217 protein-coding genes, 1 tRNA gene and 2 pseudogenes (2 of these 220 only partly in view) are annotated in these 220,021 nt (G+C 67.6%); 119 read left to right on the top strand and 101 right to left on the bottom strand.

Going from position 1 to position 220,021, the window contains the following annotated elements:
* Positions 1–202 carry the end of a class I SAM-dependent methyltransferase gene (locus OEZ60_RS03385; protein ID WP_263333184.1) on the top strand. The gene continues 617 nt to the left of window position 1, outside the view, so only the last 202 of its 819 coding nucleotides appear in the window; the start codon falls outside the window, past its left edge; its stop codon occupies positions 200–202.
* Here the strand turns inward: OEZ60_RS03385 and OEZ60_RS03380 are convergent.
* From OEZ60_RS03380 to OEZ60_RS03370, 3 genes are all read right to left on the bottom strand, one after another.
* Positions 199–1,395 carry a UbiH/UbiF family hydroxylase gene (locus OEZ60_RS03380; RefSeq protein ID WP_263333183.1) on the bottom strand — a complete coding sequence of 399 codons (1,197 nt, stop codon included), beginning with the start codon at positions 1,393–1,395 and terminating at the stop codon, positions 199–201. The genes OEZ60_RS03385 and OEZ60_RS03380 overlap by 4 nt on opposite strands.
* Before the next feature lie 73 nt (positions 1,396–1,468).
* Complete coding sequence (locus tag OEZ60_RS03375; RefSeq protein ID WP_263333182.1) at positions 1,469–1,708, bottom strand: hypothetical protein; 240 nt, start codon at positions 1,706–1,708, stop codon at positions 1,469–1,471.
* Between the two features lie 80 nt (positions 1,709–1,788).
* Positions 1,789–2,436, bottom strand: coding sequence for a pyrimidine 5'-nucleotidase (locus OEZ60_RS03370; protein ID WP_263333181.1), 648 nt, complete (start codon positions 2,434–2,436; stop codon positions 1,789–1,791).
* 118 nt (positions 2,437–2,554) lie between these two features.
* Here OEZ60_RS03370 and OEZ60_RS03365 point away from each other — a divergent pair, with 118 nt between their 5' ends.
* Positions 2,555–3,196, top strand: coding sequence for a GntR family transcriptional regulator (locus OEZ60_RS03365; RefSeq protein WP_263333180.1), 642 nt, complete (start codon positions 2,555–2,557; stop codon positions 3,194–3,196).
* Positions 3,197–3,220: 24 nt separating this feature from the next.
* On the opposite strand, the gene OEZ60_RS03360 is transcribed toward OEZ60_RS03365, so the two are convergent.
* Positions 3,221–5,350, bottom strand: a complete 2,130-nt coding sequence (locus OEZ60_RS03360; protein WP_263333179.1) for a glycosyltransferase — start codon at positions 5,348–5,350, stop codon at positions 3,221–3,223.
* A gap of 111 nt (positions 5,351–5,461) precedes the next feature.
* Positions 5,462–6,628, bottom strand: a complete 1,167-nt coding sequence (carA, locus tag OEZ60_RS03355) for a glutamine-hydrolyzing carbamoyl-phosphate synthase small subunit (RefSeq protein WP_263333178.1) — start codon at positions 6,626–6,628, stop codon at positions 5,462–5,464.
* A 181-nt stretch (positions 6,629–6,809) separates the two neighbouring features.
* Here carA and OEZ60_RS03350 point away from each other — a divergent pair, with 181 nt between their 5' ends.
* Entirely contained in the window at positions 6,810–7,268 is a 459-nt protein-coding gene (locus OEZ60_RS03350) for a GatB/YqeY domain-containing protein (RefSeq protein WP_263333177.1), read from the top strand.
* Between the two features lie 43 nt (positions 7,269–7,311).
* On the opposite strand, the gene OEZ60_RS03345 is transcribed toward OEZ60_RS03350, so the two are convergent.
* On the bottom strand, positions 7,312–7,728 hold the full coding sequence (locus tag OEZ60_RS03345) for a MarR family winged helix-turn-helix transcriptional regulator (protein WP_263333176.1): 417 nt from the start codon (positions 7,726–7,728) through the stop codon (positions 7,312–7,314).
* 212 nt (positions 7,729–7,940) lie between these two features.
* On the opposite strand from OEZ60_RS03345, the gene OEZ60_RS03340 reads away from it, so the two are divergent.
* Genes OEZ60_RS03340 through OEZ60_RS03320 form a run of 5 tightly spaced genes read left to right on the top strand, consistent with a single transcriptional unit; the run spans position 7,941 to position 14,414 of the window.
* Positions 7,941–8,840, top strand: a complete 900-nt coding sequence (locus OEZ60_RS03340; protein ID WP_263333175.1) for a UPF0280 family protein — start codon at positions 7,941–7,943, stop codon at positions 8,838–8,840.
* Entirely contained in the window at positions 8,840–9,427 is a 588-nt protein-coding gene (locus tag OEZ60_RS03335; protein WP_263333174.1) for an amino acid synthesis family protein, read from the top strand. Before OEZ60_RS03340 ends, OEZ60_RS03335 begins: the two co-directional genes overlap by 1 nt.
* A gap of 10 nt (positions 9,428–9,437) precedes the next feature.
* Positions 9,438–10,271, top strand: coding sequence for an FAD binding domain-containing protein (locus OEZ60_RS03330; protein ID WP_263333173.1), 834 nt, complete (start codon positions 9,438–9,440; stop codon positions 10,269–10,271).
* Positions 10,268–12,967, top strand: a complete 2,700-nt coding sequence (locus OEZ60_RS03325) for a molybdopterin-dependent oxidoreductase (RefSeq protein WP_263333172.1) — start codon at positions 10,268–10,270, stop codon at positions 12,965–12,967. Before OEZ60_RS03330 ends, OEZ60_RS03325 begins: the two co-directional genes overlap by 4 nt.
* Before the next feature lies 1 nt (position 12,968).
* The gene (locus OEZ60_RS03320; RefSeq protein WP_263333171.1) at positions 12,969–14,414 is read left to right on the top strand and encodes a 6-hydroxynicotinate reductase; all 1,446 of its coding nucleotides are present in this window, start codon (positions 12,969–12,971) and stop codon (positions 14,412–14,414) included.
* 114 nt (positions 14,415–14,528) lie between these two features.
* On the opposite strand, the gene OEZ60_RS03315 is transcribed toward OEZ60_RS03320, so the two are convergent.
* The 8 genes from OEZ60_RS03315 to OEZ60_RS03280 form a co-directional block, all read right to left on the bottom strand.
* Positions 14,529–15,722: an amidohydrolase family protein gene (locus tag OEZ60_RS03315; protein ID WP_263333170.1), complete on the bottom strand. Its 1,194-nt coding sequence runs from the start codon at positions 15,720–15,722 to the stop codon at positions 14,529–14,531.
* A 108-nt stretch (positions 15,723–15,830) separates the two neighbouring features.
* Positions 15,831–16,787 (bottom strand): ABC transporter ATP-binding protein, encoded by a 957-nt coding sequence (locus OEZ60_RS03310; RefSeq protein ID WP_263333169.1) that lies wholly within the window; start codon positions 16,785–16,787, stop codon positions 15,831–15,833.
* A complete protein-coding gene (locus OEZ60_RS03305) occupies positions 16,784–17,761 on the bottom strand; it encodes an ABC transporter ATP-binding protein (protein ID WP_263333168.1) in 978 nt (325 codons plus the stop codon). The genes OEZ60_RS03310 and OEZ60_RS03305 overlap by 4 nt, the downstream gene beginning before the upstream one ends.
* 4 nt (positions 17,762–17,765) lie before the next feature.
* The gene (locus OEZ60_RS03300) at positions 17,766–18,671 is read right to left on the bottom strand and encodes an ABC transporter permease subunit (RefSeq protein WP_263333167.1); all 906 of its coding nucleotides are present in this window, start codon (positions 18,669–18,671) and stop codon (positions 17,766–17,768) included.
* Position 18,672: 1 nt separating this feature from the next.
* Entirely contained in the window at positions 18,673–19,680 is a 1,008-nt protein-coding gene (locus tag OEZ60_RS03295) for an ABC transporter permease subunit (protein WP_263333166.1), read from the bottom strand.
* The gene (locus OEZ60_RS03290) at positions 19,680–20,780 is read right to left on the bottom strand and encodes a M24 family metallopeptidase (protein ID WP_263333165.1); all 1,101 of its coding nucleotides are present in this window, start codon (positions 20,778–20,780) and stop codon (positions 19,680–19,682) included. Before OEZ60_RS03290 ends, OEZ60_RS03295 begins: the two co-directional genes overlap by 1 nt.
* A 57-nt stretch (positions 20,781–20,837) precedes the next feature.
* Positions 20,838–22,430 (bottom strand): ABC transporter substrate-binding protein, encoded by a 1,593-nt coding sequence (locus OEZ60_RS03285; RefSeq protein ID WP_263333164.1) that lies wholly within the window; start codon positions 22,428–22,430, stop codon positions 20,838–20,840.
* Positions 22,431–22,575: 145 nt separating this feature from the next.
* Complete coding sequence (locus OEZ60_RS03280; RefSeq protein ID WP_263333163.1) at positions 22,576–23,205, bottom strand: helix-turn-helix domain-containing protein; 630 nt, start codon at positions 23,203–23,205, stop codon at positions 22,576–22,578.
* A 189-nt stretch (positions 23,206–23,394) separates the two neighbouring features.
* On the opposite strand from OEZ60_RS03280, the gene OEZ60_RS03275 reads away from it, so the two are divergent.
* The 5 genes from OEZ60_RS03275 to OEZ60_RS03255 all read left to right on the top strand — a co-directional run bounded on the left by OEZ60_RS03275 (position 23,395) and on the right by OEZ60_RS03255 (position 29,729).
* On the top strand, positions 23,395–25,119 hold the full coding sequence (locus tag OEZ60_RS03275; protein WP_263333162.1) for a sensor histidine kinase: 1,725 nt from the start codon (positions 23,395–23,397) through the stop codon (positions 25,117–25,119).
* Entirely contained in the window at positions 25,116–26,345 is a 1,230-nt protein-coding gene (locus OEZ60_RS03270; protein ID WP_263333161.1) for a sigma-54-dependent transcriptional regulator, read from the top strand. Before OEZ60_RS03275 ends, OEZ60_RS03270 begins: the two co-directional genes overlap by 4 nt.
* A gap of 228 nt (positions 26,346–26,573) precedes the next feature.
* The gene (locus OEZ60_RS03265) at positions 26,574–27,581 is read left to right on the top strand and encodes a DctP family TRAP transporter solute-binding subunit (RefSeq protein ID WP_290428569.1); all 1,008 of its coding nucleotides are present in this window, start codon (positions 26,574–26,576) and stop codon (positions 27,579–27,581) included.
* 74 nt (positions 27,582–27,655) lie between these two features.
* A complete protein-coding gene (locus OEZ60_RS03260) occupies positions 27,656–28,336 on the top strand; it encodes a TRAP transporter small permease (RefSeq protein WP_263333160.1) in 681 nt (226 codons plus the stop codon).
* Positions 28,337–28,340: 4 nt separating this feature from the next.
* Positions 28,341–29,729, top strand: coding sequence for a TRAP transporter large permease (locus OEZ60_RS03255; RefSeq protein WP_263333159.1), 1,389 nt, complete (start codon positions 28,341–28,343; stop codon positions 29,727–29,729).
* Between the two features lie 78 nt (positions 29,730–29,807).
* Here OEZ60_RS03255 and OEZ60_RS03250 read toward each other — a convergent pair whose 3' ends face one another.
* Complete coding sequence (locus OEZ60_RS03250; protein ID WP_263333158.1) at positions 29,808–30,563, bottom strand: DeoR/GlpR family DNA-binding transcription regulator; 756 nt, start codon at positions 30,561–30,563, stop codon at positions 29,808–29,810.
* A gap of 232 nt (positions 30,564–30,795) precedes the next feature.
* Here OEZ60_RS03250 and OEZ60_RS03245 point away from each other — a divergent pair, with 232 nt between their 5' ends.
* The 5 genes from OEZ60_RS03245 to OEZ60_RS03225 all read left to right on the top strand — a co-directional run bounded on the left by OEZ60_RS03245 (position 30,796) and on the right by OEZ60_RS03225 (position 38,265).
* A complete protein-coding gene (locus OEZ60_RS03245; RefSeq protein WP_263333157.1) occupies positions 30,796–31,761 on the top strand; it encodes an ABC transporter substrate-binding protein in 966 nt (321 codons plus the stop codon).
* Positions 31,762–31,827: 66 nt separating this feature from the next.
* On the top strand, positions 31,828–32,862 hold the full coding sequence (locus OEZ60_RS03240; RefSeq protein WP_263333156.1) for a quaternary amine ABC transporter ATP-binding protein: 1,035 nt from the start codon (positions 31,828–31,830) through the stop codon (positions 32,860–32,862).
* A gap of 1 nt (position 32,863) precedes the next feature.
* Positions 32,864–34,864, top strand: a complete 2,001-nt coding sequence (locus OEZ60_RS03235) for an ABC transporter permease (protein ID WP_263333155.1) — start codon at positions 32,864–32,866, stop codon at positions 34,862–34,864.
* Positions 34,865–34,942: 78 nt separating this feature from the next.
* Complete coding sequence (locus OEZ60_RS03230) at positions 34,943–35,830, top strand: choline/ethanolamine kinase family protein (protein ID WP_263333154.1); 888 nt, start codon at positions 34,943–34,945, stop codon at positions 35,828–35,830.
* Positions 35,827–38,265, top strand: coding sequence for a GcvT family protein (locus OEZ60_RS03225; protein WP_263333153.1), 2,439 nt, complete (start codon positions 35,827–35,829; stop codon positions 38,263–38,265). The genes OEZ60_RS03230 and OEZ60_RS03225 overlap by 4 nt, the downstream gene beginning before the upstream one ends.
* A 50-nt stretch (positions 38,266–38,315) precedes the next feature.
* On the opposite strand, the gene OEZ60_RS03220 is transcribed toward OEZ60_RS03225, so the two are convergent.
* Positions 38,316–38,945: a class I SAM-dependent DNA methyltransferase gene (locus OEZ60_RS03220; RefSeq protein WP_263333152.1), complete on the bottom strand. Its 630-nt coding sequence runs from the start codon at positions 38,943–38,945 to the stop codon at positions 38,316–38,318.
* Positions 38,946–39,032: 87 nt separating this feature from the next.
* Between OEZ60_RS03220 and OEZ60_RS03215 the strand changes: the two genes are divergently transcribed.
* Entirely contained in the window at positions 39,033–39,935 is a 903-nt protein-coding gene (locus OEZ60_RS03215; RefSeq protein ID WP_263333151.1) for a phosphotransferase family protein, read from the top strand.
* A 2-nt stretch (positions 39,936–39,937) separates the two neighbouring features.
* Here the strand turns inward: OEZ60_RS03215 and OEZ60_RS03210 are convergent, their stop codons facing one another.
* The 6 genes from OEZ60_RS03210 to OEZ60_RS03185 form a co-directional block, all read right to left on the bottom strand.
* Complete coding sequence (locus OEZ60_RS03210) at positions 39,938–41,602, bottom strand: Na/Pi cotransporter family protein (protein ID WP_317852815.1); 1,665 nt, start codon at positions 41,600–41,602, stop codon at positions 39,938–39,940.
* A gap of 129 nt (positions 41,603–41,731) precedes the next feature.
* Complete coding sequence (locus tag OEZ60_RS03205; RefSeq protein ID WP_263333149.1) at positions 41,732–42,427, bottom strand: sirohydrochlorin chelatase; 696 nt, start codon at positions 42,425–42,427, stop codon at positions 41,732–41,734.
* 35 nt (positions 42,428–42,462) lie between these two features.
* Positions 42,463–43,524 (bottom strand): molybdenum ABC transporter ATP-binding protein, encoded by a 1,062-nt coding sequence (gene modC / locus OEZ60_RS03200; RefSeq protein WP_263333147.1) that lies wholly within the window; start codon positions 43,522–43,524, stop codon positions 42,463–42,465.
* Positions 43,521–44,201: a molybdate ABC transporter permease subunit gene (gene modB, locus OEZ60_RS03195; RefSeq protein ID WP_263333145.1), complete on the bottom strand. Its 681-nt coding sequence runs from the start codon at positions 44,199–44,201 to the stop codon at positions 43,521–43,523. Before modB ends, modC begins: the two co-directional genes overlap by 4 nt.
* Positions 44,198–44,938 (bottom strand): molybdate ABC transporter substrate-binding protein, encoded by a 741-nt coding sequence (modA, locus tag OEZ60_RS03190; RefSeq protein WP_263333143.1) that lies wholly within the window; start codon positions 44,936–44,938, stop codon positions 44,198–44,200. The genes modB and modA overlap by 4 nt, the downstream gene beginning before the upstream one ends.
* 60 nt (positions 44,939–44,998) lie before the next feature.
* Positions 44,999–45,370, bottom strand: coding sequence for a winged helix-turn-helix domain-containing protein (locus OEZ60_RS03185; protein ID WP_263333141.1), 372 nt, complete (start codon positions 45,368–45,370; stop codon positions 44,999–45,001).
* 124 nt (positions 45,371–45,494) lie between these two features.
* Here OEZ60_RS03185 and OEZ60_RS03180 point away from each other — a divergent pair, with 124 nt between their 5' ends.
* The 6 genes from OEZ60_RS03180 to OEZ60_RS03155 all read left to right on the top strand — a co-directional run bounded on the left by OEZ60_RS03180 (position 45,495) and on the right by OEZ60_RS03155 (position 49,878).
* Positions 45,495–46,214 (top strand): DUF1194 domain-containing protein, encoded by a 720-nt coding sequence (locus OEZ60_RS03180; protein ID WP_263333263.1) that lies wholly within the window; start codon positions 45,495–45,497, stop codon positions 46,212–46,214.
* A 167-nt stretch (positions 46,215–46,381) separates the two neighbouring features.
* Positions 46,382–47,011: an ATP-dependent Clp protease proteolytic subunit gene (locus OEZ60_RS03175; RefSeq protein ID WP_263333139.1), complete on the top strand. Its 630-nt coding sequence runs from the start codon at positions 46,382–46,384 to the stop codon at positions 47,009–47,011.
* A 132-nt stretch (positions 47,012–47,143) separates the two neighbouring features.
* Positions 47,144–48,412, top strand: a complete 1,269-nt coding sequence (gene clpX / locus OEZ60_RS03170) for an ATP-dependent Clp protease ATP-binding subunit ClpX (RefSeq protein ID WP_263333137.1) — start codon at positions 47,144–47,146, stop codon at positions 48,410–48,412.
* 257 nt (positions 48,413–48,669) lie between these two features.
* Complete coding sequence (locus OEZ60_RS03165) at positions 48,670–49,044, top strand: NADH:ubiquinone oxidoreductase subunit NDUFA12 (RefSeq protein ID WP_263333136.1); 375 nt, start codon at positions 48,670–48,672, stop codon at positions 49,042–49,044.
* Positions 49,045–49,048: 4 nt separating this feature from the next.
* Positions 49,049–49,519 carry an outer membrane lipid asymmetry maintenance protein MlaD gene (gene mlaD, locus OEZ60_RS03160; RefSeq protein WP_263333134.1) on the top strand — a complete coding sequence of 157 codons (471 nt, stop codon included), beginning with the start codon at positions 49,049–49,051 and terminating at the stop codon, positions 49,517–49,519.
* A complete protein-coding gene (locus OEZ60_RS03155) occupies positions 49,516–49,878 on the top strand; it encodes a DUF2155 domain-containing protein (RefSeq protein WP_263333132.1) in 363 nt (120 codons plus the stop codon). The genes mlaD and OEZ60_RS03155 overlap by 4 nt, the downstream gene beginning before the upstream one ends.
* On the opposite strand, the gene aat is transcribed toward OEZ60_RS03155, so the two are convergent.
* From aat to accB, 3 genes are read right to left on the bottom strand one after another with little or no spacing between them, the layout of a single operon-like run.
* Positions 49,842–50,471 (bottom strand): leucyl/phenylalanyl-tRNA--protein transferase, encoded by a 630-nt coding sequence (gene aat / locus OEZ60_RS03150; RefSeq protein WP_263333129.1) that lies wholly within the window; start codon positions 50,469–50,471, stop codon positions 49,842–49,844. The genes OEZ60_RS03155 and aat overlap by 37 nt on opposite strands.
* A gap of 25 nt (positions 50,472–50,496) precedes the next feature.
* Positions 50,497–51,843 carry an acetyl-CoA carboxylase biotin carboxylase subunit gene (accC, locus tag OEZ60_RS03145; RefSeq protein WP_263333127.1) on the bottom strand — a complete coding sequence of 449 codons (1,347 nt, stop codon included), beginning with the start codon at positions 51,841–51,843 and terminating at the stop codon, positions 50,497–50,499.
* A gap of 8 nt (positions 51,844–51,851) precedes the next feature.
* Positions 51,852–52,349 (bottom strand): acetyl-CoA carboxylase biotin carboxyl carrier protein, encoded by a 498-nt coding sequence (accB, locus tag OEZ60_RS03140; protein WP_263333125.1) that lies wholly within the window; start codon positions 52,347–52,349, stop codon positions 51,852–51,854.
* 212 nt (positions 52,350–52,561) lie between these two features.
* Between accB and OEZ60_RS03135 the strand changes: the two genes are divergently transcribed.
* The 3 genes from OEZ60_RS03135 (at position 52,562) to OEZ60_RS03125 (ending at position 55,660) form a co-directional block, all read left to right on the top strand.
* Positions 52,562–53,896, top strand: a complete 1,335-nt coding sequence (locus tag OEZ60_RS03135) for an NAD(P)-dependent oxidoreductase (RefSeq protein WP_263333122.1) — start codon at positions 52,562–52,564, stop codon at positions 53,894–53,896.
* Positions 53,897–53,907: 11 nt separating this feature from the next.
* Positions 53,908–55,209: an NAD-dependent dihydropyrimidine dehydrogenase subunit PreA gene (preA, locus tag OEZ60_RS03130; protein ID WP_263333120.1), complete on the top strand. Its 1,302-nt coding sequence runs from the start codon at positions 53,908–53,910 to the stop codon at positions 55,207–55,209.
* A 91-nt stretch (positions 55,210–55,300) separates the two neighbouring features.
* Positions 55,301–55,660: a hypothetical protein gene (locus OEZ60_RS03125; RefSeq protein WP_263333118.1), complete on the top strand. Its 360-nt coding sequence runs from the start codon at positions 55,301–55,303 to the stop codon at positions 55,658–55,660.
* 8 nt (positions 55,661–55,668) lie between these two features.
* Here the strand turns inward: OEZ60_RS03125 and OEZ60_RS03120 are convergent, their stop codons facing one another.
* Entirely contained in the window at positions 55,669–56,292 is a 624-nt protein-coding gene (locus OEZ60_RS03120; RefSeq protein WP_263333117.1) for a TetR family transcriptional regulator C-terminal domain-containing protein, read from the bottom strand.
* Positions 56,293–56,391: 99 nt separating this feature from the next.
* Here OEZ60_RS03120 and OEZ60_RS03115 point away from each other — a divergent pair, with 99 nt between their 5' ends.
* Positions 56,392–56,808 carry an ACT domain-containing protein gene (locus OEZ60_RS03115; protein ID WP_263333115.1) on the top strand — a complete coding sequence of 139 codons (417 nt, stop codon included), beginning with the start codon at positions 56,392–56,394 and terminating at the stop codon, positions 56,806–56,808.
* 9 nt (positions 56,809–56,817) lie between these two features.
* On the opposite strand, the gene OEZ60_RS03110 is transcribed toward OEZ60_RS03115, so the two are convergent.
* From OEZ60_RS03110 to OEZ60_RS03095, 4 genes and pseudogenes are all read right to left on the bottom strand, one after another.
* The gene (locus tag OEZ60_RS03110) at positions 56,818–57,642 is read right to left on the bottom strand and encodes a class I SAM-dependent methyltransferase (protein ID WP_263333114.1); all 825 of its coding nucleotides are present in this window, start codon (positions 57,640–57,642) and stop codon (positions 56,818–56,820) included.
* Positions 57,643–57,701: 59 nt separating this feature from the next.
* Positions 57,702–57,891: pseudogene (locus OEZ60_RS03105) on the bottom strand (TetR family transcriptional regulator C-terminal domain-containing protein); the annotation flags it as partial.
* A 198-nt stretch (positions 57,892–58,089) separates the two neighbouring features.
* A complete protein-coding gene (locus tag OEZ60_RS03100) occupies positions 58,090–58,479 on the bottom strand; it encodes a c-type cytochrome (RefSeq protein WP_263333112.1) in 390 nt (129 codons plus the stop codon).
* A 178-nt stretch (positions 58,480–58,657) separates the two neighbouring features.
* Positions 58,658–59,290, bottom strand: a complete 633-nt coding sequence (locus OEZ60_RS03095; RefSeq protein ID WP_263333110.1) for a TetR/AcrR family transcriptional regulator — start codon at positions 59,288–59,290, stop codon at positions 58,658–58,660.
* A gap of 125 nt (positions 59,291–59,415) precedes the next feature.
* Between OEZ60_RS03095 and OEZ60_RS03090 the strand changes: the two genes are divergently transcribed.
* The 14 genes from OEZ60_RS03090 (at position 59,416) to OEZ60_RS03025 (ending at position 72,979) form a co-directional block, all read left to right on the top strand.
* On the top strand, positions 59,416–60,666 hold the full coding sequence (locus OEZ60_RS03090) for a Zn-dependent hydrolase (protein ID WP_263333108.1): 1,251 nt from the start codon (positions 59,416–59,418) through the stop codon (positions 60,664–60,666).
* Positions 60,667–60,760: 94 nt separating this feature from the next.
* Positions 60,761–62,218 (top strand): dihydropyrimidinase, encoded by a 1,458-nt coding sequence (gene hydA, locus OEZ60_RS03085; protein WP_263333106.1) that lies wholly within the window; start codon positions 60,761–60,763, stop codon positions 62,216–62,218.
* Positions 62,219–62,232: 14 nt separating this feature from the next.
* On the top strand, positions 62,233–62,724 hold the full coding sequence (locus OEZ60_RS03080) for a hypothetical protein (protein ID WP_263333104.1): 492 nt from the start codon (positions 62,233–62,235) through the stop codon (positions 62,722–62,724).
* Positions 62,721–63,521: an ABC transporter ATP-binding protein gene (locus OEZ60_RS03075; protein WP_263333102.1), complete on the top strand. Its 801-nt coding sequence runs from the start codon at positions 62,721–62,723 to the stop codon at positions 63,519–63,521. Before OEZ60_RS03080 ends, OEZ60_RS03075 begins: the two co-directional genes overlap by 4 nt.
* Positions 63,522–63,677: 156 nt before the next feature.
* Complete coding sequence (locus tag OEZ60_RS03070; protein WP_263333100.1) at positions 63,678–64,541, top strand: ABC transporter permease; 864 nt, start codon at positions 63,678–63,680, stop codon at positions 64,539–64,541.
* Entirely contained in the window at positions 64,538–65,389 is an 852-nt protein-coding gene (locus tag OEZ60_RS03065; RefSeq protein ID WP_263333098.1) for an ABC transporter permease, read from the top strand. The genes OEZ60_RS03070 and OEZ60_RS03065 overlap by 4 nt, the downstream gene beginning before the upstream one ends.
* 19 nt (positions 65,390–65,408) lie before the next feature.
* The gene (locus tag OEZ60_RS03060; RefSeq protein WP_263333096.1) at positions 65,409–66,392 is read left to right on the top strand and encodes an ABC transporter substrate-binding protein; all 984 of its coding nucleotides are present in this window, start codon (positions 65,409–65,411) and stop codon (positions 66,390–66,392) included.
* 187 nt (positions 66,393–66,579) lie between these two features.
* Complete coding sequence (locus OEZ60_RS03055) at positions 66,580–66,750, top strand: hypothetical protein (RefSeq protein WP_263333094.1); 171 nt, start codon at positions 66,580–66,582, stop codon at positions 66,748–66,750.
* Positions 66,751–66,836: 86 nt separating this feature from the next.
* On the top strand, positions 66,837–67,013 hold the full coding sequence (locus OEZ60_RS03050) for a hypothetical protein (protein ID WP_263333092.1): 177 nt from the start codon (positions 66,837–66,839) through the stop codon (positions 67,011–67,013).
* A 99-nt stretch (positions 67,014–67,112) separates the two neighbouring features.
* Complete coding sequence (locus OEZ60_RS03045) at positions 67,113–68,417, top strand: short-chain fatty acyl-CoA regulator family protein (protein WP_263333090.1); 1,305 nt, start codon at positions 67,113–67,115, stop codon at positions 68,415–68,417.
* A 121-nt stretch (positions 68,418–68,538) separates the two neighbouring features.
* Positions 68,539–68,907 carry a response regulator transcription factor gene (locus tag OEZ60_RS03040; protein WP_263333088.1) on the top strand — a complete coding sequence of 123 codons (369 nt, stop codon included), beginning with the start codon at positions 68,539–68,541 and terminating at the stop codon, positions 68,905–68,907.
* Between the two features lie 34 nt (positions 68,908–68,941).
* Positions 68,942–69,223, top strand: a complete 282-nt coding sequence (locus OEZ60_RS03035; RefSeq protein ID WP_263333086.1) for a hypothetical protein — start codon at positions 68,942–68,944, stop codon at positions 69,221–69,223.
* Between the two features lie 2 nt (positions 69,224–69,225).
* The gene (locus OEZ60_RS03030; RefSeq protein WP_263333261.1) at positions 69,226–71,922 is read left to right on the top strand and encodes an ATP-binding protein; all 2,697 of its coding nucleotides are present in this window, start codon (positions 69,226–69,228) and stop codon (positions 71,920–71,922) included.
* A gap of 85 nt (positions 71,923–72,007) precedes the next feature.
* Entirely contained in the window at positions 72,008–72,979 is a 972-nt protein-coding gene (locus OEZ60_RS03025; protein WP_263333084.1) for a FliM/FliN family flagellar motor C-terminal domain-containing protein, read from the top strand.
* Positions 72,980–73,049: 70 nt separating this feature from the next.
* Here OEZ60_RS03025 and OEZ60_RS03020 read toward each other — a convergent pair whose 3' ends face one another.
* Positions 73,050–73,475, bottom strand: coding sequence for a protein tyrosine phosphatase family protein (locus tag OEZ60_RS03020; protein WP_263333082.1), 426 nt, complete (start codon positions 73,473–73,475; stop codon positions 73,050–73,052).
* A 252-nt stretch (positions 73,476–73,727) separates the two neighbouring features.
* Between OEZ60_RS03020 and OEZ60_RS03015 the strand changes: the two genes are divergently transcribed.
* Together OEZ60_RS03015 and OEZ60_RS03010 are read left to right on the top strand one after the other, a co-directional pair.
* Positions 73,728–74,051, top strand: coding sequence for a TraR/DksA family transcriptional regulator (locus OEZ60_RS03015; RefSeq protein ID WP_263333080.1), 324 nt, complete (start codon positions 73,728–73,730; stop codon positions 74,049–74,051).
* Between the two features lie 82 nt (positions 74,052–74,133).
* The gene (locus OEZ60_RS03010; protein WP_263333078.1) at positions 74,134–76,224 is read left to right on the top strand and encodes a 3-hydroxyacyl-CoA dehydrogenase NAD-binding domain-containing protein; all 2,091 of its coding nucleotides are present in this window, start codon (positions 74,134–74,136) and stop codon (positions 76,222–76,224) included.
* 94 nt (positions 76,225–76,318) lie between these two features.
* Here the strand turns inward: OEZ60_RS03010 and OEZ60_RS03005 are convergent, their stop codons facing one another.
* Positions 76,319–76,534, bottom strand: coding sequence for a hypothetical protein (locus OEZ60_RS03005; RefSeq protein WP_263333075.1), 216 nt, complete (start codon positions 76,532–76,534; stop codon positions 76,319–76,321).
* A gap of 122 nt (positions 76,535–76,656) precedes the next feature.
* Between OEZ60_RS03005 and OEZ60_RS03000 the strand changes: the two genes are divergently transcribed.
* Positions 76,657–76,917: a DUF2312 domain-containing protein gene (locus tag OEZ60_RS03000; RefSeq protein ID WP_263333073.1), complete on the top strand. Its 261-nt coding sequence runs from the start codon at positions 76,657–76,659 to the stop codon at positions 76,915–76,917.
* A gap of 79 nt (positions 76,918–76,996) precedes the next feature.
* The gene (locus OEZ60_RS02995) at positions 76,997–77,695 is read left to right on the top strand and encodes an SDR family NAD(P)-dependent oxidoreductase (protein ID WP_263333071.1); all 699 of its coding nucleotides are present in this window, start codon (positions 76,997–76,999) and stop codon (positions 77,693–77,695) included.
* A gap of 2 nt (positions 77,696–77,697) precedes the next feature.
* Here OEZ60_RS02995 and OEZ60_RS02990 read toward each other — a convergent pair whose 3' ends face one another.
* Entirely contained in the window at positions 77,698–78,573 is an 876-nt protein-coding gene (locus tag OEZ60_RS02990) for a hypothetical protein (protein WP_263333069.1), read from the bottom strand.
* A gap of 232 nt (positions 78,574–78,805) precedes the next feature.
* Between OEZ60_RS02990 and OEZ60_RS02985 the strand changes: the two genes are divergently transcribed.
* The 3 genes from OEZ60_RS02985 to OEZ60_RS02975 all read left to right on the top strand — a co-directional run bounded on the left by OEZ60_RS02985 (position 78,806) and on the right by OEZ60_RS02975 (position 80,997).
* Positions 78,806–80,380, top strand: a complete 1,575-nt coding sequence (locus OEZ60_RS02985; RefSeq protein ID WP_263333259.1) for an ABC transporter permease — start codon at positions 78,806–78,808, stop codon at positions 80,378–80,380.
* On the top strand, positions 80,377–80,880 hold the full coding sequence (locus OEZ60_RS02980; protein ID WP_263333067.1) for a gluconokinase: 504 nt from the start codon (positions 80,377–80,379) through the stop codon (positions 80,878–80,880). Before OEZ60_RS02985 ends, OEZ60_RS02980 begins: the two co-directional genes overlap by 4 nt.
* Before the next feature lie 41 nt (positions 80,881–80,921).
* Positions 80,922–80,997 (top strand) — tRNA-Thr (locus OEZ60_RS02975).
* Positions 80,998–81,082: 85 nt separating this feature from the next.
* Here the strand turns inward: OEZ60_RS02975 and OEZ60_RS02970 are convergent.
* The 8 genes from OEZ60_RS02970 to OEZ60_RS02935 form a co-directional block, all read right to left on the bottom strand.
* On the bottom strand, positions 81,083–83,119 hold the full coding sequence (locus OEZ60_RS02970) for an AAA family ATPase (protein ID WP_263333065.1): 2,037 nt from the start codon (positions 83,117–83,119) through the stop codon (positions 81,083–81,085).
* Positions 83,120–83,307: 188 nt separating this feature from the next.
* Positions 83,308–86,505 carry an efflux RND transporter permease subunit gene (locus tag OEZ60_RS02965; protein WP_263333063.1) on the bottom strand — a complete coding sequence of 1,066 codons (3,198 nt, stop codon included), beginning with the start codon at positions 86,503–86,505 and terminating at the stop codon, positions 83,308–83,310.
* Positions 86,502–87,461, bottom strand: coding sequence for an efflux RND transporter periplasmic adaptor subunit (locus tag OEZ60_RS02960; protein WP_263333061.1), 960 nt, complete (start codon positions 87,459–87,461; stop codon positions 86,502–86,504). The genes OEZ60_RS02965 and OEZ60_RS02960 overlap by 4 nt, the downstream gene beginning before the upstream one ends.
* A gap of 13 nt (positions 87,462–87,474) precedes the next feature.
* Positions 87,475–87,675 carry a YgaP family membrane protein gene (locus OEZ60_RS02955; protein ID WP_263333059.1) on the bottom strand — a complete coding sequence of 67 codons (201 nt, stop codon included), beginning with the start codon at positions 87,673–87,675 and terminating at the stop codon, positions 87,475–87,477.
* Between the two features lie 90 nt (positions 87,676–87,765).
* A complete protein-coding gene (locus tag OEZ60_RS02950) occupies positions 87,766–89,064 on the bottom strand; it encodes an NAD(P)/FAD-dependent oxidoreductase (RefSeq protein WP_263333057.1) in 1,299 nt (432 codons plus the stop codon).
* A 357-nt stretch (positions 89,065–89,421) separates the two neighbouring features.
* Positions 89,422–89,715 carry an ArsR/SmtB family transcription factor gene (locus OEZ60_RS02945; RefSeq protein WP_263333257.1) on the bottom strand — a complete coding sequence of 98 codons (294 nt, stop codon included), beginning with the start codon at positions 89,713–89,715 and terminating at the stop codon, positions 89,422–89,424.
* A gap of 154 nt (positions 89,716–89,869) precedes the next feature.
* The gene (gene ferA, locus OEZ60_RS02940) at positions 89,870–90,364 is read right to left on the bottom strand and encodes a flavin reductase FerA (RefSeq protein WP_263333055.1); all 495 of its coding nucleotides are present in this window, start codon (positions 90,362–90,364) and stop codon (positions 89,870–89,872) included.
* A gap of 111 nt (positions 90,365–90,475) precedes the next feature.
* A complete protein-coding gene (locus tag OEZ60_RS02935) occupies positions 90,476–90,625 on the bottom strand; it encodes a hypothetical protein (RefSeq protein ID WP_263333053.1) in 150 nt (49 codons plus the stop codon).
* 244 nt (positions 90,626–90,869) lie between these two features.
* Between OEZ60_RS02935 and OEZ60_RS02930 the strand changes: the two genes are divergently transcribed.
* Positions 90,870–91,910 carry a DUF475 domain-containing protein gene (locus OEZ60_RS02930; RefSeq protein WP_263333051.1) on the top strand — a complete coding sequence of 347 codons (1,041 nt, stop codon included), beginning with the start codon at positions 90,870–90,872 and terminating at the stop codon, positions 91,908–91,910.
* 76 nt (positions 91,911–91,986) lie between these two features.
* Here OEZ60_RS02930 and OEZ60_RS02925 read toward each other — a convergent pair whose 3' ends face one another.
* Both OEZ60_RS02925 and aroQ read right to left on the bottom strand, forming a co-directional pair.
* Positions 91,987–92,751 carry an HpcH/HpaI aldolase family protein gene (locus OEZ60_RS02925; RefSeq protein ID WP_263333049.1) on the bottom strand — a complete coding sequence of 255 codons (765 nt, stop codon included), beginning with the start codon at positions 92,749–92,751 and terminating at the stop codon, positions 91,987–91,989.
* A gap of 4 nt (positions 92,752–92,755) precedes the next feature.
* Entirely contained in the window at positions 92,756–93,193 is a 438-nt protein-coding gene (aroQ, locus tag OEZ60_RS02920; RefSeq protein ID WP_263333047.1) for a type II 3-dehydroquinate dehydratase, read from the bottom strand.
* Positions 93,194–93,465: 272 nt separating this feature from the next.
* On the opposite strand from aroQ, the gene OEZ60_RS02915 reads away from it, so the two are divergent.
* Positions 93,466–93,699, top strand: a complete 234-nt coding sequence (locus OEZ60_RS02915; RefSeq protein ID WP_263333044.1) for an EF-hand domain-containing protein — start codon at positions 93,466–93,468, stop codon at positions 93,697–93,699.
* Between the two features lie 111 nt (positions 93,700–93,810).
* Here the strand turns inward: OEZ60_RS02915 and OEZ60_RS02910 are convergent, their stop codons facing one another.
* Both OEZ60_RS02910 and OEZ60_RS02905 read right to left on the bottom strand, forming a co-directional pair.
* Positions 93,811–94,425, bottom strand: coding sequence for a LysE family translocator (locus tag OEZ60_RS02910; protein WP_263333042.1), 615 nt, complete (start codon positions 94,423–94,425; stop codon positions 93,811–93,813).
* Between the two features lie 93 nt (positions 94,426–94,518).
* A complete protein-coding gene (locus OEZ60_RS02905) occupies positions 94,519–95,049 on the bottom strand; it encodes an RNA polymerase sigma factor (protein ID WP_263333040.1) in 531 nt (176 codons plus the stop codon).
* A 260-nt stretch (positions 95,050–95,309) separates the two neighbouring features.
* On the opposite strand from OEZ60_RS02905, the gene OEZ60_RS02900 reads away from it, so the two are divergent.
* Positions 95,310–95,552: an EF-hand domain-containing protein gene (locus OEZ60_RS02900; RefSeq protein WP_263333038.1), complete on the top strand. Its 243-nt coding sequence runs from the start codon at positions 95,310–95,312 to the stop codon at positions 95,550–95,552.
* A 77-nt stretch (positions 95,553–95,629) separates the two neighbouring features.
* On the opposite strand, the gene ilvN is transcribed toward OEZ60_RS02900, so the two are convergent.
* The 3 genes from ilvN to OEZ60_RS02885 all read right to left on the bottom strand — a co-directional run bounded on the left by ilvN (position 95,630) and on the right by OEZ60_RS02885 (position 99,279).
* Positions 95,630–96,190, bottom strand: coding sequence for an acetolactate synthase small subunit (ilvN, locus tag OEZ60_RS02895; RefSeq protein WP_263333036.1), 561 nt, complete (start codon positions 96,188–96,190; stop codon positions 95,630–95,632).
* 66 nt (positions 96,191–96,256) lie between these two features.
* Positions 96,257–98,011: an acetolactate synthase 3 large subunit gene (locus tag OEZ60_RS02890; RefSeq protein WP_263333254.1), complete on the bottom strand. Its 1,755-nt coding sequence runs from the start codon at positions 98,009–98,011 to the stop codon at positions 96,257–96,259.
* Positions 98,012–98,358: 347 nt separating this feature from the next.
* On the bottom strand, positions 98,359–99,279 hold the full coding sequence (locus tag OEZ60_RS02885) for a calcium/sodium antiporter (protein WP_263333034.1): 921 nt from the start codon (positions 99,277–99,279) through the stop codon (positions 98,359–98,361).
* Positions 99,280–99,598: 319 nt separating this feature from the next.
* On the opposite strand from OEZ60_RS02885, the gene OEZ60_RS02880 reads away from it, so the two are divergent.
* Complete coding sequence (locus tag OEZ60_RS02880) at positions 99,599–100,048, top strand: DMT family transporter (protein WP_263333032.1); 450 nt, start codon at positions 99,599–99,601, stop codon at positions 100,046–100,048.
* A gap of 186 nt (positions 100,049–100,234) precedes the next feature.
* On the opposite strand, the gene OEZ60_RS02875 is transcribed toward OEZ60_RS02880, so the two are convergent.
* Both OEZ60_RS02875 and OEZ60_RS02870 read right to left on the bottom strand, forming a co-directional pair.
* Positions 100,235–100,879 carry a response regulator transcription factor gene (locus OEZ60_RS02875; RefSeq protein WP_263333029.1) on the bottom strand — a complete coding sequence of 215 codons (645 nt, stop codon included), beginning with the start codon at positions 100,877–100,879 and terminating at the stop codon, positions 100,235–100,237.
* Positions 100,876–102,306 carry a cache domain-containing protein gene (locus OEZ60_RS02870; RefSeq protein ID WP_263333027.1) on the bottom strand — a complete coding sequence of 477 codons (1,431 nt, stop codon included), beginning with the start codon at positions 102,304–102,306 and terminating at the stop codon, positions 100,876–100,878. Before OEZ60_RS02870 ends, OEZ60_RS02875 begins: the two co-directional genes overlap by 4 nt.
* A gap of 240 nt (positions 102,307–102,546) precedes the next feature.
* Here OEZ60_RS02870 and OEZ60_RS02865 point away from each other — a divergent pair, with 240 nt between their 5' ends.
* The 5 genes and pseudogenes from OEZ60_RS02865 to OEZ60_RS02845 all read left to right on the top strand — a co-directional run.
* Entirely contained in the window at positions 102,547–103,638 is a 1,092-nt protein-coding gene (locus OEZ60_RS02865; RefSeq protein ID WP_263333025.1) for a TRAP transporter substrate-binding protein, read from the top strand.
* 107 nt (positions 103,639–103,745) lie between these two features.
* Positions 103,746–104,672: a TRAP transporter small permease subunit gene (locus OEZ60_RS02860; protein WP_263333023.1), complete on the top strand. Its 927-nt coding sequence runs from the start codon at positions 103,746–103,748 to the stop codon at positions 104,670–104,672.
* Between the two features lie 17 nt (positions 104,673–104,689).
* Positions 104,690–107,047 (top strand): TRAP transporter large permease, encoded by a 2,358-nt coding sequence (locus OEZ60_RS02855; RefSeq protein WP_263333021.1) that lies wholly within the window; start codon positions 104,690–104,692, stop codon positions 107,045–107,047.
* Between the two features lie 132 nt (positions 107,048–107,179).
* Positions 107,180–108,946 (top strand): EF-hand domain-containing protein, encoded by a 1,767-nt coding sequence (locus tag OEZ60_RS02850; RefSeq protein WP_263333019.1) that lies wholly within the window; start codon positions 107,180–107,182, stop codon positions 108,944–108,946.
* 416 nt (positions 108,947–109,362) lie between these two features.
* Positions 109,363–110,023, top strand: a pseudogene (locus OEZ60_RS02845) (transposase); the annotation flags it as partial.
* 30 nt (positions 110,024–110,053) lie between these two features.
* On the opposite strand, the gene OEZ60_RS02840 reads toward OEZ60_RS02845, so the two are convergent.
* Together OEZ60_RS02840 and OEZ60_RS02835 are read right to left on the bottom strand one after the other, a co-directional pair.
* Positions 110,054–110,179 carry a hypothetical protein gene (locus OEZ60_RS02840; protein ID WP_263333017.1) on the bottom strand — a complete coding sequence of 42 codons (126 nt, stop codon included), beginning with the start codon at positions 110,177–110,179 and terminating at the stop codon, positions 110,054–110,056.
* A 141-nt stretch (positions 110,180–110,320) separates the two neighbouring features.
* Positions 110,321–111,064, bottom strand: coding sequence for an SDR family NAD(P)-dependent oxidoreductase (locus OEZ60_RS02835; RefSeq protein ID WP_263333252.1), 744 nt, complete (start codon positions 111,062–111,064; stop codon positions 110,321–110,323).
* Positions 111,065–111,349: 285 nt separating this feature from the next.
* Here OEZ60_RS02835 and OEZ60_RS02830 point away from each other — a divergent pair, with 285 nt between their 5' ends.
* The gene (locus tag OEZ60_RS02830; protein ID WP_263333015.1) at positions 111,350–111,949 is read left to right on the top strand and encodes an outer membrane protein; all 600 of its coding nucleotides are present in this window, start codon (positions 111,350–111,352) and stop codon (positions 111,947–111,949) included.
* Positions 111,950–111,985: 36 nt separating this feature from the next.
* Here OEZ60_RS02830 and OEZ60_RS02825 read toward each other — a convergent pair whose 3' ends face one another.
* Positions 111,986–112,861: a TPM domain-containing protein gene (locus tag OEZ60_RS02825; protein WP_263333013.1), complete on the bottom strand. Its 876-nt coding sequence runs from the start codon at positions 112,859–112,861 to the stop codon at positions 111,986–111,988.
* A gap of 276 nt (positions 112,862–113,137) precedes the next feature.
* On the opposite strand from OEZ60_RS02825, the gene OEZ60_RS02820 reads away from it, so the two are divergent.
* The 4 genes from OEZ60_RS02820 to OEZ60_RS02805 all read left to right on the top strand — a co-directional run bounded on the left by OEZ60_RS02820 (position 113,138) and on the right by OEZ60_RS02805 (position 117,770).
* Positions 113,138–113,758, top strand: coding sequence for a DUF6778 family protein (locus tag OEZ60_RS02820; protein WP_263333011.1), 621 nt, complete (start codon positions 113,138–113,140; stop codon positions 113,756–113,758).
* Positions 113,759–113,980: 222 nt separating this feature from the next.
* Positions 113,981–115,384 (top strand): cysteine--tRNA ligase, encoded by a 1,404-nt coding sequence (cysS, locus tag OEZ60_RS02815; protein WP_263333009.1) that lies wholly within the window; start codon positions 113,981–113,983, stop codon positions 115,382–115,384.
* On the top strand, positions 115,381–117,003 hold the full coding sequence (gene cimA, locus OEZ60_RS02810) for a citramalate synthase (protein WP_263333007.1): 1,623 nt from the start codon (positions 115,381–115,383) through the stop codon (positions 117,001–117,003). The genes cysS and cimA overlap by 4 nt, the downstream gene beginning before the upstream one ends.
* Positions 117,000–117,770, top strand: a complete 771-nt coding sequence (locus tag OEZ60_RS02805) for a squalene/phytoene synthase family protein (RefSeq protein ID WP_263333005.1) — start codon at positions 117,000–117,002, stop codon at positions 117,768–117,770. The genes cimA and OEZ60_RS02805 overlap by 4 nt, the downstream gene beginning before the upstream one ends.
* Positions 117,771–117,830: 60 nt before the next feature.
* On the opposite strand, the gene OEZ60_RS02800 is transcribed toward OEZ60_RS02805, so the two are convergent.
* From OEZ60_RS02800 to speB, 8 genes are all read right to left on the bottom strand, one after another.
* Positions 117,831–119,051, bottom strand: coding sequence for an MFS transporter (locus tag OEZ60_RS02800; RefSeq protein ID WP_263333003.1), 1,221 nt, complete (start codon positions 119,049–119,051; stop codon positions 117,831–117,833).
* Between the two features lie 55 nt (positions 119,052–119,106).
* Complete coding sequence (locus tag OEZ60_RS02795; RefSeq protein ID WP_263333001.1) at positions 119,107–119,724, bottom strand: TetR/AcrR family transcriptional regulator; 618 nt, start codon at positions 119,722–119,724, stop codon at positions 119,107–119,109.
* The gene (gene ppk2 / locus OEZ60_RS02790) at positions 119,717–120,649 is read right to left on the bottom strand and encodes a polyphosphate kinase 2 (protein WP_263332999.1); all 933 of its coding nucleotides are present in this window, start codon (positions 120,647–120,649) and stop codon (positions 119,717–119,719) included. Before ppk2 ends, OEZ60_RS02795 begins: the two co-directional genes overlap by 8 nt.
* Positions 120,650–120,677: 28 nt before the next feature.
* Positions 120,678–121,595: a homoserine O-acetyltransferase MetA gene (gene metA / locus OEZ60_RS02785; RefSeq protein ID WP_263332998.1), complete on the bottom strand. Its 918-nt coding sequence runs from the start codon at positions 121,593–121,595 to the stop codon at positions 120,678–120,680.
* A gap of 36 nt (positions 121,596–121,631) precedes the next feature.
* Positions 121,632–122,495 (bottom strand): ATPase, encoded by an 864-nt coding sequence (locus OEZ60_RS02780; RefSeq protein WP_263332996.1) that lies wholly within the window; start codon positions 122,493–122,495, stop codon positions 121,632–121,634.
* Between the two features lie 161 nt (positions 122,496–122,656).
* Positions 122,657–123,727 carry an outer membrane protein transport protein gene (locus OEZ60_RS02775; protein WP_263332994.1) on the bottom strand — a complete coding sequence of 357 codons (1,071 nt, stop codon included), beginning with the start codon at positions 123,725–123,727 and terminating at the stop codon, positions 122,657–122,659.
* 87 nt (positions 123,728–123,814) lie between these two features.
* Positions 123,815–124,711, bottom strand: coding sequence for a DMT family transporter (locus tag OEZ60_RS02770; protein ID WP_263332992.1), 897 nt, complete (start codon positions 124,709–124,711; stop codon positions 123,815–123,817).
* Complete coding sequence (speB, locus tag OEZ60_RS02765) at positions 124,708–125,667, bottom strand: agmatinase (RefSeq protein ID WP_263333250.1); 960 nt, start codon at positions 125,665–125,667, stop codon at positions 124,708–124,710. The genes OEZ60_RS02770 and speB overlap by 4 nt, the downstream gene beginning before the upstream one ends.
* Positions 125,668–125,832: 165 nt before the next feature.
* Here speB and OEZ60_RS02760 point away from each other — a divergent pair, with 165 nt between their 5' ends.
* The 10 genes from OEZ60_RS02760 to OEZ60_RS02715 all read left to right on the top strand — a co-directional run bounded on the left by OEZ60_RS02760 (position 125,833) and on the right by OEZ60_RS02715 (position 135,598).
* Positions 125,833–126,798, top strand: coding sequence for a TDT family transporter (locus OEZ60_RS02760; RefSeq protein WP_263332990.1), 966 nt, complete (start codon positions 125,833–125,835; stop codon positions 126,796–126,798).
* A gap of 98 nt (positions 126,799–126,896) precedes the next feature.
* Entirely contained in the window at positions 126,897–128,345 is a 1,449-nt protein-coding gene (gene guaB / locus OEZ60_RS02755; protein ID WP_263332988.1) for an IMP dehydrogenase, read from the top strand.
* Positions 128,346–128,864: 519 nt separating this feature from the next.
* Positions 128,865–129,047, top strand: a complete 183-nt coding sequence (locus tag OEZ60_RS02750) for a hypothetical protein (RefSeq protein WP_263332987.1) — start codon at positions 128,865–128,867, stop codon at positions 129,045–129,047.
* Positions 129,048–129,074: 27 nt separating this feature from the next.
* Positions 129,075–129,629, top strand: a complete 555-nt coding sequence (locus tag OEZ60_RS02745) for a cupredoxin domain-containing protein (RefSeq protein ID WP_263332985.1) — start codon at positions 129,075–129,077, stop codon at positions 129,627–129,629.
* 13 nt (positions 129,630–129,642) lie between these two features.
* Entirely contained in the window at positions 129,643–131,373 is a 1,731-nt protein-coding gene (locus OEZ60_RS02740) for a cbb3-type cytochrome c oxidase subunit I (RefSeq protein ID WP_263332983.1), read from the top strand.
* Between the two features lie 28 nt (positions 131,374–131,401).
* The gene (cyoE, locus tag OEZ60_RS02735) at positions 131,402–132,283 is read left to right on the top strand and encodes a heme o synthase (RefSeq protein WP_263332981.1); all 882 of its coding nucleotides are present in this window, start codon (positions 131,402–131,404) and stop codon (positions 132,281–132,283) included.
* On the top strand, positions 132,271–133,086 hold the full coding sequence (locus tag OEZ60_RS02730) for an SCO family protein (RefSeq protein ID WP_263332979.1): 816 nt from the start codon (positions 132,271–132,273) through the stop codon (positions 133,084–133,086). Before cyoE ends, OEZ60_RS02730 begins: the two co-directional genes overlap by 13 nt.
* Positions 133,086–134,663 carry a cytochrome b N-terminal domain-containing protein gene (locus OEZ60_RS02725; RefSeq protein ID WP_263332977.1) on the top strand — a complete coding sequence of 526 codons (1,578 nt, stop codon included), beginning with the start codon at positions 133,086–133,088 and terminating at the stop codon, positions 134,661–134,663. The genes OEZ60_RS02730 and OEZ60_RS02725 overlap by 1 nt, the downstream gene beginning before the upstream one ends.
* On the top strand, positions 134,660–135,181 hold the full coding sequence (locus OEZ60_RS02720) for a hypothetical protein (RefSeq protein ID WP_263332975.1): 522 nt from the start codon (positions 134,660–134,662) through the stop codon (positions 135,179–135,181). The genes OEZ60_RS02725 and OEZ60_RS02720 overlap by 4 nt, the downstream gene beginning before the upstream one ends.
* A gap of 12 nt (positions 135,182–135,193) precedes the next feature.
* Entirely contained in the window at positions 135,194–135,598 is a 405-nt protein-coding gene (locus tag OEZ60_RS02715) for a bacteriohemerythrin (RefSeq protein ID WP_263332973.1), read from the top strand.
* 27 nt (positions 135,599–135,625) lie between these two features.
* On the opposite strand, the gene xth is transcribed toward OEZ60_RS02715, so the two are convergent.
* Positions 135,626–136,405, bottom strand: coding sequence for an exodeoxyribonuclease III (xth, locus tag OEZ60_RS02710; RefSeq protein ID WP_263332971.1), 780 nt, complete (start codon positions 136,403–136,405; stop codon positions 135,626–135,628).
* Between the two features lie 76 nt (positions 136,406–136,481).
* Entirely contained in the window at positions 136,482–138,005 is a 1,524-nt protein-coding gene (betC, locus tag OEZ60_RS02705) for a choline-sulfatase (RefSeq protein WP_263332969.1), read from the bottom strand.
* A 194-nt stretch (positions 138,006–138,199) separates the two neighbouring features.
* On the opposite strand from betC, the gene OEZ60_RS02700 reads away from it, so the two are divergent.
* Positions 138,200–139,114: a LysR family transcriptional regulator gene (locus tag OEZ60_RS02700; protein WP_263332967.1), complete on the top strand. Its 915-nt coding sequence runs from the start codon at positions 138,200–138,202 to the stop codon at positions 139,112–139,114.
* Here OEZ60_RS02700 and OEZ60_RS02695 read toward each other — a convergent pair.
* The gene (locus OEZ60_RS02695) at positions 139,111–139,704 is read right to left on the bottom strand and encodes a sulfotransferase family protein (RefSeq protein WP_263332965.1); all 594 of its coding nucleotides are present in this window, start codon (positions 139,702–139,704) and stop codon (positions 139,111–139,113) included. The two genes, OEZ60_RS02700 and OEZ60_RS02695, sit on opposite strands and share 4 nt — an antisense overlap.
* Positions 139,705–139,895: 191 nt before the next feature.
* On the opposite strand from OEZ60_RS02695, the gene recA reads away from it, so the two are divergent.
* The 7 genes from recA to OEZ60_RS02660 all read left to right on the top strand — a co-directional run bounded on the left by recA (position 139,896) and on the right by OEZ60_RS02660 (position 147,587).
* Complete coding sequence (gene recA / locus OEZ60_RS02690) at positions 139,896–140,972, top strand: recombinase RecA (protein WP_263332962.1); 1,077 nt, start codon at positions 139,896–139,898, stop codon at positions 140,970–140,972.
* 82 nt (positions 140,973–141,054) lie between these two features.
* Positions 141,055–141,414 (top strand): nuclear transport factor 2 family protein, encoded by a 360-nt coding sequence (locus tag OEZ60_RS02685; RefSeq protein WP_263332961.1) that lies wholly within the window; start codon positions 141,055–141,057, stop codon positions 141,412–141,414.
* A gap of 91 nt (positions 141,415–141,505) precedes the next feature.
* Positions 141,506–144,169 (top strand): alanine--tRNA ligase, encoded by a 2,664-nt coding sequence (gene alaS / locus OEZ60_RS02680; protein ID WP_263332959.1) that lies wholly within the window; start codon positions 141,506–141,508, stop codon positions 144,167–144,169.
* Positions 144,169–144,465: a DUF1330 domain-containing protein gene (locus tag OEZ60_RS02675; RefSeq protein WP_263332958.1), complete on the top strand. Its 297-nt coding sequence runs from the start codon at positions 144,169–144,171 to the stop codon at positions 144,463–144,465. Before alaS ends, OEZ60_RS02675 begins: the two co-directional genes overlap by 1 nt.
* Complete coding sequence (locus OEZ60_RS02670; RefSeq protein WP_263332956.1) at positions 144,465–144,953, top strand: MOSC domain-containing protein; 489 nt, start codon at positions 144,465–144,467, stop codon at positions 144,951–144,953. The genes OEZ60_RS02675 and OEZ60_RS02670 overlap by 1 nt, the downstream gene beginning before the upstream one ends.
* A 158-nt stretch (positions 144,954–145,111) precedes the next feature.
* On the top strand, positions 145,112–145,903 hold the full coding sequence (locus tag OEZ60_RS02665) for a class II glutamine amidotransferase (RefSeq protein WP_263332955.1): 792 nt from the start codon (positions 145,112–145,114) through the stop codon (positions 145,901–145,903).
* 139 nt (positions 145,904–146,042) lie between these two features.
* Entirely contained in the window at positions 146,043–147,587 is a 1,545-nt protein-coding gene (locus tag OEZ60_RS02660; protein WP_263332951.1) for a trimethylamine methyltransferase family protein, read from the top strand.
* Positions 147,588–147,642: 55 nt separating this feature from the next.
* Here the strand turns inward: OEZ60_RS02660 and OEZ60_RS02655 are convergent, their stop codons facing one another.
* Positions 147,643–147,933 (bottom strand): DUF6477 family protein, encoded by a 291-nt coding sequence (locus OEZ60_RS02655; RefSeq protein WP_263332949.1) that lies wholly within the window; start codon positions 147,931–147,933, stop codon positions 147,643–147,645.
* Positions 147,934–148,153: 220 nt separating this feature from the next.
* Here OEZ60_RS02655 and OEZ60_RS02650 point away from each other — a divergent pair, with 220 nt between their 5' ends.
* Positions 148,154–149,299, top strand: a complete 1,146-nt coding sequence (locus OEZ60_RS02650; RefSeq protein WP_263332947.1) for a DUF6456 domain-containing protein — start codon at positions 148,154–148,156, stop codon at positions 149,297–149,299.
* A 72-nt stretch (positions 149,300–149,371) separates the two neighbouring features.
* Here the strand turns inward: OEZ60_RS02650 and OEZ60_RS02645 are convergent, their stop codons facing one another.
* A complete protein-coding gene (locus OEZ60_RS02645; RefSeq protein WP_263332945.1) occupies positions 149,372–150,043 on the bottom strand; it encodes an aquaporin in 672 nt (223 codons plus the stop codon).
* 143 nt (positions 150,044–150,186) lie between these two features.
* On the opposite strand from OEZ60_RS02645, the gene lipA reads away from it, so the two are divergent.
* Complete coding sequence (gene lipA / locus OEZ60_RS02640; protein ID WP_263332943.1) at positions 150,187–151,137, top strand: lipoyl synthase; 951 nt, start codon at positions 150,187–150,189, stop codon at positions 151,135–151,137.
* A gap of 19 nt (positions 151,138–151,156) precedes the next feature.
* Here the strand turns inward: lipA and OEZ60_RS02635 are convergent, their stop codons facing one another.
* The 3 genes from OEZ60_RS02635 to OEZ60_RS02625 all read right to left on the bottom strand — a co-directional run bounded on the left by OEZ60_RS02635 (position 151,157) and on the right by OEZ60_RS02625 (position 153,026).
* Complete coding sequence (locus OEZ60_RS02635; protein ID WP_263332942.1) at positions 151,157–151,531, bottom strand: hypothetical protein; 375 nt, start codon at positions 151,529–151,531, stop codon at positions 151,157–151,159.
* 105 nt (positions 151,532–151,636) lie between these two features.
* The gene (locus tag OEZ60_RS02630; RefSeq protein WP_263332940.1) at positions 151,637–152,527 is read right to left on the bottom strand and encodes a cytochrome c; all 891 of its coding nucleotides are present in this window, start codon (positions 152,525–152,527) and stop codon (positions 151,637–151,639) included.
* Between the two features lie 34 nt (positions 152,528–152,561).
* On the bottom strand, positions 152,562–153,026 hold the full coding sequence (locus OEZ60_RS02625) for a c-type cytochrome (RefSeq protein ID WP_263332939.1): 465 nt from the start codon (positions 153,024–153,026) through the stop codon (positions 152,562–152,564).
* Positions 153,027–153,178: 152 nt separating this feature from the next.
* Between OEZ60_RS02625 and OEZ60_RS02620 the strand changes: the two genes are divergently transcribed.
* Positions 153,179–154,048: a LysR family transcriptional regulator gene (locus tag OEZ60_RS02620; RefSeq protein WP_263332937.1), complete on the top strand. Its 870-nt coding sequence runs from the start codon at positions 153,179–153,181 to the stop codon at positions 154,046–154,048.
* 11 nt (positions 154,049–154,059) lie between these two features.
* Here OEZ60_RS02620 and OEZ60_RS02615 read toward each other — a convergent pair whose 3' ends face one another.
* Together OEZ60_RS02615 and hpt are read right to left on the bottom strand one after the other, a co-directional pair.
* Positions 154,060–154,251 carry a hypothetical protein gene (locus OEZ60_RS02615; RefSeq protein ID WP_263332935.1) on the bottom strand — a complete coding sequence of 64 codons (192 nt, stop codon included), beginning with the start codon at positions 154,249–154,251 and terminating at the stop codon, positions 154,060–154,062.
* On the bottom strand, positions 154,248–154,808 hold the full coding sequence (gene hpt / locus OEZ60_RS02610; RefSeq protein ID WP_263332933.1) for a hypoxanthine phosphoribosyltransferase: 561 nt from the start codon (positions 154,806–154,808) through the stop codon (positions 154,248–154,250). The genes OEZ60_RS02615 and hpt overlap by 4 nt, the downstream gene beginning before the upstream one ends.
* A gap of 66 nt (positions 154,809–154,874) precedes the next feature.
* On the opposite strand from hpt, the gene OEZ60_RS02605 reads away from it, so the two are divergent.
* Entirely contained in the window at positions 154,875–155,330 is a 456-nt protein-coding gene (locus OEZ60_RS02605; protein WP_263332931.1) for a type II toxin-antitoxin system RatA family toxin, read from the top strand.
* A gap of 54 nt (positions 155,331–155,384) precedes the next feature.
* Here the strand turns inward: OEZ60_RS02605 and OEZ60_RS02600 are convergent, their stop codons facing one another.
* The 4 genes from OEZ60_RS02600 to OEZ60_RS02585 form a co-directional block, all read right to left on the bottom strand.
* A complete protein-coding gene (locus tag OEZ60_RS02600) occupies positions 155,385–156,563 on the bottom strand; it encodes an ammonium transporter (protein WP_263332929.1) in 1,179 nt (392 codons plus the stop codon).
* Between the two features lie 165 nt (positions 156,564–156,728).
* Positions 156,729–157,202: a CinA family protein gene (locus OEZ60_RS02595; protein WP_263332927.1), complete on the bottom strand. Its 474-nt coding sequence runs from the start codon at positions 157,200–157,202 to the stop codon at positions 156,729–156,731.
* Complete coding sequence (locus OEZ60_RS02590) at positions 157,199–157,699, bottom strand: phosphatidylglycerophosphatase A family protein (RefSeq protein WP_263332925.1); 501 nt, start codon at positions 157,697–157,699, stop codon at positions 157,199–157,201. The genes OEZ60_RS02595 and OEZ60_RS02590 overlap by 4 nt, the downstream gene beginning before the upstream one ends.
* Complete coding sequence (locus OEZ60_RS02585) at positions 157,696–158,835, bottom strand: bifunctional 2-C-methyl-D-erythritol 4-phosphate cytidylyltransferase/2-C-methyl-D-erythritol 2,4-cyclodiphosphate synthase (RefSeq protein ID WP_263332923.1); 1,140 nt, start codon at positions 158,833–158,835, stop codon at positions 157,696–157,698. The genes OEZ60_RS02590 and OEZ60_RS02585 overlap by 4 nt, the downstream gene beginning before the upstream one ends.
* A gap of 189 nt (positions 158,836–159,024) precedes the next feature.
* Here OEZ60_RS02585 and dusB point away from each other — a divergent pair, with 189 nt between their 5' ends.
* From dusB to hflX, 9 genes are all read left to right on the top strand, one after another.
* Positions 159,025–160,020 (top strand): tRNA dihydrouridine synthase DusB, encoded by a 996-nt coding sequence (dusB, locus tag OEZ60_RS02580; protein WP_263332921.1) that lies wholly within the window; start codon positions 159,025–159,027, stop codon positions 160,018–160,020.
* Positions 160,017–161,096, top strand: coding sequence for a two-component system sensor histidine kinase NtrB (locus OEZ60_RS02575; RefSeq protein WP_263332919.1), 1,080 nt, complete (start codon positions 160,017–160,019; stop codon positions 161,094–161,096). The genes dusB and OEZ60_RS02575 overlap by 4 nt, the downstream gene beginning before the upstream one ends.
* Positions 161,096–162,463 carry a sigma-54 dependent transcriptional regulator gene (locus OEZ60_RS02570; RefSeq protein WP_263332917.1) on the top strand — a complete coding sequence of 456 codons (1,368 nt, stop codon included), beginning with the start codon at positions 161,096–161,098 and terminating at the stop codon, positions 162,461–162,463. Before OEZ60_RS02575 ends, OEZ60_RS02570 begins: the two co-directional genes overlap by 1 nt.
* 98 nt (positions 162,464–162,561) lie before the next feature.
* Entirely contained in the window at positions 162,562–164,835 is a 2,274-nt protein-coding gene (locus OEZ60_RS02565) for a sensor histidine kinase NtrY-like (protein WP_263332915.1), read from the top strand.
* Positions 164,832–166,235: a nitrogen assimilation response regulator NtrX gene (ntrX, locus tag OEZ60_RS02560; protein ID WP_263332913.1), complete on the top strand. Its 1,404-nt coding sequence runs from the start codon at positions 164,832–164,834 to the stop codon at positions 166,233–166,235. Before OEZ60_RS02565 ends, ntrX begins: the two co-directional genes overlap by 4 nt.
* A 125-nt stretch (positions 166,236–166,360) precedes the next feature.
* Positions 166,361–167,737, top strand: coding sequence for a Trk system potassium transporter TrkA (gene trkA / locus OEZ60_RS02555; RefSeq protein WP_263332911.1), 1,377 nt, complete (start codon positions 166,361–166,363; stop codon positions 167,735–167,737).
* A 3-nt stretch (positions 167,738–167,740) separates the two neighbouring features.
* Positions 167,741–169,255 (top strand): TrkH family potassium uptake protein, encoded by a 1,515-nt coding sequence (locus OEZ60_RS02550; protein WP_263332909.1) that lies wholly within the window; start codon positions 167,741–167,743, stop codon positions 169,253–169,255.
* A gap of 143 nt (positions 169,256–169,398) precedes the next feature.
* Complete coding sequence (hfq, locus tag OEZ60_RS02545) at positions 169,399–169,632, top strand: RNA chaperone Hfq (protein ID WP_105512925.1); 234 nt, start codon at positions 169,399–169,401, stop codon at positions 169,630–169,632.
* On the top strand, positions 169,629–170,936 hold the full coding sequence (gene hflX / locus OEZ60_RS02540; protein WP_263333247.1) for a GTPase HflX: 1,308 nt from the start codon (positions 169,629–169,631) through the stop codon (positions 170,934–170,936). Before hfq ends, hflX begins: the two co-directional genes overlap by 4 nt.
* Positions 170,937–170,968: 32 nt before the next feature.
* Here hflX and OEZ60_RS02535 read toward each other — a convergent pair whose 3' ends face one another.
* On the bottom strand, positions 170,969–173,434 hold the full coding sequence (locus OEZ60_RS02535; protein ID WP_263332905.1) for a penicillin acylase family protein: 2,466 nt from the start codon (positions 173,432–173,434) through the stop codon (positions 170,969–170,971).
* Between the two features lie 136 nt (positions 173,435–173,570).
* Here OEZ60_RS02535 and OEZ60_RS02530 point away from each other — a divergent pair, with 136 nt between their 5' ends.
* Entirely contained in the window at positions 173,571–174,443 is an 873-nt protein-coding gene (locus tag OEZ60_RS02530; protein ID WP_263332904.1) for an NAD(P)-dependent oxidoreductase, read from the top strand.
* A gap of 191 nt (positions 174,444–174,634) precedes the next feature.
* On the opposite strand, the gene OEZ60_RS02525 is transcribed toward OEZ60_RS02530, so the two are convergent.
* Complete coding sequence (locus OEZ60_RS02525) at positions 174,635–175,192, bottom strand: lipid-binding SYLF domain-containing protein (RefSeq protein WP_263332902.1); 558 nt, start codon at positions 175,190–175,192, stop codon at positions 174,635–174,637.
* 129 nt (positions 175,193–175,321) lie between these two features.
* Positions 175,322–176,317 (bottom strand): porphobilinogen synthase, encoded by a 996-nt coding sequence (gene hemB / locus OEZ60_RS02520; RefSeq protein ID WP_263332900.1) that lies wholly within the window; start codon positions 176,315–176,317, stop codon positions 175,322–175,324.
* A gap of 118 nt (positions 176,318–176,435) precedes the next feature.
* Here hemB and OEZ60_RS02515 point away from each other — a divergent pair, with 118 nt between their 5' ends.
* Positions 176,436–176,963 carry a component of SufBCD complex gene (locus OEZ60_RS02515; protein WP_263332899.1) on the top strand — a complete coding sequence of 176 codons (528 nt, stop codon included), beginning with the start codon at positions 176,436–176,438 and terminating at the stop codon, positions 176,961–176,963.
* Positions 176,964–176,993: 30 nt separating this feature from the next.
* The gene (gene mfd / locus OEZ60_RS02510) at positions 176,994–180,434 is read left to right on the top strand and encodes a transcription-repair coupling factor (RefSeq protein WP_263332897.1); all 3,441 of its coding nucleotides are present in this window, start codon (positions 176,994–176,996) and stop codon (positions 180,432–180,434) included.
* A gap of 19 nt (positions 180,435–180,453) precedes the next feature.
* Here mfd and OEZ60_RS02505 read toward each other — a convergent pair whose 3' ends face one another.
* The 3 genes from OEZ60_RS02505 to OEZ60_RS02495 are packed head-to-tail and all read right to left on the bottom strand — an operon-like array spanning position 180,454 to position 183,841.
* A complete protein-coding gene (locus OEZ60_RS02505) occupies positions 180,454–181,677 on the bottom strand; it encodes a multidrug effflux MFS transporter (RefSeq protein WP_263332895.1) in 1,224 nt (407 codons plus the stop codon).
* On the bottom strand, positions 181,674–182,333 hold the full coding sequence (locus OEZ60_RS02500; protein ID WP_263332893.1) for a DsbA family oxidoreductase: 660 nt from the start codon (positions 182,331–182,333) through the stop codon (positions 181,674–181,676). The genes OEZ60_RS02505 and OEZ60_RS02500 overlap by 4 nt, the downstream gene beginning before the upstream one ends.
* Positions 182,330–183,841 (bottom strand): class I adenylate-forming enzyme family protein, encoded by a 1,512-nt coding sequence (locus OEZ60_RS02495; RefSeq protein WP_263332891.1) that lies wholly within the window; start codon positions 183,839–183,841, stop codon positions 182,330–182,332. Before OEZ60_RS02495 ends, OEZ60_RS02500 begins: the two co-directional genes overlap by 4 nt.
* An 84-nt stretch (positions 183,842–183,925) precedes the next feature.
* Here OEZ60_RS02495 and OEZ60_RS02490 point away from each other — a divergent pair, with 84 nt between their 5' ends.
* From OEZ60_RS02490 to OEZ60_RS02455, 8 genes are all read left to right on the top strand, one after another.
* Positions 183,926–184,552, top strand: a complete 627-nt coding sequence (locus tag OEZ60_RS02490; RefSeq protein ID WP_263332889.1) for a helix-turn-helix domain-containing protein — start codon at positions 183,926–183,928, stop codon at positions 184,550–184,552.
* A gap of 30 nt (positions 184,553–184,582) precedes the next feature.
* Positions 184,583–186,205: an alpha-D-glucose phosphate-specific phosphoglucomutase gene (locus tag OEZ60_RS02485; protein ID WP_263332887.1), complete on the top strand. Its 1,623-nt coding sequence runs from the start codon at positions 184,583–184,585 to the stop codon at positions 186,203–186,205.
* Between the two features lie 54 nt (positions 186,206–186,259).
* Positions 186,260–187,132: a glucosamine kinase nucleotide-binding domain-containing protein gene (locus OEZ60_RS02480; RefSeq protein ID WP_263332885.1), complete on the top strand. Its 873-nt coding sequence runs from the start codon at positions 186,260–186,262 to the stop codon at positions 187,130–187,132.
* On the top strand, positions 187,132–188,295 hold the full coding sequence (nagA, locus tag OEZ60_RS02475; protein ID WP_263332883.1) for an N-acetylglucosamine-6-phosphate deacetylase: 1,164 nt from the start codon (positions 187,132–187,134) through the stop codon (positions 188,293–188,295). Before OEZ60_RS02480 ends, nagA begins: the two co-directional genes overlap by 1 nt.
* A 132-nt stretch (positions 188,296–188,427) precedes the next feature.
* A complete protein-coding gene (rpe, locus tag OEZ60_RS02470) occupies positions 188,428–189,114 on the top strand; it encodes a ribulose-phosphate 3-epimerase (RefSeq protein ID WP_263332881.1) in 687 nt (228 codons plus the stop codon).
* Between the two features lie 17 nt (positions 189,115–189,131).
* Positions 189,132–189,686 (top strand): thioredoxin family protein, encoded by a 555-nt coding sequence (locus OEZ60_RS02465; RefSeq protein ID WP_263332879.1) that lies wholly within the window; start codon positions 189,132–189,134, stop codon positions 189,684–189,686.
* A complete protein-coding gene (gene gph, locus OEZ60_RS02460; protein WP_263332877.1) occupies positions 189,683–190,345 on the top strand; it encodes a phosphoglycolate phosphatase in 663 nt (220 codons plus the stop codon). The genes OEZ60_RS02465 and gph overlap by 4 nt, the downstream gene beginning before the upstream one ends.
* Positions 190,346–190,440: 95 nt before the next feature.
* A complete protein-coding gene (locus OEZ60_RS02455; protein WP_263333245.1) occupies positions 190,441–191,304 on the top strand; it encodes an MBL fold metallo-hydrolase in 864 nt (287 codons plus the stop codon).
* Positions 191,305–191,317: 13 nt separating this feature from the next.
* Here OEZ60_RS02455 and OEZ60_RS02450 read toward each other — a convergent pair whose 3' ends face one another.
* Entirely contained in the window at positions 191,318–192,502 is a 1,185-nt protein-coding gene (locus OEZ60_RS02450; RefSeq protein ID WP_263332875.1) for an NAD(P)/FAD-dependent oxidoreductase, read from the bottom strand.
* Between the two features lie 222 nt (positions 192,503–192,724).
* Here OEZ60_RS02450 and OEZ60_RS02445 point away from each other — a divergent pair, with 222 nt between their 5' ends.
* A complete protein-coding gene (locus OEZ60_RS02445; protein ID WP_263332873.1) occupies positions 192,725–193,492 on the top strand; it encodes a LuxR family transcriptional regulator in 768 nt (255 codons plus the stop codon).
* 1,004 nt (positions 193,493–194,496) lie between these two features.
* Here OEZ60_RS02445 and tsf read toward each other — a convergent pair.
* The 3 genes from tsf to OEZ60_RS02430 all read right to left on the bottom strand — a co-directional run bounded on the left by tsf (position 194,497) and on the right by OEZ60_RS02430 (position 197,135).
* Positions 194,497–195,405, bottom strand: coding sequence for a translation elongation factor Ts (tsf, locus tag OEZ60_RS02440; RefSeq protein ID WP_263332870.1), 909 nt, complete (start codon positions 195,403–195,405; stop codon positions 194,497–194,499).
* Positions 195,406–195,507: 102 nt separating this feature from the next.
* Positions 195,508–196,275: a 30S ribosomal protein S2 gene (gene rpsB / locus OEZ60_RS02435; RefSeq protein ID WP_263332868.1), complete on the bottom strand. Its 768-nt coding sequence runs from the start codon at positions 196,273–196,275 to the stop codon at positions 195,508–195,510.
* 179 nt (positions 196,276–196,454) lie between these two features.
* The gene (locus tag OEZ60_RS02430) at positions 196,455–197,135 is read right to left on the bottom strand and encodes a DUF2461 domain-containing protein (RefSeq protein ID WP_263332866.1); all 681 of its coding nucleotides are present in this window, start codon (positions 197,133–197,135) and stop codon (positions 196,455–196,457) included.
* A gap of 88 nt (positions 197,136–197,223) precedes the next feature.
* On the opposite strand from OEZ60_RS02430, the gene OEZ60_RS02425 reads away from it, so the two are divergent.
* Positions 197,224–197,559, top strand: coding sequence for a cupin domain-containing protein (locus OEZ60_RS02425; protein WP_263332864.1), 336 nt, complete (start codon positions 197,224–197,226; stop codon positions 197,557–197,559).
* Here the strand turns inward: OEZ60_RS02425 and OEZ60_RS02420 are convergent.
* The 3 genes from OEZ60_RS02420 to OEZ60_RS02410 form a co-directional block, all read right to left on the bottom strand.
* Complete coding sequence (locus OEZ60_RS02420; RefSeq protein ID WP_263332862.1) at positions 197,541–198,137, bottom strand: GNAT family N-acetyltransferase; 597 nt, start codon at positions 198,135–198,137, stop codon at positions 197,541–197,543. The two genes, OEZ60_RS02425 and OEZ60_RS02420, sit on opposite strands and share 19 nt — an antisense overlap.
* A 70-nt stretch (positions 198,138–198,207) precedes the next feature.
* On the bottom strand, positions 198,208–198,756 hold the full coding sequence (locus OEZ60_RS02415) for a hypothetical protein (protein WP_263332860.1): 549 nt from the start codon (positions 198,754–198,756) through the stop codon (positions 198,208–198,210).
* Between the two features lie 29 nt (positions 198,757–198,785).
* Complete coding sequence (locus OEZ60_RS02410; protein WP_263332859.1) at positions 198,786–199,748, bottom strand: homocysteine S-methyltransferase family protein; 963 nt, start codon at positions 199,746–199,748, stop codon at positions 198,786–198,788.
* A 190-nt stretch (positions 199,749–199,938) separates the two neighbouring features.
* On the opposite strand from OEZ60_RS02410, the gene OEZ60_RS02405 reads away from it, so the two are divergent.
* From OEZ60_RS02405 to OEZ60_RS02390, 4 genes are all read left to right on the top strand, one after another.
* Entirely contained in the window at positions 199,939–200,553 is a 615-nt protein-coding gene (locus tag OEZ60_RS02405) for a TetR/AcrR family transcriptional regulator (RefSeq protein ID WP_263332857.1), read from the top strand.
* Between the two features lie 29 nt (positions 200,554–200,582).
* Complete coding sequence (locus OEZ60_RS02400; protein WP_263332856.1) at positions 200,583–201,476, top strand: PfkB family carbohydrate kinase; 894 nt, start codon at positions 200,583–200,585, stop codon at positions 201,474–201,476.
* Complete coding sequence (locus OEZ60_RS02395) at positions 201,473–202,390, top strand: pseudouridine-5'-phosphate glycosidase (protein ID WP_317852810.1); 918 nt, start codon at positions 201,473–201,475, stop codon at positions 202,388–202,390. The genes OEZ60_RS02400 and OEZ60_RS02395 overlap by 4 nt, the downstream gene beginning before the upstream one ends.
* A gap of 66 nt (positions 202,391–202,456) precedes the next feature.
* Positions 202,457–203,188, top strand: a complete 732-nt coding sequence (locus OEZ60_RS02390; RefSeq protein ID WP_263332854.1) for a DUF502 domain-containing protein — start codon at positions 202,457–202,459, stop codon at positions 203,186–203,188.
* 39 nt (positions 203,189–203,227) lie between these two features.
* Here OEZ60_RS02390 and OEZ60_RS02385 read toward each other — a convergent pair whose 3' ends face one another.
* A complete protein-coding gene (locus OEZ60_RS02385; RefSeq protein ID WP_263332852.1) occupies positions 203,228–204,265 on the bottom strand; it encodes a patatin-like phospholipase family protein in 1,038 nt (345 codons plus the stop codon).
* Positions 204,266–204,338: 73 nt separating this feature from the next.
* Positions 204,339–205,112: a 3-hydroxybutyrate dehydrogenase gene (locus OEZ60_RS02380; protein WP_263332850.1), complete on the bottom strand. Its 774-nt coding sequence runs from the start codon at positions 205,110–205,112 to the stop codon at positions 204,339–204,341.
* Positions 205,113–205,453: 341 nt separating this feature from the next.
* On the opposite strand from OEZ60_RS02380, the gene OEZ60_RS02375 reads away from it, so the two are divergent.
* Genes OEZ60_RS02375 through OEZ60_RS02355 form a run of 5 tightly spaced genes read left to right on the top strand, consistent with a single transcriptional unit; the run spans position 205,454 to position 208,946 of the window.
* Entirely contained in the window at positions 205,454–207,280 is a 1,827-nt protein-coding gene (locus tag OEZ60_RS02375; protein WP_263332848.1) for an extracellular solute-binding protein, read from the top strand.
* Between the two features lie 4 nt (positions 207,281–207,284).
* On the top strand, positions 207,285–207,398 hold the full coding sequence (locus OEZ60_RS02370; protein ID WP_263332845.1) for an entericidin EcnA/B family protein: 114 nt from the start codon (positions 207,285–207,287) through the stop codon (positions 207,396–207,398).
* A 49-nt stretch (positions 207,399–207,447) separates the two neighbouring features.
* Positions 207,448–207,921 carry an arsenate reductase ArsC gene (locus tag OEZ60_RS02365; protein ID WP_263332843.1) on the top strand — a complete coding sequence of 158 codons (474 nt, stop codon included), beginning with the start codon at positions 207,448–207,450 and terminating at the stop codon, positions 207,919–207,921.
* Entirely contained in the window at positions 207,918–208,568 is a 651-nt protein-coding gene (locus OEZ60_RS02360; RefSeq protein WP_263333242.1) for an aquaporin, read from the top strand. The genes OEZ60_RS02365 and OEZ60_RS02360 overlap by 4 nt, the downstream gene beginning before the upstream one ends.
* Positions 208,569–208,619: 51 nt before the next feature.
* Entirely contained in the window at positions 208,620–208,946 is a 327-nt protein-coding gene (locus OEZ60_RS02355; protein WP_263332841.1) for a hypothetical protein, read from the top strand.
* 9 nt (positions 208,947–208,955) lie between these two features.
* Here OEZ60_RS02355 and phoB read toward each other — a convergent pair whose 3' ends face one another.
* The 7 genes from phoB to OEZ60_RS02320 form a co-directional block, all read right to left on the bottom strand.
* Positions 208,956–209,639 carry a phosphate regulon transcriptional regulator PhoB gene (phoB, locus tag OEZ60_RS02350; RefSeq protein ID WP_263332838.1) on the bottom strand — a complete coding sequence of 228 codons (684 nt, stop codon included), beginning with the start codon at positions 209,637–209,639 and terminating at the stop codon, positions 208,956–208,958.
* A 1-nt stretch (position 209,640) separates the two neighbouring features.
* Positions 209,641–210,354: a phosphate signaling complex protein PhoU gene (phoU, locus tag OEZ60_RS02345; RefSeq protein WP_263332836.1), complete on the bottom strand. Its 714-nt coding sequence runs from the start codon at positions 210,352–210,354 to the stop codon at positions 209,641–209,643.
* A gap of 11 nt (positions 210,355–210,365) precedes the next feature.
* The gene (gene pstB / locus OEZ60_RS02340; RefSeq protein WP_263332835.1) at positions 210,366–211,163 is read right to left on the bottom strand and encodes a phosphate ABC transporter ATP-binding protein PstB; all 798 of its coding nucleotides are present in this window, start codon (positions 211,161–211,163) and stop codon (positions 210,366–210,368) included.
* Between the two features lie 20 nt (positions 211,164–211,183).
* Positions 211,184–212,527 carry a phosphate ABC transporter permease PstA gene (gene pstA, locus OEZ60_RS02335; protein ID WP_263332833.1) on the bottom strand — a complete coding sequence of 448 codons (1,344 nt, stop codon included), beginning with the start codon at positions 212,525–212,527 and terminating at the stop codon, positions 211,184–211,186.
* Positions 212,524–213,984 carry a phosphate ABC transporter permease subunit PstC gene (gene pstC / locus OEZ60_RS02330; RefSeq protein ID WP_263332831.1) on the bottom strand — a complete coding sequence of 487 codons (1,461 nt, stop codon included), beginning with the start codon at positions 213,982–213,984 and terminating at the stop codon, positions 212,524–212,526. The genes pstA and pstC overlap by 4 nt, the downstream gene beginning before the upstream one ends.
* Positions 213,985–214,042: 58 nt before the next feature.
* On the bottom strand, positions 214,043–215,080 hold the full coding sequence (locus tag OEZ60_RS02325) for a substrate-binding domain-containing protein (RefSeq protein ID WP_263332829.1): 1,038 nt from the start codon (positions 215,078–215,080) through the stop codon (positions 214,043–214,045).
* 134 nt (positions 215,081–215,214) lie between these two features.
* Entirely contained in the window at positions 215,215–216,255 is a 1,041-nt protein-coding gene (locus OEZ60_RS02320) for an ATP-binding protein (protein ID WP_263332827.1), read from the bottom strand.
* 161 nt (positions 216,256–216,416) lie between these two features.
* Here OEZ60_RS02320 and OEZ60_RS02315 point away from each other — a divergent pair, with 161 nt between their 5' ends.
* Positions 216,417–216,794 carry a hypothetical protein gene (locus tag OEZ60_RS02315; protein WP_263332825.1) on the top strand — a complete coding sequence of 126 codons (378 nt, stop codon included), beginning with the start codon at positions 216,417–216,419 and terminating at the stop codon, positions 216,792–216,794.
* Between the two features lie 6 nt (positions 216,795–216,800).
* Here the strand turns inward: OEZ60_RS02315 and OEZ60_RS02310 are convergent, their stop codons facing one another.
* From OEZ60_RS02310 to OEZ60_RS02300, 3 genes are read right to left on the bottom strand one after another with little or no spacing between them, the layout of a single operon-like run.
* Positions 216,801–217,319, bottom strand: coding sequence for a gamma carbonic anhydrase family protein (locus tag OEZ60_RS02310; RefSeq protein WP_263332823.1), 519 nt, complete (start codon positions 217,317–217,319; stop codon positions 216,801–216,803).
* Positions 217,316–217,951, bottom strand: coding sequence for a guanylate kinase (gene gmk / locus OEZ60_RS02305; protein WP_263333240.1), 636 nt, complete (start codon positions 217,949–217,951; stop codon positions 217,316–217,318). Before gmk ends, OEZ60_RS02310 begins: the two co-directional genes overlap by 4 nt.
* 2 nt (positions 217,952–217,953) lie before the next feature.
* A complete protein-coding gene (locus OEZ60_RS02300) occupies positions 217,954–218,832 on the bottom strand; it encodes a YicC/YloC family endoribonuclease (RefSeq protein WP_263332820.1) in 879 nt (292 codons plus the stop codon).
* Between the two features lie 231 nt (positions 218,833–219,063).
* On the opposite strand from OEZ60_RS02300, the gene OEZ60_RS02295 reads away from it, so the two are divergent.
* Positions 219,064–219,675, top strand: a complete 612-nt coding sequence (locus OEZ60_RS02295; protein ID WP_263332818.1) for a PAS domain-containing protein — start codon at positions 219,064–219,066, stop codon at positions 219,673–219,675.
* Between the two features lie 48 nt (positions 219,676–219,723).
* Here OEZ60_RS02295 and OEZ60_RS02290 read toward each other — a convergent pair whose 3' ends face one another.
* Positions 219,724–220,021 carry the 3' portion of a class II 3-deoxy-7-phosphoheptulonate synthase gene (locus tag OEZ60_RS02290; protein WP_263332816.1) on the bottom strand. Its footprint extends 1,073 nt past the window's final position, so the window shows 298 of its 1,371 coding nt (coding positions 1,074–1,371); its start codon lies off the right edge, out of view; its stop codon occupies positions 219,724–219,726.

Genomic DNA, 220,021 nt, shown 5'->3' with positions numbered 1-220,021 from the left:
CCGGGTGCTTGACCGCACCGATTCGAGCGACGAGAGCGTGGCCTGGTTCGAGGCGCTGTCGGCCCGGATCGCGCAGTCGGGCGCCCGCGCCGTCTCGAGCGGCATGATCCTCGGCGAGGGCTTCGAGGAGATGGTGCGCAATCAGGTGCGCAACCTGACCGAGCGGCGGATCCGCACGGTGAGCTTCCTCTGCGAGGCCTAGCGCATCCCGAGCCCGGCCTTCATCAGCGTCCTGCGCACCGGCGCCAGCGAATAGAGCGCATTCAGCGCGCCCGCGCGCAGGTCGCGCAGGGGCCGCGCCCCGAGCATCGAGGTCCGGTTCAGAAGGTCGATCCCGGTCACCCGCGCCTTCACCTCGGGCCAGCGCCGGCGGTGATAGGCCAGAAGCATCGCCCGCTCGCCGAGCCGGTCGGGCGCCGCCTTGGCGAGCTCGACGAGGCAGGCGAGATCGGCGAGCGACATGTTCAGCCCCTGCGCCCCGATCGGCGGCACCACATGCGCCGCCTCGGCCAGCAGGGCGATGCGTTCGGCCTCGAACCGGTCGGCGATCTGGCTGATGATCGGCCAGACCGAGCGCCGCGTGACCAGCGTCAGCGGCCCGAAAAGCCCGGCCGAACGCGCCAGCATCTCGGCCTCGAATTCCGCGACCGGCAGGGCGGCGAGCCGCAGCACCTCGGGCCCGGTCTCCATCCAGACGATCGCCGAGCAGGGCCTGCCGTCGCGGTCCGGCAGCGGCACCAGCGTGAAGGGCCCGCCCGTGCGGTGGATCTCGGTCGAGACATTGTCGTGCGGGATCGGATGGGTGACCGCGAAGGCGAGCGCCTTCTGGCCGTAGCGCGTGTTCTTGACGCCGATGCCCGCCGCCTCGCGGACCGGGCTCGCGCGGCCGTCGGCGGCGACGAGAAGCCGGGCCGAAACCGTGGTGCCGTCCGAGAGCGTCACAAGCGCGGCATCGGTGCGGGTCAGCACGCGCGCCGTGGCGACGCCGGGACGGAAGCTGACGTTCGGCAGTTCGGCGATCCGCGCCACCGTCTCGCGGCGCAGAAGCCAGTTCGGGAAGTTCCAGCCGAACGGCTCCTCGCCGATCTCGGCCGCGTCGAAATCCTTGACGATGCGCGGCTCGGGCGCTTCGCCGCCGGCATCGACGATCCGCATCACCTTGAGTGCCGCGGCATGGGGCGCGAGCCGCTCCCAGAGCCCGGCCGCCTCCAGCACCGCGCGGGCAGGCTGCAGGAAGGCGGTGGTGCGCAGGTCCGCGCCGTCCTCCTCGGCCCCGGTCACCGGGGGCGCGGGATCGACGCAGGTCACGCGGAAGCCCGCGGCGCCGAAGGCCGCCGCCGCGGTCAGCCCGGCGACGCCGCCGCCAGAAATCAGGATGTCGGTTGTCTCGCGCATCGTCCTCGCCCCCCGTTCGCGGGGCGAAGATAGACCGTGACGCCCCGCGCGTCCAAGCGGCAAGCTGTCCCGGTCAGTTCCCGAGCGTGATCATGATCAGGATCACGAACATCACCGGCACCATCGTGAGCGCGGTGAGGCCGAGCGCGACGAGACCCCAGGTCTTGACCGCGAGCACCATCAGCGTCGCGAGGATGGTGAGGAAGTACCAGAGGTTGTCCGGCGTCCCGTGCACCAGGTCGCGGGCGATCCAGCCGAGGACGGGGACGGAATAGTACCAGGGCAGGCGCGGGGCCTCAGTCATCATGGTCATGGGAATCTCCTGTTCGCTGCGGCGCGGCATAGATCCGCGCCCGCACCGCCGCAATGGACGAAATGTCGCAGCGTCAAGCCTCAGCGCCCGAGCGCCGAGAGGAAGCCCGAGAGGTCGTCGGTATGGTGGTGGATGTGCTCGGCGGGCTCGGCCACCGGCGCGACATGGACGGTGCGCATCCCCATCGCGTGCGGCGCGGCGAGGTTGCGCGGATCGTCCTCGAACATCGCCGCGCGGGCGGGGTCGATCCCGTCCCGCGCGAAGACCGTCTCGAAGGCGCCGCGCTCCGGCTTCGGCCGGTAGCCGGCATGTTCGACGCCGTAGACCGCGTCGAAGATGCCGCTCAGCCCGCGCGCCGCGATCACCCGTTCGGCATAGGGCGCCGAGCCGTTGGTATAGACGATCCGCCGCCCCGGAAGTGCTGCGATCGCCGCGCGCAGGGCGGGATCGGGCGTGAGGCGGTCGAAGGCGATGTCGTGGACATCGACGAGATAGGGCGCGGGATCGGCGCCATGCTCGTGCATCAGCCCGGCGAGCGTGGTGCCGTAGAGCCTCCAGTAATGGCTCCGCAACCGGTCCGCCTCGCCCCTGGCCACACCGAGAAGCTGCATGACATAGGCGGTCATCCGCGCCTCGATCTGGTCGAAGAGCCGCGCCTCGGGCGGGTAGAGCGTGTTGTCGAGGTCGAAGACCCAGGACCGCACATGGGGAAAGTCGGCTTGGTACATGGCCGCGACACTACGCGCTCGGCGCGCGCCCCGCAACGGAGGCGCTTGCCTTCCGGGCAGGCTGCCGCTTAGGCTCGCGCTCCGGCCGGGCAACGGGCGGCCGGGCGAGGGAGGGAAGATGCAGAAGGACGCCTATACGCTGATCCTCGAGGCGATCGACGGCGGGGTCTACCGGCCCGGCGACCGGCTCGTCGAGGCCGAGCTCGCCGAGCGGTTCGGCGTGTCGCGCACGCCGGTGCGCGAGGCGCTGCAGCGGCTGGAAACCCAGTCGATGCTGGCGCGCGACGGCCGCTCGCTGATCGTCGCCTCGCTCGACCACAACCAGCTCGCCGAACTCTACGTCGTGCGCGCCGAGCTCGAGGCCCTTGCAGCGCGGCTCGCTGCCAAGCACGCGACGCCGGAGGAGGTCAAAGTGCTCGCCGACATGGTCGAGGCCGACCGCGCCCATCTCGGCGACCCGGCTGCACTCAGCCGCGCCAACCGGCGGTTCCACAAGCAGATCCACCTCGCCTCGCACAACCGCTACCTCGTCCAGCAACTCGACCTCGTCCACCGCTCGATGGCGCTTCTGGCGACGACCTCGCTCGCCGCCGAGGGGCGCGGCCAGACGGCGCTCGCCGAACATGCCGCGATCGTCAAGGCGATCGCCGACGGCGACGGCGAGGCGGCCCAGGAGGCCCTGCGCGCCCATATCTCGAAAGCCTTCGAGACCCGGCTCAAGCTCGACGCCGGGGCCGCGCGGGACGTGGGTGAGGGCTGAGCCCCGCAACCCCGCGCCCCGACCTCAGCTCGGCCGCACCCCGCTTGCCGAAGCGACGAGGGCCGGGGGCGGCGGTACCGGCCGCTTCGCCGGCTCGTCCCCGCAGCCCGCCGCAACAGATAGCGTGATCCGCGCCTTGGTCATGGCCAGCGTGCCGGACCGCGGCCCAAGCGTCACCGCCTCGGGTTCCGGCACTGACAGGTGCACCGGGCGGGTCAGCACGAGGATCGGCTGCAGCTCCGGCACGTCGGCGCCGGTGGCGAGCACGCCATGGGCGGTCTTGTCCCAGAAGAATGGCCGCACCACCCATTCGTAGAGCCCCTTGAACGCCGAGAGCGTCCCGAGCGGGTAATAAAGCTGCAGCGTCGGCACCCATTTCATCAGGTGCCGGTGGCCGGGGCCGCGCGTCGCCCAGACCCCGACCGCGAGGTTGACGCCCTCCGCGGCCACGAAAAGCGCGATCAGCGCCGCCGTGAGGCCCACCGGCCAGGCGCCGGCGAAGGCGTGCGAGCGCCCGAGCGTCAGGAGCCAGAACGACCACAGCACCGGCGCCATGAGCGAATGCGACAGCGAGCCGAGAAAGAGGATCTGCACCCCCCAGAACCGCCTCGCCCCGAGGTCGCGCCAGAGCCGGGCCGGGTCGCGCATGTGGCTCGCCCAGGTCATCGCGTAGCCCTTCTGCCAGCGCGACCGCTGGCGGATCCAGGTCCGGACGCGCGCGTTCGGCTCCTCCTCGGTCACCGCGTCGATCATCTCGGTCCGGTAGCCGCGCCGCGCCAGCCTGAGGCCGAGATCGGCATCCTCGGTGACATTGTGCGCGTCCCAGCCGCCGAGCGTCTCGATCGCCTCGCGGCGGAAGAACAGCGTGGTGCCGCCCAAGGGCACGACGAAGCCGAGCCGGGCGAGGCCGGGCAGCACCGCGCGGAACCAGCCGGCGTATTCGATGGTGAAGCAGCGCGTCAGCCAGTTGTGTCGCGCGTCGTAGAAATCGAGGATGCCCTGCAGGCAGGCGACCTCCGGCCCGTGCTCGTGGAACCCGCGCACCACCTTGCGGATCTGCCCCGGCTCCGGCGCGTCCTCGGCGTCCCAGACCCCGATGATCGCGCCCCGGCAGAAGTCGAGCGCGTAGTTCAGCGCCCGCGGCTTGGTCCGCACCGTGCCGTTCGGCACCACGATCACCCGCATCCAGCGTGGCAGGTCGCGCTGCGCGAGCGCCTCCTGGGTCTGGCGGTCGTCCTCCTCGACGACGAGCAGGATGTCGAGCAGCTCCTTGGGATAGTCGATGCGGCCGATGCGGCGGATCAGCCGCGGCGCGATGTCGTTCTCGCGAAAGAGCGGCACCATGACCGAGACGACTGGCAGCCGCGCCGGGCCGGGGCGGCTTGCTTGCTGCGACGCGGAGCGGGCGCGGTATTCGGACAGGAAGCAGGCGAGCTTCAGCCCGGTGCCGGAGGCGAGCGAGATCACCGCCCAGAGCGTCAGCAGGGCGAAGGTCGCGGCCGGCGCCGCGAGCGTGCCGCAGGCCAGCGCGGCGAGCACGGCGGCGGCCGCGCGGGCGATCACCGTGCCGTCCTGCGCGCGGCAGCTCTCGGCCGCCGGCGTCCGGGTCTCGGCGCGGTGGACCATCGAGCTGCGCCGCGCGGCGAGGATCGCTTCATGGATTCCCTGTTCCGGCGCCAAAGCCATCACAACCGGGCCGAAGCCCTTTGGCAGCCGGGCACGCAGCGCCGCGAACTCCTCGGGTCGCGCGGTCACGATCACAGTCGCGCCGCCGATCCGCCGCCACGGCAGCGCCGCTTCGGCGAGGCAGGTGTCGCATCCGAGCCGGTCGATGAGCCGCGGGTCGGGCGGCTCCGCGCGCAGGTCCACCACCTTGGAGCCCCATTGCAACGCGAGCGCCGCCATCAGCTCGGCCTCGCCGACCCAGCTGTGAGCCAGGAGCACGTCGCCGAGCCTGAGGGCCTGCCGGTCGCGCAGCGCGATCGCCTTCAGGAGGTTGCCAGGATCGACCGCCCGCATGTCGAGCAGGATCTGGCCGAGCGGCTTGCGGCCGATCCGCGCCGCCCGGTCGGCACGGCGGGCGAAGCCGCCCGGAACCGGTGCCGGCACCGGGCCGGGGGTGACGAGACGAAGATGCGGTGCGGCGGAGGACATGCGGGATCCGGGGCAAGAACATGCCCCCGACATTCCGCCGAACTCGGTTAATGGCGCGTTAAGTCACACGGGCAAAAGCGGCTGCCCGCGTGATTCTTTCCGAAATCCGCCTCAGTCGGCGCGGCGCGCCCGCATCGCCTCGGCGAAGCGCTCGAAGAGATAGAAGCTGTCCTGCGGGCCGGGGCTCGCCTCGGGATGGTACTGGACCGAGAACACCGGCCGGTCGGCGATGCGGATGCCGCAGTTCGAGCCGTCGAAGAGCGAGACATGCGTCTCCTTCACGCCCGCGGGCAAGGTCTGGCTGTCGACCGTGAAGCCGTGGTTCATCGAGGTGATCTCGACCTTGCCGGTCTCGAGGTCCTTGACCGGATGGTTGGCGCCGTGATGGCCGTGGTTCATCTTCACGGTCTTGGCGCCGAGCGCCAGCGCCAGCATCTGGTGGCCGAGGCAGATCCCGAACAAGGGCAGGTCGCGCGCGAGCACGCCCTTGATCATCGGCACCGCGTAATCGCCGGTCGCGGCCGGGTCGCCGGGGCCGTTCGAGAGGAACACGCCCTCGGGCTCGTGCGCGAGCACCTCCTCCGCCGTGGCCGTCGCCGGCAGCACGGTGACGTCGCAGCCGACCGAGGCGAGGCAGCGCAGGATGTTGCGCTTGGCACCGTAGTCGATCGCGACGACCCGAAAACCGTCGCCGGTCCGCTTGCCATAGCCCTCGGGCCAGGCCCAGCGGGTCTCATCCCAGCGATAGCTCTGCGCGCAGGTCACGTCCTTGGCCAGATCAAGCCCGACGAGGCCCGACCAGGCGCGGGCCTTGGCGACGAGCGCCGCGATGTCGAACTTGCCCTCGGGGTCATGGGCCAGCGCCACATGCGGCGCGCCCTGCTGGCGGATCTCGCGGGTCAACCGGCGGGTGTCGATGCCGCCGATGCCGATCCGGCCGCGCTTGGCGAGCCAGGCGGCGAGGTCCTCGGTCGCGCGCCAGTTCGAGGGCTCGCTCGGATCCCATTTCACCACCATGCCGGCGGCGACGGGCTCGCCGGTTTCGTCGTCCTCGGGGTTGACGCCGACATTGCCGACATGCGGGAAGGTGAAGGTCACGACCTGGCCGGCATAGGAGGGATCGGTCATGATCTCCTGGTAGCCGGTCATCGCGGTGTTGAAGACCAGTTCGGCCACCGTCTCGCCGGTCGCGCCGAAACCGTGGCCGTAGAAGACCGTGCCGTCGGCGAGGGCGAGGCAGGCCGTTGCTTTGACCGAAGACTCTGGCTTGGTGGGCATGGCGCGACTCCCCGGGGCTTAAATCCCGCGGAACCTACGGGGGCGGCGGGCTTCGGTCAAGGGGCCGGCTGCGATTTGGCTTACGCAGCGATATCAATGGGTTATCAGCTTTTTCGCCCGTTGTGTCCGCGTCGCCGCTCGGCTATGGTGGGGCTTCGGATGCTCAGGGGATGGAGACCCGATGGAACTGCGTGACCGTATTGGGGCGGCGCTCAAGGACGCGATGAAGTCGCGCGACGTTGAGCGGCTGTCAACCTTGAGGCTGATCAACGCCGCGATCAAGGACAAGGATATCGCGCTCAGGGGCGAGGGCGGCGAGGCCTCAGTCGGCGATGCCGAGGTGCTGGCGATCCTCGGCCGCATGGTCAAGCAGCGCCAGGAATCGGCGCGTGCCTACGAGGAGGGCGGGCGGCTGGAACTGGCCGAGAAGGAGCTCGCCGAGGTCAAGGTGATCGAGGAATTCCTGCCGCGCCAGCTGACCGACGAAGAGATCGCCGCGGCGATCGACGCGGCCGTTGCCGAGATCGGCGCCAGTTCGATCCGCGACATGGGCAAGGTGATGGCGGCGCTGAAGGCGAAATACACCGGGCAGATGGATTTCGGCGCGGTCGGCCCGATGGTGAAGGACCGGCTGGGGTAACGCTGCCCGGAACCGCGCCGGCCGCGTCCGAAACCGGCTCCCCTCAGAGCTTGTCGAGCAGCGTCATCAGCCGCGCCAGCTCGCGCGGGGTGAGGTTGCGCGCTGTGCGTTCGGAGATCCGCGCCGCCACGACGATCGCCTCGCGGATCTGGTCGGCGCCCTCCGCGGTCAGCGAGATCTCCACCCGCCGCCGGTCGGTGGGCGAGGGCACCGCCGCGATCAGCCCCTTCCTCACCAGCCGGTCGACCACGCCCTTGGTGGTTGCCGCGTCCATCGCCACGAGCCGGCCGAGGTGGTTCTGCGACAGGGTCCCCTCTTCATCGAGCTTGGCCATCACCGCGAACTGGCGCGGCGTAAGCTCCGGCATTTCGGTCGCGAAAATCTCCAGATGCCGCTGGTTGGCGACGCGGAGCTTGAATCCGATCTGGTCGTCGAGGCGATATTCCGGCCCGTCACTCACCCTGGCATCCTCTTCGGCACTGCTCCGGTTGTTTCCTTGTGTCAAACTGTAAGGGCTCGACCGCCAAAGACAAGTCCCGCGCGGGGTGGCGGCCACTGGCTGGAAGAATCGTTTGACAGCAAACGAATCCGGGTCCGTAATCCGAAGATCGACACTGCCGGCCCCGCGGGGCGGCGAAAGGAGCGGATGTGGCGCCGGGTGCTCCTGCACAGATGATTTCCGGGTCCGGAGCGAACCGGGCGGTACCGGCGCGCGAAGGGCCTTGGGCAAGTCGGGGTGCGGACCGGGGCCGGCTGCGGCTGACGCACGGGCCGATCGACGTGATCCTCGACCTCGCAGGTCCTCAAGCGACGGTCGCGGCGGCCGAGCGCCGCGCCGCGCGGGCCTTCGAGGGGCTCCTCGAGGCGCTCGTCGCCGAGCTTGCGATCCTGCGCGCCCCGGCCGGGCCGGGGCAACCGCTGCCCGAGGGCCCGGTCGCGCGGGCGATGACGGCGGCTGTCGCCCCTTTCGCGGCGTGGTTCGTTACCCCGATGGCCGCGGTGGCGGGCGCGGTCGCGGACCATCTTCTCGCCGCGCTCTGGGCCGAACCGGGCCTGACCCGCGCGGCGGTCAACAACGGCGGCGACATCGCGCTCCGCCTCGGGGCCGGCGAACGCTACCGCATCGGCATTTCCAGCGGCCCGCAGACGGCCAGCCGCCCCGCGCTGATAAAGATCGGCGCCGGAGAGGGCATCGGCGGCATCGCGACGAGCGGCTGGCGCGGGCGGAGCCACTCGCTCGGCATCGCCGACGCGGTCACCGTGCTCGCGGCGACGGCGGCCGAGGCGGACGCCGCCGCGACGATGATCGCCAACGCGGTCGACCTGCCGGGCTCGGCTCGCGTTACCCGTCGCCGGGCCCGCGCGGTCGCGCCCGACAGCGATCTCGGCGATCGGCTCGTGACGGTCGCGGTCGCCGCGCTGAGCGCGGACGAAAGGGCGCAGGCGCTCGACGCCGGCGCGGCACGGGCCCGCGCGGTCATCGCGATGGGCCGCGCTAGGGCGGTATTCCTCGCGCTGCAGGGCGACAGCCGCGCCGTTGGCAAGGTCACAGAAACAAGGGAGGTGCCGTGATGGGAACCGCGAAGATCCGCAAGATCGTGACCGTGGTGGAGGAGGTGCGCTCGGAAATGGGGCAGGCAATCGACCCGCCGACCCGCCGCGCCGCCGCCATCGCGGTGATCGAGAATCCCTTCGCCGGCCGCTACGAGGCCGATCTCGACCCGCTGATGGTGATCGGCGAGGAGCTCGGAGGGCTTCTGGGCGAGGCCTGCGTCACGGCGCTCGGGATCACACCTGGCCAGGCGCAGAGCTACGGCAAGGCCGCGCTGGTCGGCGAGAACGGCGAACTGGAGCACGCCGCCGCGATCCTGCATCCGCGCCTCGGCGCGCCGCTGCGTAAGGCGGTGGAGAAGGGCGCGGCTCTGGTGCCCTCGAACAAGAAGCGCGGGCCGATGGGCCATCCCCTCGACGTGCCCCTCGGCCACAAGGACGCCGCCTACGTGCGTTCGCATTTCGACGGCATGGAGGTCCGGGTGAACGACGCGCCGCGCGCCGACGAGATCCTCGTCGCGGTCGCGGTGACCGACAGCGGCCGGCCCCTGCCACGCGTCGGCGGCCTCACGCATGACGAGGCCGAGGGCAAGGACGGGCTGAGGTGAGGAGCGCGGCATGACGGTGTTCCGGCCCGAACGCCTCGATGCGGCTCTCGGCTTTCTCGCCGAGGCGCCGGCCACCCTTCTTGCGGGCGGGACGGATGTCTTTCCCGCGCTCGGCGACCGACCGGCACCGGCGCGGGTTCTCGACCTCACCGCGCTCGCCGATCTCAAGGGCATCACGCGCGAGGGCGACCACTGGCGGATCGGCGCCGGCGCGACCTGGGCGGAACTCTGCCGCGCCGATCTGCCGCCGCTGTTCGATGGCCTCAAGGCCGCTGGGCGGCAGGTCGGCTCGGTGCAGATCCAGACCACCGGGACCATCGCGGGGAACATCTGCAACGCCTCGCCGGCCGCCGATGGCGTGCCGGTCCTCCTCACGCTCGACGCCTCGGTGGAACTCGCCTCGGCCGCCGGGCGCCGCGTCGTGCCGCTCGCCGCGTTCGTGACCGGGAACCGCCGAACCGCGCGCGCGCCGGACGAGATCGTGACGGCGATCCTCGTGCCGCAGATCGACGGCGCGGTCCGTTCCGACTTCGCCAAGCTCGGCAGCCGCGCCTACCTCGTGATCTCGATCGTCTCCCTCGCGGCGGTCCTGCGCGTCGAGGGCGACAGCGTGGCCGAGGCGCGGATCGCCGTCGGCGCCTGCTCGGCCGTGCCGCTGCGGCTCGCGGCGCTTGAGCGCGATCTCGTCGGTCGGCGGGTTGGGGCGCTCGGCGCGGTGGTTCGGCCCGAGCAATTCGCGGCGCTCGTGCCCATCGACGACGTGCGCGGCAGCGCCGCCTATCGTCGAGACGCCGTGTGTACGCTGGCTGTACGGATGCTGGACGGATGGGGGGCGCAAGGGTGAGCGGTCTGGGCTTCACGCTGAACGGACGCGAGGTCCGCCACGAGGGGGCCGGACTGGAGCGGCTCGCGGCCGTGCTGCGCCGCGATTTCGGCTGCCGCGAGGTGAAGGTCGGCTGCGACGCCGGCGATTGCGGCGCCTGTACCGTCCTTCTCGACGGCGCGCCGGTCTGCGCCTGCATCACCTCGACCGGCCGGGTCGCCGGCCGGCGGGTCGAGACGCTCGCCGGTCTTCGCGAGAATGACCCAATGTTCGCAAGGCTTTCGGAGGCGTTCCTCGCGCACGGTGCGGCGCAGTGCGGGATCTGCACGCCGGGCATGATGGTCTCGGCCCTGGCGCTCCTGCGCACCAACCCGGCACCGACGGAGGCGGCGGTGGAGGACGCTTTGGGCGGTGTCCTTTGCCGCTGCACCGGCTATCGCAAGATCATCGACGCGGTGATTGGCAAGCCCGCCCCGGACCCCGGCGCGGGCGCGGTCGGCGCCGGGATCGCCCGGCTCGACGGCGCCAGGAAGATCGCGGGCGAGGAGCAGTTCGGCGATGACGTTTCACCTGACAACGCATTGATCATGAAGGTAATTCGCGCGCCACACGATCACTGCGGCTTTAGCTTCGGCGATCTGGAGGGCTGGCGAAAGGCGTCCGGGCTCGCCCTCGTCCTGACCGCGCAGGACGTGCCGGGAGAGAACCGCTTTGGCGTCATTCCCGGCTTCATCGACCAGCCGGTCTATGCCGAATCCGTCGCCCGGTTCCGGGGCGAGGCTGTGGCGGCGGTGGTCGGTCCGCTCGAGGTGATGTCAGCTCTGGATATGTCCACGTTTCCCGTGAGTTGGGATGAGAAACCCGCATCCCGCGAGCCGGGGGCGGCGAAAACCGCGGCGGAGCTGCATCCGGGCCGCAAGGCTAACGTCATGTGCCGCGGCCTCGTGCAGCGGGGCGATGCCGAGGCGGCGCTCGCGCGGGCCGCGGTCACCGCCGAGGGGGTGTTCGAGACCCGGTTCATCGAACATGCCTATATCGAGCCGGAGGCCGGTTACGCGGACTGGGTCGACGGTGGCGTCGTGGTCCATGGCGGCACCCAGGCGCCGCATATGAACCGGGACTCGCTGGCCGCGATCCTCGGGCTGCCGGTCGAGGCGGTCCGGGTGGTGCCGTCGGCGGTCGGCGGTGGCTTCGGCTCGAAGCTCGACCTGTCGTTCCAGCCGCATGTGGCGCTCGCGGCGATGCGGCTGGGGCGTTCGGTGCGGATCGCCTATACGCGTTCGGAATCAATGGGTTCAACGACGAAACGGCATCCGGCCTCGATGCGGGTCAGGGCAGGGGCGGCACCGGACGGCCGATTGTCGGGCTTTATCTTTGAGGGCACGTTCAACACCGGTGCCTATGCCTCTTGGGGGCCGACCGTGGCGAGCCGGGTGCCGGTCCATGCCGGCGGGCCCTATGCCCATGCCGACATCCGCTCGCGCACCGAGGCGGTTAACACGACCTGCGTGCCGGCCGGCGCCTTTCGAGGCTTCGGCGTCCCGCAGGCGGCGATCGCGCAGGAGGCGGTCTTCGACGACCTTGCGCTGAAGCTCGGCATGGACCGGCTGGAGTTTCGCTATCTGAATGCGCTCGACAACGGCGTTCCGACAGCGACAGGGCAGGTCTTCGACGGCGCGGTCGGGATCCGGCCCTGCCTTGCTGCGCTGCGCCAGGCATGGTGGGTTGCCATTGAAAAAGTGCAATCATTCAATGAGAAAGGCGGCGTTCTTCGTAAGGGTGTCGGGGTTGCCTGCGGCTGGTATGGCTGCGGGAACACCTCGCTGCCCAACCCCTCGACGATCCGGGCCGGGATCACCTCGGACGGCCGCGTGGTGCTGCACCAGGGAGCGATGGATATTGGACAGGGCGCCAATACCGTCGTCGCCCAGATCTTCGCCGAGGCGCTTGGCGTGGAGGTCGGCCGGGTCGAGATCGTCGGTCCCGATACCGGCGTGACGCCGGACGCGGGCAAGACCTCGGCCTCGCGGCAGACCTATGTCTCCGGCAACGCGGCGCGGCTGACCGGACTTGCGCTGAGGGCGGAAATCCTTCGGCTGACCAACGCGGCAGAGGGCCGGATCGAGATCGCGCCGGGCGAGATCAAGGTGACCGCGCCCGATGGCCGGGTCCATCGCGCCGTGCTGCCAGACGGGGACGGATATGTCGTTGAGGCAGCGGAGACCTACGATCCGCCGACCGCGCCGCTCGACGAGAACGGGCAGGGCGTGCCCTACGCCGTCTATGGCTATACCGCGCAGATGGTGGAACTGACGGTCGATACCGGGCTCGGGACGGTTACGCTCGACCATATCCATGCCGCGCATGACGTCGGCCGGGCGATCAACCCGGTGCTTGTCGAAGGGCAGATCCACGGCGGCGTGGCGCAGGGCATCGGCCTCGCGCTGATGGAGGAATACATTCCCGGTCGCACCGACAACCTGCACGACTACCTGATCCCTACGATAGGGGACGTGCCGCCGATCACCAGCCACATCATCGAGGTCGCCGATCCGCATGGGCCTTACGGGGCGAAGGGGTTGGGCGAGCATGTGCTCATCCCGACCGCGCCGGCGATCCTCTCGGCGATCCGGCACGCGACGGGCGCGCGGGTGACGCGGCTGCCGGCGACGCCGGACCGGGTTCTGGCGGCGATCCGGGCCGCGAAGGAAGGTTAAGATGGTCAAGCAACGCGTTGAATCCCGGGTGAAAGACAAGATCCGCTGCGACGCCTGTCCGGTCATGTGCTACATCACCGACGGCCGAGCCGGGGCCTGTGATCGCTATGCCAATCAAGGCGGGGAACTGGCGCGGCTTGATCCCTTCACCGTGCTGCAGGCGGCCAAGGAGGGCGACGGGCAGGTGGTGCCGTTCCTCGAACTCGAAGCGGGCGAGTGGGACGGCGACATCCTCAGGACGGAGCGGCCGTTCATCACCGCGATCGGCGCTGGCACGACCTATCCCGATTACAAGCCGGCCCCGTTCATCGTCGCGCAGGAGCATGATGGCGTGGACATGGTCACGGTCGTCACCGAGGGGATCTTCTCCTACTGCGGGGCCAAGGTGAAGATCGACACCGACCGGTTTCTCGGGCCAGAGGCGGCGGCGGTGCGGGTGGACGGCGAGCCCATTGGCCATGTGATGACGGCTGAATATGGCTCGCAAATGCTGTCGCTTGGCGGGGTGCATCATCTGACCGGCGGCGGCAAGAAGGAGGGCCGCGTCACCTGCGACGCGCTTCTCAGGCTCTGCAACCGCGAGCCGGTCGAGGTGACGATCGACGGCGGGGCCGGGGTGGTGCTGCAGGCCGGCAGGCCGCCGGTGGTGAACGGGGTCGAGGAGCATCTGATGCGGGTCGGGTGCGGCTCGGCGACAATCGGGATGTTTGCCAGGCAGTGGCACGGACTCGTCGACGAGGTTGTGGTCGTGGACGATCACATCACCGGGGTTCTCTCGGAGCATCAGGCGGGCAAGCTCCTCGGCGTCGAGCCGACCGGCATCAAGATCCTCGGCCACAAGTCGACGCCGGGCCGCTACTTCCGCGTCGCCGAGCCCGGAACCGGCTGGGGCGGGACGGATATCGAGGATCCGCTGACGATCCTCGGGCCCTGGCGCGAACCGGCGCGGCCGGGGCTGACGCTCCTGATGGTTTCGACGACCGGGGAGCAGTGGGGTTACTATGTGCTCGACGAGGACCTGAAGCCGGTCCGCGCCGACCTGCCGGAGGCGCTGCGGACCTCGGTCGAGCGGATCGCGGAGAATTGCGAGCCCTCGGTGACCTCGGTCCTCTTCATGGGCGGGGCGGGCGGATCGCTCCGGGCCGGGGTGACGGAGAACCCGGTGCGGCTCACGCGCTCGGTGCGCGAGGCGGTGACGCGGGTGACCTGCGGCGGGGCGGAGTGTTACGTCTGGCCGGGCGGCGGCATCACCTTCATGGCCGACGTGACGGAGATGCCGTCGAACGCCTTCGGCTATGTGCCGACGCCGGCGCTGGTGGCTCCGATCGAGTTCACGATGCGGCTTGCGGATTATGCGGCCCTCGGGGGGCATGTGGGCCAGGTGCGGCGGGTCGAGGAAATCGCCGGCGAGATCGAGCGGCGGGTCTCGGTGAAGCGGGGGCGGTAGGTTATCAGATCGAGCGCCCGTTCCGGGCGCAAGATGGATCTCGCATCCGCGGCTTGCGCCGCGGACACTCGGGTTGCTTCCGGCGGGAGTATTTCCGGACAGAAAGTGGTGGGATCAGCTTTCGACGATTTCCGGCAGCCGGGTGGCGGGCGGCGTGTTGCGGCTGCGGGCGGTGCGGACCACGCCGTCGATCACGGTCATGCCGACGCCGGGCAGGTTGCCCTGGTGGACCGAGGCGAGCATCGAGCCGCCCGGCGCGTGCTGGGCCATGTCGATGAGGACGAAATCGGCGGCGCGGCCCGGTTCGATGATGCCGCAGTCGAGGTCGCGCATCCGCGCGGTGTTGCCGGTGGCGAAGCAGAAGGCGATCTCGGGCGGCACGTCGCCGAGCGACGACAGCATCGCGATCATCCTCAGGATGCCTAAGGGCTGGACGCCGGAGCCGGCGGGCGCGTCGGTGCCGAGGATCACGCGGTCGGGCTGGCCAAGCTCGAAGGCGGTGCGCATCGCGAGGAGTCCGGCGCGCTCGTTGCCGTTGTGGACGATCTCGATGCCGCGCAGGCAGCTTTCGCAAAGGCAGGTGATCTGTTCGTCGGGGAGCGCGGTGTGGCCGCCGTTGATATGGCCGATGATGTCGGCATCGGCCGCGAGCACCACGTCCTTGTCGATGAGGCCGGAGCCGGGGATCGAGGGGCCGCCGGTATGGATTGTCGACTGTATGCCGTACTTTCGCGCCCATTTGACCATCTGGGCGGCGGTCTCCCCGGCCTTGACGGAGCCGAGCCCGACCTCGCCCAGAAGTTTCACGCCGGCATCGGCGAGGTCCTTGAAGTCGCTCTCGACCATGCCTTCCTCCAGCACCGGGGCGCCGGAATGGACCTTGACGCCGGAGGGGCGGAAGTTCTCGTACCAGCGCTGCGAGGCGATCGCCATCGCCTTGAGGCCGACGATGTCCTTCGGGCGTCCGGGCGCATGGACCTCGCCCGCCGAGATCATCGTGGTGACGCCGCCGTGCAGGCAGCTATCGATCCAGTTCAGCTGCTGCTGGCGCGGCGTGTAGTCGCCGATCACCGGGTGGACATGGCTATCGATGAGGCCGGGGCAGAGGGTCACGCCCTTGGCGTCCACCACCGTCGTCGCGCGGTCGGTGTCGAGGTCCTTCTCGTAGCCCACCGCCGTGATGCGGTCGCCATTGCAGACCACGCAGTCGCCGTCGATCAGGGGCTCCTCGATCCGGCCGGAGAGGATCTGGCCGATGTTGCGGATGACGAGTTTCGTCCTGGTGGCGGCGGGGGCGGGATCGGACATGGCGGCGTCTCCTTGCCTGAGGCCGGGAGATCGTCCCACAAGATCCGTTAGCAGGCAAACGGATTCAGGCCAGGTCGGGGCGGGATGGGAGCCGCCCCGACGCCCGGATCAGCCCTCGGGATAGAAGCAGGCCGCGCGGTGCCGCGCCGCGTCGAGCGCGGGCCGTTCGGCGCGGCATTTGTCCTTCACCTTCCAGCAGCGCGGCGCGAAGGCGCAGCCCGCCGGCACGTTGAGGGGCGAGGGCAGTTCGCCCTCGAGCTTGATCCGCGTCTTCTTCGCCTTCGGATCGGCCATCGGCGTCGCCGAGAGCAGCGCCTTCGTGTAGGGATGCTTCGGATGCGCGAAGATTTCGGCCTTGGGTCCGATCTCGACCGGGCGGCCGAGATACATCACGATGATGTCGTCGGCCATGTGCTTCACCACCGAGAGGTCGTGGCTGATGAAGAGATAGGCGAGGCCGAGCCGGTCCTGGAGATCGACCAGAAGGTTCAGGATCTGGCTCTGGATCGAGAGGTCGAGCGCCGAGACCGGCTCGTCGAGGACCAGCACCTTCGGCTCCAGCATCAGCGCGCGGGCGACCGCGATGCGCTGGCGCTGGCCGCCCGAGAACATGTGCGGGTAGCGGTCGAAATGTTCAGGGCGCAGGCCAACGAGTTTCAGCATCTCGCGCGCCTTGGCCTCGCGGTCGGCGGCGGAGAGGTCGGGGCGGTTGATCTTCAGGGGCTCCTCGAGGATCGAGCCGATCCTCTGGCGCGGGTTCAGCGAGCCGTAGGGGTCCTGGAAGACGATCTGCACATCGGTTCGGTGGTCGGCCCAGGTCTCGGGCGTCACCGGCTTGCCGCCGATCGAGAAGGTGCCCGAGGTCGGTTCCTCGATCATCGTGATCAGCCTCGCGAGGGTGGACTTGCCGCAGCCCGACTCGCCGACGACGGCGAGGGTCTTGCCGGGCTCGAGCGTGAAGCTCGTCTCGGACACGGCGCGCACCGTGCCGCCCTTGGAAAAGAAGCCTCCCTTCACGTCGTAGTGGCGGGTGAGGTTCTCGGCGGTGACGACGGGGGTGCTCATGCTTCGGCCTCCGCTTTCGCGCTCAGAGGATAGTGGCAGCGGGCGACGCCAAGCTCGGTGCCTGCCGGCGCGGGCGGCTGCTCGCGGCAGCGGTCGTCGGCGTATTTGCAGCGCGGCGAGAAGAGGCAGCCCTTCGGCCGGTCGAACTGGCCCGGCACCACGCCGGGGATCGTCGGCAGGTGTCGCGAGGTCGCACGTTCGGGCAAGGCCGCGAGGAGCGCCGCCGTATAGGGATGGTGCGGCGTCTCGAAGAGATCGGCGACGGGCTGTTCCTCGACCTTCTGGCCGGCATACTGGACCTGCACCCGCTCGGCGGTTTCCGCCACAACCCCCATGTCGTGGGTGATGAGAATGAGCGCCATTCCGGTATCCTTTTGCAGGCCCGTCAGGAGGTCGAGGATCTGCGCCTGGATGGTCACGTCGAGGGCGGTCGTCGGCTCGTCGGCGATCAGGAGCTTCGGGTTGCAGGCGATCGCCATCGCGATCATCACCCGCTGGTTCATGCCGCCCGAAAGCTGGTGCGGGAAGGCCTTGAGCCGGTCCTCGGGGGCGGGGATGCCGACCATCTCGAAAAGCTCGACCGCGCGGTCGTGGCGCTCCTTCTTGTCGAGGCCGAGATGGAGCCTGAGCGCCTCCTTGATCTGGAAGCCTGCGGTGAAGCAGGGATTGAGCGAGGACATCGGCTCCTGGAAGATCATCGCCATGTCCTTGCCAACGATGTCGCGGCGCTGGCGGGGCGAGAGGCCGCGCAGGTCCTGGCCGTTGAAGCTCATCACGTCAGCGGTCACGGTGGCGGTCCAGGGCAGGAGCCCCATCATCGCGAGCATCGAGACCGACTTGCCGGAGCCGGATTCGCCGACGATGGCGAGGATCTCGCCGGTATCGACGCTGACGTCGACGCCGTCCACGGCGCGGAACTGGCCCGAGGCGGTGGCGAAATCGACCGAGAGGTTGCGGATATCGAGGAGGGGCATCGCGTCAGCTCCGCTTCAGTTTCGGGTCGAGCGCGTCGCGCAATCCGTCGCCCATCAGGTTGATGGCAAGGACGGTGATCAGGATCGCGAGGCCGGGCCAGGTCACGACCCACCAGGCGCGCAGGATGAACTCGCGCGCCTCGGCGAGCATCGTGCCCCATTCCGGGGTGGGGGGCTGGGCGCCCATGCCGAGAAAGCCAAGCGCGGCCGCGTCGAGGATCGCGGTCGAGAACGAGAGCGCCGCCTGAACGATGATCGGTGAGAGGCAGTTCGGCAGCACCGTCGTGAACATCAGCCGGGACTTGCTGGCGCCGACGACGCGGGCGGCGGTGACGTAGTCCTTCGACCGTTCAGACAGCACGCTCGCGCGGGTCAGGCGGACGTAATGCGGCTGGTAGGTGATGGCGATGGCGATCATCGCGTTCGTCAGCGACGGGCCGAGGATCGCCACCAGCACCAGGGCAAGGAGAAGCGAGGGGAAGGCGAGGACGATGTCCATCACCCGCATGATGATCGTGTCGATCCATTTCGGCGCGAAGCCGGCGATGAGGCCGATGACGATGCCGCCCGAGGCCGCGAAGGTGACGACGATGATGCCGACGTAGAAGGAGTAGCGCGACCCGTGCACGAGCCGCGAGAGCATGTCGCGGCCCACCGCGTCGGTGCCTAAGGGGTAGGTGAGGCTGCCGCCTTCCTCCCAGAAGGGCGGCTTCAGCAGCGCGTCGCGGAACTGCTGGGTCGGATCGTGCGGCGCGATCAGCGGTGCAAAGATCGCGACGAGGATGAAGGCCGCGAAGAACCAGAGCCCGATCACGGCGCCCCTGTTCTCGCGGAAATAGAACCAGAATTCCTTCAGCCGGCCGGGGCGGGCGGCGGCGGTCGCGGCGGCGGTCATGGTTGTCTCGGCCATCTCAGCGCTTCCGGATCTTGGGGTTGATGAAGCCGTAGAGCAGGTCCACGGTCAGGTTCACGATCATCACCATGACGGCGATCAGAAGGAGCCCGCCCTGCACGACCGGGTAGTCGCGGCGGAAGATCGAATCGACCATCCACTTGCCGATGCCGGGCCAGGAGAAGATCGTCTCGGTGAGGATCGCGCCGGCGAGTAGCGTGCCGACCGAAAGCCCGATCACGGTCACGACCGGGATGAGCGCGTTTCGGAGCGCATGGACCCCGTTCACCCGGAACGGCGCGAGACCCTTGGCGCGGGCGGTGCGGATATAGTCTTCGGAGAGGACCTCCAGCATCGCCGAGCGGGTCTGGCGGGCGATGACCGCCAGGGGGATGGTGCCGAGGACGATCGTCGGCAGGACCAGGTGGTGGACGGCCGAGGCGAAGGCGCCGGACTGGCCCGAGCGGAGCGAGTCGATCAGCATGAAGCCGGTGGTGTTGTCGAAATAGTAGAGCAGGCTGATCCGGCCCGAGACCGGCGTGAGCCCGAGCATGCCGGAAAAGACGATGATGAGGAGCAGTGCCCACCAGAAGATCGGCATCGAGTAGCCGACGAGGGCCGTCGACATCAGCGTCCGGTCGAAGAGCTTGCCGCGGTTCACCGCCGCGATGACGCCGGCCGGAAGGCCGAGGGCCACCGCGAAGATCATCGCGCAGACCGACAGTTCCAGGGTCGCCGGGAAGAGCGCGAAGAACTCGTCCCAGACCGGCTTCTTGGTCACGAAGCTCTGGCCGAGGTCGCCCTGGATGACGCCGCCGAGATAGTCGATGTATTGCCGCCAGAGCGGCTGGTCGAAGCCGAACTGCTGGACGAGTTCTTCATAGCGTTCCGCGCTGACGCCGCGTTCGCCGGCCATGACGATGATCGGGTCGCCCGGCAGGAGCCGGATGAACGAAAACGAGATGATCGTCACGCCGAAGAATGTCGGCAGGAACGTCAGGAGGCGCGAGAGGAGATATCTGAGCATCAGCCGACGACCTTCAGTTCTTTGGGGAATGTGGTGAGCGAGCGGCTTTCGCTCTCGGTGACGAGGACGTCGTCCTCGATCCTGACGCCGAAACCGCCGGGGCCGGTTCGGTAGAGGCCGGGTTCATTGGTGAAGACCATGCCGGGCTCCAGTGTCTGGCTGTTGCCGCGCATGATGTAGGGCGCCTCGTGCACGTCGCGGCCAAGCCCGTGGCCGGTCTTGGTGCGGATCCGGTCGGCATAGGGCGAGGCTTCGAGGACCGAGATCACCGCGTCGTCCACGTCGTGCGCCGTGGCGCCGGGCCGGGTTGCGGCGAAGCCCGCGAGGTTGGCGCGCAGGACCGTGTCGTAGACCGCCTGGGCCTCGTCCGTGGCGTGGCCGACGAAGACGGTGCGGGTGATGTCGGCGCAGAGGCCGCCTTTCTTTGCGCCGAAATCGAGAAGCAGCGCGTCGCCGGGCCGGATCTCGTAATCGGCGCGGGCATGGGCGTGGGAATGGGCGGAGTTGTCGGAGGCCGCGACGAGCGCGCCGAACGCTTGGTCGTCCGCGCCGTGGGCGAAGAGCGCGGCGACAAGCAGGCGCTCGACCGCGGCTTCGGTCATGCCGGGCTTCACCTGGTCGAGGGTCTCGCCAAGGGCTGCCTCGGAGATACGGATCGCCTCGGTCATCGCGGCGATCTCGTCGTCGGTCTTCCTGAGCCGGAGGCCGGAGATCTCGCGCTCCGCGTCAAGGACCGCGATCCCCGGAGAAGCGGTGGTGAGCGCGTGGTGGACGAAGACCCGCATCACCTGGCCCTCGACCGCGATCGAGCGGAGCGGCAGGTGGCGGGAGAGGGCGGCGAAGGCATCGGCGTAGCCGGTCTGGTCGCGCCAGTCGAAGACCTCGCCCTCGAAGCCGAGCTTGGCGAAGGAGCTGAGTTCGAGGTTGGGAACGACTGCGGCGGGCGCGCCCTCGACCGGGATCACGACGACAAGGGGGCGCTCGTTGGTTCCGAAGGGCGCACGGTAGAGGCGCTCGAAATTCGGCCCCGGCACCAGCGCCACCGCCTCGGCACCGAGATCGCGCGCAATCGCCCGATGCGCGGCGTAACGGTCAGTCATGTGTTGTGCTCCCCCCCGAGAGGCGGGCGGGGCCGGATCCGGCCCCGCGCCTTTGCATCATTCCGTCAGGTCGACGCCGTAGAAGATGTGGCCGCCGAGCGGATGGACCTTGTATCCGGTCACTTCCGGACGCACCGGCATGAACACCACCGAATGGGCGATCGTGGCCCAGGGCGCCTCGCGCTTGAAGACGACCTGCGCCTCTTCATAGAGCTTGGTGCGCTCTTCCGGGTTCGACGTCACCTTGGCCTTCTGGACGAGATCGTTGAACTCCTCGTTGCACCACTGGGCGCGGTTGGAGCCGCCGACGGCGTCACAGCCGAGCAGCACCGCGAGGAAGTTGTCCGGGTCGCCGTTGTCGCCGGTCCAGCCCAGCAGCACCGCGCCGTCGCGGTCCTCGGCCTTCGAACGCTCGAGATACTCGCCCCATTCGTAGGACACGATCTCGACGGTGACGCCGATCTTGGCCATGTCGGCCTGGATCAGCTCGGCCATGCGCCGTGCGTTCGGGTTGTACGGGCGTTGCACCGGCATCGCCCAGATCTTCATCGAGAGGTCCGAGACGCCCGCTTCGGCCAGCGCGGCCTTGGCGGCTTCGGGATCATAGGGATCGTCCTCGACCGCGTCGTTATAGGACCAGATCGTCGGCGGGATCGGGTTCTTCGCGGCCTGACCGGCACCCTGGAAGACGACGTCGATGATCGCCTTCTTGTCGATCGCCATGTTGAGCGCCTTGCGCACGGCGGTGTTGTCGAAGGGCGCGACCTTGGTGTTGTAGGCGAGATAGCCGACGTTGAGCCCTTCCTGCTCCAGAAGCTGCACGTCCGGGTCGGCCTTCATCGCCTCGACGTCAGCCGGGTTCGGATATGGCATGACATGGCACTCGCCCGCCTTCAGCTTCTGGTAGCGGACGCTCGCGTCCGGAGTGATCGCGAAGACGAGATCGTCGATCGGCGAGGCGCCGCGCCAGTAGTCCGGGTTCGCCTTGTAGCGGATCACCGCGTCCTTCTGATAGGCGACGAAGCTGAACGGCCCGGTGCCGATCGGCGCCTGGTTCAGCATCTCGGGCGTGCCGGCCTCGAGCATCGCGTCGGCGTATTCCTTCGACATGATCGAGGCGAAGCCCATCGCGAGGTTCGACACCATCGGCGCCTCGGGCCGGTTCAGCACGAACTTCACGGTGTAGTCGTCGACCTTGACGATTTCCTTGATCAGGTCGGGCATCGACATGCCGTTGAAGTATTCCCAGGTGCCGCCGGAAACCTGGTTGTACGGGTTGTCGGCCTTGCCCTGACGCTCGAACGAGAAGATCACGTCATCGGCGTTGAAGTCGCGCGTCGGGGTGAACTGGTCATTCGCGTGGAACTTGACGCCCTGACGGAGGTGGAACGTATATTCCAGCCCGTCCTCGGAGGTCTCCCAGCTCTCGGCGAGGCCGGGAATCACGTTGGTGGTGCCGGTCTCGAACAGCACGAGCTTGTCGTAGATCGTGTGTTCGGAGGCGTCGAAAGTGGTGCCGGAGGTGTAGAGCGCCGCGTCGAAGCCCTCGGGCGAGCCTTCCGAGCAATAGACCAGCGTCTTGGCCGAGGCCGCGCCGCCCATCAGGGCGGCAAGCACGAGGCCGGTTGCGAGTTGGTATTTCAGGTTCATCTGTTACTCCCAGGTTGAGGTTCGTTTTTTCAGTCGTTGCTGCCGTTCCGCGGCGCGGATAGGCAGGGCTCATCCCCGGTCCGGTTGTCGGCGAGGCCGATGGCCGGGGAATTTCGGTGTTGGTTGCGGTCGCGGTGACGGCCGGTCATGCCTCGCCCTCCTGCATGCCCGAGGCGAGCGAGGGCAGGACCGGCGCGGCACGGGTCGGGCCGCGGAAAAGCTCGAGCGTGCCGGTCCAGAGGATCTTCGCCGGCCTGCCGCTGTCATTGTACCAGCCATGCGGGCGGTTGCCGCGGTAATGCAGGCTGTCGCCCTCCGTCATGCGGAACTCCTCGCCCTCGAGCACCTGCACCACGCTGCCTTCGAGCACGAAGACGATCTCCTCGCCCTCGTGGCTCACGGTCTCAGAGCGGTAGCCGGGCGGGACATGCAGGATGAAGGACGACAGCTCGCTGCCGGGAAACTCGGCGCCGATGCGTTCATAGACGACGGAGGAGCCATCGATCGAGAAGCGCGGCCGGTCCGCCGCGACGGTCAGCGCGTCGGCCGGGCGCGGCGCGGCGATGAAGTAGTCGAGCCCGACGCCGAGCGCCTGCGCGATCTGCGCCAGCGTGCCGAGGGTCGGCGTGGCGTTGTCGCGTTCGAGCTGGCTAAGATAGCCGACCGAGACGCCGGACTTTTCCCCCAGTTCCTGCAGCGTGATCGACAACTGCCGGCGGCGGGCGCGGATGAGCGGTCCGATGCTGGTGGTCGTCTGCGGTTGCGGTTTGGGCAAGTCGTCGACTCCGAGTCGGGCGGGGACTACTGTATTGGTAAAAAAATTTTTGTCAGCCAAAAAAGTTTTCTTTCCGTTGCGTAAGCCCTGTCGAGTTTTACGCCCGCCCGGCCGGCCTGATGGCAAACGAATTGCGCTGGCAATTGCCGTGGCCACTTCGGTAGACTGCCAGACCGGAGGAGGAACGGCATGATCCGACGCGCGCTGGCGCTCGCAGTATTTCTGAGCCTTGCGGGGGCGGTGATCGCCGGCACCTGGTGGCGGGCACTCGACGACGCGCTGACGCGGCTCGAGGAGCGCGGACGCGCCGATCTGGCGCTCGCGGGCGACCGGCTGCTTGGTCAACTCCAGCGCTACCGCGAGATGACCGTGCTGATGGCGGACCATCCAGAGATCCTGCGCTTCGCCCTCGACCCATCCGCGCCGGCCGAACCGGTCGACGCGCTTCTGCGGCGCACCGCCGACATGACACGCTCGGACGAGTTCCTGCTCGTCGGTGCCTCGGGCCGCATCATCGCCTCGTCGGGGCCGGGACGCGGCGCGAACCGCTCCACCGCGCCCTATGTGCGCCGGGCCATGCAGGGTGCGCTCGGATTTCATCATGAGATCGAAAAGGAAACCGGGCGGCGGCTCTTCGTCTATGCCGCGCCGGTCTTCTCGCCGGATGGCCCGGTCGCGGGTGCGCTGGTGGTGCGGATCGAGACCGAAGCGGTCGAGGTGATCTGGCGCGGCGAGCCGATGATCGTCTTCTTCACCGACAGCGACGGCATCGCCTTCGTGTCGAACCGCGACGAACTGGTGCTGGTGCGGCTCGACCTCATGCCCGAAGGCGAGGGCGAGGTGCCGGCGGATCTTCTGCGCCGCAAGGTTCGACATATCGACCGCCACGAGGTCTGGGATCTCGACGGCGGCCCGTACCTGCCGGCCCGCGCGCTGCATCTGACGCGGCCGCTGCCGGTGATCGAGATGACCGGCGAGGCTCTGGTCGACATCGCCCCGGCGGAACGGCAAGCGCTTCTGCAGGCGCTGGTGGCGGCGGCGGCCTGCCTGGTGATCGGGGCGGGGGGCTACGCGCTTCTGGAGAGGCGGCGCGCGCTCGCGGTGCAGCTCGCGGCCGAAGCCGAGGCAAATGCTCGGCTCGAAACCCGTGTCGAGGAACGCACGCGGGAGCTGTCGGAGGCGAACGAGCAGCTCCACCGCGCCCAGGCGGAGCTGGTGCAGGCGGGCAAGCTTTCGGCGCTCGGCCAGATGTCGGCCGGGATCAGCCACGAGCTCAACCAGCCGCTGATGGCGATCCGCTCCTACGCCGAGAATGCCGGGCTGTTCCTCGACCGCGCCCAGCCCGAGAAGGCGGCCGAGAACCTTGGCCGCATCAACGACCTTGCCCGGCGGATGGGGCGGATCATCAAGAACCTGCGCGCCTTCGCGCGGCAGGAGCATGACGGGATGAGCGATGTCGATCTCGTCCAGGTCGTTGCGGATGCGCTGGAACTCAGCGAGGCGCGGCTCAGGGCGAGCGGCGTCGGCGTGGACTGGCAGCCGCCTGCGGCGGCCGTCTGGGTGCGCGGCGGCGAGGTGCGGCTGCAGCAAGTGGTGATGAACTTGCTCGCCAATGCCGCCGACGCGATGGAGGCGGGCGGGACCGTCTCGATCAACATCGCCCCTGTCGCCGGGCGGGTGCGGCTCGCCGTCGCTGATACCGGGCCGGGCATCGCCGAGCCGGATCGGATCTTCGACCCGTTCTACTCGACCAAGGAGGTCGGCGCGAGCGAGGGAATGGGGCTCGGCCTCTCGATCTCCTACGGCATCGTCCAGAGCTTCGGCGGCACGATCGCCGGGCGCAACCGCGACACCGGCGGCGCGGAGTTCGTCGTCGAGCTTGACGCGGCCGAACCGGGGACCAAGGCGGCATGACGGACCGGGTGCTACTTGTCGACGACGACCGCGCGGTGCGCGAGGCCTTGGGCCAGACGCTGGAACTGGCGGGGCTGAGACCGATATTGGCGTCAAGCTACATCGAGGCCAAGGACCATATCTCGACGCAGTTCCAGGGCATCGTGGTCTCCGACATCCGCATGCCGGGCAAGGACGGCTTCGCGCTGCTGGACCATGCGCGCAAGGTCGACGCCGACCTGCCGGTGATCCTCCTGACCGGGGAGGGCGATGTGCCGATGGCGGTCAAGGGCATGACGGGCGGCGCCTTCGATTTCATCGAGAAGCCGTGCAGCCCCTCGGACTTCCTCGCCGTGGTCGGCAAGGCGCTGAAGACCCGCGCACTGGTGCTTGAGAACCGCGCGTTGAAGCGCGAGATCCGGCAGGGCGATGCGGCGGCGCGGATGCTGGTCGGAACCTCCGCTCTCTCCGAGCAGATGCGCGAGGCGGCGCGGGCAGCGGCGCGGACCTCGGCCGAGGTGCTGATATCGGGGCCGCCGGGCGCGGGCACCGCGAAGATGGCCGAGGTGATCCACCTGCTCTCCGCCGCCGCGATGCGCCCGTTCCAGAAGATCTCGGCAGCCTCCGCCGCGCCGGATACACTTGCCGTGGCCTTCGAGCGCGCCGAGGGCGGCTCGATCTTCCTCGACGAGGTCGCGGTGCTGCCGCCTGCGGCGCAGTTCGCGCTTCTCGACCTCATCGACGCCCATCCCGGCACCCGCGTCATCGCCGGAACCTACCGCGACCTCGCGGGCGAGGCGGCAGCGGGGCGGTTCAATCCCGACCTCTTCTACAAGCTCGACGTGATCCGGGTGCGGATCCCGGCGCTGAAGGAGCGACCCGAGGACATCCCGGTGCTCTTCCGCCACTATGTCGCGTTGGCCTGCGAGCAGTCCGACCTGCCGATGCCCGCGATCACGCCCGAGACCATCGCCGGCCTGATGGCCGAGGACTGGACCGGCAACGCCCGTGCGCTGATGAACGCCGCGATGCGTTTCGCGATGGGCCTGAGCGAGAGCCACGAGGACGAAGGCGAAACCGGCCTCGCCGGGCAGATGGCGCGGGTCGAACGTTCGCTCCTGATCGAGGCGTTGACGCGCCACGGCGGCAACGCGACCGAGGCCGCGGCGGCGCTCAGGCTGCCGCGCAAGACCTTCTACGACAAGCTCACCCGCCACGGGATTCGCCCCGAGGATTACCGGAGTTGATGTGCGGATTTCCGCACAGTCGACGGTAACGGTTGTGTGACGATCCGCCCGGTGTAGTTTTGCCGAGATCTGAGGTCGTCTGCTAAGTAACGAATATAAAACAATAAAAAGGCTTCAATACCACCCGAAAAACAATCTGTTGCGGGTGCGGCTTTCCGCCGCTTCCCTGTATGCGGGCGCCGTTTTCGCGGCGTGACTGCACTGGATTGTCAAAACGGGAGGAAACCGATGAAGACCATCACCACCACCATGACCGCGATCGCGCTCGCGCTTTCGGCCGGCGCCGCGTTCGCCTCGGCGGGCTGCGACGAGGGCGAGATCGTGATGAAGTTCGCCCATGTGACGAACTCCGACAAGCACCCCAAGGGGATCGCCGCCCAGATGTTCGCCGACCGCGTGAACGCCGAGATGGACGGCAAGGCCTGTGTCGAGGTCTACCCGAACTCCACGCTCTACGATGACGACCAGGTGCTCGAGGCGATGCTGCAGGGCGACGTCCAGTTCGCCGCGCCGTCACTGTCGAAATTCGAGGCCTTCACCAAGCAGTTCCAGATCTTCGACCTTCCCTTCGTGTTCAAGAACATCGAGGCGGTCGATGCGTTCCAGGCTTCCGAGCAGGGCCAGGCGATGAAGGAATCGATGGTGCGCCGCGGGCTCCTCGGCATGGAGTTCTGGCACAACGGCCTGAAGCAGATGTCGGCCAAGAAGCCGGTCGTGATGCCGGAGGACATGAAGGGCCTGAAGATCCGCGTTCAGCCTTCGGACGTGATCGTGGCGCAGATGGAGACGCTTGGCGCCTCTCCCCAGCCGATGGCCTTCGCCGAGGTCTACGGCGCGCTCCAGACCGGCGTCGTCGACGGTCAGGAGAACACCTGGTCCAACATCTATGGCCAGAAGTTCTACGAGGTCCAGGACGGCATCACCGAGACCAACCACGGCGTGCTCGACTACCTCGTCGTCACCTCGGTCGACTGGATGGACAGCCTGCCCGAGGACGTGCGGACCCAGCTCACCACGATCCTGCACGAAGTGTCGATGGAGCGGAACGCGGCCGTCACCCAGGTCGATGCCGAGGCGCGCCAGGCGATCCTCGACAACGGCGGGGTAATCCGCGAGCTCGACGACGCGCAGCGCCAGGCCTGGGTCGACGCGATGAAGCCCGTCTGGGACCAGTTCGTCGACGGCATCGGCCAGGAGAACATCGACGCCGCGCTGGCCTTCAACGCCGGCAGCTGAGCCACCACTCGCGAGCGGCGGCGACAGGGCCCGGCTCGGGATGGCCGGGCCCATTTCCAAAGGGGGAGGAGACGATGAGCGGCAAGTACGAACCCGCAACGGCGCTTGGCCGCGTCGTGCATGAATTCGAGGAGACCGCGATCGCGGTGCTTCTCGGCCTGATGACGGTGATCACCTTCATCAACGTGATCCTGAGATACGTCTTCAACTCCTCGCTGATCTGGGGGTTGGAACTGACCACGGCGCTCTTCGCCTGGCTGGTGCTCTTCGGCATGTCCTATGCCGTCAAGGTCACCGCCCATCTCGGCGTTGACGCGATCATCAACCTTCTGCCGCATCGCGGCCGGAGAATCCTGGCGCTGGTCGCCGCCGCCTGCTGCATCGCCTATGCGTTTCTCCTGATGAAGGGCGCCTGGGACTACTGGGCGCCGTTCGGCGGCTTCGAGCAGACCGGCGGGCGCTGGTTCCCCGAGGGCTTCATCAAGACCCGCGACCAAGCCTGGTACGAGACCGAACAGATCCCGATGCCGGACTGGCTCCGCTTCATCGAGCCGATGTTCAATCAGGGCGAGACCTACGAGAAGCTGCCCCGCTTCATTCCCTACGCGATGCTGCCGATCGGCTGTGCGCTCCTTCTCTTCCGCCTGATCCAGGCGACCTGGGGGATCGTAACGGGCACCCGTGAAAGCCTGATCGTGAGCCACGAAGCCGAGGACGCCGTCGAGGATGTCCGCCACATGAATTACGAGGAATAAGGCCATGGAAGTCGTCCTGCTATTCTTCATGGTCATCGGGTTCATGCTGGTCGGCGTGCCGATCGCGATCTCGCTCGGCCTGTCGTCCACGCTGTTCCTCTTGTGGTTCTCCGACACCTCGCTCGCCTCGATCGCGCAGACGCTCTACAACGCGATGGAGGGGCATTCGACGCTCTTGGCGATCCCGTTCTTCATCCTTGCCTCCTCGTTCATGTCGACGGGCGGCGTGGCCAAGCGGATCATCCGCTTCTCGATCGCCTGCGTCGGCCATCTTCCGGGCGGCCTCGCGATCGCCGGTGTCTTCGCCTGCATGCTCTTCGCGGCACTTTCGGGCTCTTCGCCCGCGACCGTGGTTGCCATCGGCTCCATCGTCATCGCGGCGATGCGCCAGGTGGGCTATTCCAAGGACTTCGCGGCGGGCGTGATCTGTAACGCCGGTACGCTCGGCATCCTGATCCCGCCGTCGATCGTCATGGTCGTCTATGCCTCCGCGACCGACGTCTCGGTCGGCCGGATGTTCCTTGCGGGCGTGTTCCCGGGGCTTCTCGCCGGTGGCATGCTGATGGTCACGATCCTGATCTGGGCGATCTGGAAGAAGATGCCCAAGGGCGAGTGGAAGGGCTGGGGCGAGGTCTTCGACAGCTTCGGCGAGGCGTTCTGGGGCCTGATGCTGATCGTGATCATCATGGTCGGTCTCTACGGAATCCCCGGGATCACCTCGGCGATCTTCACGCCGACGGAAGCCGCCGCCGTGGCCTCGATCTGGGCCTTCATCGTGGCGACCTTCATCTACCGCGACATGGGGCCGCTGGCCCGCGAAGGCGGCAATCTGAGCCTGATCCAGAAGCCGATCTCGCTGGTCACCGCCTTCTTCCACCGCGACACCAAGGCGACGCTCTTCGAGGCCGGCAAGCTCACCGTGACGCTCATGTTCATCATCGCCAACGCGCTGATCCTGAAGCATGTGCTGACCGACGAGCAGATCCCGCAGCAGGTCGCGACGGCGATGCTCGACGCCGGCTTCGGCAAGATCATGTTCCTCGTGATCGTCAACGTGATCCTGCTGATCGGCGGCCAGTTCATGGAGCCGTCGGGCCTCATCCTGATCGTCGCGCCGCTGGTGTTCCCGATCGCGATCTCACTCGGCGTCGACCCGATCCATCTCGGCATCATCATGGTCGTGAACATGGAGATCGGGATGATCACGCCGCCGGTCGGTCTGAACCTCTTCGTCACCTCGGGCGTCGCCGGCATGTCGATGATGCGGGTGGTGAAGGCGGCGCTGCCCTTCCTCGCGGTGCTCTTCGTCTTCCTGATCATCGTGACCTACGTTCCCGTGCTCTCGACCTGGTTGCCGACGCAGGTCATGGGGCCGGAGACGGTCATCAAGTAGAGCGGAAGACCGCAGACAAGAGAAAGCCCGGCGCCTCGGTGCCGGGCTTTTCCGTTCGCGTTCCAGCTTGAGAAACGCCTAGCGTGCCAAGGTCAGCGTGGCGCCTGCCGCTTCCAGCGCGGACGAGATCTCGGAGGTCGGTGCGCGGTCGGTGACGATCTCGCCGATATCGGCGAAGCCCGCCACCGAGATGAGGCCGCGGCGGCCGAACTTCGTGTGGTCGGTCACGACGACCCGACGCTCTCCGCGCGAGAGCACGAGCCGGGCGAACTCCGCCTCCTCGAGCGCGTAGTCCATCACGCCCGAGGCATCGACCGCGCCGGCCGAGATCACCGCGTGGTGCACGGTGAAACTGGCGATGAAGTCGAGCGCCGACTTGCCGAAGGCCGCCCCGGAATCGGAGCGCAGCTCTCCGCCCGCCATGTAGACCCGGTTGCCGTTCACGGTGGCGAGCGTGCGGGCGATGTCGGAGGAGTTGGTCACCACCGTCAGCCGCCGGTGGCCGGTCAGCTCGCGCGCGACGTAACTCGTCGTGGTGCCGGTGTCGAACATCACCGATTCCCCGTCGCGGATCGTCGCCGCGAGCGTGCGGGCGATCGCCTTCTTGGCCTCGGCATTCTCGCGCATCCGCTTCTGGAACGGCGCCTCGCCGAGCTGCCCGGCGAGCCCGACCGCGCCGTGGACGCGCACCAGCGCGCCGGTCTCGGTCAGGGGCTTCACGTCGCGCCGCACGGTTTCGAGCGAGACGCCGAGCTGGCGGGCAAGGGCGGCGATCGTCACCGAGCCCTCGTGTTCGAGGATCTTCAGGATGTCGGCGTGGCGTTTGGACAGCATCTTCGGCGCTCCGGTTCTGCCGAGAGTCTAGGCGAGGCCGGGGAAGCGCGCAAGAAACGGGCATGATGCGGGCGTCAAAAACACAAAAAACCACAAAGCGGATTGATCGAATCGCCAATCCGCCGCCTACTTGGGAAAGGGGACGGGGCAGGCGGCTGCGACGGCGCCCGCGAACGACCGTTCCATGAGACCGGCCGGCCTCCGGCACGGCCGGCAGAACAGGGAGTTCACGATGTTCAAGACACGATCGAATGCTCTGGTCCGCGGCCTGATCGGCGGGGTGGCCGCCTCGGCACTGGCGACTCTGGCGATGGCGCAGGAATCGACCGATCCGATCAAGCTGACGCTGCATGACTGGACGGGCCAGCTCATCACCACCGAGCTGATGGGAGAGATCCTGAAACAAGCCGGCTACAACGTCGAATATGTCCAGGCCGATTATCTCGCGCAGTTCGCGGGGCTCGAGACCGGCGATCTGCATGTCGCGATGGAGATGTGGGAGACGACGGGCCGCGACGCGATGGATGCCGCGACGGCGACCGGCAAGGTCGAGAATATCGGCCCCACCGGCATGAAGGCCAAGGAGGAGTGGTGGTATCCCACCTACATGAAGGAGAAATGCCCCGGCCTGCCGAACTGGGAGGCGCTTCTGGACGCCGCCTGCGCCGAGGCCTTCTCAACCGCCGAGACCGCACCGAAGGGCCGCTATCTCGGCGGGCCGGTGACCTGGGGCGGGTTCGATGATGAGCGCGTCGAGGCCTTGGGCCTGCCCTTCGAGGTGATCCATGCCGGCACCGATGCCGCACTCTTCGCCGAACTGGAAAGCGCCTATCAGCGCCAGGCGCCGATCATGCTCTGGATCTACGCGCCGCACTGGGCCCCGGCGAAATACGAGGGCGAATGGGTCGAGTTCCCGGAATACACGGCCGAGTGCTACAACGACCCGGCCTGGGGCGGGAACCCCGACATGGCCTATGATTGCGGCAAGCCCTTCGGCGAGATCTGGAAGGTCGGCTGGGCCGGCGTGAAGGACAAGTGGCCGGGCGCCTACGCGGCGATCCAGGCCTTCACGATCGAGAACGACGAGATGGGCGCGATGATCACCGATGTCGACCTCAACGGAAAGTCCGTCTCGGAGGTCGTGGCCGGCTGGATGGCAGAGAACGAGGGGAGCTGGAAAGGCTGGATCGGCCAGTAGGTGTCAGACTTTTCCGCCCGCGCCAGACTGCGGCGCGGGCGGGGCCATCCTTCGAGCGGATTGGACATGACCGAGAAGACGCCCGAGACCCGCGACGCCAAGCTTGTCTGCCGCCATCTGTGGAAGCTCTTCGGCGCGCGCGGGGCCGAGGTGCTGGCCTCCATCGGCCCCGATCCCGCGCCGGAGCGGTTGATCGCGGCGGGCGTCGTGCCGGCGGTGCGCGACGTCTCGCTCTCGGTCGCGGCGGGCGAGATCTTCGTCATCATGGGGCTGTCGGGGTCGGGCAAGTCGACGCTCGTGCGGCTCATGTCGCGGCTCGTCGAGCCGACCTCGGGGGAGGTGCTGTTCAATGGGCAGAACCTTCTCGCCGCGAGCGAGGCCGAGATGACGATGATCCGGCGTCACAAGATGGGCATGGTGTTTCAGCATTTCGCGCTGCTGCCGCATCTTTCGGTGCTCGACAACGTGGCCTTTCCGCTCGACGTGCAGGGCGCGCCCCGCGCCGAGCGCGAGGCGCGGGCGCGGCAGATGATCGAGCTCGTCGGTCTCGGCGGGCGCGAGGGCGCCTTTCCGCGCCAGTTGTCGGGTGGCCAGCAGCAGCGCGTAGGCATCGCCCGCTCGCTCGCCGTGGAGCCGGAACTGTGGTTCCTCGACGAGCCGTTCTCGGCCCTCGATCCCCTGATCCGGCGCGAGATGCAGGACGAGTTCATCCGCCTGCAATCGGTGCTGCAGAAGACCATCGTCTTCATCACCCACGATTTCGACGAGGCGATCCGGCTCGCGGACCGGATCGCGATCATGAAGGACGGGGCGATCGTGCAGGAGGGCACGCCGGAGGAGATCGTGCTGTCGCCGGCCGACGATTATGTGCGCGCGTTCTCGGGCGCGGTGCCGAAGGCGAAGGTGGTCCGGGTGGCAAGCGCGATGCGCGCGGCCGAGGGCGAGGAGCCGACCGCCGAGGTGGCGGGGACCCTGACCGTGGCCGAGGCGGCGCCGCTGTTCCTCAACGGGACCGAGCGGCTCCGGGTCACGGACGGGCAGGGCGCGACGCTCGGCCATCTGCACCGGGCCGACATCCTCGACCTTATGCTCGGGGGCTGAGATGGAGACGGCCGCCCTGCCTGCCCGTCCCGTCCTGCCGCGTTGGTCCGGCTGGGCGGTGGCGCTTCTGGCGTTCCTTCTCTTGTGGAAGTTCGGGGCGGGGCTCGTGCCGTGGGCGTTCGACTATCCGCGCGGCTGGACCGTCCCGGCGGCGCGATGGATCACCGGCTTCACCAAATGGCTCCTGAACGAGGCGACATTCGGGCTCTTCACCTTCGCCGAGTTCACCCGCTTCATCGCCGCCGTGATCGACTTTCCCTACCGGATTGCGCTCAGTCTTCTCTCGACCGGGTTCCTCAAGGGCGAGGGCTCGGCGGCGGTTCAGATCACGCCGCCCCTCTCGTGGGTCGCGGTGATCGTCGTCTTCGCGCTGATCGGGCTTCGCGCGGGCGGCTGGCGGCTTGCGGCGCTGGCCGCCGCCTGCCTCGGCTTCATCGCGGTCTTCGGGCAGTGGCAAAGTGCGATGGTGACGCTTGCCTCGATCCTCGTCGCGGTACCGCTCGGCGTCCTCGGAGGTGGCGCGCTCGGCATCCTCGCCTGGCGGAGCCCGGCCTTCGAGCGGGCGATCCGTCCCGTCCTCGACCTGATGCAGACGATCCCGGTCTTCGCCTATCTGGTGCCGATCCTCTTTCTCTTCGGCTTCGGTCCGACGGCGGCGGTGGTGGCGACGCTGATCTATGCGATGCCGCCGATGACGAGGATCACGCATCTGGCGCTCGCGCGGGTGCCGGGGGAGCTGACCGATCTCGGCCGCATGGTCGGCTGCTCGCGGCGCCAGATGCTCTGGCGGGTGATGGTGCCGGCCTCGATGCCGGCGCTGATGGTGGGCGTGAACCAGGTGATCATGCTGTCTTTGAACATGGTCATCATCGCCTCGATGATCGGTGCGGGCGGGCTTGGCTTCGACGTGCTGGCAGCGTTGCGGCGGCTCGATTTCGGCGCCGGGCTCGAGGCCGGGCTCGCCATCGTGGCACTCGCCGTGGCGCTCGACCGGCTGAGCCAGGCCTTCGCGGTCAGCAAGGCGGGCGCAATCCCAACGGGGAATATCGTCGAGCGGCATCCCTATCTGGCAAGCGCGCTGGCGACGATCCTGATCGCGGGGCTTGTAGGGCTCGTCCTGCCGGCGGTGCAGAGCTACCCGAAAGCGGCGGAGCTTTCCACCGGGCGCTTCTGGTCCGATGTCGTGGCCTGGATCAACGTCAACTTCTTCGACGCGATCGAGGCGGTGAAGAATGCGATTCTGCTGAACCTGCTGGTGCCGTTCAAGCGGTTCCTGCTCGGCCTGCCCTGGCTCGGCGTCGCGGGGCTTCTTGGCTATGCCGGCTGGCGGCTCGGCGGCTGGCGGCTTGCGGCGCTGGTCGCGGTCCTGGCCGGTCTCATCGCCGCGACGGGGCAGTGGGAGAAGGCGATGATTACCGTCTATCTCTGCGGCATCTCGGTGATGTTCGCGATGCTGATCGGGGTGCCCATCGGCATCCTCGCGGCCGAGCGCGAGCGGCTCTGGACCGTGGTGCGGGCGGTGATCGACACGCTCCAGACGCTGCCTTCCTTCGTCTATCTGATGCCGGCAGTGATGCTCTTCCGCGTGGGCGACTTCACCGCGATGATCGCGGTCGTGGCCTATTCGGTGGCGCCGGCGATCCGCTACACGGTGCTCGGGCTCCAGGGCGTCGATCCGCGGCTTCTCGAGGCCGGGCGCGCAATGGGCTGCACGCCGCGCCAGATCCTCTGGCGTATCAAGCTGAAGCTCGCGGCGCCGGAGATCCTTCTGGGGCTGAACCAGACCGTGATGTTCGCGCTGTCGATGCTGGTGATCACCGCGCTTGTCGGTACCCGCGACCTTGGTCAAGAGGTCTATATCGCGCTCACCAAGGCCGATCCGGGGCGGGGGCTCGTCGCCGGGCTCGCGGTCGCCTTCATCGCCATCATAACGGACCGGCTGATCCATGCCGGAGCACGCGCGGCCCGGACACGGCTCGGGCTCGGGGAGGGGGCGGCATGAGGGTTGCGGGCGGTGCGCGTGTGGCGGGCGCGGGAGCCTCCGGCGGGGGTATTTGGGGCAATGAAGAAGGGGCGGGCGGTGGCACTTGATCGCATCCGGGCGCTGCCCTGCTGGCGGGGCGAGATCGTTGCCGAGCCGCTGGTCGGGGGGCTGTCGAACGAGAGCTGGAAGGTGGTGGACGCGGCCGGTTCCCATGTCGTGCGGTTCGGCGAGGATTTCCCCTTCCACCACGTGAGCCGTGCCAACGAGGTGATGGCGACGCGGGCGGCGTACCGGGCGGGCTTCGCGCCGGAGGTGGAATTCGCAGGGCCCGGCGTGATGGTCTCGGCCTTCGTCGACGCGCGGACCTGGGGCGAGGCGGAGGTTGCCGCCGATCCGGAACGGGTGGGGCGGTATCTGCGCGCGTTCCACGCGAAGATGCCGCTCGAAGTCTCTGGCCCGGCAGCGATGTTCTGGGTGTTCCACGTGATCCGCGACTATGCGCGGGTGCTCGCCGAGCGGAAGAGCCGCTTCGCGCTGGACTTGCCGCGTCTGACCGGCGTCGCGGCGGCGATGGAGGCGGCGCAGTTGCCCCTGCCGATCGTCTACGGCCATCACGATCTCCTGCCGGCGAATTTCCTCGAGGATGCGGACGGGCGGCTCTGGCTCATCGACTACGAGTATGCGGGTTTCGGCACGGCGATGTTCGACCTTGCCGGGGTCGCCTCCAATGCCGGGATGGGTGCCGAGGCGGCGGAGGCGTTGCTGGGTGCCTATTTCGGCGCGGTGCCGGAGGCCGCGATGGTCCGCGCTTTCGACGCGATGCAATGCGCCTCGCTCGCGCGCGAGGCGATGTGGGCGATGGTGTCGGAGATCTTCCTTGCCGCACCGGGGGCCGATTACGACGCCCATGCGCGCGACTATCTCGGCCGGCTCGACGCCGCGCTCGACCGCTATCAGGGCCGCCACGGAAAGGTGCCGCTATGACACTTCCCTCTCACGCCCGGATCGTCGTCATCGGCGGCGGCATCATCGGTTGTTCGACCGCCTATCACCTCGCCCGCGATCACCGCGCCGAGGTTGTGCTTCTGGAGCAGGGGCGGCTGACTTCCGGTTCCACCTGGCATGCGGCGGGGCTGGTTGGCCAGCTCCGCTCCTCGGCGGCGATCACCCGGGTGCTGAAGTACTCGGTCGAGCTTTACAAGGGGCTCGCGGCCGAGACCGGGCTCGAGACCGGCTGGAAGATGACGGGCTGCCTGCGCCTTGCCACCAACGCGGACCGCTGGACCGAGTACAAGCGGCTCGCCACCACGGCGCGGTCCTTCGGGATGGAGATGCATCTGATTCCCGCCGATGAGGTGAAGCGGATGTGGCCGCTGATGGAGGTCTCCGACCTCGTGGGCGCAAGCTGGCTGCCGACCGACGGGCAGGCCTCGCCCTCCGACATCACCCAGTCGCTCGCGAAGGGCGCGCGGATGCATGGTGCGAGGATCTTCGAGGGGGTGCGGGTCACGGGATTCCGGATGGCGGGCGACCGGATCACCCATGTCGAGACCGACCAGGGCGCAATTGCTTGCGAGACGGTGGTCAACTGCGCCGGGCAATGGGCGCGGCAGGTCGGTGCGATGGCCGGGATCAACGTGCCGCTGCAGGCGGTGCGCCACCAGTACATCGTCACCGGGAAGGTGCCGGGGCTTGCTGGCGACGCGCCGACCCTGCGCGACCCCGACCGGCGAACCTACTTCAAGGAGGAGGTCGGCGGGCTGGTCATGGGGGGCTACGAGCCGAACCCGCAGCCCCTGTCCACGGGCGACATCCCGAACGACTGGCAGTTCCACCTCTTCGAGGATGACTACGACCATTTCGAGCAACATCTGGTGCAGGCGATCGCACGGGTTCCGGCGCTGTCCGAGGTCGGCGTCAAGCAGATGATCAACGGGCCGGAAAGCTTTACGCCGGATGGAAATTTTATTCTCGGGCGCGCGGCGGAATGCGCCAACATGTTCGTCGGCGCGGGCTTCAACGCCTTCGGCATCGCCTCGGGCGGCGGTGCCGGCTGGGTGCTCGCCGACTGGGTGATCCGGGGCGAGGCGCCCCTGGATCTCTGGTCGGTCGATGTCCGCCGCTTCTCCGGGCTGCACCGGGACCGCGACTGGGTCTCGGCACGGACCTGCGAGGCGTATGGCAAGCACTACACCATCGCCTATCCGCACGAGGAATATACCTCGGGCCGGCCGCGTATCGTCTCGCCGCTTTATGAGCGGCTGAAGCGGCACGGGGCGGTCTTCGGCTCGAAGCTCGGATGGGAGCGGCCGAACTGGTTCGCACCTGAGGGGGTGGAGCCGCGCGATCTCTATGCGATGGGGCGGCAGAACTGGTTCCACCATGTCGGCGCCGAGCATCGCCATGTGCGCGAGGCGGTGGGAATCTTCGACCAGTCCTCCTTCGCGAAATACGAGGTGACGGGCCCGGACGCGGCGCGGGCGCTGAATCATGTCTGCGCGGGCGACGTGGCGAAGGCGCCGGGGCGGCTGACCTATACGCAGCTTCTGAACTCGCGCGGCGGGATCGAGGCCGACCTCACCGTCGCACGGCTTGCCGAGGACCGGTTCTACATCGTCACCGGAACCGGGTTCCGGGCCCATGACCTCGCCTGGATCGCCGAGCACCTACCGGAGGGCGATGTCGCGGTCCGCGACGTGACCGAGGATTGGGGGGTGCTGTCGCTGATGGGGCCAAGGGCCCGCGACGTACTGGCGCGGGTCACGGACGCGGATGTGTCGAACGAGGGTTTCCCGTTCGGCCATGTGCGTGAGATCGAGGTGGCCGGGGCCAGGGTCCGCGCGCTCCGCATCACCTATGTGGGCGAACTTGGCTGGGAGCTGCATGTGCCGCTCGACGCGACTGGCGCGGTATACGACGCGCTGATGGCGGCGGGTGCCGGCGAGGGGGTTCGCCCGGTGGGCTACCGCGCGATCGAGAGCCTGCGGCTTGAAAAGGGATACCGCGCCTGGTCGGCCGATATCACGCCGGCCGACACGCCCTTCGAGGCGGGGCTCGGCTGGGCGGTGAAGCTGAACCGGAACACCGATTTCATCGGCCGGGCGGCGCTGGAGGCGCTGGCGGGGCAGGTGCCGGCGAAGCGGCTCGCGGGGTTCACGATCGACGATCCGGCGGCGGTGCTCGTGGGGCGCGAGACGATCCTCCGGGATGGTGAGGCGGTGGGCTATCTGACCTCGGGGGGCCATGGCTACACGGTCGGAAAGAGCGTCGGCTACGGCTACGTGCGCCATACCGGGGGCGTGACCGACGATTTCCTGATGTCGGGTCGCTACGAGCTGGTCGTCGCGAACGAGGTCTTTGCGGCAGAGATCGGGCTCGCGCCGTTCTATGATCCAGGCAATCTCAGAGTGCGCGCATGAGGCGGGTGTTGCTTGCCTCCGGCGAGGATATTTTCGGCAAGATGAAGGGGTCAGGGTTCGCGGCGCAGGACGATGGCGAGGCTCGGGACGGTGCCGGCCTCGCCCGGCATCGAGACATAGGGCGCGGTTTCCTCGGCGAGGGTGACGGCGGGGGTCAGTTCGGCGATGCGCCGGGCAAAGCCCTGCTGCCAGAGCGTCGTCTTGACGGTGAGCACGATCACGCCCCCGGGTCGGCAGATGCGGACCAGTTCGTCGAGGCCTTCGGCGCCGACATGGCCCGAGGTGAAGACGCCGGCCGAGACCACGGCCGCGAACGCGCCGTCGGCGAAGGGCAGGGTCCGGCCGAGGGCGAGGCGGTGAAGCCTAGTATAGACGCCCTTGCGCGCGGCGATGGCGAGCATGCCTTCGGAAAGGTCGAGCGCCTCGACCTCGGGATAGCCGAGGATCCCGAGCCAGTCGCCGAGGAGCCCGGTGCCGGCGCCGGCATCGAGCAGGGGGGCGGCGCCGCGCGGCAGGTGGCGGGCGAGAAGCGCGAGACAGATCGTCGGGTGCCGATAGCCGGCGGCGGCCATCTCGGCCTCGTAGCTCTCCGCCCAGCCGTCGTAGAGCCGCGCGACCTCATCGGCGCTCGCCGCGCCGTAGACCGCGCCGAGATGGCCCTGATGCTTGCTCTCGCCCATGGATCGGTTCCCCTGAAGGTCGGGCGGATGATAGCCGCGGGGTGGGGAATGTGAAATCCTTTGTGCGGGAAAGGGAAGTGAGGGCCGATGCGTGAGGATGACGAGCTAAGGGCGGCGATCGCGGCGATCCCGGCGCTTGCCCGCGACGGTGGGCCGGTCGAGCGGCTCGGCGGGCTGACGAACCGGGTCTACCGGGTGGGAAGCCATTGCCTGCGGCTGCCGGGGGCGGGGACCGAGGAATATATCGACCGAGCGAACGAGGCGGTCGCGGCGCGCGAGGCGGCGCGGGCGGGGGTGAGCCCGGCAGTGATCCATGCCGATCCCGCCACCGGGATCATGGTGACCGAGTTCATCGCGGGCACGGTGACGATGAGCCCCGAGGCGTTCAGCGCCCGTCCCGGCGCGGCGGCGCGCGCGGGCGCGGCCTTCGCGAAGCTGCATGGCTCGGGCGCCGTCTTTCCCTTCCGTTTCGAGCTCTTTCAGATGATCGACGATTACCTCGGCGTGCTGGCGACCAAGGACGTGGCCCTGCCGAAGGGCTATCACGACGTCGTCGCCGAGGCGGGCGCGGTGCGCGAGGCGCTGGCCGCGAGGCCGCTGCCGCTCGCGCCCTGCCACTGCGATCCGCTGTGCGAGAACTTCCTCGATACCGGGGACAGGATGTGGATCGTCGACTGGGAATATTCCGGCATGAACGATCCGATGTGGGATCTCGGCGATCTCTCGGTCGAGGGCGGGTTCGGGGCCGGTCAGGACGAGGAGATGCTGCGGGCCTATTTCGGCGGCGAACCCGTGCCGCGCGACCGGGGGCGAATGGTGATCTACAAGGCGATGTGCGACCTTCTCTGGACGCTCTGGGGCCTCATCCAGCTTGCCGCCGGCAACCCGGCCGAGGATTTCCGTGCCTATGCCGACGGCCGCTTCGCACGCTGCAAGGCGCTGATGGCCGATCCAGACTTCTCCCGCCATCTCAAGGCGGTGGCGGCCTGACTTCAGCCGCTTTGGCGGGTCAGGCGGCTCGCCAGAAGATCGCCGGTCTCCGACAGGATCGGATAGGCGATCATGGTGAAGGCGGAGTTGACCTGTTTCAACGCCCGGAGCGTCTCCTGGTGGATGTTCGAGGTCTCGATGCTCTCGGTCAGGCCCTGCTTCAGCCGGTCGAGATGCGAGCGCTGCAGACGCTGCTCCATGTCGCGGACATGGTCCTTTTCCTCGACCAGCGCGCGCGCGGCATCGGGGTTGAGCGTCATCAGCACGTTGAGTCCGGCCTGAGCATTGGCGAGCACGCGGTCGTGGAAATCCTTGATCTCCTGCCAGCCGGTGTCGGAAAAGCTCGCCCCGCCCTGGTCGAGGCGACGGGCGAGGCCGAGCATCGTGTCGGCGATGACGTTGCCCGCGCTTTCCAGATTGACTGCCATGTCGGCCAGTTCGAGGCCGCGCCGGCTGACATCCTCGTCGGTGGTCGACCGCTGCAGCTTCGCGAGGTAAAGCTTTGTCGCGATGTGGATCTTGTCGACTTCGGATTCCTTGGCCTCGATTGCGGCGGCGGTGCTGTCGTCCCAAGTCTCGTAAAGGCCGGCGACGGTGCGGAGCATCGCCTCCACGCCTTCGCCCATCTGCAGAACCTCGCGTGCCGCGCAGGCGAGCGCGCGGTCCGGTTGCGGGAGCGCGGCGGGATCGAGCGCGCTGATCCGCGCAAGGCCCGCCGCTTCCGGCGGTGGCGTGATCCAGCGCCCGACAAGCGCGAGAACCGGTCCGGTGAGCGGCAGCGCCACAAGCGCCAGCACGAGGTTGAAGGCGAGGTGCAGGTTGATGACCTGGCGCGCGGGCGTCGCACCGAGCAGGTCGAGCGGGGGCGCGAGCGACGAGAGCGCCATCAGTGCGGCCGCCGCGCCGCCGCCGCGCAGCGCGAGATTGGCGACGATGACCCGCCGGGCCGCGATCTCGGAACCGAGGGTGAGCACATAGGCGATGACCGCGCCGCCGAGATTGGCGCCGAGCACCATCGCGACGCCGGCCGTGACCGGCAGGATGCCCTGCGCCGACAGCGTGACGAAGAGGAGCACCGCGGCGACCGAGGAATGCACCGCCCAGGCGAAGAGCGCGCCGATCGCGAAGGCGGTGACCGGATCGCCGCCGAGATAGCGCATCGCGCTCGCAAGCGCCGGGCTGTCGCGCAGGGGCTCGGTCGCGTCGCGGATCATCGTCAGCGAGACGAAGATGAGGGCGAGGCCGATCAGCACCCGCCCGGCCATGCGGAAATCGCGGCTCGACGACTTCAGGAACATGCCCACGCCGGCCACGAGCAGGACCGGCACCAGCCAGTCAGCGCGCGTGAGCAGGATCTGCGCCACGATCGCCGAGCCGAGATCGGCGCCGAGCAGGATCGCGAGACCCGCCCCGGCCGCGAGCGTGCCTGCGGCGACGAAGTTCGAGGTGAGGATGGCGACGGCGGTCGAGCTTTGCAGCACCACCGCCGCCCCGGTGCCGGAGAGTGCGGCGAGCCAGCGGCTCTCCGAGCCGCGCCGCAGCAGTCGCCGGAGTTGGACCGACCAGCCGCGCTCGACGCCGGTGCGCACGAGGCGGACGGCCCAGATCAGAAGCGCGGCGGCGCCCGCGACATGCAGGACGAACAGCATCGGCGAGGTTTCGGGCAAGCGGCGGTCCTCCGAGGCGTGGCTGCGAGTCGCGGCCGTTACAAAACTGTCACAAAACCTTCACAAAACGGGCGCGGGCACAATGGCCTTCCGTGTCCGAACGGCAGGGGAGATCGACGGCTGTGTGGTTCATGCCGCCCTCAGGGCGCCGGCGATCAGTGCCGGTACGTCGGGATGGGTTCCGATCGGATCGAGGAGCCGGCCGGTGTAGCCGGCTTCCGCCAGTTCCGCGGGGATGTCGGTCACGACATGGCCCCATCGCGCGACGAAGAGCGGCAGGCAGAGCGACCGTGGGCCGGCCCCAAGCGCGGCTTCGGCGAGGCCCGGCGGCTCCTCGATGAAGCCGGTGCGGATGCCGGCGAGCGTCAGGGCGCCAGCGATGGCGGCCTCGATCGCGCGGGCGGCCTCGGCGGGAGCGCGGCTGCGGCCCGATCCGTGCGCGGCCAGGATCAGCGTCGTGTCGGTTTCGGGCCAGCCAGCTACGGCACAGGCGTCGCGGACGATGCGGATCGCGAGATCGGTGGTTTCGCGCCGGAGCCCAAAGGGGGGAAGGATCTGCAGGCCCTCCGCGCCAGCCTCGGCAATGCGGCGCGGCAGCAGGCTGCGGATGAACCAACCGTCGGCCATGAAGAACGGAAATATGACGGGTTTGTCGAGTTCTTGCAGGGCGTTCTTCAGGGCATCCGGCGCGGCGAGCGTGGCCGAACCGATCCTCCATCCGGGCAGTTCGCGAGCCACGGCCTTCGCAACGGCGGCGAGGTCGGCCTCGGCGGGGTTGGGGTCCGAGGGCTGGCCGTGGGCGACGATGAGCGCGGAGCGAGACATGGGGCGGAGCCTAACGGAAGGGCAGCGGAACGCAACTAGTCGCGGGCCAGCGCCACGGTCTTCAGGATCGCATGGCATTCGGTTCCGGGCGCGATGTCGAGGGCCGCGACCGAGCGGCGGGTGATGCGGGCGCGCAGCGCCGTGCCGCCGCAGTCGAGCGCGACCTCGGCGGCGGCCGCGTCGAGGGGCGTCACCGCTTCGACCCGTGCGGGCAGGATGTTGAGCGCGCTCAGGCCCTCGGGGCGGGTCCGCGCAAGCATCACGTCGCGGGCGCGGATGAAGAGGCGAACCGGCGCGCCGGTGGACCCCATTGCCTCGGGCGTAAGGATCGTGCCGCCGGAAAAACCGAGTTCGCAGAGCCCGTCCTCGGTCATGCCGGTGACACGCGCCGCGATCAGGCTGCCGGGTTCTGTGCCGACGAAACCGGGCCGGACGGCGGCCTCGGCAAGGATCTCGGCGGCCGGGCCGAGGCCGGTGACCCGGCCGCGGTCGAGCGCCAGAACCTGGGTCGCGAGCCGGGCGACCTCGGAGAGCGAGTGGCTGACATAGAGGATCGGGATCCGCGCCTCGTCGCGTAAGGATTCGATATGGGGCAGGATCTCGCCGCGCCGGGCGTGGTCGAGGGCCGCGAGCGGTTCGTCCATCAGGATCAGCCGCGGCCGGGTCAGGAGCGCGCGGGCGAGCGCCACGCGCTGCGCCTCGCCACCCGAGAGCGCCTCGGTCCGGCGCCGCAGGAGCGGGCCGAGGTCGAAGCGGTCGATCAGCGCGGGCTGCGCCACCGTCTGGCCGTTGCGGCGGGCGGCATAGGCGAGGTTGGCCTCGACGTCGAGATGGCCGAAGAGCCGCGGCTCCTGGAACACCGTCGCGATCTGCCGCCGGTGCGGCGGCACGAAGCGGCGCCCGTCCTCCCAGGTCTCGTCACCGAAGGCGACATGGCCCGCGCCGCGCTCGAACCCGGCGATGATCCGCAGGAGCGTGCTCTTGCCCGCGCCGCTCGGGCCGAAGATCGCGGTGAGGCCGGAAAGGGGGATTCGGCGGTCGATTTCAAGATGAAATTCCGGGTGTTGCAGGTCGATCTTCAGATACAGGTCGCTCATCTCCGCGCCCTTTGCCGGTGCCGGCCGTTGAGCCAGTAGAGCGCGAGCAGGATGGCGAAGGACAGCGCGAGCAGGATGCCGGAGAGGAGATGCGCCGCCCCATAGTCGAGGGTCTCGACCTCCTCGTAGATCGCGATCGAGATGACGCGGGTCTCGCCCGGGATGTTGCCGCCGACCATCAGCACGACACCGAACTCGCCGAGCGTATGGGCGAAGGTGAGCACGGCCGCGGTCAGGTAGCCGCGCAGGCAGAGCGGCGCGGCCACGGTGAGGAAGGCGTCGAGCGGGGACGCACTGAGACTCGCAGCCGCTTCCATCGGCGCGCGGCCGAGCGTCGTGAAGGCGGCCTGGAGCGGCTGGACCGTGAAGGGCAGCGAATAGAGGAGCGAGGCGATGACGAGGCCACCGAAGGAGAAGGTGAGCGTGTTGCCAGTGACTGAAAGCCAGAACTGGCCGAGCGGAGCCGAGGGGTTGAAGGCGAGGAGCAGGTAGAAGCCGAGCACCGTCGGCGGCAGCACGAGCGGCAGCGCGGTCAGCGCCTCGACCACAGGCGCGAGGCGTGAACGGGTATGGGCGAGCCACCAGGCGAGCGGGGTGCCGAGCAGCATCAGGATCGCGGTTACCAGCGCGGCGAGGCGCAGCGTGAGCCACAGAGGGGCGAGGTCGCCGGGGCTCATGGCAACGTGGCGTAACCGTTCGCCTCGATCACGGCGCGCGCCTTGGTGCCGCGCAGGTGGTCGAGAAAGGCGAGGGCGGCGGCGTTTCCCTTGCCACGGACGAGCAGCACCGCGTCCTGACGGATCGGGTCGTGCGCGCTCTCCGGGACCGGCCAGGAACCGCCAGCCAGAGTCGGATCGGCATGGAGCCCGGAGGCCGCGACGAAGCCGGCCCCCGCGGCGCCGCTGCGGACCATCGCGAAGGTCTGGCCGATGTTCTCGCCTTGCACGATCTTGCCTTCTACCGCGTCCGAAAAACCAAGTGAGTCAATTGCCTGCAGGGCGGCCTTGCCATAAGGCGCGAGGTCTGGATTGGCGATCGCGACATGTCTCTGCGCCGCGAGAAATGCCGCCGGGTCCGAAAGGTCTGCGCGCCCGTCGGCGGTCCAGAGCACGAGCTGGCCGATCGCGTAGGTGAAGCGGTCCGCAGGATCGGCCTGACCCTCGGCGATCAGTTCGTCGACAGTCGCCTCGTCGGCCGAAAGAAAGACGTCGAAGGGCGCTCCGGAGGCGACCTGGGCCGCGAGCTTGCCGGTGGCCGCGGCGGCGAGGCGGATCTCGTGGCCGGTTTCGGCGGTGAACTCCTCGGCCAGGATTTCGGCCACGGGACGGAAATTGGTCGCGACGGCGACGAGCGCGCTCTCCGCGGCCGCGGGGCCCGGCAGCGCGAGTAGGGCCAGAAGGACGGCGCGGCGCATCGGCACTCCTTGCGTTGTGTCTGATTGGAGGTAACGGGGTTTCGCGCGGCGTGGCAAGCGTTATTTCTTTTCGGACATAACGGACAGTCGGTGGATTTCATCGATCTCGGAGGCAAGCGCGGCGGCGCCCTTATCCTGCATCTGCCGGTAGAGCGCGAGCACCCGGCGTCCGGTGTCGGTCAGTTCGGCGCCGCCGTGGCCGGCGCCGCCGCGGCTCGCGGCCACCAACGGCTCGCGGAACATCGCGTTCAACGCCTCGACGAGGCTCCAGGCACGCTTGTAGCTCATCCGCATCCGCTTGCCGGCGGCCGAGATCGAGCCGGTCTCGGCGATGCCCTCGAGGAGGTCGGCCTTGCCGGGGCCGAGCCACTCGCCGCCCTCGACGACGAGGCGCAGCTTGAGGCCGGGTGAGAGGCGGGAGGCTTTGGGCATGACGAATCCTCGCAATCGGTGTGCATGTTAGGCGCCGTCCGCGCCGCGCGGAAGCGGCGGCCGGGTTGGGGCCGGGGCGTCGAGCATGCTAGTCTCCGGGCGAGTGCGCTGGGAGGGCGATGCGATGCTGCGTGTGCTGGCCTGTCTTGCCGCGCTCTGGGGCGCGCCGGTCCTGGGGCAGACCGAGGTGGATCTGGAGCTGGTGCTTCTGGCGGACAGCTCGGGTTCCATCGACGACGGCGAGATCCTGTTCCAGCGCGAGGGCTACGCACGGGCGATCACCGATCCCGCCGTCGTCGCGGCGATCCGCCGCACGGCCTATGGCAGCATCGCCGTCACCTATGTCGAATGGGGGCGGTTCGACAGCCAGGACGTGGTCGTGCCCTGGACGGTGATCGACGGTCAAGCCGCAGCGGAACGCTTCGCGGCGGCGTTGACGGGGCCGCCGCGCCGCGCGCGGGGGCGCAACGCGATCGGGGCGGCACTGATCTTCGGGCGCGACCTGATCGAGGGCAACGAGATCGCGGGCTGGCGCCGGATCATCGACTTCTCGGGCGATTCCGCGGGCAACTTCAACGGCCCGACCATCGCCGAGGGCCGCCGCGCCGCGCTCGAGGCCGGGATCACGATCAACGGCCTCGCGGTGCTGTGCCGGATCTGCGCGTCGGGCCGGTCGGGCTCGGGCGATCTGGAGGCCGCGTTCGCCGACAGGATCATCGGCGGGCAGGGCGCCTTCGTCGTGACCGCGGACGGCGGCGAGGCTTTCGCGGCGGCGGTCAGGCGCAAGCTCATCCTCGAAATATCGGGCGGCGGCGGCCCGGCGGTGGCGCGCGCCGGCCAATGAGGCAAGGCAGTCGCGGCCCGATCCGCGCTTTCGGGCGCGCATCTTGCGGGCGGGCAGGTGCCAGAAGTGCGCCTGCGGCCCTTGCAGCCCCCGGTGCGCGCCTCTAAGACTTGCGCAAGGTTATGTGCATAAGCATTCACCCCGGGAACAGCGACAGGCGGACGAGCATGAAAGACCCCTTTGACATCTACATGAACACCCTCGTGCCGATGGTGGTCGAGCAGACCTCGCGCGGGGAACGGGCTTATGACATCTATTCGCGCCTCCTCAAGGAACGGATCATCTTCCTTTCGGGGCCGGTGCATGACGGCATGTCGACGCTGATCTGCGCCCAGCTCCTGTTCCTCGAGGCCGAGAATCCCTCGAAGGAAATCGCGATGTACATCAACTCGCCCGGCGGCGTGGTGACCTCGGGTCTCTCGATCTACGACACGATGCAGTACATCCGGCCGAAGGTCTCGACGCTGGTGATCGGCCAGGCGGCCTCGATGGGGTCGCTCCTGCTGACCGCCGGCGAGAAGGGGATGCGGTTCTCGTTGCCGAACAGCCGGGTGATGGTGCACCAGCCCTCGGGCGGCTACCAGGGGCAGGCGACGGATATCATGATCCACGCGCAGGAGACCCAGAAGCTCAAGGACCGGCTGAACCAGATCTATGTCAAGCACACGGATCAGCCGCTGGAAAAGGTCGAGGCGGCACTCGAACGCGACAACTTCATGTCGCCGGAAGAGGCGAAGGACTGGGGTCTGATCGACGAGATCCTCGACGCGCGTCCGGGCGAGGGCGAATCCAAGTAAGTGGTCTGCGCGCCACCGCGGGGCGGCGGCGGGCAATTTTGCATTGTGGTGTTCCGGGGGCTGCCCTAATCTTGTCGGAAAGGGCCGCCATTAAATGATGGACGACAGGCGAACTGGCCTCAGAGGATGACGATGGCAACGAATTCAGGCAGCGACAGCAAGAACACGCTCTACTGCTCCTTCTGCGGGAAGTCGCAGCACGAAGTGCGCAAGCTGATCGCAGGCCCCACGGTCTTCATCTGCGACGAATGCGTCGAGCTCTGCATGGACATCATCCGTGAGGAGACGAAGTCCACCGGGCTCAAGTCCGCCAATGGCGTGCCGACGCCGCGCGACATCTGCAAGGTGCTGGACGATTACGTGATCGGCCAGGAACATGCCAAGCGCGTGCTCTCGGTCGCGGTCCACAACCACTACAAGCGGCTCAACCACGCCTCGAAGTCGGCCGATATCGAGCTGGCGAAGTCGAACATCCTGCTGATCGGTCCGACGGGCTGCGGCAAGACGCTTCTGGCGCAGACCCTGGCCCGCATCCTCGACGTGCCGTTCACGATGGCGGATGCGACGACGCTGACCGAGGCGGGCTATGTCGGCGAGGATGTCGAGAACATCATCCTGAAGCTCCTGCAGGCCTCGGAGTACAACGTTGAGCGGGCGCAGCGCGGCATCGTCTATATCGACGAGGTCGACAAGATCACCCGCAAGTCCGACAACCCCTCGATCACCCGCGACGTCTCGGGCGAGGGCGTGCAGCAGGCGCTCCTGAAGATCATGGAGGGCACCGTGGCTTCCGTGCCGCCGCAGGGCGGGCGCAAGCATCCGCAGCAGGAATTCCTGCAGGTGGACACGACGAACATCCTCTTCATCTGCGGCGGCGCCTTCGCCGGGCTCGAACGGATCATCGCGCAGCGCGGCAAGGGTTCGGCGATCGGCTTCGGTGCCGAGGTCAAGGATCCCGATGCGCGCGGCGTGGGCGAGCTTTTCACCGAGCTCGAACCGGAAGACCTGCTGAAGTTCGGCCTGATCCCGGAATTCGTCGGCCGCCTGCCGGTGATCGCGACGCTGACCGACCTCGACGAGGCGGCGCTGGTCACGATCCTGACCGAGCCGAAAAACGCGCTCGTCAAGCAGTACCAGCGGCTCTTCGATCTCGAAGGGGTGAAGCTGACCTTCACCGCCGATGCGCTCACCGCGATCGCCAAGCGCGCGATCAAGCGCAAGACCGGCGCGCGGGGCCTCCGCTCGATCATGGAGGACATCCTGCTCGACACCATGTTCGAACTGCCGGGCATGACCTCGGTCTCGGAGGTGGTGGTCAACGAGGAAGCCGTCGATTCCGGCGCGAAGCCGCTGCTGATCCACGCCGACTCGAAGGGCGAGAAAGCCGCGACGGCGGGCTGATCCGTTCGTTATCGTATTTCGCGCCGCGGCCGGGCAACCCGCCGCGGCGTTGCTTTTTTCCGGCGCATGTGGGGCGCGTCCATCACGGGCCCCGCGTTGGCCTGTCACGAAGCGGTGCGCTTGCGGCGGTATAGCCGCGTTTAAGCCTCAGGGGCTTTGTTCGTTCCGGTTCGGGGCGATATGCCGCTGTTGCCTGTCGGCACTGGACCTCGCCCGCGCCTGCGCTATAAGGGGGCAGCAATGCCCGGAGGATGTCCATGAATTTCCTGCTGCGCCTTTTGACCTGGTGGAACAGCCAGACGCTCGGCACCCAGCTCTTCACCTGGCGCAACGGCCAGAAGGTCGGCGAGGATGCGCAGGGCAATGCCTTCTACCAGACCCGCGACGGCAAGCGCCGCTGGGTGATCTACAACGGCGAATGCGAAGCCTCGCGCGTCAGCGCCGACTGGCACGGCTGGCTCCATTTCACCTGGGACGAGCCGCCGACCAAGGTCGCGCTCACGCACAAGGAATGGGAAAAGCCGCATCAGGAGAACCTGACCGGCTCCGCGCTCGCCTATGCGCCCGCAGGCTCGATCCGCCGCGCGACCCCGGTCGAGCGGCGTGACTACGAGGCCTGGAGCCCGGAATAGGGCGATGGCCGAAAGCACGACAGAGGTTCTGGCCGGTGCCGGCGTCCTTGCGGTCGCGCTGGGTTTCCTGATCTATGCGGGCGACGGCAACGGCATCACCCGCACCGGCGAGAGCTACGACTTGACCGCGAGCTTCCGCTCGGTCGAGGGCATCACCATCGGCACCGATGTCCGCATGGCGGGCGTCAAGGTCGGCTCGGTCACCGAACTAGCGCTCAACCCCGAAACCTTCTTCGCCGATGCGCGCTTCACGGTCCGCAACGGCGTCGTCGTGCCCGATGACAGCACAGCGGTGATCGCCTCCGAGGGGCTCCTTGGCGGCGCCTTCCTCGAGATCCTGCCGGGCGGCAGCCCGATGGATCTCGAGCCCGGCAGCGAGATCGAGGACACGCAAGGTGCGGTCAGCGTGATCGCCCTGATGATGAAATTCGTCGGCGGCGGCAGCGACGAAACGGTGGAGCCCGCCGCGCCATGACCGCCCGCCTGCTTCTGCTTTTGGCGCTCGCCCTCGGCGGCGGCGCGGCCGCTGCCCAGGAGGTCGCGAGCGCGCCGGGCGCGATCCTGCGCGGGCTCGACAAGGTCTCGGGCGCGACCGAGGACATCGAGATCGCGGCGGGGGAATCGATGGCCTTCGGCCGGCTCATCGTCTCGCTCACCGATTGCCGCTATCCCGCAGCCGATCCGAGCGCGAACGCCTACGCGCATCTGACCATCACCGACAGAGCGGCCGGAACGGTGGAGTTCGACGGCTGGATGATCGCGTCGAGCCCGGCGCTCTCGGCGCTCGATGATCCGCGCTACGACGTCTGGCTCCTGCGCTGCAAGAGCAGCTGAGGCGAGGGCATCTCCGGCGCGGTGAAATCCGCCCGCCCGCGTACGGCCTTCGACAGACGCGCATGGTATTCCGCTCGCGGAATCTCGACCCCGCCGAGCGAGGCGAGATGCGGCGTGAGGAACTGGGTGTCGAAGAGCGAGAAGCCGCCCGAGCGGAGCCGGTCCACGAGATAGGCAAGCGCGACCTTCGAGGCGTCTCGCCGGAGCGAGAACATGCTCTCGCCGAAGAACGCAGCACCAAGCGTCAGGCCGAAGACCCCGCCGACGAGCGTGTCGTCCTCCCGGACCTCGAGCGAATGGGCGTGGCCGCGCTCGTGGAGCGTGCCGTAGAGCGCGGCGAGGGGGGCGTTGATCCAAGTTTCCTCCCGCGCCGCGCACAGGGCGACCACCTCTGAGAAGGTACGGTCGATGGCGATCTCGAACCGCCCGTTCCGGATCCTCCGGGCGAGCGAGCGCGAGATGCGGAAGCCGTCGAGCGGCATCACCCCGCGCAGGCGCGGGTCGATCCAGTGAAGCTCATCCGAGCCGCGGCCTTCCGCCATCGGGAAGATACCCCGCGCATAGCCCGCAAGCATCCCCTCCGGCGTCAGCATCGCCCGGCCCGGTCCGTGATCCGGCTCAGCCGAATTCCCGTGCAAGCCACTTTTCCAACCAGTGGATCGAGTAGTTCCCGGTCAGGATGTCGTCTTCCTGCAGGAGCCCGTGGAACAGCGGGATCGTGGTGTCGATTCCGTCCACGATCAGCTCGCTCAGGGCGCGCTTCAGCCGCGCCAGCGCCTCGGGCCGGTCGCGGCCGTGGACGATGAGCTTGCCGATCAGGCTGTCGTAGTAGGGCGGGATCGAATAGCCGTCGTAGAGCGCGGAGTCCATCCGCACGCCAAGGCCGCCCGGCGCATGGTACTGGGTGATCTTGCCGGGGCAGGGCGAGAAGTTCGGGAGTCTCTCGGCATTGATCCGGACCTCGATCGCATGGCCGTTCACCACCAGATCGTCCTGGGTGAACGAGAGCGGATAGCCCTCGGCCACGCGGATCTGCTCGCGCACTAGGTCGACGCCGAAGATCGCCTCGGTCACCGGGTGCTCGACCTGGAGCCGAGTGTTCATCTCGATGAAATAGAACTCGCCGTCCTCGTAGAGGAACTCGATCGTGCCGGCGCCGATGTAGTTGATCTTGGCAACCGCGTTGGCGCAGATGCCGCCGATCTCGGCGCGCTGCTCGGGCGTGATGACCGGGCCGGGCGCCTCTTCGAAGACCTTCTGGTGGCGGCGCTGCAGCGAGCAGTCGCGCTCGCCGAGATGGACGGCGTTGCCCTTGCCGTCGCCGAAGACCTGGATCTCGATATGGCGCGGCTTCTGGAGGTACTTCTCCATGTAGACTTCGTCATTGCCGAAGGCGGCTTTCGCCTCGGAGCGCGCGGTGCGGAAGGCGATCTCCAGCTCGCTCTCGTCCCTGGCGACCTTCATCCCGCGGCCGCCGCCGCCGGCGGTGGCCTTGATGATGACCGGATAGCCGATTTCCTTGGCGGTCTTCTTGGCCGCCGCGGTGTCGGGCACGCCGCCGTCGGAACCGGGTACGACCGGGATACCGAGGTTCTTGGCGGTTTCCTTGGCGGTGATCTTGTCGCCCATGATGCGGATATGCTCCGCGGTCGGGCCGATGAAGGTGATGCCGTGGTCTTCGAGCGCCTGGACGAAATTGGCGTTCTCGGAGAGGAAGCCGTAGCCCGGATGGATCGCCTGGGCGCCGGTGATCTCGCAGGCCGAGATGACCGAGGCGATCGAGAGATAGCTCTGCGACGAGGGGTTAGGGCCGATGCAGACCGACTCGTCGGCCATGCGGACATGCATCGCGTCGGCATCGGCGGTAGAATGCACCGCGACCGAGCGGATGCCCATCTCGCGGCAGGCGCGGATCACGCGGAGCGCGATCTCGCCCCGGTTGGCGACGAGGATTTTCTCGAACATCGCGCGCCTCACTCGATGATGAGCAGCGGCGCGCCGTATTCGACGGGGCTGCCATCCTCGACAAGTATGCGCTTGACGGTGCCGGCGCGCGGTGCCGGGATGTGGTTCATCGTCTTCATCGCCTCGACGATCAGGACGGTCTGGCCTTCCTTGACCTGGGCACCCACGGTCACGAAGGGATCCGCGCCGGGCTCTGCCGCGAGATAGACGGTGCCGACCATCGGCGAGGTGACCGCGCCGGGATGGCTCGCCGGGTCGGCGGGCTGGGATGCGGGTGCGGCGGCAGCAGCCGGAGCAGGAGCGGCGGCGGCAACGGGCGCCGGGGCAGGGGCCGCGAAGGCCGCGGGCGCCGCAATCTGGGGCGCGTACTTCGTGACCTTGACGTTCAGGCTGTCATTGTCGCCGTATTCGCGCTTCACGCTCAGCTCGGCGAGCCCGCTCTTGTTCAGAAGCTCGGCCAGAGCCTCGATGAAGGCCACGTCACTTTCATGGGGATTCTTGGTCATTTCTGTCCTCGATCGGTCCTGGCGGATGCCCGTCTTGCTTTGCGGGGTTTCCGTTTCCCGCCGCTTATACGCGCTTGGTCCGGCCGAGGAAAGCCGCGAGTTACGGTGTGCCGGCACCATCGCTCCGGCTGTAAACTTCAAAAATTTACCAGTTGATAAAAAAATGATTCGGTGGCAGCCTTTTCCTCAAGAACGGACGGAGGGAGGCCGCCTTGACCAACAGCCAGCTCACGCCGGGCATCGTGCCCGGGCGCCTCGGGGCAGAGGATTATGCCCGAAACTTCTCCGACATCGCGCCGCGCTACGACGCGCACGAGGCGCGGGTCGCGGCGGACCGCTGCTACTTCTGCCACGACGCGCCCTGCATGACGGCCTGTCCGACCTCGATCGACATTCCCTTGTTCATCCGCCAGATCGCGACCGGAACGCCCGAGGCGGCGGCGAAGACGATCTTTTCGCAGAACATCCTCGGCGGCATGTGCGCCCGCGTCTGCCCGACCGAGACGCTTTGCGAGGAGGTCTGCGTGCGCGAGGTGGCCGAGGGCAAGCCGGTCGAGATCGGGCGGCTGCAGCGCTACGCGACCGACACGCTGATGGAGACGGGCAGCCATCCCTTCGCCCGCGCGGCCTTGACCGGCAAGCGCGTGGCTGTCGTCGGCGCCGGTCCGGCCGGACTGGCCGCCGCGCACCGGCTGGCGATGAAAGGCCACGACGTCGTGGTCTACGACCCGCGCCCGAAGGCCGGCGGGCTCAACGAATACGGCATCGCCAGCTACAAGAGCCCCGGCGGTTTCGCGCAGGCCGAGGTCGACTGGCTCTTGAAGATCGGCGGGATCACGGTCCAGAACGGCATGGCGCTCGGGGCGGGGCTGACCCTCGACGGGCTGAAGGCGGACCAGGACGCGGTGGTGCTCGCCATCGGCCTTGCCGGCGTCAACGCACTCCGCGCCGAGGGCGAAGGGCTCGAAAACGTGCTTTCCGCCGTCGACTTCATCGCCGGGCTGCGGCAGGAGCCGGAAAAGGCGAAGCTCGCCATTGGCCGCGACGTGGTGGTGATCGGCGGCGGCATGACGGCGGTGGATGCCGCCGTGCAGTCGAAGCTCCTCGGCGCCGAGAACGTCACCATCGTCTACCGGCGCGGGCCGGAGAAGATGTCGGCCTCGGATCACGAGCAGGAGCACGCGACCTCGGTCGGTGTCCGCATCCTCCACAATGCCGCCCCGGTGCGCGTGATCGACAACGGCGCCGCACGCGAGGTCGAGTTCGCCTATACCGAGGACGGTCCGGACGGGCTGAAGCTCAAGGACGAGACGTTCCGGCTTCGGGCCGACCAGGTGATGAAGGCGATTGGCCAGACGCTCGACGGCGCGCCCGAGGGGCTGGCGATCGAGGGCGGAAAGATCGCCGTGACCGGGGCGGGGCGGACCTCGGTCCAAGGCGTCTGGGCGGCGGGCGACTGCGCCTTGGGCGGCGAGGACCTGACCGTCACCGCCGTCGCTGAGGGCCGCGACGCGGCCGAGGACATTCATGCGAGCCTGATGGGCTGAGGGAGGCACCAATGGCTGATCTGACGACGAATTTCATCGGGATCAAATCCCCCAACCCGTTCTGGCTGGCCTCCGCCCCGCCGACCGACAAGGAATACAACGTCCGCCGCGCCTTCGAGGCGGGCTGGGGCGGCGTGGTCTGGAAGACCCTCGGGTCCGAAGGCCCGCCCGTCGTCAACGTCAACGGCCCGCGCTACGGCGCGATCTGGGGCGCGGACCGGCGGCTTCTGGGGCTCAACAACATCGAGCTGATCACCGACCGGCCCTTGGAGGTGAACCTGCGCGAGATCAAGCAGGTCAAGCGCGACTACCCGGACCGGGCGCTGGTCATCTCGCTCATGGTGCCCTGCGACGAGGAAAGTTGGAAGTCGATCCTGAAGGCGGTCGAGGATACCGGCGCCGATGGGGTGGAGCTCAATTTCGGCTGCCCGCACGGGATGAGCGAGCGCGGCATGGGCTCGGCCGTGGGGCAGGTGCCGGAATATATCGAGATGGTGACGCGCTGGGTGAAGCAGCACAGCCGGATGCCCTGCATCGTCAAGCTGACCCCCAACATCACCGATGTGAGGAAGCCCGCGGCGGCTGCGAAGCGCGGTGGTGCCGATGCGGTGAGCCTGATCAACACGATCAACTCGATCACCTCGGTCAATCTCGACTTGTTCAGCCCCGAGCCGTCGATCGACGGCAAGGGCGCCCACGGCGGCTATTGCGGCCCGGCGGTGAAGCCGATCGCTCTGTCGATGGTGTCCGAGATCGCCCGCGACGCGGAGACCCGCGGCCTGCCGATCTCCGGCATTGGCGGGGTCACGACCTGGCGCGACGCGGCCGAGTTCATGGCGCTCGGCGCCGGCAACGTGCAGGTCTGCACGGCGGCGATGACCTACGGCTTCAAGATCGTGCAGGAGATGATCTCGGGGCTTTCGGAATACATGGACGGAAAGGGCATGACCTCGACCGCCGATCTCGTCGGCCGCGCGGTGCCGAACGTCACCGACTGGCAGTATCTCAACCTCAACTACGTCACCAAGGCCGAGATCGACCAGGACCTCTGCATCAAGTGCGGACGCTGCTATGCCGCCTGCGAGGACACCTCGCACCAGGCCATCGCAATGGGCGAGGACAGGGTGTTCTCGGTCAAGGACGAGGAATGCGTCGCCTGCAATCTCTGCATCGACGTCTGCCCGGTCGAGAACTGCATCACCATGCGGCCGCTGGCGAAGGGCGAGGTCGATCCGAGGACGGGCAAGAAGGTGGGCGACTACGCCAACTGGACGACGCATCCGAATAACCCGATGGCGCAGGCCGCAGAATAGGGCTCACCGGATGGTGCTTTGACAGCGGGCACGCCCGCATGTTCCCCTCTCCCCGCCGGTGCCTCCCTGCCGGCGAGGAGAGGATATCGTCGTGAGACCCCTGTTGATCCTGGCCGCCTTCGGCCTCGCCCAGCCGGCCAGTGCGGAGGGCTGGGCGATGAAACCGGGCGATGAGGTCTTCACGCCGGACGGGATCGCGGCCTTCGTCGCCGGGACCGAGATCCGCTTCTATGATGGCGGGCGCTCCGAATACGGCGCCGACGGGAGCTACGCCTATGTCTACGACGGCGGCGACCGCGCCGAGGGACGCTACCGGATCGAGGATGACGGCTCGGTCTGCGTCGAGTTCCTGAACGGCTGGTCGCGCTGCGATCTCTATGTCCGCAATGGCGGCCGGGTGCTGCTGATCGACGAGAAGGGCGACCGCTATCCGCTGAAACCCACCGGCTGACCGCGCGGTCAGGGCGCGAGGAGCTTGGCGAAGAGCGTTTCAAGAAAACCCTGCGCCTCGGCATAGGGATCGTGTCCCGGGCCGAGCACGGCGCGGACCTGGACGTCGAAATCGGCGTAATGCTGGGTCAGCGCCCAGATCGAGAAGATCAGGTGATGCGGCGGCATGTCCGCGATCCGCCCCGCCGCTGCCCAGTTTGCGAGCACCGTCGCCTTCTCGTCGACGAGCGCCTTCAGTTCGCCTTCGAGTGCGGCCATGATCCGCGGCGCGCCCTGCAGGATCTCGTTCGCGAAGAGCCGGCTTTCGCGCGGGTAGTCGCGGCTGAGTTCGAGCTTGCGGCGGACATAGCCAAGGATCTCCGCGACCGGCTCGCCCTCGGGGTCGAGTGCCCGCAGCGGATCGAGCCAGGCGTCGAGCAGCAGCGTCAGAAGCTCGGCGTGGATCGCTTCCTTGGAGGGGAAGTAGTAGAGCAGGTTCGGCTTCGACAGGCCTGCAAGCTCGGCGATCTGATCGACGGTGGTGCCACGAAAGCCGTAGCTGGAAAATGCGTCGAGCGCCGCGTCGAGGATGGTCTCGCGGTTCTTGCGCTGTATCCGTGTCAGCGGTCGCTCGGCGGCCTGCCGGTCCTGCACGCGGTGCTCTCCCTTGACGTCCTGTCTTCAGCTAGCGTGTATTTGACCGGAAGGTCAAACGTCATTTCCGCCGACCCGGCGGTAGGGAAGGGGGCAAGCGTGTCACACCCGGTCTTCGAGACGCGCGCCATGATCGCGGGCATGTCGCCGGAGCTTCTCCCCGGATCGTTCGTCTTCTGCAGCCTGCCGGGCGGAAGCGCCAGCGCCGCACTTCTGGACGCCGCGATGTCGGTCTTTCGCGAGGCCGAGGGCCTGTCGCTGATCCTGCCCAAGGCGGTCGCCGCAGCCCGAGGTCTCGACACGACATCGCCGATGCGGCTCATCCGGCTCAACGTGCATTCGTCGCTCGAGGGCGTCGGACTGACCGCTGCGGTCGCCACGGCGCTCGCGGCGGAGGGCATCGCCTGCAACATGGTGGCGGCCTATCACCACGACCACGCCTTCGTTCCCGCTGACCGTGCCGCGGAGGCTCTGGAGATCCTCCTGCGCCTTCAGGGCTCCGTCGCCGTGCGGTGAGCGCGCCCGTCAACCGACGGGCCGGGTCGCGTGGCACATCAGGTATTCGCGCCGTCCCTCCTGGAAGTCGCGGAAGATCCACGATCCCGGCGTCCCGGCCCAGAGCCGCACCGCCCGCCGCGTGCCCGGCGGGAAGCGGCGGTCGATCTCGACCGTCCGCCGGCCGGCGTCGTTTTCGAGCCCCCGGACAATGTTCGGGGTGATGTCGGCGATCCGGACCTCGGCGAAACCGGCGGCGGCCAGGCCGCTCCGGGTCTCGATCAGCGCCGCGCCGGGCGCCACCCGGGCGGGGGTGAAATCGGCATAGAGCAGGCTGCCGCCCGGCCTGAGCACCCGGTGCGCCTCGCGGAAGAACGCCTGCCGGTCGGGATAGCAATGCGCGCTTTCGACACTGAGCACGGCGTCGAATTCGCCGTCGCCGAAGGGCATGTCCATCGCGTCGCCATGCTGGAACAGAAGACCGTCGATCCCGTCATAGACGCGGCGGCAGAACTCGACCGCGCGCTCGGCAAGGTCGCAGCCGATCATCTGGCCGGTCCGGAGGTAGCGGTGGACATAGGCCGAACCGCCACCCCGGCCCGAGCCGATGTCGAGAACGCGCTTGCCGCTGAGGTCGATCTGGGTGGCAACGACATGGTAGAGCTGGGCGCAGAAGCGTTCGGCCTCGTCCTCCCGTTCCAGCCTGGGCGCCGGGGCGTCGGGATCGAAGGCGAAGCCGTAGTTCATGAACCTGAGGTCGGTCGCGTTCCTGAGATGCCAGCCGAGGCATTCGTAAAGGAGTTTGGCCCGCCGGCCGAAGAAATACCGAAATTCGCTCGGGCGCGTTACCGCCATACCACTGCTCCGATATGTCCGCCCCGCGCGTCAAGCATCGGCCGGGAGCGGCATCGAAGTCAATCGTGACGTCCCAGCCGGGCCCAGACCGCGCCGATCCCGCGCAGGATGATCGTCTTCACGCTTTCCTTGGCAGCCTTCCACTGGCGGTCGCTCAGGGGGGGGGGCGCCGTTCAGCGTCTCGATCTGGTGGCCGAAATCGGCGTAATGCTGGGTCGTGGCCCAGAGCATGTAGAGATGATGGCGGGGGGCGGCGGATGCCATTTTGCCCCGTTCGGTTCAGCACTGAGTCAGTTCTGCGTGGCTTGTACTGCGGTCGAACAGACGCGGTAAGCTTTGGCCTTATCGCCGGAATAGGACGAAATCCCGTTCGACTTCTTTAGATGAATTAGGATGGCAGACGCTTGACTGTGAAGGATTGGGAATACCCCGCCCCGTACTGGCAAACTACAGCAGCGGGACGGGATCGTCACTCAAGGTGCGCAAGTAGGCGATCAGATTGGCGCGATCCGTTTCGTCGGGTGCGCCTCGGGAGTCCATTTTTGTGCCGGGCGTCGTGATCGCTGGACCAGAAAGAAAGGTATTCAGGTCCTCGTAAGTCCAATTGCCCTCCAGACCCAACAATGTCTTGGAATAACCATTCGGGAAGGGACGGGACGCCTTGTCCCGACCGACCACATTCCACAGGTTCGGACCCGTTGAGTCGCCAAGCTCCGGTTCGAAAAGATGGCACCCGGTACAATTCTTTTCGAAGTAAATCGCACCCTGATCGGCGTCGGCGGTAGCAAGTCTGTCGGAAATCGGCTCGGGTATCGGCAAAATGACGCCCTGGCTCATGAGATAGTCCGCCACCTCGTCAGATAGTGCCCCGCGGCTTGGTGTAGGAGCGCCGACCCTCGGAGAGGTCAGGGCTTGATTAGGCGCCCACTGCGGGCAGCCTGACGGTCGGATTGTCGGTGACGCGTGCGAGCGATTCAAGGCTCATGTAGCGCCGCGCGCGCCCCGCGCTGCATGCTCAGATCGCCCCGATACCGCGCAGGATTATCGTCTTGACGCTGTCCTTCGCGGCCTTCCACTGCCGGTCTGTCAGCGGTTTGCCTCCGTTCAGCGTCTCGATCTGGTGGCCGAAATCGGCATAGTGCTGGGTCGTGGCCCAGAGCATGTAAAGGAGGTGCCTCGGGTCGACAGGCGCCATCTTGCCCTCGTCGATCCAGCGCTGGATGAGGTCCGCGCGACCCTTCGTCCACTCCCTGAGCGTTGTCTCGAGATAATCCTGGATCACCGGCGCGCCATGCATCACTTCCGACGCCCAGACCTTCGAGCCGAACGGGTGGCGGCGTGAGATCTCCATCTTCGCGTCGATATAGGCGCCGATCGCCTCGACCGGGCCGGGGGCGTTGTCGAAACTGTCCGCCGCATGCAGCCAGATCTCGAAAATCTGTTGCACCACCTTGCGATAGAGTTCTTCCTTGGTGGCGAAGTAATAGTGCAGGTTGGCCTTCGGCAGCCCCGCCATGTCGGCAATGAGCTGCATCGTCGCGCCGCCGAACCCTGCCTCGGCAAAGACCTTCTCGGCCGCCGCCAGAATCCGCGCCTCGTTCTCCCGCCGCGTGGCGTCGCGCTTCGACATGCGTTCGTTTGCGGCCATGCTCCTCAAGATTTTCGTTGACCGGTTGGTCAGGTTGTGGTGCTCTCAACCTTGACCATACGGTCAGAAAGAGAGTCGCCGCAAGGGGCATCAAGAACCCGGGGGCGACCGACAGGAGGAGAGAGATGTCCGCACCCGGAGAGAACCTCAGGATTGACCCCGCACGCCTTTGGGACTCGATCATGGAGATGGCGAAGATCGGCCCGGGCGTTGCGGGCGGCAACAACCGCCAGACGCTGACCGATGCCGACAGCGAGGGGCGGAAACTCTTCCAGTCATGGTGCGAGGCGGCCGGCATGACGATGGGCGTCGACCAGATGGGCACGATGTTCGCGACCCGCCCCGGAGAGGATCCGGACGCGCTGCCGGTCTACATGGGCTCGCATCTCGACACCCAGCCGACGGGCGGGAAATACGACGGTGTGCTGGGCGTTCTGGGGGCGCTCGAATGCGTCCGCACGATGAACGACTTCGGCATCAAGACAAAGCACCCGATCGTGGTGGTGAACTGGACCAACGAGGAGGGGACGCGCTTCGCCCCGGCGATGCTGGCCTCAGGGGTTTTCGCGGGCAAGCACGAATTGCAGTGGGCCTATGACCGCGAGGACCATGACGGCAAGACATTCGGCGACGAGCTGAAGCGCATCGGCTGGGTCGGTGACGAAAAGGTCGGCGACCGCAAGATGCATGCGCTTTTCGAGTTGCACATCGAACAGGGCCCGATCCTTGAGGCCGAGGGCAAGGATATCGGCGTCGTCACCCACGGGCAGGGCCTGCGCTGGATCGAATGCACCGTGACCGGGAAGGAGAGCCATACCGGCTCCACCCCGATGTCCATGCGCAAGAATGCCGGGCGGGGTTTGGCGCTGGTGACGGAACTGGTGCATGAGATCGCAATGGCGAACCAGCCAAACGCGGTCGGCGCCATCGGCCATATCGACGTCTATCCCAACAGCCGCAACATCATCCCCGGCAAGGTCGTCTTCACCGTCGACATGCGGACCCATATCCTGCCGAAGCTCAACGCGATGGTCGCGGAATTCGAAGAGCGCGCGCCGAAGCTCTGCGCCGATATCGGTGTCGAATTCGAGAACAAGATCGTCGGCCAGTTCGACCCGCCCGCCTTCAACGAGGATTGCGTGAAGGCCGTGCGCGCGGCGGCCGAGCGGCTCGGCTACAGCCACATGGACATCGTCTCGGGCGCCGGCCACGACGCCTGCTGGATCAACGATGTCGCCCCCACAGCGATGATCATGTGCCCCTGCGTGGATGGCCTTTCCCATAACGAGGCCGAGGAGATCAGCCCGGAATGGGCGGCGGCGGGGACGGATGTGCTGTTGCACGCGGTTCTGGAGACGGCGGAGGTCGTGGGGTGAGGCGAGGCCGGGGGGCGCTGCCCCCGGACCCCCGGGATACTTGAGAAAAGAAGAAAGGGCGGGGTGCCGCCATTCTGACAAGGGAGTGAGAGACATGGCGACCACAGTCATCAAGAACGGCACCATCGTCACCGCCGATCTGACCCACAAGGCCGACGTGCTGGTCGAGGGCGGGAAGATCGTTCAGATCGGAGAGGGCCTCAAGGGCGACAAGGTGCTCGACGCCACCGGCTGCTATGTCATGCCGGGCGGGATCGACCCCCATACGCATCTGGAGATGCCCTTCATGGGCACTTATTCCACCGACGATTTCGAGAGCGGCACCCGAGCGGCGCTCGCGGGCGGCACGACGATGGTCGTCGACTTCGTGCTGCCGTCGCCGGGGCAGGGGCTCCTTGATGCCAAGCAGATGTGGCACAACAAGTCGGGCCGGGCGAATTGCGACTATTCCTACCACATGGCGGTGACCTGGTGGGGCGAGCAGGTCTTCAACGAGATGAAGGACGTGATCGAGAAGGAGGGCATCACCACCTTCAAGCATTTCATGGCCTATAAGGGCGCCCTCATGGTCAATGACGATGAGATGTATGCCTCCTTCAAACGGCTCGCCGAATTGGGCGGCATAGCACTCGTCCATGCCGAGAACGGCGATGTGGTGGCCGAGTTGCAGCGCAAGCTGATGGAGGATGGCAATACCGGGCCCGAGGCCCATGCCTATTCCCGCCCGCCCCAGGTCGAGGGCGAGGCGACGAACCGCGCCATCATGATCGCCGACATGGCCGGTGTGCCGCTTTACGTCGTCCATACCTCCTGCGAGGAGGCGCATGAAGCGATCCGCCGGGCGCGGATGCAGGGCAAGCGGGTCTGGGGCGAACCCCTGATCCAGCACCTGACGCTGGACGAATCCGAGTATTTCAACAAGGACTGGGACCATGCCGCGCGCCGGGTGATGTCGCCGCCCTTCCGCAACAAGCAGCATCAGGATTCGCTCTGGGCCGGGCTCATGTCGGGTTCGCTGTCGGTGGTGGCGACCGACCACTGCGCCTTCACGACCGAGCAGAAGCGCACCGGCGTCGGCGATTTCACCAAGATCCCGAACGGGACCGGGGGGCTCGAGGACCGGATGCCGATGCTCTGGACCCACGGGGTTAATACCGGCCGGCTGACGCCGAACGAATTCGTCGCGGTCACTTCAACAAACATCGCCAAGATCTTGAATTGCTATCCGAAAAAGGGCGCGATCCTCGTCGGTGCCGATGCCGATATCGTGGTCTGGGACCCGGAGCGCACCAAGACGATCAGCGCCAAGTCACAGCAATCGGCCATCGACTACAACGTCTTCGAGGGCCATGAAGTCAAGGGCTTGCCGCGCTACACGCTGACCCGCGGCATGGTCGCGGTGAACGACGGCAAGGTCGAGACCCGCGAGGGCCACGGCGAGTTCGTCCGCCGCGAGGCCGGCAACCCGGTCAACAAGGCGCTGTCGAGCTGGAAGGAGCTGACGAGCCCGCGTCCGGTGAAGCGGACCGGCATTCCGGCGAGCGGGGTGTGATGAAGGCTTTCCGCATGCGCTGGGGGCTTGACGCGCGCTTGGTGTGGCTGGTGTTCGCTTCGGTGTTCTTTTCCATTCTGGGCTACAGCGTGTGCGTTGTTTTGATAACTGTTTGGCAAAGTCCCGGGGAGATCGGGCGTGTATTCCTGTTTCTTCCCTGGGCAGTCTTTGGTTGGGGGCCGCTGATTGTCGTTTTCATTGGTCTCAAGGCGCCCTACGCCTTTCCCATCGCGGTCGCGTTCTGGAGCACTTGCTTCCGTTTCGCGACGGCGCGCGGCCTGTCGCGGCGCAGGGCGGCCCAGATCGCGACGGCAGCCACGGGTTTTGGCTTCTGGGCTGCTTTTTTCGCCGCCGATTGGGCCGATGCCGGGGCATTTGATTCTTGGAAGCGCAGTATCCCGGCATTCGCCGCAGTCGGGTCTGTTTCCGCCTTGGCCAGCGCGTTGGCGGCGACCATGATCTATCGCTCCGAACCGGAAGCTGACGTGAGGCGGATGTGCGCATGAAAGATACCACGACAACCGCCGGAACCGTGATCGAGGCGCGGGGGCTGGGGCTGACCTTCCAGACCAGCGACGGTCCGGTCCATGCGCTGAAGGATGTCAATCTGACGGTCGATAAGGGCGATTTCGTTTCCTTCATCGGGCCTTCGGGGTGCGGCAAGACCACCTTCCTCAGGGCCATCGCCGCGCTGGAGCATCCGACGGAAGGGACGCTCACCGTCAACGGCATGGAGCCGGATGCGGCGCGGCAGGCGCGGGCCTATGGCTATGTGTTCCAGGCGGCGGGGCTTTATCCCTGGCGGACGATCGCGGGCAACATCAAGCTTCCCCTTGAGATCATGGGGTTTTCGAAGGCGGAGCAGAAGGAGCGGGTGGAGAAGGTGCTCGCGCTGGTTGACCTTGAGGGCTTCGGCAAGAAGTTCCCCTGGCAGCTCTCGGGGGGCATGCAGCAGCGCGCCTCGATCGCGCGGGCGCTGGCATTCGATGCCGATATCCTTCTCATGGACGAACCCTTCGGGGCGCTCGACGAGATCGTGCGGGACCGGCTCAACGAGGAGCTTTTGAAGCTCTGGGCGCGCACCGAGAAGACCATCGGTTTCGTCACCCATTCGATCCCGGAGGCGGTCTATCTTTCCACCAAGATCGTGGTGATGAGCCCCCGTCCGGGGCGGATCACCGATGTGATCGAGTCGACCCTGCCGAGGCAGCGGCCGCTCGACATCCGCGATTCGCGGGAGTTCATCGAGATCGCCCACCGGGTGCGGGAAGGCTTGAGGGCGGGGCATGGCGATGAGGTCTGACTGCGGTCGGCGAAGTGTCGGCAAGGTGTATGGCACGTCTTCGGCCGGCGTAGGGACGGTCTTGACCGTGGACGGGGGGCTGTCTGCCCCCCGGTCCCGGACGGGGCCCGGGACTCCCCCCGAGGATATTTTCGAAAAGAAGAGGAGGCGGGGGGCATGAGGTCGGTTCTGCCCATCCTCGCCGTGCTCGGGGCCATCGTCGCGCTCTGGTACGCGGCGACGGTCTGGCTCAACAGTCAGTGGACCTACGACCAAGCGGCGCGGGCCGGGGTCGAGGTGAGTTTCGGCGAGGTCGTGGCCGACACGCTGAACCAGGACCGGCCGGTCCTGCCGGCGCCGCACCAGGTGGCCGAGGGGCTCTGGGACGGGCTCGCGGGGCAGAAGGTCACCTCGAAGCGGAGCCTCGTCTACCACGGCTGGGTGACGCTCTCGGCGACGCTCGTCGGCTTCGCGATCGGCACCGGGCTCGGGATCCTGCTCGCGGTCGGGATCGTCCACAACCGGGCGATGGACATGAGCGTCATGCCCTGGGCGATCGCGAGCCAGACGATCCCGATCCTCGCCATCGCGCCGATGGTGATCGTGGTCTTCGCCTCGGTCGGGCTCACCGGGCTCATTCCGAAGGCGATCATCTCGGCCTATCTGTCGTTCTTCCCGGTCGTGGTCGGCATGGTGAAGGGGCTGCGCTCGCCCGACGCGATGCAGCTCGATCTTCTGAAGACCTACAATGCGGGGGGCTGGGACACGCTCCGGAAGCTCCGGCTGCCCGCCTCGATGCCCTATCTCTTCGCCTCGCTCAAGGTCTCGGTCGCGGCTTCGCTCGTCGGCGCGATCGTCGGGGAACTGCCGGCGGGGGCCACCTCGGGCCTCGGCGCGCGGCTCCTGTCGGGGAGCTATTACGGCCAGACGATCCAGATCTGGGCGGCCTTGTTCGCGGCGGCGATCCTTGCCGCGGGGCTGGTAATGATCATCGGCGGGATCGAGCGCGGCACCCTGCGGCGGATGGGGATGGCGCGATGAGCTGGCTCTGGGGGGCGATCCTGTTCTGGCTCGGGGCCTGGGCGCTGAATGCCCGGCTCGCGGGCTCCCGGTTCGCGGGGCGAAAGGTGGTGCGGTTCTTCGTGCCGGCGCTCTTCGGGGTGACGCTGCTTGTCCTCTGGGAGGGGATCGTGCGCGGGCTCGGCGTGCCGGGCGTGATCCTGCCGCCGCCCTCCGCGATCTGGGAGACCATCACCGGGGCGGTGCCGGTGCTTTGGGGCGATTTCGTGCAGACCATCGTCAAGGGCGCCCTGTCGGGCTATGTCATCGGCTGCGGCGCAGCCTTCCTGACCGCGGTGGCGATCGACCGCTCGCCCTTCCTGCAGCGGGGCCTGTTGCCGGTGGGCAATTTCGTCGCCGCCCTGCCGATCGTCGGCATCGCGCCGATCCTCGTCATGTGGTTCGGTTTCGACTGGCAGTCGAAGGCCGCCGTCGTCGTCGTGATGGTGTTCTTCCCGGTGCTCGTGAACACCGTCGCGGGGCTGGCTGCGACCGAGCGGATGCAGCGCGACCTGATGGCGACCTATTCGGCCTCCTACTGGCAGACGCTTTTCAAGCTGCGCCTTCCTGCGGCGATGCCCTTCGTTTTCAACGGGTTGAAAATCGCCACGACTCTTGCGCTGATCGGCGCTATCGTGGCCGAGTTCTTCGGATCGCCGATCCGCGGCATGGGGTTCCGGATCTCGACCGAGGTCGGGCGGCTCGCGCTCGACATGGTCTGGGCCGAGATCGCGGTGGCCGCGGTGGCCGGGTCGGCATTCTACGGGTTGGTGGCGGCGACCGAGAAGGCCGTCACCTTCTGGCATCCCTCGCAAAGGGGGCAGAAATGACAACAGGGAGGTTGGACAGATGAAGAAGATCTTGACCGCGGCGATGATCGCGGGGTTCGGGGGCGGCGCGGCGCAGGCGGCCGACGACCTGACCCTGCAGCTGAAGTGGGTGACCCAGGCTCAGTTCGCGGGCTATTACGTCGCGCTCGAGAACGGGTTCTACGAGGAGGAGGGCCTCAACGTCACGATCAAGCCGGGCGGGCCCGACATCGCGCCGACCCAGGTGATCGCGGGCGGCGGTGCCGATGTGACGGTCGAATGGATGCCGGCCGCGCTCGCCGCGCGCGAGAAGGGGCTGCCGCTCGTCAACATCGCGCAGCCGTTCAAGTCCTCGGGCATGATGCTGACCTGCCTCAAGGAGAGCGGGATCGCGAGCCCGGACGACTTCAAGGGCCATACGCTCGGCGTCTGGTTCTTCGGCAACGAGTATCCGTTCCTGAGCTGGATGAGCCAGCTCGGCATCCCGACCACGGGTGGCGCGGACGGGGTCGAGGTGCTGAAGCAGGGCTTCAACGTCGATCCCTTGCTGCAAAAGCAGGCCTCCTGCATCTCGACCATGACCTACAACGAGTACTGGCAGGTCATCGATGCCGGGATCGGCGAGGGTGACCTCGTGACCTTCAAGTACGAGGATCAGGGCGTGGCGACGCTGGAGGACGGGCTCTATGTGCTTGAGGACAAGCTTGCGGACCCGGCCTTCGAGGACAAGCTCGTGCGGTTCGTCCGGGCCTCGATGAAGGGCTGGAAATGGGCCGAGGAGAATCCCGATGACGCGGCGATGATCGTCCTCGACAACGACGAGACCGGGGCGCAGACCGAGGCGCATCAGAAGCGGATGATGGGCGAGATCGCCAAGCTCACCGCGGGGTCGAACGGAGCCCTGGACGAGGCCGATTACGAGCGGACGGTGGCGACGCTGCTGGGCGGCGGCTCGGATCCGGTGATCTCGAAGGCGCCGGAAGGGGCCTGGACCCACCAGATCACCGACAAGGCGCTGCAGTAGCCTTTCGCCCGAACCGGAACAGATGGCGCGCGGGGCTCTGCCCCGCGCGTTCTTTTTCTCCGGTTGATCGCCGTCAGGGCCCGGGCGCGGCAGAACTGGCAAGGTTCTGGCGCAACGGCGTGGTGTTGGGCCGGAGTCCGGGACGGAGAGCCGGTCCGGCGGTTGGGGGCGAACGAAAGGAGTGAACATGGCGTTGATCCTGGCGAGACTGGCGGGCGGCCTGCGCCTCGGGGTTCTGGCTTGTGCGATGATCGGCGGCCTTGCGGCCTGCGAACCGCAGCAACAGGCGATCGGGCAATGCGAGGAGGGCGTGGCGGACATCTCCCGCGTGGCCGATGTGGCGCCTGTGGGCTGCTGAGGCCGGCGGGCGGTGCCTTTTCGCTTGCCCTCGCCGCCGGTTCGCGGTCTATCTCGGACGAACCGGAAACAGGGGACGCGGCGGCGATGACGGAAGCGACGGAGCAAGGGCGGGGCATGCGGGCGGCCGGATATGCCGCCATCGGACTGAGCCTGATCGCGGCGCTGTCGGCCTGTTCGCGCGACAAGACGCCGCTCACTGCCTGCGCGGGCGGCAAGCCGGTGGTGGAGCGCACGCTCGACGTCGCGCCGCCGAATTGCTGATGCGCTGAAAAGCGGCGCGCAACGCTATCAACTCATTCGGGAAAGCTGTAAACTCGCGGCGCGGGGCCGGAGCGGCGTCGCGGCCGCGGCGGGGAGCGCATGGCACGATCGGCACTGACCGGGACGAGGGTGCGGGAACGGCGCCTGCTGATCGGCATGAAGCAGGCCGATCTGGCGCGGGCGGTCGGCATCTCGCCGGCCTATCTCAACCTCATCGAGCATAACCGGCGCCGGGTGGGTGCGGAGTTGCTCGCCGGGCTCGCCGATGCGCTCGGGGTCGAGGAGGCGGCGCTGGCCGAGGGCGCCGAGAGCGCGCTCTTCGAGGGGTTGCGCGAGGCGGCGGCCGGCATGGCGGGCGGCGAGGCCACGCCGGAGGTCGCGCGGATCGAGGAATTCGTCGGACGTTTCCCCGGCTGGGCCGCGCTTCTGGCGGCGGTGCAGGCGCGGATCGGTACGCTTGAGCGCACGGTCGAGGCGCTCAACGAGCGCATGGCGCACGACCCGTTCCTCTTCGCCTCGCTGCACGAGGTGGTCTCGGCGGTGACCTCGCTGCGCTCGACCGCGGCGATCCTGGCCGAGACCGAGGAGATCGACCCCGCGTGGCGGGCGCGCTTCCACCGGAACGTCTACGAGGACAGCGTTCGTCTGAGCGAGGCGGCGGCCGCGCTCGTGGCCTATCTCGATGCGACGAAGGAGAGCGAGACCGGGCTTTCCTCGCCGCAGGAGGAGGTCGAGGCCTGGCTCGCGAAGTCGGCCTATCACCTCGCGGCGCTGGAACGCGCCCATCCGCCGCAGGCCGACACGCTCATCGCCGGGGTGCCGGAACTGGCGAGCGGGGCGGCGCGCAAGCTCGCGCTCGCCCATATCGCGCGCTATCGCACGGACGCGGTGGCGCTGCCGCTCGACGGGTTCCGGCGGGCGCTGGCCGAGGTGGGGCCGGATCCGGCGGCGCTGGCGCAGGCGACGGGGGCGGGGCTCGCGCAGGTGTTCCGGCGACTCGCGGCGCTGCCCGAGGGTGAGGGGCCGCCGGTCGGGCTTGTCGCCTGTGACGCCTCGGGGACGCTGACCTTCCGCAGGCCCGCGCCGGGCTTCGCGCTGCCGCGCCACGGGGCGGCCTGTCCCCTGTGGCCGCTCTACGAGGCGCTCGCGCGGCCGATGGTGCCGATCCGCGCCGCGGTCGAGATGGCGGGGCGGGTGCCGCAGCGATTCCTGACCTACGCGTTCAGCGAGCCGCGCCATCCCGGCGGCTTCGACGGGCCGCAGGTGGTCGAGGCGCAGATGCTCATCCTGCCGGCACCCGAGGAACGCGGCGGCGAGCGGTCGATCGGCCCCTCCTGCCGTATCTGCCCGCGCGGCGGCTGTGTGGCGCGGCGCGAGCCCTCGATTCTTGCCGAGGAGGGCTGAGGTGCGGCCGGAGCGGCGGCTCCAGCGGTTCGACATGATGCGCGACTTGGTTTTGACAGCCGCCGGGAACTTCGGTGATAGTCGGATCGGGATGGCGCGACGCGGGGAGGTCAGGCGGCACATGGGCAGACGGGTCCTGCTGATCGAGGATGAGCCGCATATCGCCGAGGCGATCCGGTTCCTGCTCGCCCGCGACGGATGGTCGGTGGCGAGCCACGGCGAGGGCACCGGCGCGATGGAGGCGATCCGGCGCGAGACGCCGGATGTGCTCGTGCTCGACATGATCCTGCCGGGCCGCTCGGGCTACGAGATCCTCTGCGACCTGCGCGCCGATCCCGCGCTCGCGGGCCTGCCGGTGCTGGTGCTGAGCGCACGCGGTCAGGCCGAGGACCGCGCGGCGGCGACCGAGGCCGGCGCCTCGCGCTTCATGGCCAAGCCCTTCGTCAATTCCGAGATCGTCGCGACCCTGCGGCAGATGGCGGGCGGATGAGCAGGCGCGCGGCGAGATCCGGCGCGGAGGGCGCATGAAACGGCCGCGCCCGCCCCGATTCCTCGCCCGGCGAAGCTACCGGCGGCGCCGGCTCATCGATGCCGCGCGGATTCTGCCAGTTCTCGGCTTCATCCTCGTCATGGTGCCGATCCTCTGGCGCCCCGGCGCGACGGAAGCGCCAGACACCGCGTTCGGCGGTCTCTACCTCTTCGCGGTCTGGTTCGGGCTGATCGGCGCGGCCTTCCTCGTCGCCCGGATCCTCGCGCGCGGCGAGCCGGGCGCCGGCGAGGCCGAGGCGGATGAGGAGACGCGCTGATGGTGCCGTTCAACATCCTCGTCGCGGTCTGCCTCGTCTATGTGTGCCTGCTGTTCCTCGTGGCCTTCGTGGCCGAGCGGCGCGCCGAGCGCGGCAAGGCGGGGTTCCTGCGCTCGCCCCTCGTCTACACTCTGTCGCTGTCGATCTACTGCACCGCATGGACCTTCTACGGCGCGGTCGGCTACGCGGCGCGCTCGGGGCTCGAGTTCCTGACGATCTACCTTGGGCCGACGCTGGTGCTGGTCGGCTGGTGGCTCCTCCTGCGCAAGCTCGTCCGGATCGGCCAGAGCCAGCGCGTGACCTCGATCGCCGACCTGATCTCGTCGCGCTACGGCAAGTCGAATCTCCTCGGCGTCATCGTCACGGTGATCTGCGTCGTCGCGGCGACGCCCTATATCGCGCTGCAGCTGCAGTCGGTGACGCTGTCGTTCGGGGTCTTCGCCTCGGGCACGCCGGAGGGCTGGGCGCTGCCGAACCAGAGCGCGACCGCGCTCTGGGTGGCGGCCGGGCTCGCGCTCTTCACCATCCTCTTCGGCACCCGCAACCTCGACGCCAACGAGCGCCATCACGGCGTGGTCATGGCGATCGCGCTCGAGGCGGTGGTCAAGCTCGTGGCGCTGCTGGCGGTCGGCATCTTCGTGGTCTGGGGCGTGGCCGGCGGCTGGACCGATGTCGCCGCGCGCATCGACGCCTCGCCGATCGGTGACTGGCCGCTGGTGCCCGGTCGCTGGATCGGGCTGACCCTGGTCTCGGCCGCCGCCATCGTCACCCTGCCGCGCATGTTCCAGGTCATGGTCGTGGAAAACTCCGACGAGCGCCACCTCGCGACCGCCTCCTGGGCCTTCCCGCTCTATCTCATGCTGATGAGCCTCTTCGTCGTGCCGATCGCGGTCGTCGGGCTTTCGGTCCTGCCCGAGGGCGCCAATCCCGACCTCTTCGTGCTGACGCTGCCCTTGGCCGAAGGCCAGGGCAAGCTCGCGATGCTCGCCTTCCTCGGCGGCTTCTCCTCGGCGACCTCGATGGTGATCGTGGCCGCGATCGCGCTCGCGACGATGGTGTCGAACCATGTCGTGGCGCCGCTGTGGCTGTCCTTGCGCGCCGGCGGCGCCAAGGCGCCGGGCGATGTGCGCGGGCTGATCCTGATGTCGCGGCGGGTCTCGATCGCGGCGATCCTGGCACTAGGCTACATCTATTACAGCCTCTCGGGCGGTTCGGCCGCGCTCGCCGCGATCGGGCTCATCGCCTTCGTCGGCGTGGCGCAGATCCTGCCGGCGATGCTCGGGGGCCTCTTCTGGCGCGGCGCTACCCGGATCGGCGCGGCGCTCGGGCTGGCCACCGGCTTCCTCGTCTGGCTTTACACGCTCTACCTGCCGTCGTTCGGCGCGGGCGGGCTCCTTTCGACGGCGATCCTCGCCGAGGGGCCCTGGGGAATCGGCTGGCTCCGGCCGCAGGCGCTGTTCGGAGCCTATGGGCTCGATCCGCTGATGCACGCGGTCTTCTGGTCGCTCGCGCTCAACACCTTCGCCTTCGTCGCGGGCTCGCTCGTGACCTTCCCGAGCCCGGTCGAGCGGATGCAGGGGCTCGCATTCGTCAACGCCTTCGACCACGATCCCGGCGCCCACGGCTGGTCGCGCGGCGGCGCCGAGGCCGAGGATCTCCTGACGATGGCGCAGGGCATCCTCGGCGCCGAGGAGGCGCAGGAGTTTTTCCGGACCTGCGCCGAGGCCCAGGGCAAGGCCGGCTTCCTGCCCGACACCACGCCCGACTTCATCGACCGGCTCGAACGCCGGCTTTCGGGCGCGGTCGGGGCGGCGACGGCGCATGCGATGGTCGCGCAGTTCGCGGAAGGTGCGGCGGTCTCGGCGCAGGATCTGCTGGCGGTCGCTTCCGAGGCGCAGCAGATCCTCGAATACTCGACCCAGCTCGAAGCCAAGTCCGAGGAGCTGGAGCGGACCGCCCGTCAACTGCGGGAGGCCAACGACAAGCTCAAGGATCTCTCGGTGCAGAAGGACGCGTTCCTGAGCCAGATCAGCCATGAACTCAGGACGCCGATGACCTCGATCCGGGCCTTTTCGGAGATCCTCAAGGATCCGGAACTGCCGGACGAGATGCAGAAGCAATATGCCGGCGTCATCCATGACGAGACGATCCGGCTGACGCGGCTGCTCGACGATCTTCTCGACCTCTCGGTGCTGGAGAACCGCAAGGTCAAGCTCGACGTCAAGGTGGCGAACCTGCACGACCTGATCTCGAAGGCGGTGCGTTCGGCTTCGAACACCCGGCCGGAGCGGAGTTTCGTGATCCACCGCGACCAGCCGGCCGAGCATATCCCGGTGATCACCGACACCGACCGGCTGGTGCAGGTCTTCATCAACCTCGTCTCGAACGCGCGCAAGTATTGCGACGCCGAGCGGCCGGAGCTGACGATCAACGCGCGCCGCAGGGGCAACCGGATCATCGTCGACTTCATCGACAACGGCTCGGGCATCCCCAAGGCCTCGCAGCGGCTGATCTTCGAGAAATTCGCGCGGCTGACCGATACCGCGCGGGCGGGCGGCGCCGGGCTCGGCCTCGCGATCTGCCGCGAGATCATGGCCAATCTCGGCGGCACCATCGCCTACCTGCCCGGCCAGGGCGGCGCGGCGTTCCGGGTCTCGCTGCCGGCCAAGCCCGAGATCAAGGCGCAGGAAGCCGCCTGAACGGGCGCCGGTCAACACTTTGGTAACGCTGGTCTGCGACGCTGGCCCGTGAAGGCCCGTGGCCCATCGCGGCGGGAACGGAGGCATGAGCGAGCACGCGCCAGAGTCAGTCTTGAAGCGGAAGGCCGGGGCGGGCAGGGCGGCCGCCGGCGATCCCGCGCCCACGCCCGCGCGGCTTTTCGGTCAGGCCTTCGCCAAGGCGGCGCAGGAGATGCTGAAGCTGGCGGTGGCGGTCGATGACGCTACCGAGACCCGGGTGTCGGCGGCGGAGATACCGGAGCTGTTGCCGGACCGGGCGCTCCTTGCCGTGATCGAGGGGCCGGGCGAGGGGCTCGGGCTCGCCGTGCTGTCGGCCGAAACGCTGGCGAGCCTGATCGAGATCCAGACCACCGGGCGGATCGGCGGTGCGGACGTTGCTGCGCGGCGGCCGACGCGCACCGATGCGGCGATGTCGGCGCGGTTTCTCGACCGGGTCCTCGGCACCGCCGAGACGCTCCTCGCGTCCGATCCGGCGCTGACCTGGGCCGGAGGCTTCCGCTATGCCTCGTTTCTCGAAGACCCGCGCCCGCTCGCGCTCATCCTCGAGGAGCCGGCCTACCGCGTGATCGCGCTCGCGCTGCGGTTCGGTGCCGAGGCCGCGCGGCAGGGAACGCTCCTCATCGCCCTGCCGGCCGCGGGGCGTGGAGCGGCCCCGGCCCCGCGGGGCGGGACCGGTCCGGAATCGGCGAAGGATGCGGCGGCGGCCCGGGTCTGGAGCGACCGGATCGAGGCCGCGGTGATGGGCGCGGGCGCCGATCTCGAGGCGGTGCTCGACCGTGTCAGGCTGCCGCTGGCCGAGGTGCTGGCGCTGAAGCCGGGGGCGATGCTGACGCTCTCGAAGGGCGTGCTGTCAAGGCTCCGCGTGGAAGGCCGGGGGCCGCGCCTCATCGGATACGGGCGTCTCGGGCAATGCCAGGGCAGCTACGCGGTCCGGCTTCTCGTCGGCATCGAAGAGCCCGAAACCGGTGCCGCCCTGCCGGAACCGGCGGAGCCGGGTCCGGCAGCGGGACAGGCCTGAACGCGCGGCCCGCGGGAGCGCGCGACGCCGGCCTAGGGCCGGGATTCCGGCCGGGCTTGCGGCGCGGCGTTCAGCGCGCGGCCAGAGCGTCGATATGGGGGCGGAACGGTTCGAGATTGTAGCCCCAGCGCGCGGCGGTCTCGATCAGCTCGGCGGTCGGGCGCAGGCCGGCCTGGCTCAACGCCCAGACGATCGAGGAGCGGTTGCCGGAGGCGCAATAGGCGAGGACCGGCCCCGTCGCCGCGGCGATCGCCTCGCGCTGCGCGGTCACGTTCTCGGTCGTGATCGCGCCGCCTATCACCGGATTGGCGACGAAGCCGAGGCCCGCCGCCTCCACCACGAGCCGCAACCGGTCGGTGTGCAGATCGGCCGGGATCTCGCCATCCGGCCGGTTGTCGATCACCAGCGCGAAGCCGGCCGCGCGGATCGCCGCCACATCCTCGGGCGCGATCTGCGGCGAGACGGCGTAGTCGGGGGTCAGGTGGCGGATCTCCATGATCTCTCCTAAGGCGGGGCGCGCCGGACGGTGCCGGACGGGATGCGGGGCGCGGCGAACATACCGGCCAACCGCGCCGGACGGAAGAGCCGACGGTGGTCCGGCGCGTGCCGCCGCTCCGGGCGGTGAAAACCAGGCCGAATTGGCAAAAAGTGAACAATCCGGGGTTGAGACGGCAGGATTGACTTGCATCAAGGCCGGCGGATGCCCAGCCTTAATATGTAGGAAAGGTGACTGGTAGAGGAGACCCATATGAAATCCGTCGCCCAACGCAAGGCCGAGCTTGAAGCCCGCCGCAACGACCTGCAGGCCCGCATTGCCGAGATCGGCGCCGAGTTCGACAGCCATGAGGCCAAGGATTGGGAAGAGATGGCGACGGAGCGCGAGGCCGACGAGGTGCTCGAGGATCTCGGCCAGTCGGCCCGCCAGGAGCTGCGCATGATCGAGGCCGCGCTTGGCCGGGTCGAGGAGGACGAATACGGCTTTTGCGTGCAATGCGGCAACCAGATTGCCGAGGAGCGGCTCGACCTCATCCCCGCCACGCCATTCTGCCGCAACTGCGCGCCACGCAAATGACGCCGCGTGGATAGCCGGTTGTTGCCAAGCCGCGTCTGAGCCGTAGAGTGGTCGAGAGAACCGCTTCGCGAGAAGGGCAGGCATGACGGAAGAGGCAGGCATCGCCATCGGCGACGGGATCGCCACGATCACGCTCGACAATCCCCCGGTGAACGCGCTCGGCGCCGGCTTGCGCGGCGCGCTGATGACCGCGCTCGGGGCCGCGCTCCATGATCCCGGCGTGCAGGTGATCGTGCTCACCGCGGCGGGTCGGACCTGGCCCGCGGGCGCCGATATCCGCGAGTTCGGGCGGCCGCCGGAGGCGCCCTCGCTGCCCGAGCTCTGCCAGGCGGTCGCCGGGAGCGCCAAGCCGGTGATCGCGGCGTTGCATGGCATGGTGCTTGGCGGCGGGCTGGAGCTTGCGCTCGCGGCGCGGGTGCGGCTTGCCGAACCGGGCACCGAGCTCGGCCTGCCGGAGGTCACGCTCGGGATCCTGCCCGGCGCCGGGGGCACCCAGCGGCTGCCGCGGCTCATCGGTGCGAAGCGGGCGCTTGGGCTGATGCTGAGCGGGCTGCCGATCGGCGCGGCGCGGGCGGAGGAACTCGGGCTCGTCGACGCGGTGACCGAGGGCGGCTCGGCGGCGGCGGCCGAACGGCTCGCGCGGGCTTATCTCGCCGGCGAGGCGGAGCTGCCCGAGGTGGAGGAGCAGCGCCGCCGGGTCGATCCCGGCGCCTGGCTTCTGGCGGTGGCCGCGGCGCGGTCGGGACTGGGCGATCCGCAACTGCCCGCGCCGGGGCGGATCATCGATTGTGTCGAGGCGGCGCTGCTCCTGCCCGAGGACGAAGGCTTCGCCTTCGAGCGCGCCGCCTTCGAGGATCTCGTCGCGACGTCGGAGGCGGCGGCCCTGCGCCACGCCTTCCTCGCCGAGCGCCGCGCGGCGAAGCAGCCCGACCTCGCTCATGTGAAGCCGCGCGAGATCCACAACGTCGGCGTCGTCGGCGGTGGCCTGATGGGGGCGGGCATTGCCACGGCGCTCCTCGGGGCGGGCTGCAGCGTGACGCTGGTGGAGCGCGACGGCGAGGCGCTTGCCGCGGGGCTTGCGCGCGTCGCCACCCATCACGAGAGGGCGGTCGCGAAGGGCCGGCTCAGCCCCGAGGCGCGTGAGGCCGAATGGGCGCGGCTCGCCGGGGCGACCGGACTCGCGGCGCTCGCCGGGTCTGACCTTGTTATCGAGGCGGCCTACGAGGACGAGGCGGTGAAGGCGGGGATCTTCGCCGAGCTCGACCGGGTGGCGCGGCCGGGCGCGGTCCTGGCCACCAACACCTCTTACCTGGACGTCAACCGGATCGCGGCGGCGACGGCGCGGCCCGGCGACGTGATCGGGCTGCATTTCTTCTCGCCGGTGCAGGCGATGCGGCTCGTCGAGGTCGTCGTGGGAGCGGAGACCGCGCCCGATGTCATCGCCTCCGCCTTCGCGCTCGCCCGGCGGATCGGCAAGGTCGCGGTGCGCGCCGGGGTCTGCGACGGGTTCATCGGCAACCGGATCCTGACCGCCTACCGCACGGCTGCGGATTTCCTTCTCGAGGATGGCGCCTCGCCTTACGAGATCGACCGGGCGATGGTCGCCTGGGGCTTCCCGGCCGGACCCTACCAGGTGCTCGACATGGCCGGGCTCGACATCTCCTGGGCGCGTCGCAGGCGGCTCGCCGCGACGCGGGATCCGGCGCGCCGCTATGTCGCGATCGGCGACCGTCTCTGCGAGGCGGGGCGGCTCGGGCGGAAGGCGGGCAAGGGATACTACCTTTACCCCGAGCGCGCTTGGCAGGGCGTGGAGGATCCCGACGTGCTGGCGCTGATCGCGGCCGAGCGCGAGGCGCGCGGCATCGTCGCGCGCGAGGTCACGGCGGCGGAGATTCAGGACCGGGTGCTCGCGGCGATGGCCAACGAGGGCGCGCGGATCCTCGAGGAGGGGATCGCGGCGCGGCCGTCGGACATCGACCTCGTTATGCTTCTCGGCTACGGCTTCCCGCGCTGGCGCGGCGGGCCGATGCTGGCGGCCGACCAGGCCGGTTTGCTCGCCCTGCGCAAGCGGCTCGTCGACTACGCCCGCGAGGAGGAGGCGTTCTGGCGCCCGGCCGCGCTCTGGGAGGAGCTGATCAAGAACGGCCGGAAATTCGCCGATCTGAACGACTGAGCTTCATCTTGCCGAAAATATCCCCGCCGGAGGCAAATGCCGCCGGGGCAGGACGCTCCGCGGGGGATATTTGGAGCAAGATGAATGGGCCGGTTCAGCCGAGCATGATGCCGGCGACCACCATCATCAGCCCGAGCGCCGACAGCAGGAGGGCCGCGAAATTCAGCGTGACCGCGCGCTGCAGGCGGGCGCGGAGTTCGGGGTCGGGCAGGTTTTCGCGGCGGGCACGGGCGACGCTCAGGATGCACCAGACGAGTGCGGCGAGCCCCGCGAACGTGACCAGCGCGCCGGTCCAGATGAGCCAGTCCATGGCGGTCCTCCCCTTGCCTCCGCCCGCCCTAGCGCGAAGCCGCCGTGAGGGCAAGGCCGGGCCTTGAAGCACCGCGCGCGAGCGTCTAGTCAGGACGCCGGCCCCCCAGAGGAGAATGCGTGATGAACCAGCCCGTGTCCGATGCCACCTACAACGTCGCCGCCGACGAGCTGCGCCAGTTCATCGAACGCTACGAGCATCTGGAGGCCGAGAAGAAGGACATCGCCGAGCAGCAGAAGGAAGTGATGGCCGAGGCCAAGGGCCGCGGCTACGACACCAAGGTGCTGCGCAAGATCGTCGCGCTCAGGAAGCGCGACAAGGACGACATCGCCGAGGAAGAGGCGGTGCTGGAGATGTACAAGGCCGCGCTCGGCATGGAGTGAGCCGGCTTCGCCTTCCTTCCGGCGCGCGCGCCCTTGCGTCGTGCTATGCTCGGGCAGAGCATGAGGGAGGGAGGAAGCCATGACCAAACCGGTTTGCGCCATTCTCGGAGTCGGTCCCGGCAACGGGATGGCCTGCGCCCGGCGGTTCTCGGAAGGCGGATATGCGCTCGGGCTCTGTTCACGGCGCGGGCCGGATGCGGCGGCGCTCGCCTCGGTGAGTGACGCGCATGGCTATGCCTGCGACGTGACGGATCCGGCTTCGCTCGATGCGGCGCTGGCGGCGATCCGCGCCGATCTCGGGCCCATCGAGACGCTCGTCTTCAACGCCGGATCGGCGCATTGGGGCGATATCGACGCGCTGGACGCCGACGCCCTGCGCCGCGATGTCGAGGTCAACGCGGTCGGGCTCTTCCTGGCCGCGAAGGGCGTGCTGCCCGGCATGCGGGAGCTCGGGCGCGGCAATATCGTGGTGATCGGCGCGGGGGCTGCGCTGCGCGGACGTCCCGGCACCATCGCCTTCGCGGCCGGAAAGGCGGCGCAGCGCTCTGTTGCCCAGTCGCTTGCCCGCCAGCTCGGGCCGGAGAACATCCATGTCGCCTATCTGGTCTTGGACGGGGTCGTCGATCTCGCCACCACCAAGGCGCGGATGCCGGACAAGCCGGAGACCTTCTTCCTCTCGGCCGAGGGCGTCGCCGAGGCCGCCTTCGTGGTGACCCGGCAGGACCGGCAAGCCTGGAGCTTCGAACTCGACCTCAGGCCCTTCGGCGAGAGCTGGTAGGGTCAGGGCTGCAGGAAGGTCACGCCCGGCATCGAAGCGATCTCGGCGCAGTCCTCCTCGTAGGCCGCGGTCATGGCGGCGACGAGCGCCTCGTCCCAGCCGGGCAGCGCGATCTCGACCTCGATCTCCTCGGGGCGGGCGAAGCGGTCGAGGAAGTCGGCGGTGATCGCGCGCCGCTCGGCGACCGTCTCGGGCGGATGCGCGTCGAGATGGGCCTTGAGCTCGGAGAGCCCGTCCTCGGTCATGATCGTCGCGAGCAGGTCGAAATCGCCTTCGAGCACCGCGTCGGACCCGAGCCCGGCGAGGCCGCGCAGGATCTCCGGCCAGAGGAGCGGCGTGTCCTCGTTGCACCAGAGCGTGAGATGGAGGTCGGGGCGCTGGTCGAGCACCCGCTCGATCGCGGGCGCCCAGCGCAGCGCCATTGGGTCGGCGTGGCCCATGACCTCGGCATAGCTCCGGTCCGCCGCGCGCTCGATCAGCGCCGGGACCAGCGTCGCGGGGTTGCGCAGCGCGAGGTGGAACTCGGTCTCGGCTTCGGGGAAGAGATTGGCATAGGAGGCGATGCGCATCGGTGCGGTGGCGTAGAAGACGCCGTCGGCGACGACGTTGACCGGAAAGCAGATCAGGCCGTCGTGGCTGAAGACGAGCCTCTGCGCCGTCTCGGTCTCCATCACCGCGTCGAGGATGACCTGCTGGGCATCGGCGCCGGCATAGCCGCCCCTGAGCGACTTGGCCACCTTGGGCAGCAGCGTCCGGTATTGCCGCGAAGCGGGCACCGAGATGCCGCGCGCCTCGAGCGTGCCGCGATTCTTCAAAAGCGCCCGGAGGAGCCGTTCCTCGTCGGTGCAGTGCGCCCCGAGGTGATACACGATCTGCATGACGCCGGTCCGTTCCCAATCGCTTCCGGCGCAGACCCTATACGGGCTTGCTGGACAGGAAAACCGCTTTCCTGTAACCGCTGTGGTCATGGCCGAGCAAAACAGTCAAGCAATCGCGGGCGGGGGAATCGTGGCGGGCAGGGGCCGGGCGCGGGCGGCCGCGTCGCATGGTCCGAGAGCCGGAAGCGGCCTTTGGTCGGCGGGTGCATTCGCGATCGCCGCGCTCGTGGTGATGCCGATCGTCGCGGTGCTGGTGCTCGCCTTCCATCCGACCGAGAACATCTGGCCGCATCTCCTGTCGACGACGCTGCCGCGCTATGCCGCGAACACCGCGATCCTGACGGTGGCGACCGGCGCGCTCGCGGCGGCGGTGGGGGCAGGGGCGGCCTGGCTCGTGACGATGTACCGCTTCCCGTTCTCGCGGCTTCTCGAATGGCTGCTGCTCCTGCCGCTGGCGATCCCGGCCTATATCGGCGCCTATGCGCTGGTGGATTTCCTCGACTATTCCGGCCCGGTCCAGGTCACCTTGCGCGACGCGATGGGCTGGACCTCGGCGCGCGACTACTGGTTTCCGGCGGTCCGCTCGCGCACCGGGGCGGTGGTCGTCCTTGCCGCGGCGATGTATCCTTACGTCTACATGCTCGCCCGCGCCGCTTTCCGCGAGACCTCGGCGGCGAGCTACGAGGTCGCGCGCGCGCTCGGAGCGGGGCCGGTCGGGCTCTTCTGGCGGGTCGGGATGCCGCTCGCGCGGCCGGCGATCGCGGCCGGGGCGGCGATCGTGATGATGGAGACGGTAAACGATTTCGGCGTCGTCGACTTCTTCGCGGTGCAGACGCTGACGACCGGGATCTTCACGGTCTGGCTCGAGACCGGCAATGCCGGCGGCGCGGCGCAGATCGCCTGCGTGATCCTCGCGGTGATCCTCGCGCTCGTGGCGCTGGAGAAGGTCAGCCGGCGCAATTCGCGCTACTACCAGTCGGCGCGGCAGTCGCGGCCGGTGACGAAGATCGCGCTGACCGGCTGGGCGGGGCGGGTGGCGACGCTGCTTTGCGTGCTGCCGGTGGCGATGGGCTTCGTTCTGCCGCTCGGGGTGATCGTGGGCCATGCCTTCGACTCGCCCGAGACCTGGCTCGGCGCCGGTCTTGGCCGTGCGTTTCTGAACACGCTGACGGTGGGCGGGGCGGCGGCGCTGCTGACCGTCACGGGTGCCCTCTTCATGGTCTACGGGGTGCGGCTCACCGGGCGGCGGCTGCCGAAGCTGGTGCTGCCGGTGACGACGATCGGCTATGCCGCGCCGGGCGCGGTGCTGGCGGTCGGCATCCTCATTCCCGTCGCGGCCTTCGACCACCGGGTGGCGGACGCGGTGCTGTGGCTGACCGGACGCGATCCGGGCCTGATCCTCACCGGCTCGGCGGCGGCGATCGTCTTCGCCTACACGGTGCGCTTCTTCGCCATCGCCCAGGGCGCGACCGATGCGGCATTCGGCCGGGTCTCGCCCTCCCTGCCGATGGCGGCGCGGTCGCTCGGCCGCACGGCGGGCGGCGCCCTGCGCGAGGTCTATCTGCCGCTGATGAAAGGCTCGGTCGGCACGGCGCTGCTGCTCGTCTTCGTCGATTGCGTGAAGGAGCTGCCGGCGACGCTGCTCTTGCGCCCGTTCAACTACGATACACTTGCGACCCGGGCGCATGAGAAGGCGAGTCTGGAAAACATCGCCGAGGCGGCGCCGCCGGCGCTTCTGGTGATCGCGGTGGGGCTGGTGGCGGTGGGGCTGCTCGCGCGGGCGAACCTGAAGGCACGCGCGCGGTGAGCGCGTTGGCCCCGCGCGTCGTCGTGGTGATGGGCGTGGCGGGGGCCGGAAAGTCGACGCTGGCCGCCGCACTGGCAAGGGCTCTCGGAGCGCGGTTCATCGAGGGCGACGCCTACCACCCCGAGGGCAACATCGCAGCGATGGCCGCCGGGCGGCCGCTGACCGACGCCATGCGCGAGGGCTGGCTCGACCGGCTCGCCGAGGCCGGGGCGAAGACGCCGGGACGCGTGGTCGTCGCCTGTTCGGCGCTGCGGCACGCCCACCGCGACCGGCTGCGGGCCGGACTCGGTGTCTGCCGCTTTCTCTATCTCGCCTGCGACGCGGAGACCGCCGCCGCCCGTGTCGCCGCCCGGTCGGGCCATTTCTTCGCGCCTGAACTGGTGCCAAGCCAGTTCGCCGCGCTGGAGCCGCCCGGTCCCGATGAGCGCGACGCGGTGACGTTCGCCGCCGCGCTGCCGCCCGGCCGGTTGCTCGCCGAGGCGCTTCGTCATGTCGGATGAGGCTTGCGCGCGGGCGCGGGGAGATTTATCTCCACGGATGTGCCCCTATAGCTCAGCTGGTAGAGCATCTGATTTGTAATCAGGGGGTCGGGGGTTCAAGTCCCTCTGGGGGCACCATGAAATCAAGTATTCGCAACAGCTTGGCATAACCGCCATGATCTTTGCGCACCGCTTGGACGGGCGAGATCTGCTCGCGGATCCGCTACTTCTTCCGGCCGCCGTCTTTGTCTTTGCCGCGACTCCTGTCCTTGCTTTTCCCCTTGCTCTTGCCCTTTCCCTTACCGTTGCTGCCACCCTTGCCCTTGCGGACGACTTTGCGGTTTCCGTCGCCGTTTCCGCTCACGACGACATTGCCGAAGCCGCTCCGGTTGATCCCGGTGAAGCCGTTCCTGCCGAAGCCGTCCGCCCTGTCGCCGCGGTTCCGGTCAGCTTGGCGGCGGCCGGTTCGTTCGTCGCCGCCATTTGCGGCGCGGATCAAGATGGTTCGGGGCCTGGGCTTCGGTGGGGCGAGCGCCCGGGCGGCCGGGTGGTCCGATCCCAGGGCTGTCTCCGGCCCGGTCCGGCTCGGCGGGGTGCGGAACTGGTCGGCGGAGGTCCGCGGGGACGCGGCGCCGAGGCTATCCGGCGCGGCGGTCGGGGCTGGTCCGGTCCGGCTCGGCGCGGAGCGGAACTGGTCGGCGGAGGTCCGCGGGGACGCGGCGCCGAGGCTTTCAGGCGCGGCGGTCGGGGCTGGTGCGGTGCGGAACTGGTCGGCGGAGGTCCGCGGGGACGCGGCGGCAAGGCTTTCCGGCGCGGCGGTCGGGGCTGGTGCGATCCGGCTCGGCGCGGCGCCGAACAGTGTCTCGGCGCGATCCCGGAGCGCGGAGAGCCGGGATTCGAACGGTGTGCCCGGTTCGGTCAGATGGGCCGCGGCGCCGACTGTCGCGAGGAGGATCAGCGCGATGGCCTCAAGGCGCCAGCCTGCCGGTCGCGACGGTGGGGCGAGGGCAGGCGCCTCGGTCGAGGGTCTGGCCCCGGAAGCCGGGGCGGGGGGCGCCGCGGGCGGTGGATGTTCAGTGTCCGCCCGTACGGTGAGGATCAGCAAAGGCAGTCGGGCCTCGCCGGCGGAGCCGGACCGGTGCAGGATTGAGGCGAGTACGGTGGCGGGGGCGCGGCGCGCGGTCGGCGCGACCGGAAGGTTCGAACCCGGCCCGGGGGGCGCCGGAGGCGTCGCGGAGCCGGCCTGGTCTGGCGTCGGGGCGGCTGGAGCCTTGCTCTTTGGAACCATGAACCGCGGCAGGGTCTGACGTTGCGATCTGGCCGGGTCCGGCTTCTGGGGGGCGAACGTCCGGGGCTTGGCGTCGCCCGACGGCATCCTCAGGGTGATCCGCGACGTCGGGAGGTTCACCACGCGGGCCGGTGCGCCGGCGGTCCGTGCGGCCCCCGAATCCGGGGGAGCGTTGGACCAGTCCGGGCGGAGAGCGTCGATCCTTTTCGGCACGCCGTTGGTCCGGTCGAAGATATCCTTCATCGCCTCGGCGTCGAAGGCGTCCGGGCGCCCGCCGGCTGCCTTCACGATGTGGCGGACATAGTCGGCCGTGTCCTCACGGGTCATGGGGCCAAGCTCGAAGCTCGGGCCGACGAGATCGGGCGCCGCGCGATTGATCCGGTCGTGGAGCGACGGCGGGCCGACCAGAACGAGTTTGAGGCGCGGTCCCTCGTCGAGGCCGCCGGTGGCGAAAAAGCACAGCGCCGAGAGCGCGTCTTCCGACAGCCCGTCGGCGTCGTCGATGACCAGAAGCGGGGCGGAGTCATCCGATGCCGCAGTCTTGAGGAAGGCCGCGAGCGCGGCGCAGTTCAGGTCGCGCCGGTCGGGTTCGTGCGGTTCTTCGAAGACCTCCAGCACGGCGGCGCAGGTGTCGCCGGAGAGCCGGGCGGGATCCGGGATGATCCGGGTGATGCGCTCGGCCTTTTCGTGCCGCGCGAGTTCACGGATCAGGGTCGAGCGGCCGGTGCCCGGTTCTCCCGTGAAGATGGTGAGCGGCGCGCGGCTCTTGGCCGCGAAGCCGAGCCGGTCGAATGCGAGCCGGTGGGCCTTGCTCCAGAAGACCCCGCGCCCGTCATCCGGTGCGGGGACAGGGCTCAGGTGCAGGTCCAGTGCTGCTTTGTACGCGGACACCCATCCCCCTCCGAACTCGAAAGGCGTCGGCACCGTCCCTAGGTGGCAAGCGGATGGAAGAATCGCGCAGAGCGTCTGCAACGACGCCGGACGGCAGTCTCGCGACGCCGTTTCAATTCTGTCGATTCGTCGCGATCCACCATCTCGGGTCTATGCGCCCGATTAGTACCACGGCACCCGCAGGTGCCGTTCCCCTGAGGCTCAGTCTGCCAGAAAGGCGGGCGGAAATCCAGCCGCGCACGGGGCTTGCGCGGCTGGCTGCCGCCGGCTCAGGTCCGGAGCACCCGGTAGACGGCCGGGATCACCAGCACCGTCAGGAGCGTCGAGGAGGCGAGGCCGAAGAGGAGCGATATCGCGAGGCCCTGGAAGATCGGGTCGGTCAGGATCACCGCCGCGCCGATCATCGCCGCGAGCGCGGTCAGGAGGATCGGCTTGAAGCGGATCGCGCCGGCCTCGATCAGGATCTCGGTCAGGGGGCGGTCGCGGCCGGGGGCGTGGCGGATGAAGTCCACGAGCAGGATCGAGTTCCTGACGATGATGCCGGCAAGCGCGATGAAGCCGATCATCGAGGTCGCCGAGAACGGCGCGCCAAAGGCCCAGTGACCGAAGAGGATGCCGATGAAGGTCAGCGGAATCGGCGTCAGGATCACCAGCGGCACCTTGAACGAGCCGAACTGCGCGACGACGAGGATGTAGATGCCCAGAAGCGCCACGCCGAAGGCCGCGCCCATGTCGCGGAAGGTGACCCAGGTCACCTCCCATTCGCCGTCCCAGAGGAGCGTGGGCGCGCTTTCGTCCTCGGGTTGGCCGTGGAATGCCACCACCGGTTTCGGCAGGCCGGTCCAGTCCTGCGCGTCGAGCGCTTCCTGCACGGCGAGCATGCCGTAGAGCGGCGCCTCGAAATCGCCCGCGAGCTCGGCCGTCACCATCTCGGCTGCGAGGCCGTTGTGGCGGAAGACCGGGTAGGAGGCGCGTTCCTCGGTCACGTCGACGACATCGCCAAGCTCGACCACGCCGCGTGCGCCGGGCAGCACGTTCGCCGGGATCGGCGTGGTGAGGAAGGCCTCGTCCATCGTACGTTCGCCCTTCGGCCGTTCCACGCGGATCGGGATCGGCTGGCGGCCCTCGCCGCGATGGGAATAGCCCACGGTCGCGCCGCCATTCAGGATCGCGATCGTGTCGAGGACGTCGGATTCCTGGACCTGGAAGAACTCGGCATTGTCGGTCGAGATCGTGGCGCGGAGTCGCCGGGCGGGGTCGCCGTAGGAATTGTCCACGTCGACGATGTAGGGAATCGAGCGGAAGGCGGCCTCGACCTTCTCGGCGACCTGGCGGCGGGTCTCGGGGTCGGGCCCGTAGATCTCGGCCAGGAGCGTCGCGAGCACCGGCGGGCCGGGGGGCGGCTCGACGGTCTTGAGCGAGGTGCCCTCGGGCACCGGCAGCGCCATGATCCGGGTCCGGATCTCCAGCGCGATCTCGTGGCTGGTGCGGTCGCGTTCGCCCTTGGGCAGGAGGTTGATCGCGACCTCGCCCATCTCGGGGCCGGAGCGCAGGTAGGAGTGCCGCACGAGGCCGTTGAAGTTGAAGGGGGCCGCCGTGCCGGCATGGGTCTGGACCGAGCGGACCTCGGGCAGGTCGAGGACCGCGCGGGCGACGGACTGGGTGACCGCGTCGGTCGCTTCGACCGGGGAGCCCTCGGGCAGGTCGATCGTCACCTGCAGCTCCGACTTGTTGTCGAAGGGCAGGAGCTTCACGGTCACGTCCTTGGTGTAGAAGAGCGCGAGCGAGCCGAAGGTGAGGACGAGGACCACGCCGATGAAGCCCCAGCTCCGCGCCTTGGAGGCGAGGATCGGCTTGGCGACGGCCGTGTAGGCGCGACCGAGCGGGCCGCCCTGACCCTCTGCGTGGCCATGGGTGGGCGCCTTGCCGGCGACCTTGAGCATCAGCCAGGGCGTGACCATGACCGCGACGAAGAAGGAAAAGATCATCGCCGCGGAGGCATTCGCGGGGATCGGGCTCATGTAGGGGCCCATGAGCCCCGAGACGAAGAGCATCGGCAGGAGTGCGGCGACCACGGTCAGCGTCGCGACGATGGTCGGGTTGCCGACCTCGGCCACGGCGTCGATAGCGGCCGTCTTGCGGTCGCGGCCGTCATGCATGCCCCAGTGCCGCGCGATGTTCTCGATCACCACGATGGCGTCATCGACGAGGATACCGATGGAAAAGATCAGCGCGAAGAGCGAGACGCGGTTGAGCGTGTAGCCCATGAGCCAGGAGGCGAAGAGCGTCAGCAGGATCGTCACCGGGATAACGACCGCGACGACGACCGCCTCGCGCCGGCCGATGGTCGCCCAGACCAGCGCGATGATCGAAACCGTGGCAAGGCCGAGGTGGTAGAGCAGCTCGTTCGCCTTCTCGTTGGCGCTTTCGCCGTAGTCGCGGGTCACCTCGACCTCGACGTCGTGGGGGATGAGCGTGCCTTCGAGCGCATGGGCCTTGTGGAGGATCGCCTCGGCGACGGTGACCGCGTTTGAACCGGCGCGCTTGGCGACGGCGAGCGTCACCGAGGGGCGGCGGAGAAGGCCTTCCTCGGTCTTGGTGACGGTGGCGACGCGCAACTCCTCGGCGCCCGCGGCGAAGCTCACGTCGGCCACGTCGCGGACATAGACCGGGCGGCCGTCGCGGGTGGTGAGGAGAAGGTTGCCGATCTCCTGCGGCGAGCCGAGGGTTTCGCCGGCGACAAGCTCGATCTGCTCGCCGGCGTCGCGGAGATTGCCGACCGGTATCGCCCGGTTGGCACCCTGGACCTTGCCGGCAAGCTGCTGGAGTGTGACGCCGTTCAGCGCCAGCCGGGCGGGATCGGGGGCGATGCGGATGCGCTCGCCGGTCTCGCCGACGATGTAGGTGAGGCCGACATCGGGGATCTTGGCGATCTCGGTCCTAAGCTCGCGGGCGATGCGGGTGAGGTCGTTCGCGGTGACGCGCTCGGCGGCGGCCTCCGACGGCGAGAGCGTCAAGGACAGGATCGCCACGTCGTCGATGCCGCGCCCGACGATCAGCGGTTCGGGGACGCCGACCGGGATCCGGTCCATGTTGGCGCGAACCTTGTCGTGAACACGAAGCACGGCGGCGTCCGAGGAGGTGCCGACGAGGAAGCGCGCGGTGACCATGACCTGGTCGTCGCGGCTTTGCGAATAGACATGCTCGACCCCGTCGATGCCCTTGACGATGGTCTCAAGAGGTTCGGTGATCAGCTTCACGGCGTCCGCGGCCTTCAAACCGTCGGCGCGCACGAGGATGTCGACCATCGGCACCGAGATCTGCGGCTCCTCCTCGCGCGGGAGCGAGACGAGGGCCACCAGTCCGAAGACGAAGGCGGCGATGAGGAACAAGGGCGTCAGCGGCGAGCCGATGAAAGCCCGCGTGAGTCCGCCGGCGATGCCGAGCTTGGTGTTCTCGGATGTCATGGGGTGACCACGGTGTCGCCGGCTTCAAGGCCGGTCAGGATCTCGACCATCTCGGCGCCGTCGATGCTGACGGCCTCGCCGAGGACGACAGCGCGTTCGGCTTCCTCGCCCGCCTCAGAGACGGTGACGAAGTCGATGCCCGACCGCGTGGCCACCGCATCGGCGGGGATCACCAGCGCCTCGCGCGTCCCGACCGGCAGGCGGACGAGGACGCGGGCATTGACGAAGGCGGTTTCCAACCCCGCGACCTCGACATCGGCGGTGACGCGGCCATTGTCGATCTGGGGATAGAGCTTGGCGATGCGGCCATCCTTCTCCTCGCCGTCGGTGATGCGGATCGCATCGCCCTCGGCAAGCGCGCCCGCGTGACGTTCGGGGATCGAGAGGCGCAGGAAGAAGCCGCCGCCGCCGATCGTGGCGACGGGCTCGCCGGGCAGGATCACCGCGCCGGGGGTGACAGGCACGGTCAGGACGCGGCCTGCGGAGGGCGCGAGCACGCGGCCCTCGGAGGCTTGCTGGACCGAGATGTCGCGCTGCGCCTCGGTGGTCGAGATCTGGCCCCGGATCACATCGACGGAGGTGCGGAGCTGGTCGAGCCTTTGCACGGTAGTGACGCCGCGTTCGACCAGCGTCTCGCCGCGCTTCAGCTCGGTCTCGGCGGTGGCAAGCTGCGCCTTGAGCGCGGCGATCTGGGCGTCGTGGGCGGCGATCTGGAAGGCGATCTTGTCGTCATGGACGACGGCGATCTCCTGGCCTGCGGTCACGAGATCGCCCTCGGTGACCGAGAGCGACTGGATCGTGCCGCCGATGCGCGCGCGGGCCGGGATCGTCTCCTTCGCCTCGATGCGGCCGTAGACCGCCTTCCACTCGGTCAGCGTCTCGGGAGCCAGCGTCAGCGACCCGGCAAGGGCCGGGCCGGTGGCGAGGAGAGAGGCGGCGATCAGGAGCGCGCGCATGGGTCCTTACCTTTCAGAATGCGGTGCCGGGCTTGACGCCGAGCTTGCGGAACATAATCGCGGCCGGGCAGAAGCCGGTAAAGGCCGATTGCAGGAGGTTCAGGCCGATGAAGACCGTGAACCAGACGAAATGGGGCGATACCCAGGTGGTGAGCGCCACCGAGAGAAGAACCATCGTGCCGGCAAAGGCAAGCATGGTGCGGTCGAGAGTCATGGAAACCTCCTTCGATGTTTTCGCATTCGCAAATATGAATATGTAGGTGGGATTGCAAGGGCCATCGCGCGGATGGCCCTCGCGATCCGGTCAGGCCGCACCGTCTTCCGAGACGTTGATTTCCTTCAGCTTCTCGATCCCGAGCATGTGCAGCGCGAGCTTTTCGTAGAATGGCTCGGACTTGCCGCTGCGGACCTTGTGGAGGAAATACTTCTCGAAACCGATCTTGGCGGCGTGGACCCACTTGCCCGAGGACGACCAGTTGACGTTGCGCGGCGGGATCTGCGGCTGGGCGACGAAGGCCACGCCGCCATCGCCGAAATCTGCGAGGCAGACGGCGTTCCAGGTTCCTTGCGCGTTGGGCGCCTTGCCCTCGATCAGCCGCGCGATGTTGTGGGTCGTCGCGGTCACCATGCTCTCGATCATGAAGCCGGTCTTCGGCACGCCGACCGGAACCGGCGTCTTGCCAACCGGCGGGATCGCGACGCAGACGCCGACCGCGAAGATCTCGGGGAAGGCCGGATTGCGCTGGTGCTTGTCGACGAGGATGAAGCCGCGCGGATTGGTCAGCCCCTCGATGTCGCGCACCGCGGCAACGCCGCGGAAGGCGGGGAGCATCATCGTGTAGACCTGCGGTACTTCATGCGTGGCGGCGACGGTGCCGTCCTCGGCGATCTCTGAGACGTGGAGCTTGCCGGCCTCGACCTTGTCGACACGGGCGTTACAGATCCACTTGATGTGGTGCTGGCGCAGCTCGCTTTCGAGCAGGCTCTTGGTGTCGCCGACGCCATCGAGCCCGAGATGGCCGATATAGGGTTCCGAGGTGACGAAGGTCATCGGCACCCGGTCGCGCACCTTGGCGTCGCGGAGCGCCTTGTCGAGGATGAAGGCGAATTCGTAGGCCGGGCCGAAGCAGGACGCGCCCTGAACGGCGCCGATCACCACCGGGCCGGGATTGGCGACGAGCTTGTCGAAGGCGGCCTTGGCCTGAAGCGCATGGCCGACCTGGCAGACCGACTGGGTCTCAGCGCCCGGCCCGAAGCCCTCGATCTCGTCGAAAGCGAGGTCGGGGCCGGTGGCGATGACGAGGTAGTCGTAGTCGAGCGTGGCACCGTCGGTCAGCTCGATGCGCTTCTGGTCGGGATGGAGCCGTCGGGCGCCCTGCGGATGCAGCGCGATGTCGCGGCGGGCGAGGACCGGGGCGAGGTCGACCTCGACCGAAGCCTGGTCGCGCCAGCCGACCGCGACCCAGGGGTTGGAGGGGACGAAGTGATACTTCGTGCCGAGCGTGACGACCGCGATGCGGTGCTCCTTGCCGAGTTTCTCGCGCAACTCGTAGGCCATGATCGTGCCGCCGAGACCGCCGCCAAGAACGATGATCTGTGCCATGTCCGTGTCTCCTCCTGGTCCGGACAGCGGGCGTTCGCCTCCTGAAGCCCGCCGCGGGACGGTGTTGAACCGCCATGCGGCCGGCGGATGCCGGGAGCGGCGGCGATGCAAGTTACATACACATATCGATATATGAATGTAAATGCTCGGACCACAAGGTGCGACGATCTTTCCGGGCGGTTTTCTCGCGTGGACGGGGTGTCTCGCAGGGTCCGGGGTCGCACCGACCAGGCACGGCAGCGACGGGCTTGTGCCGGGCGCTGGTATCCGGTCGCCTGCTATCGGAAGGTTGCAGAGGGTGGGCGGCGTTAAACGCCTCTGGTCCGCGTTAGCGCCGGCAGCAAGATTGGGCGGCGATCAGTCCGCGCAGTCCGTGGCGCAGAACATGTCGTAGAGCAGCCCGATCACGCGCTCCGTACGGCGGTCGCTCAGCGAGTAGTAGATCGCCTTGCCATCGCGGCGGGTCGTGACCAGACCCTCGAGGCGCAGGCGGGCGAGCTGCTGGCTGACTGCGGCCTGGCGCGAGGACAGGAGCTGTTCAAGCTCGGTCACGGATTTCTCGCCGGAGGAAAGATGGCACAGGATCATCAGCCGGCCCTCATGGGCCAGCGCCTTGAGAAAGGCCGAGGCCTCCTCGGCACGGGTGACCATGTCATCGGGAGCGATGCCGCCGTGCGGCGCGTCATGATCCGGTGCTTGATGAAGGTCGTGGTCGTCCAAGGCGTTCTTTCCTATTCGGTTTATGGAATATAGGGCGGATTTCGCGCACTTGCCAGTGCTGGTTTTTTGGTGTCCCGGTGCCGCGTCAGTCGTGGTGCAGGAAGTCGCCGTAACGGCCGCCCCAGAACAGCAGGGGCTCGCCCGGGCGCATCGCGGCGCGCAGGACCCGGCCGACGAGGATCGCGTGATCGCCCCCGTCATGGGCGGCATGGGCCGCGCAGTCGAAGCGCGCGAGGCAACCGGGCAGGAGCGGCAGGCCGTCCGGCGTCGTCCCGGTATCGAGGCCGTCGAAATCCCCGCCTGCGCGCGCGAAGCGCCGGCAGAGCTCGATCTGGTCGGCGGCGAGCACATGGATCGCGTAGAAGGGCGCCTCGGCAAAGGCCTGAAAGCGGGCCGAACTGCGGGCCGGGCACCAGAGCACGAGGGGCGGCTCGATGGAGACCGAGGTGAAGCTGTTGGCGGTGATCCCAACTGGCCCCTGCGGCCCGAGCGCAGTCACGACCGTCACGCCGGTGGCGTAACGGCCGAGCGCAGCACGAAAATCGCGCCCGCCTGCGGGGTCCGAAGTGATGTCTCCCATGATCGTCCTGCCGTTTCCGGTACCGGCAGCGGCCGGTCTTCGCGGCGACAGGAAAACCACATTCCGGGCCGAAAAGCCACCCGGCTCAGGCGATCCGGGATCGGGGCCGGCTCAGGCCTCGTCCTCGCCGGTGTCGATCAGCCAGCCGCCGGGGCCGGCGATGCGGTCGGGAAGCCCGACGATCATCAGCTCGCGCAGGATCAGGCACGCGAGAATGCTCGCGACGATCTCATCGAACGAAATCTGGCTCAGGAAACCCATGTCACTCTCTCCCTCCGCATGAGGTGACTGTTGCCGTCAATCCGGGCGCGAATTGGGCGGACGCGAGGCATTTCGCCGCCATTGTCGGGACCGGATCGACGCTGTGCCTGCCCCGCGACAGTCGCCGGGGCGGCCGCGGCGCAGGAAGGCCGCCGCACTTGTCCTTTCGCCTTCGCGTCCCTATGTCGCCCCCGTCGACACATTTGCCGCCCGGGCTTCGCCCGCGCCGCGGCCGGAGCGCATGATGACCACAGCTCTTCACTATTTCCGCTGGGCCTTCCTCGTTACGTTTGCGGGCCTCGCGGGAGCGTTCTGGCTCGGCTGGGGCTACAGCCACAACCTCAGCGGCGCGGTAAGCTTCCTGCTGATCGGCGCCGTGCTCGCGGTGCTGGAGATCTCGCTGTCGTTCGACAATGCGATCGTGAACGCCAACAAGCTCAAGGAGATGACGCCCGAATGGCAGCGCCGTTTCCTGACCTGGGGCATCCTGATCGCGGTGTTCGGGATGCGGATCGTCTTCCCGCTGCTGATCGTCGTCGTCGCGGCCGGGATCGGGCCATTGGAGGCGGTGCGGCTTGCCGCCACGCAGCCGGGCGAATACGCCCGCATCATCAGCGGCGCGCATCTGTCGATCGCGGCCTTCGGCGGCACCTTCCTGATGATGGTCGCGCTCAACTACTTCATCGACGAGGGCAAGGAGGTCGACTGGATCCGAACGCTCGAATGCCAGCTGCGGCGCTGCGCCTCGATTCGCGGTCTGGAGATCGCACTTGTTCTCGCGGTGGTGCTGGTCTTCTCGGCGGTGATGCCGTCCGATGAGCGGGCGCGGTTCCTCTTCGCGGCGATCGGCGGGCTTTTGGCCTTCCTCGGGGTCGAGGTTCTGGGCCATGTGCTCGATTCGCGGCAGCGGGCGCTGAGTGCGGCGGCACATGGTGGACTCGGGGCGTTCCTCTATCTCGAGGTGCTCGACGCCTCGTTCAGCTTCGACGGCGTGATCGGTGCCTTCGCGCTGACCCAGAACCTGTTCCTGATCGCGATCGGCCTCGGCATCGGTGCGATGTATGTGCGCTCGATGACGATCATGCTGGTGGAGCGGCGGACGCTGGCGCAGTTCCGCTTCCTCGAGCATGGCGCGTTCTACTCGATCCTCGTGCTCAGCGTGATCATGTTCGCGCAGACTTTGTGGCACATCCCCGAGCTCGTGACCGGTGTGCTCGGTTCCGGGTTCATCGGCGTCGCACTGGTGTCCTCGATCCTCTACAACCGCCGCAACAAGGAGGCCTGAGCCCGGTCGAGGCGCCGCCTCGGGGGGCATCGAGCCCCCGCTCGGCGGCCGGGCACCCGGACCGGGAGGCGGTGCGTCAGGCGCGGAAGGCGCTGGCGAGCACGTCCGCGGCCCGGACCAGCAGGCGCATGTCGATCCCGGTGGCGACGAAGCGGGCACCGCGGTCGAGGCAGCTGCGCGTGAAGGCGGCGTCCTGCGAAAGGAGCCCGGCGGGCACGCCGATCGCGCCGAGCCGGTCGATGGCGTCGAGGATCGCGTCCCGCACCTCGGGGTGGCCCGACTGGCCGGGATGGCCCATCGAGGCGGCGAGATCGGCGGGGCCGATGAAGACCGCATCCACCCCCTCGGTGCCAGCGATGGCTTCGAGCCGGTCGAGCGCCGCGGCGGTCTCCACCTGCAGGATCAGGCAGATCTCGGCATCGGCCCGCGCCACGTAATCGGGCACCCGGCCGTAGCGGGCGGCGCGGGTCGTGGTCGCGACCCCGCGCAGCCCGTGCGGCGGGTAGCGCACCGCGGCAACGGCGGCCTCGGCCTCCTCGCGGTTCTGGATGTAGGGCAGGAGCAGCGTCTGCGCGCCCTGGTCGAGATGCCGCTTGATCAGCGCGGTGTCGTTGAGCACCGGGCGGACGAGGCAGTCGGTCGGGTAGGGGGCCGCCGCCTGAAGGAGCGGCAGCACCTCGGCGACCTCGACCGAGCTGTGCTCGGTGTCGAGCACCATCCAGTCGAAGCCCGCCCCGGCGAGGGCCTCCACGGCCATCGGGTCGGGAATTGTCGACCAGATGCCGAAGAGCGGCTCGCGGCCCAGCAGGCGGCGCTTGAAGCGGTTCTGCGGCAGGTCCACCGGCTCAACCCTTCGTCAGCCGCGCCACGCGCTCGACGGCGAATGCGTAGCCCTGGACGCCGGCGCCCGCGATCACCGCGTCGGCGCGGCCCGAGATGTAGGAATGGTGGCGGAACGTCTCGCGGCGATGGATGTTGGAGATATGGACCTCGACCACCGGACCGGGAAAGGCATTGAGCGCGTCGAGAATGGCGATCGAGGTATGGGTGAAGGCGCCGGGGTTGATGACGATGGCCAGAGCGGTCTCCCGCGCCTCGTGAATCCAGTCGATGATCTCGTATTCGCGGTTCGACTGGTGGCAGACGACGTCGAGCCCGTGCGGCTTCGCGGTCGCGACGCAGAGCGCCTCGACATCGGCCAGCGTCTCGCGGCCGTAGACCTCCGGCTCACGGGTGCCGAGCAGATTCAGGTTGGGTCCATTGAGGACAAGGATGGGCTTCATCGGTCCGGGTCTTTCGCTCAGGGCACGGTTTCGGCGATGATGGGCGAAAGCCCGCCGGCCCGCAACCGGGAGCGCGCCGTGCCACGGCTGGTGATTCCGAAAGGCCGACACGATCGGGAAAGGGTCAGCGGCGCCGTCTCGCCGGTGTGATCACGCGGCTGTGAGTGGTGATGCGTGGCACTTGCGGGAACGGGCGGGAGAGGTCAAATAACCGCAGGTGGGTCTTGAACCACCGATTCTAGGGCGTCCGCCCTAACCTGGAGAGCAAGCAGATGAAGAAGTTCGTTCTGGCCCTTGGCGCGATCGCCGCTTTCGCCGCCGCCGCGAACGCCCAGACCACCGTGACGGACACCGACGGCAGCGGTGCCTACTCGATCGAGGAGCTGACCGCCGCCTATCCGGACCTGACCGCCGAAGTCTTCGCCACGATCGACGTCAACGCCGACGGCGTGGTCGACGCGGACGAACTGGCCGCCGCCCGGGAAGCCGGCACGCTCGCTCCGTAAGCCGCCGAGATTTCGGCATCTGGACCAGCCCCGGGGTTTTCCCGGGGTTTTCTGCGTTAGATTGGTGGAAGCGCGACCCGCAGCAGCCCGCACCGCGGCGCAAGGCCCCCGTCAGCGTGCCACGGCGACCGCGACTCCCGCTCCGACCATCGCTCCGCCCGCAATGCGGTTCTGCCGCCGCACGCTTTTCGGCGTGCCGAGCGTCCGGCGGATGCGTGCGGCCAGCACGACATGGCTGCCGATCACGACCACTTCGACCGCGACGATGAGAGCCGCGAGTTCCGCGACTTTTGCCCAGGCCAGCGAGGGGCCGACAACGTTCGGCAGGAGCGCCACGTAGAAGAGCGGCATCTTCGGGTTTCCGAGGTTCATGGCAACGCCGGTCATGAACAGGCCGCCGAGCCCCCTGTGCCGCGTCGAGGGACGCGCCTCCGGCGGGACCGGCGCGGCTGTCCAGAGCCTGACGCCCATCCAGACCAACCAGGCCGCCCCCAGGTAGCGCAGCACGGCCATCACGCCGCCCATGCCGGCGGCGGCAGCGGAGAGGCCGAACGCCGCCAGCACCAGAAAGGTCAGGATGCCGACAACCGTCCCGGCGCCGTAGGCGATGCCCGAAGCCGCCCCGTGCGAGATCGTGCGGGCCGTGATCGTCAGGTTGTCAGGGCCCGGGCTGGCTGCGAAGACGAAGAACGCGGCGGCGAAGGCCAGAAGAACGGTGAGATCCAAGGGCGAAGGTTCCTCGGGGGGCACCGGGCCATTCTGCCCCCGATCCCGGCCGGCATCCAGAGGGATCCGTCGTCGTCCGCCGCCACGCCCCGGTCAGGCCGCATCCTCGCCGGGCAGCAGCGCCGCCGCTGCCGGCCCGCGCTCTGGCAGGCCGCAGTCGGCCCTGAGCCGGGCCCGGCCACGCGCGAGCCGCGACATCACCGTGCCGATCGGCAGCGCCTCGGCCACGGCGATGTCCGCATAGCTCTCCCCCGCCGTCGCATGGCGCAGGATCAGCCTGAGCTCCGCATCGGGCAACCGCGCCAGGGCCGCGGCGACCTCGCGCAGGGCGATCCGGCGCGGCGCCTCGGGCGGCGCGGAGGGCTCGGGTGCCTCGGCCAGCGCCACGGACGGCGGCCGCATGCGCCGCGCGAGGTTGCGGGCGGCGGTCATCAGGTAGGGCTTCAACTCTTCGATCCCGTCGCCGGTGGCCATCCGGCTCCAGACCCGGAGCAGGGCTTCCTGGGCGAGATCCTCGGCCGCGGCCGGATCTCGCACCAGGCGTCGGGTAAGGCGGCGAAGTTCGGGGATGAGCGCCTCGAGCGCCGGGGCAGGCCCGCGCTCCGGGTGTCGGGAGTGTGACATGACGATCTCCTTTCCCCATCGAGATTGGGCCCCCCCCGCGACCACCGCAAGCCGGGGGATTCCGCCGATCCGGGCTCCGCCGCCGGTACCGCGGATATTCCGGCGGCTTCCCGCGTGCGCGGCGGGTGCGGATGGGCGGTCCTCCGCGCGTCTCCCGGTGCCGGCGTTCCGGCCGGGAATAAACGCGCCGCCCCGGCGTCCTGTCATGTGAGGGCGGCGCTATGCCCCCTCGCACAACGGACGATCAAGGAGATGATCCGATGAAGAAACTGGCTTTCACCCTCGCGCTGGGACTGGCTTCCACAGGAATGGCGCTGGCGCAGGGCCTGACCGACATGGACGCCGACGGCAGCGGGATGCTGTCGCTCGAAGAGCTCCAGTCGGCCTATCCGGACCTGACCGAAGAGGGGTTCGCCGGGATCGACGCGAATGCCGACGGCTCCGTCGATGAGGCAGAACTGACCGCCGCCACCGAGGCGGGCACGCTCGCGACGGGAGGCTGAGCCGTCCGGCGCGGGGCCCCGGCCGATCCCTTTCCCCAGCCGTTCGCGCCGGGGCCCCGTTCGCCTCCGATTCCGTCTCAGGCCCCGCGCGCCAGTGCCGCCACTCCGGTCCGCGCCACGTCGACCAGCCCGAGCGGGCGCATCAGTTCGGCGAAGGCATCGATCTTCTCGGGCGTGCCGGTGATCTCGAAGACGAAGCTCTCAAGCGTCGAATCGACGACGTTGGCACGGAAGATGTCGGCGAGCCGCAGCGCCTCGACCCGCTTCTCGCCCGCGCCCGAGACCTTGAAGAGCGCGAGCTCGCGCTCCACGCTCGGCCCTTCCACGGTCAGGTCGTGGACATCGTGGACCGGCACCAGCCGGCCGAGCTGCGCCTTGATCTGCTCGATCACCGGCGCGGTGCCGGTGGTCACGACGGTGATCCGGCTGCGATGACCCTCGTGGTCGACCTCGGCCACGGTCAGGCTCTCGATGTTGTAGCCGCGGCCCGAAAAGAGCCCGATCACCCGCGCGAGCACACCCGCCTCGTTGTCGACGAGCACCGCGAGCGTATGCGTCTCCATCACCTCGGCGAAGGGATCGCGCAGGTCATAGGCGGAATGGCTAGTCGAGCCCTTCTTGATCTTCAGTGCGGACATGCTGCCCCCTGCTTCTTCATTGTCCAAATACCCTGGGGGTCCGGGGGCAAGGCCCCCGGCCGCCCGTCACACCAGAACCGCGCCGCCGGCCTGGATCGCGCCCTCGGTCGAGGCGTCGCCCAGGAGCATCTCGTTGTGCGGTTTGCCCGACGGGATCATCGGGAAGCAGTTCTCGTGCTTCTCGACGAGGCAGTCAAAGAGGACCGGCCCGTCATACTCGATCATCGCCATGATAGCGTCGTCGAGGTCCTTGGGGTCCTTGCACTGGATGCCCTTCCAGCCGAAGGCCTCGGCGAGCTTGACGAAATCCGGCAAGGACTCCGACCAGGAATGCGAATAGCGCTCGCCGTGCAGGAGCTGCTGCCACTGCCGCACCATGCCGAGCCGCTCGTTGTTGAGGATGAACTGCTTCACCGGGGTGCGGAACTGGGTCGCGGTGCCCATCTCCTGCATGTTCATCAGCCACGAGGCCTCGCCTGCGACGTTGATCACCAGCGCGTCGGGATGGGCGATCTGAACCCCGATCGAGGCCGGGAAGCCGTAGCCCATGGTGCCGAGCCCGCCGGAGGTCATCCAGCGGTTCGGAGCCTCGAAGCCGAGAAACTGCGCCGCCCACATCTGGTGCTGGCCGACCTCGGTCGTGATGTAGCGGTCACGCCCCTTGGTCAGCGCCTCGAGCCGTTCCAATGCATATTGCGGTTTGATGACTTTGTCGGAGTTCTTGTAGGTCAGGCATTTCTTCAGCTTCCACTGCTCGATCTGCCCCCACCACTTCGCAAGGCCCTCCTTGTTGACCTTGCGCCCGCGCGATTTCCAGACCTTCAGCAGGTCCTCCAGCACATGGCCGACATCGCCGGTGATGGCGAGATCTACATGGATCACCTTGTTGATCGAGGAGGGGTCTATATCGACATGCGCCTTCTTCGACTTCGGCGAGAAATCCGCGATCCGCCCGGTGATCCGGTCGTCGAACCGGGCGCCGAGGTTGATCATCAGGTCGCAGTCATGCATCGCGAGGTTGGCCTCGTAGAGCCCGTGCATCCCGAGCATCCCGATCCAGCCCTTGCCGGAGGCCGGGTAGGCGCCAAGCCCCATCAGCGTCGAGGTGACCGGGAAGCCGGTGGCATCGGCCAGCTCGCGCAGGAGCTGGCTCGCGCCGGGGCCGGAATTCACGACGCCGCCGCCGGTGTAGAAGATCGGCCGCTCGGCGGTCTCGATCAGCTCGACGAGTTCGGTGATCTTCGCCAGATCCCCTTTCACCTTGGGCTGGTAATGGCTGGCCACGGCCTCGCGCGGCCCGCGATAGGTGCCGGTCGCGAACTGGACGTCTTTCGGGATGTCGACCAGAACCGGGCCCGGCCGGCCCCTGGTGGCGACATGGAAGGCCTGGTGGATCGTCTCGGAAAGCTTCTCGGTGTCCTTCACCAGCCAGTTGTGCTTGGTGCAGGGACGGGTGATGCCGACCGTGTCGGCCTCCTGGAAACCGTCGGTGCCGATCATGAAGGTGGGCACCTGGCCGGTGAGCACGACGAGCGGGATCGAGTCGAGAAGCGCGTCGGTCATCCCGGTGACCGCGTTGGTGGCGCCGGGGCCGGAGGTCACGAGAACCACGCCCGGCTTGCCGGTTGAGCGGGCATAGCCCTCGGCCATGTGCACGGCACCCTGTTCGTGGCGGACAAGGATGTGGCGGATGTCGTTCTGCTGGAAGATCTCGTCATAGATCGGAAGTACGGCGCCGCCGGGGTAGCCGAAGACCACATCGACGCCCTGGTCCTTGAGCGCCTGAACCACCATCTTCGCACCGGTCATCTGCCGCGACATTGTCCGCATCTCCATCATCTTCATCTTCGTCCGCGCGTCCCCCGGGCGCGGAACCGGTTCCCACTTCCGCTGGGGACGCGTCGGCAACAAAAAGCCCCCGAGTGTCTTCGGGGGCGCATGGGAACCGTTATGGTCAACCGTTACCGGCCCATGCACCCTGTCCTAAGAAGTACGAGGATCGACATCATGTCCCCGGGGCCCCAATGCTGCTGCGCGGCGGACATTAGGCAGGCTTCATCGGGCCGTCAACCGGCAAAATTGGCAAGAAAGTGTCGCTGGGCGACATTTCTTGATAATTTTATTTCGCAGAAGGCCCTTCGGGGCGAAAGAAACGCGAATCTGTCCGGCTAGCCCAGGCCGAGGAACCCGACATATCCCGCATATCCGGCTAGGAGCGCCCCGCCGCCGAGCCGCCCGACCCGGCCGGCAAGTGCTGCGAAGCCCAGCATCGCCAGCGCCGCGGCGAGCGCCAAGCCCATGTCGAGCCCGGCGAAGCGCGCCTCGACCGGGATCGGCGTGACGGCGGCGGTGACGCCGAGAATGCCGAGGATGTTGAAGACGTTCGAGCCGAGGATGTTGCCGACCGCGATCTCGGGGTGACGCCGGATCGCGGCGATGATCGCGGTCGCGAGTTCGGGCAGCGAGGTGCCGATCGCGACGATGGTGAGGCCGATCACCGCCTCGCTGACGCCGAAGGTCCGGGCGATCTCGGTCGAGCTGTCGACGAGGAGCCGCGCCCCGACCATCAGCACGACAAGCCCGCCGAGCGCGAAGGTGAGGCTCTTCCAGAGGGGCCGCACCACGATCCCGTCCGCAGGCGCGGAACTTCCCGCGGCGCCTTTCAGGCAGAGCCACAGATAGCCGGCCAGCGCCGTCACCAGCATGAGCCCCTCCCAGCGCGCGACCGTGCCGCCCGCCAGCATCAGCCACAGGACCAGCGTCGCCCCGATCATCACCGCGAAGTCGCGCCGCATCTCCGTGAGCCGCATCGGCACGGTGGTGATCAGCGCCGAGAGCCCGAGAATGAGAAGGACATTGGCGATGTTCGAGCCGATGACATTGCCGAGCGCCAGCGCGGGCGCGCCCGAAAGCGCCGCCTGGAGCGAGACCAGAAGCTCGGGTGTCGAGGTGCCGAAGCCGACGATCGTTAGGCCGATGACCAGGGGCGGTATGTGCAGCCGCTGCGCCACGCCGACGGCGCCCCGTATCAGGAACTCGCCGCCAAGAAACAGGCCGACGAGGCCCGCCACGAACATCACATGGGTCAAGATCGTCTCCCGCTCCGGTCCCGCTCTAGATCGGATCGGAGGGCGGATTTGCAAGGGGAGGAGGAGTCGATAATGACCCTTCGCCATCGAGCGCCGCTCCATCCGCATCGTCCTTTCTCGGTCAGAGGACCGATAGTGGTGCCGAGGGCGAGATCCTGGCCAATTGGCGGCCACCCTCAGCTTTCACACCGGCCGGGCGGAGGCGAGGGGGCGCGCACCGAAGCCGGCACCACGGCGCGAGCAAGGCTCTCCGGCGGTGGACAACGGCGGCGGCTCTGCCCAGTATCGGCGACGATCGGGATCGGAAAGGACGGCGGCAATGACGGTTGAGACTGTGCGTTACGCGGCGATCATGCTCGTGGCCGGGATCGGCATTCCGGTTCTGGCGGCGCTCAACGCCCAGCTCGGCGCCCGCATCGGTTCGCCCGCGGCGGCGGCCACCGTGCTTTTCGCCGTGGCCTTTGCGAGCACCGTCGCCGTGCTCGCGGCGACCTCCGGTGCGGCGGCGCTGGCCGCGGCTCCGGCCCAGCCGAAACATCTCTTCCTCGCGGGACTGCTCGTGGCCTTTTACGTCCTGTCGATCACCTGGGTGGCGCCGCGCTTCGGACTCGGCAACGCTATCACATGCGTGCTTCTCGGCCAGCTTGCCGCGGCCGCGGTCATCGACCAGTTCGGACTGATGGGGGCGATCGTGCGCGAAGTGACGCCGATGCGGGCGGCGGGCCTTTGCCTCATGGCGGCGGGTGTCTTCCTGACCCAGCGTGGTTGACGGCGGACAGGCGGGAGAGGGGGCTTTCCGCCCCCTCTTGGCCTTGCGGCCAATTCACCCCCGAGGATACTTGGAAAAAGGTGAGGCAGCGGGTTTCCACAGGGTCGGACCATCTCCGCCAGCGCCCCGGCCGCGGAACGCGGCCCCCGCCCGAGGGGGGCTCGATGCCCCCCGAGGCGGGGCCGGTCAGAACCCCTTGCCGGTGCCCTGCAGCACGCCGTGCTCCATCGCGTAGCGGGTGAGGCCCGCCGTCGTCGATATGCCGAGCTTGCGCTTGATGTTCTTGCGATGGGTCTCGACCGTGCGGACCGAGATCTCGAGCTCGGCCGCGACATCGCGGTTCGACTTGCCCTGCGCGAGTTCCAGAAGGATCGTCTGCTCGCGGTGGGTGAGCGGTTCGCGCCCGTCGGCGGTGCCGGGCGTGAGGCTCGCCGTGGCGCCGGTGCAGAGGTAACGTGTCCCCCCCATCAGCCGGTCGATCGAGGTCTTGATCTCCTCGACCGGCACGTCCTTCAGGAGATAGCCCATCGCGCCGTGCCGGAGCGCGGTGGAGATGTACTCGGGGCTGTCGTGCATCGAGAGGATCAGGATCCGCGTGTCCGGATCGCGCTCCAGAAGGATCTCGGTCGCCGAGAGCCCGTTCACCTGCGGCATGTTGAGGTCGAGAAGGATCACGTCCGGCGCGAGCTCCGCGGCGCGGTCGATCGCCTCCTGGCCGTTGCCGAGGGTGCCGACGACCGCGATATCCTCGTAGGTCTCGAGGATCGCGCGGATGCCCTCGGCCACCATCGGGTGATCGTCGACGATGAGAACGCGGGTCGGTTCGGTCATGCACTGTCCTTCCGTTTGGCCGCCTGTCCGGCGGGCGGCAGCATGTGGGAGAGCGGCACCTGGGCCTCGATCACGGTGCCGTCGCGCGAGGACAAGATGCGCAGCGTGCCGTCGAGCTGCTCCATCCGCTCGGCCATGTTGCGCAGGCCGAGCCCGCCGCCATCGTCCGCGCGCATCGGGGCCATGCCGCGCCCGTCGTCCTCGATCCGCATCATCGCGCCCCGCTTGTGGCCGCGCACGACGAGCTTCACCTTCGTCGCGCCGGCATGTTTCTCGACATTGGTCAGCGCCTCCTGGGCGATCCGGTAGAGCGCGATCTTCGCGTCCTGGTCGAGGCGGTTGCGGAACACCACGGTCTCGAACTCGGTCGCGATCCCGGTGCGCTTGCCGAACTCCTCCATGAGCACCTGCAGCGCCGGGCCGAGGCCGAGATCGTCGAGGACGCCGGGGCGCAGGTCGCGGCTGATCCGGCGAACCTCGGCGATCGCGCCGCTGAGGTGTTCGATCCCGGTCGAGAGGCTTTCGGCCGCGCGGGCGTCGCCGAGGCTGAGGCGTCGCCGCGCGAGCTCCAGCGCGTAGCGCACGCCCACGAGGAGCTGGGAGATCGAATCGTGCAGCTCGCGCGCGACCCGGCCGCGTTCCTCCTCCTGGGTGTCGACGATGCGCTGGGTGAGCTGCTTGAGCTTGGCGTCGGCCAGCCGCCGTTCGCGCACCGTGATCGCGGTGCCGGAGGCAAAAACGAAGAGCACCGCGCCGAGCGCGATCGCGGCGATCCAGCCGAAGGTGCGGGCGATCCGCGCCTCGGTCTCGGCCCGGGCGGTGGCGACCGATTCCAGGACGTCGTCGAGAAAAACCCCGGTGCCGATCGCCCAGCGCCAGTCCTGCAGGCCAACGACATAGGAGACCATCTGCGTTTCCTCGCCGGTCGAGGGCTTGGGCCAGACATAGGCGTGATAGCCTCCGCCCTGGCGGGCGATGCGGATCAGCTCGTCGACGACCGGCTGTCCCTCGGGATCACCGAGCCCCGCCCAATTGCGGTTGATCAGCCAGGTCTGGCGCGGCGCGACGAGGTTGGTGCCCTCGTAGTCGTAGACGAAGAAATAGCCGTCCTGGCCGTAAAGCATCGCCGCGAGGATCTGCGCGACCTCGGTCTTGGCGGCCTCGTCATCGGGCAGGGCGTTGCCGTAGATGAAGCCGAAGGCGGTGCGGGCGAGGCTGATGTAGTTTCTGAGCTCTTCCTTCTTGGCGGCGATGAGCTGGTCCTCCAGCACCTCGATCTCGCGTTCGGCGAGCGCGCGGGACTGGTTGGCGACGAGGATCGCGATGGCGGTGGCCGCGACGACAAGGGGCAGGGTGGCCAGAAGGTAGACCTTCTGGCCGTAGTTGAGGCTCAACGCCCGCCGTATCGCGGTCCATCCGCCGCGCATCTGTCCTCGCCCCTTCGGTGTCGCGTCCGAATCTGCCGGCAGGATGGGCCGCGCGGGGCCGGGGCGTCAATTCACCGTGCCAAAGGCCGCCGCCGGACCGTTGAAATTTTCTGTCACAAAGTGTCTGTTTCTACGCAGTAATCGGTATTCCCATGACGAAAAGAGCGCTCTAGTCTCCCCTCAGTTGCAATGATCCGCCCGGTTCCAGAGCGGACGCCAGACAGAGAGGATTGACCCCGCATGGATCGTCGTTCGTTCCTGACCAAGGCCGCTGTCGGAGGCACTGCCGCCGCTGCCGCAACCACCCTTGCCGCGCCGCTTTACGCGCAGGGCAACCGCACGCTGACGCTGGTCACGACCTGGCCGCGCGGCTTCGCGGGTGTGCACGACGCGGCCCAGCGCTGCGCCGACATCATCACCGGGATGACCGATGGCCAGCTCACCGTCGACCTCAAGGCCGCGGGCGAGCTCGTGGGGGCCTTCGAGGTCTTCGACGCGGTGACCTCGGGCCAGGCCGACATGTATCACGGCGCCGACTACTACTTCGTCGGCCAGCATCCGGGTTACGCCTATTTCACCGGCGTGCCGATGGGGATGGTCTCGCAGGAACTCGCGAACTGGTACTACCACGGCGGCGGCCAGGAACTGCACGACGAACTCGGCCAGATCTTCGGCCTGAAGTCGTTCCTCGCCGGCAACACCGGAGCCCAGTGCGGCGGCTGGTTCCGCCAGGAGATCAAGGGGCCGGAGGACTTCAACGGGCTCAAGTTCCGCATGCCGGGCCTCGGCGGCGAGGCGCTCGGCAAGCTCGGCGCGAGCGTCCAGAACCTGCCGGGCGGCGAGATCTACCAGGCGCTCGCCTCGGGCGCACTCGACGGCACCGAGTGGATCGGGCCCTGGGCCGACGAGAAGGCGGGCTTCCAGGAGATCACCAAGTTCTACTACACCGCGGGCTTCCACGAGCCGACGGCGGGGCTTTCGCTGGCGATGAACCGCGAGGTCTTCGACAGCCTCACGCCGGGCCAACAGAAGATCTACGAGATCGCCTGCGGCGAGGCCCACCAGTGGAACCTTGCGCAGTTCCTCGCCAACAACTCGGCCGCGCTCGCGCGTCTTCAGGCGGCCGGTGTTAAGACGCTCACGTTCCCGGACTCGGTCTGGGACGCCTTCGGCAAGGCCGCGAACGAGGTTCTGACCGATCCGACCCGGATGAGCGACGAGCTCTACAAGAAGATCTACGACAGCTACATGGCCTCGATGCGGGCCTCCTCGGCCTGGGACAAGCTGTCGGACGGCGCCTATACCGCGCAGCGCGACCGGGTGCTCGGCTGACGCCGGCCCGGTTCACCACCTGAAAACGTCTCCCGGCCGTTTGGCCGGGGGATTTGCTCCGAGAAGGCGCGGGAACGCGCCCTGGGGCGCCATCGAGGGGGGAGAGGATGGTCGACGCCATCATATGGGTCTTCGCCAGTATCCTGGGCGCATTCCGGGATGTCGCCTACGCGGTCAGCCATCCGCAGGAATGGCTGGCCTGGCTGCCCTACATCAACCAGACGATGCCGACGCCGGAGGTGAAGGAATCGTTGATGCGCTTCATCTATTACGGCGCGTCCAAGGAGCTGTTCTTCGTCCTTCTCACGCTTTTCCTGATCCTGACCGCGGTCGGGCTCTGGCGGCGGCCGGTGATGTGGGCCTATGTCCGCGGGCTCGAATGGTTCGCCAACGGCCTCGGCCGGCTCGTGGCCTGGGCCGGGCTGATCATGGTGATCCAGCAGATCGTCATCGTCTTTCTGCAGCGCATCTTCCGCGTCGCCACGATCGAGCTCGGCGCCTTCGGCATCGGTTTCGAGAAGGACCTGTCCTGGTGGTCGGAGGAGCTGAAGCTCTACAACGCGATGATCGTGGCGCTCTGCGTCACCTACACATTCGTTCAGGGCGGCCATGTCCGGGTCGACCTGATCTATGCCGGCGTCTCGTACCGCACCAAGAAGGCGATCGACATGTTCGGCTCCTTGTTCTTCATGATCCCGGTCGCGACGCTCACCTGGCTCTTCGCCTGGTTCTTCTTCTGGCGGGTCATGGTCGTGCCGAACACCTCGGCTTCGGACAGCCTCGACAAGCTCCTCCTGAAGGCGCGCGCAGTGCGCTGGAACATCGAGACGATCGGGTTCAGCCCCAACGGTTTCGACGCCTATTTCCTCTTCAAGCTCCTGATCCTGAGCTTCGTGGCGCTGACTTTCCTGCACGCGCTGGCCTTCTTCTGGCGCAATCTGCTGGAGTTCATCGAGGGACCTGCGGCGGAGGGCAAGCATCTCGACAAGGATACGCTCGGGCAGGGCGAAGAAGCCTATGAAGGCACGCATTAAGGGGCAGGGGACCAGCCATGTTTCTCGGATTTGACGGGGTCGAGATCGGCCTGATCATCGTGTTCCTGTGCCTCTTCGCGGGGATCCTCTCGGGCTTCCCGGTGGCCTTCGCGCTCGGCGGGGCGGGGATCATCGCCTTCGGCATCCTCGCGGCGCTCGACAGTTCGGGGCTTCTCGTTCACGAATTCGTCGACCGCGGATCGGACGGCTACCGCGCGCTTCTGGCGCAGGGCGTGCCCGAGATCGAGATATCCAAGTTTTCCCATCCCGACCTGCCACGGGCGACCGAGCCCCTGTTCGTCGGCGGCTGGGAACTGGCGATGGATCGCAACGTCGCCTTCATCGTCAACCGCATGAACGAGCGTGTCTTCGCAGGCCAGTCGATCGAGACGCTGCTCGCCGTCCTCATGTTCGTGATGATGGGGATCACGCTCGAACGCTCGAAGATCGCCAACGAGCTCCTGACCACGATGGCTCGGGTCTTCGGGCCCCTGCCGGGCGGTCTGGCGGTCTCGGTGGTCGTCGTCGGCGCCTTCCTCGCCGCCTCGACCGGGATCGTCGGCGCGACCGTGGTCACGATGGGCCTCCTGTCGCTGCCGACGATGCTGCGCAACAAGTATTCGCCGGAACTGGCGACCGGCGTAATCGCCGCCTCGGGGACGCTCGGCCAGATCATCCCGCCCTCGATCGTGATTGTGCTTCTCGGCACGCTCGCCGGCGATCTCTACGCCGCGGGGCAGGAACTTCGCGCCCGCGCTGAGGGCTGTTCGGACGCTCTGACCTATCTCGGCGAGGCGGCGGTGCTGTCGGTTGGCACGCTCTTTCAGGCGGCACTTCTGCCCGGGATACTGCTCGCCGTGCTCTACGGGCTCTATGCCTTCGGCTATGCGCTTCTCAATCCCGAAAAGGCGCCGCCGGTGTCGCTGGAGCCTGTGGGGGGCGAGATCGTCACCCGCTCCGATGCGCTGCGCTGGTTCGTTCTGGCGCCCGCGGCGCTGATCGGCGGCGTGCTCCTTGCCGGGCAGGTCGGGCTTGTGGGAAACCAGAGCCTCACGGTGGACAGCTTCACCGACGTCGGCCAGGCGGCGTCGCTGCGCACCAATGTCTCCGAACAGTGCAAGGCGGGCATGATCGAGCTTCACGGCCAGGAGAAGTGGGACGCCGCCGTGGCTCAGCAGACCGAGATCGACGCCGCCGGCGGCGTGTCGCAGAGCCACCGCCGCTCTGCCGAGGAACTGCAGACCGCCCTCGCCGCCAAGATCGACGGTGCCGCGCCGATCGGCACCGGGGTGGCGGCGCTCTTCGTGCTGCTCGGTCTGATCCTGGCCATTGCCCGCGGCGTCTCGCCCACGGCCGATCCGAGGCCGCTCCTCGTCGGGGCGGGAGGGATCGTGCTCGGCCTTCTTGCCGACATCATGCTCATTCCGGTGACGATGGGACCGAGGCCGACCTTCCTGATCCTCGCGATTCCGTTCGCAATCACGCTCTATGGATGCGCGGCGGCGGCGCGGAGCATGGCGCACAACGATCTCATCCGCGTGGTCTTCCCGCCGCTCGTTCTGATCGTCGCGGTTCTGGGCTCGATCCTCGGCGGCATCACTAATCCGACGCCCGCGGCGGCGCTTGGCGCGGGCGGGGCGCTTCTCCTCGCGGCCTACCGCAAGCTCCATGACCAGCAAAAGAGCGGCGCGATCATCCTTGGTGCTGCCTTCTCGGTCATCATCATGATCCTGATCGGCATCAACTTCGACCTGCGGATCAACCGCGCGGTGGTGCCGACGGCCGATCTCATCGCCTTCTACGCCGCGCGCTCGACCTACTTCTTTGCGCTCTTCGGCATCCTCTACGCTTGCTGGGTGCTGCTGCGCACCTCGGTCTTGGGCCCGGTGGTGCGCGAGACGGCGAAGGTGACCTCGATGGTCTTCACGATCCTGATCGGCTCGCAGATCCTAAACCTCGTGCTGATCTCCTTCGGCGGCGAGCACTACATCCAGTCGTTCCTGCGCTCGTTCGAACAGGAATGGACCGCGTTCCTGATCGTGATGCTCGTGCTCTTCGTCCTTGGCTTCGTGCTCGACTTTCTCGAGATCATCTACATCGTCGTGCCGATCGTCGGTCCGGTGATCTACGGCGGCACCTACGATCCGAGTTGGGTCACGATCATGATCACGGTGAACCTGCAGACCTCGTTCCTGACCCCGCCCTTCGGCTTCGCGCTGTTCTACCTGCGCGGGGTGGCGCCGGCGAGTGTCACGACCGGCATGATCTATCGCGGCATCGTGCCCTTCGTGCTGATCCAGGTCGTCGGACTCGCCATCCTCTGGGCGTTCCCGGGGATCGTCACGATCGTGCCGGACCTCCTGCCCAACAACTGAGGCGCTGGACGCAGAGCCGCCCCGCCTGCTGACGGGGCGGCTATTTGCTTGACACGCCAACGTTGAAGTGAATGATCATTCAGTATCTTTAAAAGTGTATTGGGGGCTGATGTGATTTCCCGACGCCTGCGCATGGCTCTGATCCTGATTACCGCCAGTGCCGGGTCGCCCGCGCTTTCGCAGATCAAGAGCGGTGACGACACCGCACCGTTGATCGTGGCACCGGAAGCGCCAGAGCTTGACCGGCGGCAGGTGGAACTTGTCCGTTACCTCCTGTCAATGATCCGCGAGTCCGACACCGCCGCCATCCTGCGCGCGCGCGTGTTCGAGGCCTTCTACATCGCCGATGTCGATGGCGAGCCGGGCATCACGGCGGATGACACAGCGATCTTCGCAGCGCGCGAAAGGGCCGAGCGCCGCGCCCGTCTCGGCGCGGCCATGCTCGGCGACGACATAGATGGCGACGGCGCGGTCACACTGGACGAGCTTCGGATCGCCGGGCGGCTCGCGGGGATGCGCGATGGCATCGGCGCCGGACGGCCCGCCGCGCCTGTCCAGTCCGCTGCCCAGGTGGAGATGCTCGCCGAGGCCTACGCCCTCAAGCGGCTCATCGAAAATGATTTCGACCATGACGGACGGCTCACGATCGCGGATGCGGATATCCAGATCGCCGCCGAACCGCGACCCGAGCGCTCGAACTTCTCGCCGCCGCCCGATGCGTTCGACGCGAATGCTGACGGCAGGATCACCGAACGCGAAATGCAGACGGAATTCGATCGCTGGATCGCCTGGCTCGATGCCGACGGCAACGGCGTGATCTCGGGCGAGGAACTCCGCGAACGCGAAACCGTCGCCCGGAGATCCGAAGCGCTCATCAACCGGAGAACAGGATCGGACGCGAACCGCTGCGTCCTGCCGCAGATCCCGCCGGCAGACGACGTCGTCGTGATCCACGGCAAGACCGGGAGCGGCTTTGTCGACCTCACCTATGGCGGCCCGTTCGACCAGCCGGTTTTCATGGGGGAAGTGGTCGTCCCGGCCGGCGATCGGCCGCTCTGGATCATCGCGTCGTTCGGCCAGCGGATGCTTCTCAGGCTCGACGGTGCCACCGACCGGGTCGCCGGGCTGATCTCGATCGCGGCCACCACCGGGATGACCGGCCATCCGAAGCAGGCGCTGGCCGTGGAAACCCGATGCCATGTCGGGTTTCTTGGCATCCGGACGGTGGAGCCGGGGCAGACCGGGTCCGAGGCGCTTACGGCGAGTTTTGTCCGCGCGCTTCGCCGTGACGATGTGGCGGTGTTCGAGATAGACACGATCGGGCGGTTCGATCTGGCCACGGGGCGCAACGATCCGACGATCCGCCTGGCCGGCGATGACACGCCGGAGGCGACGGGCGACGCCCGCTTCACGCGTGAGGCGCTGTTCCTCTTCAGCCCGGGCGGGTTTCACGATCTTGACCCCGGAGACGTTGCGGCTCCCGGCCGGGTGCGGGCCGCTGACCGGCCGCTGCTTCCGCTCGAGGCCGGGCTCCTGCAGCTCATCGACCTTGGTCTTGTCGAGCCGATCGCCACGCCGCGCAGCGGGCTTGTCCGGCGTGTTCCGCCCGGAGCGAAACCGCCCGCAAGAACGGCGCAGGATCGTGCCACGGGCTCTCCCCTGATCGGCGGGCTCCTTTATCACCAGACCGGGGACGGCGGCTGGATCGGGCGCGAGCCGCTGTCCTACTATGCCCCCGTGCAGCCGCGTATTCCTCCTGGCCTGGACGGGACGCGGGGAATCCGGCTGATCGTGGCGAAGGCGACGGACAAGACGCTTCTGGACTCGACTGCGCCCGGGTGCCGCGCACCAGGTCTTTTCGACTCCGGCCCTCCGTCCGACGACGCGTGCCTGCGCTGAACCTTGCGTTCCGCCCGTGGCGGCACGCTTCCGGCCGTGGGCTGCCGGAAGGAGGGAGAAGGAGCCCGACCCGATCAGCAGGAGCGGCGAGCAGCTGACGTCACGCTGGAAACCGTCCGGGGACTGGATGGCGGCTCAACGTGGTGCGGGGTGACGCCGATTCCTCTGGTCCTTCGGTGGTCCAGGGCCGGTGGTTCCGGCATAACCGCATACAGCGGGAACCGGCCGTACTCCGCTGACCGATTGTGCTAGATGGGAGCGCGCCAGAATCGAACGCCGCCGAACAGCCGACGAAATCAATTGGAGACCAAGCCGATCGCGCTACACGGCCCCGATGGCTCTGTCGCACATATTCCCTGAGGGATTCATCTCGTGGTACCAGCGCGGTAGCTGGACCACATGAGCAGTCCCACAACCGCACTCTCGGCGCCGAGGATCTGATCACGGCCCCGGCCCATGTGGTGATCAGGGCCGCCGTTGAGTTCCGCGACAAAACCAGCCGACCGAGTGAACTCTGGCAGACAGACTTCACGTACCTGAAGGTGATCGGCTGGCGCTGGTTCTATCTCAGCACCATCCTCGATGATTGCAGCCGCCTCGTCGTCGCCTGGCGGCTCTGTACGACGATGAAGGCCCAGGATGTCACCGACACGCTGGAGCTGGCGTTGGACGTTTCGGGCTGCAATGCCGCGACCGTCGTTCAGAAGCCGAGGCTGCTCAGCGATATTGGCTCATCCTATGTCGCGGCCGATCCGGCCGATTATCTTGAGGGTAAGGGCATGGATCATGTCCGTGGCGCACCGCATCACCCGCGAACCAGGGCAGGATCGAACGCTGGCTTCAGACGATGAAGAACCGTGCTCTGCTGGAAAACTACTACCTGCCGGCGACCTCGAGCGACAGATCGGTGCCTTCGTCGATCACTACAACAACCATCGCCACCACGAGAGCTTGGCCAACCTGACACCCGCCGTCGTCTATCTCTGACGCGGCGCCCAGATCCTGAAACTGAGAGAGGAGATCAAGCGGGAGACCATCCGCCAGCGGCGCTTGCAGCATCAGACGGCCTCCGCCTAAACTGAAACCACTAACGAGCCAGAGCCTCCGCTACGCGATCGACAGGATTCTCCGGAAAACTCTGACGAAGGACGCGACCTCGCCTTCCGCCGTCGCTCCGTGCAATTGAACGACCTGCTCCGCCAGGTCAACGCTGATGATCGAGACCTCCGTCATAGCCAATTCCTCCTGATCCCGTCTGGATCAAACTGGCACAGGCGCCGTCTGGAGGGGCTATCCAACCCATCATCAATGCCCACCACATGCGTGGACCCTTGATTTCCGGACAAGTCTGCGGCGCCCGGGTGCAGCCCGGCATCAGCGCATTCTGAGTGCGCCATCGAGCCGTATCACCTCGCCGTTCATGTAGCCGCATTCGACGATGAAGCTTGCCAGGGCGGCAAATTCCGCCGGCTCGCCAAGGCGCTTGGGGAAGGTCACCTCTGCCGCGAGGCCCGCCTGAACATCTTCAGGCAGGCCCCGCATCATCGGGGTGGCGAAGATGCCCGGCGCAATGGCGCAGACGCGAATTCCGGAGGCAGCGAGATCCCGTGCGATCGGGAGGGTCATGCCGGCAATACCCGCCTTCGAAGCCGCGTAGGCGGCCTGACCCTTCTGACCGTCGAATGCCGCGATCGACGCGGTGTTGACGATCACCCCGCGCTCCGGGCGTTCGTTCGCGGCCATCTTCGCCGCCGCCAGCCGGATCATGTTGAACGTGCCGACGAGGTTGATGTCGATCGTGCGGCGGAAGCTTGAAAGGGCGTGCGCCCCCGCACGGCCGAGCGTCTTTTCGCCAATGACGATGCCCGCGCAGTTCACGAGCACGTCGATCCTGCCCATCGCCGCCATTGCCGCCTCGATGCCGGCGGTAGCCGATGCCTCGTCCGTGACGTCTGTCTGAACGAAATGCGCGCCGATCCGGGTGGCAAACTCGGCTCCCGAGGTTTCGCGATCAAGAACAGTCACGCGCGCGCCCCGCGCGCGGAACGCCTCGGCGGTGGCGGCGCCGAGCCCCGAGGCCCCGCCGGTCACCAGCGCGCAGCATTGGTCGAGTTGCATACGGATCCTCCAATTAACTGAACGTATGTTCATAAAATAGATGGTGCGCGCGCGGCTGTCCAGCGGGTCTGAAAATGTTTGAAAACTTGGGTGTTCGGCCAATTTCCGCCGATTTCTGTGAGAATTCTGCAACGCGGATACTACCGGCAGGGTCCGGCTCTTGGCGTGAAGCGCTCGCGGTCTATCTTTAGGAGACCGGCGACAGGCTCCGCAGGGCGACACGATATGGTCGGCCTTCGGGTGTCCGGCGTCACGGACGTGATTAGAGAGAAATTGGAGACAGAAATGAGCAATGTAATCAAGGCCGCATTCGTCGGCGCGGTTATCGCCGGTGGGCTTGCGATGCCGGCCCTCGCCGGTGGTCTGGCGGAGCCGGTCGTGGAAGCGCCGATCGCGCCGGTTGCCCCGGTCGTTGTCGGCACGGACTGGACCGGCTTCTACGTCGGCGGCGATCTTGGCTATGGCGACGTGTCGACGACCGGCGAAGATGGCGACGGCCTCATGTACGGCCTTCGTGGCGGCTATGACTACGACTTCGGCAACTGGGTTCTCGGTGGTCGCCTCGACTACGACTGGAGCGACATCAACCTCGCCAACAATGCCGGCAGCCTCGACTCGGTCTGGCGCCTTGGCGCGCGCGCGGGCGCCGACCTCGGCCGCACCCTGATCTACGGTATCGGCGGCTACACCGAAGCCGATGCGACGATCGGCGGCGCCGGCCTTTCTGACGACGGCTGGTTCGTCGGTATCGGCGCGGACTATCTGATCACGGATCGGTGGACCGTCGGTGCCGAGATCCTGACGCATCAGTTCGACAACTTCGGCGCCACCGGCTCGGATATCGACGTGACCACCGCGTCGGTCACTGCCGGCTTCCGCTTCTGATACGGCTGCGGGGGGCGGATAGCCCCCCGCCACTTCCTACCAGCGGCCGCTCGCCCCTCCGCCGGATGAGCGACCGCCACCGAATCCGTCGCCACCGCCTTTGGCGCGACGCTTGCGTCTTGGCGCGATACGGTAGGCACGCTCTTCTCTGAAATCGCAACTGCGGCATCGCGTGATCAGCCGCCCGGCGCCGGGCCGATCGGTCGTCGGTTCTGCAAGGACCGACCGGTGGCGCCGCAATCCCCTCGCGCCGCAGCGCGGGCAGCGGCGCAGTCCCGCATACGCCCCGGCAATCCTGTGGCGAAATCCAATGACGGCCGCGACGGCGGCGACGAAGGCCACGGCGAGCCAGCCTGCGTTCCGGCCAAACATGCCACGCCCGGTGTCCGGCAACGCCTCGGGGAGCATGCGTTCCGCATGACGGCGGGCGATCCGGTTCATTGTCTCGCGCACGCCGGCGGCGACACCCTCCGCGTAGCGCCCGTCACGGAAGGCAGGAACCATCCAGCGGCTGACGATGTCCTGCGCCGTGACGTCGTAACCCTGATGGTATCCCGCACCCAGTTCGATCCGCATCTCGCGGTCGGCCGTCACGACGAGGAAGAGGATCCCGTCGTTGCGTTCGGCAGCGCCGACTCCCCAGGCGTTGAAGAGCCCGGTCGCGAATGCCTCGAGCGAGGGTGCGGGATCGTAATCCGCGCGAGAGCGGATCGTCAGCACGGTCATCTCTACCCCGGTTTCGGTCCGAAGCGTGCCTAGATCGCGTTGCAAGTCCGCAATCGTCGAGGCGTCGATGATGCCGGCGTGATCGGTGACGAACGGGTCGTCGAAAGCCGGGTAAGGCTCCGCAGCGGACGGCAGCCCGAGGCAAAGCCAGAGGAGCCCCGTCAGGGCGGCGCGGAATGGCGGCATCTGCATCTCCCCGACGCGAAACGTCGTCGGGTGCATCATTGCAGTCCCCGGCTGCCGATCAAGCCTCGAAGACGGGACAGCGCTCAATCGTCCCGCGCTCGAAGCGTGACGTAACGGCAAGTGTTGCCTCGTTTCATCGCTTCCGGATCGACAGCGCCAATTTCTGGCGATTGCTACCGTTCGGCCGACAATTCACCCAATGTTGCCACAAATCGCGGCAAGTAAGACGCAAACCGATGGGCGATTCGTCCGCCCGGACCATTTGAGGAGTACATCATGAGTTTCATGCGGCATCTTCCGGCGGTTGCCGTCGCCCTTTGCGCGTTCGCGCTTGCAGGCTGCGGCTCGACCTTCCGGACCAATTATTCCGAGCCCGTCCCCGCGGCGACCGCCGCGACCTGGCGGCTCGCCGATGTCGCAGTGTCGGTTCCCGACAGCCTCAAGGTCTCCGAGTCCAAGACGCTGTTTCCCAATGCCGACATCGTCTGGCGCGAGGATCCGGCCGGTGACCGTCATGCCCAGGTGGCGAAGATCGTCGGCGACGCGGCACGCGCCGGTGGCGCCGGTCTCAAGGGTTCGCGTCCGGTGCGGCTCGAAGTCACCGTCTCCCGGTTCCACGCGCTGACCTTCGAGGCCGAGACCCAGCTTTCGACCGCGGGTGTTCACAACATCGACTTCACGATCCAGGCCGTCGACGCGGCAAGCGGCGAGGTCCTTGCCGGACCCGAGGCCGTGGAAGCGGCGCTGCCGGCGCTGTCCGGCCAAGAAATGGCCGCGGCGCGGGCCCGCGGCGAAACCCAGAAGAGCCAGATCTCGGCGCATCTGCGGCGCGTCTTCGCCGGCTGGCTCGGCATCGGCCCCGACCCGCGCGGCAGCTTCAACCGCCTCGGCGGCTGACCCCATGCATTCACTCCGGGGCCGGTCATCCGGCCCCGGACTGCTCTCTACGAAGGCTTGGCCTGCGACAGAAGATCGGTTATGACAAGGCCATGAAACCGAACAGCAACATCTGCATTATCTGCATTACCGGCTGACATCGTCAGGCGGGCTGTTCTTCTGTTTTCATCGAACCGATAGACTGCTAAGCCCGCCGCCGGGATGCGTGCGCGAGGACAAGGCATGACGACGATCCGTCTCACCAATACGAAGGCCCGCAGGAAAGAGGTCTTCGAGCCCATCGACCCGACCAAAGTGCGGATGTATGTCTGCGGGCCCACGGTCTATGACCGCGCCCATATCGGCAACGCCCGGCCAGTGATCGTCTTCGACGTGCTCTACCGGCTTTTGCGCCACGTCTACGGGGCCGACCATGTCACCTATGTCCGCAACTTCACCGACGTCGACGACAAGATCAACGCGCGCGCGGCCGAGATGAAGGCGGCGGGCGACACGCGCCCGCTCGAGGCGATCATCCGCGCGCTCACCGACGAGACCATCGGCTGGTACCACGCCGACATGGACGCGCTCGGCGCGCTGAGGCCGGACCGCGAGCCGCGTGCGACCGAGTGGATCGGCGCGATGATCGCGATGATCGAGGACCTGATCGGCAAGGGCCATGCCTATGCCAAGGAGGGCCATGTGCTCTTCCGGGTGCGGTCCTATGAAGGCTACGGCCAGCTCTCGGGCCGGTCGGTCGACGACATGATCGCGGGCGCCCGCGTCGAGGTTGCGCCGTTCAAGGAAGACCCGATGGACTTCGTGCTCTGGAAGCCGTCGAGCGACGAACTGCCGGGCTGGGACAGCCCCTGGGGCCGGGGCCGCCCCGGCTGGCACATTGAGTGCTCGGCGATGAGCCGGGAGCTTCTGGGCGAGTCCTTCGACATCCACGGCGGCGGAATCGACCTCCAGTTCCCGCACCACGAGAACGAGATCGCCCAGTCGATGTGCGCCCATCCGAAGGGCGGTTTCGCGAAGGTCTGGATGCACAACGAGATGCTGCAGGTCGAGGGCAAGAAGATGTCGAAATCGCTCGGCAACTTCTTCACGGTGCGGGATCTTCTCGATCAGGGCCATCCCGGCGAGGTGATCCGCTTCGTCTATCTCGGCACGCATTACGCCAAGCCGATGGACTGGACCGAGGAGAAGGCGCGCCAGGCCGAGGCGACGCTCAGGAAGTGGCGTGGTCTCGTCGCGGGCATCGAGCCCGCGCCGAGCCCCGCGCCCTCCGTCATCGCCGCGCTCGCCGATGACCTCAACACGGCGGGCGCGATTGCCGAGCTTCATGCGCTCGCCGGGGCTGGCGACACGGCGGGGTTGAAGGCGTCTGCGGCGCTGCTTGGTCTCCTCGATGAGACGATGGGGGGCTGGGCCGAGGTTCGGGGGGCCAATGCCGATGCGGCTGCGCTGATCGACGAACTGCTCGCGGCGCGTGCCAATGCCAGGAAGGCGAAGGATTTCGCGCGCGCCGACGCGCTTCGCGACGGGTTTGCGGCGGCGGGTGTGATCGTCAAGGACACGCCGCAGGGGGCCGAATGGGAGCTCGCGCCGGACTTCGACCCTGCAAAGCTAGAGGCGCTCAGATGACCTGCGAACGCCTCTACCTCTACGACACCACGCTCCGCGATGGCCAGCAGACCCAGGGCGTGCAGTTCTCGGTGCCCGAGAAGGTGCAGATCGCGGCGGCGCTCGACGCGATGGGCATCGACCATATCGAGGGCGGCTGGCCCGGCGCGAACCCGACCGACAGCGAGTTCTTCGAGACCCGGCCCGCGACCCGCGCCACCTTCACCGCCTTCGGCATGACCAAGCGGGCAGGGCGGTCGGCCGCGAATGACGATGTCCTCGCCGCGGTTCTGAACGCCGGCACGCCCGCCGTCTGCCTCGTCGGCAAGACCCATGACTTCCACGTCACGACCGCGCTCGGGGTGACGCTGGAGGAAAACCTCGACAGCATCGGCGCCTCGATCGCGCATTGCGTCGCGCAAGGCCGCGAAACGCTCTTCGACGCCGAGCATTTCTTCGACGGCTTCAAGGCCAATCCCGGCTACGCGCTCGATTGCCTGAAGGCCGCCCTTGAGGCCGGCGCCCGCTGGATCGTGCTCTGCGACACCAATGGCGGCACGCTGCCGGCCGAGGTCGGCCGCATCACCGCCGAGGGCATCGCCGCCGGCATCCCCGGCGAGCGGCTCGGCATCCACACCCATAACGACACCGAGAACGCGGTCGCGGCCAGCCTTGCCGCGGTCGATGCCGGGGCGCGGCAGATCCAGGGCACGCTGAACGGTCTCGGCGAGCGCTGCGGCAATGCCAATCTCACCGCGCTGATCCCGACACTGCTCCTGAAGGAGCCCTACGCCAGCCGCTACGAGACCGGCGTCACGCGCGATGCGCTGAAGAGCCTCACCCGCGCGAGCCGGATGCTCGACGACATCCTGAACCGGGTGCCCTTGCGCAGCGCCGCCTATGTCGGCGCCTCGGCCTTCGCCCACAAGGCGGGGCTCCACGCCTCGGCGATTCTCAAGGACCCGGCGACCTACGAGCACATCGATCCCGCGCTCGTCGGCAACGAACGCGTGATCCCGATGTCGAACCAGGCCGGCCAGTCGAACCTGCGCGCGCGCCTCGCCGCCGCCGGGATCGAGGTCGCGCCGAAGGATCCCGCCCTTGCCCGGATCCTCGAGGTGATCAAGGCGCGCGAGGACCAGGGCTATGCCTATGACGGCGCGCAGGCCTCCTTCGAGCTCCTCGCCCGGCGCGAACTCGGGCTCCTGCCGGACTATTTCGAGGTCAAGCGCTACCGCGTGACCGTGGAGCGGCGGAAGAACAAGCGCGACCGGATGGTGACGCTCTCGGAGGCGGTCGTCGTCGTGAAGATCGGCGGCGAGAAGATGCTCTCGGTCTCGGAATCAATGGACGAGACCGGTGCCGATCGCGGGCCGGTGAACGCGCTTTCGAAGGCGCTCGCCAAGGATCTCGGGCCCTATCAGGCGCATATCGACGACATGAAGCTCGTCGACTTCAAGGTCCGGATCACTCAAGGCGGGACCGAGGCGGTCACCCGCGTCATCATTGACAGCGAGGATGGCGCCGGGCACCGCTGGTCGACGGTGGGCGTCAGCCCCAACATCGTCGATGCGAGCTTCGAGGCGCTTCTCGACGCCATCACCTGGAAGCTCGTGCGCGACGGGGCGGTCGCGGCGTGAGCCTCATGGCCTGTGCCCAGTTGGTAGAGGCGGGCGACCCCGACCGCTTCGCCGCGACCATGGCCGCGCCGGTGGCGGTGCGGGACCGGCTCTGGCCGCTCTACGCCGTGAACCTTGAGATCGCCCGGGCACCCTGGGCCGCCTCCGAGCCGATGGTTGCCGAGATGCGGCTGCAGTGGTGGATCGACACGATCGGCGAACTGGCTGAGGGCGCGGACCGGCGCGGCCACCCGGTGACCGAGGCGCTGGCGCCGCTCCTCGCCACCGATCCCGGGATCGGAATCCTCCTGCAAAGCCTCGCCGAGGCGCGGCGCTGGGACTGCTGGCGCGAGCCCTTCGAGGATCGCGCCGCCTTCGATACCTATCTCGACGCGACCGCCGGCAACCTGATGTGGGCCGCCGCCCGCGTTCTCGGCGCGACACCGGCCTCCGAAACGGCGATCCGCGACTTCGCCTGGGGGGCGGGGCTTGCGGCCTACTTCCGAGCCGCACCCGAACTCGAGGCAAGGGGCCGCATCCCGTTCGTCGACGGTCGGCCCGCGACCCTTGCCACACTCGCCTCAGAGGGGCGCGTGCGCATCGCGCGCGCCCGCAAGACCGGCATCCCCCGCGCCGCGCGTCCCGCGCTCTGGCCGGGCGCATACGCCGCGCGGCTCCTCGCGCTTGCGGAACGCGAACCGCAGCGCATCGCCGCCGGTACCCTCGCGCTGTCGGTATTTTCCCGCAACTGGGCACTCCTCGCCTGTGCCCTTACCGGCAGGTACTGACCGTTTCCCCTTCTTCTTTTCCAAAGTATCCCGGGGGTCCGGGGGCAGCGCCCCCGGCGCTCAACTCCCCGTCGGCCGCATCACCAGCCAGATCAGCGACGCCCCGGCCAGGACAAGGAACGGCAGCATCGCGAGATTGACCGCCTGCCAGCCGGCGACAGTGCCGGAACCGCTGCAATTCAACAGCGTGCCCGAGGAGAGCGAAGCGAGGGTCACGCCACCGAAGACGAAGAGGTCATTGATCCCCTGGATCCGGCCGCGTTCCTCGGGCGCGATGGCCGAGGTGAGGAGCGTCGTCGCCCCGATGAAACCGAAGTTCCAGCCGAAACCCAGCAGGATGAGCGCCGCGAAGAACTGCTCGAGCGCCACGCCCGACATCGCCACCGCCCCGGCTCCGGCGAGGATCGCGAGGCCGAGCCCGATGATGCGCGACGTGCCGAACCGTGCGATCAGGTGGCCGGTGAAGAACGAGGGCACGAACATCGCCAGCACATGGGCCGTGACGATGTCGGCGGCCGTACCCTTGTCATATCCGCAGCCGACCACCGCGAGCGGTGTCGAGGTCATCACCAGATTCATCAGCGCGTAGCTCACCGTGGCGCAGATGATCGCCACCCGGATCGTCGGATCGCGCAGCAACGCTGCTCGGCTGCGCCCGGAGATCGTGCCGTCCCGGCGCTGCGGAACCGGTGGGATGTCGAGGAAGAGAAACAGCCCGGCGCCCGCGAGATTCACGGCGATCGCCGCGAGATAGGTGCCGAGGAACGCCACCGGCATCGCGTCCGCCGTGACCTTGACGAGTTGCGGGCCGATCAGCGCCGAGGCGAGCCCGCCCGCCATCACCCAGGAGATCGCCTTGGGCCGGAACGAGTCCGGCCCGGTATCGGCGGCGGCGAAGCGGTAGAAGCCCTGGGCCGACATGTAGATCCCGGTCAGGAGCGCGCCGAGGACGAAGACCGGGAACGAGCCCCAGAAAAGCCCGAGCGCCCCCACCGCCGCCCCCGAAGCGCCGCCCGCCGTGCCGAGCCAGAACCCCACCCGGCGCCCGAACCGGGCCATCAGTGCCGACATCGGCGTCGCGGTCAGCATCGAGCCGAGCACGATCATCGAGATCGGCAGCGTCGCCCAGCAGGGATTGGGCGCGAGCATCTGTCCGGCCAGGCCGCCCACGGTGAAGATCATCGGCATCTGCGCGCCGAGGATTGCCTGCGCGAGGATCAGCACGACGACGTTGCGGCGTGCGCGGTGCGAATAGTCGGGAAGGGGGGCGGTGACGTCCATGCGCTTGCCTAGTCGGGCGCGCGGGGCGCGCGCAAGCGCCAAAACATCGCAGGCCTCATTCGTCGGGCGGCACCAGTCCGAGGCCGCGCAGGTAGATGCCGATCCCGGTCTCGAGCAACTCCTCGGGCGGGAAGGGCGCGCGGGCGCCCGGCGCGCCGCGGGTGTAGAGCTCGACGACGCCGTGGCTCATCGCCCAGATATGGGCCGAGAACATCGAGGCGGGCGGGCGCTTGTCGGCCGGGATATGCTGCGACAAGGCCTCGGCGGCACGGGAAAACACCAGCCGCGCGCGCTCGGCCGCCCGCGCGAGGTCGGGATTGGCGTTGAGCGAGATGCCGCTTTCGAACATCGCCATGTAATGACCGGGGAACTTGCGCGCGAAGGCGAGATAGGCGCGTCCTGTCGCCTCGAAGGCGGAAAGCGCGGTTGGCCGGCCCTGGTTGTAGGCGTGATCCATCAGGTCGGCGAAGATCTCGAACCCCTGGCGGGCGCATTCGGCGATGAGGTCGTCGCGGCCCGCGAAGTGGCGGTAGACCGCGGCCGGGGTCACGCCCGCCGACTTCGCCGCGTCCGAGAGCGTGAAGCCCTGCGGCCCCTGCTTCTCGATCAGCGTCAATGCCGCCTCGACCAACGCCCGCCGGAGGTCGCCGTGGTGGTAGCCCTGCTTAGCCATCGAGGATGCCGGGCCCGCCACAGATCTTCGCATCGACCTTGCCGATCGCCTTGCGGTCGCGCCCGGCATAGTCGAGCTGGTTCAGCACGGTCTGAATCGCCGCGATCCGCGCCCGCGCCTTGTCGTCGGCGCGAATGACGGTCCAGGGCGCGTGTTTGGTATGGGAGCGGTCGAGCGTCTCGCGGATCGCCGCGGTATAGGCGTCCCACTTCTTCAGGCCCTCGACGTCGATCCACGAAAGCTTCCACTGCTTCAGCGGGTCCTTTTCGCGCTTGAGGAAGCGCCGGAGCTGCTCGGCCCTGCCGACATTGAGCCAGAGCTTCACGAGCACGATCCCCTCGTCCACCAGCATCTGCTCGTACTCCGGCAGTTGCCGGAAGAAGAGTTTGCGGCTCTCCGGCGTGCAGAAGCTGAAGACATGCTCCACGACGCCACGGTTGTACCAGGATCGGTCGAAGAGCGCGATCTCGCCTGCCGCCGGCAACCGGTCTACATAGCGCTGGAAATACCACTGGCTCGCCTCGCGCTCGGTCGGCTTCGGCAGCGCGACGATATAGGCCGAGCGCGGGTTGAGGTTCTCGCGCATCCGCTCGATCGTGCCGCCCTTGCCGGCTGCGTCGCGCCCCTCGAATAGGACGCAGAGCCGCTTGCCGGTGTTGCGCAAGTCGTGGAGCATCTTCACGAGCTCCACCTGCAGCGCCTCCATCTGCCGGGCATAATCCTTGCCCTTCATCTCGCGGTCGTAGGGATAGGTGCCCGACAGGATGTCGTCCTTGTCACCGGTGCGGATCGCCTCGCGGACCTCGACCGGCGCCTCGGTCTCGAGGTACCGGGTGATGTCGCCGACGAAGGGGATCGCCTGTGCCGTTTCGTGCGTCTTCTTGCCCAACCTGGCCTCCTCTTCTCCGGCTTCCAGTATCGCCATTGCCGCAGCCTTCGCAACGGCGGCCAGATCAGGCGCCGATTGCAGCGAGGTCGAACGGCGTCGACTGGTAGATCTCGTTGATCCAGTTGCCGTAGAGGAGATGCGCGTGACTGCGCCAGCGGTTCAGGGGCTGCCGGGCCGGGTTATCGTCCGGGTAGTAGTTCATCGGCACGTTGATCGGCGTGCCGTTGGCCACGTCGCGGTCGTACTCCTCCTTCAGCGTGCCGGAGTCGTATTCGAAGTGGTTGAAGATGTAGAGCGCGCGGTGGCAAACGTCCTCGATCAGGCAGGGCCCGACCTCGTCGCTGCCAAGAAGCGTCTTCAGACCTTCGGCCCGGTCGACCTCGTCCTGGCGCATCTCGGTCCAGCGGCTGACCGGGATCACGAAATCGTCGGAGAAGCCGCGAAGATAGGGCGAGGCCGGGGCGCGGTTCTGGTGGCGGAAGCAGCCGAAGGCCTTGTGGTCGAGGATGTGCTTCTTCACGCCGTGGAAATGGTATGCCATCGCCATCCCGCCCCAGCAGACGCCGAAGGTGGAATGGACGTGGGTCTGGGTCCAGTCGAAGACCTCGCGGAGCTCGTCCCAGTAGGTGACCTCCTCGAACGGCAGATGCTCGATCGGCGCGCCGGTGATGATCAACCCGTCGAACTTCTCGTTCCTGACCGCTTCGAAGGGGCGGTAGAAGGCCTCCATGTGCTCGGCGGCGGTGTTCTTCGTCTGGTGCTCGCTCATGCGAATGAGCTGGAAGTCGATCTGCAAGGGCGTCGCGCCGATCAGCCGGGCGAACTGGTTCTCGGTCTGGATCTTCTTCGGCATCAGGTTCAGGAGCCCGATCCGGATCGGCCTTATGTCCTGATGCGCGGCGCGGTCGGGCGTCATCACCATGACGCCTTCCTTCGAGAGAACCTCAAAGGCGGGGAGCGTCGCGGGCAGGGTGATGGGCATCCGTAAATCTCCTGTGGAACGGCCGAGATAGTCGGTTCAGCCCCGCGCCTCAAGGGCGCGGGCGACGAGGGACTCGAAATCGGCGGGGGTGCGGACCGTGGCCACCTCCTCGGCGGTGACGCTCACGCCCCAGTTCTTCGCCATCGCCGCGTAGATCGGCTGGCGATGGGCGAGCGCGCGGGCATAGGTCCAGCGCACGAAGGCATCGGGGTCGACCTTGTCCTCGGCGACGCCGGTCTCGGCCAGGTAATCGGACCAGGCGGCGCGAAGGAAGTCGGGCTGGTAGTACATCGGCTTCGGGGCGCGGTCGAAGCGGCGGATCAGCTCTTCGGTATGCGCCTCCGAGCCCTTGATCCAGACCATGAGTGCGGCTCCGGAGAGCGCGGTGAGCACCGGATCGGAGCGGTCGTCGGGGTCCACCACCTCGCAGATCGAGCCGCCGGAATCGCAGACGAAGTGGCAATAGCCGTAAAGCTCCCGCGCGCGGTCGATGAAATGGGGGGTGTCGAGCAGCGCCGAAATCTCGGCCCGGCGATGCTGGTCCTGGCGGCGCATGTATTCGGCGAAGGGCAGGCCGCCTTTGGCCGAGTCGCCCGGCTTGCCGAGATAGGTCGAGAGTGGCGACAGGTTGTTGAAGGTGATGTTCGAGGTGATGTGGACGCTGTCCGTCATCAAGAGCTCGCGCAGGAGCGGCACGCGCATCGCCTCGCGCTTGAAGTTGTCGGCGATGTGCTCGCCCATGTAGCGGGTGCCGATCCGGTAGTCGACGGAGTAGTGGAACCAGTCGCCGCTATCTCTGAGCAGGTTCGAGACATGGGTCTTGCCCAGCCCCGACATGCCGAAAAGCAACACGCGCTTGCGGTCCGCTGCGCGCCAGTCCTGTGCCGTCTCGTAGATCATCGCCGCCTTCCTGCTCGTGTCGTCCCCGCTCCTAACTGCATGCGGCGGGATTTTCACGAAAAATCTGCATCCCCGGCGGAGTGGGCGCTACATTGCAGGCGTGAATGAAAACGGCCCCGCCGGGTGGAGGCGGGGCCGTCAATCAGGCGCAAGCGCCGGTTTCAGAAGCTGTAGCCGATGCGCAGACCGGCGCCGATGCCTTCGTTGCCGGTGAAGTTCCCGTTGACGCCGCGGGTGGTGGCGTCGCCGATGTCGACGTAGCGAAGGCCGCCCGTGACCTTGATGTTGCCACGGGTATAGGTCGCCGCGACCCCGATGCTGCGGTAGCCGTCGGTCGGCCCGAGGTTGCCGGTCGGCGAGCCGGTGGAAGGCTCGTAGCCGAGCGTGACGGCGCCCGACCAGGTTTCGTTGAACCGCCGGCCGAGGCCGAGCGTGTAGGAGACCGTGTCATCGTCGATATTGGCGATCGAGCCGCCGACGACCGAGTTGAACGCGGGCGGCGTGATATCGAACACCGACCATTCGACCCAGCGGACCGAGCCGAAGAGAAGCGTGTCTTTCGCGATGCCGGTCTGGAACTCGAGGTTCACCGATTGCGGAATCTCGGTCTCGAACTCGGTCGGCACCGGCGAAAAGTTTTCGTTCGCCGAGAGCGTATGGGTCATCGCCGAATTGTAGGTCAGCGCGACGCGGGCCGCGATCTCGGGCTTCTCCCAGGCCACGCCGAGGACATAGCCCCACTGGCGGTCGCCGTCGGCCGTCATCGTGTAGGAGAAGAGCGGGATCCCCACCACGCCGTCGACGGTCTCGGTCCGCACGCCGCCAAGGACCGAGAAGTTCTGCGGCAGCTTGTAGCGAATGAGGCCCGTGAACGCGAGCGAGTCGACATCGGCCGTCGATCCCGCGAACGGATAGGGCGCGGCGCTGATCGGATAACTCACGTTCACACCGACCGGCTGGTCGATGATGAGCGCGAGATCGACCTTGTCGTTCAGCGCGTGCTTGTAGCCGAACGAGAAGGTGCCGTAGCCCGTGGTCATGTCGCCGCTCGACAGCGCGCCGCCGGCGACGGTGCCGCTGACATCGGGATTGATGCCGCCGATCGAGAACTCGGCGTAATTGCCCTGCTCGAAGAGAATTGCCACTGATTGCGGGGAGCGTTCGAGTCCCCCCGCCACAGCTGACGTTGCACCCATGGCAAAGGCGCCCGCCGCCATTATCACACGTCCCATCGATCCTCATCCCTAACGTGTATGTTTATTGTTCGGCGACGGTACGGGCGGCGCCTTTGCGGCGTCAATGAATGACGTCACGTCCTGTCAAACTACCTTGAGTTTGTGACGTAACGGCACTGCTGCACCCCTTGCACGTATGTTCAGCCAGTTCGCCGCGAGGATGATCGCGCCACCGGCGAGAACCCAGAAATCGAACGGCTCGGCGTAGAAGATCATGCCGATGACGGCGATCACCGGCAGGCGCAGGAAGTCGATCGGGGTCACAACGGAGGCGGGCGCGAGCGAGAGCGCCTTGGTCAGGCTGAAATGCGCGCCGAGCCCGGCGAGGCCCATGGCCAGTAACCATGGCAGGACCGCGTGGGAGGGCAGGGCGATGGCACCGTCTGCGCCGGCGCAGATCAACGCGAACGCAGATTGCATCACCGCAAGCCAGAAGAGGATGCAGGTGACCGACGCTACATGCGTGAGCCGTTTGGTGACGATGGCCGAGCCTGCGAAGCCGACCGCGCAGAGCAGCGCCGCCACCAGGCCGATTGACAGGCCGCCGCCGAAGGGGCGGGCGACGATCAGGATTCCGGCGAATCCGATCAGAGCGGCGGCGAGCTTCACCGGCGTCAGTCGCTCGCCGAGAAGGAGCGGCGCGGCAAGCGCGACGAGGATCGGGTAGGAGAATTCTAAGGCGAAGAGCTGCGCCATCGGGATCAGCGCGAGCGCATAGAGCCAGAGGTTCTGCCCGGCGAAGTGGAGCACATTGCGCAGCCCATGGACATGGAGGCGGCGGGTGGTGATCTCTGTGGCCCGGCCGGTCGCGACGGCCACGCTCACGACCACGGCGACGCCGATCAGCGAGCGGTAGAGCATCATCTCGAACGTGTCGAGCGCGGGGGCGATCTCGCGCCCCGAGACCGCGAGGATGCAGAATCCCGTGATCGAGCCGATCATCCAGAGGGCGGCCGCGACCGGCGCGGGTAGTCCCGTCATGCCTGCCCGCGGGCATGGAAGACAAAGCCGAGGAAGTTCAGAAGCAGTTGCGCGGCAAGGATCGCGGTCGAGCCGGTCGGATCGTAGTCGGGCGCGACCTCGACAAGGTCGATACCGACGATCTCATGCGCCAGCGCCGCGCCCTGCAGGATCTCCAGCACCTCGTAATAGAGAAAACCGCCCTGCGACGGCGTGCCGGTGCCCGGTGCGATCGAGGGGCAGAAGCCGTCGATGTCGATTGTGACATAGAGCCGGGCGCCCTTGGGAATCCGCGCCAGAACGCCGTCGCGCCCGAGCTTGCGGACCTGGCGCACCGAGAGGATGTCGGCTCCCATCGCGCGGGCCGCGTCATAGCCTTCCTTCGCCGTCGATGAAACGTTGCGAATGCCGAGCTGGGTCAGCCCCGTCACATAGTCCTTTTCGGCCGCCCGCCGCATCGGATTGCCGTGGCCGTGACGCACGCCGTGGCGTTCGTCGACGAAATCGAGATGGGCGTCGATCTGCAGGATGTGGATCGGTCCCTGGCCGTCGAATGCACGGATGCAGGGAATGTTGACCGAGTGGTCGCCACCGATCACGACTGGCAGCGCGCCGGCCTTGAGGATCGCGCGGACCCCGGCCTCGATGTTGGCGTGGCTCCTCTCGGTGTCGGTATGGACGATGTCGGCATCGCCGATGTCGACGATGCGGACATCGGCGCCGAGATAGGTCACGTCGTCCTCGTGATCGTAGGCGCCGGCGTGGCCGAAGGAAAAGAGCGTCGAGGCCTCGCGCACCGCGCGCGGGCCGAAGCGTGCTCCCGCGCGGAACTGGGTGCCGAAATCGAAGGGCGCGCCGAGGATCGCGACGTCGGCGTCGATCGCCTCCCAGTCCGCGACATGGGGTCGCTTGCCGAAAGTCGCGATTCCGACGAACGGCAGGTTCAGCCGCCCGGTCTCATAGCCATGCGTGCTCATGGTCACCTCCCTTTGCGGGACCAGAGTAGAGGCGCCAAGCGGCATCGCATAGACGACAAGCGGCATCGAGGCCGCGCCTGAAAGGAAAATTACGCGCTCTATGCGCTTTCCGCTCGCAAATTACGGTCCAGCACGGCAGGTTTAGAGAAAAGACAGAGGCAGATCATGGCATTCAAACCTCCGGCCCCGACGCCGCCGGGCTTGTTCCGGCGCATGCCTCCGGCAGTCTTTCCGGCGATCATGGGGCTTTTTGGCCTCGGCCTCGGCTGGCGGCGGGCCGCAGACAGCTTCGCGATTTCCGGCGGGGTCGGGGAAGCGATCCTCGGCGCGACGACGCTACTCTTCGTGTTCTCGTTCTTCGGCTACGGCGCCAAACTCGCGCGGCGCCCGCGCGTGATCGTCGAGGAGCTGCGCATTCTGCCCGGCCGCGCCGGCGTCGCCGCGGCGGTCCTGTGCTGGTATCTCCTGTCGATCACGTTCGCGCCCTATCATGCCGGCGCGGCCTACGGCGTCCTGATGGCGGGGTTCGGGTTGCACTGGATCCTAGTCGCCCTGCTGGTGCATCAATTCTTCACGAGCCCGCCCGAGCAGCGCCGGGTGACCCCGGTCTGGCATCTCACCTTCGTCGGGTTCATCGTCGGCGCGCTCGCCGCGACGGTGCTCGAGCTTTATGTTCTGGCGCTCGTGCTCTTCTTCGCCACAGCGCTCATCGCGGCGCTGATCTGGTCGGTCAGCTTCGAGCAGATCGTCAAGGACGGGGTGCCTTCGCCGCTCCGGCCGCTGCTGTCGATCCATCTCGCGCCGGTCGCGCTTCTGGGCCTGGTGGCCGAGGCGCTGGAGCTTCACGCCGTATCGCTGGGCTGCGCCGGGATCGCGGCGCTCATGCTCGCATGGTTCGTTGCCCGGGTCTTCTGGCTGACCGAGGCGGGTTTCTCCCCGCTCTGGGGTGCCTTCACCTTCCCGCTCGCGGCGACCGCCAACCTGTGGCTGGCCGTCGGCTGGTTCTGGCGGGTGCCGGGAGGCGTGCTACTCGTCGCAGCAACGCTCATCGTGCCGGCGATCGCGTTCCAGATGCTCCGGCTCTGGGCGCGCGGGCAACTCGCCATCAAGACCAACGCGGCGACGGCCTGAGCACGCGCGATGCCGGCTCGGCGGATTTAGGGCTTGCCATCCGGCCCCCCGCATGAAACAGGGGAGCGCCAAACGAAAGCTCCCCTACGAGGTTCCCCATGGAGATTCGCGAGGCTCTCACCTTCGATGACGTGCTTCTTGTTCCGGCGGCGTCGAGCGTTCTGCCCTCCGATGCGGACACTTCGACCCATGTGACCAAGTCGATCCGCATGAACATCCCGCTCCTGTCCTCCGCGATGGACACCGTGACCGAGGCGCGGATGGCGATCGCGATGGCCCAGGCCGGCGGCATTGGCGTCATTCACCGCAACCTCGGGATCGCGGAGCAGGCGGCCGAGGTGAGCCGCGTGAAGCGGTTCGAAAGCGGTGTCGTCTACAACCCGATCACGCTCAAGCCCGACCAGACGCTGGCCGATGCGAAGATGCTGCAGGAGCGTTACTCGGTGACCGGCTTTCCGGTGATCGACGACGCGGGCCGCGTCGTGGGCATCGTGACCAATCGCGACATGCGCTTCGCCTCGGACGACAACACCCCCGTCAAGGTGATGATGACCGCCGAGAACCTCGCGGTGCTGACCGAGCCCGCCGATCTCGAAGAGGCCAAGGGCCTGATGAAGGCGCGGCGGATCGAGAAGCTGCTGGTCACGGACGGGCAGGGCAAGCTGACCGGGCTCCTGACGCTCAAGGACACCGAGAAGGCGGTGCTCAATCCCCATGCCTGCAAGGACGATCTCGGCCGTTTGCGGGTCGCCGCCGCCTCGACGGTGGGCGATGCCGGGTTCGAACGGTCGCAGGCGCTGATCGACGCGGGCGTCGACATGGTGGTGATCGACACCGCGCATGGCCACAGCGAGGGCGTCGCGAAGGCGGTGGAGCGGATCAAGGCGCTGTCGAACGCGGTCCAGGTCGTGGCGGGCAACGTCGCTACCGCCGAAGCCACCCGGGCGCTGATCGCTGCCGGGGCGGATGCGGTCAAGGTCGGGATCGGACCGGGCTCGATCTGCACGACGCGGATCGTCGCGGGCGTCGGCGTGCCGCAACTCACCGCGATCATGGATGCGGCCGGCGCGGCCGGGGACATCCCGGTGATCGCCGACGGCGGCATCAAGTATTCCGGCGATTTCGCCAAGGCGATCGCGGCGGGCGCCTCCTGCACCATGGTGGGTTCGGCCATCGCCGGCACCGACGAGAGCCCCGGCGAGGTCATCCTCTACCAGGGCCGCAGCTTCAAGAGCTATCGCGGCATGGGTTCGCTCGGCGCGATGGCGCGCGGCTCGGCCGACCGCTACTTCCAGAAGGATGCGGCGTCGGACAAGCTCGTGCCCGAGGGGATCGAAGGCCAGGTGCCCTACAAGGGGTCCGCGGCCGCCGTCGTCCACCAGCTCGTCGGAGGCCTGCGCGCGGCGATGGGCTACACCGGCAACCGCACCGTGGCCGAGATGCGCAAGAATTGCCGTTTCGTTCGGATCACGGGGGCAGGGCTCAAGGAGAGCCATGTCCACGACGTGCAGATCACGCGAGAGAGCCCGAACTACCGGCTCGGATAATCGCTTGGCACCGCGAGGGTAGCGGCGGCCGTCATGAGGCCGCCGCCCGCAGGCGTTGGCGCGGGCAACGGATGCAGGCGGCGCGTGGCCGGTCTGTTCGAAAGTCCTGCCGGAGCGTCGAAAGCCGTGCAATTTCAGTACATTGAGCCCGAACGTCTGGCACGGTCCAAGCCCTGAACGGCCGAGCGTTTCCAGACCATATTGGCCGCAGGCGCGTATCCCCTAGCCCCAGTGGCGGAAGATAGTCCCGAGTCCGAACCTTTTGGTCCTTGATATAAGTCAAGCCGCGGAAGGCACATTTGTGTGAGCATCCTATCTCAGGATGCGCCTTTCCGGCGAAGCCTGCCGCTCACTCGGACCCCGCGCGGAAAGCTGGCGCGACGGCCCGGTTGCCGGGGCAGATTCCGCATGACGGGCGCCGAAGTGGCGAAAGGGCATGAGATCGGGGCATAGCCTCGGAACTCTCCGAGGCACGCGATCGCAGACATACCCCTTTCGCACAGAGCGGGAGGAGCCAGAATGACCGAGCGAAAGGCCGACAAGGGCAAGGTAGGTGGCGAAGGGCCGCCCGAGCGCGTTCCCTTCATGCAGCAGGTTCTCGACAATCCGTTCCTGCTGCTCTTCCTCGGGATCACCGTGCCGGCGGTGCTCTACACGATCTGGGGCGTCATGGAGATCGCCTCGATTCCGGTCTTCGAGTGACCCTGTCGCTGTAGGAAGGGCGCAACCATGGCCATCACACCCCCGTCAAACCGCCTCTGGTGGAAGGAACCGATCCACGGAATCGAGCTCGGCTGGATCGTCATCGCTTTCCTCTGGGGCCTGTTCATGTTCTTCTTCATGATCGCCTGGCATTTCATCGGCGAACAGAACCTCTCGACCGAGACCTACAAGGTCAAGCCCGAGCGCTACCAGGAAAGGGTCGAGGCCTTCGCCGCCGAGTTCCAGGCGCAGGATGCCGACGGCCAGCCGCTCGAGGAGAACGGCGTGCCGGTGGTGCGGCCGCCCGTGGGCGGCGACGCCTATATCCTCGCCCGGCTCTGGGAGTTCTGGCCGATCCTCGAACTGAAGAAGGGCGAGAGCTACCGGATTCACCTGTCCTCGGCCGATTGGCAGCACGGCTTCTCGCTGCAGCCCACGAACATCAACATCTCGGTCCATCCGGGCTACGAGCATGTCGTGACGCTGACGCCGACCGGAACGGGCGACTTCGGCATCGTCTGCAACGAATTCTGCGGCGTCGGGCATCACACGATGACCGGGCGCATCCGCGTCGTCGAGTGAGGGAGGAAGGACGATGACAAGCATTGATCATGGTGCGGCTCCCGTCTCCGGCGCCGGGGCGCGCTATCGCGTCTGCCGCTTCACCGGACTGAAGGTCGATTCCAGCGCCGAGGCGCTGATCAAGGTCAACGCCGTCGCGGCGGTGCTGTTCCTCGCGCTCGGCGGGCTGATGGGGCTTCTCGTGGCGCTGACGCGCTGGCCCGCGGTTCAGCTTCTCGATGCGGAGCTGTTCTATCTCGTGCTCACCGGGCACGGGGCGAACGTGCTCCTGTTCTGGATCATCTTCTTCGAGATCGCGGTGCTCTATTTCGCCTCCTCGGTGATCCTCGGCAGCCGCCTTGCGACGCCGTGGTTGGCCTGGCTCGGCTTCCTCTTGATGGTCGCGGGCGCGGTGATGGCGAACTACGCGGTGCTGAGGGGCGATTCCTCGGTGATGTTCACCTCGTATCCGCCGATGCAGGCCTCGCACTGGTTCTACCTCTCGCTGATCGTCTTCGCGGTGGGAGCGCTCGTTTCGGTGATGGTCTTCTTCGGCACGCTCGTCGTGGCGAAGGCCGAGAACACCTATGACGGTTCGGTGCCGCTCGTCACCTTCGGGGCGATCACGGCGGGGATCATCGCGGTCTTCACGCTCGCCTCGGGCGCGGTGATCCTGATCCCGACCTGGCTCTGGTCGCTCGGTTTGATCTCCAACATCGACTCGCTGATGTACAAGGTCGTCTGGTGGGGCATGGGCCATTCGAGCCAGCAGATCAACGTCTCGGCCCATGTCGCGATCTGGTACGCGATCGGCGCGATGGTGCTCGGCGCCAAGCCGCTGTCGGAAAAGGTCAGCCGCACGGCGTTCCTGATGTACATCCTGTTCCTGCAGCTCGCCTCGGCGCATCACCTCCTCGCCGAGCCGGGCATGAGCTCGACCTGGAAGATCGTGAACACCTCCTACATGATGTATCTCGCGGTCATGGGCTCGATGATCCACGGGCTGACGGTGCCCGGCGCGATCGAGGCGGCGCAGCGCCGCAACGGCTTCACCCGCGGCGCGTTCGAATGGCTGACCAAGGCGCCCTGGGGCAACCCGGCCTTCTCCGGCATGTTCCTTTCGCTCGTGATGTTCGGCTTCATCGGTGGCATCTCGGGCGTCGTGCTCGGGACCGAGCAGCTGAACGTGCTGATGCACAACACGATCTACGTTCCGGGCCATTTCCACGGCACGGTCGTCGCCGGCACGACGCTCGCCTTCATGGCGATGACCTACCTCGTGGTGCCGTTGATCTTCCAGCGCGACATCGTCTGGCCGACGCTGGCCAAATGGCAGCCGTTCCTCTTCGGCATCGGCGCGGGCGGGATCTCGCTCTTCATGATGGGGGCGGGCACGCTCGGCGTGGCGCGGCGGCATTGGGACATCTCGCTCACCGACGCGGCGCATGCGTTCGAGTATCCGGCCGCGGCCTATCTGATGATGGGGCTCAACGGGATCTTCGCCATCCTCGCGGCGATCGGCGGGGTTGTGTTCATCCTCGTCGTTGTCGCCTCGATCCTGATCGGGCCGAAGCTCGAGGGTCCGGGCGCGAAGATGCGCTTCCCGCTCCATGACCAGAGCCGCGAGGCGGTGGCGGAATACGGCAGCCACGGCACGCTGAAACTGCCGGGCACGATCATCCTAGTAGGCATCTTCTTCGCCTGCTTCGTGCTCTACTACTTCGTGAACTGGAAGTACCTGTCGGAACTCTGGCTTTTCCGTTGACCCCTTCCATCCGATGCGGAGCCTGCCCATGACCGCCGCCCTGACGATGACCGCCTCGATCCTGAAGCTCCGGATCGGCTCCTTCGTGGCCCTCGCCGCCCTGGTCGGCATCGTTACGGGCGGCGGCGAAATGGGCTGGGCCGAGGCCCTGGTCTTCACCCTCGCAGTACTTGGGGCCTCCGGCGCGGCGGGGGCCTTCAACCACTATTTCGAGCGCGAGAGCGACCGGCTGATGGCGCGCACGGCGATGCGGCCCTTCGCCAGCGGGAAGCTGAAGCCGGGCGCGATCTGGCCCTTGACCTTCACCGCGCTCCTCGCCGCCTCGCTGGTGATGGGCTGGTCGGTGGGCGGCACGCTCGCCGCCGTCCTCGTCTTCTGCGGCGCCTTCACCTACGGCGTCGTCTACACGCTCTGGCTGAAGCGCCGCACTGTCTGGAACGTCGTGATCGGCGGTGCGGCGGGCAGCTTCGCGCTCCTCGCAGGGGCCGCGGCGGCGGCACCCGAATTCGGCCCGACGCTGGCGCCGGTGCCGGTCCTCCTGTCGGCGATGCTCTTTCTCTGGACGCCGCCGCATTTCTGGGCGCTCGCCGCCGCAAAAGGTGCCGATTACGAACGCGCGGGCATCCCGATGCTGCCCGTCGTCACCGGGCCGGAGGTCTGGGGGCCGGTGATCTTCAGCCATGTCCTCGTCCTCGTCCTGATCTCGTTCGGGCCTCTGCTATATGGGCTCGGGCCGCTCTACGGTCTCTGCGCCGCCCTCGGCGGAGCGATGTTCCTCCGTGCAAGCTGGCGGCTCCTGCGCGCGCCAGAGCGCCGCAACGCGATGGCGACCTTCCGCGCCTCGCTCTTCCATTTCGCGCTGGTCTCGGCCGGCGTGCTGCTCGACGGGGCCGCAAGATGGGTCTCCTGAAGGCATTGGCGGTCATCCTCGCCGGACTCGCGGCGTCGCCCGCCGTGGCGGAGAAGCTCGACGCGGAAATCGCCTACGAGACGAGCCAGGCGGCGATCGGCAACGCGACGAGTGACCACGTCCTGACCGACCATCGCGGCCGGACGCTCACGCTCGCGGAGTTGCGCGGCAAGCCGCTCCTCGTTTCGCTGATTTTCACCAGCTGCGCCACGGTCTGCCCGATCACCGCCGACCACCTGCGCGAGTCCGTCCTCAAGGCGCAGCAGGCGCTCGGCAACGACGCCTTCAACATCCTCACCTTCGGCTTCGATGCCAGCGGAGACCGGCCGGCGCAGCTCGCGGGCTTTGCCGGCACCCACCGGCTGGTCGAGGTGACGAACTGGCAGATCGCCAGCGCCGACCCGGCAACGACCGAGGCCCTGCTCACGGAACTCGGCTTTTCCTTCCGCGCCGGGGCGGGCGGGTTCGAGCATGTGACCCAGACGAGCCTCCTAGATGCCGAGGGCCGGGTCTACCGGCAGATGTACGGCGAGGCCTTCCCGCTGCCGGTGCTCCTTGAACCCCTGAAGGAACTGGTGCTCGGCATCAGGACGACGGCGATCACGGCCGAGGGGCTCTGGGACCGGATCTCGTTCCTCTGCACGGTCTACAACCCGCTGACGGGCGCCTACCGTTTCGACTACGGCATCTTCTTCGGCATCTTCTTCGGGGCGCTCTCGCTGGTGCTGACCGGGATCGTGATCTTCCGGCTCTGGCTCGAACGCCGTCGGGCGCTGAAACGGGCCGAGCGCGGGGCGATCTGATGCGCGACATCCTGAGGCGCGGATTCGACCGGGTCGAACGCGGGCTCGACCGGCTGTTCGGGCCGGACTGGAACCCGCTCGCCCAGCTCGGCCCGCTCGGCTGGCTCCTGTTCTGGCTGGTGGCGGGGACCGGAATCTACCTCTTCATCTTCTTCGACACCGGCGTCACCGCTGCCTATGGCTCGGTCGAATGGCTGAGCCGCGACCACTGGTGGCATGCCGGGCTCGCCCGGAGCGTGCACCGCTACGCCTCGGATCTGATGGTGCTGGTGATGTTCGTCCATCTCGTGCGCGAATGGGCGATGGACCGCTACCGGGGGCGGCGCTGGTTCTCCTGGATCACCGGCGTGCCGATCATCTGGTTCGTCTATCTCTCCGGCATCACCGGCTACTGGCTGGTCTGGGACGAGCTGGCGCAATACGTCGCGCTGACCACGACCGAGCTTCTCGACAGCCTCGGCATCTTCGCCGAGCCGATCGCGCGCAACTTCCTCGCGCCGGATACGCTTTCGGGCCGGTTCTTCACGCTGATGGTGTTCCTCCACATCGCGATCCCGCTCCTCCTGCTTCTTCTGATGTGGATCCACATCCAGCGCATCACCGAAGCGCGGACGAACCCGCCGCGCGGTCTTGGTCTCATTACGGTGGTCGCGCTTGTCGCGACCTCGCTCGCGCTGCCGGCCAATCTCGACGGGCCCGCCGACCTGGCGAAGGTACCGCAGCAGGTTGGGCTCGACTGGTTCCTCCTGTCGCTCTACCCGGTGATCGAGAGCGTGCCGCCCGGCGTGATCTGGGCCGGAACCGTGGTCTTCACCCTGCTTCTCATTGGCCTGCCCTGGCTGCCGCCGCGCCGCGAGGCTGCCGCCGCTAAGGTGTTCCTCGAGTTCTGCAACGGCTGCACGCGCTGCGTCGAGGACTGCCCCTATGCCGCGATCACGTTGGTGCCGCGCACGGACGGGCTGCCCTTCAGCCACGAGGTCGAGGTCAATGCCGACCGCTGCGTCGCCTGCGGCATCTGCATGGGCGCCTGTCCGTCCTCCTCGCCGTTCCGACGCTCGGGCGAGCTGATCACCGGGATCGACCTGCCCGGACGGCCGCTAACCGACCTTCGCGCCGAGGTGATCGCTGCGGCGCGCGGACTGACCGGGCCGGGGCGGGTGATGACGCTCTCCTGCGCGCACTCCGCCGGACGCGAAGCGGCGCCCGGCCGCGTCATCCTGCCTTGCGTCGCGATGGCGCCGCCCTCGCTTCTGGATTTCATCATCAGCCGCGGCCTTGCCGACGGCGTCGCTGTCGCCGGATGCGCCGAGCGCGACTGCTACAACCGGGTCGGCGGCGCCTGGACCCGTGACCGCTTCGCCCGCACCCGCGATCCGCAACTCCGTCGGCGCGTGCCGCGCGAGCGGATCCTCACGGTCTGGGCCGGGCCGAGCGAGACGACGCGGCTCGCCGCCGAACTGAAAGGCTTCTCGGACCAGCTCGCGGCGATGCCGCCTTACGAGAATGTCCGGCCACTCGAGGAAACCGAGCCTGCCGAAGCCAATGGCACCGCAAGGCGGGCAAGGAGCGCGCCATGAGCCGGCCGGGCATCGACTGGGGCCGGCGCTGGCCGCATCTCGCACTGGGCGGGGCGCTGACCCTGGCGCTCTTTCTCGGTGTCGCCATGCTGTCTGCGCGGCCCATGTGGCAGAGCGTGGCCGGGGACATGGCACTTCTCCGGCTCAGCTTCGCCCATAGCGGCGTGCGCGACTGCCGCGACCGCACCGCCGAGGAGCTGGCGAAGCTTCCGGCCAACATGCGCACGCCGCAGGTCTGCGAGCGCCGCCGGGCGCCGGTGCGGGTCGAGCTCGATCTCGACGGAGAACTGGCCTTCGCCGCCGACCTGTCGCCGAGCGGGCTCTCGGGTTCGGGCCCGTCACGGGTCTATCACCGCTTCCTCGTACCGGCCGGCAGCTACCGCGTCGCGGTCCGGATGCGCGACGACCCGGCGGAGGCAGGCTTCACCCAGGAGGCGGCGTTCGATATCGTGGTGGCGCCGGCCGAAAGCGTCGCGATCGACTTCGACGCGACCACCGGCCGGTTCTACCTGCACTGAGGGGAGGGCACGATGGCCCCGATCGCATGGAAACCCGAATACAGCGTCGGCGACCCGGCGGTCGACCACGAGCATCAGGAACTGGTGGAACTGGTCAACAGCGCCGCCGCGGCGATCCTCGACGGCCGGCCCGACGCCGATATCGACCGCAGCTTCGGCGATCTCTTCCGGGCGATCTCGGCGCATTTCGCGCATGAGGAAAAGCAGATGCGGCGCGCCGAATACGACCAGTACCCGCCGCACAAGGCCGATCACGAGCGGCTGCTCGACGCGCTGCGCGACATCATGGACGACGCGCAGGACGACGCCGAGACAGCGGCGGAGCGTCTGACCGCGGCGCTCGAAGCCTGGTTCGTCGAGCATTTCCGGACCCACGACGCACGGCTGCACCGAAAGCTCGGGCCGCACGATCACTGACGGTCGCTCCGTGCGCCGTGCGGCGGCTCAGGCGCCGAGTTCGATCCAGACCGGAACGTGGTCGGAGGGCTTGTCGCCGCCGCGCACCGCCTTGTCGATCCCGGCGTCACTGAGAAGGTCGGCGGCCTGCGGGCTGAGCAAGAGGTGATCGATGCGGATGCCGTTGTTCTTCGCCCAGGCGCCGGCCTGGTAGTCCCAGAACGAGTAATGCCCGGGCCGCGGCTCGCGGGTGCGGAACGCCTCGGTATAGCCGAGATTGAGGATCCGCCGGAACGCGGCGCGGCTATCGGGCAGGAAGAGCGCGTCCTCGACCCAGGCCGCGGGCTTCGCGGCATCCTCGGATTGGGGAATGATGTTGTAGTCGCCCGCCATGACCACCGGCATCTCCTCGGCCAGAAGCTCGGCAGCACGTTCCTTCATCCGCGCCATCCAGGCGAGCTTGTAATCGTATTTCGGCCCCGGCGCGGGGTTGCCGTTCGGCAGGTAGAGCCCGCAGAGCCGCACCGCCGTCTTGCCGACCACCGTCGCCTCGATCCAGCGCGCCTGCTCGTCCGCATCGTCGCCGGGCAGGCCGCGCGTCACGTCCTCCAGAGGCATCTTCGACAGGATCGCCACACCGTTGAAGCTCTTCTGGCCGTGGGTCTCGACGAAATATCCTCGATCCTCGAAAAGCTCGCGCGGGAACGCCTCGTCGACCGACTTGATCTCCTGCAGGAGCACGATGTCGGGCGACGCCTCGTCGAGCCAGGCGGGCAGGGCCTCCGCCCGCGCCTTGATGCCGTTGATGTTGAAGGTCGCGATCTTCATGCCTGCCCCCGGATGCGGTTCCGGGGGCGATCATCCACGGCTTTCACCCCCGCCGCAACCCGATGGCGGGGTGGCGTCACTCGCCGCGCGGGAAACGTTTCGAGTCCTCCAGCACGTTGAGGTCCATGTGGTTGCGCATGTAGCGCTCCGAGGCTTTCTGCAGCGGCTGATAGTCCCAGGGGAAGTAGTCGCCGTTGCGGAGCGCTTCGTAGACCACCCAGCGGCGCGCCTGGCTTTGCCGCACCTCGGCGTCGAACCGGGCGAGATCCCAGCGCGCCTCGGACTTAGCCTTCAGCGCGGCGAGCGTGTCGGCATGGGCCGGGTCGTCGGCGAGGTTCGTCAGCTCGTGCGGATCGGCCTCGAGGTCGAAGAGCTGGTCGGGGTCGAGCGCGCAGCGGTTGTACTTCCAGCGCCCTTCACGCAGCGACACGAGCGGCGCATAGGAGGCCTCGGCGGCGTATTCCATCATCACCGGCGCGGTGCGCTCGGTGCCCTTCGCGGTCGGCACGAGGCTCATCCCGTCGGTCCAGGGCATGACTTCGTCCAGCGAGACCCCGGCGAGGTCGCACAGCGTCGGCGTGACGTCGAGGGTCGAGACGGCCGTATCGATGCGCTGCGGATCGAGGCCGGGGGCGGCGATCATCAGCGGCACCCGCGAAGAGCCATCGTAGAAGTTCATCTTGAACCAGAGCCCCCGCTCGCCGAGCATGTCGCCGTGGTCGGAGACGAAGAGGATCGCCGCCTCCTGCCGCGTCGTCTCCAGCGCCTCGAGGATGCCGCCGATCTTGTCGTCGATGTACGAGATGTTGGCGAAATAGGCGCGGCGGGAACGGCGGATGTCCTCCTCGGTGATGTTGAAGTTGCGCCAGTCGTTGGCGTCGAAGATGCGCTTCGCGTGAGGGTCGTGATCGGCATACTCCATCGCCGGAATCTCGGGCAGGAGATGCTCGCAGTCCTCGTAGAGATCCCAGTACTTCTTCCGCGCGACGTAAGGGTCATGCGGATGGGTGAAGCTGACGGTCAGGCACCAAGGCCGGTCATCGAGCCCCCGCGCGAGGTCATAGACCTTGCGCGTCGCGTTGTAGGCGACCTCGTCATCGTATTCCATCTGGTTGGAGATCTCGGCCACGCCGGCGCCCGTGACGGAGCCCATGTTGTGATACCACCAGTCGATCCGCTCACCGGGCTTGCGGTAGTCCGGCGTCCAGCCGAAATCGGCGGGGTAGATGTCGGTCGTCAGCCGCTCCTCGAAGCCGTGGAGCTGGTCGGGCCCGACGAAATGCATCTTGCCCGAAAGGCAGGTCTGGTAGCCCGCGCGGCGCAGGTGATGGGCAAAGGTCGGGATGTCGGAGGCGAACTCGGCCGCGTTGTCGTAGACTTGCGTGCGCGACGGCAGCTGGCCCGACATGAACGAGGCGCGGCCTGGCGCGCAGAGGGGCGAGGCGGTGTAGGCGTTGCGGAACCGCACCGAACGCGCGGCGAGGCGCCTGAGGTTCGGCGCATGCAGCCACTCGGCCGGGCCGTCGGGGAAGAGCGTGCCGTTGAGCTGGTCCACCATGAGGATCAGGATGTTCGGTTTGTCTTGCGAGGTGCTGCTCACGTCTTGCTCCTTGGATTCTGGCGTGCCCGCGCCAACTTACTATGAACGCGGGACCGGTCGCACGGCCTGGCACCGACGGATCGGGATCGGCCACTGTGAAGCGCCGGGTTTGCCTTCGCGGTAGTTCGCATATTTTAAATAGCACATCATACGAGAATATGCGTTCCTGCGGCGTAAAACAGCGACACCTGCTAATGACAGACTTTCACAACGCTTATGCCATGTTCGGCCGCTACAGCTCGGACCTGTGCCTGTTCGTCCTGGCCGCCGAGCTTGGGAAATTCTCTGCGGCCGCCGAGGCGGCGGGCCTTACACAGCCGCGGCTGAGCCAGCGGATGAAGAGCCTTGAGGAAGGTCTCGGCGTTCAGCTCTTCGAACGCGGCAGGCGTGGCATACAGCTCACGCGGAGAGGGCAGGATCTCTATCAGGCCGTGGCGCCGGGTGTCGCGCTGGCCACCGCGGGGCTGTCGGCCTTCCGGACCCGACCGCCGACGGCCGAGGTCCTGATCTCGGTGGATTTCGCCTTCGCGACCTTCCGCCTTCTGCCGCGCATGCCCGAGCTTCGGGAGGCGTTTGCGGCCCTCAACATCTCTGTCCTTGCCTCGCAATTGCCGGCCCCGGCCGACGCGTCCCTCGCGGATATCTCCATCCGCATGGGCGAGCTGAGAGAACGGCGGCCCGGTGAGGTTTGCCTGATGGAGGAACGAGTGTCGGCCGTCTGCAGTCCGGCGTATCTGAAGGGGTCGGGCTCGACGCTCAGGCCTTCGGACCTCCTGCACGAGGCGCTTGTCGATCTGGCCTCGCCACCCGGCGCGCCGTGGATGAGTTGGACGGAGTGGCTTGCGCGGTTCGGCCTGCAACATCATCGAACGGCGGTGCGATCGACATTCAACAGCTATGATCTCGTCGTCCGCTCGGCTGAAGCCGGGCTTGGAATAGCACTCGGGTGGCATGGGCTCATCGACGACCGGCTGAAGGCGGGGTCGTTGGTGCTGGCGGTTCCGGAACAGGTCGAAAGCAGGAGGGGTTACCTGATCGGCGTCGATCCTGTTCGTGCTACGAAGGATGCCCGCGCCGTGTACGACTGGATCATCGCGGCGATGACCTAATCCTTGAGCGAGTTGTAGAGCGAAAAGTCGCGCTGTAGCTCCTCACGCAGCCGAGTTTCGAGTCCGCCGTCGAGCTCAAGCGATCCGGGAGGCGATACCATGAGCCGGGGCAAGTTGATCTCGCAGTCAAGCCGCTCCTCGAGGAACCCGACAAAGCCCGGCATGTCGTCGTAGCGGAATATCTGGTCGACGCCGGGTCCCTTGTCGGGAACGAGGAACCGGCTCTGGCGCCCCACCTTCGCGAATTCGGGCTGCGGATCGCTCAGATAGGCTTCGATGAACTGGTTGAAGCTCATCCCGGCGGTGCTGCGTTCGGGGCGCGGCCCGTCATCCCGCTGGCGGTAGCGATACCAGCTTCCGAGCCAGTCGAGCGGTTCGCGCATCACGGCGACGACCTGGAAATCCTCATCCGCCGCGAGTTGAAGATAGGGCGCAAGGAAGCGCCAGTAGCGATGGGCCGAGGTATGCTTGAGCTCCGGCGGGCGCTGGATCACGACGCTCGCCAGCGATTCGAGCGCCGCCTCGATCGCGGTGCTGCCGGTTTTCGGCGTCGCGAGATAGACCAGCCTTTGCTTCCAGAAAACAAGCATCACGCCTCCCGTGTCCGTGCCGCAAAAAAAACACGGCGCCGTTAAGTAATCCTTTACCCGGAGAAGAAAAAGTCGATTTGACGAAAATCGTGTTGAAATGTTCTCTTTTTGATCTCATAAACATGAGAACATGACAAGAACACGAGCAGCGATTGCCGCCCTTAGCCGGGTGTGAAATAAGGAAGCGACCGATGGCAGTGACGAACCTTTTCGACATGAACGACAAGCGCTCCGCAGACAAACAGAAAGCCCTCGATTCGGCCCTCGCGCAGATCGAGCGGCAGTTCGGCAAGGGTTCGATCATGCGCCTTGGCGCGGACAACCCGGTGATGGAGATCGAGGCGACCTCGACGGGCTCGCTCGGGCTCGACATCGCGCTCGGGATCGGCGGCCTGCCGAAGGGCCGGATCGTCGAGATCTACGGGCCGGAAAGCTCAGGGAAAACCACGCTCACGCTCCATGTCGTGGCCGAGGAGCAGAAGAAGGGCGGGGTCTGCGCCTTCGTCGACGCGGAACACGCGCTCGACCCGCAATATGCGAAGAAACTCGGCGTCAATCTCGACGAATTGCTGATCTCGCAGCCCGATACCGGCGAGCAGGCGCTGGAGATCGTCGACACGCTGGTGCGCTCGGGCGCGGTCAGCCTCGTCGTCGTCGACTCGGTCGCGGCGCTGACGCCGAAATCGGAGCTTGAGGGCGACATGGGCGACAGCAATGTCGGCGTTCATGCCCGGCTCATGAGCCAGGCGATGCGCAAGCTGACCTCCTCGATCAGCCGCTCGAACTGCATGGTGATCTTCATCAACCAGATCCGCATGAAGATCGGCGTCATGTTCGGCTCGCCGGAGACGACGACCGGCGGCAACGCGCTGAAATTCTACGCCTCGGTGCGGCTCGACATCCGCCGCATCGGCTCGATAAAGGATCGCGACGAGGTCGTCGGCAACACGACCCGCGTCAAGGTCGTCAAGAACAAGGTGGCGCCGCCGTTCAAGCAGGTCGAGTTCGACATCATGTATGGCGAGGGCATCTCCAAGACCGGCGAGCTCATCGACCTCGGCGTCAAGGCCGGCGTCGTGGAGAAGTCCGGCGCCTGGTATTCCTTCGGTGACGAGCGTATCGGCCAGGGCCGCGAGAACGCCAAGCAGTTCCTGAGGGACAACCCCGACATGGCCTGGCAGATCGAGGACAAGATCCGGGCGAGCCACGGGCTCGACTTCGGGGCCTCGGATGACGACGCCTCGGCAGAGGATGTGATGGAGAGCTGAGAGCGGTTTGGAGATCGCTCCCCTTCATGCGAGGATCGAACGCGGCCCCAAGGGGCCGCGTTTCGCATTTGGGGGAGAGCTTATGGATCATTTCGAGGATATTCGCCGCACCGTCGCCACCTATGTCGAGGGGATGGCGCGCGGGGACCGCGCGGCGCTTGCGCGTGTCTTCCATCCGAAGGCGGCCTCGATCGGCCATTTCGGCGGCGGGCTCGAATGGGATGGCGTCGAGAAGTTCATCGCCTCCTGCGAGGCCGAGGCGATCCCGGCCGATGCACCGGTGCCGCCGCATGAGATCGAGTCGATCGCGGTGGCCGGCGATACGGCGTTGGTACGGGTGGTCAATGTCTGGGCGGGGCTCGATTTCCGCGACACGCTGAACCTGCTTTACCACGAGGGCCGCTGGCAGATCGTCGCGAAGGTCTTCCTGCACCTGACGTGACGGCAATGCTGCGCCGCAGGAATATGGACATGGACCCCGACAAGGGCTAACACGCCAAGGCTGATCCCTTCCGCCCCGAGAGGCCCGCCCGATGCCCAGCCTGAACGACATCCGCTCGACCTTCCTCGACTTCTTCCGGCGCAACGATCACCGGATCGTCGACAGCTCGCCGCTCGTCCCGCGCAACGACCCGACGCTGATGTTCACCAACTCGGGCATGGTGCAGTTCAAGAACCTCTTCACCGGGGTCGAGACGCGCGATTATGTCCGCGCCTCCACCAGCCAGAAATGCGTCCGCGCGGGCGGCAAGCACAACGACCTCGACAACGTCGGCTACACGGCGCGGCACCATACGTTCTTCGAGATGCTGGGGAACTTCTCCTTCGGCGACTATTTCAAGGCCGAGGCGATCCCCTACGCCTGGGAACTTCTCACGAAGGATTTCGGACTGAACAAGGACAAGCTCCTCGTCACGGTCTACCACACCGACGACGAGGCGGCCGGGATCTGGAAGAAGGTCGCGGGACTTCCCGACGACCGCATCATCCGCATCCCAACGGATGACAATTTCTGGCGCATGGGGCCGACCGGTCCCTGCGGCCCCTGCACCGAGATCTTCTACGACCACGGTGACCATATCTGGGGCGGCCCTCCCGGCTCGGCCGAGCAGGACGGCGACCGCTTCATCGAGATCTGGAACCTCGTCTTCATGCAGAACGAGCAGTTCGAGGACGGCTCGATGCGCGCACTCGACATGCAGTCGATCGACACCGGCATGGGGCTGGAGCGGATCGGCGCGCTTCTGCAGGGCAAGCACGACAACTACGACACCGACCTGATGAGGAGCCTCATCGAGGCCTCGGCGCATGGCACCTCGACCGATCCCGACGGGCCGGGCAAGATCCACCACCGGGTCATCGCCGACCACCTGCGATCCACCTCGTTCCTGATCGCCGACGGGGTGATGCCGTCGAACGAGGGGCGCGGCTATGTGCTCCGCCGGATCATGCGCCGCGCGATGCGGCACGCGCATCTTCTCGGCGCGCAGGATCCGCTGATGCACCGGCTGGTGTCGGCGCTGGTGCGGCAGATGGGCGGGGCCTATCCGGAACTGCAGCGGGCGCAGGCGCTGATCGAGGAGACACTGAAGCTCGAGGAGACCCGCTTCAAGCAGACGCTTGAGCGCGGACTTCGTCTGCTGGACGACGAACTTGGAAAACTCGGCGAGGGCAAGCCGCTGCCGGGCGCCGCGGCGTTCAAGCTCTATGACACCTACGGCTTCCCGCTCGATCTCACGCAGGATGCGCTGCGCGAGAAGGGCCGGACCGTCGATGTCGCGGGCTTCGACCACGCGATGCAGGAGCAGAAGGCCAAGGCGCGCGCCGCCTGGGCGGGCTCGGGCGAGACCCAGGACGCCACGATCTGGTACGACCTGGCCGAAAAGCACGGGGTCACCGAGTTCCTCGGCTACGATACCGAGACCGCCGAGGGCCAGATCCTCGCGCTGGTCGCGGAGGGCAAGGAAACCGGTGCGGCGGCGAGCGGCGCCAAGGTGCAGATCGTCGTCAACCAGTCGCCCTTCTATGCCGAAAGCGGCGGCCAGGTCGGCGATACCGGCTTCATCCGCACCGATACCGGCATGGCCAGGGTGACGGACACCAAGAAATCCGCCGGCATCTTCATCCACATCGCCGAAGTGGCCGAGGGCGAGATCGCCCGTGGCCAGCCGGCAAAGCTGGAAGTGGCCCATGCCCGCCGCAGCGCGATCCGGGCGAACCATTCTGCGACCCACCTCCTGCACGAGGCGCTCCGCCGCGCGCTTGGCGATCATGTCGCGCAGCGCGGCTCGCTCAATGCCGAGGACCGGCTCCGCTTCGATTTCAGCCATTCCAAGGGGTTGACGAGCGCGGAACTTGCCGGTGTCGAGGCCGAGGTCAACGAGTTCATCCGCCAGAACTCGCCGGTGGAGACGCGGATCATGACGCCCGACGATGCCCGCGGGCTTGGCGCGCAGGCGCTTTTCGGCGAGAAGTACGGCGACGAGGTGCGGGTCGTCTCGATGGGCACGCTTTCGGGTTCCGGCAAGGGTACCGACGGCGACACCTATTCGCTGGAGCTGTGCGGCGGCACCCATGTGAAACGCACGGGTGACATCGGCGCCTTCGTGGCGCTCGGCGACTCGGCGTCCTCCGCAGGGGTGCGGCGGATCGAGGCGCTGACCGGTCAGGCGGCGCTCGACCACCTGCGCGGCCAGGACCAGCGGCTGGGCGAGGTCGCGGCGACGCTGAAGGCGCAGGCCGCCGACGTGCCGGCTCGCGTGAAGGCGCTGATGGACGAGCGCCGGGCGCTTGCCAACGAGGTCGCGCAGCTTCGCCGCGAACTGGCGATGGGCGGCGGCGCGGGGCAGGGCGCTGCCGACCGCGAGGTCAACGGCATCCGCTTCCTGCCGCAGATCGTCTCGGGCGTCTCCGGCAAGGACCTGCCCGCGCTCGTCGATGAGCTGAAGGCGCGGATCGGGTCGGGCGCGGTGCTCGTCGTCGCCGATACCGGCGGCAAGGCGGCGGTGGCGGCGGGCGTGACGCCGGACCTCACCGCGCGGCTCTCGGCGGTCGACATCGTCAAGGCCGCGGCCGAGGCGCTCGGTGGCAAGGGTGGCGGCGGGCGGCCGGACATGGCGCAGGCCGGCGGCGCGGATGCGTCGAAGGCCGAGGAGGCGGTTAAGGCCGCCGAAGCGATCATCGGAGGTGCGAAGTAATGAGCGAGACCAAATCCGCGCTGTGGATTGCGCATGTGAAGGTCACGGATGCCGAGGCCTACGGCAAGTATGCCCAGGCAGCGGGCCCGGCGATTGCCAGGCACGGCGGCGTGTTTCTCGCGCGCGGCGGGCGCTATGTCCAGCTCGAGGGCAACGAGCGGCCGCGCAACGTCGTGGCGCGCTTCCCGTCGCTCGAAGCGGCGGTCGCCTGCTACAACAGCGACGAGTACCAGGCCGCGCTCGCCCATGCGAAGGGCGCCAGCGAACGCGACCTGATGGTGCTCGAGGAAGCCTGATGGCGGATCTCGCCCGGCTTCTGGCAACCCATGCCGGGGCGGGGCGAGTGGTCTGGATCGGGTTGCGCCCCGAGCGGCTGGCCGATCCCGTCTCGGTTGATGCGGCGGAACTGACCGAGGCAGGGCTCGCGGGCGATCACGCCCGTGAAGGCAAGCGCGCGCTGACGCTGATTCAGGCGGAGCACCTGCCGGTGATCGCCGCGCTCTGCCGGCGCGAGGCGGTCGCGCCTGAACTCCTGCGGCGCAATCTCGTGATCAAGGGCATCAACCTTGGCGCGCTTCGCCATGCGCGGCTGAGGATCGGCGGCGCCGAGGTGACGATCACCAGCCCCTGCGCGCCCTGTTCGCGGATGGAGGCGGCGCTGGGGCAGGGCGGCTACAACGCGATGCGCGGCCACGGCGGCTGGTGCGCCGAAGTGGTCCAGGCGGGCCGTATCGCGGTGGGCGATCCGGTCACGGCGACCGGAGCGGAGGCGCCCCGGCGCTGATGCCGCCGGGCAGCGAAGCGCCGATAATACGGAGACCTGAACGGAATCTGTCGATTGCCGCCGTGATCCGCGCTACGTTAACCAAAAGCAACGAGGCAGTGCCAGGCTTCCGGACGTGGCGGAATCCGAAGGCGCCGCCCGCTACGCGAGGCGAGAGCATGTGCAGATGGGCGGCCTATACCGGCACTCCGATCTTTCTCGAGGACATCGTCAGCCGGCCGGGCCATTCGCTCATCCATCAGAGCCAGTGTGCCTCGGAATGCAAGTCGGCGATCAATGCCGACGGCTTCGGGCTCGCCTGGTATGGCGATCGCGAGGAGCCGGGGCTCTTCCGCGATATCCTGCCGGCCTGGTCGGACCCGAACCTGCGCTCGCTGACGGCGCAGGTGAAGTCGCATCTCTTCCTCGCCCATGTCCGCGCCTCGACCGGCACCGCGACGAGCCGCAACAACTGCCACCCGTTCGCGGTCGGCCGCTGGTCCTTCATGCACAACGGTCAGATCGGCGGCTACGACGCGCTGCGCCGCGATGCCGAGATGCTGATCCCAGACCATCTCTATGCCCACCGGAAGGGCGCGACCGACAGCGAGGCCCTGTTCCTCGTCGCGCTCGGCGAGGGGCTCGACGAGGATCCCAAAGGCGCGCTCGAACGGGCGACAGCGCGGTTCGAAGTGCTGTCGCGCGCGAAGGGAGCGGCGCCGCATGTACGGATGACGGCGGCGTTTTCCGATGGCGAGAAGCTCTATGCGGCGCGCTATGCAACCGACGCCGGGGCGCCGACGCTCTACCACCGCTGGTCGGACTCGCGGCGCGGCCGCGCGGTCGTCTCAGAACCCCTGGAAACCGGCGAATGCTGGGACTCGGTGCCGCCGGGCAGCTTCTGCACCTTCGAGGGTGACCGGGTGACGATCGAGCCTTTCGCGCCCGGGCAACTCGCCCGCGTCGCCTGACGCCGCGGGAGCCTGCGGCCGTCGCTTTCCGGGTCGTCAAATGTCGTTTTCGCTTGCGAAGCGCCGCATCCCGCAATCGGCCCCGGCCCAATGCGGGTACAAGGTGCCCCAAACCGACATAGTCAGGAGACTCAGGGATATGAGCGAAGTTTCGGAAGGCCGGCGGGCACGGGGTGGCGGCGGCGCGGCGCGCCGGGCAGAACGCACCGCTGTCCGCATCGAATGCGCCAAGTTCATCGAGCGCAACATTCCGAACCTCGAAATCCTCAACGAGGAAGCGCTCGAGATCATCGAGGCCAACGCCGAGACGATCCTTCAGGAGGTCGGCGTCAACTTCGTCGAGAACCCCGAGGCGCTGAAGCGCTGGAAGGATGCCGGCGCCGATGTCGACGGCGAGCGCGTCCGCATCCCGAAGGGCCTCGCGCGTCAGCTCTGCAAGACCGCACCCTCGTCCTACGTCCAGCACGCCCGCAACCCGGAGCGCAACGTGACCGTGGGTGGCCGTGGCCTCGTCTTCGCCCCGGTCTACGGCCCCCCCTTCGTCCGTGATGCCGACGGTGGCCGCCGCTACGCGACGCTCGACGACTTCCACAAGTTCGTGAAGCTCGGCTATATGTCGAAATGGCTGCATCACTCGGGCGGCACGGTGTGTGAGCCGACCGACATCCCGGTGAACAAGCGCCACCTCGACATGCTGCTCGCCCACATGACGCTCAGCGACAAGCCCTACATGGGCTCGGTGACCGAGCCGGTCCGCGCCGCGGATTCGGTCGAGATGTCGAAGATCCTCTTCGGCAACGACTTCGTCGACCAGAACACCGTGATGACCTCGCTGGTCAACATCAACTCGCCGATGACCTTCGACGGGATCATGATGGGCGCTCTGGAAGTCTACGCGAAGGCCAACCAGGCCTGCATCATCTCGCCCTTCATCGTCGGCGGCGCGATGGCGCCGGTGACGGTCGCGGGTACGCTGACGCAGGTCATGGCCGAGGTGCTGGCGGGCGTCGCCTACAGCCAGCTCATCCGTCAGGGTGCGCCGGTGATCTTCGGCGCCTTCGTGACCTCGATCGACATGAACTCGGGCGCGCCGACCTTCGGCACGCCGGAAGCCGCGCATATCACCTACGGCGCGGGCCAGCTCGCCCGCCGCATGGGGCTGCCGTACCGTTCGGCGGGCTCGTTCTGCGGCTCGAAGCTGCCGGACGCGCAGGCCGCCTACGAGACCTCGAACTCGCTCAACATGGGTCTCCTCGCGGGCGTGAACTTCATGCTGCATTCCTGCGGCTGGCTGGAAGGCGGCCTGGTGTCGTCCTTCGAGAAGTTCGTGATGGATGCCGACCAGCTCGGTGTGCTGCATCACCTCGCCAAGGGCATCGACATGTCCGAGACCGGCCAGGCGATGGGCGCGATCCGCGAGGTCGGCCCGGGCGGCCACTATCTCGGCTGCGAACACACGCAATCGAACTTCAAGCAGGCGTTCTGGCGGACCGAACTGCTCGACTACAAGCCCTACGAGGCCTGGGAAGAGGAAGGCGCCCGCGACACCGTGGCGCTGGCACGCGCGCGCGTGAACAAGCTCCTGAACGACTACCAGAAGCCGGCGATCGACCCGGCGGTCGAAGAGGCGCTGAACGAATACGTCGCGAAGAAGAAGGCCTCGATGCCCGACGCCTTCATGTGATCGCGCCAGTCGCGAGGGACAGGAAGGGCCGCCCATCAGGGCGGCCCTTTCGCATTCAGGCGCGGCCCGGCTGTGGCAGGAGCCGCGCCTCGGCCATCATCGCGATCAGCACTTCGATATGGCGGATGAAGCTGTAGGAGGCGTCGCCGGCCTGGCGCGTCGCCTCCAACCGCTCCTCCTCGGCCAGGAGGGCCGACAGCGCCCGCTCCGGCGCGGGCGTATCCGCTACGCGTATCACCCGCCTCAGGTCGCGGCTGCGGTTGTACTCGGCAAGCCCGGCCCGGGCGGCGCGGATCAAGAGGCGGGGACGCCGCAGTTCGGACACGAGCGAGAGTAGATCGGACATTCTGATCCTCCGGAGATTTGACAACCGGAAGATGCAACTGGAATCGTCGCCGTTGCGGGTCTTGGCGGTGGAGCGACCGGATCGTTCAAAGAAATTTAGATTTTATCAACAATTCTCAGGGTCGTGCTCGTTTTTAACGATCAGGTAAGAAAAGCAACTCACGGTTGAGTTCGTTGTGGTTAAGGCGACGTGACGGCGCTGAAGGACATCCGGGGGAAAGATGACGCTGATGGTTCACATGCAGGCCGGCTTGCCTGCCTGGTTGCCCGAAAATGCGCGCCTTTATCTGCGCCATACGGAGGAGGGGCTGTCGATCCGCGCGCTGGCGCGGAGCGAGGGCTGCCATGCCTCGACGGTGCTGCGCAAGGTTCGTGCCTTCGAGAACCGTCGCGACGATCCTCTGGTCGATGACGCACTGGACCGGCTCGGCCGGCTACATCTTCGCCTGATCGGGACGGAACGGGCACAGGAAACTTCGCGACCAGATTTTGCACAGGAAGGGAACTGCCCGATGACCGCACCGATCCGCTCGATCCAGCCTCAGATCGCCGACGAATCCACCGTCGAGCGCGAGGCGCGCCGCATTCTGCGCCGCCTCTGCGAGGCCGGTGCCCTGCTCGCGATCGCGCCGGAGATGGAAAAGGCGGTCGTCCTCAAGGGAACCGTGCGGATCGCGGTGGTCGATCGCTCTGCCGCGCAGGCCTTCGCCCTGAAGGACTGGATCGCGGTGCAGAAACCGGGCCGGGTGACCACCTACGAGATCACGACGGCGGGCCGCGCGGCACTGAAGCGGCTCCTGGCCGAGGAGCAATCGACCCGGGCCGGCGGCTTCGCCGAGGCCCAGACGCCCTTCACCGAACAGCACCGGGTCTGGGACGAGCGTGCAGTCATGGAGCCGGGCGAGCAGACGCCGCGGCGCATGCGCTACAACCTCGCGGAAAGCCCGCTCGCCGTCCTGGCGCGGCGGAAGGAGAAGGATGGTCAGCCGTTCCTGACGCCCGATCTCGTCGTTGCCGGCGAGCGGCTGCGCGAGGATTTCGAACTGGCGCAGATGGGGCCGCGCGTCGCGCAGAACTGGGACCGCTTCCTGACCGCCGGCGACCGCGGCAGTTTCGCGGGCGACGGCGGGCTTGGCGGCGGATCGGGCAGGGCGCGCGATCGGGTTGCGGCCGCGCTAAAGGATCTCGGCCCCGGACTCGGCGACATGGTGCTGCGCTGCTGCTGCTATCTCGAAGGGTTGGAGGCGGCCGAGCGGCGCATGGGCTGGTCGGCGCGGTCGGGAAAGATCGTGCTCCGGATCGCGCTGCAGCGGCTCAAGCGCCACTACGACGAGACCAATGGCGGCAGGGCGCCGCTGATCGGATAGCACGACGGCGCCTGGAAACGGCCCCCGCTCGACACGGGGGCCGTTCGCTGTCAGGTGATCAGAAGGCGGGCGTTATGCGTCGGCACGGGTGAACCCGGCGGCGTGGAGCGCGCCCGCCGCGGCGCCGCCGGCGAGCGGCGCGGCGATGTAGAGCCAGAGCTGCGCCAGCGCATCGCCGCCGACGAAGAGCGCCGGCGCAAGCGAGCGGGCCGGATTGACGGAGGAACCGGAGACCTGAATCCCCGCGAGGTGGATCAATACCAGCGTCAGGCCGATTGCCAGGCCCGCCATCGCGCCCGGAGCGCTGGAATGGGTGGCTCCGAGAATCACGGTGACGAAGAGGAAGGTCGCCACCGCCTCGAACACGAGCGCGCCCGTGGTGCCGTAGGCGCCGACCGTCGTCTGGCCAAGGCCGTTGGTCGCGATCGACCACTCGGGATTACCCGCGGCGATGACCCACAGCACGATGATGGCGAGGATCGCGCCGATCACCTGGGCGATGACATAGCCGATGAAGTCGCCGACGCTCATGCGCCCGGCGGTCACCATGCCGATCGAGACTGCCGGGTTCAGATGCGCCCCCGAGATCGCGCCGAGCCCGTAGGCGGCGGCCACGACCCCGAGGCCGAAGGCAAACGAGATTCCGATCAGGCCGATCGCGTCGGCCATGAAGACGATCGCGCTCGACCCGAGAAATACCAGAATGAATGTGCCGATCACTTCGGCGACGAGTTTCTTGCTCATGGTCCTGTCCCTTTGGTTTCCTGTTCGCGGCCGGTGCCCATTGCCTCGGGCTCCGATTCGGCGGATTCGCCCGCCAAAGCCAGATTGCCATCCGGCGCCGCAGGGCGTATTGGGATTTTGCGACCTGTTGAAGGGAAAATCTCTTGCGAGATCTCAAGATTCCGGGCCAGCGCCATCCCGAGAAGGCGCATCGAGTTGACCAGGAGCAGCCGAAGAAACCGGCCTGGATCCGCGTGAAGGCCCCGACTTCCGCCGGGTACAAGCAGACCCGCGACATCCTGCGCACCAACAAGCTCGTAACGGTCTGCGAGGAGGCGGGTTGCCCCAACGTCGGCGAATGCTGGTCGGCCGGTCACGCCACGATGATGATCATGGGCGAGATCTGTACCCGGGGCTGCTCGTTCTGCAATATCGCGACCGGCCGGCCCGACGCGCTCGACGCGTTCGAGCCGGGGCGGGTGGCCCATGCGGTCGAGACGCTGGGACTGAAGCATGTCGTCATCACCTCGGTCGACCGCGACGACCTCGAGGATGGCGGCGCGGAGCATTTCGCACAGACGATCCGCGCGGTACGGCACCGTTCGCCGGGGACCACGATCGAGATCCTGACCCCGGACTTTCTGAAGTGTGCGCCGGAAGTTCTTGAAAAAGTTGTAGAAGCTCGCCCCGATGTCTTCAACCACAACCTCGAGACGGTGCCCGGTCTCTACCCCTCGGTCCGACCCGGCGCGCGCTACTTCCACTCGCTGCGGCTCCTGCAGCGGGTCAAGGAACTCGACCCGGCGATGTTCACCAAGTCCGGCATCATGGTCGGGCTCGGCGAGGACGGGCAGTCGGTGCGGCAGGTGATGGACGACATGCGCGCGGCCGACGTCGACTTCCTCACCATCGGCCAGTACCTGCAGCCGACGCCGAAGCACCATCGGGTCGACAGGTTCGTGACGCCGGAGGAATTCGCGGGCTACGAGAAGGCCGCCTATGGCAAGGGATTCCTGATGGTCTCGGCGACGCCGCTCACGCGGTCCTCCTATCATGCGGGCGAGGATTTCGCCCGGCTCCGGGCGGCGCGGCTGGAAAAGCTCGGCCGCGGCTGAAACGCGCGGCTCGGCTGGCTCAGAAATTCAACCCGACCGACAGGTCGAGACGCTGGCCGGCAGCGGGGGTTACGGCGAGTTCGGCTCCGGCGCGGATCTGCTTGATCAAGGCGTTGCCGAGTTCATCGGCGAACAAGGCCGTCAGACGCCGGTCAATCCGGCCGGGCGCCCCGAACCCGGTGCCTTCAAAAGACGTCACCGGCCGTATCCACTCGACCGTCGCCCGGTAAGCGAACCCGGACCGGACTTCTGGGCCGGACACCGGGCGCGTGGCCGCAATGTGGGCTGCAGCCGCGGGCGATCGGCTTTCCCGGCTCTGGGCGTGGGCCGGGACCGCCAGCACGAGGCCGATCAGGCCGAGGACGGCAGAGATACAGGGCAAACGGATCGGCATCGAAAGCTCCCGTCAGGCAACCGCCGAGTCGCGTGATTGTTCGGCGTCCCGGCTTCAGCTTTCCGCAGCAGGGTTAACGACCGGTGAATCCGGAACGACCCGGCGTCACTCAGCCGGTACAACACGCTTGAGGTAGGCGGCGATGGCCGCCCGGTCGGACGGGGCGAGATGGGAGAGGCCGTCGACCACCTCGGCCATCGCACCGCCGACCGAATCGTAGTCCGGCGTGAAGCCGGTGGTGAGGAAGGCGACGATATCGGCCTCGGACCAGGTGAGCTTCGCCGGCGTGAGGTTCGGAAACCGGCTCTTGCCGCCCGGAATGGGCGCGCCTGCGAGCCAGCGGTTCCGGTCCATCGCACCGAGGCCCCCCCTCGGCGTGTGGCATTCGCCGCAATGGCCGAGCGCCTCGACGAGGTAACGGCCCCGTGTCTCGGCTTGGTTCAGGTCGCCGGCCACCACCCAGCCGTCGTCGAGTTGGAGCCGTTTCCAGAGCCTGAGGCCGAGGCGGATGTTGTAGGGGAACGCCACCTCGTGCGGCGCGCTGGGGCTCGGGTCGGCGGGCAGCGTGGCGAGAAAGGCGCGCAGGTCGACGACATCCTGCAACGTCGCCCGCGCGTAGCTCGCATAGGGAAAGACCGGGTAGTAGTGACGGCCTTCGGGCGAGACCCCGCGCAGCATCGCGTTGGCGAGACCGAGCGCGGTCCATGTCCCGATCCCCGCACCAGGGTCGTTCGAGATGTTCGGTGCGACGAAGGTGCCGAACGGTGAGGGGAAGCGCCGGCCGCCCTTGAGCACCAACCGGTCCGCACCCTCGGCCTTCTCGGCGGAGTGGCAGGCGGCGCAGCCGCCCGCCCAGAAAACCTGCTCGCCGCGAACGGCGTCGGCCTCGAGGCCCGCCAACGCATCGGCGGGCAGCGGCTCGGGCCGGAGCACGAACCAGGCGCCGGCCGCGCCCGTCGCAGCGAGGATCGTCAGGCTGAGAAGGATCCGGCGCATCGTCGGCTCGCGTCAGGAACGAAGGCGCGCCGGATTAGTTGGCAGATGCCCGGTAGGCTTCGTGGCAGGCCGTGCAAGCATCGCCCACGCCCTTCAACGCGCCCTGAAGGCTCGCGAGATCAATCCCGGCCGCGGCCTGCATCGCGGTCGCCGCATCGACCAGCGCCTGCGCCTTGGCGCCGACATCCGAACCGCCCTCCCATATCTTGGCGAGCGCCCGCGTGTCGGGATTGGCGAAATCGTCAGAGCCTTCCGGCCAGAGCATCGACATGTCGATCGACGCGGCGGTCAGGAGGTTGTCGGCGGCCTTCTGCGCCTGTTCGGCGTTGTAGTCGACCTCGCCCTTGGCCATGGCGCCGAGAATGGCGACATTCATGGTCCGGTAGCCCATGATGCCTTGGCGCACCTTGATCTCGCGCGCGAAAGGCGCGTCCTGGGCGGTGGCGACGTCGGTGATCAGGATCGTGGCGGCGGTTATCGTCAAAAGAAAGGTCTTCATGGAAATCTCCCTGCGATTGATAAGGGGAAGGATAGCTGTGCCGAATTCTTCCACCAATCGGAAATTTCGCATGGTATTGGTGAGAATACGCACAGAGCAGCTCGCCGCGCACGGAGGCCACGACGGGCGGCACGGCGTTGGGAGAACATGTGATGCGCGAGAACTGGGACGACCTTCGTTTCGTGCTGGCGGTGGCGGAAGAGGGCTCGGTCAGCGGCGCGGCGCGGCGGCTCGGCGTCAACCACGCCACCGTCCTGCGCCGGATCGCCGCCTACGAGGAGGCGGTCGGGATCGAGATCTTCGACAAGACCGCGCGCGGCTATTCCGTCCCGCCGGTGCAAAACCGCGTCATCGAGGCGGCGCGCGAGGTCGACCGTGCCGTGCAGGCGGTCGGGCGGATGCTGCAGGGCGTGCGCTCGCCGCTGTCCGGCACGATCCGGGTGACGGCGACCGACACGTTCTGCCAGTTCGTGCTGCCGCCGATCGTGGCCGAACTGCGCTCCGAGGCGCCCGACCTCCGGATCGAGATCCTTTGCACGAACACCCATCTCGACCTCGCGCGGACCCATGCCGAGATCACGGTGCGTCCGACGCTCCGGCTGCCCGAGGATCTGGTCGGCGAAACCGCCGGGGTGCTCGGGTTCGGCCTGTTCCGCGCCAAGGTGGCGGCGACCGACGACTGGCTTGGCCTCTCGGGCCCGCTGGCGCGCACGCCGGTCGGAACCTGGATCGCCGCATCGGTCGATCCGGCGCGGATCGTTGCCGCTGCCGACAGTTTCCCGGTTCTGCGCGAGGTCGCGGCGACGGGGCAGGGGATGGCGGTTCTGCCGGATCTCCTCGGCGCCGAGGATCCCCGGCTCGAACGGGTGACGGGCATCCTGCCGGACCTGTCGGTCGATATCTGGGTTGCGAGCCATGCCGATCTGGCCGAGGTGCCGCGGATCGCCGAAACCCGCAGGCTGCTTTCAGAGGCATTGCGCGCCATCGCGCCGCGGCTTCGGGGAGCCGTTGGAGTACCCTGAGCCGGCGAGGTTCAGGGCAGCGGGCGCACCTTCGGCACGGTGCCGCCGGGATCGACGAGTGCGCCACCGGGCGCGAGGCCGAGCCGTTCGAGCCCGGCCAAGGCGAGGCAAATCACGACCACCGCCGCGACGAGCAGGACACGGTTTCGCGACGGCGGGTGGCGGGCGATCCGCGCCATCCGCAGGAGATGGATCGGGTTCATGCCGGCTCACCGGCCTCCGGTTCGGTGAAGCGCACCTTGCCGATATGCGGCAGGTTGCGGTTGCGCTGCGCGAAGTCGATGCCGTAACCCACGACGAACTCGTCCGGAATCTCGAACCCGGTCCAGGTCGCACGGATATCGACCTCGCGCCGCGAGGGCTTGTCGAGCAGCGCGCAGACCTCGAGCCGCCTTGGCTCGCGACTTTTCAGGAGCCGCACGACATGGCTGAGCGTGAATCCTGTGTCGACGATGTCCTCGACGACAAGGACGTCGCGGCCGGAGATCTCGCCGCGCAGGTCCTTCAGGATCCGCACCTCGCGCGAGCTTTCCATCGCATTGCCATAGGAGGAGGCTTCGAGGAAATCGACCTCGACCGGCAGGTCGATCTCGCGCACCAGATCGGCTATGAAGACGAAGGAGCCGCGCAGGAGCCCGACCACGACGAGCTTGTCGGTACCGCCAAACGCCCGCGTGATTTCCTTGGCGAGCGCCTCGACCCGTGCCGCGATGGCCTTGGCCGAGATCATTTCGTCGATGACATAGGGTTTGTGCGGCATGGGGCCCTCTTGATCTTGTGCTCCCATTTAGCGACATGGGCCGCCAGAGTCACCAAGGGGATGGGGATGCCGACACATTCCGAAACGCGGACGATGCCCTACACCGCGGCGCAGATGTACGATCTGGTGGCCGATGTCGCGCGCTATCCCGAGTTCCTGCCCTGGACCGCGGCGGCGCGGATCCGCACACGGCGCAAGCGCGAGGACGGGTCCGAGCTGATGGAGGCCGACCTGGTGATCTCGTTCAAGGTGTTCCGCGAACGCTTCGGAAGTCGGGTCGTGCTCTGGCCTGACGAGCGGCGGATCGAGACGGAGTATCTCGACGGGCCGTTCCATCACCTGCAGTCGAGCTGGAACTTCCGCGACCGCGCCGTGGGGGGCTGCGAGGTGTCGTTCTTCGTCGATTTCGCCTTCCGCAACGCGATTCTGCAAAAGCTGATTGGCGTGGTGTTCGACGAGGCGATGCACCGCGTCGTGCGCGCCTTCGAGGCCCGCGCGGCGGCGCTTTACGGACAGGTCTGATCCGAAGGAGAACGGGGCCCCGAGGGCCCCGTTCACGCGACAGGTCGAGCGCGCCTACGACGTGATGTCGTAGGCGCGCTCTCCGTGGGCGGCGATGTCGAGCCCGTTGAACTCGGTTTCCGCATCGACCCGGATCGGCGTGACGAGCCCCGCGAGCCTGGCGAGGATCCATGTCGCGGAGACGGTGAAGACCCCGACGATGGCCAGCGCGCCGAGCTGCGCGGTCCAGCTGCCCGCGCCGAAGGCCGCGATCATCACCGTGCCGAAAATGCCGCCGACGCCGTGGACGGCGAAGACGTCGAGCGTGTCGTCGATACGGATCCGGTTGCGGATGAGCGCCACCGCCTCCTGGCAAAGGACGCCCGCGACCGCTCCGATCACCAGCGCCTCGAGCGGACCGACGAAGCCGGAAGCCGGGGTGATCGAGGCGAGCCCGGCGATGGTGCCGGTGACGAGGCCGACGAGCGAGGCGCGGCCGAATTTCACCCGCTCCCAGAGCGCCCAGGTGAGCGAGGCGGTCGCGGCGGAGAGATGCGTAACGGTGATCGCCATCGCCGCACCGCCGTCGGCGGCGAGCTGCGAGCCGCCGTTGAAGCCGAACCAGCCGACCCAGAGGAGCCCCGCGCCGATCGCCACGAAGCCCGGATTGTGCGGCGGCGTGGTGCGGTTCTTGCGCGGGCCGACCATCACCGCAAGGACCAGCGCGGCGAGGCCAGCGGTCTCATGCACCACGATCCCGCCGGCGAAGTCCTTCGTGCCCGTCGCGCCGAAGATCCCACCATCGGCGAGGAAGCCGCCGCCCCAGATCCAGTGCGCGACCGGCGCGTAGACGAGCAGCATCCAGAGCGCGGAAAAGAGGAGGACGAAGCCGAAGCCCACGCGCTCGGCGAAGGCGCCGAGGAAGAGCGCGGGCGTGATGATCGCGAAGGTCATCTGGAAGGCGAAGAACAGCACCTCGGGAAGGGTGCCCTTCACGGTCGTTGCATCGACGCCGGCGAGGAAGGCGCGGGACAGGCCGCCCCAGAGCGGGTCCTCGCCGCCGAAGGCGATCGAGTAGCCGCAGAGGAGCCAGAGCACGCTCATCAGGCAGGCGACCGCGAAGCAGTGCATGAAGACCGAGAGCACGTTCCGCGCCCGGACGAGCCCGCCGTAGAACAGCGCCAATCCCGGCAACGTCATCAGGAGGACGAGGCCGGTCGCCACGAGGATCCAGGCGGTATCGGCGCCATTCATCTGCATTTCCTTTCGCGAGCATTCCTGTCCGCGCGGAAAAGCGTGAAGTGGCCGTCGCGCAAAGCCCGTTCTTCGGAAACGCGCCGAAAATCAGGGCAGTTTACAATCTGCCCGCAATTTGGGCGGTTTCCCGAGGTTGTGACGAAAAAACCAGCGCGGCGCGGATCAGCCGCCGAGTGCGGCGATCAGGAGGTCGAGCGCATGCTCGACCGACGCCGCCCGCACCTCGGAGCGGCCAGGGGCGCCGAACTCCACCGTCTCGACGCGCGTCGGCGCGCCCTTGTGGGCGAGGCCGAAACAGACCCGCCCCTCGGGTTTGTGCTCGGATCCGCCCGGCCCAGCGATGCCGGTGACGGCGACGGCGAGCGTCGCCCCGGAGCGGGCGAGCGCGCCCTCGGCCATCTCGCACGCCACCGCCTCGCTGACGGCGCCGTGAGCCGCGAGCGTCGCCTCCGACACGCCGAGCATCGCGACCTTGGCGGCGTTTGAATAGGTGACGAAGCCGCGGTCGAAGATGTCGGAAGCACCCGCGACCTCGGTGATCGCGCCCGCGATCAGCCCGCCGGTGCAGCTTTCCGCCGTGGCGATCATGGCGCCTCGAGACCGCGCCAGCGACAGGAGCGTCGCCGCCCGGTTCACAGCCGCACGACCCCGTGCCAGAGGCCGGCGGCGATCATCGTCGCCACACCGGCGAAGAGACCGGCCCAGAGGTCATCCTCCATCGTGCCGGCGGCGGTATGTTTACGATCGGCGCGGCCGACGGGCCCCGGCTTCCAGATGTCGAAGAGCCGGAAGAAGAGGAAGGCCGCGACCCAGCCCGGCCAGGGGAAGTGCCAACTGTCGAGCCCGGCCCACCAGAACCCGGCGGAGGGAAAGAGGAGCGCGATCCACTGGCCCGCCACCTCGTCGATGACGATCTCCGAGGGGTCCTTGTCGGCCTGTCCCGCGACGGCCCCTGCCGTAGCCCAGAAGCCGAGCGGGATCACGAGGATCGTCGCGGCCAGCAGGAGCGGGAAATGCCCGATCCCGTGGATCACGAGGCCGAGCGCCACCGCGACCGCCGAGCCCCAGGTGCCCGGAGCGGGTCGCAGGAGCCCGGTGCCGAACCAGGTGGCGATGAGTCGCGGCAGCGTCATGGCTTCACCAGCGTCACGCAAGCGAGGGCGGCGATTCCCTCCTCGCGACCGGTAAAGCCGAGCCGCTCTGAGGTCGTGGCCTTGACGCTGATCCGGTCCGGCTCCACGCCGGTGATCCGCGCGAGTTCCCCTGCCATGTCAATAGCATGCGGGCCGATCTTCGGGCGCTCGCAGATCAGCGTCACATCGGCGTTCGAGAGCCGGTAGCCCTTCGATCGCGCAAGCTCAGCGGCATGGGCGAGGAAGATCTCGCTCGCGGCCCCCTTCCATTGCGGGTCCGAGGGCGGGAAATGGCGACCGATATCGCCTTCGGCCAGAGCGCCGTAGATCGCGTCGGACAGCGCGTGCATCCCGACATCGGCGTCGGAATGGCCGAGCAGCGCTTGCGTATGCGGCACCCGCACGCCGCAGAGCATGACATGGTCGCCCGCCTTAAAGGCGTGCACGTCGAAGCCGTTTCCGGTGCGGACATCCATCCCAAGCCCCACTTTCCGTTCGGCGCGGTCGAAATCGCCGGGCCAGGTGATCTTGATGTTCTCCTCCTCGCCCTCGACGATGGCGACGTCAAGCCCCGCGGCCAGCGCCACCTCGACATCGTCGGCGGCGTCGCCCGGAAAGGCGCGGTGGGCGGCGAGGATCTCCGCGAAGCGGAAACCCTGCGGGGTCTGGGCGCGAAAGAGCCCGTCGCGCGGCCGGATGCCGGTGACGCGTCCCTCCGCCCCGGTCCAGAGCGCATCCGTCACGGCAAGCGCCGGCGCCGCGGCCGGCTTGGTGTCGAGCGCGCCGAGAACGTTCTCGATGAGTGCAGCCGAGACGAAGGGGCGGGCACCGTCATGGATGAGAACCCGGTCGATCCGGGAGGGGTCAAGCGATTCCAGCGCGTTGCGCACCGATTGCGCGCGCGTCGCGCCCCCGGCGACCAGCGTCACCCGCCCGGCGAACGCGGCGAGCCCGCGCGCCATGTCGTCGGGATGCAGCACGACGACGATCCGGCCAACGCCTGCGAAGGCCTCGACCGTGCGGGACAGGAGGCTCCGCCCGCCGATCTGCCGCCATTGTTTCGGCTCGGCCCCTCCGGCCCTCATGCCGCGGCCCGCCGCAACGATGATCACCGCCGTCTTCGCGTTTTCCGCCACGCCGTCCTCCGTTTTCTCCTGCTCTAATCGCCCCGGCGCGTTCCGGCAATGGCGCGGCTGGTCGCGCCCTGCGGCAGAAGCGCCCAAAAACCGGGCAACTCTTGCCTGGACCCGATCCGGCGGGCCGTTCCGTTTGCCTTTCATGGCAAGGCCGACTAACAGAGGGGCACCTGCACAAGGATTAGGCATATGGCGCTCGATCTCGGTCCGGTCACGCTCGACCCGCCGGTCCTGCTCGCCCCGCTCGCGGGCATCACCGACCTGCCGTTCCGGCGGTTGGTCGCGTCATTCGGCGCGGGCCTCACCGTATCCGAGATGGTGGCCTCCGGAGAGCTTCTGACCGAGAAGCCCTCGGTCCGGGCGAAGGCACGGACCGATCTCGGGCTTGCCGACAGCACCGCGACCTCGGTGCAGCTTGCCGGCCGCGAGGCACGGGCGATGGCCGAGGCGGCGCGCATCGTCGCGGACATGGGCGCGCGGATCATCGACATCAACATGGGTTGCCCGGCCAAGAAGGTCACCGGCGGGCTGTCGGGCTCGGCGTTGATGCGCGATCCCGACCATGCGCTCGGGCTGATCGAGGCGGTGGTGGGCGCGGTCGACCTGCCGGTGACGCTGAAATGCCGGCTCGGCTGGGATGCCGATTGCCTCAATGCGCCCGAACTCGCCCGGCGGGCCGAGGCGGCCGGGATCCGGATGATCACCGTGCATGGCCGCACCCGCCAACAATTCTACAAGGGCAGTGCCGACTGGGCGGCGATCCGCGCGGTCAAGGAGGAGGTGCGGATCCCGGTCATCGCGAATGGCGATATCATCGATGTCGCCTCCGCGCGGACGGCCCTCGCGGCTTCCGGCTCAGACGGGGTGATGGTCGGGCGGGGCGCACAAGGGGCGCCGTGGCGGCTCGCCGAGATCGCGGCGGCGCTCTATGGCCGGCAGGCTCCGGCCGTACCGGAAGGGATGGCGCTTTCTGACATGATTTCAGGTCATTACGAGGCAATGTTGTCGTTCTACGGGCGCGAGCTCGGGGTCCGGATCGCCCGCAAGCATCTCGGCTGGTATGCCGACGAGGCGGGGATGGAGGCGCGCCTGCGGGCGCGGATCATGGTGGCGACGGATCCGGTCGAGGTGCACGCCCTGATCCGCGCCGGGATCGGCGGCGCCCTCGTGGGGCGGGCGGCATGACGCTGCCGTCCGCCGCGACGCTCTGGGCCTCGCTGCCGGTGCCGGCGATCCTGATTGATGCCGAAGACCGGGCGCTTGACCTCAATCCCGCGGCCGAGCTCTTTCTCAACATGTCGGCACGATCCTTTGCGGGTCAGCCGGTCTTCGACCGGCTCGCGATCGACGCGCCGCTCGAGGAGGTGTTCGCCCGTGTGCGCGCCAACAATGCCTCGCTTTTCATCAACGATGTCGACGTCGGCACGGGCGAACGGGCGCCGGTGACCTGCAACCTGCAGGCCGCGCCGCTGGCGGATGCGCCGGGCACGATCCTCCTGATGATCTCGCCGCGCGAGTTTGCCGAGCGACTGGGGCGCGGGCAGGGGATGAGATCGGCTGCCCGCTCGGCCATCGGCATGGCCGAGATGCTGGCGCACGAGATCAAGAACCCGCTGGCCGGGATCACCGGGGCAGCCCAGCTCCTGTCGATGAACCTCGGGCCGGAAGACATTGAACTAGCTGACCTTATCGTGGCCGAAACCCGGCGGATCGTGAAGCTTCTCGAGCAGGTCGAACAGTTCGGCAACCTGCGCCCGCCCGAGGCGCGGGCGGTCAATATCCACGACGTGCTCGACCGGGCGCGGCGCTCCGCGATCCTCGGTTTCGCCGCGCATATGACGATCCAGGAGGATTACGACCCTTCGCTGCCGCCGACGCGGGGGGATGCCGACCAGCTTTTGCAGGTGGTGCTTAACCTCCTGAAGAACGCGGCCGAGGCGGCGAAGGGCCAGCCCGGCACGATCCGGATCCGCACCTTCTACGACCACGCGCTGAGGCTGCGGCGCGCCGACGGCAGTGGCACGTCGCTGCCGCTGCAGATCGAGGTCAGCGACGACGGGCCGGGCATCCCGCCCGAGATCGCCGAGGCGATCTTCGATCCCTTCGTCTCTGGGCGCGAGAACGGCACCGGGCTCGGGCTCGCGCTCGTCTCGAAGATCGTCGCCGATCACGACGGCTGGATCACCGCGGATTCCGTGCCCGGGCGCACCACCTTCCGCCTCTCGCTTCCCGTCGCCCCGAAACCTGAGGAGGGCTTCTGATGGATGGCACCGTCCTTGTCGCCGATGACGACCGCACGATCCGCACCGTGCTGACCCAGGCGCTGACGCGTGCGGGCTGCAAGGTCCATGCGACCTCTTCGCTCGTGACCCTGATGCGCTGGGTCGAGGAGGGCAAGGGCGACCTGGTGATCTCGGACGTGGTCATGCCCGACGGCAACGGCATCGAGGCACTGCCGAAGATCGCCGCCGTGCGCCCCGGCCTGCCGGTGATCGTGATCTCGGCCCAGAACACGATCATGACGGCGATCCAGGCCGCCGAGGCCGAGGCCTACGACTACCTGCCGAAGCCCTTCGACCTGCCCGACCTGATGAAGCGCGCCTCGCGCGCGTTGAGCCAGAAGCATCGCACCGCGCCGGCCGCAGCGGCGCCGCGCGAGGCCGCCGAGGACCTGCCGCTGGTCGGCCGCACCCCGGCAATGCAGGCGCTCTACCGGCTCGTGGCGCGGGTCATGAACGCCGATCTGCCGGTGCTGATCACCGGCGAATCCGGCACCGGCAAGTCGCTCGTGGCCCGCGCGATCCATGATTTCTCCGACCGCCGCACGATGCCCTTCATCACCGCCCAGGCCGCCGACCTGCACGGCGTCGACGGACCGTCATCGCTCATCGCCCGCGCCCGGGGCGGCACGATCGTCTTTGACGAGGTAGGGGATTTCGATTCCGAGCTGCAGGGCCGGATCGTGCGGATGTTCGATACGTTCACCGACAACGCGCCGCGGATCCTCGCGACGAGCCAGGAGGATCTGGCGGCGAAGCTGGAGGCGGGCCGGTTCCGAAACGATCTCTACTACCGGCTCGGCGGCGTCACCCTCGCGGTGCCCGCGCTGCGCGAGAGGGTGGATGACATCCCGCTCCTGACCGAGCATTTCCTCGCCCGCGCCGAGCGCGACGGCGCCCCGGCGCGGCGGCTGAGCGACGAGGCCACCGCTCTCATTCGCGCCTACCGCTGGCCCGGCAACGTGCGCCAGCTCGAGAACACGATTCGCAGGCTGATGTTTACTGCGCTCGGCGCCGAAATCACCCGCGCCGAAGTCGACGCGGCACTCGGGCCAGCGCCGGCCGAACTGCCCCGCGCCGGGGCCGCGGAGGAGGGTGAGCGGCTTTCGGCCTCGATCGCGCGGCATCTCAAGCGCTATTTCGACCTGCATGGCGACGGACTGCCGCCGCCCGGCCTTTATGACCGCATTCTCAAGGAGATGGAGACCCCGCTGATCGAGATCGCGCTCGACGCGACCAGCGGAAACCAAGCGAAATGCGCCGATCTTCTCGGCATCAATCGCAATACTTTGCGCAAGAAGATTACCGACCTTGATATCCGCGTGACACGGCGCCGCAAGTTGATGTAAAACAGCAACACAACGTGGCCCGCCGGTGGCAAGCGGCGCAAGGACCACGAGATATCGGCGATGGCCGCTGAGGCGGCCCAATATACAGGGGCGAGCTCGTGCAGGGCTTAGCGCGCAGTTTCTCGACGGACAGGCTGACACGTCTGCGCAAGCAGCGGCGTTTCCAGAACTATGTGACGCTCGGGCTCGTCATTCTCGGCCCGCTTCTCGCGCTGACGACGTTCATCGGCCTCGGACCGTTCGGACAGGGCGCCGATTCGAACGCCCTGCGGCTGATCCTGCTCGCCGATCTCGTCTATTTCCTCGCGCTCGGCGGCATGGTGCTTTCGCGGCTCGCGCGGATGATCGCGGCGCGGCGGGCGAAATCGGCCGGCTCGCGGCTGCACCTGCGGCTGACGGGGGTCTTCGCGGGCATCGCGCTGGTGCCGACGATCCTCGTCGCGGTCTTTGCCGGGCTCACGGTGAACATCGGCCTCGAAGGCTGGTTCTCGGACCGGGTGCGCGGCGTGGTCGGCACCTCGCTTTCCGCTGCGGAGGCCTACCAGGAAGAACACCGGCGCGACCTGATCGCCGATGCCGAGGCGCTCGGCGGATATCTCAACGCCGCCCGCCGCGAGACGTTCCTGCTTTCCGACAGCGACCTGCGCCAGCTTTTGACCCAGGGCCAGACCCAGATCCAGCGCGGGCTGCGCGAGGCCTATGTGATCGACGGCGGCGGCGAACTCAAGGCGCGCGGCGAACGCAGCTATCTCTTCGATTTTGAGAAACCCCGAGCGGATCAGATCGAACGCGCCCGCGAAGGCGAGACGGTGCTGATCGAGGACTGGTCGAACAACGAGTTCCGCGCGCTGGTCGCGCTGCCCGCCTTCGCGGACCGGTTCCTCTACGTCAGCCGCGACGTGAAGGGCCAGATCCTCAGCCTGCTCGACGAAACCCGCGCGACCGTGGACCTCTACAAGCAGCTCGAAGCCTCGCGCGGCCGCGTCGTGTTCGAATTCGGCCTCGTCTACATCGGCTTCGCGCTGATCCTCGTGCTTGCGGCGATCTGGATGGGATTGTGGTTCGCCGAGCGGCTGTCACGCCCGGTCGGGCGGCTCGCGGGTGCAGCGCAACGCGTCGGGGCCGGCGATCTCGAGGTGCAGGTGGTCGAGGAGGAGGGCGACGACGAGATCGCCATGCTCGGCCGCGTCTTCAACCAGATGACCCGCCAGCTCAACACCCAGCGCCAGGCGCTGATCGACAGTCACCGCGTCACAGAACGGCGCCGGCGGCTATTTGACTCGGTGCTGTCGTCTGTTACGTCCGGCGTCATCGGCCTCGACGCCGAGGGGAAGGTCGACTTCCTCAACCGCGCCGCCACCCGCTTGCTTCAACTCGACGAGGCCAGCGACCACGACCGCGCCCTTGCGGACGCCGTGCCCGAATTCGCGGCGCTCTTCGACCGGCTCCGCGAGGGGATCGGCGAAGTGGCGCAGGAGGAGATCAAGATCAGCCGGGGCGGGCGGCTGGAAAGCCTGCTCGTGCGGATGGCGATCCGGCGCAACTCGGACGGGCGGCTCGAGGGCTACGTCGTCGCCTTCGATGACGTGACCGAGCTCGTCTCGGCTCAGCGCATGGCCGCCTGGGGCGATGTCGCGCGCCGCATCGCGCACGAGATCAAGAACCCGCTGACCCCGATCCAGCTTTCGGCGGAGCGGATCAAGCGCAAGTTCACAAGTCTCGTCGGCGACCAGGCCGAGGCGCTCGGCCAGATGACCGACGTCATCGTTCGCCAGACCGGCGATCTCAGGCGCATCGTCGACGAGTTCTCGAAATTCGCCCGCATGCCGGAACCCGACCGGCGCGATCACGACCTGTCGAAGCTGATGCGCGATGCCGTGACCCTGCAGGAGGGCTCCCTGCACGGGGCGGCGCTAGTGGCCGACCTGCCGGGAGAACCGGTGGTGGTCGAACTGGACGCGACCATGATCTCGCAGGCGGTGACGAACCTTATAAAGAACGCCGGCGAGGCGGTTGAAAGCTATATGGAAACTGGCGCAACAGAAGGGTATGCGCCGGAGGTGCGAGTGAGCATGACAGCGAACGAGGATCTCGTCACGATCCGCATCGCCGACAACGGGATCGGGTTACCCGAGGACCGTGCAAGGCTGTTCGAGCCCTATGTGACGACCCGCGAGAAGGGCACCGGGCTCGGACTGCCGATCGTCAAGAAAATCATCGAGGAACACGGCGGCACGCTGACGCTGAGCGACGCCGACCCGTTCCAGGACGGCGCCCGGCGTGGCGCTTTGGCCGAGATTCGCCTGCCGCGCGCACGATCCGGCCGGACACAGAAGGAGAAGGCGATGGAAGCCGCCGGAGGTGGACAGTGAATGACATTCTGATTGTCGACGACGAACGCGACATCCGGGAACTGATCTCGGATATCCTGAAGGACGAAGGCTTTACGACACGGCTCGCGGCCAACTCGGACGAGTGCATGGCCGAGATCAACAACGAGCCGCCTGCGCTCATGATCCTCGACATCTGGCTCAAGGACAGCCGGATGGACGGGATCGACATCCTCAAGACCGTGAAGCGCGACAATCCCGATGTGCCGATCATCATCATATCGGGCCACGGCAACATCGAGATCGCGGTCGCCGCGATCAAGCAGGGCGCCTACGACTTCATCGAGAAGCCCTTCAACATCGACCAGCTCACCGTGGTCATCACCCGCGCGATGGAAACCTCGCGGCTCAGGCGCGAAAACGCCTCGCTGCGGCGGCGTGACGTCAGCTCCTCCGAGATGATCGGCAACTCGCCGGCGTTCCGGGTGCTGAAGGGCCAACTCGACAAGGTCACGAAGTCGAACGGCCGGGTGATGCTGACCGGCCAGCCGGGGTCCGGCAAGGAGGTGGCCGCGCGCTACATCCACGTCAATTCCAACCGGGCGAGCGGGCCGTTCGTCACCGTCTCCTCCGCCTCGATCGAGCCCGAGCGGATGGAAGAGGTCCTGTTCGGCCGGGAAACGCCGGAACGCGGCGTGGAGAAGGGCCTTCTCGAGCAGGCGCATGGCGGCGTCGTCTATTTCGACGAGGTGGCCGACATGCCGCTCGGCACCCAGTCGAAGATCCTCCGCGTCCTGACCGAGCAGCAGTTCACCCGCGTCGGCGGCGCCGACAAAGTGCGCGTCGATCTGCGGGTGATCTCGTCAACCACCCGCAATCTCCCGAGCGAGATCGCCGCGGGCCGGTTCCGCCAGGAGCTTTTCGACCGGCTGAACGTGGTACCGATTGCCGTACCGACGCTGGAGGAGCGGCGCGAGGATATACCCGAGCTTGCGCGCCACTTCGTCGAGACCTTCAACAAGGGCCAGGGCCTGCCGCTTCGGGACCTGAGCGAAGAGGCCGACGCGCTGATGCAGACGATGGCCTGGCCCGGCAACATCCGCCAGCTTCGAAACGTCATCGAACGGGTTCTGATCCTCGGCGAGGCGAGCGGTCCGATCGACGCGCGCGAACTGCCCAGCCAGAACGATGCGGGCGGCGAGGACGGGCGGATTCTCCTGTCCGGCGGGCTCGCGACGCTGCCGCTGCGCGAGGCGCGCGAGCTTTTCGAGCGGGAGTACCTTCTGACCCAGATCAACCGCTTCGGCGGCAATATCAGCCGCACTGCGACCTTCGTCGGCATGGAACGTTCGGCGCTCCACCGCAAGCTGAAGTCGCTCGGCGTCGTGACCAGTTCGAAAACCGGCGCGCGGGTCGCCCAGTTCGAGGAGGAAGATGTCTGAGCGCGATCTCGACACGGTGCCAGCGCAACAGCCGTGACTGGTCTGAGATCGGTGCTTGCTTGCGCCGTTGACCGCCTGCGGGCGCGCGCCTATCAAGAGCGTCGGCCTCGTACGGGAGATCGGGCATGAAGGTGATCATCTGTGGCGCGGGCCAGGTCGGCTGGCAGATCGCGCGCCACCTCTCGGGAGAGAGGAACGACGTCACCGTCGTCGACATGAACGCCGAGCTGGTGCGCCGCGCGACCGAGGCGCTCGACGTGCAGGGCGTGGCGGGCTTCGCCTCCTATCCGGACGTGCTTGAGCGCGCGGGCGCGCGCGATGCCGACATGATCATCGCCGCGACCTATTCGGACGAGGTGAACATGGTCACCTGCCAGGTCGCCCATTCGGTCTTCGGCATTACCCGCAAGATCGCGCGGCTCCGCGCCCAGTCCTACATGGACGCGATCTATTCCGACCTCTATCGCCGCGACCACCTGCCGATCGACGTGGTGATCAGCCCTGAACGCGAGGTGGCCGAGGCGGCGCTGCAGCGTCTCGCCGCGCCATCGACCTTCGACACCGAGAGCTTCATGAACGGTAAGGCGCAGCTTCTCGGCGTTGCCCTCGACGAAGACTGCCCGGTGCTGAACACGCCCCTGCGCCAACTCACCGACCTCTTTTCGACGCTCCGCGCCATTGTCGTCGGCATCCGCCGCGACGGCAGGCTCTTCGCGCCCGAGCCCGACGACCAGCTCTATGCGGGCGACCAGATCTACGCCTTCTCGCATGTCGAGGACGTCAATCGCACGCTCGACATCTTCGGCAAGGCGACGAAGAAGCAAGAGCGTGTGGTGATCATCGGCGGCGGCAACGTCGGCCTTGCGGTGGCACGCGCGCTCGAGGCGCGCACCGACCGAATCCGTGCCAAGATGATCGAGAAGAACCGCGAGAGCGCCGAACGCGCGGCCGACGCGCTCGAACGCACGATCGTGCTGAACGGCGACGGCATGAACATGGAGCTTCTCGCCGAGGCCAATGTCGACCGCGCCGACGCCGTGCTCGCGGTCACCGACGACGACAAGACCAACATCCTCGCTGCCGTGCGCGCCAAGCAGGCCGGCTGCAAGATGGCGATCGCGCTGATCAACGACCCGACGCTGGTCCCCCTGATGGGGGCGCTCGACATCGACGCCTATATCAACCCGCGCGCCACGACCGTGTCGTCGATCCTGCGCCATATCCGCCACGGACGGGTGCGGGCAATCTATTCGATCGGCGATGCCGAGGCCGAGGTGATCGAGGCGCAGGTCCTCTCGACCTCGCCCATCGCCGGACGGCTCGTGCGCGAGATCGAGTTCCCGGAGGGCGTGCTGGTCGGCGCGCTGATGAAGGGCGACAAGGTCGTGAAGCCGACGGGCGACACCCGCATCGACGAGGGCGATGTCGTGGCACTCTTCTGCATGTCCGGCGACGTGCCCGAGGTCGAGCGCCTGCTGCAGGTCTCGATCGACTTCTTCTGAGCCATGCGCCGCATCCTCGATCTTCCCTTCATGGTGATCCTGATCGGGATCGGGGCGCTCGCGATGTATGTGCCGGCGATTCATGGCTTCGCCACCCGCAACTACCCGGTGTCGCGCGCCTTTCTCTATTCCGGCACGCTGTTCCTGCTGCTCGCGGCGGTGCTCGGGATCGCGACCGCCGCGAACCGCCCTTCGCAGCCTGCGCGCGGCCAGCTGCTCACGCTGCTCGGGACCTTCACGGTGCTGCCGGTGATGCTCGCCGTGCCCATGGCCGAGTCGGTTCCCGCCGTCAGCCTCTACGACGCCTGGTGGGAGATGGTCTCGTCGCTCACCACGACCGGGGCGACGCTCTTCTATCCCGAAAGCCTGCCGCCGACGGTGCACCTGTGGCGCGCGCTCGTCGGCTGGATGGGCGGCTTCTTCGTCCTCGTGACGGCGGTGGCGATCCTGGCGCCGATGAACCTCGGCGGGTTCGAGGTTCTGACCGGCGCGACAGCCGGGCAGGGCGCGGTCTCGGGCGGGCAGGTCGCGCGTGGCGCGACGGCGTCCGAGCGGCTGGTGCGCTACACGCTCACGCTCCTGCCGGTCTACGGCGGATCGACGCTCGTGCTCTGGATCGGCCTGATCCTCGCGGGCGACACCGCGCTCGTCGCGGCCTGCCACGCGATGTCCACCCTCTCGACCTCGGGGATCTCGCCGGTCGGGGGAATGGGAGGCACAGGCTCGGGCGTGGCGGGCGAGTTCGTTATCTTCCCGTTCCTCGTGTTCGGCCTGTCGCGGCGGTTCTATCCGTCGGGGCGCACAATGCGAAACGCGAGCAGCCTGATCGACGACCCCGAGCTGCGCATGGCGCTTCTCCTGCTGACGGTGGTGCCGGCGCTTCTGTTCCTGCGCCACTGGGTCGGCGCGTTCGAGGTCGACGAGGTGGCCGACACCGTCGCCGCGCTGCGCGCGCTCTGGGGCGGCGTCTTCACCGTCCTGTCGTTCATGACCACGACCGGGTTCGAATCCGGCGACTGGGCCGAGGCGCGCACCTGGTCGGGACTGGCGACGCCGGGCCTCATTCTCGTCGGTCTCTCGGTGATCGGCGGAGGCGTCGCGACCACGGCGGGCGGCGTGAAGCTCTTGCGGGTCTATGCGCTCTACCGCCACGGCGAGCGCGAGATCGAACGGCTGGTCCATCCGAGCTCGATCGGCGGCGCCGGGGTCCAGGCCCGCAAACTGCGCCGCCAGGGCGCGCAGATGGCGTGGATCTTCTTCATGCTCTTCGCGCTGTCGATCGCGATCACGATGCTGGCGCTGGCGCTGACCGGTCTCGATTTCCAGGCCTCCACCACCTTCGCGGTGGCCGCGCTCTCGACCACCGGTCCGCTGGCCACGGTAGCGGGCGAGTTCGCGCTCCGCTGGGCCGAGCTCGACGCGGCCGCGCGCGCAGTCGCGGCGGCGGCGATGGTGCTGGGGCGGCTCGAGACGCTGGCGATCATCGCGCTGCTCAACCCCGACTTCTGGCGTGGCTAACGTTCGGGCGATCGTTCACGCCGGAACAACATTATTTTTTCGGTGGAAACTCCCGAAATCTTGAGCATACTCGCCTCAAGCCCCCGGTGCAGCGCCGAGGGGCGGAAGCGACTCGCGAAGAAAACAACAAGGCGACAATAAACATGGCTGCCGACAAGCAAAATTTACAAGATGCCTTTCTTAACCATGTCCGCAAGGCGAAGGTTCCGGTCACGATCTTCCTGATCAACGGGGTGAAGCTGCAGGGGGTGATCACCTGGTTCGATAACTTCTGCGTGCTGCTGCGCCGCGATGGCCAGTCGCAGCTTGTCTACAAGCATGCGATCTCGACCATCATGCCGGGCCAGCCCATCTCCCTTTACGAGGGCGAAGACTGATCGATCCCAAGACTGTCAAGGACCGCCCGACACGGGCCTACGTCCTTCATCCAGATCTGAAAACGGCGCGGACGCGTCGCCTGCCGGAGCATGCGCTTGCCGAGGCGGTGGCGCTTGCCGCGGCGTTGCCCGATATCGCCGTGGTCGGTGCGGACGTCGTGCGTCTGGGCAAGGTGCATCCCGGAATGCTGTTCGGCTCCGGCAAGATCGAGGAACTGGGCCTTCGCTTCGCCGAGGCCGGTGTCGATCTTGTGCTGGTCGACGGTCCGGTGAGCCCGGTCCAGCAGCGCAACCTCGAGAAGGAGTGGAAGGTCAAGCTCCTCGACCGGACCGGCCTGATCCTCGAGATCTTCGCCGACCGGGCGCGGACCCGCGAGGGCGTGCTGCAGGTCGAGCTCGCGGCGCTGAACTACCAGCGCACGCGGCTCGTGCGCGCCTGGACCCATCTCGAACGTCAGCGCGGCGGACTCGGCTTCGTCGGCGGCCCCGGCGAGACCCAGATCGAAGCCGACCGGCGTGCGATCGACGAAGAGGTCGTGAAGATCCGCCGCCAGCTCGAAAAGGTGGTGAAGACGCGCGAGTTGCACCGCGCGGCACGGCGCAAGGTGCCGTTCCCGATCGTGGCGCTCGTCGGCTACACCAACGCCGGCAAGTCGACGCTCTTCAACCGCATGACCGGGGCGGAAGTGCTGGCCAAGGACATGCTCTTCGCCACGCTCGACCCGACCATGCGCGGGGTGGTGCTGCCATCGGGCAAGAAGGTGATCCTGTCGGACACGGTGGGCTTCATCTCGGACCTGCCGACACAGCTCGTCGCGGCGTTCCGCGCGACGCTCGAGGAGGTGCTGGAAGCCGACCTGATCCTGCATGTGCGCGACATTGCCCATCCCGAGACCGAAGAGCAGGCCGCCGATGTCGGCGAGATCCTCGAAAGCCTCGGGGTCTCGGAAGAGGTGCCGATGTTCGAGGTCTGGAACAAGATCGACATGCTGGCCCCACCGCTGCGCGAGGCACTCCTGGTTCAGGACGCCCGCAAGCCCGAGGTTCACGCCGTCTCGGCGCTTACCGGGGAGGGGCTTGCGGCATTGCTCGACGCAATCACCACCGCGCTCGATGACGAGCGCTACGAGGTCGAACTGGTCCTGCCCTTCACCGCCGGCCGCGCGCGGGCCTGGCTCCACCGCGAAGGCGTCGTCGTGACAGAGGCCGACTGCGAGGACGGTCACCACGTCACCGTGCGCTGGAGCGCGCGGCAGAAGGCGGCGTTCGAGGCGCTCCGGGACACGGACAGCCAGCCCGGCTGAGGCCGCCGGGTTTGGCGCCGCGGCATGGGCGGCTACGGCGTACCGGTCGGCGTCAGGACCATGATCCCGGTCGCCGCGGCGCGCGCGAGTTCGGGGTCGAGCGACATCGGTACATATTCGCCCCGGCGCCACAGAACGCTAAGATCGTCGTAATGGCGGCTCAGGGGATGGCCCGACTGTCCCGTCGAGATGATGAAGACCGAACTGTCGGGATCGGCGAAGTCGTAGACCCCGCGGTAGCCGGCGCCGTTCACGTTGAGAAACGGCTCGTCGCCGTTGCCGGCCGTGAGCCCGCGGTCGAGCGTGTGGTCCCCGCCGCTCTTCGACTGGCGGATGTTCACGACCCACTTGAGGAACGGCGTGCGCCCCAGAACCGGATGGTCCTGCGCCGCCTGGTGGGCGTCGCCCCAGCGCCAGCTCTCGACGTTCGATCCGTAGCGCTCCGACAGTTCGAGAACCGCGTCGTCGAGCGCGAGACTCGCAACCTCGGCGCAGGTCTCGATCGGCGCGGACTGCATCACGTCGCACCAGCGCGAGGCGCCGTCGATGTCGCGGTACACGCGTTCGATGAACAGCGGCTCGACATGGGAGAAGGAGTCGGCAAGCGGTCCGAGTTCGTCGCGGATCAGCCGGTTCTGGAGCGCCCTGACCCAGGCCGCGTAGATCAGCGGTTCGGGCAGGTGTTCGTTCATGTCGCCGTCCCACTCGGCCAGTACCTCGAGCGCGGTCTGCCGGAGACGTTCCTGCGTGCCGGTGGGCGCGGCCTCGCCGGTGAACCAGAGGTCGGCCGCGATGAGGGGCAGCAAGGTGCGGGCGGCCGGAGACACGGTGTCGAGCTGGGCCGCGATGAAGCTCTCGCGGCTGTGGACCTCGCGCTCCTGCATCAGCCGGGTCCAGCGCTGGACCCGCTGGGTGTCGCCCCAGCGAAAGGCGACATGGTTCGGGAACGGACGGTCGACTGTCTTGTTGTTGGTGTTTCCGACGATCCCGCCCCCGGGATTGAGAAAGCGCGGATTGTCCGAATAGGGCATCCGTCCGGTCCAGCGGTTTTCCGGCTTCCAGCCGAGCGCGGGCAGGCGGCCCTGACCCTGCATCGCAGCAGGGCGCTCGGGCATGGCGCCGAACATCACCATCGCGATCCCTTCAGCATCCGCCATGACCACATTCTGCGCCGGTGCGACGAAATCCTTGCCCGCCTCGATGCCGTCCTCGACCGATTGGGCGTGCATCAACTTCATCGCCGAGGTCATCGACCTGTCTGCCGGATCGAGCGCGGTCCAGTTCAGCGCCGCGACATGGCCGGGCGGGGTGACGGAGGCAAGGTCGAAGTGAGAGCCCGGAATGATCGGGCCGTTGTCGCTCCACCGGAGCGTCACGGTCACCGGCGGCGCGTCCTTGACCTCGATGATTGAACGGCGGTTGACGAAGGGCTTCCAGCCGTCCTGGGTCCGGTAGCGTTCCGGATCGGCGGGATTGAGCTCCTCCATCCGGATGTCCTGGTCGTCGAGCCAGGCGGTGCTGATCCCCCAGCCAAGCCCGGCATTGCGTCCGGTGAGGACGGCGGGAATGCCCGGGATCGTGCCCCCGATGACACCGCCGGTCTCGAGTTCGAGGCGTGCGAGGTACCAGAGCGAGGGCGCGCTGAGATCGAGATGCGGGTCATTGGCCAAAAGCGAGCCGCCGGCGGCCGAGCGGTTCGGCGCGGCGGCCCAGGCGTTGGAGGCGCCGGCGAACGGCATCGTGGCCACCGGCGACAACGGGTTATGGACGCGTTCGAGTGCGGCGAAGGAACGCTTCACGCCCGGCATCAGGCTCGCATAGGGCGGCAACGCGGCCACGCCCTTGCCGGGAACGTCGGGCATCAGGTCGCGCGCCCAGTCCTGCGACAGGAGCGACAGCCGGGCGGTGAGGACCTCGGACTCGATCTGCCCGGTCGCCCGCATCGCCATCAGCTTCAGGATCGCGATGGAATCGGCCGGCTGCCAATAGGGGATCTCGTTCGAGAAGAGGAAGAACTCCGGCGCGCCGCGGCCCTTCGCCTCTTCGTTGACGATGCCGATCCAGGCGTTGACCCCCTTGGCATAGGCCTCCAGCGCCGCCTTCGTCGTCTCGTCCTGCGCCGCGACCGACTTAACAGCGAGGCCGTAGAGATCGAGCCGGCGCATCAGTTCGTCGGTCTTGACGCTCGCGGTCCCGAAAACCTCCGCAAGCCGGCCCTGCGCGGTGCGCCGCAACATGGTCATCTGCCAGAGCCGGTCCTGCGCGTGAACAAAGCCGAGCGCGAAGAAGACGTCGGAATCGCTTGCCCCGAAGACATGCGGCACGTTGGCGGTGTCGCGCACGATCTCGACCGACGCGGTGACACCGGTCACGCGGAAGTCCTCGTCATAGTCCGGCAGCGAGCGCGACGCGAAGTAGTAGCTCAGTCCCAACGCCGCCGCGGCCAGGACGACCAGCCCGGTGAAGATACGCAGAAGCCAGCGAAACACGGTTGCCATGAAGGTCGGGGCTCGGATCAGGTCACAAGACGGCGCGCCCGATGCCGGCGCCGCCCCATGGGACCGGTTGACGGCACGGGCAGGGCGGTTAACTAGGGCAGAACGGGCTGAACCGCAATGATCTTGGGAGGATGAGATGGCGAGGTTGGCATTTCTCGGCTTGGGCGTGATGGGCTTTCCGATGGCCGGCCATCTTGCTGCCAGGGGGCACGAGGTCACGGTCTACAACCGCACGCCCGCGAAAGCCGAGGCCTGGGTGGCCAGGCATGGCGGCGCCGCGGCCCCGACGCCGGCGGAGGCGGCCCGGGGCGCCGATTTCGTGATGGCCTGCGTCGGCAATGACGACGACCTGCGCATGATCTGCACCGGCGAGGACGGCGCGTTCTCCGGAATGTCGAAGGGCGCGGTCTTCGTCGATCACACGACGGTCTCGGCCGCCGTCACCCGCGAACTGGCGGCGAGCGCGGCCGAACGCGGGATCGGCTATGTCGACGCGCCGGTCTCGGGTGGTCAGGCCGGGGCGGAGAACGGCGTGCTCTCGGTGATGTGCGGCGGCCCCGAGGCGGACTATGTGCGCGCCGAGCCGGTCATCGCCGCCTATGCCCGGATCTGCCGGCGCCTCGGCGATACCGGCGCGGGGCAACTCGCCAAGATGGCCAACCAGATCTGCATCGCCGGTCTCGTCCAGGGCCTCTCCGAGGGGCTCCACTTCGCCGAGAAGGCCGGGCTCGATATCGAGGAACTCGTGGAGGTGATCAGCCAGGGCGCAGCCGGATCGTGGCAGATGGTCAACCGCCACAAGACCATGGCTGAGGGGAAGTTCGACTACGGCTTCGCGGTCGACTGGATGCGCAAGGATCTCGGCATCTGCCTCGCCACCGCGGACGAGAACGGCGCGAGCCTGCCGGTTACGGCGCTCGTCGACCAGTTCTACAAGGACGTGCAGAAGATGGGCGGCGGCCGCTGGGACACGTCAAGCCTGATCGCCCGGCTCAGAAAGCTCGACTGACCGTAGAACTGCTGCGGCGTCGGAAGGGGGCGCTGCCCCCATCCCCGCTTGCGCGGGGATTCCCCCGGAGTATTTAAGGACAGAAAGCGGCCGCGGCCTGTCTCACTTTCTGTCCTCAAATACTCTCGGGGGGCGCGGGGGGCAGACAGCCCCCCGCTTCGATCCGTCCGGCGCCGCGCCGAACGAAATCTTCAGGGAATGATCCGCGTGTACTTCGTGCCTTCGACTGTCGCGCCAGCGATAAAGCCCGCCTGGCCGAAGACCATCGCCACGACCGGCGAGGTCGTCGTTGTCGTGTCGGCACCGAGCGATCCGCCGCCCTCGGGCGTGGCATATTTCGCGTCCGCGCCGGCAACCCAGCCGTCGGCCCTGCGGAAGTCGGCGAGCGCCTGCGGCGTCATGAAGAACAGCGCATGGGCGTATTGCTGCGCGCCGACCTGCAGGCCCCAGCTCGCCTGGGTCGCCGAGTAGTAGTCGACGGTGATGTCGTTGATCCGGAGCGCGCCCTGCCCGTAGGCGCCACCGAAGAAGAGACCGGCCTCGGTCATCAGCGGCATGTAGAGCACACCGGAGGCCCGGTTCGTCAGATCGACCGTGCCCGGATAGCGATCGCGCAGGAAATCCCGCGTGGCGTCGACCCGCGCGTCGAGTTGCGCCGCGCCGGAACCTCCCACCCCGTTGCCGCAAGCCGAAAGCCCCAACAGGGCGCTGCCATAAAGAATTGCTCCGCGACGGGTAAGTCCGCTCATCTCGCTGCTCCGCTCTCAATGCCGACGTCGACCTTATCTGGCCGTTTCAACACCATCTATAGTGCAGATTGCCCGCCCTGTCATCAAGACTTGCGCAGCACGCGTTCAACTCCGCGAGACCTCGCCGGATCAGCCGCGCAGGATACGCGCGATGTCTGGGGCGAAATAGGTGAGGATCCCGTCGCATCCCGCGCGCCGGAACGCGAGCAGGCTTTCGAGGATCACCTCCTCCTTCACCCAGCCGTTCAGGATTGCGCCCTTGAGCATCGCGTATTCGCCAGAGACCTGGTAGGCAAAGGTCGGCGCGCCGAACTCGGCCTTCACCGCGGCGCAGATGTCGAGATAGGCAAGCCCCGGCTTGACCATCACCATGTCCGCCCCTTCAGACAGGTCGCGGGCGACGAGCCTCAGCGCCTCGTCACGGTTCGCCGGGTTCATCTGGTAGGTCTTCTTGTCGCCCTTCAGGGCGCCGGACGCGCCGACGGCGTCGCGGAACGGGCCGTAGAAGGCGGAGGCATACTTCGCGGCATAGCTCAGGATCGCCACGTCCTTGTGACCCGCCGCCTCTAGCCCGGCACGCATCGCGCCGATCCGTCCGTCCATCATGTCCGAGGGGCCGATAATGTCGGCCCCCGCCTCGGCCTGGGCGAGCGCCATCCTGACCAGCGCCTCGACCGTTTCGTCGTTGAGGATGATTCCGTCCCGCACGAGCCCGTCGTGGCCATTGGCGTTGTAGGGGTCGAGCGCCACGTCGGTCATCACCGCGAGCTCCGGCACCGCCGCCTTGATCGCGCGTACGGCGCGGTTGGAGAGGTTCTCGGGGTTCCAGGCCTCTTCGCAGGCTTCGGTCTTCGTCGTGGGATCGGTGTAGGGAAAGAGGCAGAGGGCCTGAATCCCGAGCCTTGCCGCCTCCTCGGCGGCGCGCACCGCGCCCTCGACGGTCAACCGTGACACGCCCGGCATCGAAGGCACGGCCACGTCGGCGCCGGGAACGTCGGTGACGAAGATAGGCCAGATCAGGTCGCTCACGCCGAGCCGGGTTTCGGCCACGAGATCGCGCAGGGCGGCCGTGCGGCGCAGGCGCCGGAATCGGGTGGCGGGGTAGGGGGCCTGGATCGGGGTCATGTCGCGGTCTCTTCTCTGCGGTCGAAAATACGGGTTGCACGGTTCGCACCATATCTCAAGGGTGGAAACCGCCGCAGCGCGCCGCTAGCATCGAACCGGCAGGCATCGGGGAAACGCCTTGGACTTTACGCAAACGCTTCACGACCTGATCGACTTTCGATCGTTCTCGAACCTCTGGTACTGGATCGCTTTGGCGGTCACCTGGTCGGCAGCATCGCACCGGGTGCTTGGCATCCCGTTCGACATGGTGATGCGCGCACGCCGATTGGGCGGGAAAGCGGAGCAGGATCTTCAGGACATCGTGCGGGTCAATGTGACGCGGATCCTTTATATCGGCCGCGAAGCCGGCGTGATCCTGATGGCCATGTTCAGCTTCGTGCTCACCACTCTCGGGCTTCTGGGCTTCCTCTACCGGGTGGAATTCTGCCAGGCGATCTTTCTGATCGCGCTGCCCATGTCGCTGGTCGGCTTGCTCAGCCTGGCGACGGCGGCCCGGATCGAGGAGCATGACGAGCAGGGAGAAGTTCTGCGCCGGCGGCTTTCGATGCATCGGATCATGGTCCAGGCGATCGGAATCGTCTCGATCTTCGTCACCGCGTTCTGGGGCATGCTGCAGAACATGAACCTCTCGATCCTGCCCGGTTGACTCCTGCGCCGGGCGGGATAGGTGAGGGCGATGACCACGCCTGCCCATATCACGCTCTCCGGCGCGCCCGAGGGATTCGACGCCCGCCTCCTCGCCCGTGAGCTGGCGAAGGGCGCGCCCGTCCTTCATGTCGCGCGCGACGACAAGCGTATGGAAGCGATGCGGGCCGCGCTCGCCTTCTTCGCGCCCGACGCACTGGTACTGACCTTCCCGGCCTGGGACTGCCTGCCCTTCGACCGCGTCTCGCCGAATGCCGATGTCTCCGCGACCCGGATGGCGACGCTCGCGGCACTTGCGCAGGGCCTGCCGGGGCCGTTCATCCTCCTGACCACGCTCAGCGCCGCGACGCAGCGCCTTCCCGCGCGCGAGGTGTTGGCCGCCGCCTCGTTTACCGCCCGCGTCGGCCAGCGGATCGACGAGGCCGCCCTTCGCGGCTTCCTCGTCCGCATGGGCTTCTCGCAAAGCCCGACCGTAACGGAACCCGGCGACTACGCCGTCCGCGGCGGCATCATCGATATCTTCCCGCCGGGCGAGGGCGGCCCGGTCCGGCTCGACCTGTTCGGCGACGTGCTCGACGGCGCCCGACGCTTCGATCCGGCAACGCAACGAACGACCGAGAAGCTGACCGCAGTAGAACTCGCGCCGGTCTCCGAGATCATCCTCGACGAGGCGGCGATCACCCGCTTCCGGCAGAACTACCGCATCGAGTTCGGCGCCGCCGGCACCGACGATCCGCTTTACGAGGCGGTGAGCGCGGGACGCAAGCACGCCGGGATGGAGCATTGGCTTCCATTTTTCCACGAACGGCTGGAGACCTTGTTCGACTACCTGCCCGGCGCGAGCGTGATGCTCGACGACCAGCTCACCCCGGCGCGGCTTTCGCGCTGGGAGGGGATCGAGGATCAATACGACACCCGGCGCGAGGCGATGCGGCGCAAGGACCGGCTGGATTCCGTCTACAAGCCCTGCGCGCCGGAATTGATGTATCTCGACGATGCCGGCTGGCAGGTGGCTATTGCTGGTCACCGGGTGATCCAGTTCGTCGAGCTGCCGCAGGCGACCGGGCCCGGTGTCCTTGACGCCGGCGGCCGGATCGGTCGCAACTTCGCGCCCGAGCGCCAGCTTGAAAACGTCAATCTCTTCAGCGCGCTGGCCGACCATCTGAACGCGCGCCGCGCGGATGGACAGGTGGTGGTCGCCTCCTATTCCGAAGGCGCGCGCGAGCGCCTCAAGGGCCTCCTGGAAGACGAGGAGGTGCTGGGCACCACGCTTACCCGCGACATTCGCGACGTGCCCGAGGGCAAGGGCGGGCTGTTCCTTGCGGTCTGGGCGCTCGAACACGGGTTCGAGGGTGGCGGGCTCACCGTGATCTCCGAGCAGGACGTGCTTGGCGAGCGGCTGATCCGCGGCGCGAAAAAGCGCAGGAAGGCCGAGAACTTCCTGACCGAAGCTCAATCGCTTTCGCCGGGTGACCTCGTGGTCCATGTCGACCACGGCGTCGGCCGCTATACCGGGCTCGAGACGATCACCGCGCTCGGCGCGCCGCATGATTGTGTGGCGCTCGAGTATGCCGGCGGCGACCGGCTCTACCTGCCGGTCGAGAACATCGAGCTTCTCAGCCGCTACGGCCACGAGGAGGGGCTGCTCGACAAGCTCGGCGGCGGTGCCTGGCAGGCGAAGAAGGCGAAGCTCAAGGAGCGTATCCGCCAGATCGCCGAGCGGCTGATGCGGGTCGCGGCCGAGCGGCTGCTGCGCAAGGCGCCGATCCTCGAGGCGCCGCATCACGAATGGGACGCCTTCGCCGCGCGCTTCCCCTACCAGGAGACCGACGACCAGCTGTCCGCCATCGAGGAGGTGGCGGGGGATCTCGCCGAGGGCCGCCCGATGGACCGGCTCGTCGTCGGCGATGTCGGCTTCGGCAAGACCGAGGTGGCGATGCGCGCCGCCTTCATCGCCGCGATGTCCGGGGTCCAGATCGCGGTGATCGCGCCGACGACGCTGCTCGCCCGCCAGCATTTCAAGACCTTCTCGGACCGCTTCCGGGGCACCGCGATCACCGTGCGGCCGCTCTCGCGCTTCGTTTCCGCCCGCGACGCGGCGCAGACGCGCGAGGGTCTGGCCGAGGGCACGGTGGATATCGTCATCGGCACCCATGCGGTGCTCGCCAAGGGAATGAAGTTCCGCAATCTCGGCCTTCTCGTCATCGACGAGGAGCAGCATTTCGGTGTCACCCACAAGGAGCGGCTGAAGGAGATGCGGTCGGAGATCCATGTCCTCACCCTGACCGCGACCCCGATCCCGCGCACGCTTCAACTTTCGCTCACAGGTGTCCGGGATCTCAGCATAATCGGCACTCCGCCGATCGACCGTCTGGCGATCCGCACCTATGTCAGCGAGTTTGACAGCGTGACCATCCGCGAGGCGCTCCTGCGCGAACGCTACCGTGGCGGCCAGAGCTTCTACGTCGTCCCGCGCATCAAGGACCTGCCCGGGATCGAGGAGTTCCTGAAGACCCATGTGCCCGAGGTCAGCTATGTCATCGCGCACGGCCAGATGGCGGCGGGCGAACTCGACGAGCGGATGAACGCGTTCTACGACGGCCAGTACGACGTGCTCCTGGCGACGACCATCGTCGAGAGCGGGCTCGACATTCCGACCGCGAACACGATGGTCGTGCACCGGGCGGACATGTTCGGCCTGTCGCAGCTCTACCAGATCCGCGGCCGGGTGGGGCGGTCGAAGCTGCGGGCCTATTGCTACCTCACCACGAAGCCGCGCCTGCCGCTCACGCCGAACGCGCAGAAACGGCTGCGCCTCCTCGGCAGCCTCGACAGCCTCGGGGCGGGGTTCAACCTTGCCTCGCAGGACCTCGACCTGCGCGGCGCCGGCAATATTCTCGGCGAAGAACAATCCGGTCATATCAACGAGGTAGGCTACGAACTTTATCAATCGATGCTTGAGGACACGATCGCCAGGATCAAGGCCGGCGATCTCGAGACGCCCACCGCCGAGGACGGCCAATGGTCGCCGCAGATCAATCTCGGTGTGCCGGTGATGATCCCGGACAGCTACGTTCCCGATCTTGACGTGCGTCTCGGGCTCTACCGCCGGCTCTCCTCGCTCACGACGAAGGTGGAACTCGAAGGCTTCGCCGCCGAGCTCATCGACCGCTTCGGCCCGGTGCCGAAGGAGGTCAACACGCTGCTCGTGGTCATGCGGATCAAGGCGATGTGCCGGCGGGCGCATATCGGCCGGCTCGACGCCGGCCCGAAGGGCGCGACGGTGCAGTTCCACATGGACAAGTTCCCCAATCCGGCGGGCCTCGTGGATTATCTGCAGGCCGAGCGGGGAATGGCCAAGATCAAGGACAACAAGGTCATCGTCCGGCGCGACTGGAGCAAGGACAGCGACAAGATCAAGGGGGTCTTTGCGATCGCCCGCGAGCTTGCCGAGAAGGTCCGCCAAGGCTGACCCCGGCGGCCGCGGCGGCTCACCCCTCGGACCTTGGCAACAGGAGCATCAGCAGCAGCGCCACAACGGAGCAGGCGAAGACGCCGGCCATCAACGGCACGGGCGTGCCATCGAAGGCGAGCCGGACAGGCTCTGCGACCGCCACCGAGAGTACTGTCGCGAGCGCAGTGACCAGCGAGGCGGCCGTTCCCGCGATATGTCCCATCGGCTCCAGCGCGAGCGCGTTCAGGTTGCCGATCGTCGTGCCGAGCATGAAGAAAACCGTTGTCGTCCAATAGAGATAGAGCCAGAAGCCAAACCATTCCGGCACGAGGCCGAGCGCGAACACAGCCGCGATGACCCCGGAATTCACCGCCTGCAAGGCGAAGCTCGCGGTCGCAAGGCGCCGCATTCCGAGCCGCGTCACGAGCCGCGCGTTGAGCAGGCTTGCGCTCGCGGCGATCACGGCGATCAGCGCGAACCATCTCGGAAAGCTCTCGGCCCGGCCGAAGCTCTGGTCGAAGACCTGCTGGGTGGAGGCGAGGGTCGCAAAGAGGCTTCCGAAAACCAGCGTCAGAACCAGCATCACCAGGATCACGAGCCGGTGGGACGCCACCTCGCACGCCGCGGCGAGGAGCGGGGCGGGAGAGAAGGCACGGCGCCGTTCCCTGGGCAGCGTCTCGGCCTGGCGCAGGCCGAACCACGACATGCTGAGCAGCGCGAAGAGAACGAAGGCCATGAAGATCGCGCGCCAGCCGAATCCCGCGATGATGAAAGAGCCGAAGAGCGGGGCCACCGCGGGCACCAGCGCGAAGACCATCATCACGAACGAGATCAGCCGCGCCATCTCGCGTCCGGCATAGAGGTCTCGGACCAGCGCCAATCCGGCAACGCGCGGCCCCGCGACGCCGAGCCCCTGGAGGATCCGCGCCGCCAGCACCAGTTCCAACGTCGGCACCGCCCAGGCCAACAGCGCGCCGAGGCAGTAGAGCAACGCGCCGCCAATGATCACCACACGGCGGCCGAACGCGTCCGAGAGCGGGCCGGTCACGAAGGTGCCGAGCCCCATGCCGAAGACGAAGCTGGTGATGATCAGTTGCGCCCGGTTCGGCGCCGCGGGCGCGAGTTCCACCGCGATCTCCGGCATGGCCGGCAGCATCGCGTCGATCGAGAAGGCGGTCATCGCGAACATCATCGCGAGAAGCGCCACGAACTCCGGCAGGGGCAGGCGCCGGGCCGGCGCGATGTCGGCTGCGGTGGTCACGTCTCGCTATTCCTGCGCAATTCGGCAATGCGCTCAGACAGTTCCTCGACGATCTTACCCCATGTCGCGGTCGGCTGGGCGCCCTGAAGCACATGGCGCTCGGCGATGATGAAGGTCGGGACCGCGTTCACGCCGCGCTCGCGGGCATGCTCGATCCGGGCGCGGATCTCCTCCACATCGCCATCGCCATCGAGGAGACGGCGCATCATGTCCCGGTCGAGGCCGACCTCGCCGGCGATATCGGCCAGCGTATCGGCATCGCCGACATCGCGCCCGTCGCGCCAGAGCGCGCGGAACAACGCCGAGACCATCGCCGTCTGTCGGCCCTCGAACCCGGCCCAGTGGATCAGCCGGTGCGCGTCGAGCGTGTTCGGTGCCCGCTGCACCCGGTCGAGGTTGAGCTCGATTCCGGCCTCGGCGGCGTGGCTGACGAGCGGCGCATCGGCGCGGGCGGCGCCTTCGCGGCCGCCGAACTTCGCCTCCATGTAGGCGTGCCGGTCCATGCCTTCCTTCGGCATCTCGGGATTGAGCTGGTAGGGATGCCACTCGATGACGAACGGATGCTCCGGATGGGCCTCGAGCGCACGATCGAGATAGGCTTTTCCGACATAACACCAGGGGCAGGCAATGTCAGAAAGAATATCGAGCCGGATCATGGTGTTTCCTTCCATTCCTCACGTAGCGCGCGGCGATTGATCTTGCCGTTCGCGGTCACCGGCAAGGCGTCGCGGCGAAGATAGAGCCGCGGCTGCTTGTAGCGCGCGAGGCAGGCTTCGGCATGCGCCGCCAGTTCGGCCTCGGGTGCCTCCCCGATGTAGAAGAGGGCGATGACGCTGGCATCGGCCTTGACCTTGAGTTCGACCGCCGCGCTGGCGCCGACGCCGGGATGGCTGTTCAGCGCGGCTTCGATCTCGGCCGGCGAGACGCGGAAACCGCCTGCGTTGATCATGTCGTCGGCGCGGCCCAGCGAGGTGATCGCGCCATCTTCGGCCATCGTCACCATGTCGCCGGTCTGGAACCAGTCGCCCTCGAGAGGGGCAAATGTATCGCCTTCGAGCACGCCAAGGAACAGTCCGGGATCGGTGCGATGCACGGCGAGGATGCCCGCCTCGCCGCGTTCGGCGGGAAGACCGTTGCCCCCGAGAACCGCGATCCTGCGGCCCGGCTGCGGATAGCCGGTCGCGCCATCGGGCGCGGGGCGAAGCGGGCTGGATGAGAGGAAGGTCGAGCATTCCGACATTCCCATCGCCTCGTGCAGGTCGGTGCCGGTAGCGTCGCGCCAGGCCTGGCGAATCGCCAGCGGGAGTTTTTCGCCGGCCGACAGACCATGCCGGAGCCGGGGCAGGACGAGCGGTCCTCCTTGCGCGAGGAGCTTGCGATAAACGCCGGGAACAGCGGCAAAAACCGTGACGTCGAACCGCTTCGCCAGAAGCGGGAGCTGCTCGGTCGCCACGCCCTCTGCGGCGACCAGCGCGGTGGCACCGGCCACCCAGGGATCGAAGAGCCCGGTGCCGAGCGTGTAGGTCCAGTTCAGCGCCCCGGCATGCATCAGCCGGTCCTCTGCGCCTATGCCGGTCCAGCCCCCGGCCATCATGCCACGGGCCCAGACCGCGCGATGGGCATGGGCGACGGCCCGCGGACGGCCGGAGGTGCCCGAGGTGAAGACGACATAGCCGAGCCGGTCTGGATCGCCGAGCGCCCAGTCGGCGGGCGGGCGCGCCTCGAAGCCGCGGAGCTCGGCTTCGCTCAGGACCGGGCAGGGGGCGGGATCGGGCAGGGCGATACCCTCGCCCGCGACGATCAGCTTCGGCGCGAGCGCGGCACAGAGCCGGGCCACCTCGCCGGATGTGAGGCCCGCCGCGGTCGGCACCGGCACCAGCCCCGCAGTCACCGCGCCGAGGAAGGCGAGCGGAAAGGCGACTCCGTTGCCGAGCCGCAGCATCACCCGGTCGCCGGGCACAAGCCCCCGCTCCAGAAGACCGGTCGCCACGCCGCGCACGGCGGCCTCGAGCCGACCGTAGCTCCAACGTTCGGCACCCGAGGGCCGCAGGATCTGCAGCGCGACATGGTCAGGCCGGGACCCGGCGGCGGCAAGCACATGCCGCGCAAGGTTGAACGGCGCGGGGCAGGCGGGCCAGGGCAGAGGATCGGTAACGGAGCGCATGCCCCTCGCTACGCCGCCCGTCCAGCCGTTGCAAGCCGGGGTGGAATGGCGCTATTGCACTGGTGACCCTCTTGGAATGATCAGATGAGCGACATCGACCCGACCGGAATGATCCGCATCGCCCGTGCGGACGGCGCCGAGAGCGAGCCGGCCGAGCCGCTCAACCTCGGCCAGCGAGTGCGCGACCTGAGAAAGGAGCGCGGCTGGACACTGGAACAGGCTGCGGGGCAGGCGGGGCTCGCGCGCTCGACCCTCTCGAAGATCGAGAACGGCCAGATGTCACCGACTTACGAGGCGTTGAAGAAGCTCGCCGAGGGCCTGTCGATCACGGTGCCCCAGCTCTTCACGCCGCCGTCGAAGGCGCAGATCTCGGGGCGGATGGCGGTGACCAAGGCAACCGAGGGCCAGGCCCACGCCACCGCGACCTACGAGCACCGGCTGCTCGCCGGCGCGCTGCGGGCCAAGCAGATGCTGCCCTATACCGCGCGTATCCGGGCACGCGCGATCGAGGAGTTCGACGGCTGGGTCCGCCATGACGGCGAGGAGTTCCTCTATGTCCTGACCGGAGTCGTCCGGCTGTACACAGAGTTCTACGAACCCGTCGATCTGCGCCGTGGCGACAGCGCCTATTACGACGCGACGATGGGCCACAACGTGATTTCGCTGAGCGCCGAGGATGCAACGATCCTCTGGGTGACCAGCCTGATGTAGGCCCGGAACCGGGCCGAGAGGGAGCAATTGATGCGTGTGACGTGCAGTCCGAAGGACGGGCAGAAGCCCGGAACCTCGGGATTGAGGAAGAAGACGAAGGTCTTCATGTCAGAGGGTTATCTCGAAACCTTCGTCCAGTCGATCTTCGACGCGACCGGCGGCGCGAAGGGTAAGACCTATGTTGTCGGGGGCGATGGGCGCTACTTCAACGAACGCGCGGCGCAGGTGATCCTGAAGATGGCTGCGGCCAATGGCGCGCGGCGGGTGATCGTCGGCCAATATGCGCTTCTGTCGACGCCCGCGGCCTCGCATCTGATCCGGCTCAACCACGCCGACGGCGGCATCATCCTATCGGCCTCGCACAATCCCGGCGGGCTGGAGGCGGATTTCGGGGTCAAGTTCAACACCGCCAATGGCGGCCCGGCGCCAGAGGCGATGACCGAGGCGATCCACGCCCGGACGAAGGTGATCGACGAGTATTTCATTGCCGACGCGGCGGATGTGAACTTGTCGAGGATCGGCACGCAAGAGATTGGCGGGATGGAGATTTCCGTCATAGACCCGGTCGCCGACTATGCCGCGCTGATGGAAAACCTGTTCGACTTCGACGCGATCCGCGCGATGTTCGCGCGCGGCTTCAGGATGCGGTTCGACGCGATGTGCGCCGTGACCGGTCCCTACGCCCGCGAGATCCTCGAGAACCGCCTCGGCGCGGCACCGGGCACCGTCGTCAATGCCGAGCCGCTGCCGGATTTCGGCGGCATGCATCCCGATCCCAACCCGACCTGGGCGCATGATCTCATGGAGCGCATGTTCGGCCCCGAGGCGCCCGACCTCGGCGCGGCTTCCGACGGGGACGGCGACCGCCACATGATCGTCGGCCGCGGCATCTACGTCGCGCCCTCGGACGGGTTCGCCGTACTCGCCGCCAATGCCCATCTCGCGCCGGGATACCGGGACGGGCTGAAGGGCGTCGCCCGCTCGATGCCGACCTCCGCGGCGGTGGACCGGGTCGCCGCCGCGCTCGGCATCGGCTGCCATGAGACGCCGACCGGCTGGAAGTTCTTCGGCAACCTCCTCGATTCCGGCCGCGCGACGCTCTGCGGCGAAGAGAGCTTCGGCGCCGGATCGGATCACGTGCGTGAGAAGGACGGGCTCTGGGCGGTTCTTCTTTGGCTGAATATCCTTGCGGAACGCACTGAAAGCGTTTCAGAAATCCTCAATGGCCACTGGCGCCGATTCGGCCGGAACTACTACTCCCGGCACGATTACGAGGCGCTGCCGTCAGACGTTGCCGAAGCGGTGCTGGCGACCCTGCGCGCGAAGCTCCCGGAGTTGCCGGGGCAGGAGATCGCGGGCCTCACCGTCGCGGCTGCCGACGACTTCGCCTATGCCGATCCGGTCGACGGATCGGTCTCGCGGGGGCAGGGGTTGCGGATCGTCTTCACCGACGGTTCGCGCGTGGTGCTGCGGCTCTCCGGAACCGGGACCGAGGGCGCGACGATCCGGCTGTACCTCGAACGCCATGTGGCGGGGCCGGACGGGCTTTCGGAGGAGGTCCAGACCGCGCTCGCGCCGGTTCTGGAGGCTGCGGAGACGCTCGCCGGAATACGGAGCCGAACCGGTCGCGCGGGGCCGGACGTCATTACCTGAAGAGACCATCGTCAATCTTCGACTGGGCATCGCTGAGAGGACGGGATCGAGAACATGGTCGAGGCGCCAATCCTGATCGGCCTTGACGGCGGCGGCACGTCTTGTCGGGCGGCGCTGTGCCTCGGGTCCGGCAAGCGTGTCGAAGTGGTCGGCGGGCCCGCGAACGTCTCGGACTTCGCCGGCGCGATGGCGCGGATCGCGAGCCTGCTGCCGCGCCTCGCGAAGGCCGCCGGTCTGCCCAAAGCCGCACTCGGGCAAGCGGTTGCGCATCTCGGGTTGGCGGGCGTCATGGACGCAGCGATGGCCGACCGGGTCGTCGCAGGGCTGCCGTTTGCCCGCGTCACCGTCACCGACGATCAGCCGACGATGATCGCGGGCGCGCTCGGGCTGGATGACGGCGTGGTCGCGGCGATCGGCACCGGGTCTTTCATCGGCCGCCAGACCGGCGGCAGGATCCGCAGCGTCGGCGGCTGGGGCTTCGCGCTTGGCGACCAGTCCTCGGGCGCCTGGCTCGGCCGCCGTCTGCTGACCGAAACGCTGCTGGACCATGACGGGATGGCACCGTCGAGCCGCCTGACAAGAGCCACGCTGGAGAGGTTCGGCGGTGCCGCCGGGATCACCGCCTTTGGACTGAGCGCATCCCCGGCCGAGTATGCCGCGCTCGCGCCGGACATTGTTGCCGCGGCCACAGCCGGGGACGCGGTGGCCGGGCGCCTGATGGGCGAGGGGGCCGCCTATGTCGAACGCGCGACCGCCGCGCTCGGTCTGGCCGAAGGCGAGCCGCTGTGCCTGGCCGGAGGTCTTGGCCCAGCTTACGCAGCATGGCTCCCTCCGGCCCTCGCCGAGAGGATCGTAGCACCGAAGGGCAGCGCGCTCGACGGCGCGCTTGCGCTTGCGGCGCGGTTGGCGGCCTTGGAGGTACAGTGATGCCGACGCTCTATCACGGTGCCATGATCTTCGACGGCGACCGGCTCGGTCCCGGTGCGCTTCTCGTCGATCGGGGCCGGATCGCCGCGATCCTGCCGCCAGAGGCGCGACCCGACGCGACCGAGACGGTAGTGCTTCCGGGTGGTATTCTCGCGCCGGGCTTCGTTGATCTGCAACTCAACGGCGGCGGCGGGGTGATGTTCAACGACGCGCCGAGCGTCGCGACCCTGGCCCGCATCGCCGAGGCCCACGAGCGGCTCGGCACCCTGATGTTCCTGCCGACGCTGATCACCGACACGTCCGCGCAGACGCGCGCCGCGATCGACGCGGTCGAGGGGGCGATTGCCGCGGGCATATCCGGTGTCGCGGGGCTCCACCTCGAGGGGCCGCATCTGAGCCTTGCCCGGAAGGGCGCCCATGATCCCGCGCTGATCCGGCCGATGGAGGAGGGCGACCTCGCGATGCTGCTCGACGCCGCGCGGCGGTTGCCGAGGCTCATGGTGACGCTGGCGCCCGAAAGCGTGAGCCTTGCGCAGATATCGGCCTTGTCCGAGGCCGGCGTGATCGTGTCCCTCGGCCACACCGACGCGGATTTCGCGACCTGCAAGGCCGCCGTGACCGCCGGCGCGCGGCTCGCCACGCATCTCTTCAACGCCATGAGTCCACTCGGCCACCGGGAGCCGGGCCTCGTCGGCACGGCGCTGACAACCGGAGCGCTCGACGCCGGGCTGATCGCCGACGGCATCCATGTGCATCCGGCTGCAATGGCGGCCGCGCTGGCGGCCAAGGCCGGGCCGGGCGAGATATTCCTCGTGACCGACGCGATGGCGCCGGCAGGGACCGGAATCCGGCGTTTCGAATTGAACGGTCGTGAGATCCTGAGACGGGATGGAAGGCTCACGCTTGCGGACGGCACGCTCGCGGGTGCGGATCTGAACTTTACACGCGCGATCCGGGTGTTGCGCGACGATGTTGGCGTCGCGCTCGACCGTGCGCTGGCGATGGCGAGCCGGATCCCGGCGCGCGTGCTTGGCCTCACAGATCGGTGCGGCATGCTGGAACCGGGGCGCGATGCGGATTTCGTCCATCTCACGGATGACCTGAGACTCGCGGGAGTTTGGCGGAAGGGCGTGCCCGTCGATTCCGACACCAATATCCGATAAGCCGAATTATGTAACTTAAATCGACTGCGAACCGCTGCCGAGGCTAGTATTTGCGGCAAAACCAAGCTGCATTCTGGTGTTACGCGTCGATTGACGGTAGATGGATCCGAAAAGTAATCCCGGAGCCTTTCCATGCCCTTCGACCGCAAGATCAAGATCGCCCCGTCGATCCTCTCCGCCGATTTCGCGAATTTCGGTCAGGAGATCCGTGCCATCGAGGATCAAGGCTGCGACTGGGTTCATGTCGATGTGATGGACGGCCACTTCGTGCCGAACCTGACCTTCGGCCCGGCCATGTGCAAGGCGATCCGGCCGCATATCCGCACGGTCATGGATGTGCACCTGATGATCGCGCCGGTCGATCCCTATATCGACGCCTTCGCCGAGGCCGGCGCCGACATCATCACCGCTCATGTCGAGGCCGGCCCGCATATCCACCGCACGCTGCAAGCCATTCGCGCGACAGGAAAAAAGGCTGGCCTCGCGATCAATCCCGGAACTCCGGCCGACGCTGTCGCGCCGGTCATGGATCTCATCGACCTGGTTTGCGTAATGACGGTGAACCCCGGCTTCGGCGGGCAAAAATTCATTCATTCCCAAATAGATAAGATCCGCTCCTTGCGTGCCATGATCGGCGATCGCCCGATCCATATCGAGATCGACGGCGGCATCACGCCCGAGACCGCGCCGTTGGTCGCGGCAGCCGGCGCGGATGTCCTGGTGGCCGGATCGGGCGTGTTTTCCGGCGGTTCGGTTGCGAAGCCCGAGGTCTACGGCCAGAATATCGCCGCGATCCGCAAGGCGGCCGAAGCCGCCTGAAGTCAGAGGAAAACGCCATGGCAGTATCTCCGCCCGTCTGTGAGTTTGGCTGGAAAGCGGTGGATTTCACGCTGCCCGGCACGGATGGCCGCGACTGGTCATTGTCCGAGATCGCGGGTCCGAAAGGCACGCTGATCATGTTCATCTGCAACCACTGCCCCTATGTCCAGTCGGTGATCGACCGCATCGTCCGGGATGCGAAGGCGCTGCAGGACCTCGGCATTGGTGTCGCCGCAATCTCGGCCAACGATGCTCTGGCCTATCCGCAGGACAGCTTCGACGCCATGAAGTCCGAAGCCGCGCGCCACGCCTTCACTTTCCCCTATCTTTATGACGAGAGTCAAGCAGCCGCAAAGGCTTATGGCGCGACATGCACGCCTGACTTCTTCGGCTTCAACGCGGCGCTCGAGCTTCAGTATCGCGGCCGCCTCGACGCGTCGGGCCGCCAGGCCGCAGCGCCGGACGTGAAGCGCGAACTGTACGAGGCGATGCGGATGGTCGCGGAAACTGGCACGGGACCGGAGCACCAAGTGGCCTCGATGGGCTGCTCGATCAAGTGGAAGGCGGCGTGAGCCCTGCCCCGGCGCTGATCTTCGATCTCGACGGCACGCTGATCGACAGCTTGCCCGACCTCGCGGCGGCGGTGAACAGGATGCTCGCGGCCGAGGGTCAGCCACCGATGGTGCCGGCCCGGATCCGCTCCTTCGTCGGCGACGGCGCCAAGGTGCTCGTGGCCCGCGTCATGGCCGAGCGCGGGATCGACATGGCCCGACACGATGCGCTGGCCGGGCGGCTGGTGGCGGACTACACCGAACGCTCCGCCGAGCTCACGACGGTCTATCCTCATGTCCGCGAGACGCTCGGAACGCTGAGATCCGACGGGCACCGGCTCGGGATCTGCACCAACAAGCCCGCCGCGGCGACGGCCTCGGTTCTTGACGCGCTCGGGCTCGCGCCGTTCTTCGACTGCGTCGTCGCCGGCGACACCCTGGCCGAACGAAAGCCCCACCCTGCCCCGCTCCGCGCCGCCTGCGCGGCACTCGGCGGCGACTGCGTCTTCGTCGGCGACAGCGAGGTCGATGCGCACACCGCCGAAGCCGCCGGCATGCCGTTCCTGCTCTTCTCCGCCGGGTATCTTCGCGTGCCGCGCTCGGAGATCCGTTTCGCCGGCGACTTCGACGATTTCCGCGACCTGCCCCAATTCGTCGCGCGAGTCCGGGCGCTGACGTGACCTTTAGCGTTTCACCACACATATTCATCACTTGATATGTGTTTGGCGTTGACCATATCCTGTGGAGACGATCCCGGAGGCAGACCATGACGCTCGTGAAACCTGACGTGACCGCGTTTTTCGACGAGGCGACCAACACGGTGAGCTATGTCGTCGTCGATCCCGGCAGCTTGGCCGCCGCGGTCGTGGATTCGGTTCTCGACTTCGACTACGCCTCGGGCCGCACCGGCACGGCTTCGGCCGATCGCGTGATCGCGCACATCCGCGCAAAGGGTCTGCAGGTCGAATGGATCCTCGAAACCCATGTCCACGCGGATCATCTCTCGGCCGCACCCTATATCCAGGAACGCCTCGGCGGCCGGATCGGCATCGGCGAGAAGATCACGGTCGTCCAGAACACCTTCGGGAAGATCTTCAACGAGGGCACCGAGTTCCAGCGCGACGGCAGCCAGTTCGACCGGCTGTTTCGCGAAGGCGACAGGTTTGAGATCGGTGCGCTCGAAGGCCGGATCCTGCACACGCCGGGCCACACGCCGGCCTGTCTGACCTATGTGATCGGCGACGCGGCCTTTGTCGGCGATACGCTCTTCATGCCGGACTTCGGCACCGCACGCTGTGACTTCCCCGGCGGCTCGGCCGAAATGCTCTACGACTCGATCCAGAAGATCCTCGCCCTGCCGGACGAGACGCGGATCTTCGTCGGCCATGACTACAAGGCGCCCGGCCGCGACGAATTCGCCTGGGAGACGACGGTCGCCGAGGAGAAGACGCGCAACGTCCATATCGGCGGATCGCGCTCGGCCGCGGACTTCGTCGCCTTACGCGAAGCGCGCGACCGGACGCTCGACATGCCGAAGCTGATCATTCCGTCCTTGCAGGTGAACATGCGGGCGGGCCGGATGCCACCACCCGACGAGGATGGCGGCACCTATCTCAAGGTTCCCGTCGACAAGCTCTGACCCCGCGGGCGCCTCAGACGACGGCGCGTTCGAGGAAGGGCCGGTTCTCCAACACGCGCTCCGGCCCAAGCGGCGAGAGGTCGAGTGTCTCGTAGCGTCCCGTAAGGATCAGTTCCGCCATGCCGCGTCCCACCGCGGGCGCCTGCTGCAGGCCGTGCCCGGAAAAACCGGTCGCGACGTGAAAATTCTCGGTCCCCGGCCAGCGCCCCAGGATCGCGTTCTGGTCCAGCCGATTGTAGTCGTAGTGACCGACCCAGAACCGCATCACCTTCACCGCGTCGAAACCCTCGCTCCGGTTGTAGAGCCGCGGCCAGATCAGGTCCTCGAACTGGGCGTGATCGGGCTCCCAGTCCGTCTCGTCGCAGGGACCGTCGTCGATCGGCACCGTCGCGGTGATCCAGGCGCCGTGTTCGGGGCGCAGGTAGATCCCGGTATGGTCGATGATCAGGGGGGCGTCGGCGTGCCGGGCGTTCGGCGCGTCGACAACGAAGACCGTGCGCTTGCGCGGCTCGACAGGCAGCGCAATGCCCGCCATCGCGCAGATTTCGGTCGAGCCGGTGCCGGCCGCGCAGAGAAAGGCGTCGGCAGACACCCTGCCCCCGGTTTCGAGCATTGCGGCCGTGACGCGTGCGCCCTCCCGCTCCAGCCCCACGACCCGGTCATGGAAGAAGACCGCGCCGAGCGCCTTCGCACCCGCCCGGAACCCGTTCAGCAATCCCATGTTGTCGAACCAGCCCTCGTCCCGCGCGCCGATGCTGCCGGCGACCACATCGTCGAACTGCATCCACGGATAGCGCCGCGCGAGTTCCGCCCGGCCGAGCACTTCGGTCGCCGCTCCGAGCCCGCGCTGCATCGCGGCCAGCTCCTCGAGCACCTCGGCCCCCGTCTCGGTTCCGGTCAGGAACAGGTAGCCGTTCTCCTTCAGGCCGAGCGAGGGAACCCCGCCCTCCGGGCCGATTCGCGCGCCGAAATCGCGGATGAACGCGGCGCCGAAGCGCGAGATCTCGACGTTCACGGGATTTGAGAACTGCTGACGTACCGAGGCCACCGAGAGCGCCGTCGCGGCGCGGGCATAGGTCGGGTCTTTCTCGACCACCATGACCCGCAGGCCGGGTGCAATCCCGAGCAGCCACCAGGCCGTCGCCGCACCGGTGACCGCGCCGCCGACGATCACTACGTCCCAATGTCCATCCGTCATGGCAGGCTCCGCTCTGGTTGTGCGCCACATTAGGTATCACGAACGGGTGAAATGAAAAGTGGCTCCCCTCGACAGTGTTCAGACGGCATGGCACAACTTGAACGGGGATAGTGTCATGGCTTCTTTGATTCAGTTGGCCACACTCACGGTTGTTCGTGATCATTCCGCCGCGTTGGACGCAGGAGGCTACGGCCTTGGTCAGACCTCCGCACGGAGGCGCGGATGAAGCCGCCGTCCCCGATCATCCCGCATCTGGAACGGGTCATTGAGGCAGAAACCATCGAGGAGATCTGGTCGCTTCATCTCGCCAAGATGGCGGAATACGGCTTCGACCGCCTGCTCTACGGCTTCACCCGGTTCCGGACCTCGACCTCCTTCGGCAATGCCGACGACCTCCTCGTCCTGTCGAATCACGACGAGCGGTATCTCGACCTGTTCGTGAGATCCGGCCTGTTCAATCACGCTCCGATGGTGAACTGGGCTGCCGCGAATGAAGGAACGTGTTCCTGGCGGCTGATCGACGAGGTGGCCGCTAGTCGCGAACTAAGCGATATCGAGAAGCAGATCGTCGATCTGAACTTCCGCTATGACATCCGGGCGGGCTACTCGATCAGCTTTCGGGACGTCTCCGTCCGCGCGAAGGGCGCCATCGGTCTTTGCGCCAGGCCCGGCATGCGACAGTTCGAGGTCGACTCCATGTGGGAGGAGTTCGGTTCCGAGATCGCCATCATCAACAACATCACCCACCTCCGGATCACGGCGATGCCCTTCGCCTCGTCGCGCCGGGCCCTGACGCCACGCCAGCGTGAGGCGCTCGAATGGGTCGGTGACGGCAAGACCATGCAGGACATCGCCACGATCATGGGGCTGACGCCGGCCACGGTCGAGAAGCACCTTCGCCTTGCGCGCGAGGCGCTCGACGTCGAGACCACAGCCCAGGCGGTCTTGAAGGCCTCGTTCCAGAATCAGATCTTCATGCTTCCGGAGTGATCTGGCTCCGCATTGTTTCTAACGGTAGGACAATGATCGGTCTGGAGACGGAAGGTTTTGCAGTTCGACCGCTTGCGCTCAAGACTTCGTTACAATTCAGGCGGGTATGGATTCCCATACTTTCCTTACGTTGGGTAAACCTGCAATATTTTCCTCGTTCCGTGAGTGGTGGCATTGGCCAGGAACTGCTCCCCCGGACCAGCCCGTTTTTTACGGGGGAATGGGGGGCCCGGGAAACCGGAAGTTGGGCCTGCCGGATGCTTTCTCATCTGGCAGGTTCGACACGAAGACGCGCCCTGTCCTCATCCCCAACAGGTGCTGGCGCGACATCGGGTGGTACGCCTCTTGGCGAGGCGTGCCACCCACCCTTTTATAGCCCCCTCAATCTGTGTCGGTTCGACGGCGCAGCGAGAATCCCTGAATTCCGTTGATTCAAATCAGCCTGAAAAGCCGGAAAGCGGACAACGTGGGAATGTTCCGTGAGTGGTGGCATTGGCCAGGAACGGCTCCCAGGACCAGCCCGCGTTTGCGGGGGAAGCGGGAGCGCCGGGCAACCGGGTGCGGACCAGCCGGTCGTTTTCATGGGCAGGCTGGTCCGACACTTTTGCGCGCCCTGTCCATGTCCCCAACAGGTGCCGGCGCGCATCAGGGCGGCGACTCCATCGACCGGAGGCGCCGCCCTTCCTGTCTCCCATCCTGTTCCCATGCCGTCCCGAAGTCGCGAAGATTCCCGCTGCACAGTTGATCTGCGTCAGGCGCGATCACGGTGGATGCGGCATCGTGACGAGGTTCAGTGAGTGGTGATTTGGTGGGGCTTGAGCCGAAACCGCCAGAACCTCGGGACTTGAGCCCAAATCCCGGAAATCCGGGTTCCGGGCCCGGCGGGTGTTTCGCACCCGCCGGACCCAGCCAAGCCGGTCATTGACCGGATACAAGCATTCCCCGAAATGACAAAAGGGCCGGGATTACCCCGGCCCTTCCTGAGACGAAGTCCTGACGAGGGATCAGGCGCCGCGGGTCTTGGCGACCTCGGCGGCGAAGTCTTCCTTTTCCTTCTCGATGCCCTCGCCCACCGCGACGCGGGCAAAGCCGGTGATCTCGACGCCGGCATCCTTGGCGGCCTGTTCGACCGTCACGTCCGGGTTGATCACGAACTGCTGGCCGAGCAGCGTGTTTTCAGAGAGGAACTTCTTCATCCGGCCCGGGATGATGTTGTTGTGGATCACCTGATCGGGCTTCGGCTTCGCCGAGGCGGCGTTCTCCTCGAGCGCCTTCTGGGTCTGGACCTGGAGTTCGCGCTCCACGACGGCAGGATCGAGCGCGGCCTCGTTCAGCGCGAGCGGCGAGGTCGCGGCGATGTGCATGGCGAACTGCTTGCCGATCGCCTCCGCCTTGTCCTTCGGGCCGTTCAGAGCAACGAGAACGCCGATCTTGCCCATGTTCTCGGCAGCGGCCGAGTGGACGTAGGTATAGACCGTGTCGCCTTCAAGAACGTGCATCCGGCGCAGCGTCATGTTCTCGCCGATGCGGGCGATCGCGTCGGTGAGGACGTCTTCGACCGGCTTGCCGTTCAGATGGGTGGCCTTCAGAACCTCCAGCGTCTCGCCGGTCTGCAGCGCGATGTTGGTGATGTCGCGGACCATGTCCTGGAAGTCGGCGTTCTTGGCGACGAAGTCGGTTTCCGAGTTGATCTCGACGGCGACGCCACGGCCGTCCTTGACGGCGACGCCGATCAGGCCCTCGGCGGCGACGCGGTCGGCCTTCTTGGCGGCCTTGGCCAGGCCCTTGGTGCGCAGCCAGTCGACGGCGGCTTCCATGTCGCCATTCGTCTCGGTCAGCGCCTTCTTGGCGTCCATCATGCCCGCGCCGGTCGACTCGCGCAGCTCTTTCACCATTTGTGCGGTGATCGCCATGTCGGCTCTCCTTCGAAGATTTCTCAATGGGTCAGGCGGGGAGTATCCCCGCCCGATGAAGGTAGGATGACAGGGCGCTCGAACGCGCCCCACCGGGTCCGGTCAGGCCTCTTCGGCGACCGTTTCCTCGGCCGGCGCCTCGTCGAGCGCACCGATGTCGATGCCGGCAGCGCCCATCTGGGCGGACATGCCGTCAAGCGCGGCGCGGCTCACGAGATCGCAGTAGAGCGCGATCGCGCGGGCGGCGTCGTCGTTGCCCGGGATGACGTAGTCAACGCCCTTGGGCGAGCAGTTGGTGTCGACGATAGCGACGACCGGGATCCCGAGCTTCTGCGCTTCGAGGATGGCGAGGTCTTCCTTGTTCACGTCGATCACGAAGAGAAGGTCGGGAACGCCGCCCATCTCGCGGATGCCGCCGAGCGAGGCCTGGAGTTTCGCCTGCTCGCGCTCCATGCCCAGACGCTCTTTCTTGGTCAGGCCCTCGGCGCCCGAACCCAGAACCTCGTCGATCTGCTTGAGGCGCGCGATCGACTGGGACACGGTCTTCCAGTTCGTCAGCGTGCCGCCGAGCCAGCGGTGGTTCATGTAGTACTGCGCGCACTTTTCCGCGGCATCGGCGATCGGCTTGGCAGCCTGACGCTTGGTGCCGACGAAGAGGATGCGGCCGCCCTTGGCCACGGTCTCACGGATGACGTTGAGCGCGGCGTCGAGCATCGGCACCGTCTGCGTCAGGTCGATGATGTGGATGCCGTTGCGGTCGCCGTAGATGTATTCCGACATCCGCGGGTTCCAGCGCTGGGTCTGGTGGCCGTAGTGAACGCCAGCTTCCAAGAGCTGACGCATGGAGAAATCGGGGAGCGCCATGTCCATTTCCTTTCCGGTTTGCGCCTCGGCGAAGCATGAGGTCCCTGATCGGATCCGGGACAACCGGCGGACCTTGCGGGGATGTCTCCCCCGAAGGCCCAAGCCTCGCCTGTGAAGTGGCGCGCGTATAGGACGATTTGCGACGGCGCGCAAGCCCCCTGCCGGGAAGCCGTGGCCGCGGCGCGTCACAGGGCGTGCAGCCAGCCGATCAGCGGCATGAGCCTGCGCGTCCGGTCGAGCATCTCGTCGACGACCGACGGCGTCCCGATCCAGCCCGGCATGAAGCCGCCCTCCATCGTGCGCGCGACGATCCCCTTGTAGCGCAGGAGGTAATCCCATTCCGGCGCGGGATCGCAGCCCTTTGGCAGGCGCTTCAGATGTGGCTCGTCGAGGTGACAGCCGACGCCCTCCGCCTCTTTCAGCGCGGCGAGAAGCGCCGCCCGCTCCGTCGCGTCCCCGAGCCGCTCGCGATAGCGGGCGAGCACCGGACTGTCGAACGCCCATCGCCCCGCCCCGTAGCCGAGCCCCTCGGGCGTCAGCACGACATGCATGCCGGCGCCCCTGTTGGGGTGGTCTCCGGGCCAGAAGATCAGGTGCAGCCAGGGCTCATAAGGCGACTTGTCAGCCGCGAACCGCACGTCGCGATTGATCCGCCGGAGCGAGCCGTTGATCCGCGCCTCGGCCTTCATCGGCGGCTCCATCGCCGCCATGCCGGGGCCGAGGGCCTCGATGAAATCGAGCCCGGGCGCTTTCCAGAGGTTTTCGTAGCGATCCCGGTTGGCTTCGAACCAACTCCGCTTGTTGTTGGCCTTCAGATCGGACAGGAACGCGAAGGTCTCGGGCGGGAATCCACGAAAACTCGGCACCTGTGTCTCCTTCGGTTGATACGGCCGCGATTGTCGGCTTCACTCTGCACTAAATCAACAAGATACCGAAGCCAGAAGGATCCTCCCCATGCCGCTTGCCGATTTCATGCGCCGGTTTCCCGCCGCCGACATCCCGTTCCCCGAGGAGGTGATCACGACGAATGTCCTGCGCTCGGATGACGGGCTCGCTGTCTTCTTCACGTTCCACGAGGATCTCGACCTGCCCGCGCATTCCCACGGGGGGCAGTGGGGGACGGTGCTTCAGGGCGAGATCGAGCTGACGGTGGAGGGCGAGACCCGCCGCTACCGGCCGGGCGAGACCTATACGATTCCGTCCGGCGCCCTGCATTCGGCGCGGATCGCCGCGGGAACGGTGGTGCTCGATGTCTTCGAGGAGCCCGACCGTTATCCATTGCGCGCGTGATCCGCGGGCTTGACCATCAGAAGCCACTCGCGGCCCGCGCCGGCCCAGCCATCCTTCACCATCGCCCGCCGCGCCGCGACCCGGTAGCCCGCGCGTTCATAGAGCCGCCGGGCACCTTCGTTGGCATCGGCGACGATCAGGCTCATGCCCCTCGGGCCGGCATAGCGCTCGGCGAAGTCCAGAAGGCGGGTGCCGATGCCGCGGCCCTGAAAGGCGGGCGCGGTCGCAAGCACATGGACATAGCCGGTATCGGGGGCTTCCGCCTCCAGCGAGTCCAGAGGGCGGAAGAGCGGCGGGGTCTCGGGATCGGGGGGCGGCAGCGTCTCGGGCTGGCGATGGGCAATCAGGCAGCCAGCGGCCTCGCCGCCAATCTCGGCGATCCAGGCGTTGCGGTAGGAAATCGCCGCGGTCTCTCCGGCGGCACGGGCAATGCCGACCTCGATCGCGGCACTGGCGACAGGTGCCGTCATTGACCAGAAATGCAGGGCGATGCCCTCGCCGGCCTGGTTGACCATCTCGGCGATGAAACCGGCATCGGCGGCGCAAGCCTTGCGGATGGTCAGATCGGGTCTGGTCATGGGAACGCTCCTGACTGTTGGATCGCCTGCCCGGCCGAAGATCGCGGCCGGGCGCATGGTGCAGGTTACATCAGTCGAGCGCTGCGCGCTGACGGGCCGGTTCGAGCGCGACCTGCAGGCGCACGCCGTAGCCGTCGGTCATGCCGAGAAGCACCTGTTCGAGCGCCGGACCGGCAGCGGCATAGTCGCCGGTTCCGCCGGTGACCGCCCGCGTCACCGGCACGCCGATGTCCGCGAGTTCGGAGCCCTGGCTGATGAGAACGTCGCCGTTGGCGAACTGGTAGACCTGCCGGGTCACGACGATGTCGCCGGTGAGCGTACGCAGGCCCTCGCCGACGAAATAGCCGTCGCAGGTCCAGGTGCCGATGACCTTTTCGGGAAAGGCCGGGCTTCCGTCGGGCAGGGTTCCCTCGACGCCGCCGTCGAGCGTTCCGGCCGGGTAGATGTAGCCCTGCGTGATGAAGGGCGTGCCATAGGCCGGAGACCCGTCATCGAAGGCCGGGGCAGCAGCGTGGACGAACCGCGACAGGTCTTCGGCCACGTCGAAGCCGCTGAGGGGTGCTGCGAAGGCCGGCAGCGCGAGGCCGGTGGCGAAGGCGGTGATGGTAAGGAACTTCATTGGTCTTCTCCTGTTGCTGAGTTGGGTGTTCACGCGACGGCGACGGCCGGTCCCACGACATGCCGGGCGACGCAGCCGACATGACGGTGATCGGTGCCGCAGCAGCCGCCGGTGACCTTGAGCCCCGGCAGGAGCCCGGCGAAGGCTGCATGAAGCTGGCCGAACTCCTCCGGATCGCCGTCATCGAGCTCCTCCGCCTTGTCGAGTTCGGCATGGCTGAGGCGCGAGGCGTTGGCCCTGATCCCGCCGATCCGGGCGCGCCAGTCGCCCTGTCCAAGTTCTGCCGCAAAGTGATCGGGATGGGCGCAGTTGATCATGTAGTAGAGCGGCGCGGCCCCGGTCGCGGCATCGGTCTCGGCAATCGCCGCGCCGATCGTCTGGCCGTTCGGCAGGCGCCCGTCGGTCTCCACGGTGAAGCTGACCACCACCGGAACACCCGCCGCCTGCGCGGCCCGGACGATGCCGATCGCTTCGCCGGGATGGGTCATCGTGATGGCGCCGATGAAATCCACGCCCTCCTCGGCGAGGAGTCGGACCTGTCCGGCATGCAGCGCCTCGGCCTCGTCGGGCGCCAGCAGGGATTCAGGCGCATAGCCATCACCGGCCGGCCCGACCACACCCTCGATCAGGATCGGGTCGACCCTTCCAGCCCACCGCGCCCTCAGCGCCTGCGCGAATGCCACCGATGCGCGCGCGAGCTGCCGCAGTTCCGCCTTCGGCCGCCCGATGGCCGCAGCCCAGTGGTCGGCCGCCCTCCAGGTGGCGGTGTCGAGCACGAAGCCGGTCCCGGCCTCCTCGGCGATGGCGAGGAACCGTTCGAAATACCGGGTCACGGCCGCTCGCGTTTTCGCATCATCAAGAAGCACGACGGCCGAAAAGGCGGGCAGGTCCAGCCCCTCGTGGAAGACCATCGAGGTCTCGAAGCCGCCGTCGGTCAGGTAGATCCTAGGATCGTCGAGAAAACGGCGCGTGGCGTCCTGTTTCAAAGTCATTTCACTCCTCCTTGTCCGTAAGAAAGGAATGACGAATTGCGGCTTTGAGACCTAGTTTGCTTGCGGTATACTACGAGGTAACATTTTTTGCCGTTGTAATTCAGAAGCTTGTGCATGCCTGCGTGAAGTCGGCCGCAGTTCCGCCCTCGGAGAACTGGACCGTCGGTCCAGTAGAACGCAAGGGAGCGAGATGGCAAAGCAGACCGACACCCGGACCCGGATCATGGATATCGCCGAGGCGGCGGTGCTCTCCAAGGGCTTCGACGCGACCTCGATCGAGGAGATCGTGGCCGGGGCCGAGATCACCAAGGGCGGCTTCTTCTACCATTTCCCGGACAAGAACGCGCTCGCCCATGCGCTGATCGAGCGCCACATCGAGGTCGAGAACGAACTCTTCGACGGTCTCTGGTCCCGGGCGCGGGAGCTGAGCGACGATCCCTTGCACACGACCCTGATCGGCCTGCGGCTCCTGGCCGAGCTGCTGGAGGACATGCCCAACGGGCATCCCGGCTGCATCGTGGCGACGGCCGCCTATCAGGACCGCCTGTTCGATCAAGAGGTGCGGCAGGCCAACCGGCGCGCCGTCCTGGCGTGGCGGCGGCGCTTCCAGGATGTGTTCGACGAGCTGTGCGCGACCTATCCCCCCCGGGACGACGTCGACACCGAGGCCCTGGCGGACATGATCGGCACGGTGATCGAGGGCGGGATCGTCATGGGCAAGGCGCTCGGCGAGCCCCATATGATCGTCGGCCAGATCCTGCTCCTGCGGCAGTTCATCCGCCAGACCTTTGAACCGCGCTTGTAGTCGAGGGCGTTTCCCGGCAAACCAGCGCGATGACAGCGCAGCCCGACATTCTCTGCATCGGTTCCGTTCTTTGGGACATCATCGGCCGCACGCCGGCCCATATGGGCGCGGGCGCCGATGTGCCTGGCCGCATCACCCGCCTGCCCGGCGGGGTGGCGATGAACATCGCGATGACGCTCGCGCGGTTCGGCGTCCGCCCAGCCCTCCTTACCGCCGTGGGACGCGACCCGGAGGGCGACGAGCTTGTCGCCGCCTGCGCCCGGATGGGGCTCGTCACCCGCCACATCTACCGCTCCGACGACCTTCCGACGGACCGCTACATGGCGGTCGAGGGGGCGAACGGCCTCATCGCGGCGATCGCGGACGCCCATTCGCTGGAGGCCGCCGGCGACAAGATCCTGCGGCCGCTTTCCGATGGCGCGCTCGGTCGGGCCGGGGCGCCCTGGGCCGGGCCGATCGCGCTCGACGGCAACCTGACCGCCGGCCTTCTCGCCGACATCGCCCACTCGCCGCTCTTCGCCGCGGCCGACCTGCGCGTCGCCCCGGCCTCGCCCGGCAAGGCCGAACGGCTGCTGCCGCTCCTCGCCGTCGCCAATGCCACGCTCTATGTGAACCTCGAGGAAGCGGGGCTCCTCGGTCACCGCCGCTTCGCCACCGCCCCCGAGGCGGCGGCGGCCCTGGTCGACCGCGGCGCCGCGCGCGTGCTCGTCACCGATGGCGGCCGCACCACGGCAGATGGCTCGCGCGAGGGCATCGTCACCGCCGATCCGCCGGCGGTTCTGGTCACCCGCGTCACCGGCGCGGGCGACACCTTCATGGCGGCCCATATCGTCGCCGAGACGCGGGGCGAAGACCGCGCGACGGCACTCCGTTCGGCGCTCGATGCCGCCGCGCAATATGTATCGGGAGATATCGGATCGTGACCGACTTGCCCCTCGCCTTCTCGCCCGAGGTCGCCGAAGCGCGCTTGAATGGCGCGCCCATTGTTGCGCTGGAATCGACGATCATCACGCACGGCATGCCATTCCCGCAAAATCTGGAAACGGCCAGCCGGGTGGAGACCGAGATCCGCGCGCATGGCGCCGTGCCTGCGACCATCGCGGTGATGGACGGCAGGCTGCATGTCGGGCTGACCGCGGCCGAGTTGGAACGGCTGGCCCAGGCCGAGGCGGTGATGAAGCTCTCGCGCGCCGATATCGCCGCCTGCCTCGCCGCCGGCCGCACCGGCGCCACGACCGTCGCCGCGACGATGATCGCCGCCCGCCTCGCCGGGATTGCCGTCTTCGCCACCGGCGGCATCGGCGGCGTCCACCGGGGGGCCGAGACCTCCTTCGACATTTCCGCCGATCTCCACGAACTGGCTCGCACCCCGGTCACCGTCGTCGCCGCGGGCGCCAAGGCGATCCTCGACCTGCCGAAGACGCTCGAGGTGCTCGAGACGCTCGGCGTCCCGGTCATCGCCTATGGGCAGGACGAGTTTCCCGCCTTCTGGTCGCGCCGGTCCGGCCTGCCCGCACCGCTGCGGATGGACAAAGCCCGGGACATCGCCGCCGCGCATCAGATGCGCGCGCGCCTCGGGCTCGACGGCGGCCAGCTGGTCGCGAACCCGATCCCCGAGTCCGCCGAGATCCCGCGCGCCGAGATCATGCCGGTGATCGAGACCGCGCTCGCCGAGGCAGAGGCGCAGGGCATCGCCGCGAAGGCGGTCACGCCGTTCCTGCTCGCGCGAATCTTCGATCTGACCGGCGGACGCTCGCTCGAGGCGAATATCGCGCTCGTTCTGAACAATGCCCGCCTCGGAGCCGCCATTTCCTGCGAAATCGCCCGGCAGTCCTGACTTTCTCCCCATTGTGGGGCGCCTGCGGACCACCTACATTCCCTTCGGGAACGGGAAGCGCTGACGATGAAGCCAGATCACGACGGCCACGAACACGGCATCATCCATCCGCCGCGGCGGCGGGGCATTCTCGCTCGGCTCCGTGCCAATTTCCTGACGGGCCTCGTGGTCGTGGCGCCCGTGGGGCTGACGCTGTGGCTGATCTGGACGGTGACCGGCTGGATCGACAGCTGGGTGCTGCCCTTCGTGCCCGACCAGTACCAGCCCGACCGCTTCATCAAGGACATCCTCGGGGAGGATACCGCGATCAACGTCCGCGGCGTCGGCGTCGTCGTCTTCCTGCTCTTCACGGTCTTCGTCGGCTGGATCGCCAAGGGGCTGATCGGCCGCTCGCTGATCGGCTGGGGCGAGGGCCTCGTCGATCGGATGCCGGTCGTGCGCTCGGTCTACAGCGGCGTCAAGCAGGTCGCCGAGACGGTCTTTTCGCAGACCGAGTCGAAGTTCGACAAGGCCTGCCTGATCGAATACCCGCGTCCCGGCATCTGGGCGATCGGCTTCGTCTCGACCGCGGCCAAGGGCGAGATCCTCGCGCGGCTGCCCGACGACGAGGTGATGACGGTGTTCCTGCCGACGACGCCGAACCCGACCTCTGGCTTCCTGCTCTACGTGCCGAAACGCGACGTATCCTTCCTCGACATGTCGGTCGAGGATGCCGCGAAGCTGGTGATCTCGGCCGGGCTCGTCTATCCCAACGGCAAGGACAAGGACAAGGAAAAGCCCCAGATCGCCGCCCAGTGAACGGTGCCGTGGAGAGATGGTCCGGACGCGCGGTCGCGCTCAGGCGATGAAGCCCGCGAGGTCGACGCTGCTCTCGCGGTTGAGGCGTGCGCCGTCGCGCTCGAGAAATGCCGCCGCCGCCGCGCGCCCGGCCGCCTTCAGCTCCCAAAACAGCGCCGGCGAGGGGGCGAGCTTGGAACGCGCGTTCAGGCGGTTCATAAGAGTGTCGTCGGCGATCACGTGCACCAGCACGTCCTTCATCGCGCCCGGTTCGACCTTTCCCGCCGCGATCAGTTCCTTCACGAAATTGATCGCCCGGAACTCCCTGAGAAGCGAGGAATTGAAGCTGATCTCGTTGATGCGGTCGAGAATGTCCTGCGAGGACCGCGGGACCGCCTCGCGCCGCAGCGGGTTGATGCTCACGACCACGATGTCGTCGGGAAGTCCGGGGTCGAAGAGCGGAAACAGCGCCGGATTGCCGGTGTAGCCGCCGTCCCAGTAGGCCTCGACGGCGCCGGTCTCGGGATCGGCCACCTCGACCGCTTGGAACAGCGTCGGCAGGGCCGCCGATGCGAGGATCGCCTCGGTCGAGATCGCCTCGCCCGAAAAGACCGCGATCTTGCCGGTCCGGACATTGGTCGCGGCGACGAAGAGCGCCGGCCCGGTGGCCGCGCAGACCAGATCGTAGCGGAACCGCTCGACCACCCGCGCCAGCGGGTTGACGTAGAACGGGCCGTAATCATAGGGGCTGAACAGGCGCGTGAAGGTCTCGGCCGGCGAGAACGGCGTGAAGCGCTCGGTCATGTCCTCCCATAGGGTCGAGACCGGGAGGAAGGCGCGGAACCATCCCGACAACCGCATGTCGCCGACGGCGCCGACCTGGGACCAGAGCCAGTCGAGATTGGCGCGGGCGCCCTCGCGACCACCCATCGCCAACCCCGCCTTCAGCGCCGCGCCGTTCAATGCGCCTGCCGAGGTTCCCGAGATCCCGGCGATCTCGATCATCTCCTCTTCCAGGAGCCTGTCGAGCACGCCCCAGGTGAAGGCGCCATGCGCGCCGCCGCCCTGCAGCGCGAGATTGATCCGCCGGATCGTCATCGCCCGCCCTCTCCGTTCCGTATGCACAACGCGCTTCAGTACCCGCAGCCGCGCGCCCCGGGTCGGTTATCGATCAGAGCGCGGTCCAGCCGCCGTCCACCGAGATCGTCGTGCCGGTGATCTGTGCGGCGGCGTCCGAACACAGGAACACCGTGGTGCCGCCGATCTCCTCGACGGTCGCGAACTGGCGCGAGGGCTGGCGCAGCAGCATGACCTCCCGGATCACCGTCTCGCGGTCCATGTTGTGGACCTTCATCTGGCCGGGGATCTGCGACTCGATGAGCGGCGTCAGAACGTAGCCGGGGCAGATCGCGTTGCAGGTGATCCCCTGCCCCGCGGTCTCGAGCGCCACGGTCTTCGACAGGCCGACCACGCCGTGCTTCGCGGCGATGTAGGCCGACTTGAACGGCGAGGCGGTCAGCCCATGCGCCGAGGCGATGTTGACCACCCTGCCCCAGCCCTTCGCCCGCATCCCCGGCAGCGCCGCCGCGGTCGTGTGGAAGGCCGAGCTGAGGTTGATCGCGAGGATCGCGTCCCACTTCTCCGTCGGGAACTCGTCGACCGGCGCGACATGCTGGATCCCGGCATTGTTGACGAGGATGTCACAATCGCCGGCCTGTTCGACCAGCGCCCGGCACTCGTCGCCTTTCGACATGTCGGCCTTGATGTAGCGTCCCCGGACCCCGAACTCCTTGCCAAGCTCGGCGGCCAGCGCATGGTCCTCATCGCGGTCGGTGAAGGAATTCAGCACCACATCGGCACCGGCCCGCGCCAGTTCGCGCGCGACGCCAAGCCCGATGCCGGAATTCGATCCGGTGATGATCGCGGTCTTTCCCGAAAGGTTCATGATGCGCCTCGTTTTCATTGCGGTGCAGCAAGACTACATGCTGCGCGCGCAAAGAACAGGGGGCAGGGCTGTTTTTCCGGCCCGCCGGTGAAACCGATTCTCTTGAACGGACGACCGCGTTCATGCCGTTGACGGGGTAGCCGCAAAGCCAACAAAAAAACGCCCGCGCAAGGCGGGCGTTAAGTTGTTGAGGCAGGTTTCATACAGGCAAGAAACCTATCGAGCAGTGCATTCTTTATACGCGGTCCTTCGCCCACGGCCAAGCTAAAAGTTTGAAAAGGCAGGAAAGCACGGCTAGCGTCTGCGCCTAACGAACAAGAGCAGTTGGGATTGTCGACCAAATGAGAACGTATTTCTTCACCCGGCTTGGACAGGCTGCGTGCCTCACCGCGCTTATGGCCGCTTCGCCGATCGCCGCGCCGATCGCCGCAGCAGAGCCGCAGCACGGCATAGCTATGTATGGCCGTCCTGCCCTGCCACCTGATTTTGTGTCGCTTCCTTATGTGAACCCGGAGGCTCCGAAAGGGGGAAGTATCCTCTTCGGCGAACCGGGCGGTTTCGATTCACTCAACCCATTCATCCTCAAGGGCACGGCTCCCTGGGGTCTCGGGCTCCACACGGTCGAGACGCTTATGGGCCGTTCAATCGACGAGCCCTTCACGCTCTACGGCCTCCTGGCCGAATCGGTCGAGACCGACGAGGACCGGACCTGGGTCGAGTTCACGCTGCGCCCCGAGGCGCGGTTCTCCGACGGCAGCCCGGTCACGATCGAGGACGTGATGTGGAGCTACGAGACGCTCGGCACGACCGGCCACCCGCGCTACCAGACCGCCTGGTCCAAGGTTGCGAAGATGGAACAGACCGGCGAGCATTCAGTCCGCTTCACCTTCGATACCGCCGACCGCGAGCTTGCCCTTCTGATGGGGATGCGGCCGATCCTGAAGAAGGCGCAGTGGGAGGGCAAGGACTTCACCGCCAGTTCGCTCGACGTGCCGGTGGGCTCAGGCCCCTATGTTGTCGACGCCTTCGAGCCCGGCCGCTTCATCAGCTTCAAGCGCAACCCCGACTACTGGGGCAAGGATCTCGCCTTCAACAAAGGCCAGAACAATTTCGACGAGATCCGCTACGACTATTTCGGCGACGGGGACATTGTGCTTCAGGCCTTCACCGCCGGCGAGACCACGAGCCAGCGCGAATACAACGCGGCCAAATGGGCGAGCCAATACGACTTCGCGGCCGTGACATCCGGCGAGGTGGTGAAGTCGGAAATTCCGAACCAGCGGCCCTCGGGCATCACCGGCCTTGTCATGAACACCCGCCTGCCGGTCTTTGCCGACTGGCGGGTGCGCGAGGCGATGATCCTCGCCTTCAATTTCGAGTTCATCAACCAGACCATGAATGGCGGCACCGAACCGCGCATCAGCTCGTACTACTCGAACTCGGTGCTCGGCATGGGCGCCGGCCCGGCCGAGGGCAAGGTGGCCGAACTGCTCGCCCCCTTCGCCACCGAACTGCCGCCCGGCACGATCGAGGGCTACGCGCTGCCCGAGGGAAGCGCCGACCGCGCGCTCGACCGCAAGTCGCACAGGAAGGCCGTGGCGCTTCTGGAGGAGGCCGGCTGGACCGTAGAGGACGGCGTTCTGAAGAACGCCGAAGGCGCACCCTTCGAGTTCGAGATCCTTCTCGCCGCCGGTGCGACCGAGACCCAGACCGTCGTCGACATCTATGTCGAGGCGCTTAAGAACCTTGGCATCTTCCCGCGCGTGACCGTGGTCGACAGCGCCCAGTACAAGGAGCGTACGAACAACTACGAGTTCGGCATGGCCTGGTACACGCGCGCCCTGTCGCTCAGCCCCGGCAACGAGCAATACCTTTACTGGGGCGCTAAGGGGGTCACCGAACCCGGCAGCCGTAACTGGATGGGCATGAACGCGCCGGCGGCCGAGGCGATGATCAAGGCGATGGTTGAAAGCCGCAGCCAGGAGGATTTCATCTCTGCGACCCGGGCGCTCGACCGGGTTCTGACGGCGGGGCGCTACGTGATCCCGGTCTGGTTCTCCAAGGTCTCGCGCATCGCCCATTCGGCGCATCTTCACTACCCCGAGCGAATTCCGCTATACGGCGACTGGCCGGGCTTCCAGCCCGAAACCTGGTGGTATGAGGAATGACCCGATGAAGAAGATTGCCCTGCTCACCGTCCTTCTGGCGCTGGCGGCCTGCAACACCGTGGCCGGTGTCGGCGAAGATGTCTCGGGCGGCGCCCGCACCGTGCAGAGCTGGTTCTGAAACCTCTCCACTTCGCAGAACCGTTACACTCGCACGCTAGAGGGCGGGCATGAACATACTCGTCCTCTGTACCGGCAACTCCGCGCGCTCGATCCTGCTCGAAGCGATCCTGAACCGTGACGGCGCGGGCCGCGCCCGCGCCTTCTCCGCCGGATCGCGCCCCGCGGGCCGGGTCCATCCGCAATCCCTGCGGCTCCTTGACAGCAAGGGCATCGACATCTCCGGCCTGCGCTCGAAGAGCTGGGACGAATTTGCCGGCCCCGAGGCTCCCGCGATGGACATGGTGCTGACGGTCTGCGGCTCGGCCGCAGGCGAGACCTGCCCGATGTGGCCGGGCGCGCCGCTCCGCGCCCATTGGGGCGTCGAGGATCCGGCCGCCGCGGCCGAACCCGACCAGCCCGCCGCCTTCGCCGAGGCCTGGGACATCCTCTCGGCGCGGGCCCATCTCCTTCTCGCCTTGCCGTTCGAAAGCATGGACCGCGCCGCGCTCTCGGCCGAGCTTACCCGGATCGGAACGCTCTGATGACCCGACGACTTGTCGCCGAGGCGCTCGGCACCGCCTTCCTGCTCATCGCCGTCGTCGGCTCGGGGATCATGGCCGAAACGCTTTCGGGCGGGAATACCGGCTTCGCGCTCCTTGCCAACGCGATCCCGACCGGCTGCGCGCTCTATGTGCTGATCACCGTGCTCGGCCCGGTATCGGGGGCGCATTTCAACCCCGCCGTGACGCTCGCCTTCGCGCTGATGCGCCGGATCGCCCCGGCCGAGGCCGCCGCCTATGCCGCCGTGCAGGTCGCCGGCGGGATCGTCGGGGTCTGGCTCGCCCACGCGATGTTCGACCTCGAAATCCTGCAGGTTTCAACGACCGCACGCACCGGCGGCGCGCAGTGGCTGGCCGAGGTCATCGCCACCTTCGGCCTTCTCTTCGCGATCCTCGGCGGGCTGCGCCACGCCCCGGCCCAGGTGCCGGCGCTGGTCGGCACCTACATTGCCGGCGCCTACTGGTTCACTGCCTCGACGAGTTTCGCTAACCCGGCCGTGACCATCGCGCGCGGGCTCACGGACACCTTCGCCGGCATCGACCCCGCCCACATCCTCGCCTTCGTCCTGGCCCAGTTGGCCGGCGCCACGCTCGCGGCGTTTTCTCTGCCGAAGCTCTTTTCTGACTGAGCGATCGGGTGCAGACTGGAAAAAACAACAATTCCCGGCGGAGCATCCGCGATGAAATGGCATCATGTTCAGGAAAACTGGTCTGCGTTCTTTGACGCGATCCTCGACAAATGGCCCGACGCCGACGAAACCGAGCTTGAGGAAATCGACGGCGATCAGCGCGCCTTCATCGCCTATGTCGCCGAACTGACCGGACAGGAACCCTCCGACGCGCGCGAGGAAATCCGTGACTGGCTGTCCGGCGAGCTTCCTTCCGACGTGGTCATGGATCCCCGCCACGACGACCATTCGATCCGGCTCTCGGGCAAGTACCTGCCCGAGGGCGAGGATGAATACGACGACGACTCCCGCTTCGGCGACGACGGCGCCGGGCGCTGAGGCCCGGCCTCAGCCGAGCGCGTAGCCCGCGCCGCGCACCGTGCGGATCGGATCTTCGCCGCCCTGGGCGCAGAGTGCCTTCCGCAGCCGCCCGACATGCACGTCGACGGTGCGGGTGTCGACATAGATCTCGCGCCCCCAGACCCGGTCGAGTAGCTGGTCGCGACTCCAGACCCGGCCGGGCTTTTCCATGAAGGTCGCCAGCAGCCGGAACTCGGTCGGGCCGAGCTTCAGCGCCTTGCCGTCGCGGTGCACCCGATGGGTCTCGGCATCGAGCGTGATGTCCGCGTATTCCAGCGTCTCGCCCAGGACCGCGGGCCGCGTGCGGCGCAGTTGGGTGCGCACCCGCGCCATCAGTTCGACGACCGAATAGGGCTTGACCATGTAGTCGTCGGCCCCGGTCTCGAGCCCGCGCACGAGATCGACTTCCTCGGAGCGCGCCGAGAGCATGATGATCGGCACGGCCCGCGTCTCGGGCCGCGACTTCAGCCGCCGGCAGACCTCGATCCCCGAAACGTTGGGCAACATCCAGTCGAGCACGATCAGGTCGGGCGCCTCCTCGGCCACGAGAAGCAGCGCCTCCTCGCCGTTGTCGGCCTGGGCGACGCGGAAGCCCTCGGCCTCGAGATTGTAGATCAGAACCTCGCGCTGTGCGGGCTCGTCCTCGACCACCAATACGCTCGGCGCCTGCATCTCACTTCCCTTCGATGCCGGCCGTGGTCACGCTGTCCGCCTTCGGCCGGCTTTCCTCCGGCATGGCGCCCGTGACGAGGTAGATCACCTGCTCGGAGATCGTCGTGGCATGGTCGCCCATCCGCTCGATATTCTTGGCGATGAAGTGCAGGTGCATGCAGGGCGTGATGTTGCGCGGATCCTCCATCATGTGGGTGAGGAACTCGCGGAACAGCGCGGTGTACATCTGGTCGACCTCGCGATCGCGCGCGCGCACGTCCTCGGCCAGCGCCACGTCGCGCGAATTGTAGGCATCGAGCGCATCAGACAGCATCTGCACCACCGCCTTCGACATCCGCTTGAGCGCGCCGCCGGCGCCGGGAATGTCGTGCATCTGGCTAAGAACCGTGGTGCGTTTCGCCATGTTCTTGGCAAAGTCCCCTACCCGCTCCAGGCTCGAGGCGATCTTCAGCACCGAGAGCGCGGTGCGCAGGTCCGACGCGGCCGGCGCGCGCAGCGCGATCAGGCGCGCCGTCTCCTCGTTGATCTTCTCCTCGAGCGCGTCGATCGCCTTGTCGCCGGCCCGCACCTTCTCGGCCATGTCCTCGTCGCGTGCGGCGAGCGCCTCGGCGGCGTCGAGGATCGCGGTCTCGACCATGCCGCCCATGCGCATGACGAGTCCTTGGACGGCCTCCAGATCGCGGTCGAAGGCGCGCAGGATGTGCTGTTCGCTCATGTCGGTCTCCCTCAGCCGATCCGGCCGGTGATATAGGCTTCGGTGCGCGGATCACGCGGGTTGGTGAATATCTGGCCGGTCTCGCCGAACTCGACGAGATTGCCGAGGTGGAAGAAGGCCGTGCGCTGACTGACGCGGGCGGCCTGCTGCATCGAGTGGGTCACGATCACCACCGAGAAATTCTCGCGCAATTCGTCGATCAGTTCCTCGACCTGCGCCGTCGCGATCGGGTCGAGAGCCGAGCAGGGCTCGTCCATCAGGAGCACCTCCGGCGAGGTCGCGACCGCGCGGGCGATGCAGAGCCGCTGCTGCTGGCCGCCCGAAAGCCCGGTGCCGGGCGAGGTCAGCCGGTCCTTGACCTCGTTCCACAAGGCGGCGCGGCGCAGCGACTTCTCGACGACCTCGTCAAGCTCGGCGCGGTTGCGGGTCAGGCCGTGGATGCGCGGCCCGTAGGCGACGTTGTCGTAGATCGACTTCGGGAACGGGTTCGGCTTCTGGAACACCATGCCGACGCGGGCCCTGAGCTGCACCGGATCGACGCGCTTGTCGTAGATGTCCTCGCCGTCGATCTCGATCCGCCCCTCGACTCGGCAGATCGGGATCGTGTCGTTCATCCGGTTGAGGCAGCGCAGGAAGGTCGACTTGCCGCAGCCCGACGGACCGATGAAGGCCGTGACGGTGCGGTCGGCGATGTCGACATCGACGTCCTTGATCGCGTGGTTGGTGCCGTAATAGACCTGCACGCCGCGGGCGGTGATCTTGTTCTCGCGCGCCGACGCGGTGCGGTCGGCCAGTCGCATGTCTTCCATGGTTTGAGTCTCCGCCATTCTTACCACCGCCGTTCAAATCGGTTGCGCAGCAGGATCGCGACCGCGTTCATCACCAGCAGGAACACCAGCAGAACGATGATCGCACCCGAGGCCCGCTCGGCAAAGCCGGGATCGGCGCGTTGTGTCCAGTTGTAGACCTGCACCGGCAGCGCCGCGGCAGGATCGAAGAAGCCCTCGGGCGGCGCGGCCGGGAAGTCGCGCACGAAGGCGACCATGCCGATCAGGAGAAGCGGCGCGGTCTCGCCGAGCGCCTGGGCAAGTCCGATGATCATGCCGGTCAGGATGCCGGGCATCGCCAAGGGCAGCACGTGGTGAAAGATCGTCTGCATCTTCGAGGCGCCGACCCCGAGGGCCGCCTCGCGGATCGAGGGCGGCACCGCGCCGAGTGCCGCGCGGGTCGGGATAATGATCCGGGGCAGCGTCATCAGCGTCAGCACCAGCCCGCCGACGATGGGCGCCGATTGCGGCAGACCTGCGAAGTTGATGAAGATTGCGAGACCGAGGATCCCGAAGACGATCGACGGCACCGCCGCGAGGTTCGAGATGTTGACCTCGATGAGGTCGGTCCAGCGGTTCTTCGGCGCGAATTCCTCCAGATAGATCGAGGCGGCGACGCCGATCGGCAGCGACAGGACCAGAACGATGATCATCATGTAGGCCGAGCCGAGGATCGCGACGCCGAGCCCCGAGGCTTCGGGGCGAAGCTCCGAGGCGTCCGGGCCGGTGATGAAGTCCCAGTTGAAGGCCTTGACGAGCAGCCCCTCGGCCATCAGCGCATCGGCGAGTCGAAGCTGGTTCGGCGTCACGTTGCTGTCGCGCTCGGCGCTCTGCATCGTCACTCGGCCCTTGAGGTAGCCGTCGATCCGGCCGTTGGCGAGCACCTTGACCGTCACCGTCTCGCCGACGAGATCCGGATTGGAGAGCACCCGCTCGCGCACCTGTGCCGCCGCCTCCTTGGAGATCATGTTGGCGACGTCCTTGTCGGTCAGCCCCTCGATCGCGATCCCCTTCGCGGCGACGGCTTCCTTCAGCGCCTTGTCGATGAGCTTGCCGTAGCCGATCGTGGTGACCTTCTTCATCTCCTCGGGATCGCGGTTGCCCTTCTTGTCGAGCACGGCCGCGTCGAGGTTCATCTCGAGCACGAGCGAGGTCTGGCGGAAGGCGCTGACACCGTTGGAGAGGACCGAGGTGAGCAGGATCACCAGCGCCGCGAGGCCGATCCCGAGCGCGACGAGGCCGTAGAGGCGGAAGCGCTTCTCGGCCGCGTTGCGGCGGCGGGTGCGGGCGTCGACCTCAATCAGCGAACCGCGGTGCGGCGTGGTCGGAAGGGAGGCGTCGGTCATTCGTACTGTTCCCGGTATTTGCGCACGACGACGAGTGCGAGCACGTTCAGCACCAGCGTGAAGAGGAAGAGCATCATCCCGAGCGCGAAGGCGACAAGCGTCTCGGGCGAGGCGAACTCGGTGTCGCCGGTAAGCTGGCTGACGATCTTGACGGTGATCGTGGTCATCGCCTGGAACGGGTTGAGGTCAAGCTTGGCCGCGGCCCCTGCCCCCATGACGACGATCATCGTCTCGCCAATCGCCCGGCTCGCGGCGAGAAGGATCGCGCCGACGATGCCTGGCAATGCGGCCGGCAGGATCACCTGGCGCACGGTTTCGGACTGCGTCGCGCCGATCGCGAAGGAACCGTCGCGCAGCGATTGCGGCACCGCGTTGATGATGTCATCCGACAGCGAGGATACGAACGGTATGAGCATGATCCCCATGACGAGACCCGCCGTCATCACCGAGGCCGAGGACGTGCCGAGCCCGAGCGGCTGGGCGAAGTAGTCCCGCAGGAGCGGGCCGACCGTGATCAGCGCGAAGAGACCGTAGACGATGGTCGGGATGCCGGCGAGAATCTCGATCGCAGGCTTGGCAAAGGTGCGCAGCCGCTTGGAGGCGTATTCCGACAGGTAGATCGCGATCAGCAGCCCGACCGGCACCGCGAAGATCAGCGCCACGAAGGAGACGTAGAGCGTTCCCCAGAGAAGCGGCCAGATGCCCAGGTCGGAGCCGCCGCGGAACTGCGGGTTCCAGGTCAGGCTCAGGAAGAAGTCCTTGGCCGGGTAGAGCTGGAAGAAATGGATCGACTCGAAGAGGAGCGAAGCGATGATGCCCGCGGTGGTCAGCACCGCGACCAGCGACGAGGCGATCAGCGCGGCGAGGACGAAGCGTTCGAAGACGTTCCGCGCGCGGTACTCCGGCGAGACGCGGCGCAACGACAGAAGCGCCCCCACGAGCGACACCGCGATCACCGCCGCGGTCAGCGCCAGCCGCGCGCCATGGCTCTCCGACCGGTAGGCCTTCGCCGCCTCAAGCACGTTCGGCCGCAATTCGGCGCCGAGCGCGACGCCCGCGTCACTCAGGAGGCTGCCGAGCTCGGCGTCACCAGCCTGTAAACCGGCGAGCGCTTCTTCAGTAACCGCACCTGACGCGATCGCGGCATCGAGCCCCTCGGCGAGACGGCGCACGTCGCTCATCACCAGGGTGGCCGATCCGCCCTCGGGGATGTCGGAGGGCTGGATCATCGCGCCCACCCGCGCCTCGATCAGCATCGGCTGCAGGAACAGCCAAACGGCGAGCAGAAAAAGCGCCGGAACCGAGGCGAAGAGGAACACCGTCTGGCCGTAATAGCCGATGAGCGAGTGGAGGTTGCGACGGTCGCCTTGCGCGTCGGACAGCGCACGGTGACGGCCCAGCACGTAGCCCGCCGCGGAGATGGCCAGCACGATCAGGACGAGGACGGCAATGTTCATGGGAGGTTCCGAGTGAAGGAACGGGCGGCGTCAATCGCGCCGCCCGCAAGGCTGGAGATCAGTTCAACGGCGCCATCGGCGTGCCGGCGGCAACCATTTCCTGGGTCGCGGCCAGTTCCGGATCCGACACGAGGCCGTATTCGGCGAGCGGGCCGTCCGGGCCGGCGACGTCGTCCGAGACGAAGAAGTCGATGTACTCCTGCAGGCCCGGGATCACGCCGAGATGCGCCGTCTTGACGTAGAAGTAGAGCGGGCGCGAGACCGGGTAGTCGCCGGTCGCGATCGCCTCGACGGTCGGGACAACGCCGTCCATCGTCGCGACGACGAGCTTGTCGGTGTTGTTCTGGTAGAACGAAAGGCCGAACACGCCGATACCGTTCTTGTTCGCGTCCACGCGGGCCAGCGTCTCGGTGTAGTCGCCGTCGATGTCGACCGACACGCCGTCGGTCCGAAGCGCCATGCACTTCTCCTCGGCCGCGTCCTCATCGCCGCCCGCGACGGTCTTGAATGCCTCGAAAGCGCCCGTGGCCTCGCAGCCGGCGAGGATCACCTTCTCGTCGAAGACTTCGCGGGTGCCGTGCTTGGTGCCCGGGACGAAGGCGAGGATGTCCTGCGCGGGCAGGTCGGCGCGGATATCGGTCCAGCTCTTGTTCGGGTTGGCGACGACTGCGCCGTCGACCACGACCTCGGCCGCGAGCGCGCTGAACCAGTCGGCGGGCGTGAAGGCGAATTCCGGGCCGTTGATGTCCGAGGCGAAGACGATGCCGTCATAGCCGATGCGGACTTCCATGATCTCGGTCACGCCGTTGGTGGTGCACAGGTCGATGTCCGACTGCTTGATGCGGCTCGAGGAGTTGGCGATGTCGATCGTGGTCTCGCCCACGCCTTCGCAGAGCTTCTTGCGGCCAGCACCCGAACCGCCACCCTCGACGACCGGGGTCGGGAAGTCGAAGTTCTCGCCGAAGAGCTCGGCGACGATGGTGGAATACGGCAGAACCGTCGAGGAGCCGGCGATCTGGAGCTGGTCGCGGGCGTCGGCCGCGGTCGCGGCGGCAGCCAGCGCGAGAGCCGAGACGGTGAATTTCACGGAAGCCATTGCATTCTCCTGCAAGTCACTTGCGGCCGCCCCATGACGACCTCGCCGCCCGTGTAGAAGCGTGCCGCTATGCTTTTGTGACGCTTCAGTAACAGTTTTATGACGGCCGCGACAGGTCCGCGCATTGGAAATCGCTAGCCGGACGGCAGTATCACCATGAATCTGCTACCTTTTCCGAGTTCGCTCTCGATCCGCAACCGGCCGCGGTGACGGTTAACGATGTGTTTTACAATCGCGAGACCAAGCCCGGTTCCGCCCTTTTCGCGACTCCGGTGGGTATCGACCCGATAAAACCGCTCGGTCAGGCGCGGCAGGTGCAGGGGATCGATTCCCTCGCCGCGGTCGATGACCTCGATCTGCACGGCCGGGCCGCGCAGCACCGGCTCGCGCTCGATCCGCGACACCCGCACCGTCACCTCCTTGCCGGAGGCGCCATATTTCAACGCGTTCTCGATGAGGTTGTGGAAGACCTGGGTCAACTGGTCGGCATCGGCCCTGAGCTTCACCGGACCCGGACAGGGTTCGAGCCGCAGGGTCACGCCGGTCGCCGCAGCCGCGTCCTTGTGGCTCGCCAGCGCGCTGCCGAGAAGGCCGAGGATCTCGACCTCGTCGGAGGGCCGGCGCCGCTCTTCGGCCTCGACCCGGCTGAGCGACAGGAGGTCGTTGACGAGCCGGATCATGCGGCCGGCCTCGCGCTCCATGATCGTGAGGAACCTCTCGCGCGCGCCCGCGTCGTCGCGCGCCGCGCCGCGCAGGGTCTCGATGAAGCCGACGAGCGCGGTCAGAGGCGTGCGTAACTCATGGCTGACATTGGCGACGAAATCGCGGCGCATCGCGCCGGCCTGCTCGAAGGCGGTGAGATCCTCGAAGGCGATCAGCGTGCCGGAGCGGTTCTCGACCGGCATCGGGCTGAACGTCACCTCAAGATGGGTCTCGCGGCCCGCCCCGGCATGGAGGATGCGGGCGGTAGAACGGCGCCGTGCGCCGAGGCTCGCCTCGAGACCGCCGAGGAAATCCGGATGCCGCAGGAAGGCGTTGCAGGGCCGGCCGACCATCGCGGCGCCGAACAGCGCGGTCGCCGCCTCGTTGGCGGCCACGACGCGCTGGTCCGGCCCGGCCAGCACCAGCGCCATCGGCACCCCGTCAAGGACCGTTCCGATTTCTTCCTTGCGCATCGCCTTCGCCCCCTTGCCCGAACCGGAGCCGCACCCTGAGCCAGCGCGCATCCATTGTAAATCTCCGCGGAGGTTTCCTCGGTCGCAGGGACAGGATAGATGAGGAGCTGAGAATCGTTCGCATCGGCCTTCCGACAGGCGAACCGGGCAAGCAGGATGTCATGGGGGCGGCACGACACGACGAACAGGCAGAGATCGGAGCGGGCGCGATCCGCGCCCTGCTGGTCGATCTACCGCAAGATCTCGCCTCCAGCCTGCCCGGACTCGGGCGGCTCAGTACCGTCAGCATCGGCTCCGAGACCTTTGACCTCCGCGCGCTCGCGCAGGTGATGCCGGACGTGGTGATCACGCCGCTCATCGGGCCGGGGATCGATATCCTCGATCTCGCACGACGCCTCGCAGCCTTCGGCTATGGCGGCGCCCTGCGCGCCGTGACCGGGCCGATCCCCTGCCCGGCCGAGGTCACGGCCGAGGTCCGCGGCGCCTGCGCGGGAATCGACTTCGACCTTCTGGTGGTCGCGGAGCCGGCCCGGTTCTGACCCGGCTCAGATCGCGCGCAGGCCCGCGCGGTAGCGCGCCGCGTTGGCGCGGTAATGCGCCGCCGAGGCGATGAGCTTCGCCCGCGCCGCCGCGTCGAGTTCGCGCACAACCTTGCCCGGAGCCCCCATCACGAGGCTGCCGTCAGGGATCTCCTTGCCCTCGGTGATGAGCGCACCGGCGCCGATCAGGCAGCCCTTGCCGATCTTCGCGCCGTTCAGCACGGTCGCGCCCATCCCGATCAGCGAGCCCTCGCCGATGATGCAGCCGTGCAGCATCGCCTTGTGGCCGATGGTGCAGTCCGCGCCGATCACCAGCGGGAAACCCATGTCGGTGTGCAGGACGCAGTTCTCCTGGATGTTGGAACCGCTTCCGACGCGGACCTCCTCGTTGTCGCCGCGCAGCGTGGAGCCGAACCAGACATTGGCGCCCGCCTCCAGCACCACCTTGCCGATCAGGTTCGCGTCCGGCGCGACCCAGGCGTCCTCGCCGATTTCCGGCACGATTCCATCGAGTTCGTAGATCATCTTGCAGCAAACTCCCGGTTGAGGCCGCGGACGAACTCCGCCAGATCCGGCTGGCGGTCACGGCGCATCCGCTCGGCCGTGAGGATCGTCTTGAGCTCGGATTCAGCGCGGTCGATATCCTCGTTGATCAGAACGTAGTCGTATTCCGCCCAATGGCTGATCTCGGCTTCGGACTTGGCCATGCGGCCCGCGATAACCTCGTCGCTGTCCTGCGCCCGCGACCTGAGCCGGTGCTCCAGCTCGGCGATCGACGGCGGCAGCACGAAGATCGAGACGACGTCGCGTCCAAGTGCCGAGTTGCGGATCTGCTGGCCGCCCTGCCAGTCGATGTCGAAGATCGTATCGCGCCCCTCGGCCATCGCCGTCTCGACGGGCGCCCTGGGCGAACCGTAGAGATTGCCGAAGACCTCGGCATGTTCGAGCATCTCGCCGGCCTCGACCATCGCCTCGAATTCAGGCCGCGATCGGAAGTAGTATTCCCGCCCATCTTCCTCGCCTGGGCGCGGCGCGCGGGTCGTGGCGGAGACCGAGAAGCGCAGGGATTGGTCCCATGCCATCAGCCGCCGCGCCAGCGTCGATTTCCCGGCGCCGGAGGGCGACGAGAGAATAATGAGCAAACCCTTGCGCTTCATGGTCATTCCACGTTCTGAACCTGCTCGCGCATCTGGTCGATGACGGTCTTGAGGTCAAGCCCGATCCGGGTCAGCCCGGCATTTCCGGATTTCGAGCAGAGCGTGTTCGCCTCGCGCATGAACTCTTGCATGAGAAAGTCGAGTTTCCTGCCGACCGCGCCCGGCTCCGCCATAAGCGCCCGCGCCGCCGCGACATGGGCAATGAGCCGGTCGATCTCCTCGCTGACGTCAGCCTTGACGACCAGAACCGCCAGTTCCTGCGCCACCCGCGCCGGATCGGCCTCGGCTGCGCCGGCCATCACCCGCGCGAGGTTGTCGGAAAGCGCCCGCTCCATCTCGGGCCGCCGCGCCTCGGCGGCAGTGGCCGCCTCGGCGATCAGCGCCTCGATCCTGTCGATGCGGCTCTCGATCACCCCGGCCAGCGCTGTGCCCTCGGCGGCGCGCACCGCTGCGAAATCATCCAGAAGCGGCGGGAGATCCGCGAGAAGCGCGTCCCGGAGCGGCCCGGTCTCCTCCGCCTCGCCGCCCTGGTCGGTCACGCCGCGGAGGGCAAGGATCTCGACCGCGCTCGGATCGGCCACGGGAAGCCCCGCCGCCTCGGACTTCGCCCGCACCAGCGCGAGTGCCGCGAGTGCGGCGTCGAGCCCGGCGGGATTGACCCGCAGCGCCTCGCCGCCGCCGTCGCGTGCCAGCTTCAGCGACAGCGTGATGTTGCCGCGGCTCGCCACCCGCGCAACCGCTGCCCGCACCGCCGGCTCCAGCCCCTCGATCCAGTCCGGCAGCCGGAGCCGCAGGTCGAACCCCTTGCCGTTGACCGATCGGATTTCCCAGGCCCATCCATAGCCGCAGCCCTCGCCGCGGCGGACGGAAAAGCCGGTCATCGACACCAATTGCGAATTAACCATTTAAGACTTTTGTCCCCCCGACCGCCGCGAAACGCGCTAAATTAAGACTTGGGTAAGCATTCCGGTCCTAGGGTTAACAAAACCTGACCGCCGCCACAACGCGGCGCGCGCCGGAGTATTGGCAAGTGCCGGTGCGGAGGGTTTGACGTGGACGTGACGGGGCATCCTCGGGACAACATCGTTCCGATATCGGGATATCGCAGGAATATGAGATTTCCGTGCATTTCTGAGGTTCAAGCCTATTGGGAGGCGCTGCGCGACGGGCGCCAGGTTCCCTGCCGGTCCGAGGTCGATCCCCGCGGGATCGAACGCGCGCTCGAATACACCTTCGTGCTGGAGCGGATCGCACCGGGCGTGGCACGGTTCCGGCTGGCCGGAATGCATCTGAACAGCCTCATGGGGATGGAGGTGCGCGGCATGCCGCTGACCGCCTTCTTCACGCCGAAGGCCCGCGCCGAGGTCGCATCGATCCTTGACCGGGTGTTCTCGGCCCCGAGCACCGCCGAGATGACGCTCACGGCCGAGACCGGCCTCGGCCGCCCGCCGATGGAGGCGCGGCTCCTCATCCTGCCCCTGAAGAGCGATCTCGGCGATATCAGCCGGGCGCTCGGTTGCCTGATGGCAGAGGGAGCGCTGGGCCGCGCCCCGCGCCGGTTCGAGATCGGCGCCCGCAGCATCACCCCGATCGCGCCCGGACTGCCCTCGCCCAGCCGCGGCACGGTGGCAGCGACCGGTTTTGCCGAGCCCACGCTCCCGTTTCGCGACGCAGCGCCGGAGCCGGGCCGCAGCCACCTCCGGCTCATCGTCACCGATAAATGAAAACGGCCCCGAAGGGCCGTTTCAGAAAACCAGCGATGGAGCGGCCGGTTACATCCCGGCCGCCTTCTGCATCGCGCGGCGGCCCTGCAGCTCCTCGGCGACGAGGAAGGCCAGTTCCAGCGATTGCGAGGCATTGAGCCGCGGGTCGCAGGCGGTGTGGTAGCGGTCCGAGAGGTCCTCGTCCGTCACCGCGCGCACGCCGCCGGTGCATTCGGTCACGTCCTTGCCGGTCATCTCGAAATGCACGCCACCAGGGATGGTGCCCTCGGTCTTGTGGACCGCGAAGAACTCCCTGACCTCGCGCAGAACGCTGTCGAAGGGCCGGGTCTTGTAGCCCGAGGCGGCC

Source organism: Albidovulum salinarum, assembly GCF_025673475.1.
GTDB classification, from domain to species: domain Bacteria; phylum Pseudomonadota; class Alphaproteobacteria; order Rhodobacterales; family Rhodobacteraceae; genus Albidovulum; species Albidovulum salinarum.
Note: the sequence above shows the minus strand (reverse complement) of the source record. Positions and strands in the feature narration are given on the sequence as shown.

Excerpts from the sequence above, each read along its gene's own strand:
- OEZ60_RS02700 (WP_263332967.1), top strand. The coding sequence starts at position 138,200 with ATGACAGACTTTCACAACGCTTATGCCATGTTCGGCCGCTACAGCTCG.
- carA (WP_263333178.1), bottom strand. The coding sequence starts at position 6,628 with ATGCCCACCAAGCCAGAGTCTTCGGTCAAAGCAACGGCCTGCCTCGCC.
- OEZ60_RS03215 (WP_263333151.1), top strand. The coding sequence starts at position 39,033 with ATGCGTGAGGATGACGAGCTAAGGGCGGCGATCGCGGCGATCCCGGCG.
- OEZ60_RS02835 (WP_263333252.1), bottom strand. The coding sequence starts at position 111,064 with ATGCAACTCGACCAATGCTGCGCGCTGGTGACCGGCGGGGCCTCGGGG.
- OEZ60_RS03155 (WP_263333132.1), top strand. The coding sequence starts at position 49,516 with ATGACCGCCCGCCTGCTTCTGCTTTTGGCGCTCGCCCTCGGCGGCGGC.
- OEZ60_RS03090 (WP_263333108.1), top strand. The coding sequence starts at position 59,416 with ATGTCCGCACCCGGAGAGAACCTCAGGATTGACCCCGCACGCCTTTGG.
- OEZ60_RS02665 (WP_263332955.1), top strand. The coding sequence starts at position 145,112 with ATGTGCAGATGGGCGGCCTATACCGGCACTCCGATCTTTCTCGAGGAC.
- OEZ60_RS02320 (WP_263332827.1), bottom strand. The coding sequence starts at position 216,255 with ATGCGCAAGGAAGAAATCGGAACGGTCCTTGACGGGGTGCCGATGGCG.
- OEZ60_RS02575 (WP_263332919.1), top strand. The coding sequence starts at position 160,017 with ATGACGCTGCCGTCCGCCGCGACGCTCTGGGCCTCGCTGCCGGTGCCG.
- OEZ60_RS02390 (WP_263332854.1), top strand. The coding sequence starts at position 202,457 with ATGAAGCCAGATCACGACGGCCACGAACACGGCATCATCCATCCGCCG.
- OEZ60_RS03260 (WP_263333160.1), top strand. The coding sequence starts at position 27,656 with ATGAGCGGCAAGTACGAACCCGCAACGGCGCTTGGCCGCGTCGTGCAT.
- OEZ60_RS02625 (WP_263332939.1), bottom strand. The coding sequence starts at position 153,026 with ATGAAGACCTTTCTTTTGACGATAACCGCCGCCACGATCCTGATCACC.
- OEZ60_RS02990 (WP_263333069.1), bottom strand. The coding sequence starts at position 78,573 with ATGCAGATCGTGTATCACCTCGGGGCGCACTGCACCGACGAGGAACGG.
- OEZ60_RS02600 (WP_263332929.1), bottom strand. The coding sequence starts at position 156,563 with ATGAATGGCGCCGATACCGCCTGGATCCTCGTGGCGACCGGCCTCGTC.
- OEZ60_RS02530 (WP_263332904.1), top strand. The coding sequence starts at position 173,571 with ATGGCGAGGTTGGCATTTCTCGGCTTGGGCGTGATGGGCTTTCCGATG.
- OEZ60_RS03235 (WP_263333155.1), top strand. The coding sequence starts at position 32,864 with ATGGAGACGGCCGCCCTGCCTGCCCGTCCCGTCCTGCCGCGTTGGTCC.
- OEZ60_RS03335 (WP_263333174.1), top strand. The coding sequence starts at position 8,840 with ATGGGAACCGCGAAGATCCGCAAGATCGTGACCGTGGTGGAGGAGGTG.
- OEZ60_RS02945 (WP_263333257.1), bottom strand. The coding sequence starts at position 89,715 with ATGGTCACCCGTGCCGAGGAGGCCTCGGCCTTTCTCAAGGCGCTGGCC.
- OEZ60_RS02780 (WP_263332996.1), bottom strand. The coding sequence starts at position 122,495 with ATGATCTACGAGACGGCACAGGACTGGCGCGCAGCGGACCGCAAGCGC.
- OEZ60_RS03350 (WP_263333177.1), top strand. The coding sequence starts at position 6,810 with ATGGAACTGCGTGACCGTATTGGGGCGGCGCTCAAGGACGCGATGAAG.
- OEZ60_RS02730 (WP_263332979.1), top strand. The coding sequence starts at position 132,271 with ATGGGTCTCCTGAAGGCATTGGCGGTCATCCTCGCCGGACTCGCGGCG.
- ppk2 (WP_263332999.1), bottom strand. The coding sequence starts at position 120,649 with ATGGCGATACTGGAAGCCGGAGAAGAGGAGGCCAGGTTGGGCAAGAAG.
- OEZ60_RS02380 (WP_263332850.1), bottom strand. The coding sequence starts at position 205,112 with ATGAACCTTTCGGGAAAGACCGCGATCATCACCGGATCGAATTCCGGC.
- OEZ60_RS02410 (WP_263332859.1), bottom strand. The coding sequence starts at position 199,748 with ATGACTTTGAAACAGGACGCCACGCGCCGTTTTCTCGACGATCCTAGG.
- OEZ60_RS02325 (WP_263332829.1), bottom strand. The coding sequence starts at position 215,080 with ATGGCTTCCGTGAAATTCACCGTCTCGGCTCTCGCGCTGGCTGCCGCC.
- phoB (WP_263332838.1), bottom strand. The coding sequence starts at position 209,639 with ATGCAGGCGCCGAGCGTATTGGTGGTCGAGGACGAGCCCGCACAGCGC.
- OEZ60_RS02860 (WP_263333023.1), top strand. The coding sequence starts at position 103,746 with ATGGTCGACGCCATCATATGGGTCTTCGCCAGTATCCTGGGCGCATTC.
- OEZ60_RS03295 (WP_263333166.1), bottom strand. The coding sequence starts at position 19,680 with ATGCTCAGATATCTCCTCTCGCGCCTCCTGACGTTCCTGCCGACATTC.
- OEZ60_RS02635 (WP_263332942.1), bottom strand. The coding sequence starts at position 151,531 with ATGCCGATCCGTTTGCCCTGTATCTCTGCCGTCCTCGGCCTGATCGGC.
- OEZ60_RS02405 (WP_263332857.1), top strand. The coding sequence starts at position 199,939 with ATGGCAAAGCAGACCGACACCCGGACCCGGATCATGGATATCGCCGAG.
- OEZ60_RS02415 (WP_263332860.1), bottom strand. The coding sequence starts at position 198,756 with ATGAAGTTCCTTACCATCACCGCCTTCGCCACCGGCCTCGCGCTGCCG.
- OEZ60_RS02985 (WP_263333259.1), top strand. The coding sequence starts at position 78,806 with ATGCCGATCGTCGCGGTGCTGGTGCTCGCCTTCCATCCGACCGAGAAC.
- OEZ60_RS02695 (WP_263332965.1), bottom strand. The coding sequence starts at position 139,704 with ATGCTTGTTTTCTGGAAGCAAAGGCTGGTCTATCTCGCGACGCCGAAA.
- OEZ60_RS03265 (WP_290428569.1), top strand. The coding sequence starts at position 26,574 with ATGAAGACCATCACCACCACCATGACCGCGATCGCGCTCGCGCTTTCG.
- OEZ60_RS02930 (WP_263333051.1), top strand. The coding sequence starts at position 90,870 with ATGACCACAGCTCTTCACTATTTCCGCTGGGCCTTCCTCGTTACGTTT.
- OEZ60_RS02775 (WP_263332994.1), bottom strand. The coding sequence starts at position 123,727 with ATGGGACGTGTGATAATGGCGGCGGGCGCCTTTGCCATGGGTGCAACG.
- OEZ60_RS03110 (WP_263333114.1), bottom strand. The coding sequence starts at position 57,642 with ATGGCGGTAACGCGCCCGAGCGAATTTCGGTATTTCTTCGGCCGGCGG.
- OEZ60_RS02375 (WP_263332848.1), top strand. The coding sequence starts at position 205,454 with ATGAGAACGTATTTCTTCACCCGGCTTGGACAGGCTGCGTGCCTCACC.
- hydA (WP_263333106.1), top strand. The coding sequence starts at position 60,761 with ATGGCGACCACAGTCATCAAGAACGGCACCATCGTCACCGCCGATCTG.
- OEZ60_RS02645 (WP_263332945.1), bottom strand. The coding sequence starts at position 150,043 with ATGAGCAAGAAACTCGTCGCCGAAGTGATCGGCACATTCATTCTGGTA.
- OEZ60_RS03055 (WP_263333094.1), top strand. The coding sequence starts at position 66,580 with ATGGCGTTGATCCTGGCGAGACTGGCGGGCGGCCTGCGCCTCGGGGTT.
- OEZ60_RS02420 (WP_263332862.1), bottom strand. The coding sequence starts at position 198,137 with ATGACCAGACCCGATCTGACCATCCGCAAGGCTTGCGCCGCCGATGCC.
- OEZ60_RS02650 (WP_263332947.1), top strand. The coding sequence starts at position 148,154 with ATGACGCTGATGGTTCACATGCAGGCCGGCTTGCCTGCCTGGTTGCCC.
- rpsB (WP_263332868.1), bottom strand. The coding sequence starts at position 196,275 with ATGGACATGGCGCTCCCCGATTTCTCCATGCGTCAGCTCTTGGAAGCT.
- OEZ60_RS03065 (WP_263333098.1), top strand. The coding sequence starts at position 64,538 with ATGAGCTGGCTCTGGGGGGCGATCCTGTTCTGGCTCGGGGCCTGGGCG.
- xth (WP_263332971.1), bottom strand. The coding sequence starts at position 136,405 with ATGAAGATCGCGACCTTCAACATCAACGGCATCAAGGCGCGGGCGGAG.
- OEZ60_RS03165 (WP_263333136.1), top strand. The coding sequence starts at position 48,670 with ATGAATTTCCTGCTGCGCCTTTTGACCTGGTGGAACAGCCAGACGCTC.
- OEZ60_RS03315 (WP_263333170.1), bottom strand. The coding sequence starts at position 15,722 with ATGTCCGATCCCGCCCCCGCCGCCACCAGGACGAAACTCGTCATCCGC.
- OEZ60_RS02795 (WP_263333001.1), bottom strand. The coding sequence starts at position 119,724 with ATGGCTAAGCAGGGCTACCACCACGGCGACCTCCGGCGGGCGTTGGTC.
- OEZ60_RS02750 (WP_263332987.1), top strand. The coding sequence starts at position 128,865 with ATGACCGAGCGAAAGGCCGACAAGGGCAAGGTAGGTGGCGAAGGGCCG.
- hpt (WP_263332933.1), bottom strand. The coding sequence starts at position 154,808 with ATGCCGCACAAACCCTATGTCATCGACGAAATGATCTCGGCCAAGGCC.
- OEZ60_RS03340 (WP_263333175.1), top strand. The coding sequence starts at position 7,941 with ATGATTTCCGGGTCCGGAGCGAACCGGGCGGTACCGGCGCGCGAAGGG.
- OEZ60_RS03240 (WP_263333156.1), top strand. The coding sequence starts at position 31,828 with ATGACCGAGAAGACGCCCGAGACCCGCGACGCCAAGCTTGTCTGCCGC.
- OEZ60_RS02620 (WP_263332937.1), top strand. The coding sequence starts at position 153,179 with ATGCGCGAGAACTGGGACGACCTTCGTTTCGTGCTGGCGGTGGCGGAA.
- OEZ60_RS02370 (WP_263332845.1), top strand. The coding sequence starts at position 207,285 with ATGAAGAAGATTGCCCTGCTCACCGTCCTTCTGGCGCTGGCGGCCTGC.
- mfd (WP_263332897.1), top strand. The coding sequence starts at position 176,994 with ATGACCACGCCTGCCCATATCACGCTCTCCGGCGCGCCCGAGGGATTC.
- OEZ60_RS03025 (WP_263333084.1), top strand. The coding sequence starts at position 72,008 with ATGAGCGAGCACGCGCCAGAGTCAGTCTTGAAGCGGAAGGCCGGGGCG.
- cimA (WP_263333007.1), top strand. The coding sequence starts at position 115,381 with ATGACCTGCGAACGCCTCTACCTCTACGACACCACGCTCCGCGATGGC.
- OEZ60_RS03380 (WP_263333183.1), bottom strand. The coding sequence starts at position 1,395 with ATGCGCGAGACAACCGACATCCTGATTTCTGGCGGCGGCGTCGCCGGG.
- phoU (WP_263332836.1), bottom strand. The coding sequence starts at position 210,354 with ATGAGCGAACAGCACATCCTGCGCGCCTTCGACCGCGATCTGGAGGCC.
- OEZ60_RS02465 (WP_263332879.1), top strand. The coding sequence starts at position 189,132 with ATGGCAGTATCTCCGCCCGTCTGTGAGTTTGGCTGGAAAGCGGTGGAT.
- OEZ60_RS03070 (WP_263333100.1), top strand. The coding sequence starts at position 63,678 with ATGAGGTCGGTTCTGCCCATCCTCGCCGTGCTCGGGGCCATCGTCGCG.
- OEZ60_RS02670 (WP_263332956.1), top strand. The coding sequence starts at position 144,465 with ATGGCGGATCTCGCCCGGCTTCTGGCAACCCATGCCGGGGCGGGGCGA.
- OEZ60_RS02950 (WP_263333057.1), bottom strand. The coding sequence starts at position 89,064 with ATGGCACAGATCATCGTTCTTGGCGGCGGTCTCGGCGGCACGATCATG.
- OEZ60_RS02725 (WP_263332977.1), top strand. The coding sequence starts at position 133,086 with ATGCGCGACATCCTGAGGCGCGGATTCGACCGGGTCGAACGCGGGCTC.
- OEZ60_RS02740 (WP_263332983.1), top strand. The coding sequence starts at position 129,643 with ATGACAAGCATTGATCATGGTGCGGCTCCCGTCTCCGGCGCCGGGGCG.
- OEZ60_RS02550 (WP_263332909.1), top strand. The coding sequence starts at position 167,741 with ATGCGCCGCATCCTCGATCTTCCCTTCATGGTGATCCTGATCGGGATC.
- OEZ60_RS03275 (WP_263333162.1), top strand. The coding sequence starts at position 23,395 with ATGATCCGACGCGCGCTGGCGCTCGCAGTATTTCTGAGCCTTGCGGGG.
- OEZ60_RS02820 (WP_263333011.1), top strand. The coding sequence starts at position 113,138 with ATGAGTTTCATGCGGCATCTTCCGGCGGTTGCCGTCGCCCTTTGCGCG.
- OEZ60_RS03305 (WP_263333168.1), bottom strand. The coding sequence starts at position 17,761 with ATGCCCCTCCTCGATATCCGCAACCTCTCGGTCGATTTCGCCACCGCC.
- modC (WP_263333147.1), bottom strand. The coding sequence starts at position 43,524 with ATGAGCGACCTGTATCTGAAGATCGACCTGCAACACCCGGAATTTCAT.
- OEZ60_RS02295 (WP_263332818.1), top strand. The coding sequence starts at position 219,064 with ATGAGATTTCCGTGCATTTCTGAGGTTCAAGCCTATTGGGAGGCGCTG.
- OEZ60_RS02445 (WP_263332873.1), top strand. The coding sequence starts at position 192,725 with ATGAAGCCGCCGTCCCCGATCATCCCGCATCTGGAACGGGTCATTGAG.
- OEZ60_RS03205 (WP_263333149.1), bottom strand. The coding sequence starts at position 42,427 with ATGTCTCGCTCCGCGCTCATCGTCGCCCACGGCCAGCCCTCGGACCCC.
- guaB (WP_263332988.1), top strand. The coding sequence starts at position 126,897 with ATGGAGATTCGCGAGGCTCTCACCTTCGATGACGTGCTTCTTGTTCCG.
- OEZ60_RS02355 (WP_263332841.1), top strand. The coding sequence starts at position 208,620 with ATGAAATGGCATCATGTTCAGGAAAACTGGTCTGCGTTCTTTGACGCG.
- OEZ60_RS03060 (WP_263333096.1), top strand. The coding sequence starts at position 65,409 with ATGAAGAAGATCTTGACCGCGGCGATGATCGCGGGGTTCGGGGGCGGC.
- pstB (WP_263332835.1), bottom strand. The coding sequence starts at position 211,163 with ATGGAAGACATGCGACTGGCCGACCGCACCGCGTCGGCGCGCGAGAAC.
- OEZ60_RS03375 (WP_263333182.1), bottom strand. The coding sequence starts at position 1,708 with ATGACCATGATGACTGAGGCCCCGCGCCTGCCCTGGTACTATTCCGTC.
- OEZ60_RS03220 (WP_263333152.1), bottom strand. The coding sequence starts at position 38,945 with ATGGGCGAGAGCAAGCATCAGGGCCATCTCGGCGCGGTCTACGGCGCG.
- modA (WP_263333143.1), bottom strand. The coding sequence starts at position 44,938 with ATGCGCCGCGCCGTCCTTCTGGCCCTACTCGCGCTGCCGGGCCCCGCG.
- OEZ60_RS03180 (WP_263333263.1), top strand. The coding sequence starts at position 45,495 with ATGCTGCGTGTGCTGGCCTGTCTTGCCGCGCTCTGGGGCGCGCCGGTC.
- OEZ60_RS03175 (WP_263333139.1), top strand. The coding sequence starts at position 46,382 with ATGAAAGACCCCTTTGACATCTACATGAACACCCTCGTGCCGATGGTG.
- pstC (WP_263332831.1), bottom strand. The coding sequence starts at position 213,984 with ATGAACATTGCCGTCCTCGTCCTGATCGTGCTGGCCATCTCCGCGGCG.
- OEZ60_RS02770 (WP_263332992.1), bottom strand. The coding sequence starts at position 124,711 with ATGACGGGACTACCCGCGCCGGTCGCGGCCGCCCTCTGGATGATCGGC.
- OEZ60_RS03250 (WP_263333158.1), bottom strand. The coding sequence starts at position 30,563 with ATGCTGTCCAAACGCCACGCCGACATCCTGAAGATCCTCGAACACGAG.
- OEZ60_RS02450 (WP_263332875.1), bottom strand. The coding sequence starts at position 192,502 with ATGACGGATGGACATTGGGACGTAGTGATCGTCGGCGGCGCGGTCACC.
- OEZ60_RS03040 (WP_263333088.1), top strand. The coding sequence starts at position 68,539 with ATGGGCAGACGGGTCCTGCTGATCGAGGATGAGCCGCATATCGCCGAG.
- OEZ60_RS02915 (WP_263333044.1), top strand. The coding sequence starts at position 93,466 with ATGAAGAAGTTCGTTCTGGCCCTTGGCGCGATCGCCGCTTTCGCCGCC.
- OEZ60_RS02500 (WP_263332893.1), bottom strand. The coding sequence starts at position 182,333 with ATGATCCGGCTCGATATTCTTTCTGACATTGCCTGCCCCTGGTGTTAT.
- OEZ60_RS03015 (WP_263333080.1), top strand. The coding sequence starts at position 73,728 with ATGAAATCCGTCGCCCAACGCAAGGCCGAGCTTGAAGCCCGCCGCAAC.
- OEZ60_RS03370 (WP_263333181.1), bottom strand. The coding sequence starts at position 2,436 with ATGTACCAAGCCGACTTTCCCCATGTGCGGTCCTGGGTCTTCGACCTC.
- OEZ60_RS02900 (WP_263333038.1), top strand. The coding sequence starts at position 95,310 with ATGAAGAAACTGGCTTTCACCCTCGCGCTGGGACTGGCTTCCACAGGA.
- OEZ60_RS02425 (WP_263332864.1), top strand. The coding sequence starts at position 197,224 with ATGCCGCTTGCCGATTTCATGCGCCGGTTTCCCGCCGCCGACATCCCG.
- OEZ60_RS02875 (WP_263333029.1), bottom strand. The coding sequence starts at position 100,879 with ATGACCGAACCGACCCGCGTTCTCATCGTCGACGATCACCCGATGGTG.
- OEZ60_RS02850 (WP_263333019.1), top strand. The coding sequence starts at position 107,180 with ATGGCTCTGATCCTGATTACCGCCAGTGCCGGGTCGCCCGCGCTTTCG.
- OEZ60_RS03185 (WP_263333141.1), bottom strand. The coding sequence starts at position 45,370 with ATGCCCAAAGCCTCCCGCCTCTCACCCGGCCTCAAGCTGCGCCTCGTC.
- OEZ60_RS02890 (WP_263333254.1), bottom strand. The coding sequence starts at position 98,011 with ATGTCGCGGCAGATGACCGGTGCGAAGATGGTGGTTCAGGCGCTCAAG.
- OEZ60_RS02660 (WP_263332951.1), top strand. The coding sequence starts at position 146,043 with ATGAGCGAAGTTTCGGAAGGCCGGCGGGCACGGGGTGGCGGCGGCGCG.
- OEZ60_RS03035 (WP_263333086.1), top strand. The coding sequence starts at position 68,942 with ATGAAACGGCCGCGCCCGCCCCGATTCCTCGCCCGGCGAAGCTACCGG.
- OEZ60_RS03225 (WP_263333153.1), top strand. The coding sequence starts at position 35,827 with ATGACACTTCCCTCTCACGCCCGGATCGTCGTCATCGGCGGCGGCATC.
- speB (WP_263333250.1), bottom strand. The coding sequence starts at position 125,667 with ATGAGCACGCATGGCTATGAGACCGGGCGGCTGAACCTGCCGTTCGTC.
- OEZ60_RS02655 (WP_263332949.1), bottom strand. The coding sequence starts at position 147,933 with ATGTCCGATCTACTCTCGCTCGTGTCCGAACTGCGGCGTCCCCGCCTC.
- OEZ60_RS03020 (WP_263333082.1), bottom strand. The coding sequence starts at position 73,475 with ATGGAGATCCGCCACCTGACCCCCGACTACGCCGTCTCGCCGCAGATC.
- OEZ60_RS02830 (WP_263333015.1), top strand. The coding sequence starts at position 111,350 with ATGAGCAATGTAATCAAGGCCGCATTCGTCGGCGCGGTTATCGCCGGT.
- trkA (WP_263332911.1), top strand. The coding sequence starts at position 166,361 with ATGAAGGTGATCATCTGTGGCGCGGGCCAGGTCGGCTGGCAGATCGCG.
- hemB (WP_263332900.1), bottom strand. The coding sequence starts at position 176,317 with ATGACCCCGATCCAGGCCCCCTACCCCGCCACCCGATTCCGGCGCCTG.
- rpe (WP_263332881.1), top strand. The coding sequence starts at position 188,428 with ATGCCCTTCGACCGCAAGATCAAGATCGCCCCGTCGATCCTCTCCGCC.
- pstA (WP_263332833.1), bottom strand. The coding sequence starts at position 212,527 with ATGACCGACGCCTCCCTTCCGACCACGCCGCACCGCGGTTCGCTGATT.
- OEZ60_RS02825 (WP_263333013.1), bottom strand. The coding sequence starts at position 112,861 with ATGCCGCCATTCCGCGCCGCCCTGACGGGGCTCCTCTGGCTTTGCCTC.
- OEZ60_RS03310 (WP_263333169.1), bottom strand. The coding sequence starts at position 16,787 with ATGAGCACCCCCGTCGTCACCGCCGAGAACCTCACCCGCCACTACGAC.
- accC (WP_263333127.1), bottom strand. The coding sequence starts at position 51,843 with ATGTTCGAGAAAATCCTCGTCGCCAACCGGGGCGAGATCGCGCTCCGC.
- ilvN (WP_263333036.1), bottom strand. The coding sequence starts at position 96,190 with ATGTCCGCACTGAAGATCAAGAAGGGCTCGACTAGCCATTCCGCCTAT.
- preA (WP_263333120.1), top strand. The coding sequence starts at position 53,908 with ATGGCTGATCTGACGACGAATTTCATCGGGATCAAATCCCCCAACCCG.
- OEZ60_RS03285 (WP_263333164.1), bottom strand. The coding sequence starts at position 22,430 with ATGAACCTGAAATACCAACTCGCAACCGGCCTCGTGCTTGCCGCCCTG.
- OEZ60_RS02870 (WP_263333027.1), bottom strand. The coding sequence starts at position 102,306 with ATGCGCGGCGGATGGACCGCGATACGGCGGGCGTTGAGCCTCAACTAC.
- OEZ60_RS02490 (WP_263332889.1), top strand. The coding sequence starts at position 183,926 with ATGAGCGACATCGACCCGACCGGAATGATCCGCATCGCCCGTGCGGAC.
- OEZ60_RS03255 (WP_263333159.1), top strand. The coding sequence starts at position 28,341 with ATGGAAGTCGTCCTGCTATTCTTCATGGTCATCGGGTTCATGCTGGTC.
- modB (WP_263333145.1), bottom strand. The coding sequence starts at position 44,201 with ATGAGCCCCGGCGACCTCGCCCCTCTGTGGCTCACGCTGCGCCTCGCC.
- OEZ60_RS02675 (WP_263332958.1), top strand. The coding sequence starts at position 144,169 with ATGAGCGAGACCAAATCCGCGCTGTGGATTGCGCATGTGAAGGTCACG.
- OEZ60_RS03290 (WP_263333165.1), bottom strand. The coding sequence starts at position 20,780 with ATGACTGACCGTTACGCCGCGCATCGGGCGATTGCGCGCGATCTCGGT.
- OEZ60_RS02315 (WP_263332825.1), top strand. The coding sequence starts at position 216,417 with ATGGGGGCGGCACGACACGACGAACAGGCAGAGATCGGAGCGGGCGCG.
- OEZ60_RS02840 (WP_263333017.1), bottom strand. The coding sequence starts at position 110,179 with ATGACGGAGGTCTCGATCATCAGCGTTGACCTGGCGGAGCAGGTCGTT.
- OEZ60_RS02605 (WP_263332931.1), top strand. The coding sequence starts at position 154,875 with ATGCCGACACATTCCGAAACGCGGACGATGCCCTACACCGCGGCGCAG.
- OEZ60_RS02935 (WP_263333053.1), bottom strand. The coding sequence starts at position 90,625 with ATGGGTTTCCTGAGCCAGATTTCGTTCGATGAGATCGTCGCGAGCATT.
- mlaD (WP_263333134.1), top strand. The coding sequence starts at position 49,049 with ATGGCCGAAAGCACGACAGAGGTTCTGGCCGGTGCCGGCGTCCTTGCG.
- OEZ60_RS03330 (WP_263333173.1), top strand. The coding sequence starts at position 9,438 with ATGACGGTGTTCCGGCCCGAACGCCTCGATGCGGCTCTCGGCTTTCTC.
- OEZ60_RS02865 (WP_263333025.1), top strand. The coding sequence starts at position 102,547 with ATGGATCGTCGTTCGTTCCTGACCAAGGCCGCTGTCGGAGGCACTGCC.
- cysS (WP_263333009.1), top strand. The coding sequence starts at position 113,981 with ATGACGACGATCCGTCTCACCAATACGAAGGCCCGCAGGAAAGAGGTC.
- OEZ60_RS02960 (WP_263333061.1), bottom strand. The coding sequence starts at position 87,461 with ATGCGCGCGCTCCTGATCGCCGCCTCTCTCCTCGCCACCGGCCCGGCC.
- alaS (WP_263332959.1), top strand. The coding sequence starts at position 141,506 with ATGCCCAGCCTGAACGACATCCGCTCGACCTTCCTCGACTTCTTCCGG.
- OEZ60_RS02385 (WP_263332852.1), bottom strand. The coding sequence starts at position 204,265 with ATGACGATCCGGCGGATCAATCTCGCGCTGCAGGGCGGCGGCGCGCAT.
- OEZ60_RS02480 (WP_263332885.1), top strand. The coding sequence starts at position 186,260 with ATGGTCGAGGCGCCAATCCTGATCGGCCTTGACGGCGGCGGCACGTCT.
- OEZ60_RS02965 (WP_263333063.1), bottom strand. The coding sequence starts at position 86,505 with ATGACATCCGAGAACACCAAGCTCGGCATCGCCGGCGGACTCACGCGG.
- metA (WP_263332998.1), bottom strand. The coding sequence starts at position 121,595 with ATGCCCATCACCCTGCCCGCGACGCTCCCCGCCTTTGAGGTTCTCTCG.
- OEZ60_RS03005 (WP_263333075.1), bottom strand. The coding sequence starts at position 76,534 with ATGGACTGGCTCATCTGGACCGGCGCGCTGGTCACGTTCGCGGGGCTC.
- OEZ60_RS03080 (WP_263333104.1), top strand. The coding sequence starts at position 62,233 with ATGCGCTGGGGGCTTGACGCGCGCTTGGTGTGGCTGGTGTTCGCTTCG.
- OEZ60_RS03320 (WP_263333171.1), top strand. The coding sequence starts at position 12,969 with ATGGTCAAGCAACGCGTTGAATCCCGGGTGAAAGACAAGATCCGCTGC.
- OEZ60_RS03100 (WP_263333112.1), bottom strand. The coding sequence starts at position 58,479 with ATGAGCCAGGGCGTCATTTTGCCGATACCCGAGCCGATTTCCGACAGA.
- OEZ60_RS02905 (WP_263333040.1), bottom strand. The coding sequence starts at position 95,049 with ATGTCACACTCCCGACACCCGGAGCGCGGGCCTGCCCCGGCGCTCGAG.
- OEZ60_RS02590 (WP_263332925.1), bottom strand. The coding sequence starts at position 157,699 with ATGACGCTGCCGCGACTCATCGCCACCTGGTTCGGCACCGGGCTCCTG.
- hfq (WP_105512925.1), top strand. The coding sequence starts at position 169,399 with ATGGCTGCCGACAAGCAAAATTTACAAGATGCCTTTCTTAACCATGTC.
- OEZ60_RS02495 (WP_263332891.1), bottom strand. The coding sequence starts at position 183,841 with ATGCGCTCCGTTACCGATCCTCTGCCCTGGCCCGCCTGCCCCGCGCCG.
- OEZ60_RS03045 (WP_263333090.1), top strand. The coding sequence starts at position 67,113 with ATGGCACGATCGGCACTGACCGGGACGAGGGTGCGGGAACGGCGCCTG.
- OEZ60_RS02525 (WP_263332902.1), bottom strand. The coding sequence starts at position 175,192 with ATGAGCGGACTTACCCGTCGCGGAGCAATTCTTTATGGCAGCGCCCTG.
- OEZ60_RS02300 (WP_263332820.1), bottom strand. The coding sequence starts at position 218,832 with ATGACCGGCTTTTCCGTCCGCCGCGGCGAGGGCTGCGGCTATGGATGG.
- OEZ60_RS02485 (WP_263332887.1), top strand. The coding sequence starts at position 184,583 with ATGCGTGTGACGTGCAGTCCGAAGGACGGGCAGAAGCCCGGAACCTCG.
- OEZ60_RS02570 (WP_263332917.1), top strand. The coding sequence starts at position 161,096 with ATGGATGGCACCGTCCTTGTCGCCGATGACGACCGCACGATCCGCACC.
- tsf (WP_263332870.1), bottom strand. The coding sequence starts at position 195,405 with ATGGCGATCACCGCACAAATGGTGAAAGAGCTGCGCGAGTCGACCGGC.
- aat (WP_263333129.1), bottom strand. The coding sequence starts at position 50,471 with ATGCTGACGCCGGAGGGGATGCTTGCGGGCTATGCGCGGGGTATCTTC.
- OEZ60_RS03050 (WP_263333092.1), top strand. The coding sequence starts at position 66,837 with ATGACGGAAGCGACGGAGCAAGGGCGGGGCATGCGGGCGGCCGGATAT.
- aroQ (WP_263333047.1), bottom strand. The coding sequence starts at position 93,193 with ATGAAGCCCATCCTTGTCCTCAATGGACCCAACCTGAATCTGCTCGGC.
- ferA (WP_263333055.1), bottom strand. The coding sequence starts at position 90,364 with ATGGGAGACATCACTTCGGACCCCGCAGGCGGGCGCGATTTTCGTGCT.
- OEZ60_RS02535 (WP_263332905.1), bottom strand. The coding sequence starts at position 173,434 with ATGGCAACCGTGTTTCGCTGGCTTCTGCGTATCTTCACCGGGCTGGTC.
- OEZ60_RS03270 (WP_263333161.1), top strand. The coding sequence starts at position 25,116 with ATGACGGACCGGGTGCTACTTGTCGACGACGACCGCGCGGTGCGCGAG.
- OEZ60_RS03245 (WP_263333157.1), top strand. The coding sequence starts at position 30,796 with ATGTTCAAGACACGATCGAATGCTCTGGTCCGCGGCCTGATCGGCGGG.
- OEZ60_RS02855 (WP_263333021.1), top strand. The coding sequence starts at position 104,690 with ATGTTTCTCGGATTTGACGGGGTCGAGATCGGCCTGATCATCGTGTTC.
- OEZ60_RS02715 (WP_263332973.1), top strand. The coding sequence starts at position 135,194 with ATGGCCCCGATCGCATGGAAACCCGAATACAGCGTCGGCGACCCGGCG.
- OEZ60_RS02615 (WP_263332935.1), bottom strand. The coding sequence starts at position 154,251 with ATGAACCCGATCCATCTCCTGCGGATGGCGCGGATCGCCCGCCACCCG.
- clpX (WP_263333137.1), top strand. The coding sequence starts at position 47,144 with ATGGCAACGAATTCAGGCAGCGACAGCAAGAACACGCTCTACTGCTCC.
- OEZ60_RS02800 (WP_263333003.1), bottom strand. The coding sequence starts at position 119,051 with ATGGACGTCACCGCCCCCCTTCCCGACTATTCGCACCGCGCACGCCGC.
- gmk (WP_263333240.1), bottom strand. The coding sequence starts at position 217,951 with ATGAAGCGCAAGGGTTTGCTCATTATTCTCTCGTCGCCCTCCGGCGCC.
- OEZ60_RS02310 (WP_263332823.1), bottom strand. The coding sequence starts at position 217,319 with ATGATCTACGAACTCGATGGAATCGTGCCGGAAATCGGCGAGGACGCC.
- accB (WP_263333125.1), bottom strand. The coding sequence starts at position 52,349 with ATGACCAAGAATCCCCATGAAAGTGACGTGGCCTTCATCGAGGCTCTG.
- OEZ60_RS02720 (WP_263332975.1), top strand. The coding sequence starts at position 134,660 with ATGAGCCGGCCGGGCATCGACTGGGGCCGGCGCTGGCCGCATCTCGCA.
- OEZ60_RS03095 (WP_263333110.1), bottom strand. The coding sequence starts at position 59,290 with ATGGCCGCAAACGAACGCATGTCGAAGCGCGACGCCACGCGGCGGGAG.
- OEZ60_RS03075 (WP_263333102.1), top strand. The coding sequence starts at position 62,721 with ATGAAAGATACCACGACAACCGCCGGAACCGTGATCGAGGCGCGGGGG.
- nagA (WP_263332883.1), top strand. The coding sequence starts at position 187,132 with ATGCCGACGCTCTATCACGGTGCCATGATCTTCGACGGCGACCGGCTC.
- OEZ60_RS02400 (WP_263332856.1), top strand. The coding sequence starts at position 200,583 with ATGACAGCGCAGCCCGACATTCTCTGCATCGGTTCCGTTCTTTGGGAC.
- OEZ60_RS02995 (WP_263333071.1), top strand. The coding sequence starts at position 76,997 with ATGACCAAACCGGTTTGCGCCATTCTCGGAGTCGGTCCCGGCAACGGG.
- OEZ60_RS03000 (WP_263333073.1), top strand. The coding sequence starts at position 76,657 with ATGAACCAGCCCGTGTCCGATGCCACCTACAACGTCGCCGCCGACGAG.
- OEZ60_RS02745 (WP_263332985.1), top strand. The coding sequence starts at position 129,075 with ATGGCCATCACACCCCCGTCAAACCGCCTCTGGTGGAAGGAACCGATC.
- OEZ60_RS02880 (WP_263333032.1), top strand. The coding sequence starts at position 99,599 with ATGACGGTTGAGACTGTGCGTTACGCGGCGATCATGCTCGTGGCCGGG.
- OEZ60_RS02685 (WP_263332961.1), top strand. The coding sequence starts at position 141,055 with ATGGATCATTTCGAGGATATTCGCCGCACCGTCGCCACCTATGTCGAG.
- OEZ60_RS03360 (WP_263333179.1), bottom strand. The coding sequence starts at position 5,350 with ATGTCCTCCGCCGCACCGCATCTTCGTCTCGTCACCCCCGGCCCGGTG.
- OEZ60_RS03010 (WP_263333078.1), top strand. The coding sequence starts at position 74,134 with ATGACGGAAGAGGCAGGCATCGCCATCGGCGACGGGATCGCCACGATC.
- recA (WP_263332962.1), top strand. The coding sequence starts at position 139,896 with ATGGCAGTGACGAACCTTTTCGACATGAACGACAAGCGCTCCGCAGAC.
- OEZ60_RS02760 (WP_263332990.1), top strand. The coding sequence starts at position 125,833 with ATGGCATTCAAACCTCCGGCCCCGACGCCGCCGGGCTTGTTCCGGCGC.
- OEZ60_RS03365 (WP_263333180.1), top strand. The coding sequence starts at position 2,555 with ATGCAGAAGGACGCCTATACGCTGATCCTCGAGGCGATCGACGGCGGG.
- cyoE (WP_263332981.1), top strand. The coding sequence starts at position 131,402 with ATGACCGCCGCCCTGACGATGACCGCCTCGATCCTGAAGCTCCGGATC.
- dusB (WP_263332921.1), top strand. The coding sequence starts at position 159,025 with ATGGCGCTCGATCTCGGTCCGGTCACGCTCGACCCGCCGGTCCTGCTC.
- OEZ60_RS02955 (WP_263333059.1), bottom strand. The coding sequence starts at position 87,675 with ATGACTCTCGACCGCACCATGCTTGCCTTTGCCGGCACGATGGTTCTT.
- OEZ60_RS03300 (WP_263333167.1), bottom strand. The coding sequence starts at position 18,671 with ATGGCCGAGACAACCATGACCGCCGCCGCGACCGCCGCCGCCCGCCCC.
- OEZ60_RS02365 (WP_263332843.1), top strand. The coding sequence starts at position 207,448 with ATGAACATACTCGTCCTCTGTACCGGCAACTCCGCGCGCTCGATCCTG.
- OEZ60_RS02630 (WP_263332940.1), bottom strand. The coding sequence starts at position 152,527 with ATGCGCCGGATCCTTCTCAGCCTGACGATCCTCGCTGCGACGGGCGCG.